General features: G+C 74.4%; 224 protein-coding genes and 3 tRNA genes (2 of these 227 cut by a window edge). 124 read left to right on the forward strand and 103 right to left on the reverse strand.

Annotation, left to right across the window (positions count from 1 at the left end):
• A protein-coding gene (locus FGG90_RS12790) for a beta-L-arabinofuranosidase domain-containing protein (RefSeq protein WP_165771359.1) crosses the window boundary here: on the reverse strand, positions 1 to 1211 show its 5' portion. 1165 nt of this gene lie to the left of the window's left edge; only the first 1211 of its 2376 coding nucleotides appear in the window; its start codon is at positions 1209 to 1211; its stop codon lies off the left edge, out of view.
• Between the two features lie 131 nt (positions 1212 to 1342).
• Here FGG90_RS12790 and FGG90_RS12795 point away from each other — a divergent pair, with 131 nt between their 5' ends.
• The 13 genes from FGG90_RS12795 (at position 1343) to FGG90_RS12855 (ending at position 14549) form a co-directional block, all read left to right on the forward strand.
• On the forward strand, positions 1343 to 2629 hold the full coding sequence (locus FGG90_RS12795; protein ID WP_210433016.1) for an ABC transporter substrate-binding protein: 1287 nt from the start codon (positions 1343 to 1345) through the stop codon (positions 2627 to 2629).
• Positions 2626 to 3582: a carbohydrate ABC transporter permease gene (locus FGG90_RS12800; protein WP_237583387.1), complete on the forward strand. Its 957-nt coding sequence runs from the start codon at positions 2626 to 2628 to the stop codon at positions 3580 to 3582. The genes FGG90_RS12795 and FGG90_RS12800 overlap by 4 nt, the downstream gene beginning before the upstream one ends.
• Positions 3579 to 4493: a carbohydrate ABC transporter permease gene (locus FGG90_RS12805; protein WP_237583389.1), complete on the forward strand. Its 915-nt coding sequence runs from the start codon at positions 3579 to 3581 to the stop codon at positions 4491 to 4493. The genes FGG90_RS12800 and FGG90_RS12805 overlap by 4 nt, the downstream gene beginning before the upstream one ends.
• 77 nt (positions 4494 to 4570) lie before the next feature.
• On the forward strand, positions 4571 to 5590 hold the full coding sequence (locus FGG90_RS12810; protein WP_237583390.1) for a LacI family DNA-binding transcriptional regulator: 1020 nt from the start codon (positions 4571 to 4573) through the stop codon (positions 5588 to 5590).
• Between the two features lie 67 nt (positions 5591 to 5657).
• Positions 5658 to 5825 (forward strand): hypothetical protein, encoded by a 168-nt coding sequence (locus FGG90_RS12815; RefSeq protein ID WP_165771358.1) that lies wholly within the window; start codon positions 5658 to 5660, stop codon positions 5823 to 5825.
• Between the two features lie 110 nt (positions 5826 to 5935).
• Complete coding sequence (locus FGG90_RS12820; protein ID WP_094126607.1) at positions 5936 to 6991, forward strand: ABC transporter substrate-binding protein; 1056 nt, start codon at positions 5936 to 5938, stop codon at positions 6989 to 6991.
• On the forward strand, positions 6964 to 8064 hold the full coding sequence (locus tag FGG90_RS12825; protein WP_378143385.1) for a FecCD family ABC transporter permease: 1101 nt from the start codon (positions 6964 to 6966) through the stop codon (positions 8062 to 8064). Before FGG90_RS12820 ends, FGG90_RS12825 begins: the two co-directional genes overlap by 28 nt.
• On the forward strand, positions 8061 to 8831 hold the full coding sequence (locus FGG90_RS12830; protein WP_094126606.1) for an ABC transporter ATP-binding protein: 771 nt from the start codon (positions 8061 to 8063) through the stop codon (positions 8829 to 8831). The genes FGG90_RS12825 and FGG90_RS12830 overlap by 4 nt, the downstream gene beginning before the upstream one ends.
• 76 nt (positions 8832 to 8907) lie before the next feature.
• On the forward strand, positions 8908 to 9708 hold the full coding sequence (locus tag FGG90_RS12835; protein WP_094126605.1) for an NAD-dependent epimerase/dehydratase family protein: 801 nt from the start codon (positions 8908 to 8910) through the stop codon (positions 9706 to 9708).
• Positions 9709 to 9866: 158 nt separating this feature from the next.
• On the forward strand, positions 9867 to 10835 hold the full coding sequence (locus FGG90_RS12840) for a phosphate/phosphite/phosphonate ABC transporter substrate-binding protein (protein ID WP_094126604.1): 969 nt from the start codon (positions 9867 to 9869) through the stop codon (positions 10833 to 10835).
• Between the two features lie 21 nt (positions 10836 to 10856).
• The gene (gene phnC / locus FGG90_RS12845) at positions 10857 to 11771 is read left to right on the forward strand and encodes a phosphonate ABC transporter ATP-binding protein (protein WP_237583392.1); all 915 of its coding nucleotides are present in this window, start codon (positions 10857 to 10859) and stop codon (positions 11769 to 11771) included.
• Positions 11768 to 13516: a PhnE/PtxC family ABC transporter permease gene (locus FGG90_RS12850; RefSeq protein ID WP_094126603.1), complete on the forward strand. Its 1749-nt coding sequence runs from the start codon at positions 11768 to 11770 to the stop codon at positions 13514 to 13516. The genes phnC and FGG90_RS12850 overlap by 4 nt, the downstream gene beginning before the upstream one ends.
• Before the next feature lie 97 nt (positions 13517 to 13613).
• Complete coding sequence (locus FGG90_RS12855) at positions 13614 to 14549, forward strand: oxidoreductase (protein ID WP_237583394.1); 936 nt, start codon at positions 13614 to 13616, stop codon at positions 14547 to 14549.
• A 15-nt stretch (positions 14550 to 14564) separates the two neighbouring features.
• Here the strand turns inward: FGG90_RS12855 and FGG90_RS12860 are convergent, their stop codons facing one another.
• From FGG90_RS12860 to phnG, 10 genes are read right to left on the reverse strand one after another with little or no spacing between them, the layout of a single operon-like run.
• Positions 14565 to 15182, reverse strand: a complete 618-nt coding sequence (locus tag FGG90_RS12860) for an LbetaH domain-containing protein (RefSeq protein ID WP_094126601.1) — start codon at positions 15180 to 15182, stop codon at positions 14565 to 14567.
• Entirely contained in the window at positions 15179 to 15877 is a 699-nt protein-coding gene (phnN, locus tag FGG90_RS12865; protein WP_094126600.1) for a phosphonate metabolism protein/1,5-bisphosphokinase (PRPP-forming) PhnN, read from the reverse strand. Before phnN ends, FGG90_RS12860 begins: the two co-directional genes overlap by 4 nt.
• Entirely contained in the window at positions 15874 to 17052 is a 1179-nt protein-coding gene (locus tag FGG90_RS12870) for an alpha-D-ribose 1-methylphosphonate 5-triphosphate diphosphatase (RefSeq protein WP_094126599.1), read from the reverse strand. Before FGG90_RS12870 ends, phnN begins: the two co-directional genes overlap by 4 nt.
• Positions 17049 to 17900, reverse strand: coding sequence for a DUF1045 domain-containing protein (locus tag FGG90_RS12875; RefSeq protein WP_094126598.1), 852 nt, complete (start codon positions 17898 to 17900; stop codon positions 17049 to 17051). The genes FGG90_RS12870 and FGG90_RS12875 overlap by 4 nt, the downstream gene beginning before the upstream one ends.
• Positions 17897 to 18733, reverse strand: a complete 837-nt coding sequence (gene phnL, locus FGG90_RS12880) for a phosphonate C-P lyase system protein PhnL (RefSeq protein WP_237583396.1) — start codon at positions 18731 to 18733, stop codon at positions 17897 to 17899. Before phnL ends, FGG90_RS12875 begins: the two co-directional genes overlap by 4 nt.
• A gap of 8 nt (positions 18734 to 18741) precedes the next feature.
• Complete coding sequence (gene phnK / locus FGG90_RS12885; RefSeq protein ID WP_094126597.1) at positions 18742 to 19524, reverse strand: phosphonate C-P lyase system protein PhnK; 783 nt, start codon at positions 19522 to 19524, stop codon at positions 18742 to 18744.
• Positions 19521 to 20399, reverse strand: a complete 879-nt coding sequence (locus FGG90_RS12890; RefSeq protein WP_094126596.1) for an alpha-D-ribose 1-methylphosphonate 5-phosphate C-P-lyase PhnJ — start codon at positions 20397 to 20399, stop codon at positions 19521 to 19523. Before FGG90_RS12890 ends, phnK begins: the two co-directional genes overlap by 4 nt.
• Positions 20396 to 21562 (reverse strand): carbon-phosphorus lyase complex subunit, encoded by a 1167-nt coding sequence (locus FGG90_RS12895; protein WP_237583397.1) that lies wholly within the window; start codon positions 21560 to 21562, stop codon positions 20396 to 20398. The genes FGG90_RS12890 and FGG90_RS12895 overlap by 4 nt, the downstream gene beginning before the upstream one ends.
• Positions 21562 to 22218, reverse strand: a complete 657-nt coding sequence (gene phnH, locus FGG90_RS12900; protein ID WP_094126595.1) for a phosphonate C-P lyase system protein PhnH — start codon at positions 22216 to 22218, stop codon at positions 21562 to 21564. Before phnH ends, FGG90_RS12895 begins: the two co-directional genes overlap by 1 nt.
• Positions 22215 to 22706 (reverse strand): phosphonate C-P lyase system protein PhnG, encoded by a 492-nt coding sequence (gene phnG / locus FGG90_RS12905; RefSeq protein WP_094126594.1) that lies wholly within the window; start codon positions 22704 to 22706, stop codon positions 22215 to 22217. The genes phnH and phnG overlap by 4 nt, the downstream gene beginning before the upstream one ends.
• Positions 22707 to 22902: 196 nt before the next feature.
• Between phnG and phnF the strand changes: the two genes are divergently transcribed.
• The 3 genes from phnF (at position 22903) to FGG90_RS12920 (ending at position 27891) form a co-directional block, all read left to right on the forward strand.
• Positions 22903 to 23640, forward strand: coding sequence for a phosphonate metabolism transcriptional regulator PhnF (gene phnF / locus FGG90_RS12910; RefSeq protein WP_094126593.1), 738 nt, complete (start codon positions 22903 to 22905; stop codon positions 23638 to 23640).
• A gap of 58 nt (positions 23641 to 23698) precedes the next feature.
• Positions 23699 to 24973 (forward strand): MFS transporter, encoded by a 1275-nt coding sequence (locus FGG90_RS12915; protein WP_237583398.1) that lies wholly within the window; start codon positions 23699 to 23701, stop codon positions 24971 to 24973.
• A gap of 182 nt (positions 24974 to 25155) precedes the next feature.
• Positions 25156 to 27891 (forward strand): phosphoenolpyruvate carboxylase, encoded by a 2736-nt coding sequence (locus FGG90_RS12920; protein WP_094126591.1) that lies wholly within the window; start codon positions 25156 to 25158, stop codon positions 27889 to 27891.
• Positions 27892 to 28102: 211 nt separating this feature from the next.
• Here FGG90_RS12920 and FGG90_RS12925 read toward each other — a convergent pair whose 3' ends face one another.
• The 4 genes from FGG90_RS12925 to FGG90_RS12940 all read right to left on the reverse strand — a co-directional run bounded on the left by FGG90_RS12925 (position 28103) and on the right by FGG90_RS12940 (position 32027).
• Positions 28103 to 28606, reverse strand: coding sequence for a helix-turn-helix domain-containing protein (locus FGG90_RS12925; protein ID WP_094131270.1), 504 nt, complete (start codon positions 28604 to 28606; stop codon positions 28103 to 28105).
• A 180-nt stretch (positions 28607 to 28786) separates the two neighbouring features.
• Positions 28787 to 29878: a threonine aldolase family protein gene (locus tag FGG90_RS12930; RefSeq protein ID WP_094126590.1), complete on the reverse strand. Its 1092-nt coding sequence runs from the start codon at positions 29876 to 29878 to the stop codon at positions 28787 to 28789.
• A gap of 96 nt (positions 29879 to 29974) precedes the next feature.
• Entirely contained in the window at positions 29975 to 30631 is a 657-nt protein-coding gene (locus FGG90_RS12935; protein WP_094126589.1) for an NUDIX domain-containing protein, read from the reverse strand.
• Positions 30632 to 30758: 127 nt separating this feature from the next.
• Positions 30759 to 32027 (reverse strand): NAD(P)/FAD-dependent oxidoreductase, encoded by a 1269-nt coding sequence (locus FGG90_RS12940; RefSeq protein WP_094126588.1) that lies wholly within the window; start codon positions 32025 to 32027, stop codon positions 30759 to 30761.
• 269 nt (positions 32028 to 32296) lie between these two features.
• Between FGG90_RS12940 and FGG90_RS12945 the strand changes: the two genes are divergently transcribed.
• Together FGG90_RS12945 and FGG90_RS12950 are read left to right on the forward strand one after the other, a co-directional pair.
• Positions 32297 to 32746: an Asp23/Gls24 family envelope stress response protein gene (locus FGG90_RS12945; protein WP_094126587.1), complete on the forward strand. Its 450-nt coding sequence runs from the start codon at positions 32297 to 32299 to the stop codon at positions 32744 to 32746.
• Between the two features lie 159 nt (positions 32747 to 32905).
• A complete protein-coding gene (locus tag FGG90_RS12950) occupies positions 32906 to 33940 on the forward strand; it encodes an Asp23/Gls24 family envelope stress response protein (RefSeq protein WP_094126586.1) in 1035 nt (344 codons plus the stop codon).
• Positions 33941 to 34069: 129 nt separating this feature from the next.
• Here the strand turns inward: FGG90_RS12950 and FGG90_RS12955 are convergent, their stop codons facing one another.
• Positions 34070 to 34621 carry a septum formation family protein gene (locus FGG90_RS12955; RefSeq protein WP_094126585.1) on the reverse strand — a complete coding sequence of 184 codons (552 nt, stop codon included), beginning with the start codon at positions 34619 to 34621 and terminating at the stop codon, positions 34070 to 34072.
• 84 nt (positions 34622 to 34705) lie between these two features.
• Positions 34706 to 35149 carry a DUF805 domain-containing protein gene (locus FGG90_RS12960; RefSeq protein WP_094126584.1) on the reverse strand — a complete coding sequence of 148 codons (444 nt, stop codon included), beginning with the start codon at positions 35147 to 35149 and terminating at the stop codon, positions 34706 to 34708.
• Positions 35150 to 35302: 153 nt separating this feature from the next.
• Between FGG90_RS12960 and FGG90_RS12965 the strand changes: the two genes are divergently transcribed.
• Positions 35303 to 36043 (forward strand): hypothetical protein, encoded by a 741-nt coding sequence (locus tag FGG90_RS12965; RefSeq protein WP_133065129.1) that lies wholly within the window; start codon positions 35303 to 35305, stop codon positions 36041 to 36043.
• A 430-nt stretch (positions 36044 to 36473) separates the two neighbouring features.
• Here the strand turns inward: FGG90_RS12965 and FGG90_RS12970 are convergent, their stop codons facing one another.
• The gene (locus tag FGG90_RS12970) at positions 36474 to 37547 is read right to left on the reverse strand and encodes an ABC transporter permease (protein ID WP_094131268.1); all 1074 of its coding nucleotides are present in this window, start codon (positions 37545 to 37547) and stop codon (positions 36474 to 36476) included.
• A 74-nt stretch (positions 37548 to 37621) separates the two neighbouring features.
• The gene (locus FGG90_RS12975) at positions 37622 to 38503 is read right to left on the reverse strand and encodes an ABC transporter ATP-binding protein (RefSeq protein WP_094126582.1); all 882 of its coding nucleotides are present in this window, start codon (positions 38501 to 38503) and stop codon (positions 37622 to 37624) included.
• A gap of 226 nt (positions 38504 to 38729) precedes the next feature.
• On the opposite strand from FGG90_RS12975, the gene FGG90_RS12980 reads away from it, so the two are divergent.
• A complete protein-coding gene (locus FGG90_RS12980) occupies positions 38730 to 39152 on the forward strand; it encodes a hypothetical protein (RefSeq protein ID WP_094126581.1) in 423 nt (140 codons plus the stop codon).
• On the opposite strand, the gene FGG90_RS12985 is transcribed toward FGG90_RS12980, so the two are convergent.
• Positions 39143 to 40033, reverse strand: coding sequence for an SMP-30/gluconolactonase/LRE family protein (locus FGG90_RS12985; RefSeq protein WP_094126580.1), 891 nt, complete (start codon positions 40031 to 40033; stop codon positions 39143 to 39145). The two genes, FGG90_RS12980 and FGG90_RS12985, sit on opposite strands and share 10 nt — an antisense overlap.
• A complete protein-coding gene (locus tag FGG90_RS12990) occupies positions 40030 to 40893 on the reverse strand; it encodes an SDR family NAD(P)-dependent oxidoreductase (RefSeq protein WP_237583400.1) in 864 nt (287 codons plus the stop codon). Before FGG90_RS12990 ends, FGG90_RS12985 begins: the two co-directional genes overlap by 4 nt.
• Positions 40894 to 40956: 63 nt before the next feature.
• Between FGG90_RS12990 and FGG90_RS12995 the strand changes: the two genes are divergently transcribed.
• Positions 40957 to 41730 (forward strand): SDR family oxidoreductase, encoded by a 774-nt coding sequence (locus tag FGG90_RS12995; protein WP_094126579.1) that lies wholly within the window; start codon positions 40957 to 40959, stop codon positions 41728 to 41730.
• A gap of 28 nt (positions 41731 to 41758) precedes the next feature.
• Here FGG90_RS12995 and FGG90_RS13000 read toward each other — a convergent pair whose 3' ends face one another.
• A complete protein-coding gene (locus tag FGG90_RS13000; RefSeq protein ID WP_237583401.1) occupies positions 41759 to 42625 on the reverse strand; it encodes a DUF3885 domain-containing protein in 867 nt (288 codons plus the stop codon).
• Between the two features lie 159 nt (positions 42626 to 42784).
• On the opposite strand from FGG90_RS13000, the gene pgtP reads away from it, so the two are divergent.
• The gene (gene pgtP, locus FGG90_RS13005; protein WP_094126578.1) at positions 42785 to 44203 is read left to right on the forward strand and encodes an MFS transporter; all 1419 of its coding nucleotides are present in this window, start codon (positions 42785 to 42787) and stop codon (positions 44201 to 44203) included.
• Positions 44204 to 44377: 174 nt separating this feature from the next.
• On the opposite strand, the gene FGG90_RS13010 is transcribed toward pgtP, so the two are convergent.
• Together FGG90_RS13010 and FGG90_RS13015 are read right to left on the reverse strand one after the other, a co-directional pair.
• A complete protein-coding gene (locus tag FGG90_RS13010; protein WP_094126577.1) occupies positions 44378 to 45127 on the reverse strand; it encodes a response regulator in 750 nt (249 codons plus the stop codon).
• On the reverse strand, positions 45124 to 46710 hold the full coding sequence (locus tag FGG90_RS13015) for a histidine kinase (protein WP_094126576.1): 1587 nt from the start codon (positions 46708 to 46710) through the stop codon (positions 45124 to 45126). Before FGG90_RS13015 ends, FGG90_RS13010 begins: the two co-directional genes overlap by 4 nt.
• 329 nt (positions 46711 to 47039) lie before the next feature.
• Here FGG90_RS13015 and FGG90_RS13020 point away from each other — a divergent pair, with 329 nt between their 5' ends.
• Positions 47040 to 48635: an MFS transporter gene (locus FGG90_RS13020; RefSeq protein WP_094126575.1), complete on the forward strand. Its 1596-nt coding sequence runs from the start codon at positions 47040 to 47042 to the stop codon at positions 48633 to 48635.
• 86 nt (positions 48636 to 48721) lie between these two features.
• Here the strand turns inward: FGG90_RS13020 and FGG90_RS13025 are convergent, their stop codons facing one another.
• The gene (locus FGG90_RS13025) at positions 48722 to 49573 is read right to left on the reverse strand and encodes an alpha/beta fold hydrolase (RefSeq protein WP_094126574.1); all 852 of its coding nucleotides are present in this window, start codon (positions 49571 to 49573) and stop codon (positions 48722 to 48724) included.
• Between the two features lie 150 nt (positions 49574 to 49723).
• Here FGG90_RS13025 and FGG90_RS13030 point away from each other — a divergent pair, with 150 nt between their 5' ends.
• Positions 49724 to 50587 carry a hypothetical protein gene (locus FGG90_RS13030; RefSeq protein ID WP_094126573.1) on the forward strand — a complete coding sequence of 288 codons (864 nt, stop codon included), beginning with the start codon at positions 49724 to 49726 and terminating at the stop codon, positions 50585 to 50587.
• A gap of 52 nt (positions 50588 to 50639) precedes the next feature.
• On the opposite strand, the gene FGG90_RS13035 is transcribed toward FGG90_RS13030, so the two are convergent.
• Both FGG90_RS13035 and FGG90_RS13040 read right to left on the reverse strand, forming a co-directional pair.
• Positions 50640 to 52073, reverse strand: a complete 1434-nt coding sequence (locus FGG90_RS13035) for a phytoene desaturase family protein (protein WP_094126572.1) — start codon at positions 52071 to 52073, stop codon at positions 50640 to 50642.
• A complete protein-coding gene (locus FGG90_RS13040; protein ID WP_237583403.1) occupies positions 52070 to 52966 on the reverse strand; it encodes a UbiA family prenyltransferase in 897 nt (298 codons plus the stop codon). Before FGG90_RS13040 ends, FGG90_RS13035 begins: the two co-directional genes overlap by 4 nt.
• 64 nt (positions 52967 to 53030) lie before the next feature.
• On the opposite strand from FGG90_RS13040, the gene FGG90_RS13045 reads away from it, so the two are divergent.
• Positions 53031 to 54227, forward strand: a complete 1197-nt coding sequence (locus tag FGG90_RS13045) for a glycosyltransferase (protein WP_094126570.1) — start codon at positions 53031 to 53033, stop codon at positions 54225 to 54227.
• Between the two features lie 52 nt (positions 54228 to 54279).
• Here the strand turns inward: FGG90_RS13045 and FGG90_RS13050 are convergent, their stop codons facing one another.
• Entirely contained in the window at positions 54280 to 54993 is a 714-nt protein-coding gene (locus FGG90_RS13050; RefSeq protein ID WP_094126569.1) for an SDR family oxidoreductase, read from the reverse strand.
• A gap of 134 nt (positions 54994 to 55127) precedes the next feature.
• On the opposite strand from FGG90_RS13050, the gene FGG90_RS13055 reads away from it, so the two are divergent.
• Both FGG90_RS13055 and FGG90_RS13060 read left to right on the forward strand, forming a co-directional pair.
• Positions 55128 to 55535 carry a MerR family transcriptional regulator gene (locus FGG90_RS13055; RefSeq protein ID WP_094126568.1) on the forward strand — a complete coding sequence of 136 codons (408 nt, stop codon included), beginning with the start codon at positions 55128 to 55130 and terminating at the stop codon, positions 55533 to 55535.
• Between the two features lie 312 nt (positions 55536 to 55847).
• Positions 55848 to 56027 (forward strand): hypothetical protein, encoded by a 180-nt coding sequence (locus tag FGG90_RS13060; RefSeq protein WP_237583405.1) that lies wholly within the window; start codon positions 55848 to 55850, stop codon positions 56025 to 56027.
• 107 nt (positions 56028 to 56134) lie between these two features.
• On the opposite strand, the gene FGG90_RS13065 is transcribed toward FGG90_RS13060, so the two are convergent.
• Entirely contained in the window at positions 56135 to 56497 is a 363-nt protein-coding gene (locus tag FGG90_RS13065) for a hypothetical protein (protein WP_094126566.1), read from the reverse strand.
• 88 nt (positions 56498 to 56585) lie between these two features.
• On the opposite strand from FGG90_RS13065, the gene FGG90_RS13070 reads away from it, so the two are divergent.
• From FGG90_RS13070 to FGG90_RS13095, 6 genes are all read left to right on the forward strand, one after another.
• Complete coding sequence (locus FGG90_RS13070) at positions 56586 to 57122, forward strand: MarR family winged helix-turn-helix transcriptional regulator (protein ID WP_210433015.1); 537 nt, start codon at positions 56586 to 56588, stop codon at positions 57120 to 57122.
• 59 nt (positions 57123 to 57181) lie between these two features.
• Complete coding sequence (locus FGG90_RS13075) at positions 57182 to 57604, forward strand: organic hydroperoxide resistance protein (RefSeq protein WP_094126565.1); 423 nt, start codon at positions 57182 to 57184, stop codon at positions 57602 to 57604.
• On the forward strand, positions 57604 to 58020 hold the full coding sequence (locus tag FGG90_RS13080; RefSeq protein ID WP_094126564.1) for a DoxX family protein: 417 nt from the start codon (positions 57604 to 57606) through the stop codon (positions 58018 to 58020). Before FGG90_RS13075 ends, FGG90_RS13080 begins: the two co-directional genes overlap by 1 nt.
• Positions 58021 to 58164: 144 nt before the next feature.
• Positions 58165 to 58377 carry a hypothetical protein gene (locus FGG90_RS13085; protein ID WP_043585589.1) on the forward strand — a complete coding sequence of 71 codons (213 nt, stop codon included), beginning with the start codon at positions 58165 to 58167 and terminating at the stop codon, positions 58375 to 58377.
• A 109-nt stretch (positions 58378 to 58486) separates the two neighbouring features.
• Complete coding sequence (locus tag FGG90_RS13090) at positions 58487 to 58915, forward strand: VOC family protein (RefSeq protein ID WP_094126563.1); 429 nt, start codon at positions 58487 to 58489, stop codon at positions 58913 to 58915.
• A 9-nt stretch (positions 58916 to 58924) separates the two neighbouring features.
• On the forward strand, positions 58925 to 59434 hold the full coding sequence (locus FGG90_RS13095; RefSeq protein ID WP_094126562.1) for a hypothetical protein: 510 nt from the start codon (positions 58925 to 58927) through the stop codon (positions 59432 to 59434).
• A gap of 46 nt (positions 59435 to 59480) precedes the next feature.
• Here FGG90_RS13095 and FGG90_RS13100 read toward each other — a convergent pair whose 3' ends face one another.
• From FGG90_RS13100 to FGG90_RS13135, 8 genes are all read right to left on the reverse strand, one after another.
• Complete coding sequence (locus FGG90_RS13100; protein ID WP_094126561.1) at positions 59481 to 60605, reverse strand: epoxide hydrolase family protein; 1125 nt, start codon at positions 60603 to 60605, stop codon at positions 59481 to 59483.
• Positions 60606 to 60709: 104 nt separating this feature from the next.
• The gene (locus FGG90_RS13105; RefSeq protein ID WP_094126560.1) at positions 60710 to 61642 is read right to left on the reverse strand and encodes a MerR family transcriptional regulator; all 933 of its coding nucleotides are present in this window, start codon (positions 61640 to 61642) and stop codon (positions 60710 to 60712) included.
• Between the two features lie 98 nt (positions 61643 to 61740).
• Positions 61741 to 62799: an ABC transporter permease gene (locus FGG90_RS13110; protein ID WP_094126559.1), complete on the reverse strand. Its 1059-nt coding sequence runs from the start codon at positions 62797 to 62799 to the stop codon at positions 61741 to 61743.
• Complete coding sequence (locus tag FGG90_RS13115) at positions 62796 to 63872, reverse strand: ABC transporter permease (RefSeq protein ID WP_094126558.1); 1077 nt, start codon at positions 63870 to 63872, stop codon at positions 62796 to 62798. Before FGG90_RS13115 ends, FGG90_RS13110 begins: the two co-directional genes overlap by 4 nt.
• Positions 63869 to 65512, reverse strand: a complete 1644-nt coding sequence (locus tag FGG90_RS13120) for a sugar ABC transporter ATP-binding protein (RefSeq protein ID WP_237583407.1) — start codon at positions 65510 to 65512, stop codon at positions 63869 to 63871. The genes FGG90_RS13115 and FGG90_RS13120 overlap by 4 nt, the downstream gene beginning before the upstream one ends.
• 93 nt (positions 65513 to 65605) lie before the next feature.
• On the reverse strand, positions 65606 to 66610 hold the full coding sequence (locus tag FGG90_RS13125) for an ABC transporter substrate-binding protein (protein ID WP_094126557.1): 1005 nt from the start codon (positions 66608 to 66610) through the stop codon (positions 65606 to 65608).
• Positions 66611 to 66761: 151 nt separating this feature from the next.
• On the reverse strand, positions 66762 to 68483 hold the full coding sequence (locus FGG90_RS13130; protein ID WP_094126556.1) for a sugar ABC transporter ATP-binding protein: 1722 nt from the start codon (positions 68481 to 68483) through the stop codon (positions 66762 to 66764).
• A 169-nt stretch (positions 68484 to 68652) separates the two neighbouring features.
• Positions 68653 to 69675 (reverse strand): LacI family DNA-binding transcriptional regulator, encoded by a 1023-nt coding sequence (locus FGG90_RS13135; protein WP_094131262.1) that lies wholly within the window; start codon positions 69673 to 69675, stop codon positions 68653 to 68655.
• A gap of 352 nt (positions 69676 to 70027) precedes the next feature.
• Between FGG90_RS13135 and FGG90_RS13140 the strand changes: the two genes are divergently transcribed.
• The 12 genes from FGG90_RS13140 (at position 70028) to FGG90_RS13195 (ending at position 79702) form a co-directional block, all read left to right on the forward strand.
• Entirely contained in the window at positions 70028 to 70252 is a 225-nt protein-coding gene (locus FGG90_RS13140; RefSeq protein WP_094126555.1) for a hypothetical protein, read from the forward strand.
• The gene (locus FGG90_RS13145) at positions 70249 to 70455 is read left to right on the forward strand and encodes a hypothetical protein (protein WP_237583408.1); all 207 of its coding nucleotides are present in this window, start codon (positions 70249 to 70251) and stop codon (positions 70453 to 70455) included. The genes FGG90_RS13140 and FGG90_RS13145 overlap by 4 nt, the downstream gene beginning before the upstream one ends.
• An 81-nt stretch (positions 70456 to 70536) precedes the next feature.
• Positions 70537 to 71361: a hypothetical protein gene (locus tag FGG90_RS13150; RefSeq protein WP_133065128.1), complete on the forward strand. Its 825-nt coding sequence runs from the start codon at positions 70537 to 70539 to the stop codon at positions 71359 to 71361.
• The gene (locus FGG90_RS13155) at positions 71358 to 72374 is read left to right on the forward strand and encodes an alpha/beta hydrolase (protein ID WP_106408875.1); all 1017 of its coding nucleotides are present in this window, start codon (positions 71358 to 71360) and stop codon (positions 72372 to 72374) included. The genes FGG90_RS13150 and FGG90_RS13155 overlap by 4 nt, the downstream gene beginning before the upstream one ends.
• On the forward strand, positions 72371 to 72946 hold the full coding sequence (locus FGG90_RS13160) for a hypothetical protein (RefSeq protein ID WP_094126554.1): 576 nt from the start codon (positions 72371 to 72373) through the stop codon (positions 72944 to 72946). Before FGG90_RS13155 ends, FGG90_RS13160 begins: the two co-directional genes overlap by 4 nt.
• The gene (locus tag FGG90_RS13165; RefSeq protein WP_133065127.1) at positions 72943 to 73785 is read left to right on the forward strand and encodes a class I SAM-dependent methyltransferase; all 843 of its coding nucleotides are present in this window, start codon (positions 72943 to 72945) and stop codon (positions 73783 to 73785) included. The genes FGG90_RS13160 and FGG90_RS13165 overlap by 4 nt, the downstream gene beginning before the upstream one ends.
• Before the next feature lie 2 nt (positions 73786 to 73787).
• Positions 73788 to 73973: a hypothetical protein gene (locus FGG90_RS13170; protein WP_094126553.1), complete on the forward strand. Its 186-nt coding sequence runs from the start codon at positions 73788 to 73790 to the stop codon at positions 73971 to 73973.
• The gene (locus FGG90_RS13175) at positions 73970 to 75727 is read left to right on the forward strand and encodes an ATP-binding cassette domain-containing protein (protein WP_094126552.1); all 1758 of its coding nucleotides are present in this window, start codon (positions 73970 to 73972) and stop codon (positions 75725 to 75727) included. The genes FGG90_RS13170 and FGG90_RS13175 overlap by 4 nt, the downstream gene beginning before the upstream one ends.
• A complete protein-coding gene (locus FGG90_RS13180; protein ID WP_094126551.1) occupies positions 75724 to 76542 on the forward strand; it encodes a M23 family metallopeptidase in 819 nt (272 codons plus the stop codon). Before FGG90_RS13175 ends, FGG90_RS13180 begins: the two co-directional genes overlap by 4 nt.
• Positions 76543 to 76747: 205 nt before the next feature.
• Entirely contained in the window at positions 76748 to 77704 is a 957-nt protein-coding gene (locus tag FGG90_RS13185) for a manganese catalase family protein (protein WP_094126550.1), read from the forward strand.
• A gap of 190 nt (positions 77705 to 77894) precedes the next feature.
• A complete protein-coding gene (locus tag FGG90_RS13190) occupies positions 77895 to 78194 on the forward strand; it encodes a hypothetical protein (RefSeq protein ID WP_106408874.1) in 300 nt (99 codons plus the stop codon).
• A 302-nt stretch (positions 78195 to 78496) separates the two neighbouring features.
• Positions 78497 to 79702 carry a GAF domain-containing protein gene (locus FGG90_RS13195; RefSeq protein ID WP_106408873.1) on the forward strand — a complete coding sequence of 402 codons (1206 nt, stop codon included), beginning with the start codon at positions 78497 to 78499 and terminating at the stop codon, positions 79700 to 79702.
• 15 nt (positions 79703 to 79717) lie between these two features.
• On the opposite strand, the gene FGG90_RS13200 is transcribed toward FGG90_RS13195, so the two are convergent.
• Positions 79718 to 80548 carry an alpha/beta hydrolase gene (locus FGG90_RS13200; protein ID WP_133065126.1) on the reverse strand — a complete coding sequence of 277 codons (831 nt, stop codon included), beginning with the start codon at positions 80546 to 80548 and terminating at the stop codon, positions 79718 to 79720.
• A 194-nt stretch (positions 80549 to 80742) separates the two neighbouring features.
• On the opposite strand from FGG90_RS13200, the gene FGG90_RS13205 reads away from it, so the two are divergent.
• Together FGG90_RS13205 and FGG90_RS13210 are read left to right on the forward strand one after the other, a co-directional pair.
• Positions 80743 to 82038 carry a hypothetical protein gene (locus FGG90_RS13205; RefSeq protein ID WP_133065125.1) on the forward strand — a complete coding sequence of 432 codons (1296 nt, stop codon included), beginning with the start codon at positions 80743 to 80745 and terminating at the stop codon, positions 82036 to 82038.
• Positions 82039 to 82119: 81 nt separating this feature from the next.
• Entirely contained in the window at positions 82120 to 84558 is a 2439-nt protein-coding gene (locus tag FGG90_RS13210; RefSeq protein ID WP_094126546.1) for a phosphoketolase family protein, read from the forward strand.
• Positions 84559 to 84617: 59 nt separating this feature from the next.
• Here FGG90_RS13210 and FGG90_RS13215 read toward each other — a convergent pair whose 3' ends face one another.
• Together FGG90_RS13215 and FGG90_RS13220 are read right to left on the reverse strand one after the other, a co-directional pair.
• Entirely contained in the window at positions 84618 to 87215 is a 2598-nt protein-coding gene (locus FGG90_RS13215) for a carboxypeptidase regulatory-like domain-containing protein (protein ID WP_094126545.1), read from the reverse strand.
• Between the two features lie 227 nt (positions 87216 to 87442).
• Positions 87443 to 89665, reverse strand: a complete 2223-nt coding sequence (locus FGG90_RS13220; protein ID WP_106408872.1) for a carboxypeptidase regulatory-like domain-containing protein — start codon at positions 89663 to 89665, stop codon at positions 87443 to 87445.
• A 153-nt stretch (positions 89666 to 89818) separates the two neighbouring features.
• Between FGG90_RS13220 and FGG90_RS13225 the strand changes: the two genes are divergently transcribed.
• Together FGG90_RS13225 and FGG90_RS13230 are read left to right on the forward strand one after the other, a co-directional pair.
• Positions 89819 to 90193 carry a VOC family protein gene (locus tag FGG90_RS13225; RefSeq protein ID WP_094126542.1) on the forward strand — a complete coding sequence of 125 codons (375 nt, stop codon included), beginning with the start codon at positions 89819 to 89821 and terminating at the stop codon, positions 90191 to 90193.
• A 167-nt stretch (positions 90194 to 90360) separates the two neighbouring features.
• Positions 90361 to 91023: a pentapeptide repeat-containing protein gene (locus FGG90_RS13230; RefSeq protein WP_094126541.1), complete on the forward strand. Its 663-nt coding sequence runs from the start codon at positions 90361 to 90363 to the stop codon at positions 91021 to 91023.
• 148 nt (positions 91024 to 91171) lie between these two features.
• Here the strand turns inward: FGG90_RS13230 and FGG90_RS13235 are convergent, their stop codons facing one another.
• Together FGG90_RS13235 and FGG90_RS13240 are read right to left on the reverse strand one after the other, a co-directional pair.
• Positions 91172 to 93232 carry a UvrD-helicase domain-containing protein gene (locus tag FGG90_RS13235; protein WP_133065124.1) on the reverse strand — a complete coding sequence of 687 codons (2061 nt, stop codon included), beginning with the start codon at positions 93230 to 93232 and terminating at the stop codon, positions 91172 to 91174.
• A gap of 158 nt (positions 93233 to 93390) precedes the next feature.
• The gene (locus FGG90_RS13240) at positions 93391 to 94236 is read right to left on the reverse strand and encodes a hypothetical protein (protein ID WP_133065123.1); all 846 of its coding nucleotides are present in this window, start codon (positions 94234 to 94236) and stop codon (positions 93391 to 93393) included.
• A gap of 486 nt (positions 94237 to 94722) precedes the next feature.
• Here FGG90_RS13240 and FGG90_RS13245 point away from each other — a divergent pair, with 486 nt between their 5' ends.
• Entirely contained in the window at positions 94723 to 94893 is a 171-nt protein-coding gene (locus FGG90_RS13245; protein WP_165771357.1) for a hypothetical protein, read from the forward strand.
• Positions 94894 to 94905: 12 nt separating this feature from the next.
• On the opposite strand, the gene FGG90_RS13250 is transcribed toward FGG90_RS13245, so the two are convergent.
• Both FGG90_RS13250 and FGG90_RS13255 read right to left on the reverse strand, forming a co-directional pair.
• The gene (locus FGG90_RS13250; protein WP_094126540.1) at positions 94906 to 95922 is read right to left on the reverse strand and encodes a FecCD family ABC transporter permease; all 1017 of its coding nucleotides are present in this window, start codon (positions 95920 to 95922) and stop codon (positions 94906 to 94908) included.
• A complete protein-coding gene (locus tag FGG90_RS13255; RefSeq protein WP_094126539.1) occupies positions 95919 to 96941 on the reverse strand; it encodes a FecCD family ABC transporter permease in 1023 nt (340 codons plus the stop codon). The genes FGG90_RS13250 and FGG90_RS13255 overlap by 4 nt, the downstream gene beginning before the upstream one ends.
• 30 nt (positions 96942 to 96971) lie before the next feature.
• On the opposite strand from FGG90_RS13255, the gene FGG90_RS13260 reads away from it, so the two are divergent.
• Positions 96972 to 98060, forward strand: a complete 1089-nt coding sequence (locus tag FGG90_RS13260) for an ABC transporter substrate-binding protein (RefSeq protein WP_210433014.1) — start codon at positions 96972 to 96974, stop codon at positions 98058 to 98060.
• On the opposite strand, the gene FGG90_RS13265 is transcribed toward FGG90_RS13260, so the two are convergent.
• Positions 98057 to 98596, reverse strand: coding sequence for a GNAT family N-acetyltransferase (locus FGG90_RS13265; RefSeq protein ID WP_094126538.1), 540 nt, complete (start codon positions 98594 to 98596; stop codon positions 98057 to 98059). The genes FGG90_RS13260 and FGG90_RS13265 overlap by 4 nt on opposite strands.
• A gap of 52 nt (positions 98597 to 98648) precedes the next feature.
• Here FGG90_RS13265 and FGG90_RS13270 point away from each other — a divergent pair, with 52 nt between their 5' ends.
• Positions 98649 to 99398 carry an SAM-dependent methyltransferase gene (locus tag FGG90_RS13270; protein ID WP_094126537.1) on the forward strand — a complete coding sequence of 250 codons (750 nt, stop codon included), beginning with the start codon at positions 98649 to 98651 and terminating at the stop codon, positions 99396 to 99398.
• A gap of 63 nt (positions 99399 to 99461) precedes the next feature.
• On the opposite strand, the gene FGG90_RS13275 is transcribed toward FGG90_RS13270, so the two are convergent.
• Together FGG90_RS13275 and FGG90_RS13280 are read right to left on the reverse strand one after the other, a co-directional pair.
• Entirely contained in the window at positions 99462 to 100262 is an 801-nt protein-coding gene (locus FGG90_RS13275) for an alpha/beta hydrolase (protein ID WP_094126536.1), read from the reverse strand.
• Entirely contained in the window at positions 100262 to 100792 is a 531-nt protein-coding gene (locus FGG90_RS13280; RefSeq protein ID WP_094126535.1) for a phenolic acid decarboxylase, read from the reverse strand. Before FGG90_RS13280 ends, FGG90_RS13275 begins: the two co-directional genes overlap by 1 nt.
• A gap of 63 nt (positions 100793 to 100855) precedes the next feature.
• Between FGG90_RS13280 and FGG90_RS13285 the strand changes: the two genes are divergently transcribed.
• The gene (locus FGG90_RS13285; RefSeq protein ID WP_094126534.1) at positions 100856 to 101371 is read left to right on the forward strand and encodes a MarR family winged helix-turn-helix transcriptional regulator; all 516 of its coding nucleotides are present in this window, start codon (positions 100856 to 100858) and stop codon (positions 101369 to 101371) included.
• A gap of 169 nt (positions 101372 to 101540) precedes the next feature.
• Here FGG90_RS13285 and FGG90_RS13290 read toward each other — a convergent pair whose 3' ends face one another.
• Together FGG90_RS13290 and FGG90_RS13295 are read right to left on the reverse strand one after the other, a co-directional pair.
• The gene (locus FGG90_RS13290) at positions 101541 to 102158 is read right to left on the reverse strand and encodes a MarR family winged helix-turn-helix transcriptional regulator (protein WP_237583410.1); all 618 of its coding nucleotides are present in this window, start codon (positions 102156 to 102158) and stop codon (positions 101541 to 101543) included.
• Entirely contained in the window at positions 102155 to 103897 is a 1743-nt protein-coding gene (locus tag FGG90_RS13295; RefSeq protein ID WP_237583411.1) for an MDR family MFS transporter, read from the reverse strand. Before FGG90_RS13295 ends, FGG90_RS13290 begins: the two co-directional genes overlap by 4 nt.
• A 166-nt stretch (positions 103898 to 104063) precedes the next feature.
• Here FGG90_RS13295 and FGG90_RS13300 point away from each other — a divergent pair, with 166 nt between their 5' ends.
• Complete coding sequence (locus FGG90_RS13300; protein ID WP_094126533.1) at positions 104064 to 104423, forward strand: VOC family protein; 360 nt, start codon at positions 104064 to 104066, stop codon at positions 104421 to 104423.
• Positions 104424 to 104436: 13 nt separating this feature from the next.
• Here the strand turns inward: FGG90_RS13300 and FGG90_RS13305 are convergent, their stop codons facing one another.
• The 7 genes from FGG90_RS13305 to FGG90_RS13335 form a co-directional block, all read right to left on the reverse strand.
• Positions 104437 to 105594: an amidohydrolase family protein gene (locus FGG90_RS13305; RefSeq protein ID WP_165771356.1), complete on the reverse strand. Its 1158-nt coding sequence runs from the start codon at positions 105592 to 105594 to the stop codon at positions 104437 to 104439.
• Positions 105591 to 105896, reverse strand: coding sequence for a DUF1905 domain-containing protein (locus FGG90_RS13310; RefSeq protein WP_094126531.1), 306 nt, complete (start codon positions 105894 to 105896; stop codon positions 105591 to 105593). The genes FGG90_RS13305 and FGG90_RS13310 overlap by 4 nt, the downstream gene beginning before the upstream one ends.
• A 9-nt stretch (positions 105897 to 105905) precedes the next feature.
• The gene (locus FGG90_RS13315; RefSeq protein ID WP_094126530.1) at positions 105906 to 106319 is read right to left on the reverse strand and encodes a hypothetical protein; all 414 of its coding nucleotides are present in this window, start codon (positions 106317 to 106319) and stop codon (positions 105906 to 105908) included.
• A gap of 74 nt (positions 106320 to 106393) precedes the next feature.
• Positions 106394 to 107296 carry a hypothetical protein gene (locus FGG90_RS13320; RefSeq protein WP_094126529.1) on the reverse strand — a complete coding sequence of 301 codons (903 nt, stop codon included), beginning with the start codon at positions 107294 to 107296 and terminating at the stop codon, positions 106394 to 106396.
• Positions 107297 to 107419: 123 nt separating this feature from the next.
• Positions 107420 to 108049, reverse strand: coding sequence for an SDR family oxidoreductase (locus FGG90_RS13325; RefSeq protein WP_094126528.1), 630 nt, complete (start codon positions 108047 to 108049; stop codon positions 107420 to 107422).
• Positions 108046 to 109467, reverse strand: coding sequence for a DUF6421 family protein (locus tag FGG90_RS13330; protein ID WP_094126527.1), 1422 nt, complete (start codon positions 109465 to 109467; stop codon positions 108046 to 108048). The genes FGG90_RS13325 and FGG90_RS13330 overlap by 4 nt, the downstream gene beginning before the upstream one ends.
• Positions 109468 to 109603: 136 nt before the next feature.
• A complete protein-coding gene (locus tag FGG90_RS13335) occupies positions 109604 to 110185 on the reverse strand; it encodes a GNAT family N-acetyltransferase (protein WP_094131250.1) in 582 nt (193 codons plus the stop codon).
• Between the two features lie 130 nt (positions 110186 to 110315).
• On the opposite strand from FGG90_RS13335, the gene FGG90_RS13340 reads away from it, so the two are divergent.
• From FGG90_RS13340 to FGG90_RS13375, 8 genes are all read left to right on the forward strand, one after another.
• Positions 110316 to 111533, forward strand: coding sequence for an inorganic phosphate transporter (locus tag FGG90_RS13340; RefSeq protein ID WP_086516593.1), 1218 nt, complete (start codon positions 110316 to 110318; stop codon positions 111531 to 111533).
• Positions 111534 to 111544: 11 nt separating this feature from the next.
• Complete coding sequence (locus tag FGG90_RS13345) at positions 111545 to 111850, forward strand: hypothetical protein (RefSeq protein ID WP_094126526.1); 306 nt, start codon at positions 111545 to 111547, stop codon at positions 111848 to 111850.
• A gap of 2 nt (positions 111851 to 111852) precedes the next feature.
• Positions 111853 to 112542, forward strand: a complete 690-nt coding sequence (locus FGG90_RS13350; RefSeq protein WP_094126525.1) for a DUF3349 domain-containing protein — start codon at positions 111853 to 111855, stop codon at positions 112540 to 112542.
• Between the two features lie 79 nt (positions 112543 to 112621).
• Positions 112622 to 113464: an alpha/beta fold hydrolase gene (locus FGG90_RS13355; protein WP_094126524.1), complete on the forward strand. Its 843-nt coding sequence runs from the start codon at positions 112622 to 112624 to the stop codon at positions 113462 to 113464.
• Positions 113457 to 114026, forward strand: a complete 570-nt coding sequence (locus tag FGG90_RS13360) for a TetR/AcrR family transcriptional regulator (RefSeq protein ID WP_094126523.1) — start codon at positions 113457 to 113459, stop codon at positions 114024 to 114026. Before FGG90_RS13355 ends, FGG90_RS13360 begins: the two co-directional genes overlap by 8 nt.
• A 28-nt stretch (positions 114027 to 114054) precedes the next feature.
• Positions 114055 to 114756, forward strand: coding sequence for a TetR/AcrR family transcriptional regulator (locus FGG90_RS13365; RefSeq protein WP_094126522.1), 702 nt, complete (start codon positions 114055 to 114057; stop codon positions 114754 to 114756).
• Entirely contained in the window at positions 114753 to 116456 is a 1704-nt protein-coding gene (locus tag FGG90_RS13370) for an MDR family MFS transporter (protein ID WP_094126521.1), read from the forward strand. Before FGG90_RS13365 ends, FGG90_RS13370 begins: the two co-directional genes overlap by 4 nt.
• Positions 116457 to 116604: 148 nt before the next feature.
• Positions 116605 to 117048, forward strand: coding sequence for an SRPBCC family protein (locus tag FGG90_RS13375; RefSeq protein ID WP_094126520.1), 444 nt, complete (start codon positions 116605 to 116607; stop codon positions 117046 to 117048).
• 13 nt (positions 117049 to 117061) lie between these two features.
• On the opposite strand, the gene FGG90_RS13380 is transcribed toward FGG90_RS13375, so the two are convergent.
• Positions 117062 to 118747 carry a histidine-type phosphatase gene (locus FGG90_RS13380; protein WP_094126519.1) on the reverse strand — a complete coding sequence of 562 codons (1686 nt, stop codon included), beginning with the start codon at positions 118745 to 118747 and terminating at the stop codon, positions 117062 to 117064.
• Between the two features lie 202 nt (positions 118748 to 118949).
• On the opposite strand from FGG90_RS13380, the gene FGG90_RS13385 reads away from it, so the two are divergent.
• Positions 118950 to 119879, forward strand: coding sequence for an AEC family transporter (locus FGG90_RS13385; RefSeq protein ID WP_094126518.1), 930 nt, complete (start codon positions 118950 to 118952; stop codon positions 119877 to 119879).
• A gap of 26 nt (positions 119880 to 119905) precedes the next feature.
• Here the strand turns inward: FGG90_RS13385 and FGG90_RS13390 are convergent, their stop codons facing one another.
• Complete coding sequence (locus FGG90_RS13390) at positions 119906 to 120064, reverse strand: hypothetical protein (protein WP_165771355.1); 159 nt, start codon at positions 120062 to 120064, stop codon at positions 119906 to 119908.
• A gap of 129 nt (positions 120065 to 120193) precedes the next feature.
• Positions 120194 to 121156, reverse strand: coding sequence for an NAD-dependent epimerase/dehydratase family protein (locus tag FGG90_RS13395; RefSeq protein WP_094126517.1), 963 nt, complete (start codon positions 121154 to 121156; stop codon positions 120194 to 120196).
• A gap of 102 nt (positions 121157 to 121258) precedes the next feature.
• Here FGG90_RS13395 and FGG90_RS13400 point away from each other — a divergent pair, with 102 nt between their 5' ends.
• Together FGG90_RS13400 and FGG90_RS13405 are read left to right on the forward strand one after the other, a co-directional pair.
• The gene (locus FGG90_RS13400) at positions 121259 to 121876 is read left to right on the forward strand and encodes a hypothetical protein (RefSeq protein ID WP_094126516.1); all 618 of its coding nucleotides are present in this window, start codon (positions 121259 to 121261) and stop codon (positions 121874 to 121876) included.
• Positions 121877 to 121910: 34 nt separating this feature from the next.
• Positions 121911 to 122330, forward strand: a complete 420-nt coding sequence (locus FGG90_RS13405) for a cytidine deaminase (protein ID WP_094126515.1) — start codon at positions 121911 to 121913, stop codon at positions 122328 to 122330.
• Positions 122331 to 122518: 188 nt separating this feature from the next.
• Here FGG90_RS13405 and FGG90_RS13410 read toward each other — a convergent pair whose 3' ends face one another.
• Genes FGG90_RS13410 through FGG90_RS13420 form a run of 3 tightly spaced genes read right to left on the reverse strand, consistent with a single transcriptional unit; the run spans position 122519 to position 124558 of the window.
• Positions 122519 to 123202, reverse strand: a complete 684-nt coding sequence (locus FGG90_RS13410) for a hypothetical protein (protein ID WP_094126514.1) — start codon at positions 123200 to 123202, stop codon at positions 122519 to 122521.
• Positions 123203 to 123235: 33 nt separating this feature from the next.
• Positions 123236 to 124111: an endo alpha-1,4 polygalactosaminidase gene (locus tag FGG90_RS13415; protein WP_094126513.1), complete on the reverse strand. Its 876-nt coding sequence runs from the start codon at positions 124109 to 124111 to the stop codon at positions 123236 to 123238.
• 9 nt (positions 124112 to 124120) lie between these two features.
• On the reverse strand, positions 124121 to 124558 hold the full coding sequence (locus FGG90_RS13420; protein WP_094126512.1) for an ASCH domain-containing protein: 438 nt from the start codon (positions 124556 to 124558) through the stop codon (positions 124121 to 124123).
• A 111-nt stretch (positions 124559 to 124669) separates the two neighbouring features.
• Between FGG90_RS13420 and FGG90_RS13425 the strand changes: the two genes are divergently transcribed.
• On the forward strand, positions 124670 to 125578 hold the full coding sequence (locus FGG90_RS13425) for an SDR family oxidoreductase (protein ID WP_094126511.1): 909 nt from the start codon (positions 124670 to 124672) through the stop codon (positions 125576 to 125578).
• 45 nt (positions 125579 to 125623) lie between these two features.
• Here the strand turns inward: FGG90_RS13425 and FGG90_RS13430 are convergent, their stop codons facing one another.
• A complete protein-coding gene (locus tag FGG90_RS13430) occupies positions 125624 to 126232 on the reverse strand; it encodes an MOSC domain-containing protein (RefSeq protein ID WP_094126510.1) in 609 nt (202 codons plus the stop codon).
• 199 nt (positions 126233 to 126431) lie between these two features.
• On the opposite strand from FGG90_RS13430, the gene FGG90_RS13435 reads away from it, so the two are divergent.
• Positions 126432 to 128060, forward strand: coding sequence for a sensor histidine kinase (locus FGG90_RS13435; RefSeq protein ID WP_237583413.1), 1629 nt, complete (start codon positions 126432 to 126434; stop codon positions 128058 to 128060).
• Positions 128061 to 128582: 522 nt separating this feature from the next.
• Positions 128583 to 129092 carry an Hpt domain-containing protein gene (locus tag FGG90_RS13440; protein ID WP_237583415.1) on the forward strand — a complete coding sequence of 170 codons (510 nt, stop codon included), beginning with the start codon at positions 128583 to 128585 and terminating at the stop codon, positions 129090 to 129092.
• A 258-nt stretch (positions 129093 to 129350) separates the two neighbouring features.
• Here the strand turns inward: FGG90_RS13440 and FGG90_RS13445 are convergent, their stop codons facing one another.
• The 6 genes from FGG90_RS13445 to FGG90_RS13470 form a co-directional block, all read right to left on the reverse strand.
• On the reverse strand, positions 129351 to 130238 hold the full coding sequence (locus FGG90_RS13445; RefSeq protein ID WP_094126508.1) for a response regulator transcription factor: 888 nt from the start codon (positions 130236 to 130238) through the stop codon (positions 129351 to 129353).
• 143 nt (positions 130239 to 130381) lie between these two features.
• Positions 130382 to 130996, reverse strand: a complete 615-nt coding sequence (locus FGG90_RS13450) for a hypothetical protein (protein WP_094126507.1) — start codon at positions 130994 to 130996, stop codon at positions 130382 to 130384.
• 134 nt (positions 130997 to 131130) lie between these two features.
• The gene (locus FGG90_RS13455) at positions 131131 to 131967 is read right to left on the reverse strand and encodes an exodeoxyribonuclease III (RefSeq protein WP_094126506.1); all 837 of its coding nucleotides are present in this window, start codon (positions 131965 to 131967) and stop codon (positions 131131 to 131133) included.
• Positions 131968 to 132115: 148 nt separating this feature from the next.
• Positions 132116 to 132511 carry a hypothetical protein gene (locus tag FGG90_RS13460; RefSeq protein ID WP_094126505.1) on the reverse strand — a complete coding sequence of 132 codons (396 nt, stop codon included), beginning with the start codon at positions 132509 to 132511 and terminating at the stop codon, positions 132116 to 132118.
• A complete protein-coding gene (locus FGG90_RS13465) occupies positions 132508 to 133320 on the reverse strand; it encodes an Asp23/Gls24 family envelope stress response protein (protein ID WP_094131246.1) in 813 nt (270 codons plus the stop codon). The genes FGG90_RS13460 and FGG90_RS13465 overlap by 4 nt, the downstream gene beginning before the upstream one ends.
• Positions 133317 to 133871: an RNA polymerase sigma factor gene (locus FGG90_RS13470; RefSeq protein WP_094126504.1), complete on the reverse strand. Its 555-nt coding sequence runs from the start codon at positions 133869 to 133871 to the stop codon at positions 133317 to 133319. Before FGG90_RS13470 ends, FGG90_RS13465 begins: the two co-directional genes overlap by 4 nt.
• Positions 133872 to 134003: 132 nt before the next feature.
• On the opposite strand from FGG90_RS13470, the gene FGG90_RS13475 reads away from it, so the two are divergent.
• The 4 genes from FGG90_RS13475 (at position 134004) to FGG90_RS13490 (ending at position 138756) form a co-directional block, all read left to right on the forward strand.
• A complete protein-coding gene (locus FGG90_RS13475) occupies positions 134004 to 134471 on the forward strand; it encodes an Asp23/Gls24 family envelope stress response protein (protein ID WP_094126503.1) in 468 nt (155 codons plus the stop codon).
• A gap of 101 nt (positions 134472 to 134572) precedes the next feature.
• The gene (locus FGG90_RS13480) at positions 134573 to 135508 is read left to right on the forward strand and encodes an NAD(P)-dependent oxidoreductase (protein WP_237583417.1); all 936 of its coding nucleotides are present in this window, start codon (positions 134573 to 134575) and stop codon (positions 135506 to 135508) included.
• Between the two features lie 66 nt (positions 135509 to 135574).
• A complete protein-coding gene (gene pyrE, locus FGG90_RS13485; protein ID WP_094126502.1) occupies positions 135575 to 136129 on the forward strand; it encodes an orotate phosphoribosyltransferase in 555 nt (184 codons plus the stop codon).
• Entirely contained in the window at positions 136129 to 138756 is a 2628-nt protein-coding gene (locus FGG90_RS13490; RefSeq protein WP_237583419.1) for a septum formation family protein, read from the forward strand. The genes pyrE and FGG90_RS13490 overlap by 1 nt, the downstream gene beginning before the upstream one ends.
• Before the next feature lie 21 nt (positions 138757 to 138777).
• On the opposite strand, the gene FGG90_RS13495 is transcribed toward FGG90_RS13490, so the two are convergent.
• Entirely contained in the window at positions 138778 to 139575 is a 798-nt protein-coding gene (locus tag FGG90_RS13495; RefSeq protein ID WP_094126501.1) for an HAD-IIA family hydrolase, read from the reverse strand.
• A gap of 141 nt (positions 139576 to 139716) precedes the next feature.
• Here FGG90_RS13495 and FGG90_RS13500 point away from each other — a divergent pair, with 141 nt between their 5' ends.
• Positions 139717 to 140622: a metallophosphoesterase gene (locus tag FGG90_RS13500; protein ID WP_094126500.1), complete on the forward strand. Its 906-nt coding sequence runs from the start codon at positions 139717 to 139719 to the stop codon at positions 140620 to 140622.
• A gap of 138 nt (positions 140623 to 140760) precedes the next feature.
• Here the strand turns inward: FGG90_RS13500 and FGG90_RS13505 are convergent, their stop codons facing one another.
• On the reverse strand, positions 140761 to 140931 hold the full coding sequence (locus FGG90_RS13505) for a CsbD family protein (RefSeq protein ID WP_094126499.1): 171 nt from the start codon (positions 140929 to 140931) through the stop codon (positions 140761 to 140763).
• Positions 140932 to 141115: 184 nt separating this feature from the next.
• Between FGG90_RS13505 and FGG90_RS13510 the strand changes: the two genes are divergently transcribed.
• Both FGG90_RS13510 and FGG90_RS13515 read left to right on the forward strand, forming a co-directional pair.
• The gene (locus FGG90_RS13510) at positions 141116 to 141535 is read left to right on the forward strand and encodes a PLD nuclease N-terminal domain-containing protein (protein ID WP_094131240.1); all 420 of its coding nucleotides are present in this window, start codon (positions 141116 to 141118) and stop codon (positions 141533 to 141535) included.
• Between the two features lie 88 nt (positions 141536 to 141623).
• On the forward strand, positions 141624 to 143798 hold the full coding sequence (locus FGG90_RS13515; RefSeq protein ID WP_094126498.1) for a RecQ family ATP-dependent DNA helicase: 2175 nt from the start codon (positions 141624 to 141626) through the stop codon (positions 143796 to 143798).
• A 15-nt stretch (positions 143799 to 143813) separates the two neighbouring features.
• Here FGG90_RS13515 and FGG90_RS13520 read toward each other — a convergent pair whose 3' ends face one another.
• Entirely contained in the window at positions 143814 to 145019 is a 1206-nt protein-coding gene (locus FGG90_RS13520) for a DNA-methyltransferase (protein ID WP_378143360.1), read from the reverse strand.
• Between the two features lie 154 nt (positions 145020 to 145173).
• Between FGG90_RS13520 and FGG90_RS13525 the strand changes: the two genes are divergently transcribed.
• From FGG90_RS13525 to FGG90_RS13540, 4 genes are all read left to right on the forward strand, one after another.
• Complete coding sequence (locus tag FGG90_RS13525) at positions 145174 to 145515, forward strand: hypothetical protein (RefSeq protein WP_094126497.1); 342 nt, start codon at positions 145174 to 145176, stop codon at positions 145513 to 145515.
• 94 nt (positions 145516 to 145609) lie between these two features.
• Positions 145610 to 147064 carry a DUF4190 domain-containing protein gene (locus tag FGG90_RS16150; protein ID WP_272930226.1) on the forward strand — a complete coding sequence of 485 codons (1455 nt, stop codon included), beginning with the start codon at positions 145610 to 145612 and terminating at the stop codon, positions 147062 to 147064.
• 27 nt (positions 147065 to 147091) lie between these two features.
• Entirely contained in the window at positions 147092 to 147877 is a 786-nt protein-coding gene (locus tag FGG90_RS13535; RefSeq protein ID WP_094126496.1) for a DUF4352 domain-containing protein, read from the forward strand.
• Between the two features lie 145 nt (positions 147878 to 148022).
• Entirely contained in the window at positions 148023 to 149255 is a 1233-nt protein-coding gene (locus tag FGG90_RS13540; protein WP_094126495.1) for a kynureninase, read from the forward strand.
• Between the two features lie 71 nt (positions 149256 to 149326).
• On the opposite strand, the gene FGG90_RS13545 is transcribed toward FGG90_RS13540, so the two are convergent.
• Both FGG90_RS13545 and FGG90_RS13550 read right to left on the reverse strand, forming a co-directional pair.
• Positions 149327 to 150121 carry an SDR family NAD(P)-dependent oxidoreductase gene (locus FGG90_RS13545; RefSeq protein WP_094126494.1) on the reverse strand — a complete coding sequence of 265 codons (795 nt, stop codon included), beginning with the start codon at positions 150119 to 150121 and terminating at the stop codon, positions 149327 to 149329.
• Positions 150122 to 150167: 46 nt separating this feature from the next.
• On the reverse strand, positions 150168 to 151262 hold the full coding sequence (locus tag FGG90_RS13550) for a Gfo/Idh/MocA family oxidoreductase (protein ID WP_094126493.1): 1095 nt from the start codon (positions 151260 to 151262) through the stop codon (positions 150168 to 150170).
• Positions 151263 to 151428: 166 nt separating this feature from the next.
• Here FGG90_RS13550 and FGG90_RS13555 point away from each other — a divergent pair, with 166 nt between their 5' ends.
• From FGG90_RS13555 to FGG90_RS13590, 8 genes are all read left to right on the forward strand, one after another.
• Positions 151429 to 153654, forward strand: a complete 2226-nt coding sequence (locus FGG90_RS13555) for a glycosyltransferase (RefSeq protein WP_094126492.1) — start codon at positions 151429 to 151431, stop codon at positions 153652 to 153654.
• The gene (locus tag FGG90_RS13560; protein WP_094126491.1) at positions 153651 to 154976 is read left to right on the forward strand and encodes a glycosyltransferase; all 1326 of its coding nucleotides are present in this window, start codon (positions 153651 to 153653) and stop codon (positions 154974 to 154976) included. Before FGG90_RS13555 ends, FGG90_RS13560 begins: the two co-directional genes overlap by 4 nt.
• Positions 154977 to 155117: 141 nt before the next feature.
• Entirely contained in the window at positions 155118 to 155291 is a 174-nt protein-coding gene (locus FGG90_RS13565) for a hypothetical protein (RefSeq protein ID WP_165771354.1), read from the forward strand.
• A 91-nt stretch (positions 155292 to 155382) separates the two neighbouring features.
• Positions 155383 to 157140 (forward strand): circularly permuted type 2 ATP-grasp protein, encoded by a 1758-nt coding sequence (locus FGG90_RS13570; protein WP_094126490.1) that lies wholly within the window; start codon positions 155383 to 155385, stop codon positions 157138 to 157140.
• Between the two features lie 5 nt (positions 157141 to 157145).
• Positions 157146 to 158075, forward strand: a complete 930-nt coding sequence (locus FGG90_RS13575) for an alpha-E domain-containing protein (protein WP_086517976.1) — start codon at positions 157146 to 157148, stop codon at positions 158073 to 158075.
• A complete protein-coding gene (locus tag FGG90_RS13580) occupies positions 158072 to 158917 on the forward strand; it encodes a transglutaminase family protein (protein WP_086517973.1) in 846 nt (281 codons plus the stop codon). The genes FGG90_RS13575 and FGG90_RS13580 overlap by 4 nt, the downstream gene beginning before the upstream one ends.
• A 38-nt stretch (positions 158918 to 158955) precedes the next feature.
• Entirely contained in the window at positions 158956 to 159855 is a 900-nt protein-coding gene (locus FGG90_RS13585) for an alpha/beta fold hydrolase (RefSeq protein WP_094126489.1), read from the forward strand.
• Positions 159852 to 160346, forward strand: coding sequence for a GNAT family N-acetyltransferase (locus FGG90_RS13590; RefSeq protein WP_237583421.1), 495 nt, complete (start codon positions 159852 to 159854; stop codon positions 160344 to 160346). The genes FGG90_RS13585 and FGG90_RS13590 overlap by 4 nt, the downstream gene beginning before the upstream one ends.
• A gap of 92 nt (positions 160347 to 160438) precedes the next feature.
• On the opposite strand, the gene FGG90_RS13595 is transcribed toward FGG90_RS13590, so the two are convergent.
• The 3 genes from FGG90_RS13595 to FGG90_RS13605 all read right to left on the reverse strand — a co-directional run bounded on the left by FGG90_RS13595 (position 160439) and on the right by FGG90_RS13605 (position 166417).
• A complete protein-coding gene (locus FGG90_RS13595; RefSeq protein ID WP_094126488.1) occupies positions 160439 to 161245 on the reverse strand; it encodes a hypothetical protein in 807 nt (268 codons plus the stop codon).
• Positions 161246 to 161579: 334 nt separating this feature from the next.
• Positions 161580 to 164402 (reverse strand): hypothetical protein, encoded by a 2823-nt coding sequence (locus FGG90_RS13600; protein WP_133065121.1) that lies wholly within the window; start codon positions 164400 to 164402, stop codon positions 161580 to 161582.
• Positions 164399 to 166417, reverse strand: a complete 2019-nt coding sequence (locus tag FGG90_RS13605; RefSeq protein WP_237583422.1) for a S53 family peptidase — start codon at positions 166415 to 166417, stop codon at positions 164399 to 164401. Before FGG90_RS13605 ends, FGG90_RS13600 begins: the two co-directional genes overlap by 4 nt.
• 211 nt (positions 166418 to 166628) lie before the next feature.
• On the opposite strand from FGG90_RS13605, the gene FGG90_RS13610 reads away from it, so the two are divergent.
• Positions 166629 to 167363 carry a helix-turn-helix domain-containing protein gene (locus tag FGG90_RS13610; protein WP_094126484.1) on the forward strand — a complete coding sequence of 245 codons (735 nt, stop codon included), beginning with the start codon at positions 166629 to 166631 and terminating at the stop codon, positions 167361 to 167363.
• 140 nt (positions 167364 to 167503) lie between these two features.
• On the opposite strand, the gene FGG90_RS13615 is transcribed toward FGG90_RS13610, so the two are convergent.
• The 3 genes from FGG90_RS13615 to FGG90_RS13625 form a co-directional block, all read right to left on the reverse strand.
• A complete protein-coding gene (locus tag FGG90_RS13615; RefSeq protein WP_094126483.1) occupies positions 167504 to 169681 on the reverse strand; it encodes a phosphocholine-specific phospholipase C in 2178 nt (725 codons plus the stop codon).
• A gap of 292 nt (positions 169682 to 169973) precedes the next feature.
• Complete coding sequence (locus FGG90_RS13620) at positions 169974 to 170606, reverse strand: alpha-ketoglutarate-dependent dioxygenase AlkB (protein WP_094126482.1); 633 nt, start codon at positions 170604 to 170606, stop codon at positions 169974 to 169976.
• A 64-nt stretch (positions 170607 to 170670) separates the two neighbouring features.
• Entirely contained in the window at positions 170671 to 171351 is a 681-nt protein-coding gene (locus tag FGG90_RS13625) for a Pr6Pr family membrane protein (protein WP_094131231.1), read from the reverse strand.
• A 78-nt stretch (positions 171352 to 171429) separates the two neighbouring features.
• Here FGG90_RS13625 and FGG90_RS13630 point away from each other — a divergent pair, with 78 nt between their 5' ends.
• Entirely contained in the window at positions 171430 to 172479 is a 1050-nt protein-coding gene (locus FGG90_RS13630; RefSeq protein ID WP_094126481.1) for a lipoate--protein ligase family protein, read from the forward strand.
• Between the two features lie 280 nt (positions 172480 to 172759).
• On the opposite strand, the gene FGG90_RS13635 is transcribed toward FGG90_RS13630, so the two are convergent.
• On the reverse strand, positions 172760 to 173044 hold the full coding sequence (locus tag FGG90_RS13635; protein ID WP_094126480.1) for a GNAT family N-acetyltransferase: 285 nt from the start codon (positions 173042 to 173044) through the stop codon (positions 172760 to 172762).
• 67 nt (positions 173045 to 173111) lie between these two features.
• The gene (locus FGG90_RS13640; RefSeq protein WP_094126479.1) at positions 173112 to 173537 is read right to left on the reverse strand and encodes a hypothetical protein; all 426 of its coding nucleotides are present in this window, start codon (positions 173535 to 173537) and stop codon (positions 173112 to 173114) included.
• Positions 173538 to 173795: 258 nt separating this feature from the next.
• Here FGG90_RS13640 and FGG90_RS13645 point away from each other — a divergent pair, with 258 nt between their 5' ends.
• Positions 173796 to 174692: an amidase domain-containing protein gene (locus tag FGG90_RS13645; RefSeq protein ID WP_094126478.1), complete on the forward strand. Its 897-nt coding sequence runs from the start codon at positions 173796 to 173798 to the stop codon at positions 174690 to 174692.
• On the opposite strand, the gene FGG90_RS13650 is transcribed toward FGG90_RS13645, so the two are convergent.
• Together FGG90_RS13650 and pgm are read right to left on the reverse strand one after the other, a co-directional pair.
• Positions 174689 to 175186 (reverse strand): ribosomal maturation YjgA family protein, encoded by a 498-nt coding sequence (locus FGG90_RS13650; protein ID WP_165771353.1) that lies wholly within the window; start codon positions 175184 to 175186, stop codon positions 174689 to 174691. The genes FGG90_RS13645 and FGG90_RS13650 overlap by 4 nt on opposite strands.
• A gap of 82 nt (positions 175187 to 175268) precedes the next feature.
• Complete coding sequence (gene pgm / locus FGG90_RS13655) at positions 175269 to 176909, reverse strand: phosphoglucomutase (alpha-D-glucose-1,6-bisphosphate-dependent) (RefSeq protein WP_094126477.1); 1641 nt, start codon at positions 176907 to 176909, stop codon at positions 175269 to 175271.
• A gap of 49 nt (positions 176910 to 176958) precedes the next feature.
• Between pgm and pheA the strand changes: the two genes are divergently transcribed.
• The 11 genes from pheA to FGG90_RS13710 all read left to right on the forward strand — a co-directional run bounded on the left by pheA (position 176959) and on the right by FGG90_RS13710 (position 186308).
• Positions 176959 to 177915, forward strand: coding sequence for a prephenate dehydratase (gene pheA, locus FGG90_RS13660; RefSeq protein ID WP_094126476.1), 957 nt, complete (start codon positions 176959 to 176961; stop codon positions 177913 to 177915).
• A gap of 50 nt (positions 177916 to 177965) precedes the next feature.
• On the forward strand, positions 177966 to 179246 hold the full coding sequence (gene serS, locus FGG90_RS13665) for a serine--tRNA ligase (RefSeq protein WP_094126475.1): 1281 nt from the start codon (positions 177966 to 177968) through the stop codon (positions 179244 to 179246).
• The gene (locus FGG90_RS13670) at positions 179243 to 180064 is read left to right on the forward strand and encodes an HAD family hydrolase (protein WP_094126474.1); all 822 of its coding nucleotides are present in this window, start codon (positions 179243 to 179245) and stop codon (positions 180062 to 180064) included. Before serS ends, FGG90_RS13670 begins: the two co-directional genes overlap by 4 nt.
• Positions 180065 to 180235: 171 nt before the next feature.
• Positions 180236 to 180320: transfer RNA gene (locus FGG90_RS13675), tRNA-Ser, on the forward strand.
• A gap of 16 nt (positions 180321 to 180336) precedes the next feature.
• Entirely contained in the window at positions 180337 to 181599 is a 1263-nt protein-coding gene (locus FGG90_RS13680) for an LCP family protein (protein ID WP_094126473.1), read from the forward strand.
• A 420-nt stretch (positions 181600 to 182019) separates the two neighbouring features.
• Positions 182020 to 182111, forward strand: a tRNA-Ser gene (locus tag FGG90_RS13685).
• Positions 182084 to 182740 (forward strand): hypothetical protein, encoded by a 657-nt coding sequence (locus FGG90_RS13690; protein WP_237583424.1) that lies wholly within the window; start codon positions 182084 to 182086, stop codon positions 182738 to 182740. Before FGG90_RS13685 ends, FGG90_RS13690 begins: the two co-directional genes overlap by 28 nt.
• 59 nt (positions 182741 to 182799) lie before the next feature.
• Positions 182800 to 183897, forward strand: a complete 1098-nt coding sequence (locus FGG90_RS13695; protein ID WP_094126472.1) for a LacI family DNA-binding transcriptional regulator — start codon at positions 182800 to 182802, stop codon at positions 183895 to 183897.
• Positions 183898 to 184064: 167 nt separating this feature from the next.
• Entirely contained in the window at positions 184065 to 184763 is a 699-nt protein-coding gene (locus FGG90_RS13700; protein ID WP_094126471.1) for a ThuA domain-containing protein, read from the forward strand.
• Positions 184764 to 184780: 17 nt separating this feature from the next.
• Positions 184781 to 185857, forward strand: a complete 1077-nt coding sequence (locus tag FGG90_RS13705) for a Gfo/Idh/MocA family protein (RefSeq protein WP_094131225.1) — start codon at positions 184781 to 184783, stop codon at positions 185855 to 185857.
• 91 nt (positions 185858 to 185948) lie between these two features.
• Positions 185949 to 186308 carry a hypothetical protein gene (locus tag FGG90_RS13710; RefSeq protein ID WP_094126470.1) on the forward strand — a complete coding sequence of 120 codons (360 nt, stop codon included), beginning with the start codon at positions 185949 to 185951 and terminating at the stop codon, positions 186306 to 186308.
• Positions 186309 to 186366: 58 nt separating this feature from the next.
• Here FGG90_RS13710 and FGG90_RS13715 read toward each other — a convergent pair whose 3' ends face one another.
• A complete protein-coding gene (locus FGG90_RS13715; protein ID WP_094126469.1) occupies positions 186367 to 187710 on the reverse strand; it encodes an alpha-amylase family glycosyl hydrolase in 1344 nt (447 codons plus the stop codon).
• Positions 187711 to 187898: 188 nt separating this feature from the next.
• Between FGG90_RS13715 and FGG90_RS13720 the strand changes: the two genes are divergently transcribed.
• Positions 187899 to 187971, forward strand: a tRNA-Arg gene (locus tag FGG90_RS13720).
• A 176-nt stretch (positions 187972 to 188147) separates the two neighbouring features.
• On the opposite strand, the gene FGG90_RS13725 is transcribed toward FGG90_RS13720, so the two are convergent.
• From FGG90_RS13725 to FGG90_RS13735, 3 genes are read right to left on the reverse strand one after another with little or no spacing between them, the layout of a single operon-like run.
• Positions 188148 to 188426: a response regulator transcription factor gene (locus FGG90_RS13725; protein WP_094126468.1), complete on the reverse strand. Its 279-nt coding sequence runs from the start codon at positions 188424 to 188426 to the stop codon at positions 188148 to 188150.
• A complete protein-coding gene (locus FGG90_RS13730) occupies positions 188423 to 189475 on the reverse strand; it encodes a hypothetical protein (protein ID WP_094126467.1) in 1053 nt (350 codons plus the stop codon). Before FGG90_RS13730 ends, FGG90_RS13725 begins: the two co-directional genes overlap by 4 nt.
• The gene (locus FGG90_RS13735; protein ID WP_094126466.1) at positions 189472 to 189888 is read right to left on the reverse strand and encodes a PadR family transcriptional regulator; all 417 of its coding nucleotides are present in this window, start codon (positions 189886 to 189888) and stop codon (positions 189472 to 189474) included. The genes FGG90_RS13730 and FGG90_RS13735 overlap by 4 nt, the downstream gene beginning before the upstream one ends.
• Positions 189889 to 190032: 144 nt before the next feature.
• Here FGG90_RS13735 and FGG90_RS13740 point away from each other — a divergent pair, with 144 nt between their 5' ends.
• The 6 genes from FGG90_RS13740 (at position 190033) to FGG90_RS13765 (ending at position 194766) form a co-directional block, all read left to right on the forward strand.
• The gene (locus FGG90_RS13740; protein ID WP_237583425.1) at positions 190033 to 190353 is read left to right on the forward strand and encodes a DUF6412 domain-containing protein; all 321 of its coding nucleotides are present in this window, start codon (positions 190033 to 190035) and stop codon (positions 190351 to 190353) included.
• A gap of 106 nt (positions 190354 to 190459) precedes the next feature.
• Entirely contained in the window at positions 190460 to 191296 is an 837-nt protein-coding gene (locus FGG90_RS13745; protein WP_237583426.1) for a YidC/Oxa1 family membrane protein insertase, read from the forward strand.
• Complete coding sequence (locus FGG90_RS13750; RefSeq protein WP_094126464.1) at positions 191293 to 192201, forward strand: alanyl-tRNA editing protein; 909 nt, start codon at positions 191293 to 191295, stop codon at positions 192199 to 192201. The genes FGG90_RS13745 and FGG90_RS13750 overlap by 4 nt, the downstream gene beginning before the upstream one ends.
• Before the next feature lie 125 nt (positions 192202 to 192326).
• On the forward strand, positions 192327 to 192857 hold the full coding sequence (locus FGG90_RS13755; RefSeq protein WP_094126463.1) for a hydophilic protein: 531 nt from the start codon (positions 192327 to 192329) through the stop codon (positions 192855 to 192857).
• Between the two features lie 17 nt (positions 192858 to 192874).
• Positions 192875 to 193909, forward strand: a complete 1035-nt coding sequence (locus FGG90_RS13760) for an aldo/keto reductase (protein ID WP_094131223.1) — start codon at positions 192875 to 192877, stop codon at positions 193907 to 193909.
• An 86-nt stretch (positions 193910 to 193995) separates the two neighbouring features.
• Positions 193996 to 194766, forward strand: a complete 771-nt coding sequence (locus tag FGG90_RS13765; RefSeq protein ID WP_094126462.1) for a lysophospholipid acyltransferase family protein — start codon at positions 193996 to 193998, stop codon at positions 194764 to 194766.
• Between the two features lie 298 nt (positions 194767 to 195064).
• Here the strand turns inward: FGG90_RS13765 and panD are convergent, their stop codons facing one another.
• Positions 195065 to 195481, reverse strand: coding sequence for an aspartate 1-decarboxylase (gene panD, locus FGG90_RS13770; protein WP_094126461.1), 417 nt, complete (start codon positions 195479 to 195481; stop codon positions 195065 to 195067).
• Positions 195482 to 195707: 226 nt separating this feature from the next.
• Here panD and FGG90_RS13775 point away from each other — a divergent pair, with 226 nt between their 5' ends.
• Positions 195708 to 196790, forward strand: coding sequence for a YihY/virulence factor BrkB family protein (locus FGG90_RS13775; RefSeq protein ID WP_094126460.1), 1083 nt, complete (start codon positions 195708 to 195710; stop codon positions 196788 to 196790).
• Between the two features lie 60 nt (positions 196791 to 196850).
• Here the strand turns inward: FGG90_RS13775 and FGG90_RS13780 are convergent, their stop codons facing one another.
• Entirely contained in the window at positions 196851 to 198377 is a 1527-nt protein-coding gene (locus FGG90_RS13780) for a cryptochrome/photolyase family protein (RefSeq protein WP_094126459.1), read from the reverse strand.
• A gap of 146 nt (positions 198378 to 198523) precedes the next feature.
• Here FGG90_RS13780 and FGG90_RS13785 point away from each other — a divergent pair, with 146 nt between their 5' ends.
• Complete coding sequence (locus FGG90_RS13785; protein ID WP_094126458.1) at positions 198524 to 199924, forward strand: glycosyltransferase family A protein; 1401 nt, start codon at positions 198524 to 198526, stop codon at positions 199922 to 199924.
• Here FGG90_RS13785 and FGG90_RS13790 read toward each other — a convergent pair.
• The 3 genes from FGG90_RS13790 to upp form a co-directional block, all read right to left on the reverse strand.
• Positions 199921 to 200364, reverse strand: a complete 444-nt coding sequence (locus FGG90_RS13790; protein WP_237583428.1) for a MarR family winged helix-turn-helix transcriptional regulator — start codon at positions 200362 to 200364, stop codon at positions 199921 to 199923. The genes FGG90_RS13785 and FGG90_RS13790 overlap by 4 nt on opposite strands.
• A 322-nt stretch (positions 200365 to 200686) precedes the next feature.
• Entirely contained in the window at positions 200687 to 201469 is a 783-nt protein-coding gene (locus tag FGG90_RS13795; protein ID WP_210433013.1) for a winged helix-turn-helix domain-containing protein, read from the reverse strand.
• 390 nt (positions 201470 to 201859) lie between these two features.
• Positions 201860 to 202498 (reverse strand): uracil phosphoribosyltransferase, encoded by a 639-nt coding sequence (upp, locus tag FGG90_RS13800; protein ID WP_094126457.1) that lies wholly within the window; start codon positions 202496 to 202498, stop codon positions 201860 to 201862.
• A 68-nt stretch (positions 202499 to 202566) separates the two neighbouring features.
• On the opposite strand from upp, the gene tadA reads away from it, so the two are divergent.
• A complete protein-coding gene (gene tadA, locus FGG90_RS13805) occupies positions 202567 to 203007 on the forward strand; it encodes a tRNA adenosine(34) deaminase TadA (protein WP_210433085.1) in 441 nt (146 codons plus the stop codon).
• 25 nt (positions 203008 to 203032) lie between these two features.
• Here tadA and FGG90_RS13810 read toward each other — a convergent pair whose 3' ends face one another.
• Positions 203033 to 203269 carry a hypothetical protein gene (locus tag FGG90_RS13810; RefSeq protein ID WP_094126455.1) on the reverse strand — a complete coding sequence of 79 codons (237 nt, stop codon included), beginning with the start codon at positions 203267 to 203269 and terminating at the stop codon, positions 203033 to 203035.
• Positions 203270 to 203435: 166 nt separating this feature from the next.
• Entirely contained in the window at positions 203436 to 204353 is a 918-nt protein-coding gene (locus FGG90_RS13815; RefSeq protein WP_094126454.1) for a cation diffusion facilitator family transporter, read from the reverse strand.
• Positions 204354 to 204486: 133 nt separating this feature from the next.
• Between FGG90_RS13815 and proC the strand changes: the two genes are divergently transcribed.
• A complete protein-coding gene (proC, locus tag FGG90_RS13820) occupies positions 204487 to 205362 on the forward strand; it encodes a pyrroline-5-carboxylate reductase (RefSeq protein ID WP_094126453.1) in 876 nt (291 codons plus the stop codon).
• Between the two features lie 30 nt (positions 205363 to 205392).
• Here proC and FGG90_RS13825 read toward each other — a convergent pair whose 3' ends face one another.
• Together FGG90_RS13825 and FGG90_RS13830 are read right to left on the reverse strand one after the other, a co-directional pair.
• Positions 205393 to 206061, reverse strand: coding sequence for a potassium channel family protein (locus FGG90_RS13825; RefSeq protein WP_043671599.1), 669 nt, complete (start codon positions 206059 to 206061; stop codon positions 205393 to 205395).
• A 54-nt stretch (positions 206062 to 206115) separates the two neighbouring features.
• Positions 206116 to 207540: a TrkH family potassium uptake protein gene (locus tag FGG90_RS13830; protein ID WP_094126452.1), complete on the reverse strand. Its 1425-nt coding sequence runs from the start codon at positions 207538 to 207540 to the stop codon at positions 206116 to 206118.
• Positions 207541 to 207617: 77 nt separating this feature from the next.
• On the opposite strand from FGG90_RS13830, the gene FGG90_RS13835 reads away from it, so the two are divergent.
• From FGG90_RS13835 to FGG90_RS13845, 3 genes are all read left to right on the forward strand, one after another.
• Positions 207618 to 208160 (forward strand): ArsR/SmtB family transcription factor, encoded by a 543-nt coding sequence (locus tag FGG90_RS13835; RefSeq protein ID WP_094126451.1) that lies wholly within the window; start codon positions 207618 to 207620, stop codon positions 208158 to 208160.
• A 122-nt stretch (positions 208161 to 208282) separates the two neighbouring features.
• Positions 208283 to 208522 (forward strand): helix-turn-helix domain-containing protein, encoded by a 240-nt coding sequence (locus tag FGG90_RS13840; protein ID WP_094126450.1) that lies wholly within the window; start codon positions 208283 to 208285, stop codon positions 208520 to 208522.
• Between the two features lie 72 nt (positions 208523 to 208594).
• The gene (locus FGG90_RS13845; protein WP_003792170.1) at positions 208595 to 208693 is read left to right on the forward strand and encodes a 30S ribosomal protein bS22; all 99 of its coding nucleotides are present in this window, start codon (positions 208595 to 208597) and stop codon (positions 208691 to 208693) included.
• A 124-nt stretch (positions 208694 to 208817) separates the two neighbouring features.
• Here FGG90_RS13845 and FGG90_RS13850 read toward each other — a convergent pair whose 3' ends face one another.
• On the reverse strand, positions 208818 to 209570 hold the full coding sequence (locus FGG90_RS13850; RefSeq protein ID WP_094126449.1) for an HAD family hydrolase: 753 nt from the start codon (positions 209568 to 209570) through the stop codon (positions 208818 to 208820).
• A gap of 88 nt (positions 209571 to 209658) precedes the next feature.
• Between FGG90_RS13850 and FGG90_RS13855 the strand changes: the two genes are divergently transcribed.
• The 8 genes from FGG90_RS13855 (at position 209659) to FGG90_RS13890 (ending at position 217169) form a co-directional block, all read left to right on the forward strand.
• Entirely contained in the window at positions 209659 to 209922 is a 264-nt protein-coding gene (locus FGG90_RS13855; protein ID WP_094126448.1) for a glutaredoxin family protein, read from the forward strand.
• A gap of 46 nt (positions 209923 to 209968) precedes the next feature.
• A complete protein-coding gene (locus tag FGG90_RS13860) occupies positions 209969 to 210271 on the forward strand; it encodes a Dabb family protein (protein WP_094126447.1) in 303 nt (100 codons plus the stop codon).
• A gap of 19 nt (positions 210272 to 210290) precedes the next feature.
• The gene (locus FGG90_RS13865) at positions 210291 to 211364 is read left to right on the forward strand and encodes a LacI family DNA-binding transcriptional regulator (protein ID WP_237583430.1); all 1074 of its coding nucleotides are present in this window, start codon (positions 210291 to 210293) and stop codon (positions 211362 to 211364) included.
• A gap of 109 nt (positions 211365 to 211473) precedes the next feature.
• The gene (locus tag FGG90_RS13870; RefSeq protein ID WP_094126446.1) at positions 211474 to 212787 is read left to right on the forward strand and encodes an MFS transporter; all 1314 of its coding nucleotides are present in this window, start codon (positions 211474 to 211476) and stop codon (positions 212785 to 212787) included.
• Entirely contained in the window at positions 212784 to 213656 is an 873-nt protein-coding gene (locus FGG90_RS13875; RefSeq protein WP_237583432.1) for an alpha/beta hydrolase, read from the forward strand. Before FGG90_RS13870 ends, FGG90_RS13875 begins: the two co-directional genes overlap by 4 nt.
• Positions 213653 to 214900, forward strand: coding sequence for a GDSL-type esterase/lipase family protein (locus FGG90_RS13880; RefSeq protein ID WP_094126445.1), 1248 nt, complete (start codon positions 213653 to 213655; stop codon positions 214898 to 214900). Before FGG90_RS13875 ends, FGG90_RS13880 begins: the two co-directional genes overlap by 4 nt.
• A gap of 98 nt (positions 214901 to 214998) precedes the next feature.
• Entirely contained in the window at positions 214999 to 215640 is a 642-nt protein-coding gene (locus FGG90_RS13885; protein ID WP_094126444.1) for an ABC transporter ATP-binding protein, read from the forward strand.
• A complete protein-coding gene (locus FGG90_RS13890; protein ID WP_094126443.1) occupies positions 215637 to 217169 on the forward strand; it encodes a hypothetical protein in 1533 nt (510 codons plus the stop codon). Before FGG90_RS13885 ends, FGG90_RS13890 begins: the two co-directional genes overlap by 4 nt.
• Here the strand turns inward: FGG90_RS13890 and FGG90_RS13895 are convergent.
• The 5 genes from FGG90_RS13895 to aspS all read right to left on the reverse strand — a co-directional run bounded on the left by FGG90_RS13895 (position 217166) and on the right by aspS (position 221639).
• Positions 217166 to 217768 carry a DUF6518 family protein gene (locus FGG90_RS13895; protein ID WP_210433012.1) on the reverse strand — a complete coding sequence of 201 codons (603 nt, stop codon included), beginning with the start codon at positions 217766 to 217768 and terminating at the stop codon, positions 217166 to 217168. The genes FGG90_RS13890 and FGG90_RS13895 overlap by 4 nt on opposite strands.
• A 100-nt stretch (positions 217769 to 217868) precedes the next feature.
• The gene (locus FGG90_RS13900) at positions 217869 to 218207 is read right to left on the reverse strand and encodes a DUF7882 family protein (protein ID WP_094126442.1); all 339 of its coding nucleotides are present in this window, start codon (positions 218205 to 218207) and stop codon (positions 217869 to 217871) included.
• 134 nt (positions 218208 to 218341) lie between these two features.
• Positions 218342 to 218872, reverse strand: coding sequence for an AAA family ATPase (locus FGG90_RS13905; RefSeq protein ID WP_094126441.1), 531 nt, complete (start codon positions 218870 to 218872; stop codon positions 218342 to 218344).
• Positions 218865 to 220100, reverse strand: coding sequence for an LCP family protein (locus FGG90_RS13910; protein WP_094126440.1), 1236 nt, complete (start codon positions 220098 to 220100; stop codon positions 218865 to 218867). Before FGG90_RS13910 ends, FGG90_RS13905 begins: the two co-directional genes overlap by 8 nt.
• Positions 220101 to 220328: 228 nt before the next feature.
• The gene (gene aspS, locus FGG90_RS13915) at positions 220329 to 221639 is read right to left on the reverse strand and encodes an aspartate--tRNA(Asn) ligase (RefSeq protein WP_094126439.1); all 1311 of its coding nucleotides are present in this window, start codon (positions 221637 to 221639) and stop codon (positions 220329 to 220331) included.
• A 111-nt stretch (positions 221640 to 221750) separates the two neighbouring features.
• Here aspS and FGG90_RS13920 point away from each other — a divergent pair, with 111 nt between their 5' ends.
• Positions 221751 to 222245: the 5' portion of a LamB/YcsF family protein gene (locus FGG90_RS13920; RefSeq protein ID WP_094126438.1), read on the forward strand. 306 nt of this gene lie beyond the right edge of the window; 495 of the gene's 801 nt are visible here — the first part of the coding sequence; it begins with the start codon at positions 221751 to 221753; its stop codon lies off the right edge, out of view.

Raw genomic sequence — 222245 nt, forward strand, 5'->3', positions numbered from 1 at the left:
TAGCGCGCGTGGTTCTCCATGCCCGTGCCGACGCAGCACCACATCGACTCGCCCGCGACCGAGTACACGCGGTGGTGCGCCGGCCGCAGCGACGTGAAGTAGACGAGGCCGCCGTGCTCGGGGTGCTGAGTGGAGAGCACGTGGTCGAGCATCGTGCGCTCGACCTGGTCGAGGATCGCCGGGTCGCCCGTCCGCGCGAACCGCAGCTTCCCGAGCTCGAGCATGTTGTAGCTGTTGCAGGTCTCCGGCCCCTGCTCGTCGAGCACCATGGGCGTGAAGTCGCGCGCCGGGTGGAAGTGCTCGCGCACGCTGTTGCCGCCGATCACGACGCTGCGGCGGTCGACGACCGACTCCCAGAACGCGTCCGAGGCGGCGAGCAGGCGGGCGTCGCCCGTCATCCGCCCGAGCCGCTCGACGCCCGTCACCTTGGGGATCTGCGTGTTGGCGTGCAGCCCGTCGAGCTCGTCGCGGCCGGCGGCGAGCGGATCCACGAGCGCGCGCTGGGCGAACCGCCGCGCCTCCGCGAGCAGGTCGGCGCGGCCGGTGAGCCCGGCGAGCGTCGCGAACGCGTCGCACATGCCGCCGTGCTCGGTCGCGAGCATGCCCTCGAACGCGTCGTCGTCGAGGTGCGCGGAGACGCCGAGCCACCAGTCGGCCATGCCCTCCGCCATCCGCAGCGCGCGGGCGGATCCGGCGTGCTCGTGCGCGTGCAGCAGCCCGCGGAGCGTCTTGTGCAGGTTGTAGAGCGGCACCCACCTGCCCTCGAGGTCGAAGGTGTCCGCCTCGATCCGGCCCTCCGCGATGGTGCGGCCGAACTCCCGGCCGTCGGGCACGCCGCCGAGCCAGCCGTCGCCGGCCGCGTCCTGGCAGCGCTCGAGCACGTCGAGCATGTGCTCGACCCGGGGGAGGAGCCGCGGATCGCCGGTCGCCGCGTGCAGCTGCGCGAGCGCGGAGAGCAGGTGCCCGCCGATGTGGCCGTCGAGGCCGATCGCCTCCCAGCTGCCGTACGACGGCACGGGGGAGTCGAGCCCGGCCTCGCGGAGGTAGGGCGCGAGCAGCCGGTCGGGGTCCATGCGGAGCACGTGCTCGACGTCGGTGAGCTGCGCGTGCCGGAGCGGCCCGTCGCCCAGCCGCACGGCGGAGAGCGGGAACGACCGGGCGGCGCCCGGGCTGGCGGCGGCGGGGCGCGGGGCGGCGGGGGCGGCGGTCATCGGGGTCCTCTTGACGGGCTGTACATCGATGCACATAATCTAGTACAACGATGTAGAAGGCACCAGGGCGGTGCGTGCGGCCACGCGGCCGAGCCCCGACGGGCCGACACGTCACGGACACGAGGAGCGCGATGAAGCGGACCACGACGAGGCTGGCCGCCGCGGCGACCCTGATGATCACGGGCCTCGCGCTCTCCGGCTGCTCCGCGGGATCCGGCGACGCGGGCGACGGCACCGTGCAGCTCTGGATCCGCGACTACGAGAAGGCGCTCGTCGAGCCGCTCGCCGACGCGTACAACGCCACGCACGCGACCCAGGTCGAGATCACGCTCGTGCCGTCGCCGAGCTACGTGCAGAAGCTCGCGACCTCCATCGCCGGCGGCGACCCGCCGGACGTCGCCGCGCTCGACCTCGTCTTCACGCCGTACTTCGCGCAGGCCGGCGCCCTCGTCGACATCACCGACCGGGTCGACGCGCTCGGCTACGCCGACGCCTTCAGCCCGGCGCACGCCTCCGTCTCGTCCTTCGACGACCGCACCTACGCCGTGCCGTTCACGGGCGACGCCTCGGTGCTCTTCTACAACAAGACCCTCTTCGCCGAGGCCGGGCTCGACCCGGAGGACCCGCCGACGACGCACGCGGAGATCCGCGATGCCGCGAAGGCCATCACCGCGCTCGGCGACAGCACGTACGGCTACTCCATCCCCGGCGCGTGCGGCGGCTGCCTCATCTTCGGCTTCACGCCGCTGATCTGGGGGAGCGGCGGCGACGTGCTCACCGCCGACGGCCGCACGGCCACGCTCGACAGCCCTGAGGTGACGGAGGCGCTCGAGCTGATGCGCGGCATGTGGACCGACGGCAGCATGCCGTCCCTCGCCCGCACCGACGCCGGCCCCAACACCGCGACCGCGTTCCAGCAGGGCAACGTCGGGATGATCGCCGACGGCACCGCCACCATGGGCGCGCTCGTCGCGGGCGGCCAGGTCGACTTCGGCGTCACCCCGCTGCCCGGGAAGGACGGCGGATCCGCGTCCTTCGGCGGCGGCGACACCCTCGCCATCCTCGAGGGCTCGGACGACGTCGACGCGGCGTGGGAGTTCGTGGAGTGGGCGACGGGCGACGAGGCGCAGACGATCCTCGCCGAGCAGTCGGTCGTGCCCATCCGCACCGACCTCCTGGACGAGGTCTACGTGCCGCAGGATCCGCGCTACGCCGTGTTCGCGGACGCCCTGCGCGTCGGCCACGTGCCCTTCAGCCCGGTCGAGAACGAGCTGTTCAACGACAACAACGGGGTCTGGGTCAACCTGATCTCGCAGTCCGTGTTCGGCGGCGGCATCGACGACGCGCAGCGCGAGGCCCAGGCCGACGCGCAGCGCATCCTCGACTCCGTCGTCTACGTCGAGGAGGACGAGAAGTGACCGCACCCGTGATCACCCGGCTGGAGGGCGCCGTCGCGTCCCCGGCCCCGGCCCGCAGCGCGGTGCGCGACCGCGGCGGCATGGCGAGGAGGCGGCGCCGCACCGGGATCCTCCTGGTGCTGCCGGCCGTCGTCATGCTCGTCACGTTCTTCATCTGGCCGCTGATGCGCACCGTCGCCATGTCGACGTACACGTGGCCGCTCCTCGGCAACCGCGCCTTCACGGGCCTCGCGAACTACGTCGAGGCGTTCCAGGACGCCGCGTTCCTCAAGGCCGTCGGCTTCACGCTCGTCTACACGGCGGTCGTGACCCCGGTGCTCCTCGTGGTCGGGTTCGCGCTCGTGCTCCTCATCCAGCGCCGCACGCGCACGGCCCGCGTCTTCCAGTCGATCTTCTTCCTGCCGGTGGTGGTGGGCCTCGCCTCCGCGAGCTACCTCTTCCTCTTCATGTGGCAGCCGGTGATCGGGCCGACCATGACGGCGCTCGCCGGGCTCGGCCTCGTCGACGTGTCGACGAACATGTTCGGCGGGCCGGTGACCGCGTTCCTCGTGGTCGTGAGCATGGTCGCGTGGAAGTCGGCGGGACTGCAGATGCTGCTGCTGCTCTCGGGCTTCCAGTCGATCCCGCAGGAGGTGAACGAGGCGGCCGAGGTGGACGGGTCCACCCGCTGGCAGCGCTTCGTCTACATCACCCTGCCGCTGCTGCGGCCGACCCTCGCGCTCGTGCTGGTGTTCAGCGTGGCCGGGTCGCTGCTGGCGTTCGACCAGTTCTACATCATGACCGCGGGCGGGCCGGACAACGGCACCATCACGGCGGTCTACGAGATCTACCGCTCCTCGTTCATCCGGCTCGACCTCGGCTACGGGGCCGCGCTCTCCATCATCCTCATGGTCGTCCTCGGCCTCGTCAGCGCAGCCCAGATGCTGCTCCTCCGGAACTCGGACCACGCATGAGCGCCTCCGCCCCCGCCCGCCCCGCCTCCTCCGCCGACGCGCACGCCGCGGGCGCGTCCCCGGCCCGCGCCGGCCGCGACCGCGACGCCCGCGGCCTCGGCGCCGTCCGCGCCTCCATGCCGCGCCTCGCCTGGTACGTCGCGTGCGGCTGCGTCGCGCTCCTCTTCCTCTACCCGCTCGGGATCATGCTGGGCACCGCGCTCACGGCGCAGGACGGGTCGGTCGGGCTCGGCAACCTGCAGCGGCTGCTCACGCCCACCGGCGGGCTCGACCTCGTGACGAGCCTCCGCAACAGCGTCGTCGTGTCGCTGCTGGTGACGGCGCTCACGGTCGTGGTCTCGACGCTGGCGGGCTACGCGTTCGCTCGGCTGCCGTTCCGGGGGAGCGACCTCGTGTTCTTCCTGGTGCTGATCACGTTCATGATCCCGTTCCAGGCGATCATCACGCCGCTGTTCCTGACGCTCATCGAGCTCGACCTCGACAACAGCCTCGTCGGCCTCTCGCTCGTGCTCGCGACCTTCAACCTGCCGTTCGGGATCTTCCTCATGCGGAACTCGTTCGCCGCCGTGCCGGCGAGCCTCGAGGAGGCCGCGCTCATCGACGGGAACACGCCGCTGCAGGCGATGCGCCGGGTGATGCTGCCCATCGCGATCCCCGGCGTCGTCTCGACCGCGCTCCTCACCTTCTTCTCGGCGTGGAACGACTTCTTCGCGACGCTCATCCTCATCACCGACCAGAGCCTGTACACGCTGCCGGTGAGCCTCAACATCCTGTCGGCCGGGCAGAACAACACGGTCGACTGGGGTCTGATGCAGACGGGCGTCGCCGTGACGGTGATCCCCTGCGTCGTGCTCTACCTGCTGCTGCAGCGGTACTACGTGGCCGGCCTCATCAGCGGCGCGGTGAAGTAGGGCCGACGCCCGACCCGCGTGCGAGGCTGGGGCGGCGCGCGGCGACCCGGACCGCGCACGGACACGAGGGGGAGCGCATGGCGGCGACCATGAGCGACGTCGCGCGCGCCGCGGGCGTCTCCATCAAGACCGTCAGCAACTACTTCAACGGCTACCCCTACATGCGCGACGGGACGCGGGCGCGGATCGAGGCGGCCGTCGCCGAGCTCGGCTACCGGATGAACGTCTCGGCGCGGAACCTGCGCTCCGGCCGGTCGCGCATGATCGCGCTCGTGATCCCCGAGCTCGACAGCGCGTACCTCGCGCCGCTCGCGCAGGACGTGATCGACGCGGCGGACGAGCTCGGCCTCAGCGTGCTCGTCGAGACGACGGCGGGGCGGCGCGACCGCGAGATCGGCGCGCTCTCGGGCCTGCACCGCCAGGTGCTCGACGGCGTGATCTACGAGCCGCTCGCCCTGCACCAGGAGGACGCGGACCTCATCGACCTGAACGTGCCGCTCGTGATGATCGGCCAGCGCTTCCTCGAGGGCCTCGCCGACCAGGTGCTCATCGCCGACCGGGACGCCGCCCGCGCCGCGGTCGCGCACCTCGTCGAGACGGGGCGGCGGCGGATCGCGCTCGTCGGCGTGCGGGACGCCGACGAGCCGACGGGCGCCGCGCTCCGGCAGCGCGGCGCCGAGGACGCGCTCGCCGCGGCCGGCATCCCGCTCGACCCGCGCCTCCAGGTGGATCCCGGCCCCTGGCGCCGCGAGGCCGGCGCCGCCGCGATGGCCCGCCTCCTCGACGACGGCGTCGAGCTCGACGCCGTGTTCGGCTTCAATGACTCGCTCGCGCTCGGCGCCCAGTGGACGCTGCAGGAGCGCGGCATCCGCGTGCCCGAGGACGTGGCCGTCGCGGGGCTCGACGACACGGAGGACTCCCGCTTCGCGCAGCCGCCGCTCACCACCGTGTCTCCCGGCCGCCGGGCCATCGCGCGCCGGGCGGTCGCGATGCTGGCCGAGCGGATCGAGCGCGGTGCGGACGCGGGAGCCTTCCGCTCCGAGACGATGGGCTTCGAGCTCATCGTGCGCGGGTCGACGGTGGCGCGCGGGCGCTGATCCGGCCGTCGACGCCCGCCGCTCACGGGGATCGTGCCGTCGGCGACGTCTCGGCAGGGTCGTCGCCATGGATCGGAAGCCCATCCCCCTCGGGGTCGCGGTGATGGTGCCGCTCCTGCTCGCGGCGGTCTGCTTCTCGCTGATCCGCTCCGCCTGGGCGATTCCCGTCTACGGCGTCCTCGTGATCGGCCTCGCCGTGGTCTACCGCGTGACGTCCCGGCGACCACGGCGATAGGCCCGCCCGGTGGTGGAGGCGGGGTCGAGCCGCCCAGTGAGGTAAGGCTATGCTTACCCGCGGCCCGGGCTCCCCGCCGGGCCGACGCCGGCCTCGACCCCAGGAGACCCATGCCCCGCGCTCGCGCCCTCGCCCGCCTCACCGCCACCGCCGTGACGGGCCTCGTGCTCGTCGCCCTCACCGGATGCGGCGCCTCCGAGGAGGTGCCGGCCGCATCCGTCGCCGACGCCGGCGAGGGGTCGACGACGTACCCGCTGACGCTGTCGAACTGCGGCCACGACATGACGATCGACCAGGCGCCGTCGCGCGTCGTGTCGCTCGACCAGGACTCCACCGAGATCCTGCTGTCGCTCGGCCTGCAGGACCGCATGGTCGGCACGGCGTCGTGGACGGATCCGGTGCTCGACTCGCTCGCCGACGCGAACGCGCAGGTGCCGCGCCTCGCCGACAACGCGCCCACCTACGAGGTGCTCCTCGGCGCCGACCCCGACTTCGTCACCGCCTCCTTCGGCCGCCACTACGCCACGGGCGGCGTCGCCACGCGCGACCGGCTTGCCGAGACCGGGATCCCCTCCTACCTGTCGCCCACCGACTGCGACTCCGACATCAGCATCAACGGCGGCGGCCAGCGCACCACCCCGCTCACGGTCGACGCGCTGTACCAGGAGATCCGCGAGATGGCCGAGGTGTTCGACGTGAAGGACCGCGGCGAGGCGCTCGTCTCGTCGCTCCAGCAGCGCGCGGCCGCGGCCACCGACGGGATGGACCTCGGCGGGGCGAAGGTCATGTACTGGTTCGCCGACACGAAGACGCCGTACATGGGCGGCGGGTTCGGCGCGACGTCGCTGCTGTCGCGCCAGGTCGGCGCCACCGACGCGTTCCCCGAGGTGCGCGACGACTTCGTCGCCACGGGCTGGGAGGACGTCGTCGACCGGGATCCGGACATCCTGGTGCTCGGCGACCTCCAGCGGAACCGGTTCCCCGGCGACAAGCTGCAGGACAAGACCGACTTCCTCACGAGCGATCCGCTCACGCGCGACCTCACGGCCGTCAAGGAGGACCGCATGGTGGCGCTGCACGGCGCCGAGATGAACCCGTCGATCCGGTTCGTGGACGGGCTCGAGAAGATCCGGGCCTGGTGGGACGCGCGCGGGGGGAAGCTCTGAGCGCCGCGGCCCCGCGGGCGCCGTTCCCGGCGGCCGCCGCGCGGGTGCGCGCCCTGCCGCACGCGCTCCGCGTGGTGCTGCTGGTCGTGCTCGGGATCGTCGCGCTCGCGCTCTCGGTGGGCGTCGCCGTGACCCTCGGGCCGGCCGACGTGTCGCTCGTGAACGTGCGCGACATCCTGCTCAACCGCGCCGGGCTCGCGAGCATCCCGGTGCGCGTCTCCGAGGACGCCATCGTCTGGCAGGAGCGCCTCCCGCGCGCGCTCGTCGCGGCGGCGTGCGGCGCGGGCCTCGGCCTCTGCGGCGTCGTGCTGCAGTCGCTCCTGCGGAACCCGCTCGCGGATCCGTTCGTGCTCGGCGTCTCCTCCGGCGCCTCGACCGGCGCGGTGCTCATCGGCGTGCTCGGCCTCGGCGGCGGCGCGATCGGGATGTCGTGCGGCGCCTTCATCGGGGCGCTCGTGGCGTTCGGCTTCGTGCTGCTGCTCGCCCGGTTCTCGTCGGCGGGCACGGCCGGCGTGATCCTCGCGGGCGTCGCCAGCACGCAGCTGTTCTCCGCGCTCACCTCGCTCGTGGTGTTCGCGTTCGCCGACTCCGACGAGACGCGCGGCATCACGTTCTGGCTGCTCGGATCGCTCGAGGGCATGCGCTGGGACGAGGTGGGCCTCAGCGTCTCCGTCGTGGCGATCGGGGCGGTCGTCTGCCTCGCCTACGCCCGCTCGCTCGACGCCTTCGCGTTCGGGGAGGAGGTGGCGTCGTCGCTCGGTATCCACGTGGGCCGCACGCGCACGATCCTCCTGGTCGTCACCGCGCTCCTCACCGCGACGCTCGTGAGCATCGCCGGCGCCATCGGCTTCGTCGGCCTGGTGCTGCCGCACGCCGCGCGCCTGCTGTTCGGCCAGCGGCACGCGCGCGTCGTGCCCGCCACGATCGTGCTCGGCGCGGTCTTCATGGTGTGGGTGGACGCGTTCTCGCGCCTCGCGTTCGCGCCGACGCCGCTGCCGGTGGGCGTCGGCACGGCGCTCGTGGGCGTGCCCGTGTTCATGCTGCTGCTGATGCGGAACCGGGGGCGCGCATGACGCTCCGGGCCCACGACGTGCGCTGGACGCGCGGCGGGCGGCTCGTGGTGGACGGCGTCACGCTCGAGCCGGCGCCCGGATCCACCGTCGGGCTCCTCGGGCCGAACGGCTCCGGCAAGTCGTCGCTCCTCAAGCTCCTGCAGGGTGCCGCGACGCCCGACTCCGGCCGGGTGACGCTCGACGGCGACGACCTCGCGGGGCTCCGGCGCCGCGACGTGGCGCGCCGGGTCGCGACCGTCACCCAGCACGGCGAGACCGAGGTCGACATCGTGGTGCGCGACGTCGTGCGCCTCGGCCGCACGCCGTACCGCACGCTGCTCGGCGGCGACACCGCGGAGGATGCGGCGGCCATCGACCGCGCGATCGCGCACGTGGGGCTCGAGGCGAAGGCCTACCGCGCGTGGCGCACGCTCTCCGGCGGCGAGCGGCAGCGGGCCCACATCGCGCGCGCCCTCGCGCAGGAGCCGCGCGAGCTGCTGCTCGACGAGCCGACCAACCACCTCGACATCCGCCACCAGCTCGAGCTGCTCGCCCTCGTGCGCGACCTGCCGGTGACCACGGTGGTCGCGCTGCACGACCTCAACCTCGCCGCGATGTTCTGCGACAGCGTGCTCGTGCTGCGCGAGGGGCGCGTGGTCGCGGGCGGGCATCCGCGCGACGTGCTGACGCCGGAGCTCATCGCCGACGTCTACGGCGTGCGCGCGGTCGTGACGCACGACCAGGCGGTCGGCTGCTCCCGCGTGCTGTTCGACGCGGCGCCGCTCTAGGCGGGGTGCCCGCCCGTCGCCCAGGATGGGAGGACGGCCGCGGGAGCGCGGCGCGTCGACGACGAGGGGATCCGACATGGGCACGATCACGATCACGGGAGGATCCGGGCGGATCGCCACGAGCATCCGCCCCCTGCTCCTCGCGGCCGGGCACGAGCTGCGGCTGCTCGACGTGGTGGCGCCGCCGACGCCGCTCGCCGCCGGGGAGACGTCGGCGATCGTCGACACGACCGACGTCGACGCGTGCACGGAGGCGTTCCGCGGATCCGACCTCGTGGTGCACCTCGCGGCGCACGCGTCGGAGCGCTCGTGGGAGGCGATCCAGGCCGTGAACAACGACGGCGCGCACGCCGTGCACGAGGCGGTCGTGCGGGCGGGGGTGCCGCGGATCCTCGCGGCCAGCTCCATCCACGCGGTCGGCTTCCTGCCCGCGACCGAGGCCGCGCGCGAGGACGTGCCGGCGCCCCGCCCCGACACGTTCTACGGCCTCAGCAAGGTGATGCTCGAGGGGCTCGGCAGCCTCTACGCCGACCGGCACGGGCACGTCGTGGTGAGCGTGCGGATCATGACGGCCGAGCCCGAGCCGTCCGCCGCGCGCAGCATCTCCACCTGGCTGTCCGCGGGCGACGCCGCCCGGCTCGTGGAGGCGGTGCTGCACCTCGACGAGCCCGGCCACCGCATCGTCTGGGGCGTCTCGCGGAACACGCGCCGCTGGGTCTCGCTCGCCGCGGGCGAGGCGATCGGCTACCACCCCGAGGACGACGCCGAGGTCTTCGCGCACCGCTTCCCGGAGCTCGGGGAGGACACGTCGCCGCCCGCGGGCGTGCTGCTCGGCTCGATCTTCACGGAGGTGGAGCTGGGCTCCGACATGGGCTGACGGCGGCCCGCCGCGGAGGGAGATGTCTGCTCTTCCGGACAAGTTCACGGATGCGCCACCTCGGCGGCACGCCGCTTCCATCGGGCGTTCCTAGCGTCGGCACCGACCCGCGGCCTCCCCCATCTCCGCCCGCGGGTCCCGACTCGAGAGGCACGTCCATGTCCCGATCCCCCCGCACCCGCATCGGAGCCCTCGCGGCCTCCGCGCTCGTCGCCGCCCTGGCGCTCACCGGCTGCTCCGCCGGCGGCTCCGACTCGTCCGGATCCGCCGACTCGTCGGGCACCTGGGCCAAGACCGAGGGCACGCTCGTCTTCGGCGCCACGCCCGACCAGGCCGGCTCCGACTCGAACAACAAGCCGCTCGAGGACTACATCGCCAAGGAGACCGGGCTCAAGGTCGAGTACTACCCCACGGCCGACTACACCGCGCTGATCGCGGCCGCCGTCGCCGGCAAGATCGACCTGATGAGCTCGGGCGCCCTGCAGTACGTCATGGCCTCGAACAAGGGCGCGGAGATCGAGCCCGTCGCCGCGATGCTCACCTCGAAGGACGTGACCGACCCCGGCTACTACTCCGAGGCGATCGTGCCGAAGGGCTCCTCGATCACCGACCTGTCGGGCGCCAAGGGCAAGACCGTCTGCTTCGTGGATCCCAACTCCACCTCCGGCTTCCTCTTCGGCCTCCAGCAGCTGCAGAAGGCCGGCCTCGACGTCACGAGCACGGGCGCCGACGCCAACGGCAACCCGCAGTTCACGGACTTCACGCCCTACTTCGCGGGCGCGCACGACAAGTCGGCGCAGGCGGTCGCGTCCGGCCAGTGCGACGTCGGGTTCGCCGAGGACTCGATCGTCGAGCCCGAGGCGGCCGCCGGGAAGCTCACCGTCGTCGGCAAGGAGTACGTGCCCGGCGGGCCGCTCTCCATCTCCTCCGCGCTGCCGGCCGACGTCAAGGCGAAGCTCACGACCGCGCTCCAGGGCGCGTCGCTCGACGCCATCACGGCCTCCGGAGTCCCGCTGACCGACGGCTTCACGAAGGGCTTCTTCGGCGCCCAGCCGGAGGACACGACGTACTACAAGGGGATCGCGGACCTCTGCGACTCCATCGCCGCCGCCAAGTGCGCGAAGTGACCCGGACGGACTGATCCGGCCATGACCGGCACCACGACCTCCCCGCTCGTCTCCGTCTCCGGGGTCACCAAGGACTTCGGCGGCACGCGGGCGCTCCACGACGTCGACCTGACCGTCGAGCGCGGGGAGGTCGTGGTGCTCCTCGGCCTGTCCGGCTCGGGCAAGTCGACCCTCCTCCGGCACCTCGACGGTCTCGAGCTGCCGACCGCCGGCAGCGTCCGCGTCTTCGACCAGGACGTCGCCGCCCTCGGCCAGCGGGACCTCCGCGCCCTCCGCGGCCGGGTCGCGATGATCTTCCAGCAGTTCGAGCTCGTCCCCTCGCTGACGGTGCTCGAGAACGTGCTCACCGGCGCGCTCGGTCGCCTCCGCGGTCCGCGCCTCGGCATCTGGACCTACCCCCGCGCCGCGCGCACCGAGGCGCTCGGCCACCTCGATCGCGTGGGCCTGCTCGAGAAGGCCTACGAGCGGGCCGACCGGCTGTCCGGCGGGCAGCAGCAGCGCGTCGCCATCGCGCGGGCGCTGATGCAGCGGCCCGAGATCCTCCTCGCCGACGAGCCCGTCGCGAGCCTCGACCCCGAGTCGAGCGAGCAGGTGATGCGCCTGATCCGCGAGATCGCCGCCGACGACGGCCTCACGGTGGTGTGCAGCCTGCACCAGGTGGACCTCGCGCTCGGCTGGGGCGACCGCATCGTCGGTCTCCGGCACGGCGAGGTCGTGCTCGACACCCCCACCGCCGGGATCGGCAAGGCGCAGGTGATGGAGATCTACGGGCGCGTGGCGTCGACGACGTCCGCGCTCGCCGCCATCGCGACCGAGCTCGGCGACGTGCTGCCGCTCGACGAGCCCGTGGGCGCGCGCTCCGCGGGGGCGGCCGCGGCCGGCGGGGCCGGCGGGACCGGCTCCTCGCGCGGGCGGCGCGCGGACGGCACCCGGTGACCGCGGTCGCCGAGCGTCCGGGCCAGGCCCCGCCCGGCGTCCGCCCCGACGTCGAGGAGCGCGCCCCGCGCCGGCGGCCCGACCGGCAGAAGGCGCTCGCGCTGGTCGTGGTGCTCGCCATGGTCGCGTTCGCGGTGCACGCGCTGACGACGCTCGACTTCACCTGGTCGAACGTCCTCCGCAGCGTCGGGAACGCCGCGAAGGTCTTCTCGCGCATGGACCCGATCAGCTTTCCGGCGCCCGGCGACCTCGCGTACCTCATCGGGCTGACGCTCGGGATCGTCGTGCTCGGCACGCTCGCCGCCGCGCTCGTCTCCGTGCCGGTCGCCTACGCGTCGGCCAGGAACACCACGCCGGCGCCGTGGCTGCGCGGCCTCGGCCGCACGATCGGCGTGGTGACGCGCGCGGTCCCCGACGTGGTGCTCGCCCTCGCGTTCGCGCTGGCCTTCGCGCTGGGGAGCCCGCTGCCCGGCATCCTCGCCATCGGGATCCACTCGATCGGCATGATCTCGAAGCTCTTCGCCGACGCCATCGAGCAGGTCGACGAGGGGCCGCAGCGCGCGATCCGCACCACGGGCGGCACGCGCGCGCAGGAGTTCTGGGCGGGTGTGTTCCCGCAGGTGCTGCCGTCGTGGATCGCCACGGTGCTGCACCGCTTCGACATCAACCTCCGCGGCTCCGCGATCCTCGGCTACGCCGGCGTGGGCGGGCTCGGCTACGCGATGAAGGTCGCGTTCGGGCAGTTCCCGGAGGGCTACGGGCGCGGGATCGGCATCGCGCTCGTGATCTTCGCGCTGTGCGTGCTGCTGGAGGTCGTGTCGTCGTCCATCCGCCGCAGCGCCCTCGGCGTGCGGCCCGCCGGACGCGGGCTGGGCGACCGGATCGTGCGGCGCCTCACGCGCGACCGCTCCCTGCCCGAGCGGGCCGGGAGCGCCGGCACCGCGCGCGCCGTGACCGTGGAGTCGATGCAGCGCCGGCCGTGGACGCCCGACCGGGTGCGCACGGCGGCGTGGTCGGCGCTCGCCGTCGTGGTCGTCGTCGGCGGCTACCTGATGGCCGACATCGACCTGAGCCAGGTCACGTGGGAGTACGTGGTCCCCACCCTCCAGAGCTTCTGGCCGCCGAGCACCGGGTCGCACACGTTCGGCGAGTTCGCCGACGCGCTGCTGGTGACGATCCAGGTGGCGTTCGCCGCCGCGCTGCTGTCGGTCGTGCTGGCGCTCGTGGTCGGATCCCTCGCCGCCCGCAACGTGGCGCCGCACCCCGCCGTGCGGAGCGCCGCGCGCGTCGTGCTCGTGGTGTTCCGCGGGGTGCCGGAGCTGGTGCTCGCGATCCTGCTCATCATGATCACGGGGCTCGGCAACCAGGCCGGCGTCGTCGCGCTCGCGTTCGGCGGCGTGGGGCTCCTCGGCAAGCTCATCGCGGACTCCTTCGAGGAGGTGGGCGCCGGTCCCGAGCGCGCCCTCACCGCGGTCGGCGCGACGCGGGGGCAGCGCTTCCTCTCGGCGACCTGGCCGCAGGGGCTGCCGTCGCTCGTCGGCAACTCGCTCTACCTCGTGGACACGAACATCCGGGCGGCCACGATCCTCGGCATCGTCGGCGGCAGCGGGATCGGGTTCCACCTGACGAACGCGTCCTCCGTCATGACGCTGCACGGGCAGGTGACGACGCTCGTCGCCATGGTGTTCGTGAGCGTGCTCGCGGTCGAGGCGCTCGCCGCCTGGCTGCGTCGCGTGTACCGGTGAGGCGGACCGGGCCGCGGATGCGCTCGACGTCTGCCGTCCGGCCTGCGGCGCGCGGCGCCGGGCCGCACGGGGTCCCGGCGGGCGTAGCGTCGCCGGCATGGGCGACGCGGACGGGCCGGGGATGACGGACGCGTCCGCCGCGCCCGCCCGGCCCTCCGTCGCCGTCGTCGGCCCCGGCGCGATCGGCACGTCCGTCGCCGCCGCGCTGCACGAGGCGGGCGTGCCCGTGCTCCTCTGCGGGCGCACCCCGCGCGCGCGGCTCGAGCTCCGCACGACGGACGGGACGTCGATCGTGGTCCCCGGGCCCGTGCAGACGGATCCGGCGGGCGTCGCGGGTCCCGTCGACCTCGTGCTCCTCGCCGTGAAGGCCACGCAGGTCGAGGCGGCGGCGCCGTGGCTCCGGGCGCTGTGCCACGCGGACACGGTGGTCGCCGTGCTGCAGAACGGGGTCGAGCAGGTGGAGGACGTCGCGCCGCACGTCCCGGGCTGCCCGGTCGTGCCCGCGGTGGTGTGGTTCCCCGCGGAGGCGCTGCCCGACGGATCCGTGCTGCTCCGCGGCGCCCCGCGCCTCACGCTGCCCGACGTGCCGGCGTCCCGGGTGGTCGTCGAGGCGCTCGCCGGCGGCCGGTGCGCGGTCGAACTGGCCGCCGACTTCCGCACGGCCGCCTGGCGGAAGCTCGTGCAGAACGCGGTCGCGGGCATCATGGCCGCCACCGGCCGGCGCGCCGGCGTGTTCCGGCGGGACGACGTCGCGGACCTCGCCCGGGCCTACGGGCGGGAGTGCCTGGAGGTGGCGCGCGCCGAGGGCGCCGTCCTCGACGACGCCGTGGCCGACCGGATCGTCGATGACTTCGCCGCGGCGCCCGCCGACCAGGGCACCTCGATCCTCGCGGACCGGGAGGCGGGCCGGCCGCTCGAGTGGCGGGCGCGCAACGGCGTGATCCTGCACCGCGGCCGCGCGCACGGCCTGCCGATGCCGATCAGCGCCGTGCTCGTGCCGCTCCTGGCGGCCGCGAGCGACGGACCCGGCTGAGCCCGCCGCCTCCGATCAGCCCTCGTACCGCTCCAGGAACGCCTCGGTCGGCAGCGCGCGGAAGTCGGGAAGCCTGTCGCGGAGGGTCCGGTGGTCCCAGTCCCACCAGGCGAGCCGCTGCAGGCGCGCGGCGATCTCCGGCGGCTGGCGGTAGCGGATCACGGTGGCGGGCACGCCCGCGACGATGGCGTAGTCCGGCACGTCGCGCGTGACGACGGCGGACGTCGCCACGACCGCGCCGTCCCCGACGCGCACGCCGGGCTTGATCATGGCGCCGTGCCCGATCCAGGTGTCGTGCCCGATGGAGGTGCGGCGGGACCGGCGGTGCGCGAAGAACTCGGCGTCGTCCTCCACGTCGTCCCAGTACATGGTGCTGCGGTACATGAAGTGGTGCAGGGTCGCCCGGTCGAGCGGGTGGTCGGTGGCGCCGACGCGCACCAGGCTCGCGATGTTCGAGAAGCGGCCCACGTCGACGTGCGCGAAGTCGCACAGGCGGTCGCAGTAGCTGTAGTCGCCGATCACGGTGTCGAGCAGGCGCGTGCCCGCGCCGATCTCCGTCCATCGGCCGAGCGCGCTGCCGGTCACGGCGACGTCGGGGCCGATCACGGGCTCCTCGGTGAGCTTCGGGGTCATGGGGTCTCCGTTCCTCCGCGCGGCGCGGGGTCGAGGGGGCGGATCACGGGGGAGCCGGGGAGCGCGGATGCGGCGAGCGCGGACGCGCGGGCCGCCCGGATCGCGCGGAGCAGGGCCTCGCCGCCCTCGGCGACGGTGCCGTGGTTCCGCACCTCGTGGTCGGCCCGTCGGTCGGGCGCCGGATCCGCGCGGGCGAGCCGACGTGCGATGTCGTCGGCGGGCTCGCGGCCGCGCTCCCGGAGCCGGGCGGCGCGCACGTCCTCGGACACCGTGATCCGCACCACGACGAGCCGCGCGTAGCGGGCCTGGAGCACGTCGAGCATGCTGCGGGAGACGTTCGCGACCACGGCGGCGCCCGCGCGGACGGCTTCGTCGGCCGTGGCGGGGATCCCGTAGGAGAGGCCGTGCGCGCTCCAGGTCACGGCGTAGTCGCCGCGCGCGGCCGCCGCGGCGAACTCCTCCTCGCCGACGGCGTCGAAGTCCTCGCCGGGCCCGGGCGGACGCGTGATCGCGCGGCGGGGGAAGTGCGCGTCCGGCCCGCTGCGGGCGCGGGCGGCGCCGAGCAGGGCGTCCTTGCCGACGCCGCTCGCGCCGACGACGGCGACGAACGGCCCGGGGCCGAGGGGCGCGGGGGCGGCGGGATCCGGTGCGGCGGGTACGGGACCCGCGGCGCCCGAGGGGACGGCGTCGCTCACGACACCCGCGCTCCCCGGAGGAACACGCCGCGGACCACGGGCACGGTGCGTCCGCCGGGGTGCCGCTCGCTCGCGGGCGTGACGTGGCGGTGCACGCGCACGAGGTCGGCGCGCGCGCCCACGCGGATCGCGCCCCGGTCGTCGAGCCCCACCGCGCGCGCCGGGTCGCCGCTGACGAGACGGACGCCGCGCGTCAAGGGCAGGATCCCGTCGGCGTCCATCTGCACGACGGCCTGCAGCGGGCTCGCGGGCACGTAGTCGGAGGAGAGCACGTCGAGCAGCCCGAGCGCGAGCAGCGCGGCCGCGGCGACGTTGCCCGACTGGCTGCCGCCGCGCACGATGTTCGGCGCGCCCATCACGATCAGCTGCCCGTGCTCGCGCGCGGCCCGGGCGGCGACCTCGGTCGTCGGGAACTCGGAGATGCGCACCCCGAGCGCGGCGGACTCCTCCACGTGCGCGACGGTGGCGTCGTCGTGGGCCGCGAGCGTCACCCCGCGCGCGGTGGCGAGCTCGGCGATGGCGACGCGGTTGGGCGTCGAGTGCTCCGCGGCGACGGCCTGCAGCTCCTCCATCAGGGCGCCGATCCCGGCCGCCGACACGCGGCCCCGGCCCACCATGTACTTCGTGAACGCCTCGACGTCCGCGTACTGGCGCTGCCCGGGCGTGTGGTCCATGAGCGAGGCCAGGCGCACCGACGCGATGCGGTCGAACTCGCGGAACTCGGCCACCGTGTCCGGCGCCGCGACCTCGCAGCGCAGGTGGATGAGGTGCTCCGCGCGCAGCAGCCCGGCGGCCCCGGCGTGCTCGATGGCCTCCGCCAGCGAGAGGGACAGCGTGGTGGCGTCGTCGCGGCCCTCGAGGGTGCCGATGCGGATCGCGTCGAAGACCGTCGTGACGCCGGCGCCGCTCAGTTGGGCGTCGTGCGCGAGGACGGCGGGCACCGGATCCCAGCGCGTGCCCGGCCGCGGCTGCGCGTGCGACTCGAGGTGGTCGGTGTGCAGCTCGACGAGGCCGGGGATCAGGAGGTCGCCGTCGAGGTCCTCGCCGGTGCCGCCGACGTCGCCGCCGCCGGGGGAGACGTCGGCGACGAGGCCGTCGCGGATCAGGACGGATCCGTGCAGCACATCGTCGTCGAGGACGATGCGGGCGTTGCGCAGGACGGTCTCGCGGCTCATCGGGGTCCTTCGGGGTCGGGCGCCGGGATGGCGCGGGGGTGGGGCGGTGTGCCGGGGTCGGGCGAGGTGCCGTCGAGCGCGGCGCGGGGGTGGGGCGGGGTGTCGAGGTCGTGCAGGGTGTCGGGGAGGGGAGCGTGCGGAGCGCGGAGCGGATGCACCGCGTGCAGCCGGAAGGGGGCGCCGGGCGCGTCCTCGATCACGACGGCGAGCGCGTCGATCGCGACCGGCCGGTGCGTGCCGTCGACGAACCACTCCGCGAGGGCCGCCTCGACGCGGGGACGCGCGGCGGGCGGGATCCGGTCGGTGAGGGTCAGGTGGAAGCGGAACCGGTCGAGCACGTGGGGGTAGCCCCAGGTCTCGAGGAGCTCGCGCTGCCGGGGGCTGAGGGAGGCCGGATCCCGGCGGGCCGTCTCCGCGTCCGTCGGGGGAGCGCGGAAGCCGTCGAGGCCCGTGACGACGTCCGCGGCGAGCGCGTCCAGCGCCGGGGCGGGCCCGGTCGGCACGAGCGCGAGGAAGCCGGAGAGCGACGCGACCCGGAGGCCGGGCAGCGCGATGCGGTCCCGGGCGCCGGCGAGGTCGGCGACGGCGGTGTCGAGCTCGGCGAGGTCGCGCCCGGCGGCGAGGCGGAGGGGCGCCTTGAGGGTGCCGTGGAAGCCGTAGCGGCGGGCGTCGACCGTGATCGCGTCGACCTCGGCGCGCGTCCAGCCCGCGGGCGCGGCGGCGGCCGGGGCCGGGGATCCGCCCACGACGGACCGGCCGAGCCACGCCTCGGCGCGCTCCCGCAGCGTGATCCCGGTGGCGTCGTCCGCGCGGACGCCCGGGATCGCGTAGACCGCGACGCGCGTCACCGCGCGGTCCCGGTGGCCGCGGTCCCCGCGAGCGCGTCCTCCGCGAGCGCAGCTCCCGCCAGCGCGTCCGCCGGGTCCGCCGCCGCCAGCGCCGGCACGAACGCCTCCACGTCCACGATCCGGTCGGCGACCGCCGCCCGCACCTCCGCGTCGTGGAAGATCCCGAGCATGCCGACGCCGGCGTCGCGCTTCTCGGCGATCAGCTCGACCACCACGTCGCGGTTCCGCGCGTCGAGGGACGCGGTCGGCTCGTCGAGGAGGAGCAGGGGCAGCTCGGGCAGGAACCCGCGCGCGACGTTCACGCGCTGCTGCTCGCCGCCCGAGAAGGTGGCGGGCGGCAGCGACCACAGCCGCTCCGGGATGGACAGGCGCGTGAGCATCCGCGCCGCCCGGTCGCGCGCCTCCTCCGCGTCGACGCCGCGCGCCACCAGCGGCTCGGCCACCACGTCGAGCGTGCCGACGCGCGGGACGCAGCGGAGGAACTGGCTCACGTAGCCGACGGCGTGGAGCCGGGCGGCGAGCACGGCGCGCGGCGCGGCCGTGACGATGTCGACCTCGCCGCGGGGCCCGGGGCCGTGGACGAGGATCCGCCCGCGGTCGGCCTGGTAGTTGCCGTAGACGAGCTTCAGCACGGTGCTCTTGCCGGCGCCGGACGGGCCGCCGAGCACGACGCTCTCGCCGCGGCCCACGACGAAGGAGAGGCCGTCGAGGACGGCGAGCCGCTGGCCGCCCTGCAGGTGCATGGTGAAGGTCTTGGCGACCCCGTCGACGGTGAGGACGGGGGCGGGGACGGGGGCGGGTCCGGGCGTGCTCCCGGCGGTCATTCCGGTCATGGGGCGGATCATCCTTGCAGGATCGAGGAGACGAGCAGCTGGGTGTACGCGGCCTGCGGGTCGTCGAGCACCCGGTCGGTGAGGCCGGACTCGATGACGCGGCCGTCCTTCATCACGAGCGTGCGGTGCGAGATGAGGCGGGCGACCGCGAGGTCGTGCGTGACGATGACGACCGCGAGGCCGAGCTCCGCCACGAGGCCGCGGATGAGGTCGAGCAGGCGCGCCTGCACCGAGACGTCGAGGCCGCTCGTCGGCTCGTCCATGAAGACGAGGCGCGGCGAGACGACGAGGTTCCGGGCGATCTGCAGCCGCTGCCGCATGCCGCCGGAGAACGTCGTGGGGTGGTCGTCGATGCGGTCGACGGGGATCTCCACGTGCCGCAGCCATTCGGCCGCGGTCGCGCGGATGCGCCCGTAGTGCCGCCACCCGTTCGTCATGAGCGGCTCGCCGACGTTGCCGCCCGCGCTCACGTGCATGCGCAGGCCGTCGGCCGGATCCTGGTGCACGAAGCCCCACTCGCTCCGCCAGAGCCTCCGCACCGCGCTCTCGGACAGGTCCGCGAGCTCCACCGTCTCCCCGTCGGCCAGCCGGTAGCGGATGCTGCCCTCGCTGAGCGCGAGCCGCTGGGACAGGGTGCCGAGCAGGGTCGACTTCCCGGATCCGGACTCGCCCACGACCGCGAGCACCTCGCCGGGCCAGAGGTCGAAGTCGACGTCCCGGCAGCCGTAGCGGTCGCCGTAGCGGTGGGCGGCCCCGCGGACCTCGAGCAGCGGTCGGTCGTCGTCGCTCACGCGAGCGCCTCCTCGTCGTGGGCGCGGGCGGCGTCGGCGTCGGCCGCCGTGCGCTCGCAGTGGTCGGTGTCGGAGCAGACGAACACGGACGCGCCGCGGTCGTCGGTGATGACCTCGTCGAGGTACACGCCGGTGGATCCGCAGATCGCGCACGGGTCGGCGAAGGTCTGCGGCTCGAAGGGGTGGTCCTCGAAGCCGAGGCTCTCCACGCGCGTGAACGGCGGGACGGCGTAGATGCGCTTCTCGCGCCCGGCGCCGAACAGCTGGAGGGCGGGGCTCATGTGCATCTTCGGGTTGTCGAACGACGGGATCGGCGACGGCGCCATGAGGTAGCGGCCGTCGACCATCACGGGGTAGTCGTAGGTCCTGGCGACGTGCCCGTAGCGCGCGATGTCCTCGTAGAGCTTCACGTACATCAGCCCGTACTCCTCGAGCGCGTGCAGGCGCCGGGTCTCCGTCTCGCGCGGCTCGAGGAAGCGCAGCGGCTCCGGCACGGGCACCTGGTAGACGACGACCTGGCCGTCGGCGAGCGGGGTCTCGGGGATCCGGTGCCGCGTCTGGATCACGGTGGCCTCGTCGGTGCGCGTCGTCGTGGCGACCCCGGCGACGGAGGCGAAGAACGCCCGGATGGAGACGGCGTTCGTGGTGTCGTCCGCGCCCTGGTCGATGACCTTGAGCACGTCGCCCTCGCCGACGATCGCCGCCGTCACCTGCACGCCGCCCGTGCCCCAGCCGCGCGGCATCGGGACCTCGCGGCTCGCGAACGGCACCTGGAACCCGGGGATCGCGACGGCCTTGAGGAGCGCGCGGCGGATCATGCGCTTGGTCTGCTCGTCGAGGTAGCCGAGGTTGTAGCCGATGAGGGAGGAGCTCATGCGCGGGCCCCCGTCCCGGCCGGGACGGCGGTGGTGTCGGCGGCGGCATCGTCCGCGTCGCCCGTGGCATCGTCCGCATCTCCCGCGACGGGGTCGTCGCCGTGCCGCTCGTGCCACTCCCGCGCGAGCCGCCGCACGAGCGCGAGCTCGGCCTGGAAGTCCACGTAGTGCGGGAGCTTGAGGTGCTCGACGAAGCCCGTCGCCTGCACGTTGTCGCAGTGGCTGACCACGAACTCCTCGTCCTGCGCGGGGGCGGTGATGCGCTCGCCGAGCTCGGTGGCCCGGAGCGCCCGGTCGACGAGCGCCATGGACATCGCCTTGCGCTCGCTGCGCCCGAAGGCGAGGCCGTAGCCGCGCGTGAACCGGGCGGCCTGGTCGGCGCTGCCCGTGAACTGGTTGACCATCTGGCACTCCGTGACCTCGATGCGGCCGAGCGGCACCGCGAACCCGAGCTCCGGGGCGTCGAGCTCCACCTCGACCTCGCCCACGCGGATCTCGCCCGCGAACGGGTGCGTCGTGCCGAAGCCGCGCTGCGTGGAGTAGCCGAGGCCGAGGAGGAACCCCTCGTCGCCGCGGGCGAGGGCCTGCAGGCGCTCGGCGCGCGTCATCGGGAACGTGGTGGGCTCGCGCGTGATGTCCGCGGGCTCCTCGTCGTCCTGGCCGGGGTGGGAGTCGGGCTCGATCAGGGAGGTGGCGCCGAGGAGGTCGGCGACGCGCGGCATCGTGGCGCCCGCGTCCTCCTCGCGCGTCGAGACCGCGGCGGGCTCGGCGTCCGAGAACAGGCGGTGCGTGTAGTCGAAGGTCGCGCCGAGCTGCTGCCCGCCGGGCAGGTCCTTGAAGGTGGCGGACACGCGGCGCTGCGGCGGGAGCCCGGCGGTGTCGACCGGATCGGTGTACCCGAACCGCGGCAGCGTCGTGCGGTACGAGCGCAGCAGGGTCACCGCCTCCAGCACGTCGCCCTGGGCCTGGAGGAGGGCGCGCGCGGCGAGCTCGGGATCGTGCAGCGAGCCCTCGGTCATCACGCGGGAGACGAGCACGCCGAGCTGGCCGGCGACCTGCCCGGCCTCGAGGGGGCGGGATCCGGGAGCGCCCCGGCCCGCGGCGGCGAGGAGGGCGTGCGCGGCGGCGATCGCCTTCTCCCCGCCCTTGACGGCGACGTACATCAGGCCTCCGATCGGGGGTCGGCCGCCCGGAGGCGGGTGGTGCGGGGAAGTCCGGCGACGGATGCCGCGTCGACGAGGAGCAGGTCGGCGCCGCGCGGGAAGCGGGCGCCGTTCGCGCGCCAGGCGTCGAGGAACGCGTCGTCGGCCCAGGGGGCGTCGGCGATCGCGTGCCCGTCGATCCCGGGGCCCTCGGCCCGGACGCGCAGGCTGCCCGCGGCGTCGCGCACGTCGAGCAGGACGGTCGCGGAGCGGTGCGGCTCCTCGTCGGTGCCGGCCGCCAGCTCCGCGAGCGGGGGCAGGGAGGCCGGGTCGGCGAGGACGAAGGCGGCGTCGGCGTGGTCGGCGACGATCCGCACGCCCGTGTGGAACGTGAGCCAGGAGGTCACCTCGGCGTCGGCGGCGCGGCGCGGATCCAGCCAGAGCGCCGACTCCTCGTCGAGCACGGTGAGGGCGACGGCGCCGAGGCCCGCGCCGAGACCCGCGGGCGCCTCCGCGGGGCCGGTGAGCGGGTGGATCCGCGTCGGGTGCGCGAGCGCGTCGAGGAGGGCGCGGAAGGCGGCCTGCGCGCCGCGGGTCGCGTCGGCGAAGCCGGGGGCGGGGATGCCCGCGGCGGGGAGCGCGGGGGTCCCGGGCGCGGGCCGCGTCGCCGCGCTCACGCGTGCTCCCGCGCGACCGTGAGGAAGTCCACGAGCGTGCTGCGGGCCTCGGCGGCTCGCCTCGCGTCCGCCTCCGCCCGCTCGCGCTCGAGCGGCGCGACGACCTCGGCGAGCACGCGGTCGTGGAGCCCGGCGTCGAGGAGCATCCCGTCGAACAGGGCCGCGAGGCGCGCGTGCTCGAGGTCGGATCCGAGGACGTAGGAGCTGCCGAGCGCGTCCGCCGCCATGGCGGATCCGTGCAGGCGGAGGGTGGCGCGCGTGACGGTGGCCTCGCCGAGGTTGAAGCGCGCGCCCCCGGCGTCGACGCGGCCGCGGACCATGACGAGCCCCGCCTCCGGACCGCGGATGTGCTGCACCTCGGGCTTGGGCTCCCACGCGGTCCACGCGGCGTCGAGCGCGCCCACGTCGGCGGCGGAGAGGACGCGCATCCAGCGCTGGCGGGCGGCGACGTCCTCCCGTCCGGTCGTGCTGGTCGTGGTCGTCGTCATGCCCGCGATCCCTCCAAGTTGTCTGCTCATCTAGATAAGTCGACCCTAGCGGCGGGTGCGGCGCCGCACCCGGCCCGTGCGCGACGAGCCGGTCGCGGGCAGGTGAACAGGTGGGGAACGCGGGCCGGAGGGGCGCCGGCGGGCGGCCGATCCGACCCGTCGGCCCCGCCGTCCCGCCCGCTAGGGTCGAGAGGACATGGCGACGCAGAGCAGATCCACGAGCGGCTACTCCGCCTGGCGGCTCATCGCCGAGGAGCTGCGCGCCGAGATCCTGCAGGGCACGGTCGCGTCCGGGGCGAAGCTGCCGTCGGAGAGCGAGCTCGCGGAGCGCTTCGAGGTGCACCGGCACACGGTCCGCCAGGCCGTCGCCGCGCTCGCCGCCGACGGGCTCGTGGTCTCGCGGCGGGGGAGCGGCACGTTCGTGACCCGGCACGACGTGATCGTCCACCGCATCGGCCTGCGCACGCGGCTCACCGACAGCCTCGGCGGCCGCGGGGCCCGGTCGTCCGGCGAGCTGCTCGAGTGGGCGGTCGAGGAGCCGCCCGCCGACGTGGCCGAGCGCCTCGCGCTGGCCGGCCGCCCCGCGCTCCGCCTCGAGACGCTGCGGCTGGTCGACGGCCGGCCCGTCGTCCGCGGCACGTCGTGGCTGGTGGACGAGCTCGTGCCGGGCATCGTCGACCGCTACGGCCCCGACGGATCCATGACCACGGCCCTCCGCGCGGTCGGGATCGACGACTACCTGCGCGCCGCCACCACCGTCACCGGGCGCCTCGCGACGGCCGCGGAGTCCGTCGAGCTGCAGCTGCCCTCGGGCGCGGTCGTCCTCGTGGTGCGGGCGCTCAACACGCTGCCCGACGGCACGCCGCTCCTCATCAACGTGACGCGGTTCGCAGCCGACCGGGTCGAGCTCGACGTGGAGCACGGCCGGGCCTAGGCGGCGGGCGCCGGTCCCGGTCGCGGGTCGTCGGTCGTCGGCGACGTATCCTGGACGCATGCGCGGTTTCCGTCGTGGCGGATCCGCGAGCACCCCCGAGCCCGGCGACGGCTCCATGCCCGACACCCGCGGCCCCGTCCGCGCCCCCCGTGCGAAGCTGCCGCGCGACGTGCTCGTCCTCGGGATCATCGCCTTCTTCGTGATGGTCGGCTTCGGCGTGGTCGTGCCCGTGCTGCCCGTCTACGCGCGCAGCTTCGGCGTCGGCAGCTTCGAGATCGGCGCGGTCATCTCCGCGTTCGCGCTCATGCGGCTCGTGATGAGCCCGTTCGTCGCGCGGATCATGGACGGGACGGGCGAGCGCACCGTGCTCGCCATCGGCCTCGCGATCGTCGCGCTCTCCTCCGGCCTCGCGGGCCTCGCGCAGGACTACCTGCAGCTCCTGCTCCTCCGCGGCGCGGGCGGCATCGGGTCGGCCATGTTCTCGGTCGCGGCCATGACGCTGCTGCTCGGCTCGACGGATCCGACGCGCCGCGCCCGCGCCATCGGCTTCTACCAGGGCGGCTTCCTCATCGGCGGCATGGCCGGGCCCGCGCTCGGCGCCGTGCTCGCGACCGTGTCGCTCACCGCCCCCTTCTTCTTCTACGCGGCGACCCTCGCGGTCGCGAGCGTCATCGGGCTCCTGCTGCTGTCGCGGCGCACGGGCCCGGCGGACGCGACCGGCCCCGCCGAGCCGGCGCGCCCCTTCGCGGAGGTGCTCCGCGACACCCGCTACCGCGGCGCGCTGCTCGCCAACCTCGGCAACGGGTGGGCGTCGATGGGCGTCCGCAGCTCGCTGATCCCGCTGCTCGTCGTCGAGGTGATCCGCGCGCCCGCCGCCTCCACCGGCATCGCGTTCGCGTGCGCCGCCGTCGTGCAGGCCCTCGCGCTCGCGCCCGCCGCGCGCTTCGTCGACACGGTCGGCCGTCGGCCCGCGATCGTCGGGTCGTTCGCCGTCGCCGGCGTGCTGATGGTCGCGATCCCGTTCGCGCCGAACGTGATCGTGCTCACGATCCTGCTCTGCCTGTTCGGCGCGGCCGCCTCCTTCATGGGCACGGCGCCGGGCGCCGCGGTGGGCGACGCCGCGGGCGGCCGCAGCGGCCGTCCCGTCGCCGTCTTCTCGATGGTCTCGGACCTCGGTGCCATCGTCGGCCCGCTCGTCGCCGGGTGCCTCGCCGACGCCGTGTCGTTCCCCGTCGCGTTCGCCACCGGCGCCGTCCTGCTGCTCGCCGCCTCCGCCTACGCGCTGCTGCGCATGCCGCGCGAGGAGCGCACGGCCGCGCCCGCCGCGGCCTGATCCGGCGCCGGCCTCCGCCTGATCCGGCGCCGCCGTCGCCTGATCCGCCGCGTGATCCGGCGCCGCCGTCGCCGCCCGATCCGTCGTCCGGGCGCTCCTCCCCAGGCGGATCCGCGGCCGGGACGTCCGTCCTCCGGCGTCATGCGCAGGATCCGCCGCGCGCTGTCCGTATCCTCGACTCCGTGACGACTCCCCCGAAGAAGCCGCTTCCCCTCGAGCACGACTCCACCCGCGACGGCACGCGCGACGCCGTCGAGCCGGCGCTCCGCTCCGACGTCAGCCACCTCGGCGGCCTGCTCGGACAGGTGCTCCGCGAGTCCGGCGGCCCCGACCTGCTGGACGACGTGGAGCGGCTCCGCGAGCTCGTCATCGACGCCTACGAGAGCGCGCGCGACGCCTCCATCGACGACGCCGAGCGGCTCGTCGCCACCTTCACGCCCGAGCGCGCCGAGCAGGTCGCCCGGGCGTTCACCTGCTACTTCCACCTGGCGAACCTCGCCGAGGAGCACCACCGCGTGCGCGTGCTCCGCGAGCGCGAGGCGGCGTCGGGCTTCGTGCCCGACTCCATCCCGGACGCGGTGGGCAAGCTCACCGAGGAGCTCGGCCGCGAGGAGGCCATGCGCCGCCTCGGCGAGATGCGCTTCCACCCGGTGCTCACGGCGCACCCCACCGAGGCGCGGCGCCGCGCGGTGGCCACGGGGATCCGCCGCATCGGCGACCTGCTCACCGAGCGCGACGGCGCCATGGCGGGCACCCTCACGGGTCAGGACGTCGACCGCCGGCTGCTCGAGGAGATCGACGGCCTGTGGCGCACGTCGCCGCTGCGCACCACCCGGCCCACGCCGCTCGACGAGGTCCGCACGGCCATGGGCGTCTTCGACCAGACGCTCTTCGAGGTCGTGCCGCGCGTCTACCGTCTGCTCGACGACTGGCTGCTCGGCGAGGAGGCCGGCGTGCGTGACGCCGTGGCGCCCGCGTTCTTCCGGCTCGGCAACTGGATCGCGGCGGACCGCGACGGCAACCCGTACGTCACCGCGGCGGTCACCGAGGAGGCCGCGGGCATCGCGAGCGAGCACATCCTCCTGGGGCTCGAGCGCGTCGCCCTCCGCGTCGGCCGCTCGCTCACCCTCGGCGACGCCGACACCCCGCCGAGCCAGGAGCTCCGCGAGCTCGCCGCCGCGCAGGACGCGCTCGCGCCGCACCTCACCGCCCGCATCGGCACGCGCGCGCCGGCCGAGCTGCACCGCCGCGTGCTCCTCGTCATCGCCGGCCGCCTCGCCGCCACGCGTGAGCGCCACGACGACCCCATCGCCTACCCGTCGGCCGCCGAGCTGCTGGCCGACCTCCGCGTGCTCCAGGCGTCGCTCCGCAGCGCGGGCGCGCACCGCATCGCGAGCGGCGAGCTGCAGGGCCTCGTCTGGCAGGCCGAGACCTTCGGGTTCCACCTGGCCGAGATGGAGGTGCGCCAGCACTCGCAGGTGCACCGCGAGGCGCTCCGCGAGGTGCTGGCCGTGGCCGCGGCGGATGCGTTCGGCGACCAGGCGCCCGAGCTCGCGCCCATGACGGTGGAGGTGCTCGACGTGTTCCGCACGCTCGCCCGCCTGCAGGAGCGGCACGGCGTCGCGCCGTTCTCCCGCTTCATCGTCTCGTTCACGCAGTCGGCCGACGACATCCGCACGGTGCACGAGCTGGCCGCGCTGGCGCTCGGCTCGGCGGAGGAGGCGCCCGTCCTCGACGTCATCCCGCTGTTCGAGACGTTCGCCGACCTGAACGCGAGCACCGAGATCCTCGACGGGATGATCCGGCTGCCCCAGGTCGCGGCCCGCCTCGCCGCCACCGGCCGCAAGCTCGAGGTCATGCTCGGCTACTCCGACTCCTCGAAGGACGTCGGGCCCGTCTCCGCGACGTTCGCGCTGTTCGACGCGCAGGCGCGCATCGCCGCGTGGGCGCGCGAGAACGACATCGAGCTCACGCTCTTCCATGGCCGCGGCGGTGCACTCGGCCGGGGTGGCGGGCCGGCCGACCGCGCGGTGCGGGCCCAGCCGCCGGGATCCGTCGACGGCCGCTTCAAGCTCACCGAGCAGGGCGAGGTGATCTTCGCCCACTACGGCGACAAGCGCATCGCCGCCCGGCACATCGAGCAGATGGCCGCCGCGACCCTGCTCGCGTCCGCGCCCTCCAACGAGGAGCGCAACGCGGCGGCCGCGCACGGGTCGGCGGACATGGTGCGCGTCATGGACGAGGCCTCCCGCGCCCGGTTCTTCGAGCTCGTGAAGGCGCCCGGCTTCGCACCCTGGTTCGCGCAGGTCACGCCCATGGAGGAGATCGGGCTGCTCGCGCTCGGCTCGCGGCCCGCCCGCCGCGGCCTGTCGGTCGAGTCGCTCGAGGACCTGCGGGCGATCCCGTGGGTGTTCGCGTGGACGCAGGCGCGCATCAACCTCACGGGCTGGTTCGGCCTCGGCTCCGCGCTGGCCGCCGTCGGCGACGAGGCCGTGCTCCGCCGGGCCTACGACGAGTGGCCGCTGTTCACGTCGATGATCGACAACGTCGAGATGTCGCTCGCCAAGACCGACGGCCGCCTCGCGGAGCGCTACCTCGCGCTCGGCGACCGGCCGGACCTCGCGGCGCTCGTCACCGAGGAGATGGAGCTCACGCGCGAGTGGGTGCGGAAGGCGACGGGCCGCGGCGAGATCCTCGAGGGCCGCCCGGTGCTGCGCCGCGCGGTGCGCCTCCGCAGCCCGTACGTCGACGCGCTGTCGCTGCTGCAGCTGCGTGCGCTCCGCGCCCTGCGCACGCCGGCGGCCGAGGGGTCGCCCGCGCAGGGCGCGCCCGGCCAGGCCGACCCGACGGATCCGGACCACCGGCTCCTGCTCCTCACGGTCAACGGCATCGCGGCGGGGCTGCAGAACACGGGGTGATCCGGGCCCGGGCCCGGGCCTCTCCGCCCGCTCCCGATGCGACTACGGCCGGTCCCGCGCCCTCGAGGGCGTCTCGGATCCGAACCCGTGGGAGCCCCACTGTGGGTGGTCTCCCCCCGAACGCGCTGTCATCGCGTGTCCGTCCGTTCGTCCGCCCCGGCGCGCATCCCGGTCGGGACGCGTCGGCGCAGCATGCTCCGTCGTGTCCGGATCAGGCTCGACCGCCGGGCGTCGGCTCCCTGCGGTCGCGCGAGAGCGGGAACCGGCGATCCAGGCGCGGGCTGAGGACCACGAGGAACAGGAACACCGCCAGCAGCCATCCGGCGATCCAGTAGGCGGGGATGAGGAAGATCGCGTGGTTCGCGAGCGCGTCCGTCGTGATGCCGACGATCACGGCGATCGTGAGCAGCGCGCCGACGCCGTAGTAGAGGGCTTCGAGTCCGTCGGTGATCGTGTCGCGGCGTTCCTGCTGCCGTGCGGCGCGGGTGTCGAGGGCTGCGACGGCGTGTCCGTAGTCGTTCTCGTCGACGGTGGTGAAGAGGTCGCGCACCTGGACCTCGAGCGCCGCGGCCACGCGGGTGAGCGTGTCGAGGCTGGCGTCGTTGCCGGCTTCGAGGCGTTGCACCGTCCGGACGGTGATGCCGCTGGCCTCGGCGAGCCGCTCCTGGGTCCAGCCTCGTTGCGTCCGGAGGTCGACGATCCGTGTCTCGTTCATGATCCCCACAGTAGGGACGGGACACCGCGCCGGACACGACATCGACCCGACGACGGCCCGACATCCACCCGACAGCGTGCATCCATCCCCGGACCCGCCTTCGTCGAGGCCGCGCCAGGCCGCCGAGATCGCGGGGAGGGGCGCCGCGGTCGTCTGCCGGGCTCGAGGCTGCCGAGGGGGCTAGTTCGCCCCGACCTCCCGGCGGATCGCCGCCGCGAAGCGGTCGATGTCGTCCTCGGTGGTGTCGAAGGAGCACATCCAGCGCACCTCGCGGCGGGCCGGGTCCCAGTCGTAGAAGCGGAACTCGCTGCGGAGGCGGTCGGCGACGCCCTCGGGGAGGATCGCGAACAGGCCGTTCGCCTGCGTCTCCTGCGTGAACTCGACGCCGTCCACGCCGTCGAGCGCTGAGCGGAGGCGCGCGGCCATCCCGTTCGCGTGGCGCGCGGAGCGGAGGTAGAGCGGCACGCCGTCGATCTCGGATCCGAGGAGCGCCAGCAGCTGCGCGCTCACGAACCGCATCTTCGAGGCGAGCTGCATGTTGAGCTTGCGGAGGTACGTGAGCCCCTCGGACGCCTCCGGGTCGAGCACAACGATCGCCTCGCCGTAGAGCAGGCCGTTCTTGGTGCCGCCGAAGCTGACGACGTCGACGCCCGCATCCGACGTGAAGGCGCGGAACGGCGCATCCAGCGTCGCGGCCGCGTTCGAGAGGCGGGCGCCGTCCATGTGCAGGCGCATGCCGCGCTCGTGCGCGTGGTCGGCGATCGCCCGCACCTCGGCCGGCGTGTAGACCGTGCCGAGCTCGGTGGTCTGCGTGATGCTCACGGCGAGCGGCTGCGCGCGGTGCTCGTCGCCCCAGCCCCACGCCTCGCGGTCGATGAGCTCGGGCGTGAGCTTGCCGTCCTCGGTGGGCACCTGCAGGAGCTTGATCCCGGCGACGCGCTCGGGGGCGCCGCCCTCGTCGGTGTTGATGTGCGCGGTGGTCGCGCAGACCACGGCACCCCAGCGCGGCAGCATCGAGAGGAGGCCGGTGACGTTCGCGCCCGTGCCGTTGAAGACGGGGAACGCCTCGGCGCCGCGGCCGAAGTGCTCGCCCACGACCTCCTGGAGCCGGGCCGTGTAGGCGTCGCCGCCGTACGCGACCTGGTGCCCGCCGTTCGCGGCGGCGATGGCCTCGAGCACCTCGGGGTGGATCCCCGAGTAGTTGTCGGAGGCGAACCCGCGGGCGGCGGTGTCGTGGAGGCGGAGGGGGGAGGCGGCGGGGGCGTCGGTCACCCGTCCATCCTCGCCTACGGGCCGTCCCGCCCGTGCGCGCTCGGGGCACGGCCGGGTCCGCGCCGGGCCTACGCGCTCGCGTCGGCGCGCGTCCGCCTACGCCGGGAACCCGTGCAGCGCCACGTGCTGGAGCAGGATCACCGTCTTGCCGTCGGCGATGCGGCCGTCGGCGACCATCGCGAGCGCCTCGTCGAGCGTCACCTCGATGCGCTCGATGTCCTCGCCCTCCTCGGCCACGCCGCCGCCCGCGCCCACGACGTCGGCGGGCGCGTACGCCGCGAGGTAGTGGTGGACGCGCTCGGTGACGGAGCCGGGGCTCATGAAGAGGTCGAACAGGTGCGTGAGCGCGACGACCTCGACGCCGAGCTCCTCGCGGGCCTCGCGGCGGATGGCGTCCTCGGGGGAGTCCTCGTCGAGGAGGCCGGCGGCGGCCTCGATCAGCATGCCGTCGGGGTGGCCGTTGACGTAGGCGGGGTAGCGGAACTGCCGGGTGAGGAGGATCCGGTGGGTGTCGGCCGCGTAGAGCAGGACGGTGGCGCCGTCCCCGCGGTCGTAGGTCTCCCGCTGCTGCTCCTGCCAGGATCCGTCGCGCAGCCGCAGGTCGAGCGTCGTCCGGCGGAGCACGTGCCAGCCGTCGGAGGTGACTTCGACGCGCTTCACGACCACGTCGGGGTTGCGGTCGAGGTCGGTCCCGCGGAGGTGGAGGCCGGTGCGACCCCTCGAGTCGGGCACGGTCTCACCGGGGCGCGTCATGCGGCCATCCTCGCGGGCCGGGGCGCGGGGCGCGTCCGCCGGAGGGCGGATCGGGGCCGTGGGCGCGCGGATCAGGCCGGGCGCGACCGGCGGCCGAGGCGGACGCGGCGGCCATGGCACCCGAGGATCAGGCGCGCCCCTGCAGGATCAGGTTCCAGTACACCCACGGCAGCACGTAGCGGTCGGTGAGGAAGGTGATGCGGCGCTCCTTCGCGAGGCCCTTCCAGCCGGGGACCGTGGGCTTCGGGCGGTAGCGGTCGTCGAACTCGGCGAACACGACGGTGGAGCGCGAGACCACGAAGGGGCACACCGAGTACCCGTCGTACGTCTGCGGCAGGGGCTTGCCCTTCTGGGCGGCGACGAGGTTCTTCGCGACCGCGGTGGTCTGCTGGCGGAGCGCGCCGCCGGACTTCGAGTTCGTGGTGGCGGCCGCGTCGCCGAGCGCCCACACGTCGGGGAACCGCGGGTGGCGGAGGGTGAGCGGATCCACCTCGACGAAGCCGCCCGCGTCGCCGGGCGCCGCGAGGCCGGTGCCGGCGAGCCAGTCGGGCGCGGACTGCGGCGGGACCGCGTGCAGCACGTCGTAGGCGATGGTCTCGCGCTCGGCGCCGTCGAGGCCCTGCTGCGCGGCGTGGTCGGGCCCGAGGAGCGCGCGGGTGCGGTCGACGCCGGCGATCTCCACGGTGCGGGCGACCGGATCCACGGCGACGAGCTCGCGCCCGTACCGCACCTCGATGCCGTACTCGGCGACCTTGCGCTCGAGCTCGGCGTCGATGAGCGGCATGCCGAACATGGTGGGCGTGGGCACGACCAGCACGACGCGGATGTCGTCGAGCACGCCGAGCGCGCGCCAGTGGTCGCACGCGAGGTACATGGGCTTCTGCGACGCGCCCGAGCACGTGCCCGGGCCGTCCGGCTGCGTGAAGACGACCGTGCCGGAGCGCACGTCCCGCAGCACCTTCGAGGCCTTGGCGGCGTAGTGGTGCTCGTAGTTGGAGATGCCGACGGGCGAGTCCATCGCCGCGACGAGGCCGGGCACGGCGTCCCAGTCCTTCTGGATGCCCGGGCACACGACGAGCTGGCCGTAGGAGAGGCGTGCGCCGGAGGCGAGGGCGACCGTCTTCGCGGCCGGGTCGATGCCGGCGACGCGGTCCTGGATCCACGTGACGCCCTTCGGCGTGATGGACCCCTGCGGCCGCGTGGCCTGCGAGGCGCGCGCGGTGCCGCCCGCGACGTGGGAGAACATCGGCTGGTAGTAGTGGGTGTCCCGCGGCTCGATGACCGCCACATCCTGGATGCCGTACCGCCGGAGGCGCCCCGCGGCCGAGAGCCCCGCGTTCCCCCCGCCGATGACGAGGACGTCGTGGTGCGCGGGGGTGCCGGAGGGGTCGGTCATGGGCTCAACCTAGGCCCGACCTGCGACATCCGTGCGGGCGTCGGCGTACGGGTCCGTGCCGCGCGCCGCCGTGCCCCCGCTCCTGGCCGGAAAGCGCACGCGCGCCGCCTCCCGCTGGCCGCGCAGCGAAGCGCGGCCGCTCCTGCCTGGAGGATCCCTGGACGTCCGGGACGACCGGGCGGCCCTGCCCGTCTCCTTGACGTGCCGGTCATCCAGCCGGCACCGCGACCCGCAGCCCGGGACGCGCCACCGATCACCAGGAGCACCACATGACCGACGTCACCCCCGCCACCGCCTCCAGCCGCGCCGCCGCGAAGCACACCCCCGCCGGCTCCGCCTCGGGCAAGAACACGATCGCCGACGGCGTCGTCGAGAAGGTCGCCGGCATCGCGGCCCGCCAGGTCCCCGGCGTGCACGACCTGGGCAACGGCGCCGCGCGTGCCGTCGGCGCGATCCGCAACGTCATCGGCCAGCAGGACCGCGGCCAGGGCATCTCCGTCGAGGTCGGCGAGAAGCAGGTCGCGGCCGACATCGTCGTCGTCGCCGAGTACCCCGTCGCGCTGCAGGACCTCGCCGACCGGATCCGCGAGTCCGTCACCGACGCCATCTCGCAGGTCGTCGGCATGGACGTCACCGAGGTCAACGTCACCGTCTCCGACGTGCACATCCCGTCGGACGACAAGGACGAGGACGACGACAAGCAGAGCCGCGTCCAGTAGCACCACCCCGCTGGCGGGACCGGGTTCGCCCGGTCCCGCCGCCGTGCGCGGCATCGCGCGCACCCGGCCGGCGCGTCGATCCGCGCGGCAGCATGGCCCGGCCCCATCCCCCCTCCGCACCGCATCCGCACCCTCCCGCACCACCGAAGGAGCACCGACGTGAACGACGCCGCACCCGCCATCCGCCCCATCGACCTGACCGGCGTCGCCGCCGCGCACCCGGAGGGGGAGACCGCCGCGCAGCGCATCGGCGTCGCCGCCGCGGAGACCGCCGCGGGCGTGACGGGCGTGCATCACCTCGGCGGCTCGGCCGCGCGGGCCCTCGACGCCGCGTCCCGGGCGGTCCGCGGCACGAGCACGGGCCCCGGCGTCACCGTCTCGGAGGAGTCGGGCGGCGTCGTGATCGACATCGACCTCGTGGTCGAGTACCCCGCGCCCGTGCAGGACGTGGTCGACCGGACCCGCGAGCAGGTCGCGCACGCGGCCCGCCAGATCGCGCCCGGCGCGGTGCGCGTCAACATCCGCGTGACCGACGTGCATGGCCCGTTCGACGACGAGCAGTCGCCGGCGGGGGCTGCGCTCGAGCGGGCGAAGGGCGCGGGGGCCGATGCGCTCGGCAAGGCGAAGGGCGCGGGGGCCGATGCGCTCGGCAAGGCGAAGGACGCCGGATCGGACGCGCTCGACAAGGCTAAGGACGCGGGATCGGACGCGCTCGACAAGGCGAAGTCGGCCGGGTCGGACGCGGCCGCGAAGGCGAAGGCGGCCGGATCCGACGCCGCCGCCCGCGTGCGCGAGGGCTCGGCCGAGGCCGCAGACCGGGGCCGTGACGCGGGCGACCGTGCCCAGGACGCCGCGGCCCGCGCGGCCGACACGGCGAAGGAGGTCGGATCCGAGGTCGCCGACCGCGCGAAGGCCGCCGGTGCCGTGCTCGCCGACTCCGCGAAGGCCGACGTCGAGGACACGCGCCAGGCGGCCGAGGAGCGTGATGCCGACGCATCCGCCCGCGAGCCCTTCGTGGACCAGGACTCCACGGCCGCCGACTTCGACACGTACGCCGACCACGACGGCGCGGCCGATCATGACGGCACCGCCGCCCCGGAGGTCACCGTGGTCGTCGACGAGCGCGCCGACGGCACGACCCGCATCGAGGTGGACGGCCCCGCGGCCGTCGAGGTGCAGGGCGACCGCTCCTAGCGCCGCGCCGCGCCGCGCTACGCCGCACGACCGCAGGACCGCACGCCCCGCGCCCGCGGACCCCGCCACCGGGATCCGCGGGCGCGTCCGCGCGCTCGCACGCCGCCGTCCGCGCGTCGCGCCCGCGCGCTACCGGCCGATGCCGGAGAGCGAGCCCACGGTCTTGCCCGCGGGATCGCCGACGAGGCACGTGACGGTGCGGTCGCCGGTCATCCAGCCCTCGGCCGTGGGCTGGTAGTACGTGTAGTCGTAGATCGAGTCCTGGTAGTCGAAGCCGATGAAGGAGTCGAAAGCCTTGCTGCACGCGTCGTCGGCCTGCGCGTCGACCGGATCCGAGCCGGGGTAGTCGGATCCGCCCGTGAGGGTCACGTCCCGGTACGCCTCGAAGTCGTGCGGGTCGGCGCACGGCACCGTCCGCACCGCGGTCACCTCCTGTCCCGTCGCGTCCCCGCTCTCGCCGGAGAGGCTGTCGACGAGCGACTGGTCCTCGATGCAGTCGCCCTGGCGCAGGTCGAAGACGTCGGTCCTGCCGCTCGCGGTGATGGCGCCCTGGCCGTCGCGCGGGGCGTCGTGGGGGATCAAGTCGGCGATCTGCTGCGGCGAGCACCCGCTGAGCGCGGCGGCGACGAGGACGGCCGCGAGCGCGGTGGGCAGGGTGGTACGGCGGGCAGCGGTGGCCATGGTGTCCTCGGGGTGGGGGAGCGGATCGCGCTCACCGTAGCGGCAACAGGAGCCGGCGCATGCGCGCTCGCGGCAGGCGCGTCGTCAGTCGAAGCGGGCGCCGCCCGGACGGGATCCGGTGGCGGCCATGATCGCGTAGACGATGAGCCCCACGATCGGCACGAAGCAGACGAGGATCCACGCGCCGGTGCGGTCGGTGTCGTGCAGCCGCCGCCACGAGACGGCCAGGAACGGGACGAAGACGGCGAGCTGCCCCACCGCGAGCAGGCCGCTCCACGCATCCGTGATGGCCATGGCGTCGGTGAGGTCGAGCGAGCCGGGGTCCCCGCTGGTCAGGCTGCTCAGCGTCCGCAGGGCGGTCGTCGCGACGAAGCCCGTGAGGATCCACCACCAGTACTCGCTCCGGCTCGCGCGCCCGCGGAAGGTCGCGTACTTGAGGAAGAACCGGCGCATCGCCTCGGCCCAGGGCGCGCCGGGGAACGGCAGCTCGAGGGGCGGGCGGGATCCGGGCGTCGTCGCGGCGGTCATGCCCCGAACGTACGCGCGCCCGGGGTGACTGGAACGGAGAGAGGACTAACAACGGTTTCTCCCAGACCGCGGTACTGCAAGAAGAGCGTGCTACTGCGATGCCCATCGAGGTACGCCGTAGTCGGGCGCCGCGGTGTCAGGCATGCTCGAGTTGTGACATTCATTCTCAGCGTGATACTGCCAATTGCCACGATTGCGATTGCCTGGCTTAGCTATGTTCGGGCGCACCCGAAGCGGCACCTCAAATATAGCGTCAGGGTCTCTCCGATGCTTGCCGCGAGTCGCCCTGGCGCCACAAGCTTGCGGGTCGAGTACGGGGGAGAGGCGGTGCTCGATCCCTACCTCGTCGAGTTGGAGCTCTGGTCCACCGGACGAGCCGATATTCCTTCGTCGAGGTTCGACGCCGGTCGCTCCCTGGAGTTTGATATCGGCGCGCCAATAATAGAGCTCACCAGTGTCGCCGGTATTGCGTCCGAGCAGTTAGAGGGTATCGAAGACTCTTCTGTGCGCGTAGGTCCGATGCTTATATCGCGCAAGTTCCGGCTCAAGGTTGATCTGGTGACTTCCTCTCCGCCGAATGTGCGGCTATCTGCTCAGCCGCTCATCGACGTCACCGTCAGTGGCATTGATCGACGCGCCATGGAGCAGCGGATCCAAAAACCGTCGAGGCGCGGCTGGGTTCTGCTCACCTTGGCCTCGATGGCTGTCGCTGTCCTCGGGCTTGTAGCGATCATCGCAGCTGGGCTCATGTATCCCACGGATACGAAGTCTCCCGGATTCCTCGGGATCGGCGTCCCGGGCGTCCTGGCGCTCTTCGGCGGCCTAGGGACCGCCGTGATCACTCTTCTTGTCACGGGTATCAGGTGGGTCGTCTTTCAGCTGAAGGATCGATAGCCTGCTTTCGTCCACCGATCACGTAACTGTCAATGGAGAGCGGCGGCGGCGAAGGCTCCACTTTGCTTTGCACGGCGACGACCGCAGCTTTTGAACGCACAGCGAGCCTGAGGGGGCAATAGCGCATGCTGCGCGTGCGCGTGCGCGTGCGCGTGCGCGTGCGCGTGCATGCATGCGTGTGTGCGTGTGTGTGTGTGTGTGTGTGTGTGTGTGTGTGTGTGTGTGTGTGTGTGTGTGTGTGTGTGTGTGGACTCGGAACGAGACCGTTTAGGCAGCGTTTAGCTTGTCGGCAGGCTAGGCACTGCGCGGAGTGGGAGAACGGCGCCTATCGGTGGGCTCTCGTATCACTGGATAGACGCGCCCGGCCGCGTCCGCGGGGGGAGCGGACGCGACCGGGCGGTCGTGGGGGCGCGGCCGGGCCGCGCGGGCGTCAGCCCTTCAGCGCCTCCGAGAGCTTCACGCGGCTGCCGGTGCGGAGCAGCGAGTTGCTGTAGATGCGGGATCCGAGGGCCACCACGACCGAGGTCGTCGCGATCAGCACGGCGAGCGACACGAGCGGCTCCCACCACTCGGCGGTGCCGAGGAAGAGGCGCAGCGGCATGCCCACCGGGGCCGAGAACGGGATGTAGGACATCACCGCCATGACGGTCGGGTTGTCGTTGAAGAAGATGACCGCGAAGTACGGGATCATCACGAGCGAGGTGACCGGCATGGTCACGGCGCCCACGTCCTCCTGGCGCGACACGAGCGAGGCGGCCGCCGCGAACATCGAGGCCAGCAGCACGAACCCGAACACGAAGAACACGACGAACCACAGCACCGACGGGCCGATGACCGCGAGGAGCGCCGTCTGGTCCGTGACGAGCAGGCCGACGCCGGACATCAGGGCGATGAGCGCGATCTGCGTGAACGCGAGGATGCTGTTGCCGAGCACCTTGCCGGCGAGCAGCGCGCGCACGGGGATCGTCGACATGAGGAGCTCCACCACGCGGGTCTGCTTCTCCTCCACGACGCTCTGGGCGATGATCTGCCCGAACGTCAGCGCCGAGATGAAGAAGACGACGCCGAACGCGACGGCCATCAGGTAGCCGATGGCGGGGTTGGTCGTCGGCTCCTCGAGCAGCTCCACGCGGGGCGTCTCCGTGAGCGCCTGCACGACGCCGTCGGGCGCGGACTCGTCGCCGATCACGAGCACGGCGCCGTCGGCGTCCGCCTGCGTGTCGGGGACGACGGCCGCGTCCACGTCGCCGTCGCGCACCATCGCGCGCGCGTCCTCGACGCTGTCGGCGGGCACGCCCTCGAGCGACGATGCGCCGGACACGGCCTGCTGGGCGCTGCCGACGACCGCCACGCGCGTGCTGCCGCCGTCGCCGAGGCTGCCGCTCGAGGCGAGGAAGCCGCTGACGACGATGGAGGCGAGGATCCCGAAGAGCAGGATCCCGGTGCTGATGAGGAACGACTTGCTGCGCAGGCGCATGCGCACCTCGCGGCCCGTGACGAGCATCGTCGACTGGGCGAACGTGGGCGCGGTGCCCCGGGCGGCGCCGCGGCTCGTGCCGGGCGGGGTGGACGTGGTGCTCACTGGACGACCTCCTGGAAGATCTCGCTGAGGGTGGGGCGGCGGCGCGCGAACCCGGCGACGGATCCGCGGGAGACGGCCTCGGCGAGCACGCGCTGGCGCGTCTCGTCGTCGGCCTCGAAGAGCACGTAGCCGCCGTCGAACTCGACGACCTCGGCGCCGGGGACGTCGCGCACCCAACCGCCGTCGCCGTCGATGAGGAGCTCCGTGAGGGGGCGGCTGTGCTGGTCGCGGAGCTGCTCGCGGTCTCCCGATGCGCGGATCCGGCCCTCGGCGATGACGACCACGTCGTCGCAGAGGCGCTCCACGATGTCGAGCTGGTGCGAGGAGAAGAGCACGGGCACGCCCTGGGCGGCCCGCTCGGTGAGGACGCCGAGGACGGTCTCGACCGCGATCGGGTCGAGGCCCGAGAACGGCTCGTCGAGCACGAGCACCTCCGGGTCGTGCACGAGGCTCGCGGCGATCTGCGCGCGCTGCTGGTTGCCGAGCGACAGCGACTCGATGGGGTCGTTCCGCCGCTCGCCGAGGCTGAGCCGCTCGAGCAGGCGCTCGGTGCTGGCGGTCGCGTCGGCGGCGGACATGCCGTGCAGGCGGCCGAGGTAGACGATCTGCTCCTGCAGCTTCATCTTCGGGTACAGCCCGCGCTCCTCCGGCATGTAGCCGAAGGTGCGCCGGCTCGACGTGCCGAGGTCGCGACCGTCCAGCGACACCGTCCCGGAGTCGGGCGTGAGCACGCCGAGCATGATCCGCATGGTGGTGGTCTTGCCGGCGCCGTTGCCGCCGACGAAGCCGGTCAGCCTCCCCGGCCGCACGGCGAAGGACACGTCGTCGAGGACGCGGCGGTCCCCGAACGAGCGCGTGACGTTGTGGACTTCGAGCACGGAGGGCCTCCTCGGTGGGCGTGGGTGATCCGTGCTGCTCACGCTAGGGGCGGGGGTGCGCGGGGGAGTCCGCCGTGAGGGGGAACCCCGTGGGGGACGGGAGGGTCGGGGGCGCGACGGCCGAGACGGGGCGCGCCGGCCCGCCCGGAAGCTGGGGCGCGGCGCCCCGGAAGCTGGGGCGCGGCCGCGGGTGGCTGGGCGGGGTCGCCGCTCCTAGGGTCGGATCATGCGCATCGCCACCGTCGTCCAGGCCCTCGCCGACGGGGCCGGTGCGGCGGGGATCGTGCTGTTCGCGCTGATCCTCACGGACATCGGCACGCCGTCGCTGTCTCTGACCGGTCTCGCGCTGCTGACGCTGTCGCTCGTCGTGCGGGTGGCCGCGGTCGCCCAGGTGCGCCGCGGGCTCGAGCGCGTGGCCATGGATCGAGGCGCGTGGCGGTGGTGGATCCGCGCCCTCTGGATCGTGCAGGCCGTCGCCGTCGTCGCGGGCCTGGTGCTCGCGCACTCGCCGGTCGGCCCCGTGACCGCCGCCGTGCTCGCCGGAGTCGTGGTCGCCGCCGCGTCGGCCGTGCTCGCCGGGGGAGCCGCACGCGGGTCCGGACGCCCGGCCGGCTTCGTGGACTCCGCCGCCGTCACCGCCTACGCGTAGGCGCTCGCCGCCGGGCCGGTGACGCCCGGCCGCACCGCGAACAGCATCCCCGCGCGCGGATGCCGGGCCGAGTCCTCGGGCGTGTAGCCCTCCTGCGAGGTGGTGATCACGAGCACGTCACGGTCGGGTCCGACGAACGCGCAGCTGGAGACCTGCGGCGCGTCGACGCGCACGGATCCGACGTGCTCGCCGGTCGGGGAGTAGCGGCGCACCTCGCCGCCGCCCCACAGCGCGACCCAGAGGAAGCCCTCGTCGTCCAGGCACATGCCGTCGGGATGGCCGTCGGCGGGATCGATCTCGACCACCACCTCCGGATCCGCGAGCCCGCCCTCGTCCGTGACCCGGAAGCGCCGCACGCGCTGCGTGGTCGTGTCGATGTAGAGCATCTCGGTGCCGTCGGCAGAGAAGGCGGTGCCGTTGGAGATGGTGACGCCCTCGAGCACGGTCGTCGCGACGCCGCGGTCGAGCAGGTACAGCGCACCCGCGCCGGGCGTCTTGTCGAAGGCCATGGATCCCGCCCAGAGTCGGCCGCGCGGATCCACCTCGCCGTCGTTCATGCGGCGCCGGATGCCGTCGGCCGGCAGCACGTCGGCCATCGGGATCAGCTCGCCGTCGCCCGTGAGGCGGACGAAGCCGTCGCGGGCGGCGAGCACGTGCCCGCCCTCCGCGTGGCGCACCACCGCGCCCAGCGGGCCGCCCACGTGCGTCTCGGTGACCGGCCCCACCGCGAGCGTGGCCGGGTCGAACGTCGCCTCGCGCAGGATGCCCACGTACTGGTCGGCCCACAGGAGCGTGCCGCGCGCGGTGTCCCAGAGGGGCGCCTCGGCGTGCTCGGCGCGCACGGTGTCGAGCGGCTGCGCGTGCCACGTGGTGACGCTCATCGCCCGCCTCCCGCGGCCTCGGCGGCCGTCGCGTCGGGCGCGCCGGCGGCCGGCCGGTGCGGATCCGCGCGCACGCCGTCCCGCGGCCCGCGCTCCGGCGCGCCCCGGCCCTCGTACGCGCGCTGCGGCATCTGCGTGGCGAGCTTGCCGCCGCTCACGTCGACGAGCGTGCCCGTGATGTAGCCGGCGCGGTCGCTCGCGAGGAAGACGAGGAGGTCGGCCACGTCGTCCGGCCGCTCCCACCGGCGGATGCTGAGGGTGTCGAGCAGGCGGTCCTGCGCGGGCTCCGGCATCTCGGCGAACCCGTTCATGGCGGTGGGGATCATGCCGGGCGCGTAGGCGTTGACGGTGATGCCCCACGGCCCGAGCTCGCTCGCGAGCACCCGCGTGAACTGCACGACCGCGGCCTTGGACGCGCCGTAGGCGGCCGCCCCGACGCTCGGGACGACGGCCGCGAACGACGCCGCGTTGAGGATGCGCCCGCCGCCGGCCGCCTTCATGGCCGGGATGACGGCCTGCGCCAGGAGGAACACCCCGCCGACGTTCACGTCGAACGCCGCCCGGAAGCGCGCGGGCTCGAGCGTCTCGACGGCCCCCTCGACGTTGATGCCGGCGTTGTTCACGAGCACGTCGACGCGTCCGGCGGCCTCGACCACCTGCGCGATCGCGGCCTGCACGGACCCCTGGTCGGTGACGTCCGCCACGATCGCGGTGACCCCCTCCGGCAGCGCGTCGCCGAACCGGAGGTCGAGCCCGAAGACCCGGCACCCCTCCTCGAGGAAGCGCTCGGCGAGGGCGCGGCCGATGCCCTGGGCGGCACCGGAGACGACGACGACCCTGTCGCGGAGGTCGATGAGCATGCGCGTTCCCCTCGGTTCCCAATAGCGTCTCCCTCAACGTAGGGGTGACCGAGGGAGACCGCCATGTCCGGAGCGACGACGCACGACGAGCAGACCCGGGATGCACCTGGGGAGGGGGCGACGGGCGCGCGCGTCCTCTGGGTGAGCGGCGCGGGATCCGGCGTCGGCCGCGCCACCGCCGTCGCCGCGGCCCGCGACGGCTGGGACCTCGTGCTCTCGGGCCGGCGCCTGGATCCGCTCGAGGAGACGCGCGCGCTCGTCGACGACCTCGGATCCACCGCCCTCGTCGCCCCGCTCGACGTCACCGACGACGCCGCGCTCGCCGCCGTGGTGGCGGGCCTCGACCGGCTCGACGGGATCGTCGTGGCCGCCGGCCTCAACGCCCCGCGCCGCGCCTGGGCCGACCAGGACCTCGCCGACTTCGACCGCATCGTCGCGACGAACCTCACCGGACCCGCGCACCAGGTCGCCGCCGCGCTCCCGCTGCTGCGGGCGTCCGGCGGCACGGTCGTCCTCGTCTCCTCGTACGCCGCGTGGACCCACTCGCCCGGTGCCGGCGTCGCCTACAGCGCGTCGAAGACCGCGCTCGGGACCCTGGTGCGCGACCTCAACGCGCAGGAGGCCGGCAGCGGGATCCGCGCCACGCACCTCTGCCCGGGCACGATCGACAGCGACTTCCTCGCGCTCCGGCCGACCGTGCCCGACGCGGCCGAGCGCGCCGCGATGCTCACGCCCGACGACGTGGCCCGCGCCGCGATGTTCGTGCTCGCGTCGCCGCCGCACGTGCGGATCGACGAGCTCGTGCTGTCGCCGATGTCGCAGCGCGGCGGGTTCTGATCCGGGCGGCCCGCCGCGCTCACCGCGTTCAGTCCTCGGGGTCGTCGTCGGCGACGTCGTCCCCGAGCGCCTCCGCGCGCGCCATCCGCTTCCGCCAGCGGGCGTTCCAGATCGCGAGCCGACGGTCGGTCTTCGCCTTCTTCCGCAGGTCGCCCCGCGTCGCCGGGCGCATCCAGTCGTGGCCCACGACCCAGGAGTCCGGCGGGAGCCAGCGGTGGTAGGCGTCCGCGAGGGCCCGTTCGATGTCCGGGTCGAGCATCGCGACGTCGATCCCGCCGTCGTAGCAGTAGACGGTCCAGGTCATGTCCTCGGCGACGAGCAGGTACCGGCCCTCATCGCGGTGCGCCACGTCGCAGAGGTCATCCAGCGAGGGACGACCGCTCCGGATGCGGAACTCGTCCGTGCACTCCTCCGCCGCCTCCGGATCCGTCACGCCCGGCTGCGTGAAGGACGCCCACGGCAGGAAGCCGGGAAGCGACGTCCTCGTCTCGTCCGCGTTCCATCGCCACAGCTCCACGACCATCGTGCCCCGGACCCCGGAGAGGGCCTCGACGGCGGTGACGATGCTCCGATGCCGCCGACGCGCCGAGCGTCGGTCCCGCGCCTGGCGGGCCTCCTGGCTGCTCCACGGCAGGGTGTGGAACCGCATGCCGGGCATGCCCCACCCGAAGAACCGCGGATGCGGCTCGGGCCACCGCTCCTGCCACAGCGCGAGCAGCCGCGCCGCGTCCAGGTGGGCGTCCGGGGCGTCGGACACCCGCGGCGCGGGGGCGACGAAGGCGGCCTCGGCCGGTTCGACCGAGGGTCCTGCCGGGGCCGGGGCCGGGGTCGCGGCGTCGGCGTCGGATGCGGATCCGGATGCGGGAGCTGGGGTGTCGGGTTCGGCGTCGGGCACCCCGGAGGATCGCACGACCCGCCACGCCCGCGTGCGGATCCACCCCAGCTCGCGCCGACGCCCGCGGTCCCGCCGCATGCGCCCAAGACCTAGACGATCGTCTTGCGAAGGCGTTGAGTGGTCTCTCGTCGCAACGATGCGACGACCAGGAGGCAGACCATGACCACCGACCAGCGCACCCGACCCGACGGCGCAGCCGTCCGACGCGGGCTCCTCTCCTTCATGGCGGCCCCGCCGCCCGCGCCCCGGCTCGACGACGCGACCGTCGCCCGGCGCTACCCGCGCCTCCGCCTGCAAGTCTTCCTCGGCATCTTCATCGGCTACGCGGCCTACTACCTGATCCGCAACAACGTGCCGCTGGTGGCCACGATCCTCCGCGACGAGAACGGCTTCAGCGCGCTCGGCCTCGGGATCCTCACCAACGGCGTGCTGCTCGCCTACGGCTTCAGCAAGTTCCTCAGCGCGATCGTCAGCGACCGCAGCAGCGCGCGCTGGTTCCTGCCCATCGGCCTGCTGCTGTCCGCGCTCGCCAACCTGGTGGTCGCGTTCGTGCCGGCGGTCGGGGCGTCGGTGGCGCTGTTCGCGGTGGTCATGATCGTCAACGGCTTCTTCCAGGGGATGGGCTGGCCGCCGTCCGGTCGCACCCTCGTGCACTGGTTCTCGACCTCGGAGCGCGGCGGGAAGACCGCCATCTGGAACGTCGCCCACAACGTCGGCGGCGCCGGCGCGGGCGGCCTCGCGGGCCTCGCCATCGCGACCTTCGGCACCTGGCAGAGCGCGTTCTGGTTCCCGGCGATCGTCTGCATCGTGATCGCGCTGGTCGCCTTCGTCCTCCTCCGCGACACCCCGGAGTCCGAGGGCCTGCCGCCCATCGAGGAGCACCGCCACGATCCCGCGCCCGTCGAGACCGACGCCGCGGACGAGGGCGCGTCGACCTGGTCGACCATCCGCCGCTACGTCATCGGCAACCGCACGATGGTGAACCTCGCGCTCGCCAACGTCTTCGTCTACACGCTCCGCTACGGCGTGCTCGTGTGGGCGCCCATCTACCTCGCGGACGTGCGCGGCGCGAGCCTCGGCGAGGGCATCGCCGGGTTCTCGCTGTTCGAGCTCGCGGGAATCCCCGGCACGCTGCTATGCGGGTACATCAGCGACCGGGTGTTCCGCGGACGGCGCTCGCCGACCGGGATCCTCTTCATGGCGGCGGTCGGCGTCGCCGTCGCGATCTACTGGCTGTCGCCCGCGGACGGCCCGCTCTGGGTGTCGCTCGCGGCGCTGGTGCTCATCGGCGGCCTGATCTACGGACCGGTCATGCTCATCGGCCTGCAGGCGCTCGACCTCAGCCCCCGCAAGGTCGCGGGCACCGCGGCCGGCTTCACGGGACTGTTCGGCTACGTGCTCGGCGCGACCCTCGCCTCGACGGGCATCGGCGCCTCGGTGCACGCGTTCGGCTGGGACGTGACCTTCGTGCTGATCCTCGTGTGCGTCGCGCTCGCGATCCTGCTGCTCGCGATCGTGGGCAAGGACGAGTCGGCGCTGCGGCGTCGTCGCGCGGAGCGGATCGACGCCGGCCGCTGACCCCGGGCGGTGCGGCGGGCCGGGGTCAGCGGCTCCGGTCCCCGTCACCGTCCACGCCCCGGTCACCGTCCACGCCCCGGTCCCCGTCGACGCCGCCGCGTCGCCGGAGCGGCAGCACGCCGACGCCCAGGATCACCAGGATGACCGCGCCCATGATCCAGGCGCTGGCATCCATCAGCTCGCGCCCGGCACGACGATGCCGCGCTCGTACGCGAAGACCACGGCCTGCACGCGGTCGCGCACGCCGAGCTTCAGCAGCAGGCGCGAGACGTGCGTCTTCACGGTGGCCTCGCCGAGGTAGAGGCGCTCGGCGATCTCCGCGTTGGCGAGGCCCTCCGCGAGGAGACGGAGCACCTCGAGCTCGCGGTCGGTGAGGGTCTGCACGCGCGGGTCGGCGGGGATCGCGGGCGCGGCGGCGGGGACGGGCTCCTCGTCGGCCGGCCCGGATCCGCGGCCGAAGCGCTCGATGACCCGGCGCGTGACGTCGGGCGAGAGCAGCGCGTCCCCGCGTGCGATCACGTGCACGGCCTCCACGAGCGACTCCGGCGACGCGCTCTTCAGCACGAACCCGCTCGCGCCCGCTTCGAGCGCGGTGAAGAGGTAGTCCTCGCGGTCGAACGTGGTGAGCATGAGGACGCCCGCGCGGATCGCCGGGTCGGCGACGATGCGGCGCGTGGCCTCGAGGCCGTCGACGCGCGGCATCTGCACGTCCATGCAGATCACGTCGGGCGCGAGCGCGGCGGCGAGGCGCACGCCCTCCTCGCCGTCGGCGGCCTCGCCGACCACCTCGATGCCGTCCTCGCTCTCGAGGATCACGCGGATGCCGGCGCGCACGAGCGCCTGGTCGTCGACGAGGAGGACACGGACGGCGGCCGGCGCGGCGGTGGCGATGGCGGGGGCGGGGTCGGTCGGATCGGCGCTCATGCGCGGGTCTCCTCGGGGACGGAGGCGGGCTCGGGGACGGATGCGGGTTCAGCGGCAGCGGGTCCAGGGGTGGAGGAAGGCGCCGGGACGGCGGCGCGCTCCGTCCCGGACGCGGGCTCCGGGACGGACATGGGCTCCGGGACGGACATGGGCTCCGGGACGGACACGGGCTCCGGGACGGACGCGGGCTCCGGGACGGACACGGCCAGGGGCACGGGCATCGGCACGGGCGGCACGACGGCGGACGGGGTCGTCGGCAGCGACGCCCGCACGAGGTAGCCGCCGCGGGCCTTCGGGCCGATCTCGATGGATCCGCCCACCGCCGCCACGCGCTCGCGCATGCCGCGCTGGCCGAGGCCGCCGGGGCCGTTGCGCACCGGCCCGGCGGCCGCGGAGGCGGCGGCTCCCGCGGGTCCGCCGTCGCTCGCCTCCACCTCGACGCGGTCGTGGAGGTACCGCACGCGGAGGTCGACGCGGGCGCCCGTGCCGGCGTGCTTCCGCGCGTTGGTGAGCGACTCCTGCGCGACCCGGTAGACGATGAGGTCGACGGTGGGCGTGAGCGGGCGCGGCGTGCCGATGACGTCGTACGTCACCCGGAGCCCGGCGCCGCACGCCTCCGCCACGAGCTCGGGCAGCTGGTCGACGCCGCGGGTGGACGCCGTGCGGGTCGGGTCGCCGTCGGCGCCGTCGGCGGATGCCGTGCCGTCCTCCTCCTGGCGGAGCGCGACGAGCATCCGGTGCAGCTCCTCGATGGCGCTGCGCGCGTTGTCCTCCACGATGCCGAGCGAGGTCGCGGCCTTCTCGGCGTCGCGCGCGAGGACCCGGCGCGCGGCGCCCGCGTGCACGCCCATCACCGAGACGTGGTGCGCGACGACGTCGTGCAGCTCCCGCGCGATGCGCACCCGCTCGATCGTGACCGCCTGCTCCGCCACCCGCTCGCGCTCGGTCGCCAGCTCGGCCGTGCGCGTCTCGAGCGCGCAGCGGTCGCGGGCCGAAGCCCACGCACGGTCGCCGAAGTACCAGGCGCCGCCGAAGTAGAGGAGGTTCGTGACGATGGAGACGAGGCCGGCGGCGACGGGGGCGGGGATCCACGCGTCGGCGGGCGCGTTCTCGAACGTCGACCCCGCGAGCGAGTAGAACCCCGAGGCCTGCAGCAGCGAGCTGAAGAGCCACGCGAACATGCCGACGACGATGACGCCGCGCACGATGTTCGCCCGCAGACGGTTCCGCCCCCACGCGCCGAGGGAGTACATGGCGATGAACATGGCGATGTTCGAGAACAGCACCTCGGGCACGAACTGGTACGCGCCGACGACGAAGGTGGCGCCGAGCACGAGGGTCACGGCCTCGGGCTGCAGGCGCCGGAGCGCCAGAGGAGCGGTCATCAGCAGGATCCACGCGGCGATGACCCACATCGGCGGCCGGGTCGGGTACATGCCGAGCGCGTAGTAGAGAGTGCAGCTCCCCGTCGTGAGCACCAGCATCACGAGCGCGAGCAGCAGGTCGAACCGCAGGCCGGCGCGGTCGGGCCGCGGGCGCACCCAGAACCGGTCGACGCTGTCGGGGGCGGATGCGGCGCTCATCCGGCCACGCTATCGACGCGGGCGCGCGCGCCGCATCCGCCGGATGACGGAAAGCCGCCGAGGACGGCTGTCGATGACGCCCGCCGGTGACGGCCGCCTGTGGCCGGACATCGAGATAGGCCGCAACGGTCAACCGGTGACAGACTGGCGGGACGGGCGCATCCGCCCGGCCGCCTCTCCCGCACCGTCGCGGATCCTCCTCCGTGCGCCGCCCGCTCGCACGCGAGGCGCCCGACCTCCCGTCCCGCGCCCGCGTCGCCCGCTGCCGTGCGCGCTGACCGGATCCGCTCGCACCACCGCCGACGCCCGCGCCGGCACGAAAGGACCCCATGTCCGACACCACCGCATCCGCCCGCCCGGCGGCAGGGAACACCGGCCCGTCCGGAGCGCCCGGCTCCGGCCGCTCCGCCGCCCCCGTCGTCTCCCGCCGCGCCTGGCAGGCGCTCATCGTGCTGCTCGCCGGCATGTTCATCGCGCTGCTCGACACGACCATCGTGAACGTGGCGCTGCCGACCATCCGCACGAGCCTCGACGCCTCCGAGTCGACGCTGAGCTGGATCATCTCCGGCTACGCGCTCGCGTTCGGCCTCGCGCTGATCCCCGCGGGCCGCCTCGGCGACCGCTACGGGCACAAGTGGGTGTTCGTGACCGGCATCGCGCTCTTCACGCTCGCCAGCCTCGCGTGCGGTGTGGCTCAGGACGACCTCCAGCTCGTGATCGCGCGCGTGGTGCAGGGGCTCGCCGGCGGCCTGTTCGTGCCCGCGGTGACCGCCTTCATCCAGCTGCTGTTCCCGCCGCAGGCGCGCGGCAAGGCGTTCGCCATCATGGGCGCCGTCATCGGCGTCTCGTCCGCGCTCGGCCCGATCGTGGGCGGCCTCATCATCCAGGCCGCTGGGGAGGAGTCGGGCTGGCGCCTGGTCTTCTTCGTCAACCTGCCCGTCGGCCTCGCCACCGTGATCGCCGCGATCTTCCTGCTCCCGAGCCGCCGGGTGGCCGAGGAGGTCGCGGGCGACGTGCGCGCGCAGTCCGGCCAGCAGGCCGGTCGCGGAGCCGGCGCCCCGGCGCAGGCGAAGCCCGCCGCGTCGGGCGTGGACCTCGTCGGCATCCTGCTCGTGAGCGCCGGCCTCGTGGCCCTGCTCGTGCCGCTCATCGACGGCCAGGACCAGGGCTGGCCGCTCTGGACGTACCTCTCCCTCGCCGGCGGCGTCGTGCTCCTCGCGCTCTTCGGCGCGTGGGAGGTCCTGCAGACGAAGCGCTCGAAGGGCGTCCTCGTCCCGCCGCACCTGTTCACGCACCCCGCCTTCACGGGCGGCGTCATCCTCGCGATGGTCTACTTCGCGGCCTTCACGAGCATCTTCTTCACCATCTCGATCCTGTGGCAGTCGGGCCTCGGCAACTCCGCTCTCGAGTCCGGCCTCGTCTCGATCCCGTTCGCCATCGGCAGCATCGTCGGCTCCTCGCAGAGCAACCGGCTCACGAACCGCCTCGGCCGCACTGTGCTCGTGATCGGCACCGCCCTCGTGAGCGTCGGCCTGATCTGGCTCTGGCTCGTGCTGCTGAACACGGCCGCGGCCGACCTGAACAGCTGGATGCTCCTCGTCCCGCTGCTGCTCGCGGGCATCGGCAACGGCCTCTTCATCGCCCCGAACGCGCAGTTCATCGTCGCGACGGTCGACCCCGCCGAGGCGGGCGCGGCCTCCGGCGTGATCGGCACCGTGCAGCGCGTCGGCTCGGCGGTCGGCATCGCGGTGATCGGCAGCGTGCTCTTCGCGGGCGTGGCCGGCGCCGGGATCCGCGGGCCGCAGATGGTGCCGCAGGCGTTCACCGACGCGTCCGCGTCGGCCATGGGCGTCAGCGCGATCTTCGCGGTCGTCGCCTTCGCGCTCGTGTTCGCCCTGCCGCGGAGGGTGTCGCGCGGGCACTGACCCGCGGCGCTCCGCCCCTGCCCTCTCGCCGATCCGGATCCGTCCGGGTCGGCGAGAGCCGTTTCCGCGGGTGCGTTCCTCTTCTCCTAGGCGGCGCGGCGGATCCGCCCCCGCAGCCGACCGAGCGCGTCCTCCGCGCCGCGGAGCACGGAGATGTGGCCGTCGCCCGGGCGGACCACGAGCTCCGCGCCCGGCACCCGGTCGGCGAGCCACCGCGCGTGGGCGACCGGCGCGATCCGGTCGGCGGCGCCGTGCAGCAGGATCGCCGGCGCGGTCACGGCCGCGAGGTCGACGCCCCAGGCGGCGACGAGCGCGAGGTCGTCGTCGACCATGCCGCCGGGTCCCGCGTCCAGGCCGTGCGAGGCGACCCCGTTCAACCACGCCCAGTCGGTCTCGAGCGCGCGGAGGTCGCCGTCGGTGAACATCGCCGGGTCGAACTCGGATGCGGCGAGCTCCGCCTCGAGCGCCTCCGCTCCGGACAGCGCGGCTCGCAGCTCGCGCTCGCCGCCCGCGTGCATCCCGTCGAACCAGTCGAGGCCCTCCGCCTCCACGGGCGCGAGGGCCGCGCCGCACAGGGCGCCGAGCACGCGGTCGCCGAGCGATGCTGCCGCGGCCAGCGCGACGACGGCGCCGCTCGAGTGCCCGAGCACGGCGAAGCGCCCGACGCCGAGCGCGTCCGCGACGGCCAGGTCGTCGGCCGCGGTGGTCGCGACGGTGCGGCCCGGGTGCCGCGTGGATCCGCCGTACCCCGGCCGGTCGAAGGAGATCCAGCGGATGCCGCGGCCTGCGGCGGACTCGACGAGCGGCGCGGGCGGCGGACCGACGTTCGGCGTGCCGTGGTGGTACACGACGACGAGGTCGGCGTCCTCGCCGGATCCCGTGTCGTAGCAGTGCAGCGTGCGGCCGTCGGGGAGCCGCAGGTCGGTCTCGGTGAGCATGGGGCGAGCGTAGGCGCGCGGTCGGCGGGCGACCAGGCCCGGTCGTCCGCCGGCTCGCGGGGGTCGGACGGCTCGCGGTGACGCGGGTGGGCTCGCGGTGGCCGGGCGGCCCGCCCGGTCGTCCGCCGCGCGCGGTGACAGGATCGGGAGATGGAGCCCGACGAGCGCCCGGACCCGCACGGCCGGAGCCGACGGGCCGAGCGCGCCGAGCTGGCGGACCTGCGGCGCCGGGCGTACGGGCCGGGCAGCGACGCGGATCCGGCCGACCTCGACCGGCTGCGCGAGCTCGAGGGGCGTGCCGGGGACGCGGCCGTCGCGCGCCCCGCGGAGGCGGCGACGCCCGCATCCGATCGCGGGGCCGACGCCGGCGCCGCCGAGCGGGAGCGCACCGCCGCCGACGCCGGGCGGCGAGGAGGTGCCGACGCGGCTGCCGACCCGGATGCGGACGACGACCTCGCCGAGGGCGCCGCCGTGGACGATGCCGACCTCCCCGACCGCGACGCCCCGGCCCCGCACCGCCCGCGCGCCTCCCGCCGCCTCGCGATCCTCTGGGCCGCCTCCGTCGTCGCGGCCGTCGCCCTCACCGCGGTCGTCGTCGCGACGCTGACGGCTCCGGCCGGGCGCGAGGTCGCCGTGGTGCGCTTCGACCCCGACCAGGAGCTGCCCGTCTACATGCGCGACTACTTCGGCGGCGCGGAGACGGGATCCGCCCGCTTCCACGGCCTCACGCTCGTGCGGCTCGAGGGCGACCGCTCCGCCTACCCGCAGGTCCGTGGCGAGTGCCTCTCGGTGCAGCCGTCGCGCGCCGCGTTCGGCTCGACGGAGGGCGGCGGATGCGCGGCGGGCGCGTTCGGCGCGTCCGTGCGGTTCCTGGTGAACGTCGGCGCGCCCGAGGAGCTGCGCGACGAGTACCCGGTGGGCACCGCCCTGCTCTTCGACCTGCGCGGCGACGCCGTGCACGTGCGCGCCGACGACTCGGCCCGGCTCCCGTCGCCGTCGCCCACGCCGCGCTAGGCGTCCGCAGTCACCGCGATCACCGCGGGCCGGGCAACGCCGAGCCCCCGGATCAGCTCGGGGTCGACCTCAGCAGCCGGCTCACGGCGATCATCGCGCCGCCGACCACCGCCGGGATGCCGCCGCCGGGGTGCACCGACGCGCCGACCCGCCACAGCCAGGGCCGCCAGGGGTCGTTGTACGCGGGGCGGTGGAACGGCCCGCTCAGCCACGGCGGACGCGCGGCCCCGTAGAGCGCACCGTGCGGCTCGCCGCCCTCGCCGTAGTAGCGCGGATCGAGCACCGTCTGCTCGTCGAGGAGGTCGGTGAGGGGCCCGTCGAGCCCCATCGCCGCGGAGACCCGGTCGACCTCGCGCCGCACGAATGGGTGGTCGGCCGTGTAGCGACCGCCGTCGGCGGGTGCGGTGAGCAGGATGCCCGCGGTGCCGTGCGGGTTCGGGTATACGTCGCCGGCGCGGTACTGGTTGACGAACACCATGGTGTCGGCCGGCTCGTCGCCCGCCTCGAGGCTGCGGTGCAGGGCGGCGGGCTTCGTCGGCAGCACCACGCTGTGCGTGGCGATCCCCGCCGGCAGCTCCTCCGTGAGCACGCCGTACAGCGCGACGCCCGAGCACGAGAGGATGCGGGGGCGCAGGCGCGGGAGGGCCGGGACCCGCGACGGGCCCATCAGCGCGGCCAGCCGGTCCGCGTCCAGGGCGCTCACGACGAGGTCGGCGGAGTACCGCCCGGAGGCGGTGGTGACCGACCCGCGCTCGATGCGCGTGACGGCCTCGCCGGTCCGCACCTCGACCCCGGCCGCCTCGGCCAGCCGCCCCAGCGCGAGCACGATCTCGAACACGCCGCCGCGCGGCACCCAGGCGCCGGTCTCCGCCATGATCGCCGGCATGCTCGCGTAGAGGGCCGGCGTGCGCGCGGGCGAGACGCCGGCGTTGAGGGTGTGGATCGCGATGATCTCGCGCAGCCCGTCGGGCAGCCACGTGAGGCTGTCGAGGTAGGCCCGCGTCGTGAGGCGCGAGCCGTACACGGACAGCAGCCGGCGCACCGCGGGGAGGGCGGCCCGGTCGGTGGGGTCGGCGAGCAGGAGCGCGGTCACGTCGTCGGCGAGGGGCGCGTGGATGTCGGAGAACCGTCGCCAGGCGGGGTACCAGGGGTGGTCGGGCGCCACCGGCAGCGAGGTCTCCTCGCCGTCGAAGTAGTAGCGGCCGACCTCGGGCATCCGCACCAGGTCGAGCCCGCCGACGTCGCTCATGCGCTCGGACGCGCGCCCGCCGTCGCCGAGCCGCCGCAGCAGCTCGTCCCACACCGCCGGGAACGTCACCAGCGACGGCCCGGTGTCGATGCGGTCCTCGCCCAGCTGGATCCGACGGCTCTTGCCGCCGAGCTCCTCGGACGCCTCCAGCAGGGTGACGCGGTGGCCCGCGTGCGCGAGCAGCGCGGCGGCGGTCAGCCCGCCCATCCCGCCCCCGACCACGACGATGCGGCTCATGGATACCCTCCGAACACGATCGCGACCATGAGCAGGACCCCGGCCAGCGTCCCCGCGATGTACGGGAACGCGACGGACAGGCGGTACAGGCGATGGCCGGTCGCCGGCGTCGGGTCGCGCAGCAGCGACACCACGAGGATGCCGGCGATCAGCAGGTCGACGGCCGCCACGGGCACGCTCACGACGGCGAACAGCGCGGCGGAGGCGATCCACCACGCGCCGCTCCACAGGGCCGTCCCGCGCGGGCCGAGTCGCACCGCGGTGGTCGTGATGCCCGCCTCGCGGTCCTCCCCGATGTCCTGCACCGCGTCGAACGCGTGCTTGGCGACGCTCCACGCCATCAGCCCGAGGGCGGCGGGCCAGACCGGCGCCACCTCGAGGGCCGCCGGCACGATCACGAGCGGCAGCGCGTAGGCCGCGTTGCTCAGCGAGTCGAGGAAGGGGCGGGCCTTGAAGCGCAGCGGGGGCGCCGAGTAGAAGACGAACACGCCCGCGTAGAGCAGGATCGCCGCGTTCGCGAGCGGGGGCAGCACCAGGAGGAAGTACACGAGGAACGGGACGTTGAGGGCGGCGACGCCCCACGCGATGAGCCGGACCTCGGAGGGCAGGATCCGGGCGCCCTCGAGGGAGCCCTTGCGCGGGTTGGTCGCGTCCGTGTCCTGGTCGTAGACGTCGTTGACGCCGTAGATGAGGAGGTTGAACGGCAGGGTGAGCCAGAGGATGAGCGGCAGGGCCCGCAGGTCGAACAGCGCGCCGGTGAGCCACACGGCCACGAGGCCGGATCCGATGGTGTTGATCCAGAGCACCGGTCGCGAGATGAGCACCAGACGGCGCACGGCCAGGGCGACCTCGGAGGGTGCGGTGCGCGGCATGCGCTCACTGCCATCGGTCACTCGCACGAGCGTACGCGGTGGACGAGAGCGTCGGCCTTACGGCTTCCGGGCCCAGACTGTCCGGATGCGCATGATGCTGCTCACCGCCGGCACCCGAGGCGACGTGGAGCCCTTCGCGGCCCTCGCCCGACACGCCGCATCCCGCGGCCACGAGGTGCGGCTGGCCCTGCCCGACGACGCGGTCGCGCCCGAGGGCGTGGACTGCGTGCGCCTCGGCCTGGACGTGCAGCGGGTGCTTACCCCGGCGAGCCGCACCCCCTGGGCCATCGCGCACCACCTGCGCACGGAGGTGCGCCCCGCGATGCGGCGCACGATCGTCGCCGCGGTCCGCGAGACGGTCGCCTACGCGCCCGACGTGGTGGTGCACCACCCCCTGATCCTCAGCGCGCCGATGGTGGCGGATGCGCTCGGCGTGCCGCGCGTTGTCGTGGAGTTCGCGCCGGTCGCCACGGCCAGCGACCGCTTCCCCGCCGCCGGCGGTCCCACGGCCACCCGCGACCTCGGTGCGCGCAACCGGTCTACCTACGCGGTGCCCCGCGCCCTCGCGCGCCTCTTCGACGGCGACATCGCGCGCGCCGCGGCCGAGCTGCCGGGCGGTCGTCGCCCCGCCGGGCGCTCGCCGTCGCGCGCGACGCTGATGGCCGCGAGCCCCGCGCTGCTGCCCCGGCCCGACGACTGGCCGGAGCGCGTGCACCAGACCGGGGCCTGGTACGACGAGTCGCCGGCGGCGTCGCTCGACCCGGTCGTCGCGGAGTTCCTCGCCGCCGGGCCCGTCGTCGTCGCCTCGTTCGGCTCCATGGCGAAGGGGCAGGCGTCCGCCCGCGGGCGCGCGATCGTCACGGCCGCCCGCGCCCACGGCCTGCGGGTGCTGGTCCTCACCGGCTGGGGCGGGCTCGCGCTGCCGGAGGAGTGCGCCGGACCCGACGTGCTGGTCGTGCGGTCGGCGCCGTTCGACCGGGTGCTGCCGGGCGCGGCGCTCGTCGTGCACCACGGCGGGGCCGGCACCTCCCACGCCGTCGCCCGTGCCGGCGTGCCCGCCGTCGTCGTGCCCTTCATGGCCGACCAGCCGTTCTGGGGCGCCCTGCTGCACCGCCGCGGAGTGGCCGCCGCCCCGATCCCGCTGCGCCGCCTGTCGGTCGACGCCCTCGTGCCCGCGATGGGCGAGGCCCTCTCCCGGCGGGAGCGGGCGGCCGAGGTGGGTGGGCTCATGCGGCGGGACCGCGGCGTGCATCAGGCGCTCGAGGTGCTCGAGTCCCTCTGATGCGCGCCCGGCGCCGGGCCCTCCCCGCGCGGTCGGCGCCGGTGGGCGTCGGTCAGCCGAGGATCGCGCGCATCCTCTCGTAGAACGGGGCGGGGTCGCCGGCCAGCGAGTCCTTCACCATGCGGCTCCAGTCGTCGACGACCACCTCGACGGATCCGGCGACCAGCCCGTCGAGCGACGCCCGCGGCACGTCCCGCGGGGCGATCATCGGGCCGTCGTAGCCGGCCATGATGTCGGTGTCGGCCGCCCCGAGGTGCACGCCCTGCACGAACGTGCCCTGCCCGGCGAGCTCCAGCCGCACCGCGTTGGTCATGTTCCACTCGGCCGCCTTCGCCGCCGCGTAGCCGCCGTTGCCCGCGGTCGAGAACCACGACAGCGCCGACAGGATGTTGACGAACGCGCCGCCGCCGTTCGCGGCGAGCACGGGCGCGAAGGCGCGGATCACGCCGAGGGTGCCGTAGAAGTGGGTGTCCATCTCGCGGCGGATCTCCGCCATGTCGCCCGTGACGAGCGTCGCGCCCGTGGAGATGCCCGCGTTGTTGACGACGAGCGTCACGTCGGATGCGGCCTCGGCGGCGGCGGTCACCGACGCGGGGTCGGCGAGGTCGAGGCGCAGCACCTCGACGCCGGGGATGTCGATCGCCTCGGGTCGGCGCGCGGTCGCGTAGACCTTGCGGGCGCCGCGCTCGAGGAGCTCCTCGACGAAGGTGCGGCCGATGCCGCGGTTGGCGCCGGTGACGAGGGCGACCTGATCCTGGATGTCCATGCGTGCTCTTCCTCCTGCCGCCCGCGTCGTTCGCGGAGTGCGGCGCGGCCTACGCTAGGAGTTGACGTCGACGTGAAGGGCAAGTCCGCCCGCGAGATCGACGTCTCCGACGGATCACGAGGGAAGAGGGCGGCATGCTGCGGATCGGCGACGTGGCGGGACGCGCGGGCGTGAGCACCCGGGCGCTCCGGTACTACGAGGAGCAGGGCCTGCTGCCGGCCGAGCGCACCAGGAGCGGCCAGCGCGTCTACCCGGAGGCCGCGATCGAGCGCGTGCAGCTCATCCAGCAGCTGTTCGCCGCGGGCCTCCCGAGCCGCACGATCCGCCAGCTGCTGCCGAGCGTCGACAGCGGCGTCGCGGCGCCCGAGTCGCTGGCGCTCCTCCGCTCCGAGCGCGACCGGATCACCGCGGCCATCGCCGAGCTCGAGCGCGCCCGCGAGGAGCTGACCCGCGTCATCGACATCTGCCTGCACCCGACGCCCGAGCACTGCCCGGCGCTCCGCGAGGGCGGGGCGGCCCACGCGGAGGTCGTCGCGGCCTGACGGAGGTGGGGCCATCCCGGCCGAGGGTGATGGCAGAACGCTCGCCAGGCGTCCACCGGCGAGGGGACCCCGTCCCCGGTTCTGCTCCGCTGCCGTGTGCGGCGAGGCGGGCAGCAGTCAGCTGACTCGCCGCGATCGAGGTGCTCGTAGCGGAGGCGACGACGACCGAGGCGGAGATGATCGACGCCGTGACGTCGTCGTCTCGGTTGGATGAGGAGCGGAGGGGCAGCGTGGTATCCGCGTCCGGCGCCCATCCACCTGAGGTGGACACCATCCCCACACGCGTTGACGATGGATGAAGGAGGTACCGCCATGACGATGGCGCAGAGGAACCCGAGCCCGAGCGCACTCGAGAAGCGCATCCAGGCCGGTGAGACCGACCCCATCAGCGACGCAGAACGGGCATCGGCCGCCCGGATCCGGATCATGGTCGACAAGAAGCGCGGCCGGAAGACCGAGGGCTGGATCAAGAAGCTGGCCACGAGCGCGTAGCTCGCGATCGACACGAGAGGGACCCCGCCGCACGGCGGGGTCCCTCTCGTCGTGGCGGACGCGCTGGCCGGAACGTCGCATGCGACGGTTCGGGACCGATGGCGCCCCTACGGCCGCTCGTCCACCACGCCCACGAACCGGCTGCCGATCCCGTCGACCTCGCGGCGGGCGAGGCCGAGCGCCGGCTCGGGGAGCTCGTCGGGGGAGTGCCGCTCGCAGGAGAGGTAGGAGAAGTCCGGCCACCACTTCTTCGGGCGCACGGCCTCCGTGAAGCCGCAGACCTCGCACGTCAGCTGGACCCAGACGGGCCGCTTGCCGGTCGCGTTGGCGCGGGACTGCGCGAGCCAGGCGGGCGGATCCTGGTCCATCGCGGCGATCTCGGACTCCGGGACGCGCCCCGGGATGCCGTGGCGCGTGGCCATCTCCAGCGGGATGCCCAGCCGCAGCGCGGCCTCTCGTCTCGTGATCATGTCGGTCCAGGGTACGCGGCGGCGCTCGTCGGCTGAGCATCGGCCGAACTGGATTGCGCACAACCTAGTTCCGTGGCAGGGTCGAGCCATGACCGATCGCGAGCCCTGCGCCCCCGCCGACGAGACAGCGCCGCCCGCGCGCATCGCCGACGAGCTGGTCTGCTTCTCGCTCTACACGGCGTCGCGCTCCACGACGCAGGCCTACCGCGCGCTCCTCGCACCGTGGGGCCTCACCTACCCGCAGTACCTGGTGCTGGTGCTGCTCTGGTCCGGCGACGACCGCACGGTCACCGAGCTCGGGCAGCAGCTCGACCTCGACTCCGGCACGCTGTCGCCGCTGCTCGCGCGGATGGAGGAGGCCGGGTTCATCGCCCGCCGCCGGATCTCCGCCGACCAGCGCGTCGTCACCGTCTCGCTCGCGGATCGCGGCCGCACCGTGCGGGCCGAGCTCGCGCACGTGCCCGCGGCGATCATCCGCGGCATGGGCCTCGACCTCGACCGCGCTCGGCAGCTGCTGGCCACCCTGCACCTGCTGACCGCGGGCATGCAGGACGCCACGGCCGAGGCGCTCGCGCACCCCGCGACACGGCCGGCCGAGGCCTCGGCGCGCACCCGCACCCCCTGATCCGCACCACCATCCCCACCCCCGGCCGCCACGAGCGACCACGAACGGAAGGAACCGACATGGACGCCCTCTACACCGCGGAGGCACTCGCCACGGGAGCCGGCCGCGACGGCCGCGTCGCCGTCAGCGACAGCGACCTCGCGCTCGACCTCTCCATCCCCAAGGCCATGGGCGGATCCGGCGAGGGCGCGAACCCCGAGCAGCTCTTCGCCGCCGGCTACGCCGCGTGCTTCCACTCCGCGCTGCAGGGCGTCGCCCGCGCGCGCAAGGTGAAGATCGCCGACTCGAGCGTCGGCAGCCGCGTGAGCATCGGATCCAACGGCCAGGGCGGCTACATGCTCGCCGTGCACCTCGAGGTCGTCATCCCCGGGGTCGAGCACGACCTCGCGCAGGAGCTCGCCGACCAGGCCCACCAGGTCTGCCCCTACTCGAACGCGACCCGCGGCAACATCGAGGTCGTCGTCACCGTCTCGGACGACTGATGGCCGCCCTCACCCGCGCGCACCGCACGTCCGTGCCGCGCACCGTCGCCCGCGTGGTGCTCGGCTCGTTCCTCGCGTTCGCCGGCGTCTCGCACCTCACCGTCGCGCGCGAGGAGTTCCGCGCGCAGGTCCCGAAGTCGCTGCCGGTGCCCGAGGACGTGACCGTCATCGGATCCGGCGTCGCCGAGATCACGCTCGGCTCGGCCCTGCTGTTCGCGCGCTCGCGCCGCGGCCTCGCGGGCTGGGCGGCCGCCGCGTTCTTCACGGCGATCTTCCCGGGCAACATCGCGCAGTACGTCCACAAGCGCGACGCCTTCGGCCTCGACACCGACGCCAAGCGCTTCCGCCGCCTGTTCTTCCAGCCGGTGCTCATCGCGGTGGCGCTCTGGTCGACGGGGGTGCTGAAGAAGCGCTGACCCGCGGCACGCACGACGACGGCCGCCGGATCCCGTATGGGACCGGTGGCCGTCGGTCGTGACGTGGCCGCCCGCGCGTCGTGAGCGTGCCCGTCCCTCGGCCCGGAGGTGCGCGGGGCCGCCGCGACCTGCCAGGCTGTCGGCATGGCGGACGACCGGGACGAGGGCCTGGCCTCGTCGATCATGCGCGACCAGTACCTCTACCTCGTGATCACGGGGGTCGTCGCGATCGTCTACGGCACCCTGCATCCGGAGCAGCGCGTGCTCGGCTACGTCGCCGGCGGGCTGTTCATCGTGGTCGGCGGCATCCTGCTCCGCTGGTCGCTGCGGCGGAAGCGGGAGCGCGGCGGGCGATAGGCGGGACCGGTGGTCGCGGTCCTTGACCGGGTTCGCGGGCCTTGACCGGCCTCGCCGTGCACGGGACGCTGATCGCATCGACGCCGACCGTCTCGAAGAGGAGACCGCCATGCCCATGATCTTCGTCAACCTGCCCGTCACCGACCTGCCGCGCGCGATCGCCTTCTACGAGGCGGTCGGCTGCACCGTGAACCCCGACTTCACCGACGAGCAGGCCGCGTGCCTCGTCGTGGAGGCCGACCGCAGCGCCTTCATGCTGCTCACGCGCGACTTCTTCCAGTCGTTCCTCGACCTGCCCGTGGGCGACCCGTCCACGAGCGCCGCGGCCATCACCGCCGTCATGCTCGACAGCCGCGCCGACGTCGACGCACGCGCGACCGCGGGCCTCGCCGCCGGCGGATCCGAGGCCAGGCCTCCCGTCGACCTCGGCTTCATGTACCAGCGGCAGCTGCGCGACCCGGACGGGAACGTGATCGAGCTCGGGCACATGGATCCGATCCCGGCGGGCGGCGTGCCGGAGGGGGCCGACGCCCGCTAGCGTGCGGTCATGGCCTCGACCCCCGCCCTGCACCGCACGCCCACCGGCGCCCTCGTCGTCTGGGGCGCGACGGTCGGGGCCGGGGTGGCCCTCGTCCTGCCGATCCTCATGGCCATGGGCATCGCGATCCGCGTGACCGCGCTCGGCACCGAGCCCGAGGGCGGCCTCTGGTTCGTGGCCGTCATCGCGATCGAGGCGCTCGTCGCGGCCGTCGCGTACGCGGTGCTCGGCACCCTCACCGGGCTGCTCGCCGCTGCTGCGCACGCGCTCGGCCTGCGCCGCGGGATCCGGGTCGCCGTCGGCGGCGCGACCGCCGTCGCGGGCGTGGTGATCGCGACGACGACCGCGGTCCTCGTGACGCTCGTCTTCGGACTCGGCCCGCTCGAGGCCGCGGGCGCCGGGATCCTGGCCGGCGCCATCGCCGCAGGCGCCACGTGCGCGGTCTGCCTGCGGCGACGGACCCGCGAACGCCGGACGTCCGACGCCGCGGTGCCGCTGGCGGAGCGCGCCCCGCTCTGACGCGGGGGAGCCGATCCGCGCCGCCGACGCCGCGCGCGAGCCCCCGCTAGCGCAGCATCCGCAGGAGCGCGCGGATGTCGTCCGCCAGCAGGTCCGGCTCCTCGTGCGGCGCGAAGTGGCCGCCGCGCGGCATGGTCGTGTGGCGGACGACGTCGTACGTGCGCTCGGCCCAGCTCCGCGGCGGGTGCACCAGGTCGTGCGGGAACACCGCGACCGCGGTCGGGACCCGCACGCGCTCCACCGGCGCGGTGCGTCCGGAGCCGTACGCGAAGTACGGGCGGAGCGAGGTGCCGATGGATCCCGTGAACCAGTAGAGCGACGCGAGCGTCAGCAGGTGGTCGTCGCTGAAGCGCGCGGACACGTCGCCGCCGCAGTCGCTCCAGGCGCGGTGCTTCTCGAGGATCCACGACAGCAGCCCCACGGGCGAGTCCTGCAGCGCAGGCGCGAGGGTCAGGGGACGCGTCTCCTGCTGGTGCTCGTAGCCGCCCTCGTCCGCCTCCCACGTGCGCATCTCCTGCACGTGCGCGCGCTCCTCGTCGGTGAGCGTCGCCTCGTCGAGGTCCGCGGGCGCGGCGACCGCCATCAGGTGGATCCCCGCCACCGCCTCCGGATGCGCCTCCGCCAGCCGCGACGTGATCCCCGCGCCGAGGTCGCCGCCGTGCGCCGCGTACCGCGCGAAGCCCAGCTCCTCCGTCATCAGCCGGTGCCAGAGCTCGTGCGTCGGCTCGTCCATCCGCGGCCGCGGCGGCGAGAACGGGAAGCCGGGGAGCGCCGGGACGATCACGGTGACCGCGTCGTCCGGGTCGCCGCCGGTGCGGGACGGCTGCGACAGGCGCTCCGCGAGCGGCACCAGCTCGAGCGCGGAGCTCGGCCAGCCGTTCGTGAGGATCACCGGGAGCCCGCCGGGCCGTTCCGCGTCGAAGCGCAGGTAGGAGAGGGGCGTGCCGTCGAGGTCGGCGGTCGCCCACGGCAGCGCCCGGATCTCCCGCTCGCGCGCCCGCCAGTCGAAGCCGTCGGCCCACACGCCGGCGAGGCGGCGCAGCAGGGCCTGGTCGGTGCCGGCCTCCCACGGCTCGACCGGCCAGGGGGTGATCCAGCGCGTGCGGCGGATCCGGTCGCGCAGGTCGTCGAGGTCGGCGTCGGTGACGTCGAGGGGGAGCGGGTGGGTCATCGTCGGTCCTCGGGTGCGGGGCGGGCGGTGCGTGGGGCCATCCTCCTCCGGGCCGGGCCGGGCCGGGCCGGGCCGAGCGGAACGGGTGCCCCGTCGCGCCGCCCCTACGCGTCAGCCCAGTCGGGCATGCTCAGCTCCACGACCAGCTCCATGCAGCGGAGGCGGGCGGGGGAGAGGTCGTAGGGCATCCGCGTGAGGGCCTGCGCCGCGGTCAGGGACCCGTGCCCCCGCGAGGGACCCGCGCCGGGCTCGTCCGCGCTGCCGTCGGAGCCGTCGGGATGCAGCCGCTCCCACTCGTCGAAGAGGGCGTCGTCGTCCTCGTGCTGGCCCGACTCGCGGATGGCCGCGTCCAGCGCGCGCTCGAACGCATGCCGCTCGGCGGCGACCTCCGCGACGCGCGGATCGTCCACCGCGACGGAGTCGTCGAGCGCCTCCTCGGCGGCGTCGACCCGGTCGGCCTGCGCGCGCAGCTCCGGATGGGTGGCGAGCGCGACGGCCCGCGAGGCGTGCACGGCGGCGCCCAGCGGGCCGAACATGCGCTCCATCACGAGCAGGGCGTCGAGGTCGGCCGGGCGGACGGATCCCGCGGGCAGGTCGTCGAGCCGCCGCGCGACGAAGTCGGAGAGGAGCCCGAGCCGGCTGCCGCGGGCGCGCATGCGCTGCACGGCGAGGCGCTGCCGCCCGATCTCCGCCTCGCGCTCCGCGAGCGAGGCATCCAGCCGCTCCAGCATCGCGTCGGTGTCGGGGCGCGCGTCCGCCTCCGCGTCGCCGGATCCCGCGCCGGCGTCCGTCGGCCCCGCGTCGAGGAACGCGTCGCGGATGTCGGCCAGGGCGATCCCGGCGTCGACGGTCCGCAGGATCCACAGCAGCCGCATCATGTCGTCGTGCCCGTAGCGCCGGCGGTCGTCGGCGCCGCGCTCGGGCTCCGGCAGCAGGCCGATGCGGTGGTAGTGGCGGATCGCCCGCGGGGTCGTGCCGGCGAACGCGGCGGCGTCGCCGATCTTGACCGAGCGGGGCGGGGTGGGGGACGGGTGCATGGACGGGCCTTCCTCGTCGTGGCGTGTGACCCCACTGGACCACATGACGCCGCGTCACCTGCAAGCCCGGCGGCCGCGGGCGACCGGCGTCCGGCGCGCTACGTCCGCCGCCGCCTCGCCATCACCGCGCGCTGCAGCAGCACGAACACCAGCAGGATCCCGCCCGTGATGATGGTCGTCGCCTCGGGCGGGATGCCGCCGTCACGCGTGATCAGCACGTTCATCAGGCCCAGCACGAGCGCGCCCACGACCGAGCCGAGCACGAAGCCGACTCCGCCCGTGAGGAGGGTGCCGCCGATCACGGTCGCGGCGATCGCGTCGAGCTCCCAGCCGATGCCGGTGATGTTCTGCGCGCTGCCGAGCCGGGCCGTGTAGATCACCGAGGCGAGGCCGGCGAGCGTGCCGCTGATCACGTAGACGGCGAGCTTCGTGCGGCGCACGGGCAGGCCCATGAGGGCGGCCGACTGCTCGGATCCGCCGGTCGCGTACACCGTGCGGCCGAGGCGCGTGCGGTGCAGCACGAAGAACGCGACCGCCACCACCACGAGCGCGACGAGCACGCCCGGCGTGGTCACCACGTCGTTGACCTTCGGCCCGTCGACCACCTTCATGTTCGTCGCGAGCGAGCGCAGGGGCGACTCGTCGTCCAGGCGCTCGGGCACCGTGCTGAGGATGGAGGCGAGGCCGCGGCCGAGGAACATCATGGCGAGCGTCGCGATGAAGGGCTGCACGTCGAAGAACTGGATGAGCACGCCCGAGACGACGCCGGAGGCCGTGCCGATGAGGATCATCAGCAACATCACGACCCACGGGTTCCACCCCGCGTTCGCGAGCAGCACCCCGGCCACGCTGCTGACGGCGACGATCGCGCCGACGGACAGGTCGATGCCGCCCGTGAGAATCACGAACGTGAGGCCCACGGCGAGCACGATGACGTGGGCGTTGTTGATCAGCAGGTTCGACAGCGTCGCGGCCTGCAGGATGCGGCCGTACGCGATCTCCCCGTAGGCCAGCATCGCGAGCAGGATCACCAGGGCGGCGACGGTCGGCAGCGAGTCGAGGCGGAGGCGCATGCGGCGCCGCGGCGGGCGGGGCGCCGCGCCGGGTCCCGGCGCGGGCGTCGGGGCGAGGGGCGGGCGGATCGTCGTGGCGCTCATGCGGGCACGGCCTCCTTCTCGGTCGGCACGGCGGGGGGCGTCGCGGTGCGGCGCCGGGTGAACAGCGCACGCACGCGCCGGGACTGCAGGAGGCAGAGCGCCACGATGACGATCGCCTTGAAGGCGGGCGTGGCCGAGGACGAGATGCCGAGGAACACGACCGTCTTGTCGAGGGTCGCGATGAGGAGCGCGCCGACGGCGGCTCCGAGCAGGTGGAACTTGCCGCCCGCGAGCGAGGTGCCGCCGATGACGACCGCGAGGATCGCGTCGAGCTCCAGCTGGTAGCCGGTGCGGGAGACGTCGACCGTCATGACGCTGGCGGTCGCGAAGATCCCGGCGACGCCCGCGAGCAGTCCGCTCGCGATGTACGCCGTGAACAGGAGCGCGCGCCGGTCGAGGCCCGCGAGGCGCGCGGCCTGCGGGTCCATGCCGATGGCCTCGATCATCAGGCCGAGCGCGCTCCGCCGCACGAGCACGGCGACGCCGATAGTGATCAGCACGGCCAGCAGGAACACGACCGGCAGCCCCACGATGTAGCCGTTCGCGACCCAGCGGAACGGCTCGTTGGCGGCGGCCGTGTTCTGCCCGGCCGTGATGACCTTCGCGAGGCCGCGGCCGGCGAGCATGATCACGAGCGTGCTGATGAACGGCTGCAGCCCCACGACGGAGACGAGCATGCCGTTGACCGCGCCGAGCACCCCGGCGATGAGGAGCGCGAGCCCCATGGCGCCGAGCGCGACGCCGAGCGAGTCGGATCCGGCGGCCTTGAGGAACTCCATCGAGACGGCGCCGGCGACCACCATGATCGAGCCGACGCTGAGGTCGATGCCGCCGGTGGCGATCACGAGGCACATGCCGACCGCGATCATCAGCACGGGCGCGGCGGCCCGGAGGATGTCGACGAGGTTCCCCACGAGGTTGCCCGTGTCGGGGTTCACCGAGAGGGCGAGGTAGCCCGGGTCCTTCGCGACGTTCACCGCCAGCAGCAGGATGATCGCGACCGATCCCCAGAACCAGGGCCGGTGCAGCAGGTCGGCGAGCGGGCGCGCCGCCGGGGTGGTCGTGCCGCTCATCGGCGGGCCTCCTGGGTGGTCGCGGGCGGGGCGCCGGCGGATGCGGGTGCGGCGGACGCCGAGGCGGCGCTCGCCGGAGGGGTCGCGGCGGGGTCGGGCACGGCGCCGAGGTCGACGTCGGAGACGCCCTCCTCCGCGATCGCCGCGACGATCGACTCGGCCGTCACGTCGGGCCCGGCCTCGAGCTCGGCGATCTTGCGGTGGTCCTTGAGCACGAGGATCCGGTCGCTGAGGCGCACCACCTCCTCGAGCTCCGAGGAGATGAACACGACGGCGACGCCCGTGTCGGCGAGGGCCGCCACCTGCTCCTGGATCTCGGCCTTGGCGCCCACGTCGATCCCGCGGGTCGGCTCGTCGAGGATCAGGAGCTCCGGCTCGGTCGCGAGCCACCGCCCGAGCAGGACCTTCTGCTGGTTGCCGCCCGACAGGTTCCGGATGGGCCGGTCGGGGTCGGCGGGCCGCACGTTGAGCTCGGTGAGGTACTTCGCGACGATCCGGTCCTTCTCCTTGCGCGGCAGGGGACGCGCCCAGCCGCGCTTCGCCTGCACGGCGAGCACGAGGTTCTCCCGCACGCTGAGGTCGCGGATGATCCCCTCGTCGCGCCGGTTCTCGCTCGAGAACGCGATGCGGTGCTTCAGCGCCTTCGCCGGGGAGGAGATGGCGACGGGTCGGCCGTCCATGGTCACGGATCCGGAGTCGGGCTTGTCGACGCCGTAGAGGAGGCGCGCGAGCTCGGTGCGGCCGGATCCGAGCAGCCCGGCGAGGCCCACGACCTCGCCGCGGCGGAGCTCGACGTCGGTCGCGTCGAGCGAGCCGCGCCGGCCGATCCCGGTGGCGCGGTACACGGGTTCGCCGTCGGCCACCTGCCGCGAGGCGCGCTCGCGGTCGAGGGAGCGGAGGGCCTGCAGGTCCTTGCCGATCATCAGGGCGATGAGGCCCGCGCGGTCGATGTCGCGCGTGAGGTGCTCGCCCACGAGCCTGCCGTTGCGCAGCACCGTGAGCCGGTCGCTGATCGCGAAGACCTGGTCGAGGAAGTGGGAGACGAAGAGGATGGCGACGCCCTCGTCGCGGAGGCGCCGCATCACGCGGAAGAGGCCCTCGACCTCGTCGGCGTCGAGGCTGGAGGTGGGCTCGTCGAGGATCAGCACCTTGGCGTCGATGACGGTCGCGCGGCTGATGGCGACGAGCTGCTGCAGCGCGAGGCTGAGCGCGGAGAGCGGGGTGCGCGGATCCAGGTGGGCGAGCCCCACGCGCGCCAGCACCGCGGAGGCCGCGGCGTGCGTGCCCTTCCAGTCGATGCCGAACCGGCCGCGCCGCTCGTAGCCGAGCATGACGTTCTCGCCGATGGTGAGGTTCCCGCAGAGGTTGACCTCCTGGTAGACCGTGGAGATCCCAGCGGCCTGCGCGTCGGCGGTGCCGGAGAGGCGCCGCTCGCTGCCGTCCACGACCACGCGGCCGGAGTCGATGCCGTAGACGCCCGTGAGCGCCTTGATCAGCGTCGACTTGCCGGCGCCGTTCTCGCCCATGAGCGTGTGGACCTCGCCGGGGAACAGGCGGAGGTCGACGGCGTCGAGCGCCTTGACGCCGGGGAAGGAGATGGTGATGCCCTGCATCTCGACGATCGGGCGGGGTGCCTGCATGGCGCGTGCTCCGTTCCTCCGCCGACGTCGTCGTCGGCGGGTGGGGCGGCGGGGCGGATGGTCCGCCCCGCCGCGGGTGTCCGTGCGGGCGGGCTAGAACTTCCGGTCGGGCAGCGCGGTGGCGGCCTTCTCGGGCGAGTCGAACACGTCGGACGGGACGACGATCGACGACTCGACGCTCTCGCCGTCGAGCAGCGCCTGCACGGCCTCGAGCGCGGTGCCGCCGAACAGCGGGTTGTACTCGGCGACGAAGCTGAGCTTGCCGTCGGTCAGCGCCTGCAGCGCGCCCTTCGTGCCGTCGATGGTCGCGATCTTCACGTCCTCGCCGGGCGTGAGGCCCGCCTCCTCGACGGCCTGGACGGCGCCGAGGCCCATCTCGTCGTTCTGCGCGAAGACCATCTGCACGTCGTTCGCGTTCGACTTGAGCACGGTCTCGAAGACGCTCTTCGCCTCCTCGGTGGACCAGTTGGCGGTCTGCGCGCCGACCTTCGTGAAGGAGCTCTCGGCGCCGATGACCTCGTCCCAGCCCTCGTTGCGCTCGTTCACGACGGAGACGCCGGCCGGGCCCTCGAGCGTGAAGTACTTGCCGCCCTCGGGCAGCGCGGTCTTCGCCCAGTCGGCGACCGACGAGCTCACGGCGATGTTGTCGGGCGCGATGCGGGTCGCGTAGAGCGAGTCGTCGTCGGGCTCGATGCCGCGGTCGATGAGGACCACGGGGATCTCGGCCTCCTTGGCGCGCTCGAGCGAGTCCTCCCAGCCGGATCCCTCGGTGGCCGAGAGCAGGATCACGTCGACGCCCTCGTCGACGAACGACGTGAACGCGTCGATCTGCGACTTCTGGTCGTTGTTGGTGGCGGGCGCGTACTTGAGGTCGAACCCGGCCTCCTTCGTGAAGGTGTCCTGGATGTCCTTCTCGTTGGCCTGGCGCCAGGCGCCCTCGGGGCCGACGGCGACGAAGCCGACGGTGGCGGTCTCGCCGCCGCTGTCGGCGGCGCCGCCCGCGGTGGACCCGGTGCCGGAGTTGCTGTTGCAGGCCGCGAGGCCGAGGGCGATGGCCCCGGCCGCGGCGATGGTGGCGATGCGCCTCTTCGTGGACATGTATCTCCTCCTTGAGATGTCGGGACGTCGGCGTCCCTCGCGGTCCTCGGGGACCGGTGGTGCTGCGGTGCGCGGGGTGCTGCCGCGTGATCGGGATGTTACCGGTAACAGTTTCGGCGGCGCAAGGGATCTGTCACCGGGAACATCCCCGTCACCGCGAGCGGGGTCGGAGCGGCGGAGCGGGCGGGTGCGGGAGCTCCGGCAGCGGGAACGCGTCCTCGTCCTCGTCGTCGCCCGGCGCCGCGATCAGCTCGACGATGGTGTCGACCGTGACGCCCGGCCCGTTGCTCAGCTCGCCGATCTTCTCCCGGTCCTTGAGCACCACGATCCGGTCGCTCACCCGCACGAGCTCCTCGAACGCGCTCGATATGAAGACGACCGCGACGCCGTCGAGCGCGAGCTGGGCGATGTGGGCCTGGATGTCGACCTTCGCGCGGATGTCGACGCCGCGGGTCGGCTCGTCGAGGATCAGCACGCGCGGGCGGATCGCGAGCCAGCGCGCGAGCAGCACCTTCTGCTGGTTGCCGCCGGAGAGCTGGCCGGCCGGGGTCGCGGGATCCGCGGGCGTGATCCCGAAGTGCTCGATGTGCCGCTCCACGAGGTCCTGGCGCTCGGCACGCGACAGCGGATGCGCCCAGCCGCGCAGCGCCTGGAGCGCGAGCACGATGTTCTCCCGCACGCTGAGCTCGCCGATGAGGCCCTCGGCGCCTCGGTCCTCCGCCGAGAGCGCGACGCGGTGCCGGAGCGCGTCGACCGGCCGGTCGATCACGACGTCGCGCCCGCCGAGCGTCACCACGCCGCCGTCGGCCCGGTCGGCGCCCGCGAGCAGGCGCGCGAGCTCGGTGCGGCCGGATCCGCGGAGGCCCGCGATGCCCACCACCTCGCCCGGGTGCAGCTCCAGGTCGACCGGCCGGAGCATCCCCTGCCGGGCGACGCCGGCGGCGCGGTAGAGCGGCGGTCCGATCGGATCGACCCGGTGCGCGCGCCGCTCCGAGCCGATGCGCTTGAGGTGCGCGACGTCCTGCCCGACCATGCGCGCGACGATGTCGGCCCGGTCGATCTCGTGGGTGAAGTGGTCGCCCTCCTTCACGCCGCCGCGCAGCACGGTCATCCGGTCGCTGAGGGCGAGCACCTGCTCGAGGAAGTGGGAGACGAAGAGGATGGCGACGCCCTGGTCCCGGAGGCCCCGGATCACGCGGAAGAGCCGCTCCACGTCGTCGGCGTCGAGGCTGGAGGTCGGCTCGTCGAGCACCAGCACGCGCGGCCGGTCGACCATGGCGCGCGCGATGGAGACGAGCTGGCGGCTGGCGGGGGAGAGGTCGCCGAGGCGCGCGCGGGGATCGAGGTCGGCGAGGCCGAGCTCCGCGAGCATCGCGGCGGCGCGCTGGTGGGTGGCGCGCCAGGAGATGCCGAGGCGGCGGCGCTCCTCGTGGCCGAGCATCACGTTCTCGCCCACGCTGAGGTTCTCCACGAGGTGCGACTCCTGGAACGCGGCCTGGATCCCGAGGGCGCGCGCGTCCGCCGGCCCGCCGAGGCGCACGGGCGCGCCGTCGACGCGGATCTCGCCCGCGTCGATCCGGTGCACGCCGAGCAGCGCCTTGATGAGCGTCGACTTCCCCGCGCCGTTCTCGCCGAGGAGCGCGTGCACCTCGCCGGGGTAGAGGTCGAGGTCGACGCCGTCGAGCGCGGTGCCGTTGGGGAACGTCACGGTGATGCCCGTCATGCGCACGACGGGGCCGGACGTGACGCCGGCGCGATCGGCGGCCCGCGCGGGGTCGGCCCGGGCGTCCGGCGCGGCACCCGCGCGCGCCTCCGCGGCGGCGACCGTCGGGCCGGTCGGGCGGATCGTCGTCGATCCCCGTGCGTGACGCACCTGGTGCTCCTCGGGTTCCGGGCCGTCGTGGCCGCGTGCCGGGCGGTGCCCGACTGGCTCGACTGTAGCGGCCGGCATCGGCGCGGGCGAGGGGCGTCGCGCGGCGGATGCGCCGGGGAGGTGGCGCCCGGGCGCGGGGCGGCGGCGCCGGATCCCCCGGGTGCCGGATTCAGTCGACGCGGCGGGCGGCGGCGCTGGAGTCGCGCACGACGAGCTCGGCCGGGATCCGGCTCGACCGCGGGATCTCGCGCCCCTCGATCGCCGCGATGAGCACGTCGACCACGAGCGCGCCGAGCGCCGGGAAGTCCTGCTTCACCGTGGTGAGCGGCGGGAGGAAGTGACGCGAGACCGGCAGGTCGTCGAAGCCGACGACGCTGAGGTCCTCCGGCACCCGGATCCCGCGGTCGTGCAGCCCGTGGATCACGCCGAGCGCCATCTCGTCGTTCGCCACGAAGACGGCCGTGTACTCCGGCACGGAGGCGAGCCCCTTCGCGAAGTCGTAGCCGAAGTCGCTCGACCAGTCGCCGATGACGATGGGCCGCTCGCGCATGCCCCACGCCCGGGTGCGCGCGTGGAAGGCGCGCTCGCGGGCGCGCGCGTCGAGCCAGTCGAGCGGGCCGGACACGTGCAGCACGTCGCGGTGGCCGAGGCTCGCGAGATGGTCGACCGCGAGGCGCGTGCCCGCGGACTGGTCGACCGAGACCGTGAGGAACGCCGGGTCCTTCTCCGCCTTCACCACGAGCGTCGGCAGGCCGGCGGTGATGGTGCGGAGCACGGCGACCGACGACGAGCGCGGGGCCACGACGCAGAGCGCGTCGATGCCCTGGCCCGTGAGGTGGCGCACGGCCTCCTCGGGCGTCGCGTCCTCGTCGTCGCGGAGCGCGAAGGACGCGACCGAGTAGCCGCCGTCGCGCGCCGACCGCTCGATGGCGCGCAGGATGCTCGACGGCCCGAACTCCACCGCGCTCTCGATGAGCACGCCGATCCGCAGCGCCCGCTGGGTGACGAGCTCGCGCGCCGCGCTGTTCGGCCGGAAGTCGAGCTCGGCCACGACCTCGAGCACGCGCTGCCGGGTCGACTCCTTCACCTGCGGGTGCCCGTTGAGCACGCGCGAGACGGTCATGTGCGAGACGCCCGCCCGCTCCGCGACCTCGCGGAGCCCGAGCCGCTCGCCGCCGCTCCTGACGCTCACCTGCACTCCATCCGGCATCCTCCGAGGCGGCGACGGACGTCGCGCCCGCCGGGTCGGGCCGGTCGGATCTCCTGTAGCTGGGCACACCCTACCGGGGCGGATGCGGGCGCCACCCGGGATCCGACCGTCGCCGATAGCGGATGCCGGCGCATCGGCGCAACCGCGACAGGGATGACGTCCCGCACAAGCTCCTGGGATCTCCTGGGAGACCCGTGAGGAGCCCCAGCGCTGGGGCGTCCGGACCGTGGACGACCCCTCCCGCATTTCCCTACCGTGGGAAACAAGTCGCTGCATCCGCAGCGGTCGGCGGGCGTCGGAGAGCCCCCGACGGAAACGACGAGAGGAAGCACAGATGGATCTCCTGACCCACGTGAACGCAGACGCTCAGCTCCGTTCCCACCTCGATGGAACCGGATCCGAGGTGCGCACGCCGATCATGGCGTCGCCCGCCACCGTGGCTGCCGTCCCGGCAGCCGCCGGAGCCGGGGCCGTCGCCGCGAAGGCCGCGGGCGCGGTCGTCGGCGGTGGTGCCGTGGTAGGCGCCGCGTACGCCGCATACCGGGCGGTGGTCCGATGAGCGTCGCGGAGATGTCCGCGACCCATCGACTGCTCGGTCTCGTCAACTCGGATGACGTCCGGGTCGACGGGGTGACCTCGCCCGTGATGGCGACACCGGCGGCATTCGCCGCCGGAGTCGTCGCCGGAGGCAAGGCCACGGCAGTGGTCGTCGGCGCCGCAGGCGTCGGCGCGGCCGTGGGCAACGCCGTCGGCGGCGGCTGAACGGGACCGACAGGGCGGTCGGGGGCATGATCCGCTCCCGACCGCCGCCCCGCCCGCCGTCCCCTCCCGAAAGGCCCACCCATGAGCATGGCGTCATCCCTCGGATCCGCCCTCGACCGCGCGTCGCGCTCCTCGATCGGCTTCGCCGAGCGCAGCAGCGCGGCGACCCAGATCCTCTCCTCGCTCGAGTACCTGGCGAGCGCCTCCGACCGACGTCGCGGCGGGCTCAACAACTGGGTCCACATGCAGCACCAGGTGCCGACGCGCTACGCCTGGGCTCGGCGCGTGCGCGCCCTCATCGCCCGCGAGCCCGTGTTCCGCGTCCTGCACATCGGCCGCATCGGCGCCTGCGCCGTGCTGGTCTCGCCGATCCGGAGCAACGCGGCCCGGGCGGCAGCCGACCTGTACCTGGTGGGCTCCACGGCGCTCCTCTACCCCATCCAGCTCAACGGCACGGACGGGTCGGACCAGGTGTCCTTCCTCGTCCACTCGGCCGCGGGGCTCGGCCGGCTCGGCGGCAGCGAGCGCACCCGACGTGCCGCGAGCGACTTCATCGGCGCGCAGACGGCGCTCAGCTACGTGGCCGGCGGCCTGACGAAGCTGCCCGGCAAGGACTGGCGCACCGGCACGGCCCTCACCAAGATCATGCGCACCGAGACCTACGGGGACGCGGCCGTCTACCGGCTGCTGCACACGCACCCCGACCTGGGGCGCGTGGGCTCCAAGCTGGCGCTGACGTGGGAGATCAGCTTCCCCCTCATGCTCCTCACCCGGCCGACGGCCCTCGTGGCGCTCTGCGGCGGCGTCGGGTTCCACCTGCTCAACGCGCGGTTCATGGGCCTGTGGCGCTTCCTCGTCACGTTCGTCGGCACCTACCCGGCGGTGTGGAAGCTGGTGCCGCGGTGAGCCCCGTGGGCTTCGGCGGCGCCACCCTGGCGCTCGGCGCGGTCTCCGCGGCGGCCGGCGTCGCGCACGGATGGGTGATGCAGCGTCGCGCGGGCCGCGGCTACGCGGGCTACCACCCGCAGAGCGTCGTCGCCCCGAGCGGCAACCTCATCGTCGACCACCACGCCGGCCTCGACCGGGACGACGTCGTCGTCCTGCTCGGAGGGCTGCTGTCCTCCGCGTCGACGGTCGCCGCGCTCGGCGACGCGATCCGCCGGGGGCACCCCGATCAGGGGGGAGCGGAGGCCGCACCGGGCGTGCTGCTGCACGACCGGGCCGGCTACGGATCGTCCCGCGTGCTCACCGCCCGGCCCTTCAGCCTGGCGGAGGCCGTCCAGGACCTCCACGCCGCCATCGCCGAGATGGTCCCGGCGCGCTCCAGGATCCACCTGGTCGGTCACTCGCTGGGCGGACTGCTCGCCTTCCGGTACGCGCGCTTCGCCCGGGACGCGGGCATCGACCGGGACCTCGGCTCCATCACCCTGCTCGACCCGACGCACCCGGGGGAGCTCGTGGCGAGCCGGGCCCAGTACCTGGGGGCGGAGGGCCTCGACCTGTCCATCGGCCTGGCCCCGGAGACCATGGCGCTGGGCGGCGGCCTGCTCCTCGTGCGCTCCGAGGCCATGGCCTACGCCGAGGGGAACCCGTACGCGGGACGCATGTGGGCGGACGCCACCAGCGTGGTCACCCTCCGTGCCGCGCGGCGCGAATGGCGCTTCCTGCATCCGATGATGCTCGACTGGACCGGCGGTCTCGGAGAGGTGGACTGCGCCGTCCACGTGATCGCCGCCGGCGAGACCGTGCGCACGATCCCGCGCCACGAGGAGCTCTACGAGGAGTACCTGGCGACCAGCGGCCGGAGCAGCTACAACGTGGTCGCCGGGGCGGACCACCAGACGCTGGTCGCCCAGCCCGCGGTCGTGGCCCGGCTGCACGACCTCCTGGTCGCCGGACGCGTCTGGAGCCCGGCATGACGCCGGCGGGCGCGCGGGGCGTCGTCCGCAGCGCGGTGGACCTCGGGATCACGGGCTTCTTCGCGGCGTGGTTCGTCGTGACCGTCCTCGCGCAGCACCCCGATCGCGCCTACGACCGGGTGCGGCGGCTCGACGCGGGCGTGGGGAACGCCGCGATCCCGAACTGGCGGTTCTTCGCCCCCAAGCCGGCGGTGGAGGACGTGCACTACCTGTACCGGCTCGCCGACGACGACCGCTCCCGGCACTCGGAGTGGCGGTCGATGCACACCATCAGCACCCGCCGCATGGGCCAGGCGCTCTGGTTCCCGGGCCGCCGCAAGGAGAAGGGGTTCTTCGACGTCGCCAACGTGATCATGACGGTGTCGCCCGACGGGCCGCCCGCCCTCGCCCGCAGCAGGCAGAGCGCCATGGAGTCCATCAACGACGCCGTGCGGGCCACCGCCCGTCCCGAGGACGGGATGGAGTGGTTCCAGGTGATGATGCTCCGCTACGCCGGCCACGACGCGTCGGCGAAGCCGGAGTACGACGTCGTCTTCGACTACGCCCGCTTCGACGAGGAGGGGGCCCCGTGACCGCCGGCTTCTCCGTGACGGCGGACGTGGGCGCCGAGGGGTACGACCGCGTGATGGACGCGCTGGCGCCGCCCGAGGTCACCGCGTCCGCGCTCGCGGACGTGCTGCGACCGGGCGACGCGGTGCTGGACGTCGGATGCGGCACCGGCCGCGCCACGCGGTCCATCGCCGAGCGGGTGGCGTCCGTGGTGGCGCTGGACCTGTCGGGCGACATGCTGGAGCGCTTCGCCGCTCGCGGCGTGCCCGGCAACGTCGAGCTGCGCGTCGGGGACGTCCGGGACGCCGACGCGGTGCCGGCCGCCTCGGTCGACCTGGTGGTCTGCCTGCTCGGCGGCCTCCAGTACGTGGCGGACCGCGATGTGCAGGCGCGCGTGCTCGAGAACGTGCGACGCTGGGTGCGTCCGGGAGGCCGCATCGCGGTGGAGCTCTTCGAGCGCTCCGCCTACGAGGCGCTGATGGGACGACACCGGGTGCCCCTGGTGCTCGACGGGGTCACCTGGTGGCTCGACATGGAGGTCACGCGCGACGGCGAGCTGTTCACCTGCGTGAGCGCCGTGCACCCCGAGGGCGCGCCGGGCTCCGCGTCCGGCTTCACCGAGGTGTTCCGTCCGACGGACGCCGACGAGGCGCTCGCGCTCCTGGCCGACGCGGGATTCGAGGGCATCCGCATCGAACACGACCACGCCAACCACGGCTTCCTGTGGGCGTCCGCCGAGACGCCCCGGGAGCCGCGCACCACCCGAGCCGACCACGCCCCCGCATCCCCGGCGGTGCGGGAGCCCGGCCCGGCGCACGACGGGCGGCGGACGACGTCGCTCCCCGACGAAGAGAGGCTCTGAGCATGGCATTCACCACCGGGATCGTGACCGCGATGATGGTCTTCTCCATCTACTTCCTGATGTTCGACGCACCTGCCGGCACCGGCCAGGCGCAGCACGGCGCCGTGGCGGCGGCCATCGCGCTGGTCGCCGGGGCAGTGGCCTACGCGGTCGTGCGGCCGCGGCGGCGTCGCGGATCGTCGCGGTGACCACCGTCCGCACGGAGGGCTCCGAGCACCCCTCCTCCGCGGGCGCGCGCGGTCCGGGCCCGTCGCGCCCGGCAGGCGTGGACGCGGCGGGGCTCGAGGGCCGTCGCGCGCCGCTCGCGGCCGGGACCGTGCTCGGGGTGCTCGGCTCCGTCGTGACCCTCGCCCAGCCCCTGCTCGCGGGGCGCCTCATCGCGGACGTCTCCGCCGGGACCTTCGGCCTCGCCTCCGTCCTCCCGCTGATGGCGCTCTTCGCGGTGGACGCGCTCCTCGCCGTCGCCTCGCAGCTCCTGCTCGCCCGCGCGAGCGAGGGCTACGTGTACGGGCTGCGGTCGTACCTCATCTCCCGGGTCCTCCGCGGGTACTGGCCGTCCGTCCACGGCTACGACCGGGGTGACCTGTACTCGCGCCTCGTCGTGGACACCGCGCTCGCCAAGGGGTGGATCGTGGGGGCCCTCCCGGCGCTGCTGTCCTCGCTCACGCTCGTGGTGGGCTGCGGCGTCGCGATGGCGCTCCTCAACCTGCCCCTGTTCCTGCTCACCTTCGCGGTCCTCGTGGTCTTCGGCGGGGTCGCCTGGTGGACCGCGCGCGGCGTGCAGCGGGCGGCGAAGGAGAACCAGGAGGACACGGCGGGGTTCATCGAGGGCGTGCAGCGCATGGTCTCGAGCCTGGTCACCATCAAGGCGGCGGGCCTGGAGCAGCAGGTCGACGCCGACGCCACGGACCGGGCCGACCGCGCCCGGCGGAGCGGGGTGCGGGTCCTGACCCGGACGGCCGTCCTCACGCCGGTGATGAACGTCGGCACCCAGGCGGCCATCGCCGTCGCCGTGATCGCCGGAGCGGCCTTCGTGGCCTCCGGGACGTTGACCGCCGCCGCGATGGTGTCCTTCTTCATGTACCTCCTCTACATCGTCGCTCCGCTCGTGCAGGCCTCCTCGGCGTTCGGCGAGATCGCGCAGTGCCGGGCGGCTCTGGCCCGCGTGCGCGAGGTGGGCGCGCTCCCGCAGGAGCGCGTGGAGGCCGAGCAGGGCGCGGCCGTCCGCACGAGCGCGCTCCGGGCCGACGTCGAGCTCCGCGACCTCGCGGTGCGGCACGGGGACGACCAGGAGCCGCTGCTGACGGGCGTCTCGGGTCGGTTCACGTCGCCGGGGCTCGTCGCGCTCGTCGGACCGAACGGGGTGGGCAAGAGCACGATCCTCTGGTCCATCTGCGCCCTCCAGCGACCGAGCGCCGGACGCGTCCTGGTCGACGGACGGGACGTGGACGACTGGCCCGTGGCGGACCTCCGCCGGCGGGTCGTGCTGGTGCAGCAGGACGCCGCCCCGATGACGGGGAGCATCCGCGACAACATGCAGATCGGCACGGGCGTCCACAGCGACGCCCGTCGACGGGAGATGCTCGGCCGGGTCGGCCTGGGCGCGCTCGTCGACCGGCTCCCCGGCGGGCTGGACTCGCCCCTCGGCGAGGGCGGCGTCGAGCTGTCCGGGGGACAGCGGCGGCTCCTCGCCGTCGCGCGTGCCCTCCTCGCCGACCCGGGGGTCCTGCTCCTCGACGAGTTCACCTCGAACGTCGACCAGGCCGGCGCGGAGAAGCTGCTCGGGATCGCCCGCGACCTGGCCGCTGACCGTCTGGTCGTCGTCACCAGCCACGCGTCCGGGATCCTCGACGTCGCCGACAGCATCGTCGAGCTGACCCCGACCGGCTTCGTCGCGCACGCCGACGGCATGGCGACGATCGACGCGGGCGGGACGGGATGAGCGCGGGTCTCGCGCGCACGGCGGCGCGGAGCCGCGTCCCCTCCGTGCTCGCCGGCATCGCCCTCGTCGCGGCGTCGGCGCTCTGGGCCCTCATCGACCGGACGTCGGACGCGCCCCTGCGGGCCATGGCCTGGATGCTCCCCGCCGGCTTCGCGCTCATCGCCCTGGGCTACGCCGCGACCGTGCTGGCGCCCCCGGCCGGCGGCGCGGTCCTCCCCCTGGCGTCGCCCGTGGAGGGACGCTGGACGGCGGTCAACTCGCCGACCGACCGCATCCCCAGCCATGGCACGCACGGCTTCGGCCAGACGTACGCGGTCGACCTGCTGGTGGCGCAGGAGGAGGCGCCGTCCGCGTCGGATGCGGGGCGCGGCAGCTTCCGCGCCCCGGGGTCGTACGCCTCGTTCGGGCTGCCGGTCCTCGCCCCAGCGGACGCCGAGGTCGTCGCCGCGGTGTCCGACGTGCGCGACCACCGCGGCAGGAGCGGGCCGCTCGGATCGACGTGGTTCGCGGTGGAGGCGGGCATGCGCGAGCTCCGCGGAGCGCGCGGGATGCTCGGCAACCACGTGGTCCTCCGCCTCGCCGACGGCAGCCACTTCGTGCTCGCGCACCTCCGGCGCGGGAGCGTCCGGGTGGGGCCGGGAGGCCGGGTGCGCACGGGCGAGGTCATCGCCGAGTGCGGGAACTCGGGGAACTCGACGGAGCCGCACCTCCACTGCCAGCGGCAGGACATCGCCCGTTCGTCGGCCGCCGTGGGCCTCCCCTGGACGATCGAGCCCGACGGGATCCCGGCGTCCGGCCACGCGACCCGCGGGTGAGGCGGCGGACGCGGCTCGCGTCGCGTCGCGTTCCGTTCCGTCCGCGCGGCGGCAGTGCGCCCTCCGGCATCCTCCGAGGTGGCGGCTCCCGCGTACCCGACCGCCTCGTGCCTGGCAACCCCCTCCGCGCATCCGGTCAGCGCTCGGTGCCCGGAGCAGGGTGGAGGGGACGGCGATTCCGCCGCACGAAGAAATAGGAGCCCCTATGTACTTCCACGCACAGACCTGGATCAACGAGATCGCCGACGGCGAGCCCGACCCCGCCGCCGCCAACGCGCTGCAGGAGGGCCTCGGCGGCCAGTTCGGCGAGATGCGCACGATGATGCAGTACCTCTTCCAGGCCATGAACTTCCGCGGGGCGGCGGCGAAGCCGTACCGCGACCTGATCCAGGGCGTCGGCACCGAGGAGATCAGCCACGTCGAGCTCATCGGCACGACCATCTCGCGCCTCCTCGACGGCGCGCCCGAGTACAGCGGCAAGCTCACCGACCCGCTCGACACCCCGGGCAAGGGCGGGGCGACGCCGCTGAGCATCGCGCTCGACCACGGCAACATCCACCACCACCTCGTGGGCGCGCAGGGCGCGCTGCCCGTCGACTCCGCCGGCAACCCGTGGAGCGGCAGCTACGTCTACAACTCGGGCAACCTCCCGCTCGACCTGCTCTACAACGTCATGCTCGAGTCGACCGGCCGCCTGCAGAAGTGCCGCATCTACGAGATGACCGACAACCCCGTCGCCCGCGCCACCGTCGCGTACCTCATCGTGCGCGACCAGGCGCACGAGAACGCGTACGCGAAGGCGCTCGAGACGCTCGGCGTCGACTGGGGCAAGCTCCTGCCGATCCCGAAGACCAACGCGGAGCAGTTCCCGGAGGTCAAGAAGCTGATCGACCTGGGGCTCCAGAGCAAGCAGTACAGCTTCGACCTCGACGGCAAGAGCGAGGCCGGCCGGATCTTCCAGGGCGCGTCGCCCTCGAACGACGGCACCGACCTCACGGCCACCGAGCAGGCGCCGCAGGGCGTCCCGTCGACCATCGCGCCGGAGCGGCTCGAGGAGTTCGCGCCGGGCCTCGACACGGACCTGATGGCGCTGATCCAGGAGACGGCCGAGCGCGAGCTCGCCGACATCGAGGCGTTCTACGGGCCGACGAAGACGGCCTGATCCGCGTCAGCGTGAACTACGCGGCGGCGCCGTCTCCTGCAGGAGGCGGCGCCGTCGGCGTGCCCGGGCATCCATGGGGAACCGGCCCTGGGGAGGACGGCTTCGCTGATCCCCGGGATGCTCGATGATCGGCGCCGTGATCCCGATCGGGTGATCCATGTCGACGACGTCCCCTGCCGAAGGAGCGCCGATGTCCGCCGGACCATCGAGGCCACCCGCGACGACCACCGCACTCGACGCGTCCGCATCCGGCTGGCTCACCGCGCTCGTCGTCGTCCAGGGCCTCGCGACGATCGTCGCCTCCGTCCTGTTCCTCCCCGTGGGCGGGGCGCTGGTCCTCGCGAACGTCATCAGGGCGACGGCCACCCGCGGGACGACGAGGGCGCTGTTCGCCATGTTCGCGATCACCGGAGCCGTCGCCCTCGTGTGCGTCCTGGTCTTCGGCTTCCAGGCGTCCGTCACCCAGGAGGTCTCCGTCGTCAGGCAGTGAGTGACCGTCATCGATCCCGCGGCGCCGTCTCCTCCGGGAGGCGGCGCCGTCGGCGCGTCCGGGTCGACCGGGGACGAGTCGCGGGGCGGTGCGGCTCGCGTCGGCGAGACGATCGCTGCGCCCCCGTCTGCGCGGGCCGGGCCGGATCCCTCGACCTCCCCGCCGCGCGCGTGGTTGCATGGAGGGGCTGGCCGCGCGTTCCCGAGACGCGCCGAGGCCGTCGCGGCGGTGATCCGGGGTGGCTCACGCTGCAGGAGCGCCTCGGGTGGGAGCGCCGACATCCGAGTGTCCGGGGGGATGCGATGCACGCCTACGAGCTGCTCAGGCCGGTGATGCGCGCGTTCTACGCGCGCGCGATGGCGGACTCCGGCGGAGTGCCGAAGCCCGTCGACGCGGCGTCGATCGCCGTCGAGGGCCCGGATCCGGACGCCGTCCTCCTCATCGGCAACGGCCCCGCGCACGGCTGGGGCGTCGTCACCCACGAGCTCGCGCTCACCGGGCACCTCGGCCGCGCCGTGACCGCGCGCACCGAGCGGCCGTGCGCCGTCACCTTCATCGGCGACGAGACGATGAACGTCTCCTCCGCCCTCGCCTGGGTGGGCGACCACGACGTCGCCGCGTACGACGTCGTGGTGCTGGTGCTCGGGATCAACGACGCCGTGCGCCTCACCCGGGTGCCCGTGTGGCGGGAGCGCTTCGCCGAGCTGATGGACGCGCTGGTCGCCGGCATGCGTCCCTCGGCGCGGATCCTCGTGGCCGGCATGCAGCCCGTGCGCTCGGTGACGCCGTACGACAGCGCCCTCGGCGGGATCGCGCAGCGCCACGCCCGGCGGCTCGACCACGAGGCGCGGGAGGTCGTGGAGCTGACCCCGCGGGCGTCGTACTCCTCGCTCGGCGCCCCCGAGCTGGAGGACGACCGGCCGCTCGGGTCGTCGCGGGTCTACCGGAGCTGGGCGCGGGAGATCGCGGACGCCGCCGCGCCGCTGCTGGCCGACGTGCGGGAGGCGGAGGGCGCGAGCCGGGCGCCGTACTCGCCGACCGAGCCGGCCTACGAGTGGGCCGGCACGGCGCGGCTCGTGGAGCAGGCGCGGCACGGCGGATCCGAAGAGCTGCAGCGCCTCGCGGGCGTCGCGCAGGAGCGCTTCGACGTCGACGTGGCGGTCGTGAGCCTCCTCGACGGCGACCGCCTCTGGTACGCGATGAACACCGACCGGCTGCCCTTCTCGATCCCGCGCGACATCGCGTACTGCGCCACCGTGGTCGAGGCCGACGACGCGCTCGTCGTGCCGGACGCGCAGCGCGACCCGCGGTTCGCCGGCAACCCGTTCATCGACATCACGGGCATGGACTTCTACGCCGGCTACCCGCTGCACTCCTCGGACGGCGAGCCCATCGGGACCTTCTGCCTGCTGGACCGGCGGACCCGCGCCGCCTCGTCGGTGCCGATGGAGGGGCTGCGGGAGATCGCGCTGCAGGCGGAGACGGAGCTCCGGCGCTACGAGACCTGATCCGGCGGACGCGGATCAGCCGCAGTAGGCCATCGACGCGCTGATCGGGCCCGTGGCCGCGGGCGCCGGGCAGATGCTGACCGACTCGTCGTCGTTCAGGTAGCGGTCGAGGAACGTCGTGACGGCCGTGCGGATGGTGTCGTTCGGGGTGCGCTCGCCCGCGCCGTGCCCGGCTCCCCGGAGCTCGAGGTACTCCTTGGGGGTGGCCCCCGGGAGCGACCGGTACATCCGCTTGCCCATGAGGAAGGGGAATGCCACGTGATCGGACTGGCCGGTGATGATCAGGGACGGCGTGGTGACCCTCGTGTAGTTGACGCGCACGTCGAAGGGCATCAGGGCGATCACGGCCTTCAGCGTGTGCCGCGCCTCGGCGGCCGCCAGCACGCCGCCGCCCGCCATGGAGTAGCCGAGCTCGGCGACGCGCGCGGGGTCGACCTCGTCGGCCACGGCGCTCGAGCCGGTGAGGTAGTCGGAGGCCGCGAGCATCTCGTTCGCGCGAGCCTGGGGCGGATCCTGCGTGCCGTTCGTGTCGATGGTGAACACCACGAAGCCGGCGGCGGCGAGGTCGGTGCCGTACCAGCGCATGTCGGCCTGCGTGTCGCTGTAGCCCGGGGTGACGACGACGGCACCCAGCTTCGTGCCGGCGTCCGCCTTCGGGGCGAAGATCGTGCCGCCGCCGAAGCCGGTGACGTCGTTGCGGGGGACGGTGATCTCGGAGACCTCCCCGGCGCCGTCGGCATGGGCGGTCACGGGGCCCGCCAGCGCCACGGCGCAGGCGAAGGCCAGGACGAAGGCGCTGGTGATGGCGGTGGAGCGGGTGCGGCGTCGGGGGAGCAGGGGGGTCACGGTGCCTCCGGGCATCTCAGGCGTCCGCGCGGTCCATCCCGGTCGGATCGTGGAGACAGTAGGGGGTCGCGGGGGTCGGGCGGGTCGATCCTCCTCAGGGCGTGCGGCCGACCGCGCGCACGCCAGCCTCCCGGGGCATGCCGGTGATGCCTGCGAGGGACGCCGCCGCCGGGCGCCGTCCCTAGCGTGGAGGCATGACGATCCGAGCGCTCCGCCGACGGGCCGGTGCCGTGGCGGCGGCCGTGCTCGTCGCCTCCCTGCTGAGCGGGTGCTCGTGGTTCCCGCAGCCGCCCGAGTCGGCGGTCACGTCACTGGAGGCGATGCGCGTGCGCATCGCGGCGGTGGACGGGATCGCGGACGTCGAGACCTCGCTGCGCTCGACCGACTACAGCGACGGCCCGGACACGTGGATCGCGCGGGTCGACGTGACCGCCGACACCCCGGATCCCGCGGTCGCCGGCGCCGTCCAGCGCGCCCTGGGCGACGGGGTCACGCAGGCGGAGCTGGTCGCGTCGCTCGCGCTCCCCGCGGGGGACGGGACGGCGCCCGTGCGGCTCGACCTGCAGGTCCCGGCGGCCTGGGAGATCGCGGAGGTGTGGCGGCGGATCCCGGTGGTCTCCTCCGTGGACGTCACCGGCGACGGCCGCTCCGTCGAGCTCCGGGAGGGCACGACGATCCGGGCGGCGGCGCACCTCCTCCGGCCGTCCCTCGGCGACGGCGCGGTGGCGATCCGGCGCGGCACGACGAGCGTCGACGTGTCGGCGACCGCACCCGCTCCGGCCCTCCTCGATCAGCTGGACCGGCTCGAGGCGCGGTCGGACGTCTCGGAGATCACGGCCACGCTGGGGTCCGCGCAGATGCGCGGCGCGGTCTCGGTGGAGACCGAGGATCCCGTGGGGGTGGCCACCGCGCTCGCCGCGACACCCGACGAGGCGGCGGACGCGGGCACGGCGCCACGGCTGATCCTCTTCGTGCGCGCCCCGTACTCCGCGGACCGCGAGACGGGCACGGGCGCGGACGTCACGGGCTGGCTCGGCCTGCCGCTCGGCTCGCCGGCGCCGGACGACCTGCCGGACCGGTCCCAGCCTTCGACCCCGGCCGCCCCGACGACGCCCGCGCCACCGCTTGACCTCGTCGACGTCAGCGAACAGGAGGCGGGCGTGCGCGCCTTCCTCGAGGCCGCGGCCGCCACCACGGGCGTGCCCGCCGAGGTGACCACGGTCGCGACGCAGTGCGAGGACGGCTCCGCGGCGACGCAGGCGACGGGCAGCGTGCTCATCCCGATCTTCACCGTGATGGACGAGCCGCAGCCCCCGTTCGACGCGATCACGCGCTCGTGGACGGACGCCGGGTTCGCCCCCGGAGGACGCGCGATGGGCCGTGACTACTGGAAGGCGGGCGACGGCCGCGCCGACGGGGTCGCCTCGGCGAGCATCCGCGGCGCCTCCGACGGCCTCCACCTCTCGGCCGAGTCGGTCTGCGTGCGGTGACCGGCGCCCGCGCCGCTGGTCGTCGACCGTCCGTCTGCCCTCCACCCGGGACACCGCGCACCCACCGCCGTAGGCTGACTCATGGCCTCCGATACCGCACCCCGAGACCCGTCCGCGCCCCTCTACCTCGACGTCGTCGACGGCTGGTGGCGCGCCGCCAACTACCTCTCCGTCGGCCAGATCTACCTGCTGGACGACCCGCTGCTCGAGCGCCCGCTCACGCGCGACGACATCAAGCCGCGTCTCCTCGGCCACTGGGGCACGACCCCGCTGCTGAACTTCGTCTACGCGCACCTCAACCGGGTCATCGTCGAGCGCGACCTCGACATGATCTACATCGCCGGCCCCGGCCACGGCGGCCCCGGCATGGTCGCGAACGCGTACCTCGACGGCACGTACTCGGAGCTGTTCTCGGCGGCGACGCCGGATCGCACAGGGCTGCGGCACCTGTTCCGCCAGTTCTCGTTCCCGGGCGGGGTGCCGTCGCACGCGGCGCCGGAGACGCCCGGATCCATCAACGAGGGCGGCGAGCTCGGCTACTCGCTCGTGCACGCGTACGGCGCGGCGCTCGACAATCCCGACCTCGTGGTCTCCTGCGTGATCGGCGACGGCGAGGCGGAGACCGCGACGCTCGCCTCCAGCTGGCACCTCAACAAGTTCCTCGACCCGGAGTCGGACGGGGCGGTGCTGCCGATCCTCAACCTCAACGGCTGGAAGATCGCGAACCCGACGGTGCTCGCGCGCATCCCGGAGGAGGAGCTGCTCGCGCTCTTCACGGGGTACGGGTACTCCCCGCGCATCGTCTCGGGCGGCTTCGACGGCGAGGACGTCTTCGCCGTGCACGAGCGGTTCGCGCTGGCGCTCGCGGAGGCGCTCGACGACATCAGCCGGATCCAGCTGGCCGCCCGCACGGGCGGCAGCGAGGAGCGACCGGCGTGGCCGATGCTCATCCTCCGCACGCCCAAGGGGTGGACCGGCCCCAAGGAGGTCGACGGCAAGCAGGTCGAGGGCACGTGGCGCGCGCACCAGGTGCCGCTCTCCGGCGTGCGCGACGACGACGACCACCTCCGGCAGCTGCAGGAGTGGCTCGAGAGCTACCGCCCGCACGAGCTCTTCGACCGCGACGGCCGGCCGACGCCCGCGCTCCAGCCGAACCGGCCCGAGGGCGACCGGCGGATGAGCGCGAACCCGCACGCGAACGGCGGCCTGCTCCGCCGCGACCTCGCGCTCCCGCCGCTCGAGGTCAACGCCGTGGACCTCAGCGAGGGCCGCGGCGCGCTCGCCGAGCCCACGCGCGTGCTCGGCGGGTGGCTGCGCGACGTGATCGCGCGCAACCCGCTCGACTTCCGGATCTTCGGCCCCGACGAGACGTCGAGCAACCGGCTCGACGACGTCTACGAGGTGACGGCGAAGGCGTGGCAGGGCGAGGTGCTGCCGGTGGACGAGCACCTCGCGCACCAGGGGCGGGTCATCGAGATCCTCAACGAGAACCTCACGCAGGGGCTCCTCGAGGCCTACCTCCTCACCGGGCGGCACGGGCTCTTCACCTCGTACGAGGCGTTCATCCACGTCGTCGACTCGATGTTCAACCAGTACGCGAAGTGGCTCGAGTCCAGCTCGAAGGTGGAGTGGCGGCGGCCGGTCGCGTCGTTCACGTACCTGCTCTCCTCGCACGTGTGGCGGCAGGACCACAACGGCTTCTCGCATCAGGACCCGGGCTTCCTCGACCACGTCGTGAACAAGCGGGCGTCCATCGTGCGCGTCTACCTGCCGTTCGACGCGAACTCGCTGCTCGTGACGATGGACCACTGCCTGCGCGGCACCGACCTGATCAACGTCGTCGTCGCGGGCAAGCAGCCGACCGCGACGCTCCTCTCGCTCGAGGAGGCGCGCGCGCACGGCGAGCGCGGCGTGGGCGTGTGGGAGTGGGCGGGCACCGAGGTGCCGGGGCTCGAGCCCGACGTGGTGGTGGCGTGCGCGGGCGACATCCCGACGGTCGAGGCGATGGCGGCGGTGCAGATCCTCAAGGAGGAGATCCCGCAGCTGCGCGTGCGCTTCGTCAACGTGGTCGACCTGATGCGGCTGCAGGACTCCACGCAGCACCCGCACGGCCTCGACGACGGCTCGTTCGACGCGCTGTTCACGCGCGACAAGCCCGTCGTGTTCGCGTTCCACGGCTACCCGTCGCTCATCCACCGCCTGACCTACAGGCGCGCGAACCACGCGAACATCCACGTGCGCGGGTTCGTCGAGCAGGGCGGCACGACCACGCCGTTCGACATGCTGATGCTCAACGACCTCGACCGGTTCCGGCTCGTGATGGACGTTATCCGGCGCGTGCCGCACCTCGAGACCACCTACGCGGCGCTGTCGCAGCGGATGGACGACGAGCGGATCGCGCACCGGGTCCACACCCGTCAGTTCGGCGAGGACATGGCCGACGTCTCGGGCGCGGAGGGGCTGCCGTTCGCGGACCCGTCGCGGCAGACGGCGATCGACACCGGCGACGACAACGCGTAGCGGGGTGCGCTGCCGCGACGTCGGGCAGCCGTCCGGGGCGGGAGGGGCGACGCCCGCCGTCAGCGGGCGGCGGCCGCGCCGGCGATGACCCGCGCGGGCGCCGCGATCGTGATCGCCACCGACTCGCCGGCGCCGACCACGACCTCCGACCGGTCGGCGCGCACGCCGCCGGTCCACGCGCGCGTGTCGCGGGCGGCGCCCCGGGAGTACGTCACGTCGACGCGGTAGACGCCCGGCGCCACGTCCTCGAGGAAGGCGGCGTCGCCGTCTCGGGCGTACGCGGCGTGCCGCACGATCCCGCCCTGCGAGAGGGTGACGAGCGCGAGGTCCGCGTCCCAGCCGGCGGCGGCGAGGCCGGTGACGCGGGCCGTGACGGACGGGCTCACGGCGAGCACGATCACGGGACTCGGCAGCGCCGCCCCCGCGACGGCGCGGAAGACCGTCGCGGTCGCCCGCGTGCCGGTCCCGCCGACCCAGCGGGAGACGTAGAGGGGAGCGGACTCGCGGTCGATCGCGACGAACGCCTGGTGGTCGCCCGGCAGGATCCCGGTGATCTCGAACGCGCCGGACGCGTCCGTGGTCGCCTCGCGACCGGTCACGGGTTCGACGCCGTCGACGGCGTCGTCCGTGGGCACGAGGTGCACGGTGGCGTCCGCGATCCCGTTCCCGGCGGCGTCCCGGACGACGCCGCGGAGGCGCGCGCCCGCATCCAGGACCGCGTCGATGCCGACGACCCGGCGGTCCGTCGCCGAGACGGTCACGATGGCGCCGGACGCTTCGTCCGCCGTGCCGCCGTACCACTCGCCGAGCAGGCCGGCCGGGTTCGGGGTGGGGGCGGCGACGCGCACGCGGTAGCCGCCGGGATCCACGTCGCGGACGGTGTAGCGGCCGGCGGCGTCGGTGGTCGCGGATCCGCCGGCGAAGTCCGCGTCGGTGGCCGCGACGAGGGACACCCGCGCGCCCGCGACCGGGGACCCGTCGGACGCCGTGACCGTGCCGCCCACGGTGGTCGGGCGCACCACGACCATGTCGACCTCGACGGCGGCGCCCTGCTGCACGGCGAACGTGCGGGCCGCGAGGCGATCGCGGGTCGGGCCGAGGTACTGCTCGACCGTCTCGCCGTCGACCTCGACGAGCGCGCGGAGCGTGTACTCGCCCGGGTCGACCTCCGGGAATGCGAAGGCGCCGTCGACGAGGTCGGAGGCGGCGACGACCTCGCGGCGGTCGGGGTCGACGAGCTCGACGCTGCCCGTGGGCGCGGGCGCGCCCGGATCCGGGACGTCGAGCCGGACGCCGCCGGTCACCTGCGCGGCCGGGACCTCCTCGGGTGGCGCGTCCGCCGCGACGACGACGGCGGTCGCCGCGATCGTCCGGCTCGTGGTGACGTAGCCCGCCGCGGTCGCGGTGACCGTGACGCGCAGGGCCTGGCCGACGTCGCCGGCGACCGGCGCGTAGGTCGGGCCGGTGGCGCCGGGGATCGGCGTCGTCCCCGCATCCCAGCGGTAGGCGAAGGTCGCGGCGGGGGACCACGTGCCGGGCGTCGCCGTGAGCGCGCCTCCGACGACGGGTGCGCCGGCGATGGTCGGGACCGGGGCGACCGCGAAGGGCTTCGCGACGGGAGCCGCGACGACGGCGGCCGTCGCGACGCTGGTCTTCGCCGCGGTCGTGTAGCCGGGGAGCGATCCGGTGACGGTGACCGTGATCCGCTTCCGGAGGTCCGCGGCGCGCACGGTGTACGCGGCGGAGGTCTCGCCGGAGATCGCCACGCCGTTCGCCCACCAGCGGTAGGCGAAGGCGGCGGGCGCGGGGGCCCAGGCGCCGGGGGCAGCGGTGAGCGTCGCGCCGACCTGGGCCGTGCCGGAGATCGTGGGCGCGGGGATCGACGTGAACTTGCCGGGGACGACGACCGGCGCGGCGAGCACGACGGCGCTCGCCACGCTCGTCCGGGCGGTCGTGGCGTAGCCGTCGCGCGTGGCCGTGACAGTGACGGTGACGCGCTTGCGGGCGTCGACCGCGCGCGGCGCGAAGGTCGCGCCGGTCTCGCCGGCGACCGCGACCCCGTTGACGAGCCAGCGGTAGGCGAACGCCGTGGGCGCGGGGGACCAGGCGCCGGGCGCGGCCGTCAGCGGCGTGCCGACCGTGGGCGTGCCGACGATCGTGGGCTTGGGCGCGACCGCGAACGCCGTGGGTGCGGGGGCGGCGAGCACGGTGGCGGTGGCGGCGCTCGTCTTCGCGAGGGAGGCGTAGCCGGCCTTGACCGCGGTGGCCGTGACCGTGATCCGGCGCCCGAGGTCGGCGGCCACGAGCGTGTACGCGGATCCGGTGGCGCCCGCGATCGCGACGCCGTTGCGCTTCCAGACGAGGGTGAGGGTGTCCGGCTGCGGCGACCAGGCGCCGGTGGCGACGGAGAGCGCCGAGCCGACCCGGGCGGTGCCGGTGATGACGGGCAGCGGCGCGGTGGTGAATGCCGCGACCTTCGCGGCGGCGCGCGCGGCGGCGGCGGGAGCGGCGGGAGCGGCGGGAGCGGCGGCGGATGCGGCTGCGGGCGCGACGCGCGCATCGGTGGCGGACGCGCCGGTCGCGAGGCCCGCCTGCGACGAGACGACGAGGGCGAGGGCGAGGAGGCCGACGAGGCCTCGTCGGCGTGCGGCGGCCATGGTGCTCCTCGGCTCCGCGGCCGCTCCTGTCGCGGCCGTCGGCCATGCTTACCCCGTCGCGCCCGCGCTGTCCCGTACCCCGTTCGGGATCGGGGGCCTCGGGGGCGCGATCGGGGCGGATCCGGACATCCGGCGGGCGCGCGCCGGCCCGCGCCGCCCGGGGGAGCACGAGAGCCCGCGCTCACCGACGTGACGTCGACGCGCGCGGGCTCCCGGGATCGAGCTGACTACCCCGCGATGCCCGTGCCCGGCGCCGCGCGCACCGCGATGCTCACGCTGCGGTCCGCGCCCACGACGAGCTGCGAGCGGTCGGCGCCCGTGCCGCCGGCCCACCAGGTCGGGACCGGCGCGAAGTCGCGGTAGTACGAGACCCGGACGCGGTAGGTGCCCGGCTCCACGTTCGCCACGAAGGCCGGGGAGGTGCGGGATGCGCCGCTGGTGCCCTTCACGACCCCGTCCTGCAGCAGCTCGACGGTCGCGTAGTCCTCGAAGCCGGGAGCCGTCACGCCGACGAGGCGCGCGGTCACGGAGGCGTCCTGGCGGAGCGTCACGTCGAGGGGCGCGAGGTCCGCGCCGCGGCGGGCGGTGAGGACGGTCGCGGTCGCGAGCGTGCCGGTGCCGCCGACCCAGCGCGGGGCGTAGGACGGTGCCTCGTACCGGTTCGGCGCGACGTACACGTAGTAGCGGCCGGGCGTGATCTTCTGGAAGTCGAAGCGGCCGGATGCGTCCGTGCGCCCGAGGGTCCCGGTGCGCGGGTCGCTGCCGAGCAGCGCGGCGGTCTCGGGCACGAGGTAGACGTCCGCTCCCGCGTAGCCGACCGTGTTGGGCTTCCGCACGATGCCCTCGAGGCGGCTGCCGAGGATGAGCTCGGCGTCGATCCCGGTGATCGCCTCCTTGCCGACGACCGTGATCCGCGTGGCCTTGTTCCGGTCGTCGGTGTCGCCGTACCACTCGCCGATGTAGCCCTCGGGGTTCACGAAGGGGGCGCTGATGCGCACCTCGTACTGGCCGGGCGTGAGGTCGCGGGACGTGATGAGGAACGCGCCGGACTCGTCGGTGCGGATGGACGCGACCACGCCGCCTCGGGCGCGGAACACCTCGACCTCGGAGCCGAAGGCGGGCTTCCCGTCGCTCGTCGTGATCGTGCCGCTGATCGAGGCGCCGGTCTCGACGACCACGTCGAGCCGCACGGTGCGGTCGTTCGCGACGGTGAACCGGGTGGCCGTCGCGGCGTCCCCGGGTGCGCGGTAGAACTGGCTGACGTACGTCCCGTCGACGACGGACCCCACGACGAGCGTGTACTCCCCGGGCGCCAGGCCCGTCACCTCGAAGGACCCGTCCACGAGCGGAGCGGACCAGCCGACGCCGTCGGACTCGCGGTACGCCGTCACCTCGCCGTCGCCCAGGAGGTTCGCGTCGGCGACGGATCCGAGGAAGGCGCGGCCGGCGACGACGCCGGTCGCGACGGCCGGCGGGGTGTCGGCGGCGACGACCGGCGCCGTGGGCGTGGTCGTGCGGGTCTCCGTCGCGAAGCCGGGGGCCGAGCCGGTGATCGTGGCCGTGATGCGCTTGCCGATGTCGGCGACGACGGGCTGGTAGCGCACCGTCGTGGCGCCGGGGATCGTGACGCCGTCGGCGGCCCAGGTGACCGTCTGGGTCGCCTCGTAGGAGAACGTCTCGTTCGCCACGTCGAGGTGCTCGCCCACGCGCGCGTCGCCGCGGATGACGAAGGTGCGCTCCGGGAAGGTGCCCTGCGTGACGGTCGCGCCCGCGCTCATGCGCGTGGTGGTCGCGTACCCGTCGCGGAACGCCGCGACCGAGACGGTGAGCGTCTTGCCGAGGTCCTGGGCGACGGGCGAGTAGGTGGAGGAGGTCGCGCCGGCGATGGGCGCGGATCCGGCGAACCACTGGTACGCGAGGCGCGGGGTGGGCGACCAGGTGCCGGGGACGGCCGTGACGGTGCCGCCGACGGTCACGGATCCGGACAGGGTCGGCACGGGCGCGGAGGTGAACGGCAGGGCCGCGACGGGCGCGCCGCCCTTCGGCGCGACCGGGGCGGTCGGCTCGCTCGTGCGGGTGGTCGACGGGTAGCGGGTCTTGACCGCGGTGACGGAGACGGTGATCCGCTTCCCCTGGTCGGCCGCGACGAGCGCGTACGTCGCCCGGGTCGCGCCCTGGATGGCGACGCCGTCGCGCGACCAGCGGTACAGGAAGGTGCCGGGGGTCGGGGTCCACGTGCCGGTGACGGCCGTGAGCGTCGAGCCGACCTCGGTCGTGCCCGTGACGGTGGGCGCGGGCGCGGCGGTGAACGCGAGCGCGGCCGGGGCGGCGGCGGCCTCGGATCCGGATGCGGGGGCTGCGGATGCGCCCGTGGCGAGTCCCGCCTGCGCGGAGGCCACGAGGGCCAGGGAGAGGAGCCCGACGAGGGCTCGACGACGTGCGTGCTGCATGGTGCTCCTGATCTCCGGCCGCCTCGGTGCGGCCCGGGTCATGCCTATCGCGCGCTCCCCGTCGCTGTCAGGTACCCAGTTCGGGCCGCGCCCCCGCCGCGCGCGTACGGTCGAGGGGAGCCGCCACCCGGGCGGCGGGAACGCGAGGCCACCATGCTCGGAGAGCACCCCGTCGGCGTCGTCCTGCTCACGCGGGACATGGCCGCATCACGCCGCTTCTACGCCGAGGCCCTGGGGCTCGAGGTCGCGGAGGAGTCCGAGTCGGCGATCACCTACCGCTCCGGCGGCACCGACCTCACCGTCACGTCGAGCACCGTGGGTTCGAAGGACGAGCAGACGAAGGCGTCGTGGAAGGTGCGCGACCTCCGCGCCGAGCTCGACCAGCTGGCGGAGCGCGGCGTGCACCCCGAGGAGTACGACACGGACGAGCTGCGGACCGTCGACGGCATCGCGGACCACGCGGGCGTCTGGTCGGCGTGGATCACGGATCCCGACGGCAACTCGCTGGGCATCGAGCAGCCGAAGTAGGGCGCGGGGCCGCAGCGGCGGTGCGTGCGGTCGCGGCGGTGCGTGCGGCTGATGCGGCGCGCACACCGGACGGGCGCGTCGGCGGCCTCCCGTAGCGTGGGGCGCGGCCCGCCGCCGGCGGCGGGCGCCCGCACCGATCCGCACCGACCCGCACCCGGAGGCACCGCATGGCCGCATCGACCCGCATCCTCCCGCCCCGCATCAGCGACCCGCGGCTCGAGGGCCTCGCCGACGGCGACCCGTCCGACCTCGACGCGCACGCGAGCTTCGAGCGGCTGCGCTTCGCCGACGCCGACCTCTCGGACGCCGACCTCGTCGACATCGGGTTCGAGGAGTGCGCGCTCGAGCGCATCCGCCTGCACGAGGCCGACCTCACGGCCGCGAGCCTCGTGGACGTGCTCGCCTCCCGCCTCGACGCGCCCGTGCTGAAGGCGCCGCGGATCCGGATGCGCGACGTGCGCCTCGAGGGCTCGCGCGTGGGATCCGCCGAGCTCTACGACGCGTCGCTCTCGTCGGTGCACATCGCCGACTGCCGCCTCGGCTTCGTGAACCTGCGCGGCTCGAAGATCACGGACCTGCTCATCACCGACTGCGCCATCGAGGAGCTGGACCTCCGCGGCACGTCCGGCATGCGCGTCGCGTTCGCGCGCACCACCATCGGCACGCTCGACCTCGCCGACTCGTCGCTCACCCACCTCGACCTCCGCGGGGCCGAGATCCACGATCTCGACACCCCGGACGGCCTCCGCGGCGCCGTGCTCGACTCCACCCAGCTCATGGGGCTCGGCCCGGTCTTCGCGCGGCACTTCCGCGTGCGCGTGGAGGACTGAGCGGGAAAGGCGTGTACTTCTACCGGGCCTCTGCTTCGCGCTTTAAGGTATCGGTAGGCGCGGCGTTTGTCTGCGTGCGCGACTTTACTCTGCGCCGGGGTGGCTTCAGGAGGTCTCGCTGCTCGCTGCGGCGCGCGCCTACTGGCTTCTATGTGTGGCTCCCTCTTGAGCGCGTTAGTACGTTAGCCGCGACCGCCTGCTGCAAGACGTCTGGAACGGGGCTGTCCTCATCATTCACAAAAAGACGCACTTCTTTCTCTGCGCGACTTAAAGCGAGGTAGAGAAGTGAGAGGTAACGAGTTCGTTCGTTGACTGTCGCGGTAGATAATAAATCGGGAATTCCAGCGACTATCACGTTTTCGAATTGAAGGCCAGCCAAGTATTCGGCAGGGCCGACGATGAGACCGCGGCGTCTATAGCCGAGTCCGTCCACGTCGGAACGCCCCGCTATCGTAGAAACGTGATACCTTCCCGACTTGCTAATATCGGCTGCGAGTCTACTGTAGCGGTTCCACTGGCGTTGATCCACGATAGCGAGCGCCGTCCGACCTGAAGAATACAGATCCTGAACGGCAGTATTAATATCGAAGAGCTCCCCTTCGCTTGATGCGGAAAGCACTAATTGCGGTACGGGCCCAGCGTTCTGCGTTGATTCAACGGTCGAGAAGTCGATATCCCAGTCCTGGCCCAGATCGAGCGTGGGGAAGCGGTGGTGGACATGTTTGATTAGGTTCAAAATTTGCGGCGTGAACCGGTGTACGGTTGTAAGCTCGAAATTATCAACATCTCCCAATCCTTCGTCTCCGTTTAATGGGCCCGAATGGGTGTCATCTGCAGCAACACCAATAAACGCCTCTGACGGAGATTGACGCGGGTCTACTGCCATGAAAATACTAGGATACTTTGAGACGTCGCGCGAAAGGTAGTGGAGAACGTGGCGCTCCAGCGGGCTGAATAGATGGAATTCGTCAACAAAAATGAGATCATAGCCCTCGCTCTTGCGAGCGCGGTTCCACGCATGCGTTTCAAGATGATTCAGCACGTCGGAAAGAACTTGGTCGGATGTCAGCAGCGAACGCGCTTCCAGGCTTTCCATAAAGCGCGAGTAAAGCGCAAATGTTACGCGCAAGTCTGCTCGGTTCAGTAAAGGCATCATCCAGCCAGCCCGAGACAGCTGTTCGTATCGGTTAATCGCGCCCGCTCCCGGAAAGATTGCGGCAGCTCCGATAACGGAGCCGAATTCGACTAGGAGATCCCAGGCAAGCGCGAGCTGGTCGTCTTCATCTTCGGAGTCGAAGCGTGCTGCAAGCGCGGGAGTGACCCCCGCTCGGTAAGTAACCCAGTCGCCTTGCACAAAAGCTTCAAGCACATCGGAGATTTCACGGAGCTGTTCTAATTTGCCGCTAAGGCTGTCGTTTCCAAGAAGATTAAAGTCGGTATCCTCGCGAATGAATTGCGGCGCTATCGACTGTGCGATTGTCAGTAGGGGAAACACATCTACTTCTTCAACTAGGCCCATGCCCATCGAAGCGAGAGAGTCCGCGACCTCCGATGCAAGGGACCAGCTATGCGTCACAATCAGCACGCGTATCTCAACACCCTTTTCGCGCGCCGAAAGGACTTCGCGTAAGGCCTTCAGAGTAAGGGCGAGCGTCTTCCCGGAACCGGCTGGTCCGCGCAGACGGATAGACTTTTCCGTGGGTGCTTCAACAAATGACCGCTGGTCGCGGCTAATCTCATCAAGCCATTGGTCGTAAGTCCAGCCCTTTGTGACGCTCGACGCTAGGTGAGGGAGCGAAATTTCGACGTCGGGCGCTGAGTCGGCATCTTTGGCTACAAAGTGTAAGTTGGCCGAAACAAGACTCTCTTCCCAGATCGCGCTTACGTCTATGTTCGGCTTCGTGAGATTGCGCGCGTAATCAATTAATTCTTCTTTTTGATCAGTCGTTGTGGATGTCCAAAAAATTACATCCTGACGACGTCCAGGTACGACTTCAGCAATCCAGCGGCTCGCTTCTGAGTCCGAGCCAGGGATTGCAAAGAACGCAATTAAGCTGTCGTGCTTGTATTGATGCCATCCACGGGGAAGGGAAAGTGGGCCGGAAGCCCGAGCCCGCTCCGCGAATGACGCCATTCGCCCAAGTACCTCACGGCGTGAACTTGCAAGATGATCGGGGACAAACGCATCATTGTTATACTGATCTCGCATAATAATAATGCACTGCTGCTCGCTCGAATCTTGGCGAGTCAGTAAGATATCTACGCCATGGAGATGTTGCAGGTACAGTGCATCCGATGTCTCAATGGCTGCCGGGGATAAGTCTGTCGCAAGTTCCTTTAGGGCTCGTGCGCTTGTAAGCAGAGGTATCACTTGTATCGCCCTTCAAGTTGTTGCGAGTGCGCTTTGCGCATCTCTTCATAGTCGCTCGGCATGCCAATTGACATGAATACGAGCGCGAATTGCTGGGACATGGCATGGATGTATCGGTCGTGAAGTCGCGCGAGGCGTCGATACTTGGCTGTAGCGCGTCGTGGTCCCAAAATTATGTCGGGCTCCTTAATTTGCTCCAAATGACGGAGATATACAAAATATCCGTCTTGCATATCAGGACTAACGGCTGAAAGAAAAATAGTATCCCCGGGGGGTGTTGAGTAGTGCGAAGTTAGCGAACTGACTATGTTTTTGGTAGCGGCCTTTGTTTGCTTGCCGCTTGGGATGTTTACGCTGGCGGCTATTAGCTCCTGCACTGCCTCGTCTAGATCTTCGGGCGGGTTGGAAGCGGCCTGAATGGCATGTACGAGCCGGGTTGCGTCGTGTGCTGCAGTTCCGATAAGGCCAAGGGCCTCGATAATTTCCTTAGCTGGCTGCTCGAGCGGCCAGCTACGAAGGCGTTCTGCGGAGATAGAAGGGCCTTTGGCCGAGCGGATTATGCCACCAAGTGCATCGGTGCACTTACTAATGAGTCTTTCGCTTATTCGCGGAATCTGAAATTCGAGATTGTACTCGTCTTGAGTTAGCAGCGGCACGCAGGTAACTCTTCCCTGATTTTTGCGGTTCGCGAAGTCGCAATCAGCCGTCAGTACTATGAGATGACGCTGCCATTTGTTTGCATGCTCGTCGGTGGCCTCGAGGATATCTCCTTGTCTAAGGGGGTCCATGACCGTGACATCCCGATACTCGACGAACGGCTGGTCTCCCGAGGCGGTCTGCATGGCTTCAGTATGTCCGACTCGGGCGTCGAAGTGTCAAATGTGTCCCAATTATGCTCGTGCTGAGGATCTGGCTCCCCGCTCAAGCGCGATTGGGTGGTGAAGTTTCGTGGCAATCGCGCTTCGCAATACGCGCGGCGGTACAAGGCCCGCGAACGGGGGGCTTGGCGCGGCGAAAGTGCTGCGGTAATGCAGCGACAGTCTTATTTTCGGTTCGTGTGTTCGCTAGTTGCGCTGCGCATAGACTCGCGCACTGCCACGGCGATCATCTTGTTTGAGGATTCGCCGGCGCCAAGATCTACGACACCCCGGACGGCCTCCGCGGCGCCGTGCTCGACTCCACCCAGCTCATGGGGCTCGGCCCGGTCTTCGCGCGGCACTTCCGCGTGCGCGTGGAGGACTGAGCGCGATCACTGCCGGGCTGCCTCGCGGCGGGCGGATCCGTCGCCTAGGCTCGCTCTCCGTCGGAATGGGAAGGGAGAGTTCCACGTGCGGAGCTTCGTCACGACCGTCTCGCTGGCCGCGCTGCTCCTCTTCGCGATGGCTCTGCTCCCCGATGAGCCGGGGGTGAGGGTCACGGGTTTCGTCCTGGCCACCGTCGTCTTCGCGGTTGGGCTCCGTCTCCTCGGGGTGTTCGGCTCCGAGCCGTCGGAGGACTGAGCCGCCGGCGGATCACCTGCGCGCGGACGCCCGCCGCGTCGGATCCGGCGCCGCCAGCAGCCACAGCAGGTACAGCCCGCCGAGCGCCGACGTGGCGAGGCCGACGGGGATCTGGAACGGGCTGAGCAGTCTGCCCGCCACGAGGTCGGCGACGCTCAGCAGCAGCGCGCCGACCACGAGGGCGGGGAGCATGCGGCCGGCGCTCGCGGGCATCATCCGCCGGGCGAGGTGCGGCGCCGCGAGCGCGACGAACCCCACCGGGCCCACCGCCGCGACGCCCACGGCGGCCAGCCCGACGCCCGCGGCGAGGAGCGTCGGACGCCAGCGGTCCACGGCCAGCCCGAGGGCGCGCGCGGTGTCGTCGCCCATCTCGAGCAGGCGCAGCGGGCGCTCGCCGAGGAAGGCGAGCGGCACGAGCACGGCCAGCACCGCGAGCGCGGGCCCGACCTGCGGCCAGGAGATGGCGTTCAGCGTGCCGAAGCGCCACGTCGCCGCGGCCTGCGCCAGCTCGACGTCGCTGCGGGTGATGAGGAAGTCGTTGACGGAGGCGAGCATCGCGCCCACGGCGATGCCCACCAGCACGAGCCGCTCGCCCGTGGTCGCGGTGCGGGAGCTCATCAGGTGCACGGCGAGGGCGGTCGCGAAGCCGCCCACGACGGTGCCGAGGCCGACGGAGGCCGCGGACGAGGATCCGGCCACCAGGATCGCGACGAGCCCGCCCGTGGCCGCGCCCGTGCTGAAGCCGATGACGTCCGGGCTGCCGAGCGGGTTGCGCGAGACGCTCTGGAACACGAGGCCGCTGAGGCCGAGCGCCGCGCCGACCGCGACGGCGACGACGACGCGCGGCAGGCGCTGGTCGACGACGATGAAGCGCGCCTGCGGATCCCCGCCGCCGAGGAGCGCGTCGAGCGACGCCGCCGGCGACAGCGGGTACGCGCCCGTGCTGATCCCGACCGCCGCGGCGGCGAGGATGCCGACGACGAGCGCGGCCAGCACGATGCGGTCTCTCCGCGGGATCCGGTGCCTCACCGCGCGCCCCGCGAGCGCCGCAGCACGAGCGCCAGCAGCACGGGCGCGCCGACGAACGCCGTGACGATGCCCGCCTCGAGCTCGCCCGGCCGCGCCACGACCCGCCCCACGACGTCGGCCAGCAGCACGAGCATCGGCCCGGCGACCACCGACCCGACCAGCACGGCGCGGTCGCGGCGGCCGACGACGAGGCGCACGGCGTGCGGCACCACGAGGCCGACGAACGAGATCGGCCCGGCCGCCGCGGTCGCCGCGCCGCACGCGACCGTCACGAGCGCGAACCCCGCGAGCCGCACGAGGCCGACGCGGCTGCCGAGCGCGGTCGCGGCGTCCTCGCCGAGCGCGAGCACGCCGAGCGGGCGCACGAGGAGCAGCGCGGCGAGGACCACGGCGGCGGCGAGCGGGAGGATCCAGGCGAGGTCGGCCGGATCCCGCCCGGCCACCGAGCCGACCACCCACGACCGGTAGTCGCCGAAGGTGCGGGGGTCGGCGAGCGTGATCACGCCCGTGACGGAGGCGAGGCTCGCGGTGAGCGCGGTGCCGGCGAGCAGGAGGCGCGTCGGATCCGCGCGGGGGCCCGCCCGCATCCCCACGAGCACCACGACCACCGCGGCCACGGCCGACCCGGCGAACGCGGGCGCCACGTACCCCGCGGCGGTGCCCGTCCCGAGCACCGACACGGCGAGCACGACCGCGAGCGACGCACCGGCGTTGACGCCGAGGAGGCCCGGCTCGGCGAGCGGGTTGCGGGTCATCGCCTGCATCACGACGCCGGCGACGGCGAGCAGCACGCCCACCGCGACCGCGAGGAGCGTGCGCGGCAGCCGGAGCTGCCAGACGATGATCGCGTCGCGGCTGCCGTCGGCCGGGTGCAGCACGGCGCGCCACACGCCGTCGAGCGCGATCTCGCGGGCCCCGGTCGCGAGGCTGAGCGCGACGAGCGCGACGAGCGCCACGAGCGCCGCGCCGGCGACGGCGGCCCCGGCCGCGCGGGAGGCGGACGGGGGAGTGGGGGCCATGGCGCGGTAAGGATACCCTAAGCTGCCGCGGTGATCCCCTCCCCGCCCCGAGCCGCCCGACCCGCCTCCCGCCGCCGCGCCGGCCGCGCCCGCCGCCCCCTCGGCGGCCTCGCGCTGGCCGCGGCCGCGCTCGTCTCCCTCGCCGCGTGCAGCGGTGCCGGCGCCGCGAGCGGATCCGGGCCCGACGCGGCGGCGGCCCCCGCCGGCAGCCCGGACGGCGCCTACACGACCCCGCGCACCATGCCCGCGGGCAAGGGGAGCGGCCAGCCCGACGGCGTGTTCCCGCGCACGGTCGCGCACTTCGCCGGATCCACGACCATCCCGGCCGCCCCGACGCGCGTGGTCGTCATCTCCACCGGCCAGGCGGATGCGCTGCTCACCCTCGGCGTCGTGCCGGTCGCCTCCACCGCGGCCGACGGCGCCGACCTCGTCCCCGCGTACCTGTCGAAGGCGTTCCCGGAGGACGCGGCCGCGCTCGGCGCGATGACGTCGGTCGGCAACCGCATCGCGCCCGACGTCGAGAGCGTCGCCGCCGCGAAGCCCGACCTGATCCTCATGAACACCGCCGGCAAGGACGCCGCGTCCCTCTACGCGAGCCTCTCGGCGATCGCCCCGACGGTCGCGACGCAGGGCACGGGCCTGCACTGGAAGGAGGACATGCTGCTCCTCGCCGACGCGGTCGGGCGCACCGCGCAGGCGGCCGACTGGCTCGACTCCTACCAGTCGGACGCGGCGGCGTACGGCGCGACGGTGCCCGACGGCACGACGGTCTCGTTCGTGCGCTCCTCCGCCGACCGGCTGCGCGTCTTCGGCGTCGCGTCGTTCGCCGGGTCCGTGGCCGAGGACGCGGCCCTCGCGCGCCCGGAGTCGCAGGGCTTCACCGACGAGACCTCCCAGGACATCAGCGAGGAGCAGCTCGACCTCGCGGACGGCGGCCACGTGTTCGCGGGCGTGCAGGGCGGCGACGACACGGCGCTCACCGGGCTCCCGCTCTGGCCGACCCTCCAGGCCGTCTCGGACGACGCGGTGACCTTCGTCGACGACGACGTCTTCTACCTCAACACCGGCCCCACGGCGGCGCGCGCGGTGCTCGACGCGATGGAGGCGGCGCTCAGCTAGGGCGCGGGCGTCGGCGGCGTCGCGGCGGGGATCCCGAGCTTGAAGCCCACGTGCGACCGCGCGTACCCGAGGCGCTCGTAGAAGCGGTGGGCGTCGACGCGGGCCGCGTCGGAGGTGAGCTGCACGAGCGCGGCACCGAGGGCGGGCGCGGCGGTGTCGGCGACCCACCGCATCATCGCGCCGCCGATGCCGGCTGAGCGCCGGTCGCTCCCGACGCGCACGGCCTCGACCTGGAGGCGGGCGCTGCCGCGTCGGGCCATGCCGGGGATGAGCGTGAGCTGCATCGTGCCGACGAGCGCGCCCTCCGCGTCGGTCGCGACCAGCAGGTCGTTCGCCGGGTCGAGGAGGATGCGCTCCAGTGCGTTCCGGTAGAGGACGGTGTCGGCGGGATCCGCGCGGTCGCCCCGCGAGGCGCTCACCGGGTCGTCGGCGAGCAGCTCCATGAGGGGGCCGAGGTCGGCAGCGGTCGCGCGGCGGAGGACCACGTCCTCGATGCGTGCGGCGAGCGGGACGGGGAGGGCGAGGGGCGCGAGCACGCCCCCATCTTCCTCGCGCGACCGCGAGCAGCGGCCCACCTACGCTGACGACATGGACAGGAGCACGATCAGCGACCTCGCGCACGCCGAGCACCCGATCGCGGCGCCGCTCGGCGACGCCGGCGTCGACGACCTCCTCGCCCGCGCGGTCACGGGGCGGGAGGCGATCCTCGACCTCGGCTGCGGCGACGGCAGCTGGCTGCTGCGGGCCCTGCGGCGAGCGCCGTCGCTGACCGCGGTCGGGGTGGATCACTCCGACGCCGGCTTCGGCCGGGTGCGGGAGCAGGCCGAGCGCGAGGGGCTCGCGGACCGCCTCGAGCTCGTCCACGCGGACGCCGGCTCGTGGACCTCCGCCGACCGGTTCGACGTGGTGCTCAGCGTGGGGGCGACGCACGCGTACGGCGGCCTCGCGTCGACCCTCGCGGCGATCGACGGGCATCTGCGGCCGGGTGGCGTCGCGCTCGTGGGCGAGTGCTTCTGGGAGCGGCCGCCGACGCCGCGGGTGCTGGAGGCGCTCGGCGCGGAGCCGGACGAGTACGGCGACCTCGCGGCGACCGTGGAGGTCGCGGCCGCCGGCGGGTGGGTGCCGCTGCACGGGCACGTCAGCACCCTCGAGGAGTGGGACGACTACGAGTGGTCGTGGACCGGCGCGCTCGCGCGGTGGGCGCTCGAGAACCCCGACCACCCGGATCGGGACCAGGTCATGACCGCGTCGGTCGAGCACCGCCGCGCGTGGCTGGAGGGCTACCGCGGCACGCTCGGGTTCGTCACCGTGCTGCTGGGGCGCGCGCCGGTCGGCTGAGACCGGGGGCGCGAGGCGGGAGGGCGGGGCATGCGCGCATGCCCCGCCCTCCCGTCGCTCGGGTCAGGCGCCGGCGCCGCCTGAGGCCGACGCCCGCGAAACGTGCGCGAGGAGCCGCTCGACGAGCATCGCGCGCAGGTCCACCGACGACCAGCCGTGGTCCGCGCCCTCGACCGGCGTGAACGTCGCGCCGGGCATCAGCTCGCCGTAGCGCGCGCCGTAGGCGACCGGCACGACCTCGTCGGCCGTGCCGTGCACCACGTCGACCGGGCCCGGATACCCGGACACCGGGCCGTAGACGTCGACGCCCGCGAGCACCTCGTCCGGGAAGCCCAGGCCGAGGCCCATGCCGGCGACGTCGACGACGCCGCGCTCGCGGGCCGGCGTGAGCGGCACGCTCATGACGCGCCCGCGCTCGGTGATGTCGTCCACCACCACGCCGGCCGGCGACCAGAGCGTGAGGCTCGCGACGAGCTCCGGCGCGCGGGCGGCGGCCAGCGCCGACTCCACGGCGCCCAGGCTGTGGGCGACCACGTGCACGGCTCCGCCCGCGTCCTCGGCGAGGGCGCGGATCATCGTGGACACCTGGTCGACCTCGTCGAGCAGGCGCACGTCGGCGAAGTCGCCGTCGCTCACGCCGTGGCCGAGCCGGTCGTAGGCGCGCGCCGCCGTGCCGGACGCCGCCAGCGCCCGGGCGACCGCCACCCAGAGCCCGTGGCCGCCGGTGCCCGAGTCCCCGAACCCGTGGACGAGCAGGGCGGCGGGGGCGCCGGGGCGCACGGTGCCGTGCTCCCAGCCGCGGAGGGTCCGCCCGCCGTGCTCGAGCGCGAGCGGGGCGACCCGGGCCGCGGCGGCCCGGTCCATCAGTTGCGCCGGTCGGCGAAGCCGGCCGGGAGGTCGCCGGGGGCGGTGTCGACGACGGTCTCGTCGTCGGCGCCCACGAACTCGTACAGGGTGATGTGCGCGAACTCCGGCACCACGTAGATCGGGTAGGTCGGGCCGGCGTCGCGGTGCGCGCGCATCTGATCGAGGTGGTCGTTCTGGAAGAGCACGGTCTTGGAGCCGTCCTCCTCCACCCAGCGCGGGAAGAAGATCGTGCCGTGCAGCACGCGGGCCGCCGGGATGATGTTGACCACGACGCTGGTGCCGGTGGGCTCGTTCCACGACACCTTGAAGACGCCGTCGGCGAGGGCGACCAGGTCGACCGTCTGGTCCTTGACCCAGCGGCCGCCGACCATCCCGGAGTGGATGCGGTAGTCGATGGTCGTGGCGTTCTTCACGTACATCTCGTACTGCCAGCCGTTGGCGTACGTGTAGATGAGGCGGTGTCCGACGAGGGGGCTGAGGTCCTGAGCGGGCACGGGGTGCTCGACGCTCGTGGTGATGTTGTCCATGCCGAGGATCCTGACACCGGAATGCGTTTGTCACAAGCGCATCTCCCTGGGTATCCTCGGTGCATGCCCTCCGACGCGACCGACCCCGAGCTCCGGGAGATCGCGCGCCGCGTCGGATCCGAGCTCGGCCCGTTCCGCCGTCGGCTGACCCACGCGTCCCGTCGCGCCGCGGACCTGCCCGACCTGCCGGACGCGCAGGTCGAGGTGCTCCGCCGCCTGGAGGCCATCGGCTGGGCGACGCCCACCGGCCTCGGCCGGGCGCTCGGGCTCGCGCGCTCGACCGTCAGCAACCTGCTCATCGCCATGGAGCGCGACGGCCTCGTCGACCGGCGGCAGGTGGCGGGCGACGGCCGGAGCACCGAGGTGGGCCTCACGGATCGCGCGCGCGGTCTGCTGCGCACGTTCGACCGCTCGGCCGAGGGCGTGCTCGTGGGCGCGCTGCAGGGGCTCTCGGCGGCGGAGCGGCGCGACATCGCCCGCGCGCTCCCGGCGCTCGAGGCGCTGCACGCGGCGATCGGCGCGGAGCGGGTGGAGCCGTCGGCGCCCGATGCGGCGCTGGCGGGTCCGGACGCGAAGTAGGCCCGGACGCGCGGTGGGCCCGGACGTGCCGGTCGCGCCGGTGGGCCGGACGCGCCCGTCGATCGGGCAGCGCCGTCCGCGCCGGACACGACGACGCGCCGCCGGCCGGGGAGCTGATCCCCGCCCGACGGCGCGTGGTGGTGGTGGTGGTGCGGTGAGCCCGCCGGGCTCAGGCCGCGTGCGCGGGTGCGCGTGCGGCCGACGTCCGGCCGGAGGCGTCGCATCCGCCGTCCGCCCCCGTGCGGTCCGCATCCGCCGCATCCGTGGCGTCCGCGGCGTCGGCCGCGGGGGCGCCGTCCCCGAGCGCGTTCAACCGCGCCAGGAACCCGGCGAACGCGTCGAGGTCGGCGCGGCTCCAGGCGCCGAGGCCGCGGATGAGGCGGCTGCCCTCCGCGTCGTCGGCGTCGATCCCGGCGCGGCCGGCGGCCGTGAGCGCGAGCACCCGCACCCGGCCGTCCTGCGCGTCGGCCCCGACCTCCACCAGCCCCAGGTCCTGGAGCTGGCGGAGCTGCCGGCTGACCACGCTGCGGTCGACGCCGAGCTGGTCGGCGACGGCGCTGGCGTGGGCGCTGCCGCAGCGGCGGATCACGCGGAGCATCTTGTAGCCGATGGGCGGCAGCTCCGGGTGGATGGCCGCGGCGGCCTCGCGGGTCGTGGCGCGGATCCGGCCGGCCAGGGCCGTCATCTGCTCCTCGACCTCGGCGATGCCCGCCGCGATCCCGTCCCCGGAGGCGTCGCTGTCCCCGTCGCGTGCCCCGTCCGCGACGGGGTGGTCGTCGTCCGTCATCGGCGGGCGTCGACCCCGGCGTCCTCGGGCTCGGGGAGCCGGATGGATCCGGTCGGGTTCGCCTCGCCGGCCGGCGTCAGCGCGACGGCCCCGGCGGAGGCGCCGATGAGCGCGTCCTCGGCGTCGACGCGGTGCACGTCCTTCGCCGCCTTCTCGTTCTTCATCTGCACGGCGTTCTTGCTGCCGAGCTGCGCGTTGGGCAGGAAGATCACGGCGATGAGCGACACGATCGCGAGCGGCACGCTGTAGAGGAACACGTCGCCGATGCCGACGCCGTACGCGCTCTCGACCACCACGCGGACCGCGGGGCTGAGCTGCGAGACCTGCGGGATGACGCCCGAGCCGAGCGCCTGCGCGGCCGCGGCCTGGTCGGCGGGGGCGAGCTTCATGATGCCCGCCGTGATCTCCGACGCGATGATCGTGCCGAGGATGGAGCCGAGCACCGAGACGCCGACCGTGCCGCCGAGGCTGCGGAAGAACGTGACCGCGCTGGTGGCGACGCCGAGGTTCTTCACCTCGATGGCGTTCTGCACGACGAGGACGAGGTTCTGCATGAGCATGCCGAGGCCCGCGCCGAGCACGAACATGTAGATGCCCACGAGCACGAAGTCGGTGTCGTAGCGGAGCGTGGAGAGCAGGCCCGTGCCGGCGACGATGAGCACGGCGCCGGAGATCATGATCGTCTTCCACTTGCCGCGGCGGCTGATCAGATTGCCGAACACGGTCGAGGAGATGAGCAGGCCCGCCATGAGCGGGATCGTCAGCAGGCCCGACTGGGTCGGCGTGGCGCCGCGCGACAGCTGCATGTACTGCGCGAGGAAGACCGAGGTGCCGAACAGCGAGATGCCGACCGCGAGGCTCGCGACGACCGAGAGCGTGAAGGTGCGGTTGCGGAACATGGTGAGCGGGATGATCGGCTCGGCGACCTTGAGCTCGGTGACGACCGCGGCGATCAGCAGCACGACCGCGCCGCCCGCCATGAGGTAGGAGGTCATCGAGGCCCACTCGAACTGCTTGCCGGCCTGCGAGACCCAGATGAGCAGGAGCGAGACGCCGCTCGCGATGAAGACCGCGCCGAGGTAGTCGACGTGCACCTTGCGCTTCGGGTGCGCGGGCAGGTGGAGGGTGACCTGCAGCAGGATGATCGCGATGATGGCGATCGGCAGCGCGATGAAGAAGTTCCAGCGCCAGCCGAACGCGTCGGTCACGACGCCGCCGAGGAGCGGGCCGCCGACCGTGCCGACGGCCATGACGGCGCCGAAGAGGCCGGCGTAGCGGCCGCGGTCACGCGGGCTGATGATGTCGGCCATGATGATCTGGCTCAGCGCGGCGAGGCCGCCGGCGCCGAGGCCCTGGAGCACGCGGAAGACGATGAGCGTCTCGGTGTCCTGCGAGAAGCCGGCGAGCGCGGAGCCCAGCACGAACGTCGCGAGCGCGAGCTGGATGAGCAGCTTGCGGTTGAAGAGGTCGGCGAACTTGCCCCAGAGCGGGGTGCTCACGGTGGTGGCGAGCAGCGTCGCGGTGACGACCCAGGTGTAGCCGGATTGGTCGCCCTTGAGGTCGCTGATGATGATCGGCAGCGAGGTGGAGACGACGGTGCCGGCGAGGATCGAGACGAACATGCCGAGCAGGAGGCCCGAGAGGGACTCGAGGACCTGGCGCTTCGACATGGATCCGTCGGCCGAGACGGTGCGACGAGGGGCCTTCGCGGGTGCCGCGTCGGTGTGGTGCTGGGACATGTTCCTCCGGTAGTTGACTATAGGCAACCATATGACTGTGGTGGACAGTTGTCAACCATCTCGGTTCCCGGGGATCCGCCCCGGCCGGCCGACGCCTCCGCGCGCCGGGAGTAGACCGGAGGGGAGAGCCGGTCGACCGACCGGCCTCGATGCGAGGAGGAATCCCATGGTCGATTCGGTGGCGACGGTCTGGCTGCCCGTCACGGACATGACGCGCGCGGTGGCGTTCTACCGCGACACGCTCGGGCTCACGATCACGAGCGAGGACGACGACTGGAGCGAGATCGACGCGGACGGCCTGATGATCGGGCTCAACGCGCGCGAGGAGACGAGCGGGTCGTCGAGCGGCGGCGCGGTCATCTCGTTCACGCCCGAGGGGTCCATCGAGGACGAGCTGGAGCGGATCCGCGCGCGCGGCGCCGAGATCACGGGCGAGATCAGCGACCACGAGTGGGGCCGCATCCTCCCGTTCCAGGACAGCGAGGGCAACGACCTCCAGCTCTACACGCCGCCGACCGGCGCGTAGCCCGCGGGAGCGCTCAGCCGGCCGACCAGGCCACCGCGCCGTCGCGGACGACGGCGTGGATCCGGGCCAGGTCGGCCGGCCGCGGCGCGGTCGTGACGTCGAGCACCGTGAGGTCGCCGCGTGCGCCCGGCTCGACCACGCCCGACCCCGCGGCCTCGGCGCCGAGGAACGCGGCGGGCTCCGTGGTGAGGGACGCGAGGATCGCGTCGGCCGACAGCCCCGCGCGCGCCAGGGCCGCGAGCTCCGGCGCCGTGTCGCGGTCGGGCATGTAGCCGACGTCGGTGCCGAAGAGCACGCGCCCGCCCGCGGCGACGAAGCCGCGCAGCGCCTCGCGGATCGGCCCGACGTACGCCTCGTCCGGGCGGACGGTGGCGGCGAACATGTGCAGGGTCGGCACGACGCGGATCCCGCGCGCGGCCGCCTCCGCGAGGAGCGCCGCGGTGCCCTCCGTCTCGTCGGGCACGTGGGCGAGGGCGTCGACGCCCGCGTCGACCGCGACCGCCGTGCCGCGCCGGTCGGACGGGTGCGCGAGCACGCGCGCTCCGAGGCGGTGCGCCTCCGCGACGGCGGCCCGCGCGACGGCGCGGCGCATCGGCTTCACGCGCTCGGGCGTCACGTAGGAGCCCGTGAAGAGCTTGACCACGCGGGCGCCTCCGGCGAGCTGCCGACGGACCGCGCGGCGCGCGCCCCGGCGGGTGGCGGGCATCGGCAGCAGGCCGCGCAGGTACCAGGGCACCATCGGGCGCATGTAGAAGGGGAGGCCCCGCACCGGCCGGATCCCGACCCCGGCGGTGAGGATGCGCGGGCCCCGCAGGTCCCCGGCCTCGATGCGGCGGATGAGCGCGTGCGTCGTGCGCGGAAGGGAACCGAGGTCGACGACGCCCGCGAAGCCGCGGCGGAGCATCATGTCGTCGAGGGCGGCCTGCACGGCGGCGGGGTCGCGGCGGACCCGACCCCAGACGCGCTCCGTCAGGTGCACGTGGCAGTTCCAGAAGCCGGCGGCGACGACCCGGCCGGCGAGGTCGACCTCCGGCACGTCGGCCCCGGCGTCGAGGTCGTGCCCGATCGCGACGATGCGGCCCGCGCGGATCAGCACGTCGCGCGGCTCCGAGAGCGGGGCGCCCGGCCGCGCCCAGACCCGGGCCCGGCGGAGGAGGAGGTCGCCGCTCACGGCATCGGCTCGAGGTCGACGTGCACGTCGTCGCCGACCGCCAGCCCCTGCCGCTCGCGGACCTGGCGCTTGATCGGCAGCACCCACGTGCCGTCGCCCTGCGGGAAGACCGACGTGCGCCAGGTCGTGGTGCCGACGCGGACGCGCACGGGCACGGATCCGAACCCGCGCCGTCCGGCCTCGCCCAGCTCCCGGAGCATCTCGCCGAGCTCGACGGGCACGGTCACCATGGTCCAGAGCTCGCGTCGCGCCTCCCACGCCCAGAGCGGCGCGGTGAAGTCGAGCGGCAGGTCGTCGGTCATGCCCCGACCCTACGGGCGGGCGTCGTCGTGCACGTCGGCGTCGACGGGCAGCGCGTCGAAGGCGGGAGCGGCCTCGCCCCGGCGCCGCCGCTCGCGGACCCCGCGCGTGGTCGTCACGGCGAGGAAAAGGAAGTACGCGCCGAAGGCGACCAGGGCGACCGTCTGGATCCACGCCGGCAGCCAGGCGAGGCGTCGCGTGCCCGTGCTCGCCATCGGGTCCTCCGCGGTCACGGAGATCGCGATGCCGACCGCGATGATGACGAGGCCGAACGCCGCCTGGGCCACGGCGCGGCCCGTCGTGGGCACCCGCGGCTCCCGCTCGGCGCGCTCGCGGGCGACGCGGCGCACGCGCATCCGGAGGAGGAACGCGCCGACCACGACGACGACGGCGACGGGGACCAGCACGGCGAGGGGGATGTCCATCCCTCCACGCTAGGGACGCCGCACGACGACGGGACGCAGCGGCGTGCCCCCCCGATCGAGGCCGATCCGGCGGCTCAGCGCCCCACGGTGAGCAGCTCGCACTCCAGCGGCTCGGACGTCTCCGCGATCAGCTCGAACGCCGCGGCGCCCGCGCGGATGGTCACGGTCGACATGCCCTGCCAGCGCGGGTGCGGCTCCGAGGTCGTGGAGGTGATGGCGTGGCGGAGGAGCCGCAGCCGGTCGATCGAGAGGGTCGCCGTGCGGCGGCGCAGTACCGGGTCGCGGCGGGACACGATCAGCAGCTCGCGCGGCGTGCAGGCGGCCAGCGCGCCGGCGAGGCTCATCGGCCGGAGGCGCTGCAGCGCGCCGGCGAGGCCCGTCGCGGTCGTGCGCAGCGGCGTGCGCGGCCGCGAGGAGAGGTAGCGCAGCTGCGGATCCCGCGCCGTGAGGTCGTAGTAGGCGGACGCGACGCCCGCCTCGTCCTTGCCCATGTCGATGCGCGGGGCGACGCGCTCGGCCCGTCCGGGCGCGTGGACGGGCACGCCGCCGGCCTCGCCCGCGAGCGCGACCAGCAGCTCCGTCAGGTCGACGACGACGTCCGCCGACGCCCCGTTGAAGGGGATCTCGAGGGCCGTGCCGTCGGCCGTGTGCAGCGTGAGCAGGCCGTCGAGGAGGTCGACGCGGTCGCGCACGGCCACGATGTCGGCGTAGGGGATGCGGCGCACGATGAACCCGGATCCGCGTCGCGTCAGCACCTCCAGCTCGCGGTCACCGACGACGATGAGGCGGTCGTAGAGGTCCATGGTCGGATCGGTGTCGCGGCGCGCGATGTCGCGCGGCACCTTGAGCACGAGGCGGGCCGCGAACGGGTCAGCGCCGTGCGGGCGGAAGAGGCGCGGGACCTCGTCGAGCGTGCGGACGGTGTCGATCCACGGGCCGAAGGCGTCGTGCTCGGCGGTTCTGGCGGGCGGGGTCACGGAGCGACGCTATACCGGCGGCCGGCCCGGATCGAGGACGGGGGCGCGCCGCGTCCGGAGGCCCGATCGTGTGCTAGTCGGGCGGCGCGAGGAGGCGGCGGGGAGGCGGCGGGGAGCCGCCGATCAGTGCTCGATCAGGTCGCGCTCGGGCGGCACGGAGGTCCACAGCTGCACGACGCGTCGGGCGAGCGCGCGCTCGAGGCCGCCCAGCGCCTTGACCACGAAGATCGTCGTGCGGGCGGGGGAGCCGGCCTTCGAGAAGCCGCGGTCGACGGCGCGCACCCACGTCTCGGCGGCGATCTTCGCGGTCGAGTAGTTCGCGCCGCCCGGGTACGGGCGCTGCACGGCGGTGGAGGAGACGATCGCGAGCCGGCCGGCGTCGGACGCCTGCAGGTCGGCGTCGAACGCGCGCGTGGTGTTGCGGAGCGTCGTGACGAGGCGCTCGTGCAGGAAGTCCCAGTCGTCGTCGGTCTGGCCCTCGAGGCCGTTGCCGCCGCGCCAGCCGCCGACCAGGTGGATCAGCCCGTCGACGCCGCCGAGGTCGGCGCGGATCCGTCCGGCCAGGTCCACGACGGCCGCGTGGTCGGCGAGGTCGCACACCTCGCGGCGGGACGCGTCGACGCCGTCGAGCCGGCCGGCGTCGGTGCCGACCGCGACGACGCGCGCCCCCGCCGCCGTCAGCTCGGCGCAGACCGCCCGGCCCGCGGCGCTCGACGCGCCGGCGACCACGACCACGCGGCCGTCGACGCTCATGCGGCCTGCCCCGTGATCCCGGCGGTCGACCCGATCACGTCGCGCATCTTCCTCTCCAGCGCCTCGAAGAACATGCTGAGCGGGAACTCGTCGTCGAGCACGAGGTCGGTGAGGCCCTTCGGCGGCCCGTCGAGCGGCAGCGCGTCCGGCCCCTTCGCCCAGGTGGATGCGGGGTGCGGCGTGACCGTCTCGGTGACCATCGCGTACGCGGCCAGCCAGTGCGCGGTCTTCGGCCGGTCGATGGAGCGCCAGTAGAGGTCGTTGACCCGGTCGGCGAGCGCCACGACCACGTCGGCGACCTCGTCCCAGTCGATCGTGAGGCGCGTGTCGGTCCAGTGCAGCACGTGGTGCTGGTGCAGCCAGGCGAACAGGAGCTGGCCGCCGAGGCCGTCGTAGTTGCGGACGCGGGAGCCGGTGATCGCGAACCGGAAGATGCGGTCGAAGATCACGGCGTGCTGCACCATGCCGGCGCGCTCCAGGAGGGCGTCGTCGGCGGCGGTGCGCTCGGCGGGATCCACCGCGGCGAGCCGGCGCTGGATCGCGACGGCCTCGCGGAACGCGGTGAGGTCGCAGCGCAGCTCCTCGATCGAGTAGAGGAAGAAGGGCATCCGCTGCTTGATCATGAACGGGTCGAACGGCAGGTCGCCGCGCATGTGCGTGCGGTCGTGGATGAGGTCCCACATCACGAAGGTCTCCTCCGCGAGCCGCTGGTCCTCCAGCAGGCGCCGCGCGTCCTCCGGCAGCTCGAGCTTGGTGACCTCGGCGGCGTGGCGCACCACGCGGCGGAACCGGGCGGCCTCGCGGTCGGCGAAGATCGCGCCCCACGTGAAGGTCGGCACCTCGCGCATGGCGACGGTCTCGGGGAAGAGCACGGCCGAGTTGGTGTCGTAGCCGGGCGTGAAGTCGACGAAGCGGATGGGGACGAAGAGCGCGTTGCCGTAGTCGCCCGCCTCCAGCTCGGCGACGAACTCGGGCCAGACGACCTCGATCAGCACGGCCTCGACGAGGCGGCTCGCGCTGCCGTTCTGCGTGGTCATGGGGAAGACGACGAGGTGCCGGATGCCGTCGACGCGGTCGCGCTGCGGCTGGAAGGCGGTGAGGGAGTCGAGGAAGTCGGGCACGCCGAGGCCGGCGTCGACCCAGCGCGCGAAGTCGACGTCGAGGGCCGCGAGGTACGCGGCGTCGTGCGGGAAGAGCGGGGCGAGCGCGCGGACGGAGTCGCGGATCACGCCGACGAGGCGGGCGGCCTCCGCGTGCTGCGCGGCGTCGGGGATCGAGCCGTCCTTCACCTGCATCGGCTGGAGGGCGACGGCGGCGTCCTTGAGGGCGAGCCAGGCGGGGGAGGAGGCGACGGAGCGCACGTCCTCGACGACCTCGGGCTCGCCGATGACGGCTGCGGGGGCTGCGGCGCTGGACATGGATCGACCTCCGATCGTGCGGGTGCGTGCGGTGCCTCCACCGTATCCGCGGGATCGGCGCCGCATCGTGTCCGGTGAGCGGGTTCCGCGCGTGGATCCCGGTGCCCACGCAGCATCCGTGCGCGTGCGGCGGCGCCTACGCCTCGTCGTCCTGCGGTACGAGGGTCGTCGTGCCCGTCTCGTGGTCGCGGCGGAGGATCGCGTAGCCGACGGATGCGCGGGGCTCGCCGCCGGCGACGGGCCAGCCGTCGCGGTAGTGCGCCTCCTTCACGAAGCCCGCGCGGACGAGCACGCGGCGCATCGCCCGGTTGTCGTCGCGCGTCTGCGCCTCGAACCGGGTGACGTGCGGGTGGGCGCGGAAGACGTGGTCCGTCAGCGCGCGCACCACGGGCACGCCGAGGCCGCGGCCGCGCCAGGCCTCCGCGAGGCGCAGGTCGAACAGCACGCCCGGATCCTCGAGGTCGTCGAGCACGACGAGGCCCACGCGGCCGGATCCCTCGACCTCGACCCACAGCGCCGCGTGCTCGGGCCCCGCGAAGTCGCCGTCCGCGATGCGCGCGTCGACGTCCGCGGCGGTCGGCCGGGGCCGCACGTGGAACGGGAACGCGTTCGACGTGAGGAACGCGCGGAGGGCGTCGGCGTCGGCGGCCGGGTCGACCGGGACGAGGCGCACCCCCGGGTCGGCGGCGGTGCGGGGAGAGGGGGTGGCCGAGTGCATGCGGGGTCCGATCGGGTCGGGCGGGCGGCGGCGCCCGGGCGGGTCGCCATCCACAGGCGCGGGTGAACAGCGCGTGAACCCGGCTGTCCTCCGTAGAGGGGACAGGCGGGCAGGGCGCAAGCTCGTCGCCGTGGATCCCTTCATTCTCCTCGTGCTCGTCGTCATCACGGCGCTCGCCTTCGACTTCACCAACGGCTTCCACGACACGGCGAACGCGATGGCCACGTCCATCGCGACCGGCGCGTTGAAGCCCAAGGTCGCGGTCACGCTCTCCGCCGTGCTCAACCTGGTGGGCGCCTTCCTCAGCATCGAGGTCGCGCTCACGGTCACGAACGCGGTGGTCAAGATCCAGGACAAGACGGGGGCGCCCGACCCGGCGCTCCTGGAGGGCGGCGGATCCGCGCTCCTCCTCATCGTGCTCGCCGGCCTCATCGGCGGCATCGTCTGGAACCTCCTCACCTGGCTCCTCGGCCTCCCGTCGAGCTCGTCGCACGCGCTGTTCGGCGGCCTCATCGGATCCACGCTCGCGGGCCTCGGCGTCAACGGCGTCAACTGGGCGGGCGACGGCTCGAAGCTCGACGGCGTCGTCGGCAAGGTGATCCTCCCGGCGCTCATGTCGCCGATCCTCGCGGGGGCGGTAGCCGCCATCGGCACCTGGCTGGTGTTCCGGATCATCGGGAACCTCGCCGGGCGCGGGCTCGACCGCACCTTCCGCATCGGCCAGATCGGCAGCGCCTCGCTCGTCTCGCTCGCGCACGGCACGAACGACGCGCAGAAGACGATGGGCGTCATCACGCTCGCGCTCATCGCCGCCGGCGGCTGGACCGACACGGAGTCGGTGCCGTTCTGGGTGAAGATCAGCTGCGCGCTCGCCATCTCGCTCGGCACCTACATCGGCGGCTGGCGCATCATCCGCACGGTCGGCAAGGGCCTCGTCGAGATCGACACGCACCAGGGCATGGCGGCGGAGAGCTCGTCGGCCGCGGTCATCCTCGCCTCCAGCCACCTCGGCTTCGCGCTCTCCACCACGCACGTCGCCACCGGCTCGATCCTCGGCTCCGGCGTCGGCCGCCCCGGCGCGCAGGTGCGCTGGCGCGTGGCGCTGCGCATGGTCGTGGCGTGGATCATCACCCTCCCGGCCGCCGCCCTCGTCGGCGCCGTGATGTGGTGGCTCGGCCACCTCATCGGCGGCGCGGCCGGCGGCATCGCGATGACGATCGTGCTCCTGGCCGTCGCCATCACCGTCTACGTGCGCTCCCGCAAGGACGACGTGGGCGCCCACAACGTCAACGACGAGTGGTCGGACGACGCGCCCGCCCGCCCCGCCACCCAGCCCGCCGACGCCTGAAGGATCCCGCCATGCTCCCCCTCTTCCTCTCCGCCGTCGGCCAGGTGGCCCTCGTGGCCGTCCTCCTCGGCGCGGGCCTGCCCGCCCTCTTCGCCCTCGGGGTCCGCTCCTTCGCGCTCGCCAGCCCCGACACGAGCGGCCGCGCGACCGGATCCGGTCCCGGCCTCCCCGCCCCGCTCCTGCAGCTCGTCGGCGCGGTCTGCTACGCGGTCGTGGTCCTCGCCGTGGTCGCGGGCCTCACGCTCATCATCGCGACCGGCCTCGGCCAGACCGTGAGCTTCGAGCACGTCATCCCGACCTTCACCTCGAAGGGCTGATCGTGACCACCAGCGCGTCGACGGAGGGCGGGCCCGCCGAGGGCGCCGCCCCCGAGCGCGGCATCGTCCAGCGCGTGGTCGGCTGGCTGCGCGCCGGCTACCCCTCGGGCGTGCCCGACCAGGACTACGTGCCGCTGCTCGGGATCCTCCGCCGCAGCCTCACGGCCGAGGAGCTCGAGCAGGTGGTGGACCAGCTCGTCGACGACGCGGCGGCGGCGGACGCGGCCGGCCACGAGATCGGCCGCCGTCAGCTCCGCGAGCGCGTCGAGGAGCTCCTCCTCGGGCCCGCGCTGCCGGAGGACCTGGTGCGCGTCTCGGCCCGCCTCGCCGCGGCGGGCTGGCCCCTCGGGTCGCCCGACGACCTGCACGCCCCGGATGCGCCCGGCGCGCGGGCGACCGAGCGCACGGGCCTCGTGTCCCGCGTCGTCGCGTGGCTGCGGGCCGGCTACCCGGCCGGCCTCCCCGAGCAGGACTTCGTGCCGCTGCTCGCGCTGCTGCGCCGCCGGCTCAGCGACGAGGAGGTCATGGCGGTCTCCGAGCGCCTCGAGGCCGAGGGCGGCCTGCCCGCCTCGCGCCTCGACGTGGCCGCCGCGATCGCGGGCGTCACCTCCGAGATGCCGTCCGACGAGGACGTGGAGCGCGTCCGCGCCTACCTCGCGGCCCACGGCTGGCCCGACGGCTTCCGGATCTGATCCCGCCCGCCCCACGGGCTTGCCCTCTTCGGCTAAGCGAGTTAGCGTGTAGCTAACGCACTTAGCCGAAAGGGCTGCCATGACCACCTCCACCTCCACCCTCGCCGTCGCCGACGGCACGCTCGCCTACGAGATCCACGGATCGGACGGCCCGCTCGTCGTGCTCGCCCACGGCATGGGCGACGACCGCCGCTCCTGGGATGCGGTCGTCCCCGACCTCGTCGCGGCCGGCCACCGCGTCGCCGCCGTCGACCTCCGCGGCTGCGGCGGGTCGAGCGCCGCGTGGTCGTCGTACGGGCAGGGCGACATCGCGGGCGACCTCATCGCGCTCGTCCGGCACCTGGGCGGCCCGGCCGCGCTCGTCGGCCACTCCATCGCGGGCGGCGCGGCCACCATCGCCGCGTCGCGCGAGCCGGAGCTAGTCCGCGCGCTCGTCGAGGTCGGGCCGTTCACGCGGAAGCAGTCGGTAGCGATCCGCGACCTCGGCGTCGCCGCGTACCGCCGTGGCGCGCTCCGCCTGATGGGCGCCGTGATGCTCGGCAGCCGCGGCATGTGGCGCCGCTACCTCGAGCTCGCGACGCCCGGCCGCCGCCCCGCCGACTGGGACGCGCGCCTCGCCCGCATCGACGCGATGCTCCGCGAGCCCGGCCGCATGACCGCGCTGAAGCGCATGGGCGTCTCCGGCACGGCCGAGTCCGACCCGGCGCTCGCAGGGATCCGCGTGCCCGTCCTCGTGCTCCAGGGATCCGCCGACCCCGACTGGGTGGACCCGCGCGCCGAGGCCGACGCCATCGTCGCCGCGCTGCCCGCCGGCCTGGGCCGCGTGCAGATGGTGGAGGGCGCCGGCCACTACCCGCACGTGCAGGAGCCCGCCGCGGTCGCCGCCGGCATCGTCTCCTTCCTCGGCGCGGTCCGTGCCTAGGGCGGGGCTCAGCCGGGACGCCGTCGTCGCGCGCGCGTCCGAGATGCTGGACGACGCCGGATCCGGCCCGCTCCAGCTCCAGGCGCTCGCCGAGAGCCTCGGCGTGCGCGTGCCGTCGCTCTACAAGCACATCGAGGGGATGCCGGGCCTCCAGCGCGGGATCCTCCTCCGCGGCAAGGCGGAGCTCGCGGCGGAGCTCGCGCGCGCGGCCGTCGGGCGGTCGGGGGCGGATGCGGTGACGCGGATCGCGCACGCCTACCGCGCGTGGGCGCTCGCGCATCCGGGCCGGTACGCGCTGGCCATGCGCGCGCCCGCCCCGGACGACGCCGAGGACGAGGCCGCGTCGGAGGCGCTGGCGCGGGTCGTCTACGACGCGCTCGCGGGCTACGACCTGCGGGACGACGACCTCGTCGACGCGACGCGCTTCCTCCGCTCGGCGATGCACGGCTTCGTCGCGCTCGAGACGGGCGGCGCCTTCGCCCTCGCGGCCGACCGCGAGCGCAGCTGGGACCGCCTGGTCGCGAGCGTGGTCGCGGCGCTGGAGGGCTGGCACCGGCACTGACTTGCACTGCGCGGCGTGAAGTGCAAACATGCACTCCATGACGGATGGTGCAACTGGGCTGCGCGAGCGACGCCGGGCGGAGACCTCGGCCACGCTCACGACCCTGGCGCGCCGCCTCACCGCCGCGCACGGCCTCGCCGGCTTCACGGTCGAGGAGCTGTGCGAGCAGGCGGGCGTCGCGCGCCGCACCTTCTTCAACTACTTCGCCTCCAAGGAGGACGCGGTGTTCGGGCGTCCCGCGCGCCTCGACACCGCCGACCTCGAAGAGGCGTTCGTCGCCGCCGGCCCGTCGCGCGGCGGCGCCTCGCGCGGTGGCCCGTCGCGCGGTGGCGCCTCGCCCCACGCCACCTCGCCCGACCTCCTCGCCGACCTCGCCGAGCTGTGCCTGCAGCGCTGGTCGCGGCTCGACACCGACGGCACCTCCATGAAGGACATGCACGCCGCGTTCCGCCGGGAGCCCGGCCTCCTCGTCCGCGCGCTCGACGCGTCCATCGAGGACGAGGCGAGCGACGTGCGGCTCGTCGAGCGCCGCGAGGGCCTGCCGGAGGGCGACCTCCGCGCGTCCGTCGTGGTGCAGGTCATGGCCGCGCTCGGACGAGCGAGCGCCCGCGAGTTCCTCGCGCCCGGCAACGCCGACCCCATCGAGCTCCTCCTCCGGCGTCGCCTCGACGCCCTGCGCGAGATCGCGCACCCCGCCACCGCCACCCGCCACACGGAACGGACCCCATGACCGCCACCGCCCCGGCGCCCCTCCTGCTCACGCAGCGGCGCATCTGGATCATCTTCTCGGCGCTCATCGCCGGCATGCTCCTGTCGAGCCTCGACCAGACCATCGTCTCCACCGCGATGCCGACCATCGTCGGCGAGCTCGGCGGCGTCGACCACCAGGTCTGGATCACCACGGCGTACCTGCTCGCCACCACGATCGTCATGCCCATCTACGGCAAGTTCGGCGACGTGCTCGGCCGGCGGAACCTGTTCCTCGCGGCCATCGCGATCTTCACGCTCGCCTCGGTCGGCTGCGCGTTCGCGGGCGACTTCTGGTCGTTCGTCGTGTTCCGCGCGGCCCAGGGCCTCGGCGGCGGCGGGCTCATGATCCTGTCGCAGTCGATCATCGCCGACATCGTGCCGGCCAACCAGCGCGGCAAGTACCTCGGCCCGCTGGGCGGCATCTTCGGCCTCTCGGCCGTGGGCGGCCCGCTCCTCGGCGGCTTCTTCGTCGACCACCTCACGTGGCAGTGGGCGTTCTACATCAACATCCCGGTGGGCATCGCGGCGTTCGCCATCGCCTTCGTCACCCTGACCCTGCCGAGCAAGCGCGTGACGAAGAAGGTGGACATCGCGGGCGTCGTGCTGCTGTCGCTCGCCACCACGTGCCTCATCTTCTTCACCGACTTCGGCGGCGACAAGTCCTACGGCTGGGGCTCGCTCGCGACCTGGGCGTGGGGCGTGGGGCTCGTCGTGGCCGCGTCGCTGTTCGTGTTCACGGAGGCGCGCGCGGACGACCCCATCATCCCGCTCAGCCTGTTCCGCAACCCGGTCTTCGTGAACGCGACCGCCATCGGCCTCGCGCTCGGCATCGGGATGTTCGCGGCGATCGGCTTCGTGCCGACGTTCCTGCAGATGTCCACGGGCACCTCGGCCGCGGTCTCGGGCCTGCTGCTCCTGCCGATGATGGTGGGCCTCATCGGCATGTCGATCACGTCGGGCATCCTCATCAGCCGCACGGGCCGGTACCGGATCTTCCCCATCGTGGGCACGCTGCTCACCATGCTGGCGCTCGTGCTGATGACGTCGCTCACCGCCCAGACGCCGGTGTGGCTGATCTGCGTGTTCCTCTTCATCTTCGGGCTGGGCCTCGGCCTCATCATGCAGGTGGTCGTGCTCGTGGTGCAGAACGCGGTGCCCGCCGCGCAGATCGGCACGGCGACCAGCACGAACAACTACTTCCGCGAGGTGGGCGCCGCGCTCGGCACGGCCGTGTTCGGCACGCTGTTCACGACGCGCCTCACCGAGAACCTCACGGGCGTCTTCGCCGGTGCCGGGGCGGCCCCGGGCGACGCGGCGGCCTCGGCCAGCAGCATCGACCCGCAGACGCTGAACGGGCTGCCGGACGCGGTGCGCGACGGGATCGTGGACGCGTACGCCGACGCGCTGGCGCCGGTGTTCTGGTACCTCGTGCCGTTCATCGCGATCGCGTTCGTGCTCTCGCTGCTGCTCAAGCAGATCCCGCTGTCGGACGTCGCCGGGCTCGTCGCCCGCGGCGAGGCGGTGGGCGGCGAGGAGGCCGAGCGGCTGGAGGCCGAGCAGCGCGCGTCCGCCCGCCCGGGCACGACGCCGCCGCAGGCCACCGGGGCGGATGCGGCCGACGAGGCGTCGCGGATCGCCGTGCCGTCGAGCGACGCGCGGGACGGCCGCTCGGAGCGCTGATCCGCGCATCGCGATCGCCCGTCGGCACGTCCCGCCGTCGGCACCACCCGTTGACACGGGCGCCCGCGGCTGGTCGACTCGCGGGAGGGCCGTCGTCCCCTGAGGGGCGGCGGCCTGTCCCCGTCCCGCAGAGCCGCCGGAGGTCGCCGTGAGCGAGCCCATCGTCATCACCCGCACGTTCGCCGCCCCGCGGGAGCGCGTCTTCGACGCGTGGACCACGCCGGCCGACTTCGCCGCCTGGTTCGGCACGGCGGAGGTCGACGTGCCGCTCGACACGCTGCGCTTGGATGTGCGCGTGGGCGGGGCCTGGAGCGCGGTGATGCGGCTGCCCGACGGCGCATCCATCGACTGGGCGGGCGAGTACGTCGAGCTCGACCGGCCCACGCGGCTGGCGATGACGATGACCGACCGGCCGGACGCGCCCGCCGGCCCGCCGCTCACGGTCGACCTCGAGGAGGTCGCGGGCGGCGCCACGCGCATGACCATGACGCAGACCGCGGGCGACTTCACGCCCGAGCAGCGCGAGATGACGATCCAGGGCTGGACCGCCTTCCTCGACGTGATGGAGGGGCTGGTCGCGCCGGTCGCCTAGCGCCCGCGGTCGGCTAGCGCTGGCGGCGCGGCCGCCGCACCATGCCGACCGCGGTGATCCCCGCGGCCCCGAGCGCGAAGGCGAGCACCGCGAGGAACGGCAGCTCGTCGGCCGTCATGCCGGTCGCGGCGAGCGTCTCGCCGTGCGCGGTGCGGGCGTCGGCGGCGGCGATCCCGGCCGCGGATCCGGGCACCGTCGAGCCGGGCTGCGCGGCGCCGGAGCCGGCGCCAGCGTTGGCGCCGGAGCCCGCGCCCGTGCCGGGGTCCGCCGCGGCGCCCGTGAGGCAGCGGCGCACCTCGGCGACGTCGTAGAAGAGGGATCCGGCGGCGACGGGCGAGCAGCCCGCGCGGAACGGGATCGCCCGCTCGTCGTAGAGCATCCGCACGACGGCGCGGCCGTCGGCGGCGCGATACACGTCCCACTGCACGTTCGCGGCCATGGGCGTCACGGTCTCGCCGCGCCAGGCGTTGGTCGCGTAGTCGTAGGGGGCCTCGGGCGTGACCTGCTGCGTCGATCCCGGCAGGCCGAGGAGCGCGGCGAACGGGATGATCGTCTCCGCGTGCGCGAACCGGAACGTCGCGGCGGTGGGGGATCCGGCGAGCCGCGCGTCCATCGAGTCGAGGAAGTCGTCGAGGAGCGGCGTCGCCATCCGGTACGTGATGTCGCTGCCCTGGAACGCCGGGCCCTTGGAGTAGAAGTCCTCCGCGTCGAGCAGGTACGCGAACCACTCGGCGTCGGCGCTCGTGACGTACCGGTCGAAGTCGACGGAGACCTCGTCGGCCATGTCGGGCGCGATGATGTAGAGGTTGTAGAGCATCATCGCGGCATCGACCTCGTCGTCGACGGCGGTCTTCCCGTCGCCGCCGTCCACGAAGCGGTAGCTGCCCGCGGCGAGGCGGTCGACGAACGCGGGCGTGTAGATCCGCTCGAGCGTGCGGCGCGCGACCTCGTGGCTGCGCGGCTGGTCGGTGATGGCGTCGACCGCGGCGGTCACCGTCGGGCCGTCCTCGTACGCCTGGTAGTCGGCGTTCGCGGCGGACTTGTGGAAGTACAGCGTGTCCGGGTCCTTCGCGATGTCCTTCGGCAGGTGCGAGGCGAGGAGCGGATCCGCCGACGTCAGGCCCGTCGCGAACGCCTTCCCCGAGGCGGTGGCGCGCGCCTCGCCCGAGCTCTCGAGCGCGATGGTGTCGGATCCGGCGTCGACCCCGGCGAACAGCGACGGGAGCCGCTGGACGACCCGGCTGCCGATGCCGCGGTGCTGGTCGGCGCCCTGGCCGGTGAGGTTCCCGTAGCCGAGCTTCCGGTTCGCGGCCGTGAGCTTCTGGACCTCCGGGCCGAGCGTCCGCCCGAGCGTCGTGAGGGCGCCCTCGGAGCGCGCCTGCTCCCACACCTGCGTGGTGAGCGAGTCGTACTTGAAGCTCGACAGCGCGCGCGAGCCGTGGCGCGCGACCGACTCCGTGTACACCGGCACGAAGCCGGCGGGCGCGGGCGCGAGGTCGGCGGGCGTCCCCTGCGGCGCGTACGGGGTCTTGCTGCTGTAGTGCGGGCGGTCGCCGGATGCGGCGGTCCCGGTCCCGGTCCCTGTCCCGGTGCCGGTGCCCGCGCCGGTGGCGGCGAGGGCCGGCAGCGCGGATCCGCCGACGGCGAGCCCCAGCGCGAGGACGAGGGAGGCGGGCAGGCGGAGGGAGCGGAGGCGCATGGGTTCCTGGCGGAGCGGGCGCGGCGCGACGGGCGCCGGCAGGGGAGCGGTCGCGGTCGCGACGCGCCCGACGCTATGCGCCGACGGTGACGCGCCGGGGGCCCGCCGGTGTCCCGCCGCTGAACGGCCGGGGCGCCCGCGCGCGTCGGCGGCGTCCGCGCGCGCCCGTAGGGTGGAGGGGACGCGTGGCGAGGGGAGCCGGATGATCGGGGTGCTGACCGGGTTCGCCATCATCGGCTTCATCATCGCCGTGGGCTACGCCGTCGGCCGCTCGGGCCTCGCGGGGCCGGGCGCGCAGCACTCCCTCAACCGGGTCGCGTTCTTCGTCGCGACGCCCGCCCTCCTGTTCACGGTCCTCGCGAAGGCCGACCTGCACGTCGTGTTCTCGGCGTTCCTGCTCGCGTCGGCGTCCGCGGTGGCCGTCGCGGCGATCCTCTACCTCGTGGTGGCGCGGATCCTGTTCCGGCGGCCGGTCGCGGAGACGACCATCGGCGCGGCCTCGGCGAGCTACGTGAACGCGAACAACATCGGACTGCCGGTCGCGATCTACGTGCTCGGCGACGCGCAGCTCGTCGCGCCCGTGCTGCTCCTCCAGCTGCTGGTGCTCGCGCCGACGACGCTCACCATCCTCGACATCTCGAGCCGCGGATCCGCGTCGGTGGTCGGCATCCTCACGCAGCCGCTGCGGAACCCGATGATCATCGCGTCGCTGCTCGGCATCCTCATCGCCGTGACCGGGCTGCAGGTGCCCGACGCGGTCTACGAGCCGTTCCGGCTGATCGGCGGCGCCGCGATCCCCATCGTGCTGATGGCGTTCGGCATGTCGCTCGTCGGGCGGAAGCCGCTCGCGCCGGGGTCCGGGCGCGGCGAGATCGTGGTGGCGTCGGCGATCAAGACGGTCGTGATGCCGCTCGCCGCGTTCCTGCTGGCGCGCTTCGCGTTCCACCTGGACGCCGACCAGACCTTCGCCGCGACCGTGATCGCGGGCCTGCCGACCGCGCAGAACATCTTCAACTTCGCGTCGCGCTACGAGCGCGGCGTGGTGCTCGCGCGCGACACGGTGCTCATCACGACCGTCACGTCGATCCCGGTGCTGCTGGTGATCGCGGCGCTGCTCGCACCCGGGACCTAGCCGCGTCGGTCGCGGCGGCGGCGGACCTAGCGGCGGCGGGTCGCGGCGGCGCGCTGGGCAGCGCGCTTCTGCGAGCGCTTGGCCATCTGCGCCTTGCCCTTGGCGATGGCGGCCTTGCCCTGGCGGCTCCGCAGGAAGCGGCGGATGACGGGGACGGCGACGAACAGGAAGCGGATCAGCGGCATGGTGCTCCTCGGGGGATCTGCGGGATCCGGTCGGACCCCGCCCCTCGACCCTGCCAGGGCCGGGCCCGCGCGACCGGCCCGGCGGGGGATGCGGCGGGGAACGGCCAGGTGCGCGGCGGCCCGGAGGGATCAGTCGCGCCGGCGCGCCCCGTCGCGCACCCAGGCGACCTCGTCGCGCAGCAGCTCGGCGCCCGGGCCGGCGGGGACGTAGCCGAGCGCGAGGGACGCGCGCGTGTCGAGCACGATCGGATGCGGCGCGTCCCACGGGTGCGCCCCGCCCGCGACGCCCGGCTCGAGCGGCACGATGCGGCCACCCCAGCCGAGCTCGTCGGCGACCACCCGCACGATCTCGGCGGCCGTGAGCGGATCCGGGTCGGCGGAGTGGAGGATCCGCGCGCCCGGCACGTCGGCGACCCGGGCGATGAGCGCGGCCGTGTTCGCGGCGGCTGTGAGGTGGTCGACGGAGGCGCCGCGGTCGGCGAGCTCGACGGTCTCCGCGCCCGCCAGCATCCGCTCGACGATGCCGCGCGTGCGAGCGTTCCGCGCCCACCGGCCGTGCACCTTGGAGGGGCGGATGACCGTGACGGGCAGCCCGCTGTCGAGCGCCGCGCGCTCCACGGCGACCTTCGACGGCGCGTAGCCCTCGCGGCTGAAGGGGTCGGTGCCGGGCGCGGCGGGCGCGAGGGTCGGCGTCGACTCGGGGATGGGGACGGGGAAGCGCGGCGGCTCGTCGCCGTTCACGTGCCGGCCGGCGGCGTCGACGAGCACGGCGCGCGAGGACGCGACGACGACGGATCCGCTCGCCCGCATCGACGGCAGCAGCGCCTCGACGTCGGCGGCCGTGAACGCGACGAGGTCGACGAGCAGGTCGACCCCGTCGCCGACGAGCCGCTCGATGCCGCGGGCGTCCGCGCGGTCGATGGCGTGGAAGCGGACGCCGAGCGCGGTCAGCTCGGCGGGCATGCCCAGCGGATCCCGGCCGGTCACGTCGACCGCCCACCCGTCGCGGGCGAGCCGCTCGGCCGTGGCGCCGCCGATCGCGCCGGTGCCGCCGAGCAGGAGCGCGCGCCGCGCGGAGGGGGAGGAGGACATGGTCGTCGAGCCTAGGGGCGGCTCGGGCGGTCGGCGCGGCTCGGGCGGCGGATATGGTGGCGCGATGACCCGCCTGCCGCCCCGCCGCGCGGAGCAGCACGGGTGACCGCCGCCGACCGCGCCGACCTGCCCCTCTTCCCGGCGCCGGACGGCGCCGCGTACGTCGACCGGCGCGGGCTCACGGCCGACACGCCCCGGCGCTGGCGACGTGCGCACGATCCCGTCGTCGTCCGGCGCCGGTCCCGTGCCCGATCGGCGGCGATCGGGGGAGGCGCGGTGCTCCTGTCGCTGCTCGGCGGAGCCGCCGGCCTCGCGGTGACCTCGGCCGTCTGGGGCCCCGTGGGCGACGGCGCGAACCTGGTCGGCGGTGCCGGGCTCGGCGTCCTCGTCGTGTCCTGGATCCTCGTCGCCGCGCTCCTCCTGCACCGCCCGCGCGTCGAGCCGCCCGAGGTCGTGCGCGTCCCCGACGACGTGCTCGCCGCGGCGCCGGTCGGCGCCGACAGCGCGCGCCTGTGGTCGTGGTCGGTGGCGTCCGCCGCGGAGGCGGCCCTGCGCCCGCACCTGCGCCACCGGCTCCAGGTGGAGCGGCCGGGCGAGGAGACGGCGGCACGGGCCGCGTGGGAGGAGTACCGGCGCGCGCACCGGGATCACGCGGCCGCCTGCGAGGAGATGGGATCCACGCCGCGCGCGCCCGTCGTGCCGCTCGACACGCGGATCTGACCCGGCGCGTCCACCGTCCCGGCAGGATGTCCGCATGGACCGCCCCGACTCCGGCCGCCCCGATTCCGGCCGCCCCGACTCCGCCCGCCTCGTCGTCCCCGCCGCCGAGGCGCTCGCGCGCACCCTCGGCGCGGACGCGCACCACACGGTCGCGGCCGCAGCGCTCGACGGCGCGGGCCGGATCCACACGGGCGCGAACGTCCTCCACTTCACCGGCGGTCCGTGCGCGGAGCTCGTCGCCCTGGGCGCGGCGGCGGCAGCCGGCGCCGGCGCCCTCGTCGCCATGGCGGCCGTGGGCGACGGCGGGCGCGGCGTGCTCGCGCCGTGCGGCCGCTGCCGGCAGGTGATGCTCGACCTGCACCCGGGGATCCTCGTGGTGATGCCCGGCACGGCCGGACCCACGCCGGTGCCGGTGGCCGAGCTGCTGCCGGGTGCGTACGTGCGACCGGCCTGATCCCGCCAGGGGACCGGCGCGTGGAGCGGGGGACGTGCGGCCGCGGCGGCGGCGAGTGGTGGAGAGCTCCGGAAATCGAACCAGACGAGGCGCCCCGATAGGCGCGCTCCCCGAACTGGACACAATCTAGCGCATCCGCCGCCGCGTGCATTTCCGCGGATCGGGAGCGGATGACGCCGCCGAGCCGATCAGCCCCCGGCGGTCCGCACCCGGACCGTCTCGCCGTCGCCCTCCAGCTCGAAGGTCAGCGTCGTGCCGAGGGGGAAGGCGTCGCGCAGCTCCTGCGGCAGGTCGGCCGTGACGACGAGGGCCGTGCGGGCGGGGACGGCACCCGTGGCGCAGCCCGGCAGGCCGCCGACCGAGCCGTCCTGCTCGGCGGGGCCGGCGAGCAGGCAGGTCGCGTCGACGCCCGTGACCGCGTCGGGGACCGGCACGCGCGCGACCGAGATCCCGTGGAAGGCGGCGAACAGGGAGCCTGGGGCGATCGAGCCGGTGTCGACCGAGAGGTAGGTCGCGTTGTCGGGGGTGGGCGGCGGCTCGAGCGCGAGGACGGCGACCGTGCCGCGCCCGTCGCCCAGCCACCAGGCGGTGGCGCCGGCGCCCACGACCGCGGCGACGACGAGGGACGCGGCCCACGCGGCGACCCGGCCGGGGCGGATGCGGCGGCCGGGCCGGTCGCGGCGGGTGGGCGTCCGGGCGTCCTCGGCGCGGGAGTCGTCCGGAGCGTCGGCGAAGGCGTCGGCCGTCCCCGCACCCCGCCCCTCCAGCTCCCGGAGCCGGGCGAGGGCGGCGGCGTCGCCCGGATCCGCGTCCGGTCCGAAGACCCGGCGGCGCAGCTGCGCGATCTCCGCGCGCCGGTCGTCGTCGTCCATCCCCGCATCGTGTCACGGGGCGTCCGGATCCGCTCAGCAGGCGGCGAACGCGTATCCGTCCTCCGTCGCGGGCACCAGGTCGCGGTCGCGCACGATGGCGCGAGGCGCGGGGTCCAGCGCCAGGATCCGCGCGCACGCGCCCTCGACCGTGTCGCGGAGGTCGTCGGTGTACTCGACGTCGAGCACGTGAGGCCCGTAGACCGCGGTGTAGTCCGCGCACTCCTTCCAGCGGTCGCACTCCTCGGCGATGGCGAAGTCGAAGCCCGCCTCGTCGCGTCCGCGGGCGCCGATGTCGGTGGTGTTCTTCTGCGCGACGGCGAGGCCCCGGCCGTGCGCGTGATCCACGAGCAGGGTCGCGAGGGCCAGCGCGTCGTCCTCGTCGAGCGCGCCGGCGGAGCGGTACCACGAGTCGAGGTTGTCGAACTCGACCGCCTGGAAGCCGGCGGCGGCGCAGCGATCGACCGTCGTCGCCTGGCGTGCCGCGATGGCCGTGCGCTTCGCGGCGGTCGAGGTGTCGAGGATGAACTCGTCGTCCCAGTTCGGATCGATGAGCGGCCCGTCGTCGCCCTGCACCAGCAGGTCGTCGGGCCAGGTCTCGCCCGGCTGGGTCTGGAACCCGTTGACGTAGCAGACGCCGTACGCGCCCGCGGCCGGCTCATCCGTGCTGTCGCGCACGACGATGCCCGCCCCGGCAGGGACCGCGGAGGCGCCGCCGAGCTGGTAGTCGAAGCCCGTGCCGACGGGCGGGAGGGTGATGTCCGCGCTCCTCTCCGCCGCGAGCACGCCCGTCGTCGCGGCGGAGCCCGCGTCGCCGGCCGGCGCGGAGGCCGGACGCGGATCCGCGGCGGCGCAGCCGGAGAGCACGACGAGGGCGGCGGTCACGAGGGCGGTGGAGAGGAGGGGGCGCATGATCCGACCCTAGGCGGGTCGGTCCGCCGCGCCCACCACGCGGAAGCGCTCCATCACGACCTCGGCGTCGTCGTCGAGGCGGAACCCGGCCGGCAGCTCGGCCAGGACCTCGGCGGACGTCCAGAACCCCTCGTGCCCGGCGCGCCACTCGGCGACCGTGGCGAAGCCCTCGCCCTCGTCCACCGCGTGCGCGAGCGGCACGTCGGCCAGCCGGCGGATCTCCACGGCCGTCGTCTCGATGACGAGCACCGGCCGCCCGGCGGAGTCGATCACGGTGCCGCGGGATCCGACGACCGGCAGCTCCTCGCCGTCGACCGCGTACTGGATCAGCAGCGAGCTCGTCGAGGTCTTCTCGCCCGTGGCGATCGCCGCCACGAGCTGGTCGCGCAGCGGCCCCGGGAACGCGAACTCGACGATCGGGAGGTCGGGCTCGGGCGTCGTCGTCATGGACCGATCGTAGGAGCGCGCGCCGTCAACCCCCTCCGCCGCCCCGGACGCCGCGCGCCCGCCGGGCCAGGCTGGAGGGGACCCCACGACCCCCGAAGGAAGGCGCATCCCATGAGCGAGATCCGCAACGGCGGCAACCAGTACGAGATCCAGGACCCGATCGCGCAGTACCCGTCCCCGCCGTTCCCCCAGCAGGAGCAGACGGGCCCCGGCGACGAGCTGAAGTTCGAGCCGACGCCCGACCACGGCCAGGACAGCTACGTCGGCTTCGGCCGCCTGAAGGGCCGTAAGGTCCTCATCACGGGCGCCGACTCCGGAATCGGCAAGGCCGTCGCCATCGCGTTCGCCCGCGAGGGCGCGGACATCGCGCTCAACTTCCTCGACGAGGAGCTCGAGGACGCGCGCGACACCGCGTCCACCATCGAGGCCGACGGGCGCACCGCCGCGCTCGTGCCCGGCGACATCTCGGACGAGACCGCGTGCCAGGACATCGTGCAGGCGTCCGTCGCGGCGCTCGGCGGCCTGGACTGCCTCGTGATGGTGGCCGGCTACCAGCGCAACGAGGACGACATCCTCGACCTCGACTCCGAGCAGCTCGACCGCACGATGAAGACCAACGTCTACTCGCTGTTCTGGCTGAGCAAGGCCGTGATCCCGCACCTGCCCAAGGGCGGCAGCATCATCACGACGAGCTCCTCGCAGGCGTACCAGCCGAGCCCCGACAAGATCGACTACGCCGTCTCCAAGGGCGCGATCCGGAACTTCACGCAGGGGCTCGCCCAGCAGCTCGCGCCGAAGGGGATCCGCGTCAACTCGGTCGCGCCCGGCCCGTTCTGGACCGTGCTGCAGCCCGTCGGCCAGTCGGCGTCGGACGTGGAGGAGTTCGGATCCCAGTCGGTCTACGGCCGCCCCGGCCAGCCGGCGGAGATCGCGGCGACGTACGTGTTCCTCGCCAGCCAGGAGTCGAGCTTCACGAGCGGCGAGACCATCGCGGTGACGGGCGGCACGCCCGTCCACTAGGGCGGATCCGCGGGCGCGGGCGCGGGGCGCGCGCAGCGGGGCGGGTCAGAACAGGCGCGCCCCGTCGCGCGTCGCGTCCCCGCGCGTCGCCCCGCGCGGAGCCGGCTCGCCGGGTGCGCCCGCGAGCGGCCGCTCCGTGCGGAGGATCGCGGGTCCGACCGTGAGGATCCCGTCGCCGAGCGGCTCGCAGCGCACCCCGCCGCGGCCGCGCAGCGCCCGGAAGGCGCCCGGCGCGAGCATCACGTCCATCCACGCGCACGGGTTCGCCGGCCGGTTCCCCTGGAACTCCACGGGGCCGTCGCCCGAGTCGAGGCTGAAGCGCATCCCGCGGAGCGCGTCGACGGGCGCGCCGCGCAGCAGCACGTTGCGCCGCGTCTCGACCGGATCGAGCCCCGCGTCGACCCCGAGCTCCTCCGCCACGCGCTCCACCGCCTCCACGGACATGACCGTGACCGCGGCTGTGCGGTGCGCGCGCTGGCCGAAGTAGCGGTCGCCTACGATTCCGAGGCCGGCCCGGATCCGCACGCTGCGGCGCGACGGGGGCTCTCCCGGCTCGTCCCGCGGACCGTCCGCCGGCCGCCCCTCGAGCCGGTGCACGGGGGACGCCACGAGGTGCGCGATCTCCACGCGGTGCTCGTACGGCAGGTCGGTCATCCGTCGACCCTACGGGCACCCCTTATCACGGGGTACAGGTGTCCGGGGCAGATCTTCCACCGACGGTTAGGATCGACGAGCGGCACGGGGATGACCGCAACCGGGGGGTCACGTGAGCGAGCATGCCCCCTCCGCCGTACGACGCGGGTCGACCGCACGGGGCGATCGCGCCGCCCTGGTCCCCGCCGCCCTCCGCAGCATGACGCTCTCGAAGCCGCTGCACGCGCAGCTGCCCTTCATCCTGAGCCTCGCGGTCGTCGGGATCGTCGCGGGCGTGGGCGACCTCGCCTCGGTGTCCGACCCCGGGTTCGTGGTGGGGGCCGTGATCGCCGCGATCGTCACGATGGCCGCCGCCGTCGTGCCGTGGGACCGCATCGACAGCGACTGGATCGCGCTCCTGCCGATGCTCGACTTCGCCGCGCTCGCCCTCTGCAACGACGCGATCCGCGCCCAGGTCCCCTCGACGTCGTTCCTCCTCGTCTTCCCCGTCGTCTGGCTCGCCTACGCCTTCGCCCTGCACGTGCTCTGGCTCGGCGCCATCGGTACGGCCGCGGTGCTCGTGCTGCCGTTCATCCGCTCCGGGACCCCGCCGTCGGACACCACCGAGTGGTCGCACCTCGTCGTGCTGCCCGTCGTGATGCTGCTGGTCGCGGTCGCCGTGAACCTCCTCGCGCAGCAGCTGTTCCGGCAGCACGCGCGGCTCGAGGAGATGCAGCGCGCGCTGAGCTCCACGTTCGACGACCTGCAGGAGCGCAACACGATCATCGACGGCGTGCTCGACGCCATCGACGACACGGTCGTGGTGCTCGACCCGGCCGGGCGGATCATGCTGCGGAACCGGGCGGCGGTGGAGCTGATGGCGCTCGCGGACCCCGTCGATCCCGACGACCCGAGCACCGGCGGCCTCGTCTACGAGGAGGACCGCACCACCGTCGTGCCGCCCGAGCGGCGGATGATCGCGCGGGCCCGCGCGGGCGAGGCGGTGGCGCGGCAGGTCTACTGGATCGGCGACGGCGCCGCGCAGAAGGCCGTGCTCGCGTCCGCGGCGCCGCTCGTCGACGCGGACGGGCGCTCCCTCGGCACGGTCCTCGTGAGCACCGACGTCACGGCGCTCGCGCTCGCCGTCACGGAGCGCGAGGAGTTCGTGGCGAGCGTCTCGCACGAGCTGAAGACGCCGCTGACCTCGATCCTCGGCTACGTCGAGCTCATCGCCGACGACCTCGTCGAGGACGACCTCGACGACCGGATCACGGCGGCCCGCCTCGCCATCGTGGAGCGCAACGCGCAGCGCCTCCTCGGCCTCATCGGCGACCTCCTCACGGCGGCCCAGCACCGGCTCGCGGTGAACCGCAACCTCGTCGACGTCGGCGAGATCGTGGAGAACGCGCTCGACGTGATCCGGCCGCACGCGCGCTCCAGCGGCGTCGAGCTGGTGGAGCCCGAGTACGAGGAGCTCGTCGCCGAGGTGGACGCCGTGCGCATCGGCCAGGTGCTCGACAACCTCCTCAGCAACGCCGTGAAGTACACGCCGGAGGGCGGCACGGTCACGACCGAGGTCAGCGTGGAGGGCGACCAGCTGCACCTCTGCGTGCGCGACGACGGCGTCGGCATGTCGGAGGACGACACGGCGCAGCTCTTCACGCGCTTCTTCCGCACCAGCTCGGCGCGCGCCAGCACGGTCGCGGGCGTCGGGCTCGGCCTCAGCATCACGCGCTCCATCGTCGACGCGCACGACGGGCGGATCGAGGTGGAGAGCGCCGTGGGCGTCGGCACCACCATGCGCGTGCGGATCCCGCTCCGCGTCCGGCCGGCGGCCCCGCGCGCCTGAGCGGCCCGGCGGGCCGGCGTCCCGGCGTCCCTGAGCGGCCCGGCGGGCAGGCGTCCCGGTTTCCGCGCGTCCCCGCGTCCCGGCGCGGCCGGCCCCTGCCATGCGCGGGCCGACTTGAGCGGATCTTGTCCACAACTTGAGTCCAACCGGCATGCGGCGCTGTCAGGCTCCATCCACGGCGGGCCTGCGGCTCGTCCGACACGAGCGATCGAAGGACCGGATGACCTGCCACGACCACCCCGCGAGCGGCACCCGAGCCGCGCGCACCGGGTGCCGTACCGGGTCCGCGGATGCGTCGACGGTACCCGCCGTCGGCCTGGCCGGTCCCTCCGCTCCGCTCGTCGGCGGCCGGGCGTGAACGCCCATGCCGCTCGTGCCCCGCAGCTCCCCCCGCTCCTCGACGTCCGCGTCCTGGAGCAGCTGCTGGCCGAGCTGTCGGACGCGCCCGGCCCCGCCCGACTGTCCGTCGTCCCCGCGACGGACACCCCCGCTCCGTCTCCCGGCGTTCCCGCACCAGGAGACGTGACCCCGCAGCGCGGCCACCCCGAGCCGCGTCGCGGGACCCCGTCGTCCGGATCCCCCCATCCGGACGACCGCCTCGCGTCCCGTGGTGCCCCCGCACCGGGACGCGGGCAGGCGCCGGCCGGGACCCCCCGCCCGGTCGGCGCCCCCTCCGCTCGCGCCCTGCAGGCGGCCGAGCCGCACGTCCTCCCGGATGCGCAGCACGCCTGCATCGCCTTCCTGCGCTTCTACGTCGACCTCTGGCCGAGCCGCTGGGAGCGCCTCGCAGCGGCCGTGACGGCGGGCGACCGCGACGCGGCCCTCGACGCGTGCCTCAGCGTCAAGTCGTCGGCCGCGATGGTCGGCGCGCTCCGCCTCAGCGCGGCGGCCGCCCAGCTCGAGTCGGCCATCCGCGGCGGGCACGGCGAGGCGGCGCGGTTCCTCCTGGCCGGCATCGGCGAGACGGGGGAGCGGAGCATGGACGCGATGCGATCCTGGATCCGCGCCGAGGCCGGCGCCGCGCCCGACTAGGCCGCCCCACGAGACCCGTGCGCACGGCCGACCCGACGGTCGACGCGCACGCCCGACCGGCTCCCGCGACAGGCCGGATCGGATGACGGGACCGGGATCCCACCCGAGGGGACCCCGATCCACGGCGCAGCCGCCGCGGAGCCCACCGGCTCCGCGGCGGCCTCGCGCGCCCGCGCGCGCCTCCGGACGACGGCCCGCGTCCGCTCCCGGGATCCGGTCGCGCCCCGGGGTCCGGTCGTGCCGGTCGGTCGCGCCGGGTCAGTCCCGCGGCGGCGCGAGCCGGTAGCCGACGCCGCGCACCGTCTGGATCCACCGCGCCTGGCGCGGGTCGTCGTGCAGCTTCCGGCGGAGGTTGCCGAGGTGCACCTCGACGGCGCGCTCCTCCGGCTCGGTGGAGGAGGAGACGGCGTACGAGCCGCTGCGGATGTCGCGCACGAGGTCGCCCTTGGTGCGCACCCGGCCGCCGCTCGCGAGGATCGAGGCGAGGAGGTCGAACTCCGTGCGGGTGAGGTCGACGGGCTCGCCGTCGACCGTGACGTGGCGGGTGCCCTCGTCGAGCACGAGGCCGTTGTGGCGGAGGACGTCGGCGTCCGCGTCGTCGTCGGGCGCCGACTCGGTGGGGAGCGCGGGCGAGACCGTCATGGTGGTGGCGAACGCGGCGGGCTGGACGGCCTCGTCCGCGGGGTCCGCGTCGTCCGGGGAGGCGGACGGCGCGGCGGCGGACGCGTCGGGAGCGCCGGCCGCGGGCGTCGCCGGAGCCGCGGGGGAGTCGCCGCCGCGCGGGCGGCGCATCATGGCGGAGATGCGGGCGCGGAGCTCGCGCGGGCGGAAGGGCTTCACGATGTAGTCGTCGGCGCCGGCCTCGAGGCCGAGGAGGGTGTCGACCTCCTCGCCCTGCGCCGTGAGCATGACGATGTACGCGTCGCTCACGAGGCGGATCCGGCGCGCGGCCTCGAAGCCGTCGAAGTCGGGCAGGCCCACGTCGAGCGTGATGACGTCGGGCGCGACCTCCTCGGCCAGGCGGACGCCCTCGGACGCGGTCCCGGCGGAGTGCACCTCGAAGCCGCCCTGGCGCAGGACCACCTCGAGCAGCTGGCGGATGTCGCCGTCGTCCTCGATGACCAGAGCCACTCGTCCGCTGTCCACTTACGCCCCCTCGCATGCCGCGTGGTGCGGCCGACCCCCCGGATCCGCGTCACCCGCGTCCGGCCTCCCACGCTAGCGGAACGGCGGGGCCGCGCCCGCGCCGCCGGAGCGCCCGGCCGGGTGGGGTAGGGGCGGCTCCCCGGTCAGGTGATCGGCGAGGATCCGGGCACGGCCACGAGCACGAGCACCGCCCCGAGGACGTACGCCGCGAGCGACGCGGCCACCCCGATCAGGAGCACGAGCCAGGGCCGGGTGCGCCCGCGGATCATGCCGACGAGGGCCACGAGGAGCGCGACGCCCGTGAGGAGCAGCGGGCCGGCGACGGCGAGCGCGTAGCCGAGCGTGAAGAGGGTGTCGTCGCAGACGTAGGAGTCGACGTCGCAGGCGTCGGTGACGAAGATGAGGCCGAGGCCGAAGGCCGCGACGGCGCCGCCGACCAGGGCGGCCACGAGCATGCCGACCGCGGTGGTGACGAGGACGCGGCGGTCGACCCGGCGGATCCAGCGCGGCAGCCAGTCGGGGCCGGGCAGGTCCTCGTCGCGGCGGTCGCGGGCGGCGTCGCGCGCGACGTCCCGCTCCGACGGGCGGCGGATGACCTCGGTCGCGTCGGCGTCCGGGGACGCCCGGCGCGGGACGGCCGACAGCGTGATCCTCGGCACCTGCGGCAGGCGTCGGGTGCGGGCGGGCGGGCCGGCGGAGCGGCGTCCGCGGTCGGCGCGGCGGCCGCGCTCGGGGGTCGCGTCGTCGTCGGGGGTCACGCCACGAGACTACGGGGCACGTGCCGCGGGGCCGGAATCGGCGGCGGGAGCGGCCATCGGCGCGCGGGCGCGGGCGCGGGCGAGAGGCGCGGGCGGGCGGCAGCGGCCCGCGGGGCCGCGGGGCCGCGGAGCGATCAGAAGATCATCGGCCGGTCGTCGTCGAGCTCGGTCTCCACATCGAGGTCGACGGCCACCGGCACGTGGTCGCTCGGGCCGTCACCCTTGCGCTCGTCGCGGTGGATGCGCGGCGCGTCCACGAGCTCCGCGAACCGCGCGCTGCCGAGGATGAAGTCGATCCGCATGCCCTCGTTCCGCGGGAACCGCAGCTGCTGGTAGTCCCAGTACGTGTAGCCCTCGGGGATCGACGGCCGCACGACGTCGGCGAGGCCGGCCTCGAGGAACGCGGCGAACGCGGCCCGCTCGGGCTCCGAGGTGTGGGTCTTGCCCTCGAAGAGCGCCGGATCCCACACGTCGGTGTCGAGCGGCGCCACGTTCCAGTCGCCCATGAGCGCGAGCGGCGTCTCCGGATCCGCGGCGAGCCAGGCCCGCGTGTCGGCGGCCAGCGCCTCGAGCCACTCGAGCTTGTAGGAGTAGTGCGGGTCGTCGAGCCCGCGGCCGTTGGGCACGTAGAGGCTCCAGAGGCGGACGCCCGCGACGGTCGCGCCCATCGCGCGCGCCTCGAGCGGCGGCTGGCCGGAGGCGTCGGGCTTGCCGAAGCGCGGCATCCCCTCGAAGGTCGTCACGACGTCCTCGAGCGGCAGGCGGCTCGCGATCGCGACGCCGTTCCACTGGCTGAGCCCGTGCACGGCGACCTCGTAGCCGGCCTCCTCGAACGCCGCCATCGGGAACTGCTCGGGCCTGCACTTGATCTCCTGCATGGCCAGCACGTCGACGTCCTCGCGCACGAGCCAGTCGACGACGCGGCCCACGCGGGTGCGGATGGAGTTGACGTTCCAGGTGGCGACGCGCATGCGTCCACGGTACCGGGAGCGGGGGACCGGCCCGGCCGCGCGGGTGCGCGTGCCCGGTCGCGTGCGCGTGCGCGTGCCCGGTCGCCCGTGCCGTGCCGTGCCGTGCCGTGCCGTGCCGTGCGGTGCCGTGCGGTGCGGGAGGGGCGGATCAGCCGATGCTGCCGACGCGCACCGTGACGGTCGCGAGCGCCGCGGCGTCCGGGCCGACGGCCTCGGCGAGGCGCGCGCGGATCGCGTCGACGGCGGCGCGCGCGGTGTCGCTCGCGCGGCCTGCCGCATCCACCGCGATGGACGCCTGCACGAGCACGGTGCCCTCGCCCGTCTCGACGGTGACGAGCTGCTCGGCCGCGGTCGAGGATCCGGCGACGACGCCCTCCACGACCTGCTGGGCGACGAGCAGCACGGGCGAGCGCGGCGCGAAGACGTCGGCCACGCCCGGGACGCCGCGGAGCACGGCGGTGAGGTCGCGGGACAGGTCGGCGGGGTCGGGGAGCGGGATCGGCACGGGGGCCCGCGCCGGCGACGCGTCGTCGTCGAGGGTCATCGTCCTGCCTCCTCCTCGGGCGCCGGTCGCGCCTGCACGTCCACCACGGTCACGTCGATGGCCTCGACGCGCAGCTCGGTGTGCCGGAGCAGGGCCGCGTGGACCCGCTCCCGCACGCGCTGCGCCAGCTCGGGCAGCGGATCGCCCCACACGACGCTCATGGTGAGCGCGACCCGGACCGGCTCGCCCGCCCGCGTCACGTCGCCGTCGAGGGTGCACCGGCCGATGAGCACGCCCGGCACCTCGTCGCCCGCCTGCCGCACGAGGGTGCGCACGGCGCCCTCGGTGAGCGCGAGGCGGACGCCCGGGTCCGGATGCGAGAGCGGGATGTCGCGCCCGGCCCGCGACTCGCGGCTGATGTGCGCGAGCACGCCGCGGAAGAAGTCGTCGCCCGGGGCGTCGGCCTCCTCGGCCTCGGCCTCCACGAGCTCGCGGCCGAGGTCGCGCATGTGCTCGAGGGCGCGGAGCGCGTTGCGGGTGTCGGGGTCGTCCTCGTAGGCGGCGATGCGCGGGGTGCGCCCGCGGTCGAGGTAGTCGGCGAGGGCGACCATGTCGACGGGGTCGCCGTCGGCGTCCGGCGCGGGAGCCGGAGCGGCGTCGGCCGGAGGGACCACGGGCGCGGCGTCGGCCGGCGGGACCACGGGCGCGGCGTCGGCCGGCGGCACCACGGGCGCGGCCGGATCCGCGGGGACGCCCGGCTGCACGGGCTGCACGGCCTGCGCGGGGCCCGCGGGCACCCCCGGCTGCACGGGCTCGGCGGGCCCCACGGGCAGGCGCTCCCCGGGATCCCCCGGTCCGATGCCGCTCATCGCCACGCCTCCATGCTCGTCATCACCGTGGTGCGCGCCCGGGACAGCCGGCCGCGGATGGTCGAGGGCGTCGCGCCCAGCCTCTCGGCGATCTCCTCGTAGGAGAAGCCTCCCACCTCGCGCAGCATCCACACCTCGCGCTGCTCGCGCGGCAGGGCGTCGAGGACGACCGCGAGCGCGCGCATCTGCGACGACGTCTCGGCGTCGCGCTCCGGCGAGGTGAGGCGGTCGGCTATCTCGTGGTCGTCGATGTCGTCGACGGGGCGGCGGGCGCGGATCCGGTCGATGGACTTGCGGCTGACGATCTGCAGCAGCCAGCTCTTCACGCGGTGCGGCTTCTCGAGCGTCGGCAGCCGGTCCCACGCGGTGATGAGCGCCTCCTGCACGGCGTCGTCGGCGTCGGCGCGGGATCCCGTGAGCCGGATCGCGAAGGCCCGCATGTAGGAGGCGTGCCGGCGGACCAGCACCTCGAAGGCCCGGGCGTCGCCGTCGGCCGCGCGCTCGGCGAGGATGCCGTCGCCCGCGTCCTGCAGGGAGGAGGAGAGGGCCATGCCGTACCTCCGTGTGCGCTGGGAGACGAGCGGATCCGGATCCGGTCCGTGACGAACCGGGGACGAGCCCCGTCTGCTCCATGAGTACCACAGCAGACGCCCGTCCGACGGGCCCCGACGGCGAGGAATCCCATGAGCGACACGAACCCCAGCACCCCCACCCCGGCCGACGTCACGCGCGTGGCGCCCGCATCCGCCGGCGCCGTCGCGCCCGGGGCGCTCGCCGAGGGCGACACCGTCGTCACCGACGGCGTCGTCGCGAAGGTCGCGGGCCTCGCCGTCCGCGACATCCCCGGCGTCCACGCGCTCGGCGGCGGTGCGGCCCGCGTCATCGGCCAGCTCCGCGACCGCATCGGCCAGACGGACCTCACGCAGGGCATCTCGGTCGAGGCCGAGGAGGCGGGCGTCTCCTTCCAGGTGACGCTCGTCGCCGAGTACGGCGTGCCGCTCCAGGACGTGGCCGCCGACGTGCGCGCCGCCATCACGGACGCCGTCACCGAGCTCGTCGGCCGGTCGGTCACGCGGGTCGACGTGACGATCGCCGACATCGTGCTGCCGGGCGAGGGGTCCGACGACGACGCCGAGGCGCCCGCGGTCTGATCCATCCGCACCGCCGACGGGCCGTCGATCCTGGCGATCGGCGGCCCGTCGTCGCGCGGGCGTCCCGATGGTCTCGGATCCGGCGGGCGTACCGTCGGGGGATGACCGACGACACCGCTGCCGCGCCCGCCTCCGCCCCCGCATCCGACGGGCCGCCCCGCGTGGCGCTGCTCGGCACCGGCGTGATGGGGTCCGGCATGAGCCGCTCGATCCTCCGCGCGGGCCTCCCGCTCACCGTCTGGAACCGCAGCGCGGAGCGCGCCGCGCCCCTCGCGGACGACGGCGCGACCGTCGCGGCGACGGCCGCGGACGCCGTGCGCGACGCCGACGTCGTGGTCGTCATGCTGTTCGACCAGGATGCCGTGCTCGAGGTCCTCGCCGACGTCGCGCCCGCGCTCCGCCCCGACGCCGTCGTGCTCCAGTCGTCCACCGTGGGCGTCGAGGGCACCCGGCGGATCGCCGCGCTCGCCGCCGAGCACGGCATCCGGTTCGTGGACGCGCCCGTGCTCGGCACGCGCGGCCCCGCCGAGCAGGGCCTCCTCGTGCACCTCGTCTCCGGATCCGCCGACGACCTCGCCGTCGCGCGCCCCGTGCTCGAGGCGACCGGCTCGCGCACCGTCGTGGCCGGCGACGCCGCCGGTCCCGGATCCGCGCTCAAGCTCGCCTGCAACGCGTGGATCGCGTCCATCACGGCCGCGACCGGCCAGTCGCTCGGACTCGCCCGGCTGCTCGGCGTCGAGCCGCGCCTCTTCCTCGACGCGATCGCGGGCGGCGCCGCCGACACCCCGTACGCGCACCTCAAGGGCGGGTCGATGCTCGCCGGCGAGCTCGCGCCCTCGTTCGCGCTCGACGGCCTGCTCAAGGACGTGACGCTCATGCTCGCCGCGCTCGACGGCGCCGACGCGCACGACTTCGACACCGCGATGCTCGAGGCGCTCCGCGAGACGTACGCGGAGGCGTCCGCCGCGGGTCACGGTGGCGACGACGTGGCCGCGGTGGGCACGGTGTTCGGCCTGCCGGCCGCGTCCGACGCCTGATCCGGTCGGCGTCGCGCCCGCCCGTCGCTCCGGGCGGCGCGGTGCCCCGCCCGTAGGATCGGCTGCGTGACGACCTCCGACGCGCGCCAGCAGCTCATCGACCACATCAAGCGGGACGCCGTCTTCCACGGCGACTTCACGCTGACGAGCGGCAAGAAGGCGACCTACTACGTCGACCTCCGCCGCGTGAGCCTCGACCACCGCGTCGCGCCGCTCATCGGGCAGGTCATGCTCGACCTCATCGCGGACGTGCCCGACGTCGCCGCGGTCGGCGGGCTCACGATGGGCGCGGATCCCATCGCCGCCGCGATCCTGCACCAGGGCGCCGCGGTCGGCCGCGGCTACGACGCGTTCGTCGTCCGCAAGGAGCCCAAGGACCACGGCCGCGGCCGCCAGGTCGAGGGGCCGGACCTGCAGGGCACGCGCGTCATCGTCGTCGAGGACACCTCCACCACCGGCGGATCCCCGCTGAAGGCCATCGAGGCGCTCGAGAAGGTGGGCGCGGAGATCGCCGCGGTCGCCGTGGTCGTCGACCGCTCGACCGACGCCCGCGCGGTGATCGAGGCCGCGGGCCACCGCTACCTGTACGCCATCGGCCTCGAGGACCTGGGGCTCGCCTAGTGGACGGGCAGGCGCCTCCCGGCGGCGGATCCGGCGACGACCGCGATCGCAGCGGCGACGACGACCCGTTCGCGGTCCGTCCCGCCACGGACGCGGACCGGGAGCGGCCCGTCCGCCCGCTCTCGCCGATCGGCTGGGGGCGCTCCGCGGACGTCGAGCCCGAGCCCGCCGACCGCGACGACGCGCGGCAGCGGCAGGCGGAGGCCGACGAGATCGCCGCCGCGCAGGAGGAGGGCATCGACCCCGCTCCCGCCGACGCGCCGACGGCCCCCGCGGACGACATCCTCGCGGGCATCGCGCCGCTCGACCCGACGGAGGACGCCGACCGGATCGCCCCGCTCGACCAGGCCGACGCCTCCGCGGACGCCGACCCCGCCGACGAGGCCCCCGCCCCGGTGCCCGAGCCGGAGATCGCCGCGGCGTCCGGCATCGCCGACGAGCTCGAGTTCGCGGGCGAGCCGGATCCCGGGTACGTGCCGTCCCCCGTGGACCTCCCGGCCGGGACCGTGCCGGCGGATGCGGCGACGTCCGGTGCTCCGTCGGCCGACGCTCCGTCGTCCGGTGCTCCGTCGGCCGACGCCCCGTCGTCCGGTGCTCCGCTCGCCGGCGAGGTGCTGACGGGCGAGCTCGAAGCGGATCCCGAGCCCGTCGACGACGCGACCGCCGAGCTGGTGCTCGAGCCCATCGCGGACGGGGACGACGACCTGCGCCTCCCGGAGCCCGCCGCCGACGGCGCCGTGGATTCCGCGGTGGTGGACGCCGAGCTCGTCGAGGAGCCGGCCCCCGAGGCGCCCGCCGAGACGCCGACCGACGACCTCGTGGACCTGACGCCCCGCGTCGACACGGGACTCGACGAGGACGCGGGGGTCGTCGACGACCCCGTGGAGGCCGCGGATGCTCCCGCCCACGCCGGCCCGTCGACCCCGGCCGCGCTCGCGGCGCGCGAGGAGGTCGCGGAGGTGGTCCGGCCTGGCGCCGATGCCGATGCCGATGCCGATGCCGATGCCGATGCCGATGCCGATGCCGATGACGCAGACGCAGACGCAGACGCAGACGCCGATGTCGCCGGCGCGCGTGCAGCCGGTGCCGGTGCGGACGCCGGCGCACACACGGACCCGCAGGATCACGCGGCGGACGCCCACGAAGATCTCGACGCGGCCCCGGCCCCGCTCGCCCCTGCCGCCGCGGCCGCCCGTGCCGCCGCCATGGCCTGGGCTGCCGGGTCCCCGGTCGCACCCACGGCCACGGCCACGGCCACGGCCGCTGCCGCCGCGGCGTCCAGCTCCGCCGCGTCCGACGATCCCGCTTCCCACGCCCACTCCGCCGAGAGCCGCCCTGCCGACGTCACGCCGGAGCCGACGGGCACCGTGTCCGAGCCGACTCCACCCGACGCGCACGACGCGACGGCCGCGCTCGCCGCTCCGGCCGACGAGGCCGCTCCGGGGGCGCCGTTCGCTGCCGAGGCGCCGTCCGCTCCGGAGGCGCCGTCCGCTTCCGAGCGACGGGATCCGGCCGGTCCTGGCGCGGACCGCGACGCCACCGCCCCAGACCGGGACGCGCCCCTCGCGGACGACCGGGTGGATCGGGCCGACCGCGGTCCCGTCGCGTCCGACGACGAGCCCGTCGACGCCATCGCGCTCCTCTTCGGCGACGTCGCCGAGGACGCGGATGACGACAACCGCGCCACCGAGTCCGACCGCCCCGTCCCCGACGACGGCGAGGACCGCACGCGCGTCCTCCCGGTGGTCGGGGCCGCCGCCGCCGTGGCCGGTGCCGCCGCCCCGGGCGCGCATCCGGATCGCGCCGCCCCGACGGTCGCCGTCCCCGCCGCTCCACGTGCCGACGCCGGGTCCCCGCGGGAGACCCGCTCCGACGCCGGGTCCCCGCGGGAGACGCGCTCCGACGCCGCATCCGCATCCGTCCCGCCCCCGTACGCCGCGCCGCCCGCCCCGCGCCCGCCCGCGCCCCGCGCGCCCGTCCTCGACGCCGCCCGCGTCCCCGCGCCACCCGCGTCCCCGCCCCGGCGTGCGAGCGGACCCCGCGGCCCCCGCCGCACCGCCCTCTGGGTCGGCGGCGCGATCCTCCTGGTGCTGCTCCTCGTCGGCCTGTTCTACCTGGGCCAGCGGCTCGCCTCCTCCGCCGCGCCCGACGCCGCCCCCGTGGCGACCGCGACGGCCGCCGCCGAGGAGACGCCGACCCCGTCGCCCACCCCGACGGATCCGGTGCAGGGCCCGGCCGCGGCGGGCACCCAGGCCTGGGATGCGCTGCTCGGCGGCGAGTGCCTCGAGCCGTACACGACGCCGTGGGAGGAGGAGTTCACGGTCGTCGACTGCGGATCCGAGCACCACGCCCAGATGGTCGCCCGCGTCGCGCTGCCCCAGACCGGCGACGCGTTCCCCGGCGAGGACGCCGTGCGCGACTCCGCCGACGAGCTCTGCATCGCCGACACCGTGATCGACTACGGCGCGGCGCGCGCCTACGCGGACGTGCAGTACCAGTCCGCCTACCCCATCACGCAGGACGAGTGGACGGCCGGCGACCGCGACGCCTACTGCTTCGTCTCGCGCGCCGGCGGCGGCACCTTCACGGGCAGCATCGGCAAGCCGCAGCCGCCCGTCGTCCCCTAGCCCCGACGACGCGGCCGCGGATCAGAGCTCGGACTCGACCGGCTCCGGATCCAGCAGCTCGGTGACGCCCGAGAGCACCTCGTCGGGCCGGAACGGGTAGCGCTCGATCTCGGCGCGGTCGCTGATGCCCGTGAGCACGAGCACCGTGTGGAGGCCCGCCTCGATGCCGGCGATGATGTCCGTGTCCATCCGGTCGCCGATCATGCCGGTGCTCTCGGAGTGCGCGCCGATCTTGTTGAGCGCCGAGCGGAACATCATCGGGTTGGGCTTGCCGACGATGTACGGCTCCTTGCCCGTGGCCTTCGAGATGAGCGCGAGCACCGCGCCCGTCGCGGGCAGCACGCCCTCGGCGCTCGGCCCGGTCGCGTCGGGGTTCGTCGCGATGTAGCGCGCGCCGCCGTTGATGAGGCGGATGGCCCGCGTGATCGCCTCGAACGAGTAGTTGCGCGTCTCGCCGATGACCACGAAGTCCGGCTTGGTGTCGGTCATGATGAAGCCCGCCTCGTGCAGCGCGGTCGTGAGGCCGGCCTCGCCGATGACGAACGCGGATCCGCCGGGCATCTGCTGCTCGAGGAACGCGGCGGTCGCGAGGGCGCTGGTCCAGATCGCCGACTCGGGCACGTGCAGGCCGGACGCGCGGAGCCGGGCGGAGAGGTCGCGCGGCGTGAAGATGCTGTTGTTCGTGAGCACGAGGAAGGGCTTGCCCTGGTCCTGCCACTGCTGGATGAGGGCCGCCGCGCCGGGCAGGGCCTGGTTCTCGTGCACGAGCACGCCGTCCATGTCGGTGAGCCAGCAGTCCATCTCGTCGCGCGTCGCCATGGGGTTCCCTCTCGTCGTGGGACGAGGCTACCGCCGTGGGATGGCGGGCGGCCGGGCGCGGGGCGGGCGTCCGCCGCGCGCGTCACCGGATGTCCGCCCGGCGTCCGCCGCGGTGTCGGCCCGCCCTCGTAGGGTCGGGGCATGCACGCACTGCCGACCGGATCCCTGCGCCTCGTCCACCTCAGCGACACCCACCTCCTCCGCGACGGCGGCCTCCACCAGGGCGTCGTCGACACGGCCGCCGCGCTCGACCGCGTGCTCGCCGAGGCCGACCGGATCCCGGAGGTCCGGCTCCTCGTCGGCTCCGGCGACCTCTCGGAGGACGGCACCCCGGAGTCGTACGCGCTGCTGCGCGAGCGGCTGGATCCGTGGGCCGCGTCGCGCGGCGCCGCCGTCGTCCTCTCGCCCGGCAACCACGACGTCCGCTCCGCCTTCCGCCTCGTGCTCGGCGACGGACACGGCGCCCCCGGCACCGACGACGGGCGCGATCCCGCCGCCGTCCCGCCCGTCGACGGCGTGACGATCGTCGACGGCTGGCGCATCGCGACACTCGACACCTCGGTGCCCGGCAAGGGCTACGGCGCGCTCCGCGAGCAGCAGCTCGACGCGCTCGGCGAGCTGCTCGCCACGCCGTCCGAGCGCGGCACGGTCCTCGTGCTGCACCACCCGCCGGTGGCCGCGCCGACGACGCTGCACGAGTCGCTCGCGCTGCAGGATCCGGGCCGGCTGGCGGAGATCGTGCGGGGGAGCGACGTGCGCGTGATCCTCTCGGGGCACTACCACCACCACATCGTGGGATCGCTCGCGGGCGTGCCCGTGCTCGTCGCGCCGGGCGTCGCGAACGAGACGGACGTGGCGGCCACGCCGGGCACGGAGCGCATCGTGCGCGGATCCGGGTTCCTCGTGGTCGACGTGGATCCCGCGGGCTGCGTCGTCTCGGTCGTGGTGCGCGCGCACGCGGCGGACGACGGCGAGGAGGTCGCGGTGCTCGACGCGGAGCTGGTGCGGCGGGTCATGGCGGAGGCGGGGGCGCCGGCGCGGCCCTGACGGGCGTGCCCGTGCGCGGGGTGCCCCTGCGCGGCGTGCCCGTGCGCGGCGCCGGAGGGCGGCCGACGCGGTGGCCCGGACATGACGGAGGCGGCGATCCCGTGGGGATCGCCGCCTCGGTCCGAGACCGGTGAGGGTCTACTTGAAGACGTCCTTGACGTCCTCGCCCGCCTTCTTCGCGGACGCGGCGGCCTGGTCCTTCTGGCCCTCGGCCTTGAGGTCCTGGTCGCCCTTGTGGTCGCCGAGCGCCTCCTTGGCCTTGCCGGCGATGTCCTGAGCAGCGTTCTTGATCTTGTCGTCGAGACCCATGATCTCCTCCTCACTGAGGCCACCGGGTGCGGCCCTCGTCTGCAATGTAGGACCGGCGGCTCCTGGATGGCTGGCAGATGCGCGGTCCGTGTCCGCTGAGCGAATGGCGGCCGTGCCGGTGGGGTCCGCGGGATCGCGCAAGGGCCTTCCGCCCGGCGGCCGGGGCACCCTAGGCTCCCTCACCGTGATCCTCTTCGGGGTGCTCCCCCTCCTCGTGGCCGTGTGCGCGCTCGTCGACCTCATCACCCGTCCGGACGACCAGGTGAAGCACCTGCCGAAGCTGGTGTGGATCCTGCTGATCGTGTTCCTGCCGCTCATCGGCAGCATCGTGTGGTTCTGCGTCGGCCACGACTGGGACGCGCGGCGCGAGCCCGTCGGCCCGCCCGACCGGAGCGCCGCCTACGAGCGCGCGGCCGTCGCGGTCGACCGACGCGTGCGCAGCACCGAGCAGCAGCTCGCCGACCTCGAGGAGGAGGAGCGGCACTACGCCCGGATCGCGCGGATGCGGCAGATCCAGGCCGAGCAGGCGGTGCAGGCGGCGCGCGCCGCGGGTCCCGCCCGGCCGTCGCGCGCGATCGAGCCCGGATCCGCGCCCGAGCGGTAGTCCCTCCCCAGGTCGCGCGCCGTCGCGCTCTCCCTCCGCGGGGTCTCCGCGCGAGGGCTCGGTCGGGGGCGGATGGGAGCATGGCCCCATGCCCGACACCGCCACGCCGCCCTCCTCCGCCGCGCCCTCCGACCTCCGGTCCGCCGCCCGGGAGCACCTCTCGCGGCTCGTCGGGGTCGCGGGCGCCGACTTCCACGACGGGCAGTTCGAGGCCATCGAGGCGCTCGTGCAGGACCGGTCCCGCGCGCTCGTCGTGCAGCGCACCGGATGGGGCAAGTCGGCGGTCTACTTCGTCGCGACCCTGCTCCTCCGCCAGCAGGGGCTCGGCCCCACGCTGCTCGTCTCGCCGCTCCTCGCGCTCATGCGCGACCAGGTCGCCGCCGCGCGGCGGGCCGGCGTCCGCGCGGTCGCCATGAACTCCAGCAACGCCCACGAGTGGGACGACCTGCTGCGCGCGCTCGACGCCGACGAGGTCGACCTCCTGCTCGTCTCGCCGGAGCGCCTCAACAACCCGCGCTTCCGCGACGAGCAGCTCCCGGCCCTCCGCGCTCGGCTCGGCCTCCTGGTGGTCGACGAGGCGCACTGCATCTCCGACTGGGGCCACGACTTCCGGCCGGACTACCGCCGCCTCCGCGACCTCATCTCCTCGGTCGACGAGCGGGTGCCCGTGCTCGCCACCACCGCCACGGCGAACTCGCGCGTGGTGGCCGACGTGGAGGAGCAGCTGAGCGTCGGATCCACCGGGGGCGGCGCCGTCGAGATGGAGCGCGTGCCCGTGGTCACCATCCGCGGGCCGCTCGCCCGGCGCTCGCTGCGGCTCGGCGTGCTCCGGCTCGAGAACAGCAGGGACCGGCTCGGCTGGCTCCTCAGCCACCTCGACGAGCTGCCCGGCAGCGGCATCATCTACGCGCTCACCGTCTCCGCCGCGCAGGACACGGCACGGTTGCTGCGCGACGCCGGCCACGCGGTCAAGGCGTACACGGGGCGCGACGACCCGGCCGACCGCGAGCAGGCGGAGGGCGAGCTGCAGCGCAACGAGGTCAAGGCGCTCGTCGCCACCAGCGCGCTCGGCATGGGGTTCGACAAGCCCGACCTCGGGTTCGTCGTGCACCTCGGGGCGCCGTCGTCGCCCGTCTCCTACTACCAGCAGGTCGGCCGTGCGGGCCGCGGGTCCGCCGACGCCGACGTGCTGCTCCTCCCCGGTGGCGAGGATCCGGACATCTGGCAGTACTTCGCCACGGCGTCCATGCCCGACGAGCAGCAGGCGGCGTCCGTCATCCAGGCGCTCGGCGAGAGCGACCGGCCGCTGTCGGTGCCGGCGCTGGAGTCGCGCGTCTCGCTGTCGCGCAGCCGGCTCGACCTCCTTCTCAAGGTGCTCGACGTCGACGGCGCCGTGCGGCGCGACACGTCCGGGTGGTCGGCCACCGGGGTCCCGTGGACCTACGACCGCGCCCGCTACGAGCAGGTCGCGGCGGCGCGCGTGCGCGAGCAGCAGGCGATGCTCGACTACGAAACCACCCTCGGCTGCCGGATGGAGTTCCTCCAGCGCCAGCTCGACGACGACACCGCGGCGCCCTGCGGCCGCTGCGACCGGTGCGCGGGCGCGTGGTATCCGTCGTCCCTCGACCAGCAGGCGTCGGCCACCGCATCGCAGGCGCTCGACAGGGTCGGGCTCCCCATCGAGCCGCGGCTGCGGTGGCCCGCGGGCGCGTCGAGCGTCGGCGTGCCGCTCAGCGGCGCCATCGCTTCCGGCGAGCAGGTCGACGAGGGGCGCGCGCTCGCGCGCCTCACCGACCTCGGCTGGGGCGGGCGCCTCCGCACGGTCTTCGCGGCCGGCGCGGAGGACGCGCCCGTCGACGACGCGCTCGTCGCCGCCTGCGTCCGCGTGCTGGCGGAGTGGGGCTGGGCCGAGCGTCCGCGCGCGGTCGTGCACGTGCCGTCGGCGAGCCGGCCGCAGCTCGTCGGGAGCCTCGCCCAGCGCATCGCCGAGGTGGGGCGGCTGCCGTTCCTCGGGTCGCTGGAGCTCGTGGACCCGGACGCTCCCGGCGCCGCCCGGGGCAACAGCGTCTACCGGCTCGGCCGCGTGCATCCCCGGTTCCAGGTCCCGGCGCACCTCGCGGACGGCCTCGCGGCGGATCCGCGTCCCGTCCTCCTCGTCGACGACCTGGTCGACACCCGGTGGACCCTCACGGTCGCCGGGCGGCTGCTGCGCAAGGCGGGCGCCACGCGCGTGCTGCCGTTCGCGCTCGCGCAGCAGGGGTAGCGCGGGGCTCGCGGGTCAGTCGGAGAGCGGCGCGGCGGGTGGCGGAGCCGGCTTCGGCGCGGCGGGGAGCGGGGGCTTCGGCTTCGCGGGGGCCGTCGCCTTCCCCGTCACCGTCGTCTTCCCCGGCGCCTTCCCCTTCGCCGGCGCCTCCCGCTTCCGGGCGGCGGGACGCGCATCCGGCGCCACGAAGACCGTGCCGTCGCCGTCGAGCCGGGCGCGCATCACCTCGATGGCCTGCGGGTTCTCGTCCACCAGCACGAAGCGCCGGCCGAGCTCGCGGGCCGCAGCGCCCGTGGTGCCGGATCCGGCGAAGAAGTCGAGCACCCAGTCGCCCGGTCCGCTCGAGGCCTGCACGATGCGGCGCAGCACGCCGAGGGGCTTCTGCGTCGCGTAGCCGGTCTTCTCCCGGCCGGTGGGGGAGACGATCGTGTGCCACCAGACGTCCGTCGGGAGCTTGCCGCGCTCGCGCTTCTCGGGGGTCACGAGGCCGGGCGCCATGTACGGCTCGCGGTCCACGCCCTCGGAGTCGAAGCGGTAGCGGATCGGGTCCTTCACGTAGACGAGGATCGTGTCGTGCTTGGCCGGCCAGCGACGCCGCGACTTCGCGCCGTAGTCGTAGGCCCACACGATCTCGTTGAGGAACGACCGGCGGCCGAACAGCGCGTCGAGCACGACCTTCGCGTAGTGCACCTCGCGGTAGTCGAGGTGCAGGTAGAGCGTGCCGGTGGGGTGGAGGAGGCGCCAGGCCTCGATCAGTCGCGGCTCGAGGAAGTCCCAGTAGTCGGCGAACGAGTCGTCGAAGCCGTAGAGCATGCCCTTCACGGAGTCGTAGCTGCGGCCGTGGAAGCCGAGGCGCGCGCCGGGCGGACGCACGGGCTCGGGCGTGGCGGTGCTCGCGGGGGCGAGGGCGGGCGCGGCGTCGGGGTGTTCGGGCTGAGGATCCGGGTCGGGGTCGGGGTCGGGGTCGGGGGCTCCGGGCTGGGGGTCCGGTTCGGAGCCGAGGCCGACGCCGGCGCCGGGGTCTCCGGGCTCGGGATCCGGATCGGCGTCGGGGGTGCGCGTCACCGTGAGGTTCTGGCGCTCCTGCGTGCGTCCGGTGTTGAACGGCGGATCGAGGTAGATGAGCTGGAACGCGCCGTCGGGGAGCGCGCGGACGGCCTCGAGGTTCTCGGCGTGGATCACGAGGTCGGGGCCGTCGGGGGTCCACGCGGGCAGGGGCACGCCCCGAGGTTAACGGACCTCCCCCGGCCGCGGACGGCTGTCCTCGGCGGGGCGGGAGGCGGGGCCGGCCCGGACGCGGGATCCGCGCCGGGCCCCGGTCCGGGCCGACGACGGACCCGAGTGGCGGGTGACGATCGGCACGCCGACGTTCCACATGACCGCGGCCGTCCTTGACTCCATCGCCGTGAACCCGCCGCCGGACCCGGGCATGGACTACGCCGTCCTCCCCCTCGCGGTCACCCGCGAGGCGGCCGATCCGGGCGTGGCCGTGGACGAGATCAGCGTCGACTACGTCGCGGAGGACGGCACGTCCTGCGCGCCGGAGAGGTACGTGACCGCACCCGGCGCCGACGCGCACGCGGGACCGCTCGCGCAGGGCGAGAGCGCGAGCGTCGTCCTCGTCATCCAGGTCCCGACGGGCGACGCGGGCGGCGGCACCTGGTCCGTGACCCCCGGCCCCACCTCCGACACGTCCTGGTTCGTCGCGGAGCGGTGACCGCCGACGGCCCTCGGCCGCCGGGACGCCCCCACTTCGGGGCGCTTCCGCCGACGAGGTGCCGTCAGGACGCCGCCTCCGCTAGGAACGACTCATGAGCGACGAGCGCGATCCGGACCGCACCGACGGCCGCCACCCCGACGAGCCGCGGGACGCCGGATCCGAGGGCGCCGCCGAGGCGCCGCGCGAGACCGAGGCGCACAGCCCGTACGGGCCCGCGGACCCGGGGGCGTCGGCCGGCGCGGGGGAGACGGCCGGCGCGGACGACGACGCTCACGCTGACGACACCGCCGCCGTCGAAGCGGACGCGGACGCGGACGCTGACGCCGCTGCCGACGGCGTGGACCACGCCGCCGATCGGCCCGCGGGCGCTCCGGCCGTGGCGTCCGACGCGGAGCCGCTCGCGGACGCCGGTCCCGACGCCGCGCCCGACGCGGCCGTCGACGCCGCCGACCCCGTCGACGCGCCGATACCGGCTCGCGCCGCCGGCGAGGTCCCGCCGCCTCCCGCGCCGCCGGCCGGCTACAGCGCTGCCGGCGGGTACGCGCCGCCCGCCGCCAATGCCGGATCCGCCGCGTACGCGCGGCCCACGGGCTACGGCGCCCCCGCCGGCCACGAAGCGCCCATGGGCGCCGACGCCCCCACGGGCTATGACGCCCCCACGGGCTATGGCGCCCCCGCCGGCCACGCCCCGCCCGCGGCCGCCCCGCCCTACGTCGGCGGCCCGCCGCCCCGCCCGCGCGGCGGCAAGGGCCTCGCCATCGCGGCGCTCGTGGTGGGCATCGCGGCGGTCGTCACCGCCCTCATCCCGTTCCTCAACTACGTGGCGTTCGTGCCCGCCTTCGCGGCGATCATCCTCGCGATCATCTCGCTGGCGCGGCGCATGGACGGCAAGCCGCTCGCCGTCACCGGCCTGATCCTCGGGATAGTCGGGTTCGTGCTCGGCGTGATCCTCGCGATCGTCTACACGTTCGCCTTCGTGGACGCGGTGTCGGATGCCGTGGAGTCCTCGGGCGGGCCCGGCGGCTTCGCGAGCCCCGAGCCCACCCCCGGCGACGGCACGGATCCCGACGCGGGCGGCGACGCGGCGGGCGCGCCGGGGACGAGCCCCGAGGATCCGCTGCCGATCGGCACGACGGTCACGGGCGAGGGCGTCGACGGGCCGGAGTGGTCGGTCACGCTCGGCCCGCCGACCCTCGACGCGACGGCGGCGGTGCTCGCCGCGGATCCGGCCAACCCGGCGCCCGCGGAGGGCATGCAGTACGCGGTCGTGCCCGTCACCGTCACGTACCTCGGCCAGGACCAGGGCGATCCGCTGTCGGAGCTCGTCCTGGGGTACCTCGCGCCCGACGGAGCCGCGTACTCGGCCGCCGACGCCTTCGCGCTCGCGCCGGCTCCGGCGTTCGCCGACGGCGCGGGGCTGCTGGAGCCGCAGGGCAACGCGAGCGGCAACGTGGTCGTCGAGATCCCGATCGACGGCGCGGGGGAGGGCCTCTGGGCGACGGTGCCGGGGCTGGCCGCGGACGCCTACTACTTCCGGGCCGGCTAGGGCCCGCGGTGGCGATGGAGGTGGTCCGTGCCGGTCGGTGAGGGCGAGGGCGGCGACGCCCGACCGGATCCGGACGGCCCCCTCGCGGCGACGCCGTACGGCCCCGCGCCCGGTCGCGGTCCCGATCGCCCGCTCGACCTCGCACCGGACGACCCGCGCGACCACGCCGACCCGCGCGACCACGCCGACCCGCGCGACCACGCCGACCCGGCCGCAGCGATCGATGCCCCGACCAGCCCGACCAGCCCGCCCCGTCGACCCGCCGCCCGCCTCGGGCTCCTGCTCGCCGTCGCGGGCGGGCTCGCCGTGCTGCTCGTGGCCGGCGTCGTGGCGGTGCTGACGGGGCTCGCCGCGCTCGTGCCGGAGGATCCGCCCGTGACGACCGCGGCGGGCACGCTCGCGGATCCCGTCCCCGTCGGCGAGGCCTGGCGCACCTTCGCGGACGGCGCGCCCGAGCTGGACGTCGCCGTCACGGACGTGGACCTCGACAGCGACGCCGCGCCCGCGGGGATCGTGGCCGCATCCGACCGGGTGGTGGCGGCCACCGTCCGGATCGAGAGCCACGGCGTGCTGACCCGCACGATCGACCTCGTCGAGCTGGAGTTCCGGACGCCGTCCGGCGACCTCGTCGACACGACGACGACGGACCTGTGGGCGCCCGACACGGGCCTCGCCCGCGTGGGAACGCTCGACCCGGGCGAGGCGACGACCGTCACGCTGATGTACGAGGTGCCGGCGGGCGAGGTCGAGGGCGGGACGCTCGTCCTCACGCGGTACTCGGCCGACGACCACGCCGTCCTCGCGACGGGGTAGGCGCGACGGTCCGCGGTCTCGGCCCGTGCGGCCCGCGCGACGGGGTGGGCGCGGCCGTCCCCGCGGCCGCCAGCGCGCAGCCCGCGGACCTGTCGGGCACCTGCCGGATCCGCCCACCCGGCACCCCGGCTCGTAGGCTGCGGAGGTGACCCCCGACGCGCCCGACGCCCGCCCGATCCCGTCCGCCGCCGAGCTCGACGCGCGCGACCCGCTCGCCCGCTTCCGCGACCTGTTCGTGCGGGCCGACGACGTGGTCGCCTACCTCGACGGCAACTCGCTCGGGCGGCCGACCATCGCGAGCGTCGACCGGGTCGCGTCCTTCGTGCGCGACCAGTGGGGCGGCCGCCTCATCCGCGGCTGGGACGAGGACTGGCTCGCCATGCCCACGCGCATCGGCGACGACCTCGGCCGCGTCGCGTACGGGGCCGCGCCCGGCCAGACGTTCGTCGGCGACTCGACCACGGTGATCCTCTACAAGCTCGTGCGCGCCGCCGTCCGCGCGCGCCCCGGTCGCGACGAGCTCGTGATCGACACCGACAACTTCCCCACCGACCGCTTCGTGCTGGAGGGCGTCGCCGAGGAGTGCGGCATGACGATCCGGTGGATCGAGGTGTCGCCCGATGCCGGCGTCACGCCCGAGCTCGTCGCGGACGCGGTGGGGGAGCGGACCGCGCTCGTCGTGCTGAGCCAGGTCGCGTACCGCTCCGGGTTCCTCGCGGACGTGCCGGGGATCACACGCATCGTGCACGAGGCCGGCGCGCTGGCGCTCTGGGACACCTGCCACTCGGTCGGCGTGATCCCCACCCAGCTCGACGCGTGGGGCGTCGACCTCGCGGTCGGCTGCAGCTACAAGTACCTCGACGGCGGGCCGGGCGCGCCCGCGCACGGTTACGTGCGGAGCGACCTGCAGCGGGAGCTGCGCCAGCCGATCCAGGGCTGGATGGGCGCGCAGGACGTGTTCGCGATGGGGCCCGAGTACGTGCCGGCCGACGGGATCCGCCGCTTCCTCAGTGGCACGCCGCCCATCGTCGGCATGCTCGCGATGCAGGACATGATCGCGCTCATCGAGGAGGCGGGCATGCACGCCATCCGCGCCAAGTCGCTGGCGCTCACCGGCTTCGCGCTGGATCTCGTCGACCGCGACCTCGTGCCGCTCGGCGCCCGCGTCGCGAGCCCGCGCGAGGAGGACCGCCGCGGCAGCCACGTGAGCGTCGACCACCCGCGCTTCCGCGACATCGTCGGCGCGCTGTGGGAGGAGGGCGTGATCCCCGACTTCCGCGCGCCGTCGGGCCTCCGCCTCGGCCTGAGCCCGCTGACCACGTCGTTCCACGAGGTGGAGCTCGGCGTCGAGGCGATCCGGCGGCACCTGGCGGGCTGATCCGCGCGACGCAGCCCGGCCACCCGCCGCGGGACGGCTGCCGGCTGCCCGGATACGCGTCCCGGCGGCGCCTACGGCAGGATCGCGTCCACGTACCCCCCGTCGACCCGGAGCGCGCCGCCCGTCGTCGCCGACGCCTGCCTCGACGCGAGGTACACGCACATGTTCGCGATCTCCTCCGGCTCGATCAACCGCTGGATGAGCGACTGCGGCCGGTGCTCGCGCATGAACGCGCGCTGCGCCTCCTCCCACGGCAGCTCGTCGCCCACGAGCTCGCGCGCGAACGCCTCGACGCCGCCGGTGTGCGTGGGGCCGGCCATGACGCAGTTGACCGTCACGCCGGATCCGGCCGCGGCCTTGGCGAAGCCGCGCGACACCCCGAGGAGCGCGGTCTTCGAGACGCCGTAGTGGATCATCTCGGCCGGGGTGACGACGGCCGAGTCGCTCGCGATGTACTGCACCCGGCCCCAGCCGCGCGCCATCATGCCCGGCAGGTACGCGCGCGTGAGGCGCACGCCCGCGAGCACGTTGACCTCGAGGTAGCGGCGCCACTCGTCGTCGCTGATCTCGAACGGGTCGGCCGCGCCGAAGATCCCGAGGTTGTTGACGAGAACGTCGACGTCCGGGAACGCCCGGACCGCGCGGGCGGCGCCCTCCTCGGTCGCGACGTCGGCCGCGAGCGCCTCGACGGCGGCGCCGGGATGCGCGGCGAGCAGCCGGTCCCGCGCGGCGGCCGTCCGCTCGGCGTCGCGGCCGTTGACGATGACGCGGGCGCCCGCGTCGGCGAGCCCCTCCGCGATCGCGAAGCCGATGCCCTGCGTGGAGCCCGTGACGAGGGCGGTGGATCCGGTGAGGTCGATGCGCATGACGTGCCTTCCTGGTGGAGCGGAGGAGCGGTGGAGCGGGAGCGGGTCAGTCCGCCCAGGCGCGCCGCGTGCTGCGGACGGGACGCCCGGTGGTCGCGGCCTCGTGCATCAGGAGCGCGAGGTGGTGGTCCTGCGACGCCTCCGCGAGCGAGTTCGTGGAGGGGCCGCCGGCCGCGTGCGCGTGCATCTCCACGAGGCACTGCGCGATCGCGATCTCGTCGTCCGCGAGCCGGCCGGGCGCGAAGGGGTTCTCGTAGACCCACTCGGAGCCGAGCAGCAGGCCGCGCAGGTGGTGCCCCTCGAGGTTGCCGCCCTGCCCGGTCTCGACGCGCGTGATGTCCGCCCACGTCGGCGTCGTCGCGTCGAGCAGCCAGCTCACGTGCTCGTCGGCGATCTCGCCGCGCTCGCCGCGGACGAGGAGCCGGTTGCGGCGGATCCAGGAGAAGTACTGCTGGTCGGCGAAGTCGTAGACGCCCAGGCGGTCGCCGAAGTCGAAGCGCGCGGTGGTCTGCTCGGCGGTCACGACCTCCTCGCGCACGGGGTCGCCGTCGCGGTCGGGCCCGGCGACGAGCGGCGAGGAGAAGCGGGACGCGGTGATGGTGGCGTCCTCGAAGCCGATGCCGAGGGCCCGGCGCATGACGCGGACGCCGTGGTAGTCGTGGCACTGCGCGACGGTGGCCTGGCTGATCCGGCCGAGCCGGCCGCCGGCGGCGATCGCGAGCTGCGCGGCGAGCAGCGGCGAGAGCGGGTACTGCTCGGCCACCTCGATCCGGGCGCCCTGCCGCACGAGCGCGTCGAGCCGCTCGAGGTCCTCCACGGTCTCGCCGGGCGGCGTCTCCGTGAGCACGGCCACGCCGCGGTCGACGAGGTCGGCGATCACGTCCGGCGCGGCCGTCCGCGGCACCGAGACGACGACGAACGACGGCGCCTCCGCGGCGAGCAGCTCGGCCGCGGTGCGGAAGGCGCGGATCCCCCACTCCTCCTCGAGCGCGCGTCCCGTCTCGGCGCTGCGCGTCACGAGCCCGGCCACGGCGAAGCGCTCCGGGAGGGCCCGCGCGATGCGCAGGAAGAAGGCGCTGCGCCACCCGCTCCCCACGATGCCGAAGCGGATCTGCGGGGCAGGCGGCGCGGGGTGGGGCATGCCGTCAGCGTACGCGCGGCATCGCCCGGGCCTCCGGGCTGGAGTTCTCGCAGCCGACTGGGGAATACTCGCGAGGGCCGGGAGGCTGTCCCGGGAGCGAACGCTCCCGCGTGAGGCGCCTCACGGCTCCGTCGCAGGAGTACGCGACCCGGGAGGGGACACGAGCATGGGGATCCAGACGAGCCTCGACCAGGTCGCGCAGGCCGCGCGCATCCTCGACGTGATGCAGGAGGCCGACGAGCTCACGGTCGCCGCCAGCCGCGACGGCGGCGGACGCGCGGTGCGGCTCCTCGCCCGCGCCGCCGCGGATCCCGCCGACCAGCTCACCGCCGTCGCCGCCATCCACGCGCTCGCGCAGGTCTTCGACGAGGCCGCCGACCTCGCGCTCGTCGCGCTCCTCGACCACGACGTGCGGTGGATCCGCGAGCACGCCGCCTGGGCCTTCGGCACGCGCCTGCCGCGCTTCGACGCGGTCTCGGGCCTCGTCGCGATGGTCGTCGAGGGCGGCTTCCCCGGCATGCTGGCGCAGCGGACCCTCCAGCAGTGGGCCGCGTCGACCCCCGACCACCTCTCCCTCGCGCTCGAGAACGCCCTGCTCGGCGTGCGCGGCGACGGGGCGCGCTCGCGGCTGGTCGAGACGATCGGCCTCGTCTCGGGCCGGATCCCGGAGCGCGTGCTCCTCCGCACCGCCCAGGATCCGCGCGAGGGCCCGCTCACCCGCGCGGCCGCCGTGGCCGCGCTCGGCGACCGGCCCGCGGGCGAGGCGACCCTCGGGATCGTCTCCGACATCGCGCGCGGCGACGACGAGGTGGCCGCGGTCGCGCGCCTCGCCGTCCTCGACATCGCGCGCCAGCACGGCGACCACCCGGCCGCGCCCGAGCGGCCCGGCCTCACGGTCGTCCAGCTCTTCCTGCACGCCGACATCGACGCGGGCCTCACGCACGTGGGCGCGGGCGACAACGGCGGCATCGCGACGCTGCTCGTGCGGCTCGGCGACGCGCTCGTGGATCCCGCGGGCGCGTCGACCGGCACCCACGACGTCGCCGACACCACCGTCGCCGACCGCCCGGTCGACCGCGTCGTCACCCTCTCCCGCGGCACCCCCGACCAGGCGCTCGCCTCGCTCGCCCGCGTCTCCGCCGGCGACGACGGCCACGTCTTCGCGCACATCCCGATGCTCGGCGGCCCGCGCTCGCTGCCCGAGGCCTGGCCGCACCGGGTCGAGGCCGAGCGCGGGATCCGCCGCGTGCTCCGCGCCGCCGGCCGCGTCGACGCCGTGCACCTCCGCATGGCCGACGTCGGCACGCTCGCCGCCTCCACGGTCGCCCGCGAGCTCGGCATCCCGGTCGTCTTCACGGTGGCGCCGGATCCGCACGGCGTCGTCGACGCGCTCGACCGCTCCGGTGCCCTCACGCGCGACGGCTTCGGCGCCGTCGACGCCCGCGAGCACTACTGGTTCCGCGTGCGCCTCGTGCAGCGCCTGGCCGCCGACGCCGCGCACACCGTCCTCTTCCCGCGCCCGGAGCTGAAGCGCGACATGCGCCGGCTCGTCGGCATCGACGTGGACGCGCACCCCGAGCGCCACAGCGTCGTCGCCGAGGGCATCGACGTCGCCGCCATCGAGCGCTCCCGCGACGACGCCATGCTCGGCGCCGACGCGGACGGCGCCCCGGCCCGCGCGTTCGTCGAGCTCGACGCCCTGCTCGCCGGCCTCCCCGCCGAGCGCCGCGGCCTGCCGCTCGTCATCAGCGTCGGCCGCCTCGCCCGCGTCAAGGGCATGGCCTCGCTCGCCCACGTCTGGGCGGCGGATCCCGCGCTCCGTGCCCGCGCGAACCTCCTGATCGTGGGCGGCGACCTCGACGCGCCGAGCGCGGAGGAGGGCGACCAGCTCGCGCGGATCCTCGAGGCGGTGCCCGGCGCGGACGCCCCCGCCGACGCCGCCCGCCACGGCCTCCTCCTCGCCGGCCACCGCGGCAACGACACCGTCACGCGCTGGCTCGCCGCCGTGCGCTACGGCCGCCCCGGGCTCACCGCGCCGGGCGGCGCGTACGCGTGCGCGAGCATCAAGGAGGAGTTCGGCGTCGCGCTCCTCGAGGCGATGTCGATGGGCCTGCCCGTCGTCGCGCCCGCGTCGGGAGGCCCGGCGACCTACGTGGAGGACGGCGTGACCGGCCTCCTCGTCGACACGTCGGATCCCGCGGCGCTCGGCACCGGCATCGCCCGCGCGCTCGACATCGCCGGCGGCCCCGACGCGGACGCCGCCGCCGACCGCGCGCGCGACATGGTCGCCCGCACCTTCACCATCCAGGCCATGGCGGGCACCCTGTCCCGCGTCTACCGCGACGTCGCCGCAGCCGACGACCGAACCCTCTGGGAGCTCAGCGCCTCATGACCCTGCTCGTCATCAGCCCGGACTACGCGTCCCACCTCTTCCCGCTCATCACGCTCGCGTCGGCCTGGCAGCAGGCGGGCGAGCGCGTGGTGGTGGCCACCGGATCCGCGACAGCCGGCATCGTCGAGGCCTCCGGCTTCGAGCGGGTCGACCTCCGCCTCGGCCGCGGGTCGAACCCCGGCACCATCAAGGCCGAGGAGCAGCCGACCGGCGAGGACGACGCCCTCCGCGGCTTCTTCGCCGCCACGCGCCGCGGCATGGTCGAGACCCTCCGCTTCCAGGCCGAGGCCCGCAGCGACGACCTGCTGTGGGAGCCGGTCGAGACCGCGCGGGCGGTGCAGCGGATCCTCGACGAGGTGCGCCCCGACCAGGTGATCGTCGACCACCTCGCCTTCAGCGCCCGCCTCGCGCTCCTCGCCTCCGGCACGCCGCACGCCGACGTCGTGCTCGGCCACCCGAGCGCGCTGCCCGTCGGCGACGAGGTCTACGGCTTCCCGCCCGCCTGGCCCGCCGCGTTCGAGCCCGAGGAGGAGGACCTCGACGAGCTGCACGCGCTCTGCGTGCGGGTGCGCGACCGCTTCACCGCGCAGTGGAACGACGCCCTCGCGATCCTCGCGCCCGCCATGCGCCCGAGCCGCGACGCGTTCGCGGAGGCCGGCGACGTGCTCCTCCTCAACTACCCCGAGGAGCTGCACGATCCCGACCGCTCCGAGCTCCTGCCGCCGCACGCCTTCATCGGCTCCGCCGTCCGCCGCGAGGCGCCCGAGGCGGAGGTGCGCGACTGGATCGACGCGGGCGGCGACCCCATCGTCTACGTGTCGCTCGGCAGCTTCCTCTCCGTGCGCGGCGACGTGCTCGCGCGCATCGCGGCGGCCCTCCGCGACCTCGACGTGCGCGTGGCGCTCGCGACCGGATCCACCGACCCGGCCGAGCTCGGCGCCGTCCCGTCCGACTGGCTCGTGCGCCCCTTCCTCCCGCAGGTGACGCTGCTCGCCCACGCCGACCTCGCGGTCACGCACGGCGGCAACAACTCCGTCACCGAGGCGGCGACCGCGGGCGTCCCGATGCTCGTGCTGCCGCTCTCGACCGACCAGTTCGCGGGGGCGGCCGCGCTCGAGGAGGCGGGGCTCGGGATCGCGCTGGCGCCGAACGTCGCGACCGTCACCGAGCTGCGGCAGGCGGCGAAGGCGCTGCTCAACCCGTCGGGCACGCAGCGCGCCGGGCTCGACGCCATCGCGGCGTCGCTCACGCGCTCGCCCGGGCCGCAGCGCGCGTTCCAGGCGCTGGCCGGCGGGGTCCGGCCGGAGCACGCCGCGCGCTGAGCCGTCCCGCGAGGCGGGCGTGCCGGGTCGACCCGGTCGGGCGACGGCGGCGTCCGGATCTCGTAGACTCGATCCTGACCGCACGTCGCGCCTCGCGCGCCGCGGTCGCCCACAGTCTCGTCAACGGATTCAGGTGCCCTCGTGAACATCGTCGCTTTCATCATCGCGTTCGCCCTCTTCCTGGGCGGCATGGCGCTGTTCGCGTTCGCGTTCTACATCGAGGGCTTCGAGCTCCTGAGCTTCTTCGGCGGCATCCTGCTCGTCTCGGCCTCCATCGCGATCCCGGCGCACGTCCTCAAGCGCACCGACGCCTGATCCGCGCCCGTCCCGTCGGCCCCGCCGGCGCGCGACCCGCCTGACCGGAGCAGGAAACACCCCCGACACACGCCCCCGTTAGTCTGCGGCCATGGGTGATCTGTTCGAGGGATACGGCACGCTCGCGGCCGCACGCCGGGCCACAGGCGGTGCGATGCCGTTCGACGAGATGTTCCGGGATCCGCCGATCGCCGGGGAGCCCGCCGTCGCGCGGGCGGCCTACCGCGAGATCCACGCGGCGCTCTCCCGCATGACCAAGGAGGAGCTGAAGGACCGCACCGACGCGCTCGCCACCAGCTACCTCGCGCAGGGCGTCACCTTCGACTTCGCGGGCGAGGAGCGGCCGTTCCCGCTCGACGCCGTGCCGCGCGTCATCGAGCAGGCCGAGTGGAGCCGGCTCGAGAAGGGCGTCGCGCAGCGGGTCCGGGCGCTCGAGGCGTTCCTCGCCGACGTGTACGGGCCGCAGCGCGCCATCCGCGACGGCGTGATCCCCGCCCGCCTCATCAGCTCGTCCAGCCACTTCCACCGCCAGGCCGCGGGCATCGACCCGGCCAACGGCGTCCGCATCCAGGTGTCCGGCATCGACCTCGTGCGCGACGAGGCCGGCGAGATGCGGGTGCTCGAGGACAACGTGCGCGTGCCCTCCGGCGTCAGCTACGTCATCTCCAACCGCCGCGTCATGGCCCAGACCCTCCCCGAGCTCTTCGTCTCGATGCGCGTCCGACCCGTCGGCGACTACCCGAACAAGCTCCTGCAGGCCCTCCGCGCGAGCGCGCCCGACGGCGTCGAGGACCCGAACGTCGTCGTCCTCACGCCCGGCGTCTACAACAGCGCCTACTTCGAGCACACGCTGCTCGCCCGCCTCATGGGCGTCGAGCTCGTCGAGGGCCGCGACCTGTTCTGCTCCGGCGGCCGCGTCTGGATGCGCACCACGGGCGGCCCCATGCGCGTCGACGTCATCTACCGCCGCGTCGACGACGAGTTCCTGGATCCGCTGCAGTTCCGCGCCGACTCCATGCTCGGCTCGCCCGGCCTCATGCTCGCGGCGCGCCTCGGCAACGTCACCATCGCGAACGCGGTCGGCAACGGCGTCGCCGACGACAAGCTCGTCTACACGTACCTGCCCGACCTCATCCGCTACTACCTGGCCGAGGACGCCATCATCCCGAACGTCGACACCTGGCGCCTCGAGGACCCGGAGTCGCTCGAGGAGGTGCTCGACCGGCTGCCCGAGCTCGTCGTGAAGCCCGTCGACGGATCCGGCGGCAAGGGCCTCGTGGTCGGCCCCGCCGCCTCCGCGGGCGAGCTCGCCGAGCTCCGGGCGCGGCTCCTCAAGGACCCGCGCGGCTGGATCGCGCAGCCGGTCGTGCAGCTCAGCACCATCCCCACGCTCGTGGAGGACGGCATGCGCCCGCGGCACGCCGACCTCCGGCCCTTCGCCGTCAACGACGGCCGTGACATCTGGGTGCTGCCCGGCGGGCTCACGCGCGTGGCGCTCCCCGAGGGCCAGCTCGTGGTCAACAGCAGCCAGGGCGGCGGATCCAAGGACACCTGGGTCGTCGGCGACTCCGGCTTCCCCACGGCCACGCGCGAGCGCAGCGTGCAGACGCTCGTCGCCGACCAGGCCGCGGTCACGACGTCGATCCCGATCGTCGACGGCGACAAGGCCCCCGACCAGTCCCCGCACGACGCCCCGCGCAACCGCGACCAGCACGAGCAGCAGCAGCAGCAGGCGGCCGCCGCGCCGCCCGCCGCATCCGCCGCCGCCGCACGCGCGTCCACCGCACCCGCCACCACCGCCGCAGGCGCGTCCACCGCACCCGCCACCACCGCCGAGGGGGACCGCTGATGCCCATGCTGTCGCGCATCGCCGAGTCGCTGTTCTGGATCGGCCGCTACATCGAGCGGTCCGACGGCACGGCCCGCATCCTCGACGTGCACCTCCAGCTCCTGCTCGAGGACCCGTGGATCGACGAGGACACCGCCTGCCGCTCGCTCCTCAGCGTGATGGGCAGCGACGTCCCTTCCGACGACGTGCTCGGCCGGGACGACGTGCTCGCGCTCCTCGCGGTGGACCGCACGCAGCCCGCCTCCATCGCGTACTCGCTCGGCGCCGCCCGGGAGAACGCGCGGCGGGCCCGCGAGATCGTCTCGAGCGAGCTGTGGGAGTGCCTCAACACGACGCGCGCCCGGATGCCGCGGAAGATCGCGAACGACCGCGTGCACGAGTTCTTCGGCTGGGTGCGCGAGCGCTCGGCCCTCGCGGTCGGGCTCGTCGAGTCGGGCACGAGCCGCGACGAGGCCTGGCAGTTCTTCACGCTCGGCCGCTCCATCGAGCGCGCCGACATGACGGCCCGCCTCCTCGCGACGCGCGCGCTCACCGAGGCGAGCGGGCCGTCGTGGACCACGATCCTCCGCTCCTGCGGCGCGTACGAGGCGTACCTGCGCACGTACCGCGGCGTGCCGAGCGCGCGCAACGCGGCCGAGTTCCTGCTGCTCGACCGGCTGTTCCCGCGGTCGATCACGCACTCGATCCGCCGCGCCGAGCAGTGCCTGCACGACATCGAGCCGCGCACCGACCGCCTCGGGGTGTCCGACCAGGCGCAGCGGCTGCTCGGGCAGATCCGGAGCGACCTCGAGTACCGGCCGATCGCCGAGATCCTCGAGGACCTCCCGCGCTTCATGGACGCCGTGCAGGAGGCCACCAGCGCCACCAGCGAGGCCGTCCGCCAGCGCTACTTCCCCACCAACGCGGCACCCAGCTGGGTCGGAGAGAACTCGTGAACCGCCTGCGCATCACCCACCGGACCGGCTTCCACTACGAGGGCGAGGTGACCGCGTCGTACAACGAGGCGCGGATGCTGCCCGTGTCGAGCGAGAACCAGTTCGTCCTGTACTCGAACCTCGACATCCAGCCGAAGCCGGGGCACCACACCTACGTCGACTACTTCGGCACGCGGGTCTCGTCGTTCGAGATCCTCAGCCCGCACCGGTCGCTCGAGCTCACGGCCACGAGCCTCGTCGAGGTGCGCCCCCGCGCGCACGAGCCGCACCAGCTCGGCTGGGACGACCTCGCGGTCGAGGTCGAGCGGGCCACCGAGCACGTGGAGCAGGTCGCGCAGACCGCGCGCACCGCGCCGCACGAGGAGGTCGTCGCGCTCGCGGAGGAGATCGCGGGCGGCGCCGGCACGCCGTGCGAGGCCGCCGCGGAGATCGCCCGCGCGATCGGCGAGCGGGTCGAGTACATGGCGGGCGTGACGAGCGTCCAGTCGACCGCGCGCGAGGCGTGGGAGCAGGGCCGCGGCGTCTGCCAGGACATCACGCACATCGTCATCGGCGCGCTGCGGCACGTCGGGATCCCGGCGCGCTACGTGAGCGGCTACCTGCACCCGAAGCCGAACGCGGCCGTCGGCGAGACCGTCACGGGCGAGTCGCACGCGTGGGTCGAGTGGTACTGCGGCGAGTGGCGCGGCTGGGACCCGACGAACCTCATCGACATCGGCGACCGGCACGTGCTCGTCGGCCGCGGACGCGACTACCGCGACGTGGCGCCGCTGCGCGGCATCTACGCGGGTCCGTTCCGGTCGAAGCTGTTCGTGCGGGTGGAGATCACGCGCGAGTCCTGACCCTCGGCGGCCGGGGCGGGCGCCCCTAGTCTGGATCCATGCCCGACGACGAGCGCTCCACCGGCGGAGCCGACCACCGCACCCTCGTGGACGCGGAGGGCGTGACCCTCCACTACTACGTGTGGGAGGCGGAGCGTCCGCGGGCCGTCGTGCACATCGCGCACGGCGTCGGCGAGCACGCGCTGCGCTACGCCCGGCTCGCGCGCGAGCTGAACGCGATGGGCTTCACGGTCGCGGCCGACGACCACCGCGGGCACGGCGCCACCGGGCTCGGGCACCTCGGCATCGGCGTGCTGGGGCCCCGGCGGCACCGGGCGGCGCTCGACGGGATCCAGCTGGTGAGCGAGCGGCTCCGGCGCGACCTGCCCGACCTGCCGCTCGTGCTCCTCGGCCACAGCTGGGGCGCGCTCCTCGCGCAGCGCATCGTGGCGCGCGCGTCGCACCTCTACGCGGGGCTCGTGCTGAGCGGGGCGACGCTCGCGATGCCCGGCGTCGTCAACACGGGCGACCTCAACAAGCGCTGGCGGCACCCGGCGGCGTCGGGCTTCGAGTGGCTGTCGCGGGATCCGGAGGCGCAGCGGGCGTTCGGCGCCGACGACCGCAACTTCGACGTGAACGCGCTGAAGCCGTACCGGATGCGCGACTCCGTGCAGATCATGGGCCGCCCGCCGCGGAAGCTCGCGACCGACCTGCCCGTGCTGATCCAGGGCGGCGAGGAGGACTCGCTCGGCGGCCGCCGCGGCATGCAGCTCCTCGCCCGCGACTACAGCCGCCGCTCGCGCCTCAGCGACGTGCTGCTCATCGTGTACCCGGGCGCGCGGCACGAGATCTACAACGAGACGAACCGCGACGAGGTGGTCGCGGACCTGCGCAGCTGGCTGGAATCGCGGGTGGCGCCGGTCGGGGACGCCGCGGACGCCGACGGCGAGAACGCGTGACCGCGGTCGAGGCGGCCATCCGCCCGGCCCGCGCCGACGACCTGCCGTTCCTCGAGGACATGCTGCTCGCGTCGATGGACTGGCGCGACGACGGGGCCATGACGCGCGAGCGGATGCTCGCCACCCCCGAGCTCGCGCACTACGTGGCCGGCTGGCCGCGCGTGGGCGACGTCGGCGAGGTCGCGGAGCTCGCCGGCCGTCCCGTCGGCGCGGCATGGGCGCGCCTCTTCGCCGACGACGACCGCGGCTACGGCTTCGTCGCGACCGACGTCCCCGAGCTCGGGATGGCGCTCGTCCCGTCGGCGCGGGGCCGGGGCCTCGGGCGGCGGATGCTCGGGGAGCTCGTCGCGGCGGTCCGCGCATCCGGCGCCCCGGCCGTGAGCCTCAGCGTGGAGGACGGCAACGACCGCGCCCGGGCGCTCTACGCGTCCCTCGGCTTCGTGCCCGCGGGGCGCGAGGGCGGATCGGACGTGCTGCTGCTGCGGTGGTGACGACGCGGGCCGCCGGGAGATGGCTCCCGACGGCCCGCGTCGCCGGCGTGCCGCGGCCGACGAGCGGCCGCGCGCGGATCAGCGTCGGATCGTCATCCGCAGTAGCTGTCGTACTGGGTGTCGGGGAACACGACCCACATGCCGTCGTTGCCGCAGCGCGTCCCCAGGATGAACGCGACGAGCCCGGTCATGAACCCGCCGACGAAGGCGCATCCGATGGGTCCGGCGATGGCGCAGAGGGAGCCCGCGGTCAGCGCGCCGATGGTGGAGACGGCGGTCTTCATCACGATCGCCGAGATGTGGAACTTGATGTGCGGGTGCGAGACGGCGTGCCAGAAGGAGCGCCAGCTGTCCGAGGTGACCAGCGGGTTCGCGGCGGGTGCCGAGCCGGGGTGCGCGGGGTCGAGGGTGGCGGTGCCATGCCCACCCGCGGCCATCGTGAGCCTCCCGGCGGCGTCGGCGCCGAGCTCGATCGTCGCCGGTTCGGCGTCGGGGCGCTCGAGGCGGATCTGCGCGACCTGCGCCCGGATCTCCGTCACGAGCCGGGCGTGCTCCGCGGGCAGGGCGGCGGCCGGCAGCGAGGCCGCGGATCCCGAGTTGACCTCGGCGGCGTCGGCGAGCTGGTCGACCGTGATGCGCCCGGATCGGACGTCCTGGTCGACGGTCCCGGCGCGGACGGCTGCGGGGATCGCCGGCGCGATGACGGGGTGCGTGGGCGACGACGCGAGCGTCGCGGCATCGGCCGGGACGATCCCGGTCGGCACGATCCCCGTCGAGTACACGGAGACGACCGCGACCGCGAGGAGGGTGAGCAGGACGCCACGACGGATCGGCCGCGGGCGGTGGTGGGGGGATGACGGGTTCATCCCGGTGGACGGGTGGACGGTGGTGCTGGACATCGCTGCCTCCGGATGGGCGGGTGGGTGGTGGTGGACCCCGCCGGGCAGCGTTATCTCGTCGCGCCGACCGGCGTGGAATCCGGTCGGAAAGATATTCCCGTTTTTCCTCCTAACGCATTTCCATGTACATAACCGCTGATTTCTTACGCTTTCCCTGCGCATGTGCGGAGGCATTTCCTCGGCACTCGGCGACAGTGCGCGGCGCAGGCATCCGGCGACCGTGTGCCGCGGGTGCGGAGACGGCTCCGCCCTCCGCTCCGCGGGGGCGGAGGGAGGGCGGAGCGGGGGTGGAGCGCGCGGCGTCCGGCCGGAGCGCGTGTCCGGCCGGACCCGATCAGGCGCGCGTCGGGCGGCCCGTCCGCGCGCGGCGGCGGCGGTGTGCCTCGAGCGCGCCCGCGGATCCGACGACCAGCAGCAGCGCCGCGAGGGCGAGCGTCGCCGCGGGGGAGGACCCGGTGCGCGGCAGCGAGCCGCGGAGGCCGGCGCTCGCGCTCGTGCCCGCGCCCGTGCCGGAGGTGCCGGCCGGGCTCGAGCCGTCCGCCGACAGGGCGCCGGGGGAGGCGGAGCCGGCGGTGGCGGCGCCGGAGCCGGATCCGGGAGACGTGCCCGTGCCCGTCCCGGATCCGCCGCCGGTGCCCGGATCCGACCCCGAGCCGCCCGGGCTCACGGCCACCGCGGCCGTCGTGACCACGGCCGCGGACACGTCCGCGTCGAGGCCGGACGCGTCGACCAGGTGGAGGCCCGTGACCGTGCGGGACGCGCCCGTGGTCACGTCCTCGGCGAGCACCGCGGATCCGCCGTCGGGCAGCGCGAACCGCGTGCCCGGGGCGATGTCGCCGGCCGCGAGCGCGGCGCCGGCGATGCTGCCGCCGTCGCTCGAGACGCGCACGGCGCCGCCGTCGACCTGCACCCGCAGGCCCCGGATCGCGACGGCCAGGCGGCTGCCCGGGTAGAGCGCGACGTCGTCGAGGGACGCGCTGCCGGATCCGCCGCTCGAGGCGAGGTGGATGCCCGTCGCGCGGATCTGGCCCGCTGCGCCGTCCCCGGCGCTGGTGCCCGGATCGGTCGCGGTCGCCTCCGAGGCGCTGAGCGCGGCCGGGGCCACGGCGGCCGCGTCATCCGGCCGCGCCACCGGCGTCGCCGCCACGGCGCTCGGCCCGGTCGCGCGGATCCCGTACGCCGACCAGCCGGTGGGCGCCGTGTCCGGCACGATCGTGACGGGCGTCGGCGACGGATCCGGCGCGGGCGTGGACCCGCTGCCCGCCGCCACGGTCACGACGCCCAGGCGCACCTCGGGGAAGCGTCCGGTGAGGTCGCGGTAGTGCAGCGCCGTGAGGGTCACCGTGCCGTCGGACGCGACCGAGCGCTCGCCGAACCGGACCTCGACGCGCGGGGTGCCGTGCTCGTCGACGCCCGTGTACAGGTCGGTGGTCGTGTCGATCCAGACGCCGTTCACGAACACCGCGTTCCCCGCGTCCGCGAAGGACACCGTCATCGCGCCCGCGGCGGAGACGGCCGCGTGCAGGCCGGCGACGCGGAGGGCCGGCCAGCGGTAGTCGGCGAGCGGATCCGTCGCGGCGCCCGGCACCTGCCGGAACCCGCCCACGTCGACCGTGGCGGTGCCCGCGGCGGAGCCCGTGCCGAGGTCGACGGCGACGGCCGACGCGGTGTCGGGATCCGTGCCCGTGCCGGTCACGGCATCCGCCGTCGCGTGCGGCGCGGCCACGGTCGCGGCCGGCTGCGGCGCGACGAGCACCGTGCCGTCGGCCGCGGTGACGCCCACGCCGTACGCGCCCGCGACCTGCCCGGCCGCGGGCGGGACGACGACCGTGCCGAGGCGCACGTCCGGATGCTGGCCCGTGAGGTCGCGGTAGTGCACGGCGGTGACCGTGACGGTGCCGTCGGCCGCCGTCTCGTGCTCGCCGAACGCGACGGTGACCCGCGGCGCGCCCTTCTCGTCGACGCCCGTGTAGAGGTCGGTGGTGGTGTCGATCCAGCGTCCGTCGACGAAGACGGCGCTGCCGGGATCCGTGAACTCCGTCGAGACCTGGCCCGCGGGCGTGACCGTGGCGGTGAGCCCGTAGACGCGGAACGCCGTCCACCGGTACTCGGCGAGCGGGTCGGCGGGGGCGCCCGGCAGCTGCTCGAAGGAGCCGACGCCGATCGTGGTGGTGCCGTCCGCGCCGGTCTCGACGCGCACCGAGGAGGCGTGCTCGGCGGATCCGTCCGTCGCGGCGAGCGCGTCGGCGGAGGACCTGCGGTCGAGGCCCTCGACGCGCGGCTGCCCGTCGATCACGCGCGTGCCGTCGGGGGACGTCACGGTGACGCCGGTCGCGACGCGGCCGGTGGCGGGAGCGGGCGCCGGATCGGGATCCGGCGCCGGGGTCGGTTCGGGCGCGGGGGCCGGATCCGGGTCGGGCGCCGGGGTCGGCGCGGGCGTCGGCGATGCCGAGGGCGTCGGGACGGGCACGGCGGCGGCCGCCGCGCAGGTCACGGATCCGGCGCGCACGCGCCAGATCTCCGAGGCCCCGGCCTCCGCCTCCAGGTCGATGCCGACGGTGGTGGCGGATCCGTCGTCGGCCTTCGCCGTGGATCCGACGATGACGCGGGTCGCGCCGTAGACCGACTCGGGCAGGTCGCGCGACCAGCCGGGCGTCGCGTCCGCGTCGGCCGTCACGTCGACGCCGCCGATCGTCAGCCGGTCGAGGTGCACGGCGGGCGTGCCGCCGGGCGTGCACGACACGGTGAGGCCGGAGAAGACGATGGCCGGCCGGTCGCGGAGCTGCAGCGTGCCGCTCGCGATGCTGCTGGACGCGCCCGTCGGGCCGGCCGTGGAGCGCAGCCCGGTCGTCTGCGTGGTGTTGAGCTTCATCACGTCGCCGGTGGACGCGATCTCGCGCGTCACCGCCTTCCCCGCCGACCACTCGGCGAGCGGCGTGGGCGCGGTGAGGGTGTCGCCGTCGATGTCGACGATCTCCACGCCCGAGGCGCGCGCGAGCACGACGTCGGCCGCGTGCGCCGCCAGGGGCGCGAGCCCGCCGAGCGCGAGGAGCGCCGCGAGGGCGGTGGCGCCGGTCGCGCCGAGGATCCCGACGGATCCGCGCACGCCGAGGCGCCGCGTCGTCGGGCGCGCGGCCCGGACCGCAGCCCGGCTCATCGTCCGGCTCCCGCGCCGAGGCCCTCGATGAACGCGCGACCCGCGGGCACGCCGGCCCCGGTCACGTCGTCCCAGCCGGGGGCGGAGCGGAGCCCCTGCCTCCCGGTGTCCCACAGGAAGAGCGTCTCGGGCCACAGCGCTCCCGCCGACGGTCCCGTCGGGGACCACGTGGCGGCGGACGCGGGCTGCACGTCGCGCAGCGCGCCCGTGCCCATCAGCGCGTAGAGGGCGGGGCTCGCGAGCCCGAAGCGCCGGCCGGTGACGGCCTTGGAGATCGCGACCATGGAGGCGACCATGGGCGTCGCGAGGCTCGTGCCGCCGTGTGCCGCGTACTCGGTGCGGCTCTTGTGCGGGCCGTAGGTGATGAAGCCCGTGTCCGGATCCCCGAGCGAGGCCACGTCCGGCAGCAGCCGGCCGGTGCCCGCGACGGCGAGCCGGTCGGCCTGCCAGGTGGGCCGCGCGTAGACCGCGGACTGGCCGCCGCCCGCACCGAACGCGAAGCCCGGCGGGATCAGGGCGCCGTTGCGCGCGAAGCGGGTCTCGGTCTCCCAGCCCGCCTCGACGGCGATGGAGCCGTCCTCGGCGAGGCCGGTGCTCGTCGCGCCGACCGCGGTCACGTACGGGCTCGACGCGGGCGACGCGACCGTGGCGGTGCCGCCGTGGTCGCCGACGCCGCTGTAGTCGCCGTCGTTGCCGGTGGACGCGAAGACGGAGACGTCGCGCGCCGCGGCCTCCACGAGCACGCGGTTGAGGAGCTCGCGATCGTCGGCCGTGTCGAGGCCCTCCATCGCGCCGAAGGACAGGCTGATCACGTCCGGCCCGTCCTCCGCCGCGTCGAGGATCCGCGTGTAGAGGCTCGTGCTCGTGCAGTCGTCGGCGCCCCAGTAGGAGACCGCCGCGTCGGGTGCCATCGCGTGGACCGCCTGCACGTCGAGGTGCTGCTCGTCCGTCCATGCCGTGGGTCCGCCGCAGATGCCGGTGCGCGGCGAGGCGGACGGGTGGTCGCGGTACTGGCCGGCCGTGAAGGCGGGCTCGCCGACCGCCTGGGAGTAGGTGTCGGTGTCGGCCTGCGTGTCCGGGTCGTCGTAGGCCGCGACGATCGCGATGGTCGCGCCGGCGCCGCGGTCCTCGGCGGGCACGTCGTCGACGCGTCGCAGCTGCGCCGGGCCGTAGCCGCACAGCGAGTTCGAGCGGTGCGCGACGGCGACGGAGGCGGGCCACGCGTCGGTGAGGCGCTGGCCCCACCAGGCGGCGCACGTGCCGTCGTCGGCGGAGGATGCGGGGGATCCGCCGGACGCCTGGCCGGGGATCGGCGCGGGGACGGCGGCGGCGGGAGCATGCGCGGTCGCGGCAGCCTGCGCGTCGTCGGCCTGCGCGTCGGCGGGCTCCGCGTCCGACGGCATCAGCACGTCGCCCTGCACGGTGCCGGCGACGCCGCGCACGGCGTCGAGGGCCGCGGGGACGGCGAGGGTCCGCTCGGGGGCGACGACCTCCCGGCCGCCGACGCGGAACCGGGCGAACCCGGTGTCGAACGCCCGCGAGGCGACCGCGAGCGTGCCGGAGACGGGCAGCGCGGCGACCTCGCCGCGCGCGTCGCCCACGTCGAGGCCGCGGTCGCGCAGCCAGGCGGCGACGGCCGGCGCGGCGTCGCCGCGTGCCGGATCCAGCAGCACCGTGAAGGAGGCCGTCGCGTCCGCGGGCGCGTCGCCCTCGCGGACGGCGGGGTCGGCGGCGGGCCACGCGGGCGCGGAGCCGTCGAGCGCGCGCAGGCCGGACGCGGCGCGCGCGGCGGCCGGGTCGGCCACGGCGGACGCGGATCCGGTGCCGGCGAGCGCGCTCGCGACGAGCGCCGCCACGGCCGCGAGGGCGACGACGCCCGTGCCGAGGGCGACGGGCCGGGCGTGCGCGGACAGCGGGCGGCGGCGCGCGAGGGCGCGGATGCGGCCCCCGGTGGGCGGGCGCTCGGCGGGCCCGCGGGCCTCGACGGGTGGGAGGGACGAGGGACGTGAGGGCATGCGGGATCCGTCTTCGATTCAAGGGGGTGTGCGCGAGGGCGCGTGCGGATGCTATCCCTCATTGAGAAGCGTTCTCACCGCCTGTGGAGGGCGGGACGGGGCGCTCGTCGACCCGCTCCCGGCGCCGTCCGTTCACCCGGACGTCGCCTTCCCGACGCTCCGCATGCGTAGCCTCCGTCGGATCCCGATCGGGACCGGACGGGAGCGCGACATGGACCAGCGGCAGGCGGCGGTGTCCCGCGCCCGGCGCGCGATCGTCGAGGCGGCCGGTGCCCAGTTCGCGACGCACGGCTACGAGGGCACGTCGTTCTCGCGCGTCGCCGAGGCGATGGGCAAGCCCAAGTCCGCCATCGGCTACCACCTCTTCGCGTCGAAGGAGAGCCTCGCGGGCGCGGTCGTCGACGACCAGGAGGACCGCTGGCTCCGCATCGAGGCCGCGCTCGACCGGCCGGGCGCCCTGCCCGAGCTCGTCGTCTTCCTCCTCACCGCCGCGCGCACCGTGGAGGTGTGCCCGGTCGCGGCCGGCGCCGTCCGCCTCCTGCAGGACCTGCCGCGCCTCGGCCTCGCGGTCGAGCGCCGCTTCGACGTGTGGGGGTTCACGCGCGAGCACCTGGCGGCGGAGCTCGCGCTCCGGGGCGTGCCCGTCGCCGCGGCCGACCTCGACCTGACCGTCGACGTGCTGCTCAGCGCCACCTTCGGCGTGCTCTCCTACCGGTCCCCGCGGGCGGCCGACGGGGACCTGGCGGAGCGGCTGCGCGCCCTCTGGATCCCGCTGCTCGCCCACCTGGGCATCGCCGACGCCGACGCCGTGGTGTGCGCCGCCCGACCGCTCGACCTGGCGCGCGTGGAGGAGGGCCGGCCGGATCCGTCCGAGGCGCACCTCGGTCCCGCGCGCGCCGCCGGACGCGCCGCCGCCCCGGCGCCCGAGGGCCGCGCCCGCGCCTGATGCGCCCGCGCTGACGCGCCGCCGGCGGCCGCACGACGACGCCGACGCCGGCCGGCCCCCGAAGGACCCGGCGGCGTCCGCACGACGACGACGCCGGCCGGCCCCCGAGGGACCGGCCGGCGTCGTCGCCGGGCGCCGCGCTACTCCACGCGACCCGCGTACCGGTACCGGAAGCCGTCGGCCGCGGTGACCACCACGTCGTAGTAGCCCCACTCGTCCACCGGCCAGTTCACCGTGGTGCTGCGCCCGGGCTTCACCGTCTCGTGCCGCTCGCGCGTGATGAAGTCGTTGGCCGTCAGCGTGTAGTGCACCGACGGGGTCCCGTCGTTCGCGAGCGTGAGCCGCAGCACGGGCTTGCCGCCCGGGATCGTCTCGGCCGAGACCCGCGGCACGGGCACGTCGTCCTTCCCCGCCGCGACCACGGTGCCGGCGAAGCGGCGGAGGAACCGGTCGGGCCCGTAGAGGCTGAAGTCGTACGCCCCCGCGTGCGCGGATCCGTCCCACGTGTAGGTCGCCGTGCCGCGCGGCGCGACCGTGAACGGCGTCGACGCGAATGGCAGCGCGATGTTGGGGAACACCTGGTGGGAGACGCCCTGCCGGCCGCGGTTGCGCATCGTGAGCGTGACCCGTCCGCTCGCCCGGTCCACCGCCACGTCGGCGTCCTGGCGGTAGGGGAGCGGGCGGTGGCGCATGGTGCCGTCCTCCTGCTCGGGCATCCGCTGCGCGCCCACCGCGGGCTCCCGAACGGGCGGCTTCGCCATGTCGGCGTCCGCCGCCGCGACGAGCGCCTGCGTGGCGCTCATCGGGAGCACCTCCGCGGCCGACGGGATCGAGAAGTCGGGGTGCGCGAAGTCGAAGCACGAGGTGAGGTCGCCCGAGATCGTGCGCCGCCAGTCGGAGATGTTCGGCTCGTGCACGCCCGTCCACGTCTCGAGGAAGCGGATCACCGAGGTGTGGTCGAACACCTGCGAGTCGACCCAGCCGCCGCGGCTCCACGGCGAGACGACCGTGAGCGGCACGCGCGTGCCATAGCCGATGGGCAGGCCGTCGACGTACTCGTCGGCGGTGCCGGGCTCGGCGAGCGGCGGCAGCTGGTGGTCGAAGTAGCCGTCGTTCTCGTCGTAGTTGATGAGCAGGACCGTGCGCGCCCACGTGTCGGGGTTGCTCATGAGCGCCTGGATCACCGCGTTCGTGTAGTGCGCGCCGTAGTCCGGGCTCGCCTTCGGGTGCTCGCTCCAGCCGTAGGGCGCGACCACGTACGACACGGCCGGCAGCGTGCCGGCGGCGGCGTCGCGCCCGAACTCGCTGAGCAGGTGCGTGACATCGAGGCCCTTGCCCGAGTCCGGCTTCCACCCGTCGTGCAGGCCGCCGGCCTCCGCGAGCGCGCGCGTGGCGGGATCCGTCGACGCGAGCGCCTCGTGGTACTGGTGGAAGAGCCACAGCGGGTTGTCGCCGTAGTCGCCCACGTAGGGGTGCGTGCCCTCGTCGCCGACCTCGTCGTTCGCGTACGTCTTCCAGCTGATCCCCGCCTGCTGCAGGCGCTCCGGGTACGTGGTCCAGCTGAAGACGGGCGCGTAGTCGTCCGGGTTGTCGATGGCGGGGCCGCCGGCCTTCCCGCGCGGGTCGACCGTGCCCGTCCACTGGAAGAGGCGGTTGGGCGTCGTCGGCCCGATGAGGGAGCAGTGGTAGTGGTCGGCGATGGTGAAGGCGGAGGCGAGGGCGTGGTGGAAGGGGAGGTCGTCCTTCGTGAAGTAGCCCATGGTCTGCTCGCTCTTCGCGACGACCCAGTTGTCCCACGCGCCCGCGTTCCAGGCCGCGTGCCCGCCCTTCCAGGAGTGGTCGAGGCCGCCGGCGCCCTGCGCGTTGAAGCGGGACGAGTCGAGCGGGAACGGCAGCATCCGGCCGCCGTCGGGGCGGGTCGCGTCGGGCTGCGCGAAGACGGTGCCGCCGCCGGGCAGCTCGACGGCCTGCTTGTCGCCGAAGCCGCGGACGCCCGGCAGCGTGCCGAAGTAGTGGTCGAAGGAGCGGTTCTCCTGCATGAGGATCACGACGTGCTCGACGTCGCGGATGCTGCGGGTGAGGCCGCGGCGCGTCGCGGCGGTCGCGGCGGTGGCGCTCGCCGTGCCGGTGCCGGCGACGGATCCCGCGGCGACGCCGGCCATGATCGCGGCGGCGCCGCTCATCAGGACGGTGCGGCGGCTGACGCCGGGGCGGACGGCGCCGCGGTAGGGGCGGGAGGGATCGAGCGGGGGAGCGGCGTCGACGCCGGCCTCGAGGTCGACGTCCGGGGCGTGCTCTTCGGGCTTGGAGGTGCTCACGGTGACGGGTCCTTCTTCCTGGATCGTGCCGCGCCCGGCGGGCGACGGATCCCGCGCGCCGTCCACGTGGCGGCGACGCGGATCGCGCGCGTCGGCCGCGGGGTGCGCGGCGACGCGTGCGCGGCTCGACGCGGGGGATCCCGCACGGGTCGCGCGCGGGAGCGTCGATGCCGAGCGCGATCCTGCCCCGCCGAGGGGAACGGCGGGTCGCGTGGAGCGACATCCGCGGGAATGCCTCCTGAACAGCGGGAGCGTTCCCTGCCGTCCGCCGGTCAGTTCGCCGGCGCGGCCCTCACGCGGGCCAGACCGGCCGGAACTGGATGCTGATCCGCGGCCCCACCGCCTTCGCCGTCTTGAGGATGGCGTGCTCGTGCGTGCGTTGCGCGCTCCCGCCCATGACCACGAGGTCGCCGTGCCCGAGCGGGAACCGCCGCACCTCGCCGCCGCCCTTGGGTCGCAGCGAGAGCGTGCGCGCCGCCCCGACCGAGACGATGGCGACCATCGTGTCGCGGTCGATGGCGCGCCCCACCCGGTCGCCGTGCCACGCGACGCTGTCGTCGCCCGTGCGGTAGAAGCAGAGCCCGGCCGTCTCGAGCACCTGCCCGGGCGGGCGGCCGTAGTGCTCGTTCAGCGCCTCGCGCGCCTCGACCAGCACGGGCGCGGGCAGCGTCGCGCGCGGGCCGAACCACGAGAGCAGGCGCGGCACCTCGACGACGCGGCCGTGCATGAGCCGCGTGTCGGCCGTCCACTCGACATCCTCCACGAGGCGCTCGAACAGCGCGTCCGAGTCGGTGACCCAGCCGGGCCGGATGTCGAGCCAGGCGCCCTGCCCGAGGTCGAGCCGCTCGACCTCCCGGCCGAGCGCGCCGAGGCCCGGCTCCGCCTGGAGGTCGTCGAAGAGGGAGGCCTGGAACGCGATGCTCATGGCGCGAGCATAGCCCGGTTCTTCGAACGCATGTTCGAACGCCCGAGCCGGGGTGGAGCGCCCGTCAGGCCGTCGGGGGTGGGGAGGAGCGACGGCCCGCCGCGATCAGCAGCAGCGCCAGCCCGCAGATGAACGCCGCGATCACGACGACCCAGACGGCGACGGCGCCGTAGCCGCCCGTGCCCGTGGCGGGATCCAGGAACGGGTACGGGTAGTAGGTCGCCGCCCCGGTGACCTCGTTGCCCGTGATGGGCCCGCGCAGGAGCGTCACCGCCACCCACGCCAGCGGGAACACGACCACGCGCCCGATCGCGCCGTAGCCGAGCGCCCGCCGGTCGGGCGCGAGCAGCCAGTCGAGCAGCACGAGCGCGGGCACGACCACGTGCAGCACCTCGTTCGACCATGGCAGGGAGGCGCCGGGGATCGTCGGCAGCCCGCGCAGCAGGAGGTTGTAGACGACGCCGGTGGTCACCATGCACGTCGTCGCGACGAGCCGGAGCGTGGTCCAGCCGCGGCCGGGCAGGGGCGCGCGACGCAGCAGCCGCACGGCGCCCACCGCCATCACGACACCCGCGAGCAGGTTCGACTCGATCGTGAAGTAGAGGAGGAAGTCGAGCGTCTTGCCCCAGATCCCCTCCACGCCGACGCTCCGCCAGTAGGAGGAGCTCACGACGTACTGGCTGACGACCGCGACCAGCACGGCGAGGGCGGTGAGGAGGCGGACGACCGCCCAGGTGATGCGCACGTCCCACCGTCCCACATCGGCGTGCCCGCGGCGATCCGCCGACCGTCGGCGGCTCCCGGCGCGGCCTAGGCTGGGCGGATGCATGGTGAGTACAAGGTCCCCGGCGGCAAGCTCGTCGTGGTCGACCTCGACGTGACCGACGGCCGCATCTCGGACTTCCGCCTCGCGGGCGACTTCTTCCTCGAGCCGGACGACGCGCTCGAGGCCATCGACGGCGCGGTCAACGGCCTCCCGGAGGACAGCGACGCGGCCGCGATCTCGGCCGCCATCCGTCGCGCGCTCCCGCCGCAGGCCGTGCTCCTCGGCTTCTCGCCCGAGGCCGTCGCCGTCGCGATCCGCCGCTCGCTCGCCCGCGCCACGAACTGGGGCGACTACGAGTGGGAGGTCATCCACGACCGCGCCTACCGCCCCGTCGAGCAGATGGCGCTCGACCAGGTGCTCGCCGAGGAGGTCGGCGCCGGCCGCCGGAACCCCACGCTCCGCATCTGGGAGTGGGACCAGCCGGCCGTCGTCATCGGCAGCTTCCAGTCGCTCCGCAACGAGGTCGACGCCGAGCAGGCGGCGGCCCACGGCTTCGACGTCGTGCGCCGCGTCTCCGGCGGCGGCGCCATGTACATGGAGGCGGGCGCCGTCATCACGTACTCGATCTACGCGCCCGTCGACCTCGTGCAGGGCATGACCTTCGCGGACTCCTACGCCTACCTCGACGAGTGGGTCATCACCGCGCTGCGCTCGCTCGGGATCGACGCGTCGTACCAGCCGCTCAACGACATCACGAGCCCCACCGGCAAGATCGGCGGCGCCGCCCAGAAGCGCCTCGGCGCCGGCGCGGTGCTGCACCACGTGACCATGAGCTACGACATGGACGGCGAGAAGATGGTGCAGGTGCTCCGCATCGGCCGCGAGAAGATCAGCGACAAGGGCATCACGAGCGCCGCCAAGCGCGTGGATCCGCTCCGCAGCCAGACCGGCATGAGCCGCGCCGACATCATCGACCGGATGAAGGCCACCTTCACCGGCCTCTACGGCGGGAAGCCCGGCGCGGTGACGCCCGAGGAGTGGGCGAAGACCCGCCAGCTCGTGGAGGAGAAGTTCCAGACGCCGGAGTGGCTGACGCGCGTCCCCTGACCGGCGCCGACGCCCGCCGCCGCGACCTGCTGTCCGTCCCGCGAAACGCGGCTGTCCGCTCCGCGACGCGATGCGGTCCCCCGGAGGAGGGCCGCATAGTGTCCTGCTGTCGACCTTCCGGCCCCTCGGGGCCGAGCGTCGGCAGCGGCACGACCGAACCGCCCCGAGCGGCTGCGATCGACTGCCGCGGGCGGCTCCGTGACGGCTCGATCCGATCGCGGAGCGGTCTCGCGGGGCGCGGTCGCGCGCCCCGCGGGCGGCCCGGCCCGGCGGATCCGCCTCAGCCGCGCTCGAGCAGCTCCCGGTAGTCCGGGTGCTCGTCGATCCACTCGGCCACGAACGGGCAGGCCGCGACGACCGTGCGCGTCCCCGACCGGACGTCGTCGAGGGCGGCCCGCACGAGCTCGCCGCCCAGGCCGCCGCGCCGCTTCGCGGGGTCGACCTCGGTGTGGGTGAAGACGATGCGGTCGCCCTGGATCAGGTAGTCCGCGAAGCCCGCGCGCTCGCCGTCGAGCCACAGCGTGTAGCGCGAGCCGTCGGGGTCGTGGGTCACGTCGACGCTCATCTCCCCACCCTAAGCGCGGATGCGCGCCCCTCCGAGGGGGAGGGGCGCGCATCGCGATGGTCGGGGATCAGTCGTGGCAGTAGCTCGGCGTGTCACCGAAGTAGAACGTGAACTTCTGGTCGCCGGGGCACGGCGGGTGGTGCTTCACCCACTCGGTGACGGTGACGGCGGCGATCGCGATCACGCCGAGGAAGCGGAGGAAGGGGCCGATCTCGGCGATCGCGCAGAACCTGACCGTGGCGCCGGCGCCCCCGCTGGCGGCGATGATCGGCCACGCGTCCTCGCTGACGTCGACCCACGGTCCGTGCCTGTCCCAGCCGGCCCACTTCGCGCTCGCGCCGAGCGCGTGCGGGTCCGTCACTCCCGGGTCGGTCGGGGTGAGCGTGGTGCTCGTGCCGTCGCCGGTGGTGACGGCGACGACGTGCTGGTGGGCGCGTCCGATCCCTCCGTGGTGCGTTCTGGTGCGGGACGGGTCTGCGGTGACGTGGGTCACGGCGCCTCCTCGACGGATGGTCGTGTCGGCGGTGCAGGCGGCCAGGGAGGCCGCTGAGATGAGGACCGACCTCCGCGGAGGGGAGGCCGCCGATTCTCCGCAAGTCGAATCGTCTGACGTGCACGGGCACGAGCGGGAGGGCGCGGGTCGTCCCTCCCGGCGACACCGCGGCGCGTCCGGGGAGCGCACGGGGACGCGGGGTACCCTGAGCGGGTCCGGCACCCCGGGCGCATCCCCCCTCTACCCCGGAGGCAGCACGTGACCGCCGACATCCGCCGCCGCAGCATCCTCGCCGCCGCCCTCGCGGTCCCCGTGACCGCCGTCCTCGCCGCCTGCACCCGCCAGGACCCGGCCCCGCAGGCCACCCTCGGCGGCGGTGCGGACGGGCAGCCCGCCGCGTCCGGATCCTCGCCCGCCGTCTCCGCCGTCGAGCCCGCCACGCTCTCCGTCTCGGGCGGCCAAACCGTCACGCTCACGGGCGCGGGCCTCGCCGGCGCCACCGCGGTGATGTTCGCGGGCACCGCGGGCACCGACATGAAGGTGGCCGGCGACGGATCCGTCACGGTCGTCGCGCCCCGCTCCGCGGACTACGAGGACCGCGCCGCCGACATCCAGGTCATGGCAGGCGACGCCGCGCTCACGACGGCGACCGCCGCCTACGCCGCGCAGACCCCGGTCGACAAGCAGCTGCAGTACGCGCTCGCGCACTGGGACTCCTACAACCTCGCGGAGTACGGCAACTTCAACCCGTCCGGCGGCGACTGCGTCAACTTCGTCAGCCAGTCCCTCATCCAGCGCGGTTGGGAGATGACGACCGAGTGGCACAACCGCGGCGGCGGGTCCGACTGGACCTACGCGTGGATCCACGTGCCCACCTTCGACAAGTGGCTCGCCGCGAACGCGTCCACGCTCGGCGTGAAGCGCCTGGAGCTCGCCGACCGCGACCAGCTGAAGGTCGGCGACATCGTCATCTTCGACTGGAACCGCAACTCCTCGCCCGACCACACCCAGATCGTCTCGGCCATCGAGCCCAAGGAGGGCGGCAACGTCATCAAGATGGTCGGCCACAACCTCGACAACGACTACCGCGACCTCGACGCCACCATCACCACCGAGCACCCCGGCGCCGAGGTGCACTTCTGGAGCGTGGCCTAGCCCGCGTCGTCGAGGCCGCGGCCGATGCCCAGCAGGCGGTCGACCGAGAGCACCAGCAGCACCCCGAGCGCGTAGGCGCCGAGGTCCACGGGGTCGTACCCGGTGCCGAGCAGCAGCCGGCAGAGGGGCACGTGCAGCGCCCAGAGCGCGGGCCACCCGGTGATCTGCAGCAGCTCGATCCCGGTGCACCACACGAGCACGGCGGCCCCGTGCACCACCGTGTCGACGCGGGGGAGCACCGCGATCAGCGCGAGGTGGAACGCGGCGGCGTAGAAGATGTCCGGCCACAGCCCGCGGCCGTCGCTGTGGGTGACGACCATGCCGGCGACCACGACGGCGAGCAGGCCCGCGAGCGCCACGATCCGCCGGCGCGCGTGGCCGTCGGGGAGCCGCACGTCGCGGTCGACCACGGGAGTCGCGCCGGCCGGACCGTCGGCGGGGTGCATCGACGGCTCGTCCCAGACGAACGCGTCCACATCCCCGGAATGGCGCATTCCCCCAGCCTAGGCATCGCCGATGCGAGGCCGCCCTGTGCGGCGGCTTCGCATCCGTCCGGCCACGCCTCGCGTCGGGCCGCTAGGCGCCGAGCGCCGCGTCGACGATGCGCTTGGCCTCCGCCTGCACGGCGTGCAGGTGGTCGAGGCCGACGAACGACTCGGCGTAGATCTTGTACACGTCCTCGGTGCCGCTCGGGCGCGCCGCGAACCACGCCCTGTCGGTGACGACCTTGACGCCGCCGACCGCCGCGCCGTTGCCGGGCGCGGTGCTGAGCTTGGCGGTGATCGGGTCGCCCGCGACCTCGGTGGCCGTGATGGCGTCGCCGTCGAGCTTGCCGAGGGTCGCCTTCTGCGCCTTGGTGGCCGCGGCGTCGACGCGCTCGTAGACCGGGTCGCCGAAGCGCTCCGTGAGCTCGCGGTAGAGCGCGCTCGGGGTCTTGCCCGTGACGGCCACGATCTCGGCGGCGAGGAGCGCCAGCAGGATCCCGTCCTTGTCCGTGGTCCAGACCGTGCCGTCCATGCGCAGGAAGCTGGCGCCGGCGGACTCCTCGCCGCCGAAGCCGACGGATCCGTCGATGAGCCCGGGCACGAACCACTTGAAGCCCACCGGCACCTCCCAGAGCCGGCGGCCGAGCGACTCGGCGACGCGGTCGATCACGCTGGAGGAGACGAGCGTCTTGCCGATCGCGGCGTCCGCGCGCCACTCGGGCCGGTGCGCGTAGAGGTAGTCGATGGCGACCGCGAGGTAGTGGTTCGGGTTCATGAGCCCCGCGTCGGGCGTGACGATGCCGTGCCGGTCGGCGTCGGCGTCGTTGCCCGTGAGGATGTCGAAGTCGTCCTTGCGCGCGAGCACGCTCGCCATGGCGGACGAGGAGGACGGGTCCATCCGGATCTTGCCGTCCCAGTCGAGCGTCATGAACGCCCACGCCGGGTCGACCTCGGGGTTCACGACCTCGAGGTCGAGCCCGTGGCGCTCGGCGATCGCGGCCCAGTACTCGACGGAGGCGCCGCCGAGCGGATCCGCGCCGATGCGGACGCCCGCCTTCCGGATGGCCTCCATGTCGATGATGGAGCCGAGGTCGTCCACGTAGTGGCCGAGGAAGTCGTAGCCCTCGACGCGGCCGCGCGCCTCCTCGAGGGGCACGCGCTTCACGTCGACGAGGCCGCCCGCGATGATCGCGTTGGCGCGCGCGGCGATCCAGCCGGTGGCGTCGGAGTCGGCCGGGCCGCCGTGCGGCGGGTTGTACTTGAAGCCGCCGTCGGCCGGAGGGTTGTGGCTGGGGGTCACGACGATGCCGTCGGCCACGTCGTCGTCGCCGTGCTCGTCGTCGCGGTTCCAGCGGAGGATCGCGTGCGACAGCGCGGGGGTCGGGCACCAGGAGTCGCGGGAGTCGGCGAGCACGCGCACGCCGTTGGCGACGAGCACCTCGAGCGCGGTGTCCTCGGCGGGCTTCGAGAGCCCGTGGGTGTCGCGGCCGATGAACAGCGGGCCGGTGATGCCCTGCTCGGCCCGGTACTCCACGATCGCCTGCGTGATCGCGAGGATGTGGTCCTCGTTGAACGCGGTCTTCAGGGAGCTGCCGCGGTGGCCGCTCGTGCCGAACGCCACCTTCTGCTCCGGGTCCTCCACGTCGGGGTGGAGGTCGTGGTACGCCCGGATCAGCTCGTCGATGTCGATGAGGTCGGACGGGAGGGCGGCGGTGCCTGCGCGGTCATGCATGGCTCCATCCTGGCACCGGGCCGATCCGATTCCCATCTAGGGTGCAGGCATGCCCGAGAGCCCCCGACCCGACGAGACGTACAGCTACCTCGGCCCGGCCGGCACCTTCACGGAGGCCGCGCTCATGCAGGTCGAGGCCGCCCGCGGGCGCACCTGGCGGTCCGTCAACAACGCGTCGGAGGCGCTCGCCGACGTCGTCTCGGGCACGTCGGTGGCCGCCATGATCGCCATCGAGAACTCCGTCGAGGGCGGCGTGACGGCCACGCAGGACGCGCTCGCGAACATCCCGGGCCTCCGCATCCTCAGCGAGCACCTCGTGCCCGTGTCCTTCGACCTCGTGGTGCGGCCGGGCACGGCGCTCGCCGACGTGCGCACGGTGGCCGCGCATCCGGTCGCCTACGGCCAGTGCCGCCGGTTCCTCGAGCGCGAGCTGCCGGCGCACGGGCACGTGCCGGCGACGTCGAACGTGGCGGCGGCCCTGTCGCTGCTGGACGGCGGCACCGCGGACGCGGCCATCGCGCCGCCGCGGATCACCGAGGGCCGGCCGCTCGAGGCGGTCGCATCCGGCGTGGGCGACAACCCGAACGCCGTCACGCGCTTCGTGCTCGTCGGCCGGGCCACCACGCTGCCGCCGCGCACCGGCGCCGACAAGACGAGCCTGGTGGTGGAGCTGCCCGACGACCGGGCCGGATCCCTGCTCGACCTCCTCGAGCAGTTCGCGACCCGCGGGGTGAACCTCGCGCTCATCCAGTCGCGTCCCATCGGCGACGAGCTCGGGCGCTACCGCTTCGTCATCGACGCGGAGGGGCACGTGCTCGACGAGCGCGTGGCCGACGCGCTGCTCGGGATCCGCCGCTTCAGTCCGCGCGTCACCTTCCTCGGCTCGTACCCGCGGGCCGACGGCACGCCGAGCACCTACCGCGCGCGGTACGAGGACGACGTGTTCCTCGAGGCGCGCGACTGGCTGCGGGGCATCCTCTCGGCGGAGCCGGGCGAGGGCTCCTGAGGCGTCGCGGCGGCCCGGACGCGCCCGGGCCGCTTCGTTAGAGTGACGGGGTGATCGATCCGCAGACCCTCCGCGACCATCCCGACCTCGTCATCGCCTCGCAGGAGCTGCGCGGCGCATCCGTGGAGGTGGTCGACCAGGCGGTCGCGGCCGACTCCGAGCGCCGCCGGGCGGTCACCGAGTTCGAGGGACTGCGCGCCGAGCAGAACGCGCACGGCAAGCTCGTCGCGAAGGCCGACAAGGCCGACAAGCCGCGCCTCATCGCCGAGGTGCAGGAGCTGAAGGCGCGCGTCACGGCGGCCCAGGAGCGCGCGCAGGCGGCCGAGGCCGCGCTCGACGAGGCCATGCGTCGGATCCCGAACATCGTCATCGAGGGCGTGCCCGCCGGCGGCGAGGACGACTGGGCGCTCGTGCGCGAGGTCGGCGAGAAGGCGTCGTTCGACTTCGCGCCCCGCGACCACCTCGAGATCGGCGAGATCCTCGACGCCATCGACATGGGCCGCGGCGCCAAGGTCTCCGGCGCCCGCTTCCACTTCCTGAAGGGCATCGGCGCCCGGCTCGAGATCGCGCTGATGAACTTCGGCCTGGCCCGCGCGCTCGAGGCCGGCCTCGTGCCGCTCATCACGCCCACGCTCGTGAAGCCCGAGGTCATGGCCGGCACCGGCTTCCTCGGCGCCCACGCCGACGAGGTCTACCACCTCGACGACGACGACCTCTACCTCACGGGCACGAGCGAGGTGGCGCTCGCCGGGTACCACGCCGACGAGATCCTCGACCTGGCCGACGGCCCGATCCGGTACGCCGGCTGGTCGACCTGCTACCGCAAGGAGGCGGGCTCCTACGGCAAGGACACCCGCGGCATCATCCGCGTGCACCAGTTCCAGAAGCTCGAGATGTTCTCCTACGTCGACCCGGCCGACGCCGAGGCCGAGCACGAGCGCCTCCTCGCCATGCAGGAGCGCATGATGCAGGACCTGGGCCTCGCCTACCGCGTCATCGACACGGCGGCCGGCGACCTCGGATCCAGCGCCGCCCGCAAGTACGACGTCGAGGCGTGGGTCCCCACGCAGGACGCCTACCGCGAGCTCACCTCCACCTCGAACTGCACCACCTTCCAAGCCCGCCGCCTCGGCACGCGCTTCCGCGGCGAGGACGGCCGCACCTCGCCCGTCGCCACGCTCAACGGCACGCTCGCCACCACCCGCTGGATCGTCGCGATCCTCGAGACGCACCAGCAGGCCGACGGATCCGTGCGGGTCCCCGAGGCGCTCCGCCCGTACCTCGGCGGCCTCGAGGTGCTGGAGCCCGCCACGGCGAAGGCGGCCCGATGACCCCCCGCGTGGCCGACGCCGACCGCCTCCTCATCGCCCTCGACATCGACGGCACCCTCCTCGGCGAGGACGGCTCGCTCGACGAGTCCGTCGTCCGCGAGGTGCGGCGCGTGGAGGAGGTCGGCCACGTGGTCATGCCCTCCACCGGTCGCTCGGTGGCCGACACCCTGCCGATCGTCGACCGCCTCGGCATCCGCCCCGAGTACATGGTGTGCTCGAACGGCGCGATCACCCTCGAGCGCGACGCGGACGCCCCCACCGGGTACTCCCGCCGCTTCGTCGAGACCTTCGACCCGGCCGACGTGCTGCAGCGGATCCGCCCGCACCTCGCGAGCGGCCGCTACGCCGTCGAGGACGAGGAGGGCGTGTACCTCTACTCCGGCGGCGACTTCCCGGCCGGCGTGCTCGAGGCCAACGGCCGCCACGTGGAGTTCGAGGAGCTGCTGCACGTGCCCGCGACGCGCGTCGTCGTCATCTCGCCCGGCCACGACGTGGAGGACTTCCAGGACGTCGTCGAGCGCATGGGCCTGCACCGCGTGAGCTACTCCATCGGCTGGACCGCGTGGCTCGACATCGCGCCCGACGGCGTGAACAAGGCCACCGCCATGGAGCGCGTGCGCGAGCTGCACGGGATCGCCCGCACCCACGTCCTGGCGATGGGCGACGGCCGCAACGACATCGAGATGCTGGAGTGGGCGGGCGAGCACGGCCGCGGGGTGGCGATGGGCCAGGCGCCCGCCGAGGTCATCGCGGTCGCGACCGAGGTCACCGGTCCCATCGCCGAGAACGGCGCCGCGACGGTCCTCGCCCGGCTCTGACGCCGGTCGTCGCGTGATTCCCCACCTGGGGAGAGTTCAGCCCGCTCGGATCCTCGGCGTGCGAGAGTGGCGCATCCCGCGCGGTCACCCGGCCGCACCACCGCGGGCCGACCGGCCACCGGTAGGATCCTTCACGATCGCCCCGCCCGCCCCGCGGGAGGGCGCGCATCGGGAGGGCTGTCCGAGCGGCCGATGGAGCCAGTCTTGAAAACTGGTGGGCAGAGATGTCTCGTGGGTTCGAATCCCACGCCCTCCGCCCGGAGAGGACCCGCATGAGCGACGCGCCCCTGCGCCCCCGTCGATCCGCGACGGCCCCCGGCATCGCGCGCCACGGCCGCCTGCGCAAGCCCACCGCGGCGGGAGCCCTGCTGAAGGGCGTGGCGATGGGCATCGCGGTGCTGCTGGTCAGCGGCCTCTCCGTCGGCACCATCGCGCTCTGGGAGCTGGACAAGTCGGTCCAGGCCAACACCGTCGACATCAGCGACGGCACCGAGCAGACCACGGTCGGCGTCGGCGCCCTCGACGGCGGCTTCAACGTGCTGCTCGCCGGATCCGACACCCGCCAGGGCCAGGGGGACGGCTACGGCAAGACCGACGGCGCGCTCAACGACGTGAACATGGTGCTGCACGTGTCGGCCGACCACTCGCAGGCGACCGTCGTCAGCCTCCCGCGCGACATGGTCGTGCCGATCCCCGCGTGCCAGCGCTCCGACGGATCCGGCACCGCCCCCGCCATGTCCGCGGCGCCGCTGAACACGGCCCTCTCCGACGGCGGCCTCCCGTGCGTCGCGAAGACCGTCGCGCAGTTCACGGGCCTCGACATCCCCTACGCCGCGCTCATCGAGTTCAACGGCGTCATCGAGATGTCGAACGCCGTCGGCGGCGTCCCCGTCTGCCTCGCGAGCCCGCTCAAGGACAAGCGCACCGACCTCGACCTCCCCGCGGGCGTCACCCCGCTGCAGGGCAAGCAGGCGCTGCAGTTCCTCCGCACGCGGCACGCGGTCGGCGACGGCAGCGACCTGGCGCGCATCAGCAACCAGCAGGTGTTCCTCTCCGCGCTCGTGCGCACGATGAAGGAGTCGAGCACGCTCTCGGATCCCACGCGCGTCTACGGCCTCGCGAAGGCGGCGGTCGACAACATGCAGCGCTCCACGTCGCTCGACTACCAGACCATGGCGTCCATGGCCCTGGCGCTCAAGGACATCCCGCTCGACCAGGTGCGCTTCCTCCAGTACCCGGGCACGACGAACGGCACCGGCGTCTACTCGGGCAAGGTCCAGCCACTGAAGTCGGACGGCGACCAGCTCATGCAGCTGCTCAAGGCCGACGCGCCCTTCGAGGTCAAGGCCGGCAACACCGGCCTCGGCGCGGTGGACGAGACGCCGGCGCAGGCCGCGGCCACGCCCGCCCCCAGCGCGTCCTCCGGCACCGGCGGCGGATCCGCTCCGGCCGCGTCGTCGCCGACCGTGCTGCCCGAGGCCGTCACGGGAACGGACGCGGGCACGGTCACCTGCTCGAAGGCCTTCAAGGGCTGAGCCGTCCCGCCGCAGCGGCGGGGGAGCGTCGCGCGCCTGAGGGAGGGCGACGGATCCCGCCGCACACCCTATGCAGCGGGGATCCGTCTATCTCGTTCAGCTTTCGACCCGAATCCTCCGCCGGACGAGAATCTCGTGATCTCGCCCACGGGGGGCTCGCGACGTCGTCGCGTGCGTGGGGGTGAGCGGCGCCGGTTCGGGGGATCCGGGACCGCGGCCACGTGGGCGAGCGGGACATCTCTGGGCTGACACATCGACACGCGCGGGGTGAGCCGGTCGGGTCCGGCACACGCGTCGAGACAGACACTACGTGTCCGTCGAATGGGGGACAACCGCGCCGCACCCCCCGTTCGGGCCCGCGTCCCGGTGCCCGGGGATGTGACCAGGCCGCCGCGTCCGGTACAGTGGACGGGTACGTCTGGAGACGTCGCATAGTTCGGCCTAGTGCACCACCCTGCTAAGGTGGAGTACCCGTATGGGTACCGTGGGTTCAAATCCCACCGTCTCCGCCATCTGCTCGTTCCCCTTCCGTCCCGGCTTCGTGCGGCCGGATGACGCGGACATCGGCGGCCGCCGGGACCGATACGCTCCTGGGAAGGACCGCCAGACGCTCGACCAGCTGACGACGGGCCGTTCTCGGCGCGACGTGCAGGCCATCCGCGACGCGCTCTCCTCGGTGTCGCCCGGGGACGTCGTCCGCGTCGTCATCCGCTCGCCTCGGTACGGCCTCCACGCCGTCGACGGCACGGTGCGCACCGGCGCGAACGGTCAGATGTCCGTCGCGGACACCGCGCTCGGTGCAGCAGGCGAGATCCAGGGACTCTCCGTGACGGCCGAGGCCGAGAGCGCGACCGAGCCGGAGCTGCCCTCGTCGGTGTCCGGCCTCGCCCACGGGGCCGCCGTCCGCGTGACGTTCGACGAGCCCGCCTACGGTCCGTTCCACGTCACCGGTCCGCTCTCGGCTGGCGATGACGCCTTCCTGCTCGTGGGCAACTGGATCGTCGTGGACGGGGACCGGTTCGCCCCGCGGGTCGTCGGTGTCGAGGTGGTAGGCGACGTCGAGGTGCACCCGGCGAACATCCCGCCGCGGCGGCCGTCGGTCGAGGACTCGGCCGTGCCGGTGCCCGGGCTCAGCGCCTAGCGTCGCCGGGAACGGGCCGTGCCTCACCGCCGCGGCCGACCCGGCCTAGCATCACCCCCATGAGCGACACGTTTCCCGATGCGACGCGGCAGCCGGACCCCGATCACGGCTCCGGCACCACCCTCGGCCTCATCGCGCGCGAGGCGAACGTGTCCATCGGCACGGTCAGCAAGGTACTCAACGGGCGCAAGGGCATCTCCCCGGCGACCCGCGCCCGCGTCGAGGAGCTCATGGAGCGGCACGGCTACAGCCGGCGCGGGGCCGAGCGGCCGCACGGCGCGCTGATCGAGATCGTGCTCGAGGTCGTCGACACCGGCTTCTCCGTCGACCTGCTGCGCGGCGTCTCCGCCGTCGCGCGCGAGCATGCGCTGAGCGTCATCGTCACGGAGCACGGGCGCGACAACGCCCTCGACGGCGACTGGATGGCGGGCGTCATGCAGCGCCGGCCGATGGGCCTCGTCCTCGTCTTCTCCGACCTCGCACCCGCGCAGAAGCGGCAGCTGCGGAGCCGCGGCATCCCGTTCGTGGTGGTGGATCCCGCGGGGTCGCCGGCCGCGGACGTGCCGGCCGTCGGATCCACCAACTGGGAGGGCGGCCACGCCGCGGGGGAGCACCTCCTGGGGCTCGGGCACCGGCGGATTGGCGCGATCAGCGGCCCGCCGCACCGCCTCTACTCGCGTGCGCGCATGTCCGGCTTCCGCAGCGCCCTCGAGGCGGCGGGATCCGGGGTCTCGCTCGTCGAGGTCGAGGGCGACTTCGGGCGCACCGCCGGGTACCGCGCCGGCGGCGAGCTGCTCGACGACGCCCGCCGCCCCACCGCGATCTTCGCCGGCAACGACGAGCAGGCGCTCGGGCTGTACGAGGCGGCGCGCGAGCGCGGGATCCGGATCCCCGACGACCTGTCCGTGCTCGGCTACGACGACCTCCCGTTCGCCCGCATCGTCTCGCCCGCGCTCAGCACCGTGCGGCAGCCGGTCCGCGAGATGGCGGAGGCGGCGGCGCGCATGGTGCTGCGGATCCGCGAGGGCCGGAGCGACGAGCCCACCCGGCTCGACCTCGCGACCGCGCTCGTGGTGCGCGCGAGCACGGCGGCGCCCGCGGACGGGAGCGCCGACACGGACGCGCCCGCGGGCGACGCGGTGTCGCCCCGCGCGTGAAACGTTTCGGATCCCCCGCGCGCTGCTTGCCGGCCCCGACCGCCGGTGCGTAGCGTTCGAGGGGCGCCGGCAGTCGCCCGGTCGCGCCCGACGAAGGAGTCGCAGATGCAGATCCCCCGCACGTCCGCCCGCCCGCATCCGGGTCGCCCGACCGGGACGGCCCGCTCGTGAGCGCCGCCCGGCAGGCGCTCGTCGTCCGCGGCGGCTGGGACGGCCACATGCCCGTGGAGACCACGGGCCTGTTCATCCCGTTCCTCGAGGAGAACGGCTTCGAGGTGCGCGTCGAGGAGGGCTCGGCCGTCTACGCCGACGCCGACGTCATGGCCGCCACCGATCTCATCGTCCAGGCCAACACGATGACCACGATCGAACCCGAGGAGATGGCCGGCTTGTACGCCGCCGTCGTCGCGGGCACCGGCATGGCCGGCTGGCATGGCGGCATCGCCGACTCGTACCGGAACACGGCCGACTACCTCCACATGATCGGCGGCCAGTTCGCCCATCACGCGGGCAAGGACCCGGCCGAGCGCACGGGCGAGCAGTCCGACAACTACATCCCGTACACGGTCGAGATGACCGAGCTCGGGCGCACCCATGAGATCACGCAGGGGATCGCCGACTTCGACCTCGTGACTGAGCAGTACTGGGTGCTGAGCGACGAGTACAACGACGTGCTCGCGACGACGACGCAGACCGTGCGGCCGTGGGATCCGTGGCACCGGCCGGTGACCGCGCCCGCGATCTGGACCCGCCAGTGGGGCGAGGGCCGCATCTTCGTCTCGGCACCCGGCCACCGCATCGAGGTCGTCGAGGACCCGAACGTCCGCACCATCATCGAGAGGGGCCTCCTGTGGGCGGCACGCTGAACCACGACGACGACGCGATGACCCTCGGGATCATCGGCGTCGGGAAGATCAGCGAGCAGTACTTCGCGGCCTTCGAGTCCCTGCCCGGCGTGCGCCTCGTCGCCGTCGCGGACCTCGACCTCGACCGCGCGCGCACCGTCGCCGAGGCGCAGGGCGTGGACGCGCTGAGCGTCGACGACCTCATCGCGGACCCGCGGATCCAGGCCGTGCTCAACCTCACGATCCCCGCCGCGCACGCCGAGGTCGACCTCCGCGTGCTCGAGGCCGGCAAGCACGTCTACGGCGAGAAGCCGCTGGCGCTGAGCCCCGGCGAGGCCGAGCCGATCCTGCGCCTCGCCGAGGAGAAGGGCCTGCGCGTCGGATCCGCGCCCGACACCGTGCTCGGCACCGGGATCCAGACGGCGCGCGCCGTGCTCGACGCGGGCACCATCGGGAAGCCCGTCGCCGCGAACGCCTTCTGGGGCGCGCCCGGCCACGAGCTGTGGCACCCGGCTCCCGCCTTCTACTACCAGCCGGGCGCGGGCCCGCTGTTCGACATGGGCCCGTACTACCTCACGGCCCTCGTGACGCTGCTCGGGCCCGTCGTCCGCGTGCAGGGCGCGTCCCTCATGTCGGACCGGGTGCGGTCCGCCGCGTCCGACCCGGAGGCGCGGGAGATCCCCGTCACCGTGGACACGCACGTGAGCGCCGTGCTCACGCACGCGTCGGGCGCCGTGTCGACGGTGACCATGAGCTTCGACATCTGGGCCACCCGGATCCCGAACATCGAGGTGTACGGCACCGCCGGCACGCTCTCGGTGCCGGACCCGAACCACTTCTCCGGGAAGGTGCAGGTCGCCACGTCCGCGGACCGCGAGTGGACGGACGTCGAGCCGGCCGCCGGCTTCGTCGACGCGGGGCGCGGATGCGGCCTCGCGGAGATGGCCGACGCCATCCGGCGCGGGGTCCCGCACCGCGCGTCGGGGGAGCTCGCCTTCCACGTGCTCGAGGTCATGGACGCGATCCTCGACCCCGCCGCGACGGGCGAGATCCGCAGCACCGTGGAGCGTCCGGAGGCCGTCCCGCTGGGCCAGCCGGGGCGCTCGCGGGCCTGATCCGAGGTCGTGCGCGAACAGGTAGTGGGCAGCCTTCCACAACCCTCGGATCGGACCGTTCCTGGGAGTCCCGGGCTACTAGCCTGACGCCGTGACCCGCCACTTCTCGCAGTTCCTCTTCGCGCCGTACGGCGACGGACAGGGCCTGCGCGCCGTGGAGGAGCACGCCGTCGACGAGGCGCTGCACTCCTCCGTCGCACCCGGCGGCTCCGTCGAGGAGCCGCCGGCGTTCGACGCCACGGCCCCGGAGGCGTGGCCTCCGCTCGCGGCCGTCGAGTGGCCGCTCACGCACCGCCCGTTCGACGACGACGACGAGCCCGAGATCGCGGACGGGCACTTCGCCGCGGCGGACGAGGATCCGGATGCCGAGGCCGTCGAGGAGGCCGCCGCCTACGCCGCGCGCGCCGCCCTCCTCGCCGAGGTCTACGGCTGGCCGCACCGCGCCGTCTGACCGGAGCGGCACCTCCCCGCGAGGGAGCGGCGCCGCGTGCGCGCGCCGGGGCGGAGCGTCAGGCGCCCGCCAGCACCGCCCACGCGTGCGCGGGCACGCGCCCGTCGCCGTGCACCTCGCCGGCCTCGACGGCCGCGGTCCCGCCCGGGACGGCGATCGGCTCGTGGCCGAGGTTGAGCACGAGGCGCAGCGCATCGGGTGATCCGGGCGCCACGCCGCCCGCGGCGCCGGAGCCCGACGGGCGCAGCGTGACGGTGAGCGCGGTGTTCGTCAGGTCCGAGGTCCGGATGCCCGCGTCGACCAGCCAGGCGTGCCGGCGGCGGAGGCCGATCAGCTGCTGGTGCAGGCTGCGGATCCGGGCCGCGTCCGGGTCGTCCGCGTCGGCGGGCAGGTCATCCGGCGACGGCGGGTACTCGGGCCGCACGGCGTCGTCGCCGCCCGCGCGGTCCTCCTTCACGCCGGTCATGCCGCGCTCGTCTCCCGCGTAGATCGACGGGATCCCGGGGAGGAGCAGCAGGAGGGCGATCGCGTGGCCGAGGTGGCGCGGATCCACGGCGGACGCGATGCGGGTCACGTCGTGGTTGCCGACGAAGGTCTGCGGCGTGAAGGACGGCAGCAGCTCGGCGTGCCGGGTGAGCGTCCAGTCGAGCTCGAAGAGGTTGCGCTCCGCGAGGGAGCTCCGGATCGACTTCCAGAGCTCGTAGGCCGTGATGGAGTCGATGGTCGACTCGGCGGCGTACCCGGCGTAGTCGCCGTGGATCATCTCGCCGACGAACCACGCGTCCGGGTGGCGCTCGCGGACGCGCGGGAGGACGACCGCCCAGAAGGACGCGGGCACGGCGTAGGCGGCGTCGAGCCGCCAGCCGGCGATGCCGCGGTCGAGCCAGTGGATCATCACCTCGGCCACGTGCGCGCGCACGGCCTCGGAGTCGTGGTCGAGCGTCACGAGGGCGCCGTGGCCCTCGAAGCCGACGGGCTCGCCGGCCGCGTCCCAGCGGAACCAGGACGCGGCCTCGGATCCGGGCCCGTCGGCCAGCGCCTGCACGAAGCGCGGGTGGCTGCGGCCGACGTGGTTGAAGACGCCGTCGAGGAGCACGCGCACGCCGCGCTCCGAGGCGTCGGCGAGCAGCGCGTCGAGGTCGGCGTCGTCACCGAGCCGCGGGTCGACCCGCAGGTGGTCGCGGGTGTCGTAGCCGTGCGTCTCCGAGTCGAAGACCGGGCCGAGCAGCAGGCCGTTCGCGCCGAGGTCGACGAGGTAGGGGAGCCAGGCGCGGAGGCGCTCGAGGCGGTGGGCGGGTGCGTCGTCGGCGCCGCCGGCGAGGTCGTCGCGGGTCTGCGGCGCGCCCGTGAAGCCGAGCGGGTAGACGTGCCACCACACGACGTGGTCGGTCCAGGATGCCAAGGGTCGCTCCTCGCGGGTCGGGTCGATCCAGCCTAATCAGCGGGCACCGGGGCGACCGCGGGAGGGCCGGGGTCGGACATCGCCTCGCCTCGGACCGCGTCCGGCCGCTCGATTCGCGGGGCGGCCCGCGAGCATGTAGTCTGTCTCCCGGCCTGATCGCCGCTCGCGGGGATCATCGCCGTACGACTGCGCCCGTAGCTCAACGGATAGAGCATCTGACTACGGATCAGAAGGTTGGGGGTTCGAATCCCTCCGGGCGCACAGCACCTCCGGGTGCGCATCTCTGGTTGAGACAGAATGGAACGGCCCGCCTCGTGCGGGCCGTTCTCTTTTCCCCCTCCGTCTCGTATTTCCGGGCTGTCTCGTCTCCGGGCCGCCCTCGTCTTCGGCCGCCTTCGTCGTCGGGCCGGCGCGGCGCGAGACCGCCGCTCCGCCGCTCAGCGCGTGGGCCCGAGCGGCTCCACCACGCGGTTCTCGTACGCCCAGATCGTGGCGTGCAGGCGGTCGCGCACGCCGAGCTTGTCGAGCGTGCGGCTCACGTGGGTCTTCACGGTCGTGGGTGCCAGGAACAGCCGGCCCGCGATCTCCGCGTTCGACAGGCCGCGCGCGACGAGCACCAGGATCTCCCGCTCGCGCGCCGTCAGCCGCGCGAGCCCGTCGGGGGATCCGCCGGCGCCGTCCCGCACCGGACGGCCGTGGTCGAGGAGCGCGCTCACGGGGTCGGTACCGGGGTGGGCGTGGGCATGGGGGTGCCCGCGGTCGGCGACGCGTCCGGCGCAGGCGTCGGCGACGACGGGGGCGCGTCGGACGCGGGATCGAGCGGCAGCGCCTTCGCGAACGGCGGGCGCACGACGCCCTCGCTGCCGTCGATCGTCCCGGACACCACGCCGGCGTCGCCGCCGCCGAGCGGGAAGACGTTCCACGCGCCGTCCGCCGGGGTGACGGACGCGCCCGTGGCCGGGTCGCTCGCGACGCCGTCCGCCGCGGAGGAGCCGATGGTCGTGACCGGCTCCCCGTCCTGGTCGAACAGCTGCACCCGCTCGAGGGGGTTCCCCTCGGCGTCGTAGGCGAAGACGTTGGTGACCTGCTTGCCGTCGAGCGACAGGCCCGGCTGCTCGACGTAGGAGACGCTCGCCCCCGGGTCGTTGTACTCCCGCACCGCCAGCTCGTTCAGCAGGGTCGGGAAGAGCGCGAGGAGCACGAGCGCGGTGAAGGCGCTCACGGCGACGCGGAGGGCGCGAGCGGGCCGGGACCGCGCCCAGCGTCCGCGGCCCCATTGGACGCTGATCACGGTCAGGACGATGAGGATCGTCCAGCCGACGAGGTCCGTCGGCAGGACGCGGAGGCTCCCGAGCGTCAGCCCGAGGAACTGGTACCCGGCCCATGCCCGCAGCAGCCACCACACCGGGCGGAAGGCGATCAGCAGGTCGAGGATCGCGGAGAGCTCGCGGTTGGCACGGATCCGCGCGTGCAGCTCCCCGGTCCGCGCGCGGACGCCGTCCCGGAGCTGGTGCAGCGGCGAGGCGGCGGCTGTCTCGATCGCGCGCTCCGGCAGCCCCGCCGAGCTGCGCAGCTCGTCGGCGTAGCGCACGGGGTCGCCGAGCTCGAGGGCGCCGTCGTGGTCCGCGGCCTCCTCCTGCAGGTCGGCCTCGAGGCCGCCGGTGAGGTCGTCGACGTCCTCGGGATCGAGGTCGGCGAGCCGCGCGCGCACGGCGGCGGCGAAGGCCTGGATGCGGGTGTCGAGGGTGGGATCTGCGGTGTTCACGGCTTCTCTCCGATCGTGCGGACGTTCACGGATGCGGGCACGGGGCCCTCGCCGGTGCCGTCGGCCTTCCGGGTGCGGTGGGTCGGCGCGGGGGTCGGCTCGCCGAGGAGGCCGCTCATGGCCGTGGCGAAGGCCGCCCAGGTGGCGCGCTGCCCGGCGAGCAGCTCGCGGCCCTCGGGGTTGATCGCGTAGTACTTGCGGTGCGGTCCGCCCTCGGACGGCACCACGTAGCTCGAGAGCGCGCCGGCCGCGTAGAGGCGGCGGAGCGTCCCGTAGACGGAGGCGTCGCCCACGTCGCCGAGGCCCGCGTCGCGCAGGCGGCGGACGATGTCGTAGCCGTACCCGTCGTCGTGCTGCACCACGGCGAGCACCGCGGTGTCGAGCGCGCCCTTCAGCAGCTGCGTGGTGTCCATCAGGTGTCCTGTCCCATGCGTCGCACGGTATCACGCGATGCGCGGTACCTCGGAGTGCCATGCATGGCGGCGCGTCCCGGCGACGACGACGGGTGGCGGCCATCGGCCCTCGTGCGCGCCGTGGGCCCGGTGCTACCGTCGGGCATGCCCATCGTCCTGGAGGCCCTCGGCCGCGTGCTCGTCCTGGTGGGCGACGTCGTGCTCGGCGGCGCGGGCCTCTCGCCGGCGATCCTCCTCGCGGCCCTCGTCGGCGTCGCGTCCGTGGCCGCCGCGGTCGCGCTGGTGCGCATCGCCGCCGCCCGCGGGCTCCTCGGATCCGTCGCGCCGGCGGCCTTCCCGGACGAGGACGTCGACCTCCCGGTGCTCGTCTCCTCGAGCGACCCGGACGCCGACGGGCACGAGCGCTCCCGGGCACCGGGACGCCGGACGCAGGTCGTCGTGCCTGCGCCGCTCCCGGCCGCCTGACCGCGACCAGCAGGGGTCCACCGCCGCCATCGCGCGGCGAGGATCCGGCGCGCGCCCGCATGCGACGACCAGACGGACCCCCTCCGCTCTCGTCGCAAGGAACCCCGTGGACCCCACGTCGATCGCCCCCGTCCGAGCCGTGCTCGACGGACTGTCCCAGCTCGTCGTCGGCCTCGCCGACCTGATCCATCCCCTCGCCGGCGCCTCCGCGACCGGCGTGGCCGTCATCCTCCTGACCCTCGGCGTGCGGGCCGTGCTCGTGCCGGTCGGCGTGGCGCAGGTGCGCGCCGAGATCCAGCGCCGCCGCATCGCGCCCGCGCTCGCCGAGCTCCGTCGCCGGCACGCCGGGAAGCCCGAGCAGCTGGCCCGGGCGACGCAGGAGCTGTACGCCCGCGAGGGCGCCTCGCCGCTCGCCGGCTGCCTGCCGACGCTCGCGCAGGCGCCCGTGCTCGCGGCCGTCTACGCCCTGTTCGCGCACGCGCGGATCGGCGGCGAGGCGAACGCGCTGCTCGCCGCGCCCTCCGCGGGTATCCCGCTGGGGTCGAGCGCGCTGTCGGCGGCGGCGATGGGCGTCGCGCCGCTCGTCGTCTCCGTCGTCGTGCTCGGGCTGCTCGCGGTGGTGATCGAGGTCCGCCGTCGCGCCGACCTGCGCTTCCAGGGACCGCCCGCGCCCGTCGACCCGGCGGTCCCCGGCATGGCCGGCATGACCACGACGATGCGGGTGCTGCCGTTCGTCACGGTCGTCTTCGCGGTTGTCGCCCCGCTCGCCGCGGCCCTGTACCTGCTGACGAGCGCCGCGTGGACGCTCGTCGAGCGCGCGGCGCTGCGGCGGCTCCTCGGTCGCGCGCCATCCCCGGGGGACGGCCGCCGCGTGATCCAGCCGGCCGGCCCGCGGCACCCGGTCTGCGAGGATCGGAGGACACCGAGCAGGGAGCCGCCATGACCTCCACCTCCGCGGGCGCCGTCGCCCTGCCGCCCACGCGCGTGACCTACCCGGCGGGATCCGTCGCCTCCGCGGGCGAGGTGCTCCGCGTCGACGACCTCGCCGACGGCACGCGCGCCGTCGTGCTCGACGTCACCGCCTGCCACCCGGTCGACGCGGCCTGGCCCGACCAGCCCGCCGACCGCGCGGTCCTCCGCGTGCGCGGCGCCGGGATCGAGGTGCTCGACTGCGTCGTCGGCGCGGCGTCGACGGATCCCGCGGAGGCCGCGGCGCTGCACGTCGGCGGGGACGTCCCGGTCAAGAAGGGCGCCGAGGGCTGGTCGTTCGTCGCCGTCCACGTGGTGCCGGGCGACGCCGACGTCCGAGTGGGCGACGCCGTCGAGGTCGCCGTGGATCCCGAGCACCGCCGGGCGTTGAGCGCCGGCCACACGGGCTGCCACCTCGCTTCCCTCGCCCTCGACCGCGCGCTGGCCGACGCGTGGACCAAGGACGTGCCGACGGATGCGCTGGGCGCGCCCGGCTTCGACGCGCTCGCCATCGACACCTCGCGCATCGGCCCGTGGTCGTCCGTAGACACGTACCGCCTCGGGAAGTCGCTGCGGAAGAAGGGGTTCGTGCCCGCGACGCTCGTCGAGCGCCTCGACGAGGTGCGCGCCCAGGTCGACGCCACGCTCGCCGCCTGGGTCGCGTCCGGCGCCCCGGCGCGGATCGAGCGCGAGGGCGACCTGCTCACCTCGCGCCGCTCCTGGGTGTGCGAGCTGCCGGACGGCACCGCGCGGATCCCGTGCGGCGGCACGCACCTCGACGGCCTCGACGCGCTCGCGTCCGTGACGGTCGAGCTGGAGGCGGAGGCGGCCGACGGAGCGGTCGTCGTGCGCATGCGCACGACCTGCGTCGCGGCCTGACGCGCCCGGGTCGGGGTGCTGCGGTATCCCCGCACCTCCCGTGTCGGGTACCGTTGACAGGCGCCGTCCGGCCGACCGGCATCCTCGGTCCGGCGACGGCGCGGTGACGGAAAGCGGTATCGAACGTGGCAGCATCCCCCGCGACGAAGTGCTCGGTCTGCGGCAAGGCCAACCCCGTCGGCATGGCCACGGGCAACATCCTCGACCACGGTCGCAACCACGAGCGCTGCCCGGGATCCGGCAAGCCGCCGGCCGTCTCGACCAAGCCCGTGTCGGCGGCCGCGAAGGCGGGCACCGCTCCGTCGCGCAAGCCCGCGAGCGAGGCCGCCAAGCGCGAGCCCAGCCGCAAGACCACCCCGGCCAAGGCCGCCGGCCCCACGCGCGGCGTCACCGTGCGCCGCGTCGAGGTCGACACCGAGCGCCTGCGCCTGCGCGAGGAGAAGCTCGAGCGGATCCGCATGCAGCGCGAGGAGGCGGCCCGCCGTCGCCTCGGCGACTACATCGTGCCGCTCGACGCCGACGGCCAGGAGGCCCCCGAGGCCGACATCACGCTGGAGAGCATGGACGACGAGGCCGAGGCCTCGGTCGAGCCCGGCGCCTCCACCGAGACGGACGTCGCGCCCGCCGACGCCGCGGACGGCCGCCCCTCCGTCTAGCGCGTAGCGTGGCGCTCATGACAGAGCAGTCCACGGAGCAGCCCACCACCCACCTCGGACGCACCGGCGTGGAGGTCTCGCGCCTCTGCCTCGGCACCATGATGTTCGGCGCCTGGGGCGAGACCGACCACGAGAAGTCGATCCGCGTGATCCACCGCGCCATCGACGCCGGCATCACCTTCATCGACACCGCCGACATCTACGCGTACGGCGAGTCGGAGGAGATCGTCGGCAAGGCCATCGCGCAGTCCGGCCGTCGCGACGACCTGATCCTCGCCACCAAGTTCTTCAACGGCATGAAGCCCGAGGCGAACTTCCGCGGCGGCTCGCGCCGCTGGATCATGCGGGCCGTCGAGGACTCGCTGCGGCGCCTCGGCACCGACCACATCGACCTGTACCAGATGCACCGGCCGGACGAGCACACGGACATCGAGGAGACCCTCGGCGCCCTCACCGACCTCGTCACGCAGGGCAAGGTCCGCTACATCGGGTCGTCCACGTTCCAGCCGAGCCAGGTCGTCGAGGCCCAGTGGGTGGCGCGCGAGCGCGGCACCGCCCGGTTCGTCACCGAGCAGCCGCCGTACTCGCTCCTCACCCGCGGCGTCGAGGCCGACCTCCTCCCCACCACCCAGCGCCACGGCATGGGCACGCTCGTCTGGAGCCCGCTCGCCGGCGGCTGGCTCTCCGGCAAGTACCGGAAGGGCCAGGACATCCCGAAGACGCACCGCAACGACCGCGACCCGTCCCGCTACGACCCGTCCGACCCGAAGTTCGCGGCGGCCGACCAGCTGGGCGCCCTCGCCGACGAGCTCGGCGTGCCGCTCGTGCACCTCGCGCTCGCGTTCGTGCTGCGGCACCCCGCGGTGTCCAGCGCGATCATCGGCCCGCGCACCATGGAGCAGCTGGAGTCGCAGCTCGACGCGGCGACCCTCGAGCTCGACGCCGCGACGCTCGACCGGATCGACGAGATCGTGCCGCCCGGGCAGAACGTGAACCCGGCCGACACCGGCTTCGCCAACTACTGGCTGGATCCCGCCAAGCGCCGCCGCTGAGCTGCATCGCGCGTCGGGTGCCGGCGGTCGATCCGCCGAGCGTCGGCCCCCGGCGTCCGTCGATCCCGCCCCCGTAGGGTCGATGCATGAGCCGCCTCCCCCGCGAGCCCGTCTACGGGACCGCCGTGATCCTGGGCCGCGCGCTCTTCGGGTCCCTCCGCCTCCGCCTGGTCGCCGAGGGCCGCGAGAGCATCCCGGACACCGGCGGCGCGGTCATCGCGATGACCCACTTCGGCTACCTCGAGTTCGCGCTCGTCGAGTGGGCCATCTGGCTGCACAACCGCCGCCGGATCCGCTTCATGGCGAAGAAGGGCGCGTTCGACCAGCCCGGGGTCGGGTGGGTCCTGCGCCGGATGCACCACATCAGCGTCGACATGGGCGCGGGCGCCGCCGCGTACGACGACGCCGTCCGGGCGCTGCGCGCCGGCGAGCTCGTCGGGGTGTTCCCCGAGGCGGGCGTCAGCGCGTCCTTCCGCGTGCGGGAGCTCAAGACCGGTGCCGCGCGCCTCGCCGCGGAGGCCGGGGTGCCGGTGATCCCCGTCGCCGTCTGGGGCGGGCACCGGCTGCTGACCAAGAACCGGCGCATCCGGCTGCGCGACCGCGTGGGCGTGCCCGTCCACGTGCGGGTGGGGGAGCCGATCCCCGTGGCGCCGGATGAGGATCCGCGCGCGGTGACCGACGCCCTCCGCCTCCGGCTCCAGTCGCTGGTCGACGCCCTGCAGGACGCGTACCCGGTCGACGGCCGCGGCGCGTGGTGGCAGCCGCGGCACCGGGGCGGGACGGCGCCCACCCCGGCGGAGGCGGCGGCGGCGGACGCCGAGCGCGACGAGCGGCGGCGACGCGCCGAGGGGCGCTGAGCGGACGCGGCGACCCGGCCGACGGAATGCGGCGGCGGCCGTCCCGACCGGGGAGATGAGACCGGCCCGGACCTTCGAGGGCCGGGCCGGTCTGCGCACGAGGACGTCTGTTACCCGCAGACGAACCGGCTGGTGCGGTACCGCTCACCCGAAGAGCCGTACCGGATGCCTCCACGGTAGCCCGGCATCCTGGGATCACCCCTACGTCGACGGGAATGTACCCCGGACTGGGGGTCCGCCCCTGTGTCCGTCGTTTGGGGGACCCGATACAGTACGTGGCCCGATCCGGGCGCCCGGGTCAGACCGGCTCGGCCAGCGGGGAGCGCTCGAGGCCCGGCGCGGGAGGGGCGGTGGGGTCCGCGTCCACCAGCCGGATGCGGTTCGCCGCGTCCACGTGCACGACGCGCGGCTCGAGGGCGCGCGCCTCGGCGGTGTCCATCTGGCCGTACGCGATGAGGATCACGACGTCCCCCACGTCCACGAGGTGGGCGGCCGCGCCGTTGATGCCGAGCACGCCGCTGCCCCGCTCACCGGCGATCGTGTACGTGTCGAGCCGGGCGCCGTTGGTGACGTCGACGATGCTGACGCGCTCGCCCACGAGGATGTCGGCGGCGTCGAGCAGGTCGCGGTCGACCGTGACGGAGCCCACGTAGTGCAGGTCGGCGTGCGTCACCGTGGCGCGGTGGATCTTCGCGGTCATCATGGTGCGCAGCATGCGTGCTCCTCGGCGGGCGGGTCCGTGCGCGCGGACGCGGAGCACGGTGATCGGGCGATCACGAGAGGCCAACGCGCGGCGGCCGGCGGATGTTCCGGCGGGTGCCGGATCCGCGGCGCGCGAGGCCCCCGGGCGAGTGTACGAGACGCCGGCGGGCTATGCGCTCCCGCCCGGGCGGGCCACGCTGGGACAGGGGACCCGACCCGCAGACCACACGGAGGCACCAGTGGCACGACGCGACACCGCCGGCACGATCGAGGACCGGCCCGACGAGGAGGACGCGCGCAAGCCCGACTCCCCGACGGAGATCGAGAAGCCGTCCTGGAAGTACGTGCTCCGCAAGACCATGCGCGAGTTCGGATCCGACCAGTGCACCGACATCGCGGCCTCGCTGACGTACTACGCGGTGCTGTCGCTGTTCCCCGCGCTCATCGCGATCATCTCGCTGCTCGGGGTGTTCGGGCAGGGGCAGCAGACCGTCGACGCCGTCACCGAGGTGATCCAGCCCATCGCGCCGGACGCCGTGAAGCTCCTCGCGCCCATCATCCAGGGCTTCGTCGACTCCCCGGCCGCCGGCTTCGCCCTCGTCTCCGGCATCGTGCTCGCCGTCTGGTCGGCCTCCGGCTACGTCGGCGCGTTCAGCCGGGCGATGAACCGCATCTACGAGATCCCCGAGGGCCGCCCGTTCCTCAAGCTCAAGCCCACGCAGCTGGCCGTCACGGTCGTCGGCATCGTGATCCTGCTGGTGTGCGCCCTCATCATCGCGATCTCCGGCCCCGTGACCGAGGCGATCGGCGCGGCGCTCGGCCTCGGCCCGACCGTGCAGATCGTGTGGTCGATCGCCAAGTGGCCGGTGCTCGCGTTCGCGATCGTGCTGCTCATCGCGATCCTCTACTACGCCACCCCCAACGCGAAGCAGCCGAAGTTCCGGTGGATGAGCATGGGCGCGGGCATCGCGCTCCTCGTCCTGGTCATCGCGAGCGTCGGCTTCGCGTTCTACGTCACGAACTTCTCCAGCTACGCGAAGAACTACGGCGCGCTCGCCGGCGTGGTCGTGTTCCTGCTCTGGCTCTGGATCGCGAACCTCGCGCTGCTGTTCGGCGCCGAGTTCGACGCCGAGCTCGAGCGGGGCCGCCAGCTCCAGGCCGGCATCGCGGCGGAGGAGACCCTCCAGCTGCCGCCGCGCGACACGAAGGTGAGCGACAAGAAGGCGGCGGCCGAGCGCGAGGACGTGAAGCGGGGCCGGGGCATCCGCGAGCGGCACGAGCGCGAGGAGCGCCTCGGGCGGGGCGAGGGCGACGACGCCTGATCCGGATCCCCGTCCGCCCCGGAGGGCCCGCCCGTCGACCGACGCGCGGGCCCTCCGGCGTCAGCGGTCCTTGACCTCGTCGTACGCGGCCAGCGCCCGGCGCCGCGACTCCTTGAGGTCGACGATGGGCGACGGGTAGGCCGCGAGGCCGCCGTCGGACTGGTCGTCGGCGTCGTCCTCGGCGCTCGCGACCAGGTCGCCCATCGCCTTCCACGGCTCGTGCACGACGTCCCGCGGCGCGTGCGCGAGCTCCGGCACGTACTGGCGGATGTACTCGCCCGACGGGTCGAACTTCTGGCCCTGCAGCACCGGGTTGAAGACGCGGAAGTAAGGCGCCGCGTCGGCCCCGGATCCCGCGACCCACTGCCAGCTCGCCGCGTTGTTGGCCGCGTCGGCGTCGACGAGCGTGTCCCAGAACCACTGCTCGCCGTGGCGCCAGTCGATCAGCAGGTTCTTGATGAGGAACGACGCGACGACCATCCGCACGCGGTTGTGCAGGTGCCCGTCCTTCCAGAGCGCGCGCATGCCGGCGTCGACGAGCGGGACGCCCGTCTCGCCGCGCTGCCACGCGCCGAGGGTGTCGTCGCTCGGCTCGTCCCACGGGAAGGCGTCGAAGCGCGGCGCGAAGTTCCGGGTCGCGAGGTCGGGCTGGTGGTACAGCAGGTGGTAGCTGAACTCGCGCCAGCCGAGCTCGGAGAGGAACTTGGTGGCGTTCACCTCGTCGCCGCCGACCTTCTTGCCGCGCGTGCGCTGGATCCGGTGCCACACCTGGAACGGGCTCACCTCGCCCCAGCGCAGGTACGCGGAGAGCCGCGAGGTCGTCATCGCCGCGGGCTCGTCGCGCTGGGCGGCGTAGTCCTCGAGCTCGTGGTGCACGAAGTCCTCGAGGCGCTGCAGGCCGGCGGCCTCGCCGGGGTCGCACGCCTCGCGGAGGCCCGCCGCCCAGTCCGGCTCCGTCGGCAGCAGCTCCCAGTCGTCGAGGTCGTCCGAGCGGGGGGCCGTCCGCGGCGCGTCGAGCTCGTGCGGCGCGGGGAACGGCTTCCGCGGCTCCTCCCGCTCCTGCGCGGTCTTCCAGAACGGCGAGTAGACGCGGAACGGCTCGCCCTGCTTGTTGGCGACGGTCCACGGCTCCACGAGCAGCGATCCCTGGAAGCTGCGCACGTCGAGGCCGCGGTCGCCGAGGCGCCTCTTGATCGAGGTGTCGACGGCGATCTCCGCCCCGCCGTAGCGGCGGTTCCAGAGCACGGCGCCGGCGCCGACCTCCTCCACGACGTCGTCGAGGATCCCGGAGGCCGCCCCGCGCCGCAGCACAAGCGGCGAGCCGAGCTCCCGCAGCGACTCCCCGAGGCGCGACAGGCTCATGTGCAGCCACCACCGCGCGGCGCCGCCGAGCGGACGGATCCCGTCGCTCTCCTCGTCGAGCACGTACAGCACCACGATCGGCTCGCCGCGCTCGACGGCCGCGTGGAGGGCCGGGTTGTCGGCCACGCGCAGGTCGTCGCGGAGCCACACGACCGTCGGCCCGTGGGCCTCGGCGGCGCCCTCCCGGTCGGCGGATCCGCGGTCGGGGGCGTCGTCGTCGCTCATGCGTCGAGCCTAGGACGGTGCCAGGGCGGCCGACCCGGCCGGCGTCGCTGCGCGGACGGAGCCGGGCGGCACGTAACATTGCACACGGCAGTGCGCGTCCGTCCGGGTCCGACCGCCGACACGGATCCATCGTCGTGGAGAGGCCCATGGACAACGACAGCACCGCCCTGCCCCCCTCCGCCCACCCCGGACGCGGGCTCGCCCCGCCGGTCTCCGCGGTGATGGTGGCCGGGGACGCCGGCTCCACCATCGCGCGCTCCCTCGCGTCGCTCCTCGCGCAGACCGTGCCGCCCGAGCGCGTCTTCGTCGTCGTCGCGGGCAGCCGCGACGACACCTTCGCGGTCGCCCGCACCTTCAACGGGCGGCACGCGCGCCGGGAGCCGGGCCCGGGGCCGTCGAGCACCGCCGTGACGGTGATCGACCGCGGCCCGCGCGAGGACTCCCTCCGCTCCGCCTACGACTTCGCGCTGCGGCTCGTCGGCGACGACGCGTCCGTCCTCCTCGTCTCGCCCGACGCCGAGCTGGATCCGCGCGTGCTCGAGCTCCTCGCCGCCGCCCTCGACCGCGAGCCGCGGGCGACGACCGCGTCCGCCCGCCTGGACCCGCGTCCGACCGGCCGCCGCGGACCGGTCGCGGCGGGGCTCCGGCTGCTGCAGCGCCACTGGGCGATGGGCGCGGTCGAGACGGGCACCGACCTCGGCCTCTCCGGCCCCGTGCCGCTCGCGCCCGCCACGCTCCTCCGGCTGCCGCTCCGCGACGCCGCGTCGGCGGATCCGCGCCCCTCGGCCGACGCCATCGTCACCGCCCTGCTCGCGGGCGCCGACCGGACGACCCTGGTACCCGGCGCGACCGCCCGGGTGGACACGGCCGTCAGCTGGGCGACGCTCCGGATCCGCCGGGACAGGTGGAGCGCGAGCGTCGGCCGTCTCACGCGCTCCGGCGCCGGCGCCGGCGTCGACGCGGGCGACCGGCGCCGCGCACGCCTCGCCGCCCTCCGCATCGGCGTGGGGCCCGTGCTCCGCGTCCTCTCCTACGGCCTCGCGGCGCTGTACCTGGCGGCCGCGGCGCTCGAGGGCACCCTCCAGCCGGCGTGGTGGTGGGTGCTGCCCCTCCTCGTCCGGCTGCCGCTGCACCTCCGGACCCTGCGGAAGATCCGCGAGCGCACCGTGGCGGACGTCGTCTTCGGCGCCACCTACGTGCCGCTCGAGCTCGGCGAGGCCGCATACGGCGTCTCCCGGATCCGGGACGGCCTCCGTCGCCTGTCGCCGCGCGCCGGGCGAAGGCCGGCGCCCGGATCGGCGGCGACGCCGTGGGGCGTCGTCGACGCCGTCGCGGCGTCCGTGGTCGCGGCGTCCGTCGCGGTGGTGCTGGGCCTCGCGGCGGCGGGCGGACCGGCGGGCGGCGCCGTCACGTCCCTCGTCGGCTGGGCGGCGGTCGTCCTCACGGCCGTCGACACGGCCATGGCGCTGCTCCGCCTGCTCGTCGCGCACGGCGGGCCCTTCGCCCGCGCCGACGACGCGGCCATGGGCGGCCGGTCGGCGCTCTAGGCCTCGGCGACGCCCCCGCGCAGCTTGTCGGTGAGGGCGCGCAGGGTGTCGAGCTCCTCGGTGCTGAGCGCCCCGCCGACGGTCGCGGCGATCGACTCCATGTGCACGCGCGCGACCGCGCGGAACGCGGCGTCCCCGGCTTCCGTGAGCCGGACGATCGTGGCGCGTCCGTCGCTCTCGTCGCCGCACTTCACGACGAGTCCGCGCGACACGAGCCGGTCGATGAGGCGGCTGACGCTCGGCTGCGTGAGGAGCACGTGCTGGTTGAGGTCGCGGAGGCGCAGGCGGCCCTCCGGCTGGCGCGAGATGTTGAACAGCACGTCGTACTCGTTGAACGAGAGGTCGCGGCTGGGGAACTCGGCGGAGAGGCGGCGCATGACGCTGACCTGGGCGCGGAAGAGCGACTCCCAGGCCCGTACGGCGTCCGCGGTCTCGCCCACCAGGCCTCCTCGTCGGTGCGCACCCGCATCTGGATCGGGCAGCGCTCTCGATCGGGAGTCTACTGACGGCGGGGTGGGGTGACGCTCGGCGTCGACGTGCCCCGGACATGACTGAGGGCCGACCCCAGAGGCATGGGGCCGGCCCTCTCCCTTGCACCAGGAGTGTCCTGCGATCACATTCCGTCTCCACCGCCACAGCAAACGGTGGGGACGAGATGACTGTATAACGATCCCGTAACGCCGCGCTACCCGGATCGGGGCCTGCGCGCTGGGAGTCCGCCGACAGCTCCGCAAGGAGGGGCTGGGTCCGGCCGACCGCGCCTCAGAAGAGGTCGGGCGACGCGGTGCTGGCGTGGTTAACGGCCACGTCCGCGTGGCGGTCGAAGCGGTAGCCGGCGCCGCGCACCGTGCGGACGATCTCCTCGTAGCGGCCGAGCTTCGAGCGCAGACGGCGGATGTGCACGTCGATGGTGCGCTCGTTCGGCACGTCGTCCTCGTCGGCGGCCGACCACAGGGACGCGATGAGCTCCGAGCGCTCGATGGTGCGGCCCTCGCGGAGGACGAGGTACTGCAGCAGCTCGAACTCCTTGTAGGTGAGCGGCGCGACCTCCTCGTCCAGCACGACGCGCTTGCGCGACAGGTCGACGACGACGCCGCTCGTGGCGCGCTCCTCCTCGTCCGGCTGCTCGCGGTGCTGGGCGACGGCGGCGGGGTCCTGGAGGGCGAGCCGCACCACGTCGATGTCGCGCCCGCCGGCGCCCTCGGGGGCGAGGGCGACGGCGGCGTGCGTCTCGATGCCGGGGGCGAGCTCGGCGGCGAGGCGCTTGAGGGCGGCCACGACGGTGCCGAGGTCCGTGCCCGCGGATGCGGCCTTGAGCTCGTCGAGGCCGACGTAGAGGGCGAAGCCGCGCGCCTCGGTGCCCTCGGGCACGGCGCGGAGGCGGGCGGGGCGGGCGACGGGAGCGGCGGTCGGCGCGGCGGCGGGAGCGGGTGCCGGCTGCGGGCGTCGGACGGACGGCGCGAGCGGGGCGGCCGCGCGGAGGACGGGAGCGGCGGGTGCGGATCGGAGGGGGGTGCGGGCGGGGTCGATGGTCGCGAGCGACATGGCGGTGTCCTTGTGATGATGCGGGTGCGGCGCAGCGTGGGTGCGCGGGACCTCGGGGAGTGCGAGACGCCTCAGGGGGCGGATGCGCCGGTGACGGCGGGGAGGGTCGGCGACGGACTCGTCGCGGGACCGCTCAGGCGAAGGGCGCGGGTCAGGCCGACATTCGACAGGACATCGCGACACGGCCGGGCATCATCATGCCGGCGACTCCCGAGGCCTCGGAGGAGGTCAGGACGTGCGCGTTCAGAGTCATGGGGAGAGCTTGCACGGATCCGTGCGCCCGTGTCAACAGCAGTGGCGGGAATCGTGCGGGACGCGCAGGAATCGTGCGTGGGCGGACAGCGGCGCCCGTTCCCGAGGGGAGCGGGCGCCGGAGTGCGCGGGCGTGGATCAGTGCGCGGCGGTGCCGTACAGGCGGTCGCCCGCGTCGCCGAGCCCGGGGATGATGTAGCCGACCTCGTCGAGCTTCTCGTCGAGCGCGCCCAGCACGATGGTGACCTCGCGGCCGGCGGTCGCCTCCTCGACGGCCCGGAGGCCCTCCGGCGCGGCGATGAGGCAGATGCACGTGACGTCGACGGCGCCGCGGTCGAAGAGGTACTCGATGGCCGCGATGAGGGAGCCGCCCGTGGCGAGCATCGGGTCGACGACGAAGCACTGGCGGTTGGAGAGGTCGGTGGGCAGGCGCTCCGCGTAGATGTCGGGCTGCAGCGTCTCCTCGTTGCGGACCATGCCGAGGAAGCCGACCTCGGCGCTCGGCATGAGGCGCATCAGGCCGTCGAGCATGCCGAGGCCCGCCCGGAGGATGGGGACGACGAGCGGCTTCGGGTCGCTGAGAGTGAGGCCCTCGGCCGGCGCCACGGGCGTCTGCACCGTGATGGTCTCGACGCGCACGTCGCGCGTGGCCTCGTAGGCGAGGAGCGTGACGAGCTCGTCAGCGAGGCTCCGGAACACGGGGGAGGGGGTGGTGCGGTCCCGCAGCGCCGTCAGCTTGTGCGTGATGAGCGGATGGTCGGCTACGTGGACTCGCATAGGCTCCATTCAATCAGCAAGGGGGAACGCGATTGGACCTCCACGTGCCCGACGACTTCGATCGCTGGATGGCCGTGGCGCTCGACGAGGCCCGGGCCTGCGCGGCCACCGGCGACGTGCCCGTGGGCGCGGTGGTGGTGGACGCATCCGGCGTCGTCATCGGGCGCGGACGGAACCTCCGCGAGGCACGTCAGGACCCCACGGCGCACGCCGAGGTGGAGGCGCTCCGCGAGGCCGCCGCGACGACCGGCGACCGGCATCTGGTGGGGACCACGCTCGTCGTCACGCTCGAGCCGTGCGTGATGTGCGCGGGCGCGATCCTCGCGGCGCGCGTGCCCCGCGTCGTCTTCGGCGCGTGGGACGAGAAGGCGGGCGCGGCCGGATCCCTCTACGACGTGCTGCGGGACCGCCGGCTGCCGCATCGCGCGGAGGTGTTCGCCGGCGTCGCGGCGGACGAGTGCGCGGCGCTCCTCGACGGCTTCTTCGCGGAGCGCCGCGCGGGCGCCTGATGCGGCGCCCGGCGCGACTCCGGCGTCAGCCGCAGATGGGGCAAGTGGGCGTCGGCTGGATGTTCCGGTGCGCACCGTGGGAGTGAGGGACGCCGATGTCCCGCAGCTGCGAGGCGACGTCCCCGCCGGTGGCCGCCGCGGTGGTCCGGGCGGTGGTGATGCTCGGTCCGTGCAGCGCCCCGGCCTGGGCCGTGCTGGTCGCCGTGAGGACGAGCCCCAGGGCGAGGGCTGCCGCTGCCGCGGCCTTCGTGGCGTGCGTCATCGGGGGTCTCCTCCGGTGGCGGCGTGCTCGGAGCGGTGCGCTCGGGCATCTGCCGTGGACGGATCGCGACGACCGTCCCGGCGGCATGGTCGCAGCCCGGGGCCGGTCCGCGAGCGGTCCGTGCACACGGTGCCGCGGAGTCGGACGCGCTCGATGCGAGAGGAGGTCAGCGCGTGGCGACCCGCACGTCGGGCTCGAGGTAGACGACGCGCGCGACGGGCACGGCCTCGCGCACGCGGCGCTCGATGGCGTCGATGCCGGCGGCCACGTCGCCCAGCGAGCTGGTGGCGGGCATCGCGATCTTCGCGGCGACGAGCAGCTCGTCCGGGCCCAGGTAGAGCGTCTTCATGTGGATGATCGACTCGGCCTCGTGGCCGGCGGTGATGGCGGCGCGGATGGCCGCGAGGTCCGGCTTCGAGGCGCCCTCGCCGACCAGCAGGCTGCTCATCTCGACGCCGAGGACCACCGCGACCGCCACGAGCAGCACGCCGATGAGCAGGGTGCCGATGCCGTCGTAGATGCCGTCCCCCGTGAGGATCGATGCGACGACGCCGAGCAGGGCGAACACCAGGCCGGAGAGCGCCGCGGTGTCCTCCAGCAGCAGGACGGGGAGCTCGGGGCTCTTGGCGCGGCGCACGAACTGCACCCAGGTCTGGTTCCCGCGGAGCGGGTTCGACTCCTTGATGGCCGTGCGCAGCGAGAACGACTCGAGGGCGATCGCGATGAGCAGCACGACGATCGGCAGCCAGGGCACGTCGAGCGGCTCCGGGTGCTCGATCTTGTGGATGCCCTCGTAGAGCGAGTACACGCCGCCGACGGAGAACAGGATGATCGAGACGATGAAGGCGTAGACGTAGCGCACCCGGCCGTAGCCGAAGGGGTGCTCCTCGTCCGCGAGGCGCTTGGCGCGCTTGCCGCCGATGAGCAGCAGGATCTGGTTGCCGGAGTCGGCGAGCGAGTGGACGCCCTCCGCGAGCATCGAGGACGAGCCGGAGAAGAACGCCGCGATGAACTTCGTGATGGCGATGCCGACGTTGGCGGCGAGGGCGGCGAAGATCGCCTTGCTGCCGTGCGATTCGCTCAAGGCGGGACCTCCTCGACCGGCGGGGCGGGCGTGGGCCGGCCCGGGCGCGCATGCCCCGGTCGCCTCAGCCTAGCCACGCGCCGGGGCCGTGGGACCCGCCGGATCGCGGCCGGGCGGTCCCTAGGATCGGGGCATGCCCGACGCCTCCCGCCCCACCCCGTCCGCCCCCGCCGAGGTCGTCCGCCTCCCGTCGCTCGCCATGCTCGGCACCGGATCCATGAACGGCGCCGTCCTCGGCGGCCTCCTGCAGCCGGGCGTCGAGGTCGACGGCGACGTGCGGGTCACCACGCGCTCGGCCGCCAGCGCCGCGGTCCTCGGGTCGCGGGAGGGCGTCGCGGCCGCGAGCGTCGAGGAGGACGCCGACGCGAACCGGCGGGCCGTGCGCGGGGCGCGCATCGTGGTCGTCGGCGTGAAGCCGCACCTGGTGCCCGACCTGCTCCGCGAGGTCGCGGACGACCTGGAGCCCGGCGCGCTCGTGATCAGCGTCGCGGCGGGCGTGACCGTCGCGACCTTCGAGTCGCTGCTGCCCGAGCACGTGGCCGTCGTGCGCTCGATGCCCAACACGCCCTCGCTCGTCGGACGCGGGGTCACGGGCCTCGCCGCCGGCACGCGGTCGACGCCCAACGACCTCGCGCTCGCCCGGTCCGTGTTCGCCACGGTCGGCGACGTGGTGGAGGTGCCCGAGGGCCGCATCGACGCGCTCAGCACGATCTCCGGATCCGGCCCCGCCTACGTGTTCCTCCTCATCGAGGAGCTGACGCGGACGGCTGAGGCCAAGGGCTTCAGCCCCGATGAGGCGCGCGTGCTCGTGCAGGGGACCTTCCGCGGCGCGGTCGAGCTGCTGGCGGCGTCGGACGACGAGCCCGCCGAGCTGCGTCGCCGGGTCACGAGCCCCAAGGGGACGACCGAGCGCGCCGTCGAGGTCCTGCAGGCGGCGGACCTGTCGGGCCTGTTCGACCGGGCGACCGACGCCGCGCTCGCCCGCGCCCGCGAGCTCGCGGCCGGCTGACCCGAGCGGCCGGGGTCCGCGACCGGGCGATCAGGACAGCGAGGCGAACCGCTCGATGTCGGCCGAGGTGCCCGACACGATGATGAGGTCGTGGTTCGAGACGACGGTCTCGGCGGTCGCGTACGTGAACGGCTTGCCGGGCGTCTTCACGCCGACCACCGTGATGCGGTAGCGCCGCCGCACCGACGACTCCGCGAGCGCCATGCCGCGGATCGGCTTCGGCGGGTACATCTTCGCGAGCACGAAGTCGTCGTCGAACTCGATGAAGTCGAGCATCCGGCCCGACACGAGGTGCGCCACGCGCTCGCCGGCCTCCGCCTCCGGGTAGATGACGTGGTTCGCGCCGATGCGCTCCAGGATCTTGCCGTGCGACTGGCTGATGGCCTTGGCCCAGATCTGCGGGATCTTGAGGTCGACCAGGTTCGCCGTGATGAGCACGCTCGCCTCGATGGAGGAGCCCACCGCGACGACCGCGATGGAGAAGTCCTTGGCGCCCAGCTGCTGCAGCGCCTCGATGTTGCGCGCGTCGGCCTGCACCGCGTGCGTCACGCGGTCGGACCACTTCTGCACCAGGCCCTCGCTCGCGTCGATCGCGAGCACCTCCCGGTCGAGCCGCGCGAGCTGCCCGGCGGTCGCGGCGCCGAAGCGTCCGAGCCCGATCACGAGCACGGGGGCGTTGTGGGGGATGCGTTCGCCCATGGTGGGGCCTTCCTGCTGCGGTGGATGCGGGGACGGGTGGGGGGGGGCGCCGGCTCAGCCGACGATCGGACGCTCCTCGGAGCGCTGGAAGAGCTGGCGGCGCGTGCTCGCCGCGAGCGCGGCCGCGAGGGTCACGGTGCCGACGCGCCCCAGGAACATCGTGGCCGCGAGCACGTACTTCGCGGGATCCGTGGCCTCGGCCGTGAAGCCCGTGCTGAGCCCCGAGGTGGCGAACGCGCTGATGGCGTCGAAGAGCACGTAGTCGAGGCGCTCGCCGGAGATCTGCAGCAGCACGATGCTGCTGAGCGCCACGGTCGTCGCGCCCCAGAGCACGATGCTCACCGCGAGGCGCAGCACGTCGCTCGGGATGCGGCGCTCGAACACCTCCATCGACTCGCTGCCGCGGGCCTCGGCGAAGGCCGCGAGGAACAGGATCGCGAGGGTGGTGACCTTGATGCCGCCGGCCGTGGACGCGGATCCGCCGCCGATGAACATGAGCATGTCGGTGACCAGCAGGCTCGCGTTCCCGAAGTCGGCCATGTCGAGCGTGGAGAAGCCGCCGGAGCGCGTCATCACCGAGAGGAAGAGCGCCTGGAACCCGTGCTGCACGGGGTCCATGAGCGCGAAGGTCCTCCTGTTGTCCCACTCGAGCACGACGTAGGCGAGCGTGCCGAGCACGATGAGGATGAGCGACGTCCAGAGCGTGAGCTTCACGTGCACGGAGAACCGCCGCGGCTTCCGCCAGCCGCGGTACACGGCGTAGATGACGGGGAAGCCGATGCTGCCGAGGAAGACGCCGACCATGAGCAGGCTGAGGAACCAGTAGTCCCGGTGGTACAGCTCGAAGCCGGCCTCGCTGAAGACGAAGCCCGTGTTCGTGAAGGCCATGAGCGAGTAGTAGAAGGAGTCGAGCGCGGCCTGGCCGACGGGGATGCCCTCCAGGAGGATCCGCGGGAACAGCAGCGCGGCGATCGACAGCTCGATGACGAGCGCGCTGATCGCGACGGTGAGCAGCAGCGTGCCGATCTCGCCGAGCTTCACGGCCTGGCCCTCGGCGACGGGACCGTGGTGGATCCGCAGCGGGTTGCTGTCGCTGGCCGCCATGAGCCGGGCCTTGAGGCCGAGGCGGCGCGACACGATGAGGCCCATGATCGACGCGAGCGTGAGCACCCCGATGCCGCCGATCTGCACGCCGAGCGCGATGAACGCGTGGCCGAGCGGGGTCCAGTAGGTCGCCATGTCGACGGTCGCGAGGCCCGTGACGCAGATGGCGGACACGGCCGTGAAGAGCGCGTCGGCGAACGGCGCGGTGTCGCCCGTCGACGTCATGCCGGGGAGCATGAGGATCGTCGTGAGCGTGAACACGAGCGCCGCGAAGATGAGGATGGCGAAGCGGGCCGGCGTGGAGTGCGCGAAGTAGTCGAGGAAGTCGCGGATGCGACCCAGCAGCGGGCGCCCGTGATCCGGCTTGACGCGCATGGTCCCCTGTCCGCTCCGAGGCCGGTCGGCCCGGATCGTCATGGTACTGCGAGTGCGCGACGGAATACCCTTCGGGCATGGCTGACATCTTCGACGTCGTGTCGGATCCCACCCGACGCGACCTCCTCCGCGTGCTGCTCGACCGACGTGCCGTGCCCGAGGCGCCCACCGGCGAGATCAGCGTCTCCGAGCTCGTGCAGACGCTCGGGATCAGCCAGCCGACCGTGTCGAAGCACCTGCGGGTGCTGCGCGACATCGGCCTCGTGTCCGTCCGCGAGGAGGGGCAGCACCGCTACTACCGGCTGGAGCCCGCGCCGCTCGAGGCGCTCGAGGCCTGGGTCGCGCCGTTCGCGGCGGCCGACCGCGTCGCCGCCGACGACGGCCACGCCGACCCCGACACCGGGCTGCTCGGCGGCGGCCTCTCGGCGGATCCCGACGGCGAGGACGGCGGCGACCCGGCCGGCTACCCGTTCGCCGCGTCGCTCGGCCGCATCTGGGCCGACACCCGCTACCAGGCGGCCGCCGCGGTGCACGACGCGACCCGTGTCGCCGGCTCCGCCGGGCAGGCGTCGCTCGGCCGGCTGCGCGGCCGCAAGCCGGGGAACGCACGGGACGTGTGATGCAGGATGTGACACGATGGACACGCGTCCACCCGGACCCCTAGACTCGCGCACCAGCGCCCGCATCGCGGGGGCTACGAGGTCCGTGAGCCGGTCACGCAGAACGAGGAGTCGATCCGCCCATGTCGCGTGACCTGTCCGACGTCCGATTCCTCACGGTGGCCGAGGTCGCCGAGATGATGCGCGTCTCCAAGATGACCGTCTACCGCCTCGTGCACTCGGGCGACCTGCCCGCCATCCGCTTCGGCCGCTCGTTCCGCGTGCCGGAGTCCGCCGTGCTCGCCGCGATCGACCCGTCGAACGCGCTGCCCGGCGAGCCCGGGGAGGCCTCGCGTCACTCCGGCATGTCGGATGTCGGCTAGACTCCTCTGAGGCTATTTTCCGCGGGTCACCAGAGCCCGCGTGTTCCGTCCGGCAACAGATGAGGTGCCCCTATGGGTTCAGTGATCAAGAAGCGTCGCAAGCGCATGGCGAAGAAGAAGCACCGCAAGCTGCTTCGCAAGACGCGCCACCAGCGTCGCAACAAGAAGTAGAGCGCACGCGTCCACGAGGGCGCCGAACGCGACGAGAGGACGCCGACCCGGAGACGGGGCGGCGTCCTCTTCGTCTGTCCGGGGAGCGCGCCGGGCGGAGGGCCGAGGGCGGAGGGCGCCGCCGTCAGCCGGCGGTCGCGCCGCCCGCCTCCGCGGCCTCGCGCCGCACGCGTCGACGGGCGTCGCGGATGCTCGCGCGCTGCAGCCGCATCGACGGCCAGCCCGCCGTGCGCGCGTGCGCCGCGAGCGCCTGGTCGGGGTTCACCACCACCGGGTGCCCGACCAGCGTGAGCAGCGGGATGTCGTGCCGCGAGTCGGAGTACGCCCAGCACGCGGCCGCGTCCGCCCCCGTGCGCGCGAGGAGGGCCCGGGCCGCCGTCGCCTTGTGCTCGCCGTGCAGGAACTCGCCCGCGAGGCGGCCCGTGTAGGCGCCCGCCTCGACCTCGAGCGCGCTGCCCAGCGCGCCCGTGAGGCCGAGCCGCCGCGCGATCACGTCGGCGAGGAACGACGGCGACGCCGTGACGAGCCAGACCTGGTGGCCATTCGCGAGGTGCTCGCGCGCGAGGTCGAGCGTCTCCGGCCAGACCGTGGCGGCCGTGTGCCGCACGTACACGTCGTCGGCCAGCCGCGCCATCTGCGCCACCGTGACGCCCGTCACGATCTGGAGGCCGCGGGCGCGCGCCGAGGCGAGGTGCCGGTCGTTCTCGCCGCGGGCCTTGAAGCGCGCGTGCTTCCACCCTGCGCCGACGATGTCGCGGGTCGTGAGGAGGCCCGCCGCGCGGAGTCCGCGCACGAGGTGGAACACGCTCGCGCCGTGGATCAGGGTGTTGTCCACGTCGAAGAACGCGAGGACCGGGGCGCCCGCCTGCTCGACCATGATCGGGCCAGCGTAGGCGACGCTCCCGCGCCCCGCCCCCGACGGTCCCGAGGGCGGGGCGACGGCCGGGCTCGCCTACGCTGGGCGGATGAGCGCAACGGTCCTCACCCTCGTCGGCAAGCCCGGCTGCCACCTCTGCGACGACGCCCGCGACGTCGTGACCCGCGTGCTCGGCGAGCTCGACCCGGCGCGCGGCGCCGAGGTCACGCTCGAGGAGCGGAGCATCCTCGACGACCGCGCGCTCGCCGAGGAGTACGCGGAGGAGATCCCGGTGCTGCTCATCGACGGCCGCGTGCACAACCACTGGCGGATCGACGCCGGCCGGCTGCGCGCCGCGCTCGACGCCCGCTGACCCGGGCCGTCCGCCGGCGCGTGCCGCGCGCGGCTAGGGTCGTCGCATGACCCTGCGCCACGTCGTCTCCTGGAAGCTCGCCGACCGCGATCCCGCCGCCCTCGACCGCGACGCGGCCCGCGCCGCGGAGGCGCTCGGGACCCTGCCGGCGCTGGTGCCCGGCATCCGGTCCTTCCAGGTGGGGCGCGACGTCGTCGGATCCGCCCGCAGCCACGACCTCGTGCTCATCGCCGACTTCGACGACCGCGCGGCCCTCGACGCGTACGACGTGCACCCGGAGCACCAGCGCGTCGCCGCCGTCGTGCGGAGCCTCGTGTCGTCCGCGGCGTCGGTCGACTTCGAGGTCTGACGTCGCCGCGGATGACCGCGTGACCGGACGCGACGGGGGCTCCCGGGCGCCCCGGCGCCGCATCACGCTCGCGCAGGTGGCGGAGCGCGCTGGGGTCTCGCGGTCCGCGGTCTCCTTCGCCCTCACGGGGCGGACCGACCAGCGGCTCTCCGTGGACACGATCGAGCGGATCCGGCAGGCCGCCGACGAGCTCGGCTACCGCCCGAACATGACCGCCCGGACCCTCCGCACCGGCCGCTCCGGCACGGTCGCGCTCGTGTCCGACTTCGTCAGCAGCACGTCGCACGCGAACTCGATGGTCCGCGGGGCGCTCGACGCGCTGCGCGAGCGGGACACGATCCTCTTCACCGTCGACACGCAGGGCGACGCGCGGCAGGAGGAGCAGCTCCTCGAGAGCCTGCTCGGACGGGCCGTCGACGGCGTGCTCTACGCCTCCATGTTCACGCGCGTCGTGGAGCCGCCCGCCCTCCTCGACCAGGTGCCGCACGTGCTGCTCAACTGCGTGCCCGCCCGCGGCACGGCGTCGGCGGTCGTGCCGGACGAGGACGCCGCGGGCCACGACGCCGCGCGCCTGCTCGTCGACCTCGGCCACCGGGATCGGATCTGGTTCGTCGGCGGCCTGCCCGCCGGGGTCACGGGCGGGCCGGCGTGGCGCGGCTGGGCGCCGCTCGCGCTCGAGGAGCGGCTCGCCGGGGTGCGCCGCGCGCTCGCCGACGCGGGCCTCGTCCTCGCGGGCGTGCGGGACGTGGAGCGCGACTGGGACACGGCCGACGGACGCGACGCGGTGGCCGCGCTGCTCGGATCCGGGGCCCGGCCGACCGCCCTCGTCTGCGCGAACGACGCCGTGGCCGCGGGGGCCTACCAGGCGCTGCACCGCGCGGGGCTGCGCGTGCCGGAGGACGTGTCGGTGGTCGCCTTCGACGGGAGCGCGATCAGCCGCGCGCTGGATCCGCCGCTCGCCTCGGTCGCGCTGCCGCAGCTGGAGCTCGGGCGCCTCGCCGTGGAGCTGCTGTTCGACCGGGAGGCGGAGCCCGCCGTGCACCGGATCCCGATGGCCCTCGCGGCCGGGGCCTCGGTCGGCCCCGTCCGCTGAGGAGTGGGAACGGGACTTCCGGTCGGGTGCTAGATCGTTGTAGCATCCTGTCCGCGCGCCAGGTGCCCGACCGGGTCGCGATCTCACGACGCATACGAAGGAGTATGGGATGACCGCTGTCGAGGGGGCCCGCGTGGCCCCGAACGCCTGGTGGGTGGGCTTCGTGTGCGGGATGGCGACGTTCGTCGACGCCGCCGCCACGACGGGCGTGGGGATCGCGCTCGTGCTCTTCCTCGCGCCGCCCACGGGAGGACCCGGGCTCACGGGCGCGGAGGTCGGCTACCTCACGGCCGTGCTCACCGCGGGGGTCGCCGCCGGCTCCCTCCTCGGCGGATGGGCGGGCGACCGGTTCGGCCGGCGCCGCGTGTTCCTGACCACCATGACGCTGATCGTCGTCGGGTCGGCCACGCCGTTCCTCGGCGTCTCGATCGACGTGCTGCTGCCTGGGATCGCGCTCATCGGCGTCGGGGTGGGCGCGGACCTGCCGGTGGCGCTCGCGACCGTCTCCGAGGCGGCGACGGACCGGAACCGCGGCAAGATCCTCGTGTTCTCGAACCTGCTGGGCGGCTTCGGGATCCTGATGGCCGTGGTCATCGGCATCCTGTTCGGCCAGGCGGGGCCCACCGGCGGCCACGTGATGTTCGGCGCGTTCGGCGTCGTCGGCCTCGTCGTGCTGCTGATGCGCGCCACCATCCCCGAGTCGGCGTCCTGGCTCGTCGCGCGCCGCGAGCGCTCCGACGGGGCGCGCACCGTGCGGGCGCAGCGGGGGCGGATCCGCGACCTCGGCCGGCCCGCGTACCGCCGCCCGTTCGCGACCCTGCTCGTCTACTACACGCTCGCGTCGCTGGCCATCAGCGTGGCCGGGAGCTTCGGCACGTACGTCGCGGTCAGCGTCGCGGGCGTCCCGGTGGACCGGTACCAGTCGTGGACGATCCTCGCGATGCCGGCCGCCGTGCTCGGCGCGCTCTGGTTCATGTCGGTCGCGGACACGCGGTTCCGGATGCCGTACTTCGTCGTCGGATCCGTCGTGGTGGTCGCGTCGAACCTCATCCCCGTCGTCCTGGGCTTCAGCCTGCCCACCCTCGTGGTGTCGGTGGTGCTCTCGACCTTCGCGGGCGCCTTCTGCTTCGAGACGATCATGAAGGTCTGGACGCAGGAGTCCTTCCCGACGCTGCTGCGCTCCACCGCGCAGGGCACCGTGTACGGGGTCGCGCGCTTCGCGACGGCCGGCCTCAACGCCGTGACGCCCGCGCTCCTCGCGCTGGACCCGCAGGGGGTCTACGTCGGCGTCTCGGTCGTCGCGGCCGCCGGCTTCCTCGTGGGGTGGATCGGCTTCCGGCGCGCGCGCGGCACCGCGTTCGACGTCGAGGGCGACACCGTGCCGCCGACGGCCTCGGTGCGGACCGTGGAGGCGGTCGCGTGAGCCGCTCGGCCGGCGCGATGCGCATCCGCCCGTTCGAGGCGGCCGTGCGAGGGCTCGTGCTCCGCGGGTCGCAGCACCTCGCCGACGCTCCCGGGCCACGGCCCACCGCGGTGCTGATGCACGGCTTCGGCGGCTCGCGCGTGGAGACGACCGGCGTCTTCGTGGCGCTCGCGCGGCGGCTCGCGGAGGCGGGGATCGGCGTGGTCGCCTACGACCGCGCGGGCCACGGCGAGAGCGACGGCGAGTTCCTCGACACCACGGTCACGGGCGACGTGGCGGACGCGCGGCGCGTGCTCGACGCGGTGCGGGCGCTGCCGGAGGCTGATCCGGACGACGTGCACCTCGTGGGCATGAGCCTCGGCGCCGTCGTGGCGTCGGTCGTCGCGGCGGAGGAGACGGCGGCGGGGGCGCGGATCCGGTCGCTCGCGATGTGGTCGACCGCGGCCGTCTTCGTGGACGACATCCGCGCGGGCACGCTCCAGGGCCGGTCGCTCGCGTCGCTCGACGACGACGGCTGGTTCGACTTCGCCGGGATGCGCATGGGTCCGGCCATGCGGGACGATGCGCTCGGCTTCGATCCGTACGCGCGCGCCGCGGGATACGACGGCCCGGCGCTGCTGCTGCACGGCACCGAGGACTTCGTGCCCGTCTCGTACGCCCGGCGGTATCTGGCGCCCGACGCGCTCGGCGACCGGGCGGACCTCGTGGTCGTCGACGGCGCGGACCACGGCTGGGCGCAGCTCCCGCAGCGCGACGAGGTGATCGCGCGGACGGTCGCGCACGTGGCGGCGCACGCTGGGGGCGCGGCGGATGCGGACGGCGCGGCGGGCGGGCGGGACGCGGACGGCGCGGCGGGCGGGCCCGCGTGAGCGGGGGACCGCGGGTCGCGGAGGCGCCGGGGAGCGGCGAGGTCGTCGCGCTCGGCGGCGGATCCGTGCGCGTCCACGGCCACCTCGGGCTCGTCCCCGTGCCGGGCGGGGTGCGTCCGGTGCGCCTGCCCGTGCACCGGTGGCGCGACTTCCCGCCCGCTGGCGAGCTGCTGCGGGCGCAGGTGTCCACGGCGGGCGGCGTGCGGATCCGCTTCGAGACGGAGGCCAAGGCGGTCCGGCTCCGGGTGCGCTGCACGCGGATCCACTTCGACGAGCTGCCGGGGCCGCGCAACGCGTTCGTCGCCGAGGTCGACGGCGGGGAGCTCCCGCCCGTCACGGCGCCGGTGGACGTCGTGCGCCGCATCTCGTCCGCGGGCGACACGGCCGAGGAGACGTGCGTGGGCGACGCGGGCGGGGCGTCCGCGGTCGTGCTCGCGGGGCTCGGACGCGGGATGACGACCGTCACCGTCTGGCTGCCGCAGGGCATGGTCGTCGACCTGCTCGCGATCGAGGCGATCGGCGGCGCCGGGCCCGTGCGGGCCGCGGCGCCGCTCGGGCTGCCGCGTTGGATCCACCACGGCAGCTCCATCAGCCACGGCGTGGAGGCACCGGACGCGACGGGACCCTGGCCCGTGGTCGCCGCGCGTCGGGCGGGCCTCGACCTGGTCGGCCTCGGCTTCGGCGGGCAGTGCATGCTCGACCCGTTCGTCGCCGACGCCATCGCCGACGAGCCCGCCGACGTGATCTCGCTGAGCGTCGGGATCAACGTCGTCGGGGCGCGGTCGATGGACCAGCGCACCTTCGTGCCCGCCCTGCACGGCTTCCTCGACCGGGTGCGGCGCGGGCACCGGGAGACGCCCGTCGTGCTGGCGTCCTCGATCCTCTGGCCGGGCAGCGAGCACGTGCCGGGGCCGCCCGGGGTCGAGATCCGCGACGACGGGTCGGTGCGCTGCTTCGCGGCGGGCGACCCGGCCGACGTGGCGCGGGGCGCGCTCACGCTGGCGGAGTCGCGGATCCACGTGCGGCACGTCGCTCGCGTGCGCGCCGAGGCGGGGGAGCGGATCCACCACCTCGACGGGCTCGCGCTGTACGGGCCCGGCGACGTGGAGCGCTTCCCGCTGCCGGACGGGCTGCATCCGGACGCGGCGCTGTACGCGGAGATGGGGCGCAGGTGGGTGTCGCGGGTGTTCGCCGACGACGGGCTGGTGCCGCGCGCGGGCCTGCTCGCCGCGGCCGGCGGCTGACGCGCGGCTGACGAGCGCGCGTCGGACGGGTCGCGCCCGGGCGCCCGTGCCGGCGCGCGCCGGGAGCGCACGTGGGCCGATGCGGGAGGATGGGCGCCATGGCGGAGCGGGTCGAGGTCGAGCGGGTGTCGGTGGTCGTCGACGGGGTGCCGCTCCTCCGGCCGACCGACCTGACCGCCGCCGCGGGCGAGGCCGTCGCCGTCACCGGCCCCAACGGCGCGGGGAAGACCACGCTGCTGCGGGTGCTGGCGGGGCTCACCCGGCCGAGCACCGGATCCGCGCGCGTCGCCGGCCGCCCCGTCGACGAGCGGCGCGCGGAGTTCCGCCGCGCGGTGTCCGGGGCCATCGGGCACCCGCCCGTCGCCCGCGACCTCACGCTCGCCGAGCACCTCGCCGTGATCGCCGCCTCGTGGGGGAGCGACGCGGACCGGGCGCGCACCCGGGCCGCGGACCACCTCGAGCGCTGGCGCCTCGCGCCGCTGGCCCGCCGCTTCCCGCACGAGCTCTCCTCCGGGCAGTCGCAGCTCGCGGCCCTCGCCATGGCGACGGTGCGGCCCTACGACGTACTGCTCCTCGACGAGCCCGAGCAGCGGCTGGATCCCGACCGGCTCCAGCTGGTGATCGGGATCCTCCGCGAGGAGCTCGAGGATGGTCGGACGCTCGTGCTCGCGACGCACAGCCCGGTGCTGCGGGACGCGGTGGCCCGCCGGAGCGTCGCGCTCGTCGGCGACGCGGCGTGAGGGCGGGCCGCGCGCTCCGCGTCGTCCGGGGGATCCGGGACGAGCGCGGCGGCGCCTCCGCCATGGACGTCGCCTACGCCGTCTACGCGGGCGCGCTCGTGGTGCTCATCCTCGGCTTCCCGCTGCTGCGGGCGGTCGTGATGGAGCTCGCGGAGCCGGCCGCGGCCGCCGCGCTCCGCGCGCACGGCCCGACCGCGACCGCCGCGACATGGGGGATCGCGGCCACCGCCCTCCTCGCGGCCGGCGGCGCGCGGGGGCCCGCGCTCCTGTCGCCCTTCCTCGCGTCGGCGCTCGGCGGCAGCGCGCTCCCGCGCGCGGCGGTGCTGCGACGGCCGACGGCGCAGGCCGTCGTCGGCTGGGCGGCGCTCGGCGCGCTCGTCGCGGTGCTGCCGGCGCTCGCGCTGCTGATCGCGGGCGACGCGGATCCGATCCCGGTAGTCGCCTTCGCGGCGGGCGGGGCGCTCGCGGGCGTGGCGGTCGCCGGATGCTGGCTGCTCGGCCAGCGGCTGGCCCCGGGGGCGCGGGCCGCGGTCGGCGCGGTGCTGCTCGGATCCACCGGGCTCGGCCTCCTGACGCGCGCGCCCCTGCCGCCGTGGGGCGCCCTCGCCGCGCTCTTCCCGGGGACGGCGACCGGGTCCGCGGGGCTGCCGCCGGGATCGGTCGCGGCGCTCGGCGTCCTGGCGGCGATCGCCGTCGTCGCGGTCGCGGCGGCCCCCATGCTGCTCCGGGGCCTCCGCGGACCGGACCTCGTCGCGCAGGCCCGACGGTGGGAGGCGGCGACGACGCTCGCGACCACGGGCGACCTCGCGATGGCGGCGGGCGGCTTCCGGCCCGTCCCGCGGATCGGGCGCGGGCTCGCGGCCGTGCGCGGGCGCTCGCTGCCGACGCTGATCCTGCGGCGCGACCTCGTCGGATCCCTCCGCACGCCGGTCCGCGCCGCCGCGGCCGTGCTCGGCGTCGCGACCTCGGGCGGCCTGGTCGCGACGGCCGTCGGCGGCGCGGGCGTCGGCCTCGGGATCCCGGCCGCCGCGGCCGCGCTCGTCGGCTTCCTCGCGCTCGGCGTGTGGGCCGACGGGTTCCGGCACGTGGTCGACGTGTCGTCCGCCCCGCCGCTCTATGGGATCCCCACGGGCCGGCTGCTGGCGCTGCACGCGATCCTGCCGGCCGCGGCCGGGGTCGTCGGCGCGCTGGTGGGCGCGGGCGTCGCGGTGACGCAGGGCGCGGATCCCGCGGGGCTCCTGGCCGCGCCCGGGATCGCGCTGGTGCTCGTGGCGGTGCGCGCCTTCGACGCCGCCAAGGGGCCGCTGCCGCTCGAGGTCATGGCGCCCGTGGTCACGCCGGCCGGCGACGCCTCCGCGCTGGTGGTCGCGGCGTGGCAGGCGGACGCGCTCCTGCTCGCGGGCGGATCCGCGCTGGCGGTCGTCACGGCGACCTCCGCTGCGGGTCCGCTCGGCGCGGCCCTGGCGCTGCCGATCGCGGCGGGCATCGCGTACCGGGCCCGGCGCCGGATCGCGAAGGGGCGCGATTAGGCCGGACGCGTCCCGGGACCGCGCAGCACCGCCGTCGCGAGGAAGCCGGCGCCCGCGACCAGCTCGATCGTCCAGTAGACCGGGCTCGTGGTCGCGCCGAGCAGCGCGAGCCCGTACACGCCCTCTGCGGCGAGGATCAGCGCGAGGCCCGCGACCGCCGCGATCGCCCAGCCCCGCGATCCGTGCCGCACGAGCGCGGCGCCGAGGCCGATGACGGGGCCGGCGACGAGGCCCACGGGGATCCACGTGCTGGACAGCGGATCCGCGAGGAAGTCGCCACGCCACAGGCTGACGACGCCGTACGCCTCCACCATCGCGACGAACGACACGGCGCCCAGCACGGCGCCGAGCGGCGGACGCGCGCGCGAGAGCCACACGCCGAGGAACGCAAGCATGCTCCATCCGCCCGCGGAGTTCGCGAACGACCGCAGCTCGTCGGGCAGCGCGCCCTGCGCCGGGCTGGTGAGGCCGCCGACCACGAGGCCCGTGACGAGGACGACGGCCGTCGCCGTGATCCCGCTGCGGAGCGTCTCGCGCTGCTGGGCGGAGGAGACGGAGGAGGCGGAGGCGCCGGGGCCGGTGGGGACGGTGCTGCTCATCTCCCGAGCGTCGCAGCCACGGCCCGCCCGGTCATCGCCCGCGCGGCCCATGCGCGTCCGCCGCGCGATGCAGAGCGCAGGCGCGGGAGGCCGGTCCCGGTCAGTCGCCGCCGAGCTCGTGCGCGGGTCGCCGGGGCTCGCTCTGCGGCGGCTCGGGCAGGAGGTGCAGGCCGGTCGCGGAGTTCGCGCTGTCCATCAGCACGTCGACCCAGGCCGGGTTGATCGCCGGGGGCCGGCTGCCGGAGAACCGGAAGTGCAGGGGGAGCTCGGGCGCGATCCAGACCGTGCTGCGCCCGTCGCCCTCGGCGGCCGGGTACTTCCACGAGAACGCGAAGCTCTCCTTCCGGCGGAGCTTGCCGAGCATCACGATCTGGAGGTGGGCGAGCGCGCGGTCGTCGATCGTGGTGCGCGTCGTCGCGTCGTAGATGAGCTGGCCCACTGCTCTCCCTCTCGGCTGGGTGCTGTGCGACACATTACGGCACCTGGGGAAAGTCGGGCGGATCGGGAGCGCGCGCACGTCCGGGAGGCGGACATCGCCAGCGCCGGAGATCGCGGGCGGACGCCCGACGGGCGTCAGAAGGCGAGCGCGGCCCGCACCCGCCGGGCGACCTCGCGCGGGGCGAGGCCGTCGGTCGCGACGACCGCCTCGGCGAGGCCCGCCCGCTCCTGCCGCGCGGCGAGATCGCGGAAGCGCGCCAGGTGCCAGTCGAGCGCGGCCGCGCGATCCGCGTCGTACCGGGACCGCAGCCGCGCCTCGACGACGGCGTCGGACGCGGTCAGGCGCACGCACCGCACGTCGACCCCGAGCGCCTCTCGGTACCGGTCGAGGTCGGCGCGCTCCGCGAGGACGCCGCTGACCACCAGCTGCCGCGGCCCCGCCGTCCGGTACGCGGCCCAGGTGGCGGCCATCGCGCGGGCCTCGACGAGCACGTTGTCCGGATCCCCCGGCGCCGTCGGCCACGACCGGTGGAACCCGTCCACGTCCATCAGCGCGAACGGCGTCCCCTCGGCGGCGAGCAGGTCGCCGAGGTGGTCGAGCACGGCGCTCTTGCCGACGCCGTAGGTGCCGTCGAGGAACACGGCGGGCGGGAGGGCGTCAGCCATTCGAGCAGGTCTCCTCCGAGGCGGTCTGGCCGGTCACGCCCTCGGGCAGCACGGCCGGCGCGGACGGGTCCGCGGAGGGCGCGGCACCCGTGTCGGGCGTCGGCGTGCTCGGCGCCCCGGCCGCGGGCTGCGGCGCGGCGACGCCCTCGCCGGTGCTCCCCGGCGCGAGGGTGAAGTCGGCGTCGGCCGCGATGAGGCGGATCATCTCGTCGCCCTTCGCGACGTCCTGCGCCACGCGCCCGCTCTCCAGCCGGATGCTCGGGTACTGCACGAAGGTGAACCGGTCGAGGGGGATGTCCTTGACCGTGAGGGCCAGCGACGCGATCGCGGCCGGGCTGTCGAGCGAGGTCGACAGCACCATGTTGTCGATGGCCGCGCGCGCGATCCCGTACACCTTGGCCGGGTTCGTGAGCGTGTCCGTCGCCGTGATGGTGCGCAGCAGCGCGCTGAGGAACACCTGCTGGTTGCTGATGCGGGAGATGTCGCTCTGGTCGCCCACCCCGTACCGCGTGCGGAGGAACTGGACGGCTTCGCGCCCCTGCAGCGGGTGGATCCCGGGCTGCAGGTCGAGGTCCGTCTTGCGGTCGCGCAGGCGGTTGGCGATGCAGACAGGCACCCCGCCCACGGCGTTCGACATCTCGACGACCCCGGTGAACTGGATCAGGCCGCCGTACGGGACCTCGAGGCCCGTGATCGCCTCGACGGCCCGGACGACGCACGGCAGACCGCCGTGCTTGAGCGCCACGTTGATCTGCTCTCCGGAGGCCGCGGGTTCCTCCGTGCCGTCCGGACGGGTGCACGCGGGCATGTCGACCAGCATGTCGCGCGGGAAGGAGACGACGGTCGCGCGCGTGTGGTCCTCGCTGATGTGGAGGAGCATCGTGACGTCGTTGAGGTTGCCCGTGTTCACGGTGGGGTCGGTGCCGTAGCCGTCGCCCTGGCCCTCGCGGGTGTCGCCGCCGACCAGCAGGACGTTCGCCCCGCCGTCGATCCCGCCGATGGACGGCGGCGGCGCCTGCCCGTCCCCGATGTCGACGGCGTTGTCCTGCACCGTCCGCGCGAGGTCCCACGCGGCGACCGCGGCGACGGATCCGGTGCTCACCACCGCGACGGCGGCCACGACGACGACCGCCAGCGCCGCCGTCCGCACGCCGCTCGGCCTCCGCAGCCGGCCGTGCCGGGCGATGCCGGGAGCGGTGCGCCGGTCGGGTCGCGTCTCGTGGGGCATGCGGGCTCCTCGGCGTCGGGCGTGCGGCCGTCCCGGGCGGATCGGCGGTGCCTGCCACGCTACGGACCGGGTCCCGGCGGCGGTTCCCCCGAGCGATGTAGATCCGCGCGCGTCGCCGCGACCCGTCGCCCCGCCCCTGCGCCCGTGCCCGTGCCCGTGCCCGTGCCCGGACGCGAGACGGCCCGACCCCCGCGAGGGGATCGGGCCGTCCGATGGAGCGAGCGGTGCCTAGGGCGCGAGCCGGTTCGGGCCGCGGAACAGGTACGTGACCTCGCGCAGGTTCGACTGGTGCAGCAGCAGCATCAGCACGCGGTTGAGGCCCATGCCGAAGCCGCCGTGCGGGGGCACGCCGTAGCGGAAGAAGTCGAGGTACGAGCCGAGCTCCTCGGGGTCGAGGCCCTTCTCGCGGGCCTGCGCCTCGAGCACCTCGACGCGGTGCTCGCGCTGGGCGCCCGTGGTGATCTCGACGCCGTTCCAGATGAGGTCGTAGCTGTTCGTGATCGACGGGTCCTCGGCGTTCCGCATGTGGTAGAACGGCCGGATCGACGACGGGTAGTCCGTGAGGAACACGAACTCGTGGCCGAACTCCTCCATCACGTGGGCGGCGATCTGGCGCTCGCCCTCGGGGTCGAGGTCGTCGTCGGCGCGGTCGATCACGTGGCCGCGCTTCGCGACGATGTCCTTGGCCTCCAGCAGCGGGATCCGCGGGAACGGGATGCTCGGCACGGTCACCTCCACGTCGAACAGCTCGCGGATCTCGTCGCCGTGCTTCTCCTTCACCGCGGTGAGCGCGGCGACGATGAGCTCCTCCTGGAGGCGCGCGACGTCCTCGTGGCTCTCGACCCAGCTGATCTCCGCGTCCACCGACGTGAACTCGGTCGCGTGGCGGGAGGTGAACGACGGGTCGGCGCGGAACGCCGGGCCGACCTCGAACATCTTGCCGAAGCCCGCGGACTGCGCCATCTGCTTGAAGAACTGCGGGCTCTGCGCGAGGTACGCGACGCCGTCGAAGTAGTCGACCTTGAACAGCTCGGCGTTCGACTCGGAGGGCGTGGCCATGAGCTTGGGGGAGAAGACCTCGATGAAGTCGTGCTCGACCCAGTAGGTGCGCAGCGCGTGCACGAGCGTGGTCTGCACGCGGAAGATCAGCGAGTTGCGGGGCGCGCGGAGGTCGATGAAGCGCCAGTCGAGGCGCTTGTCGATGGAGGAGTCGGCCGCGATGGGCGTCTCGGGGATGGCGGCGCCCGCGATCTCGATGCCGGACAGGCCGATCTCCAGGCCGCCGAGCTTGACGCGCTCGTCGTGCTTGAGCGTGCCGGTGGCGGTGAGGAACGTGCCTGCGGCGAGGCCCGAGATGGCGTCGGCGGTCGCGTCCTCGTCGCCCTGGCGCTTGTAGGTGAGCTGCACCGCGCCGGACTCGTCGCGGAGGATCACGAACTGGATCTTCTTCTGGTCCCGGACGGTCTCGACCCATCCGGAGACGGCCACGTCCCCGTCGTCGAGGGCGGCCAGGTTCTTGATGAGGGTGCGTGAGGTCACGGTCGTCGAGTCTATCCGCGCCGCTGTCGGACCGGTCGCCCCGCGGGCCGCCTAGCCTGGTGGGGACGGCGCCGCGCGCGCGGCCGCCGCACCCGGTGCAGGGGAGACGCCATGCAGATCGACCTCAACAGCGACCTCGCCGAGTCATTCGGCCGCTGGACCCTGGGCGACGACGACGCGATGCTCGCCATCGTCTCGAGCGCGAACGTGGCCTGCGGGTTCCACGCCGGGGATCCCCTCGTCATGCTGCACGCGCTCGAGCGCGCGGCCCGGGACGGCGTCGCGGTCGGGGCGCACGTCGCCTACCGCGACCTCGCGGGGTTCGGCCGCCGCGACCTCGACGCCTCGCCCGCCGAGCTCACGGGCGACGTGCTCTACCAGCTCGCGGCGATCAGCGGCATGGCCCGCACGGTCGGCGCGCGCGTCTCGTACGTCAAGCCGCACGGCGCGCTGTACAACCGCATCGCGCACGACCCCGTGCAGGCGCAGGCCGTCGTGGACGCCGTCGTCGCGCTGGATCCGACGCTCCCCGTGCTCGGGCTCCCCGGCTCCGAGATCCTCCGGCTCGCGGCGGACGCCGGGCTGCCGACGCGCGTCGAGGCCTTC

This window comes from Clavibacter michiganensis subsp. tessellarius (assembly GCF_021922985.1).
In the GTDB taxonomy this organism is placed as follows: domain Bacteria; phylum Actinomycetota; class Actinomycetes; order Actinomycetales; family Microbacteriaceae; genus Clavibacter; species Clavibacter tessellarius.

Excerpts from the sequence above, each read along its gene's own strand:
- FGG90_RS12795 (WP_210433016.1), top strand. The coding sequence starts at position 1,343 with ATGAAGCGGACCACGACGAGGCTGGCCGCCGCGGCGACCCTGATGATC.
- FGG90_RS12805 (WP_237583389.1), top strand. The coding sequence starts at position 3,579 with ATGAGCGCCTCCGCCCCCGCCCGCCCCGCCTCCTCCGCCGACGCGCAC.
- FGG90_RS12810 (WP_237583390.1), top strand. The coding sequence starts at position 4,571 with ATGGCGGCGACCATGAGCGACGTCGCGCGCGCCGCGGGCGTCTCCATC.
- FGG90_RS12815 (WP_165771358.1), top strand. The coding sequence starts at position 5,658 with ATGGATCGGAAGCCCATCCCCCTCGGGGTCGCGGTGATGGTGCCGCTC.
- FGG90_RS12820 (WP_094126607.1), top strand. The coding sequence starts at position 5,936 with ATGCCCCGCGCTCGCGCCCTCGCCCGCCTCACCGCCACCGCCGTGACG.
- FGG90_RS12830 (WP_094126606.1), top strand. The coding sequence starts at position 8,061 with ATGACGCTCCGGGCCCACGACGTGCGCTGGACGCGCGGCGGGCGGCTC.
- FGG90_RS12835 (WP_094126605.1), top strand. The coding sequence starts at position 8,908 with ATGGGCACGATCACGATCACGGGAGGATCCGGGCGGATCGCCACGAGC.
- FGG90_RS12840 (WP_094126604.1), top strand. The coding sequence starts at position 9,867 with ATGTCCCGATCCCCCCGCACCCGCATCGGAGCCCTCGCGGCCTCCGCG.
- phnC (WP_237583392.1), top strand. The coding sequence starts at position 10,857 with ATGACCGGCACCACGACCTCCCCGCTCGTCTCCGTCTCCGGGGTCACC.
- FGG90_RS12855 (WP_237583394.1), top strand. The coding sequence starts at position 13,614 with ATGGGCGACGCGGACGGGCCGGGGATGACGGACGCGTCCGCCGCGCCC.
- FGG90_RS12860 (WP_094126601.1), bottom strand. The coding sequence starts at position 15,182 with ATGACCCCGAAGCTCACCGAGGAGCCCGTGATCGGCCCCGACGTCGCC.
- FGG90_RS12870 (WP_094126599.1), bottom strand. The coding sequence starts at position 17,052 with ATGAGCCGCGAGACCGTCCTGCGCAACGCCCGCATCGTCCTCGACGAC.
- phnL (WP_237583396.1), bottom strand. The coding sequence starts at position 18,733 with ATGACCGGAATGACCGCCGGGAGCACGCCCGGACCCGCCCCCGTCCCC.
- FGG90_RS12890 (WP_094126596.1), bottom strand. The coding sequence starts at position 20,399 with ATGAGCTCCTCCCTCATCGGCTACAACCTCGGCTACCTCGACGAGCAG.
- FGG90_RS12895 (WP_237583397.1), bottom strand. The coding sequence starts at position 21,562 with ATGTACGTCGCCGTCAAGGGCGGGGAGAAGGCGATCGCCGCCGCGCAC.
- phnG (WP_094126594.1), bottom strand. The coding sequence starts at position 22,706 with ATGACGACGACCACGACCAGCACGACCGGACGGGAGGACGTCGCCGCC.
- phnF (WP_094126593.1), top strand. The coding sequence starts at position 22,903 with ATGGCGACGCAGAGCAGATCCACGAGCGGCTACTCCGCCTGGCGGCTC.
- FGG90_RS12915 (WP_237583398.1), top strand. The coding sequence starts at position 23,699 with ATGCGCGGTTTCCGTCGTGGCGGATCCGCGAGCACCCCCGAGCCCGGC.
- FGG90_RS12925 (WP_094131270.1), bottom strand. The coding sequence starts at position 28,606 with ATGAACGAGACACGGATCGTCGACCTCCGGACGCAACGAGGCTGGACC.
- FGG90_RS12935 (WP_094126589.1), bottom strand. The coding sequence starts at position 30,631 with ATGACGCGCCCCGGTGAGACCGTGCCCGACTCGAGGGGTCGCACCGGC.
- FGG90_RS12940 (WP_094126588.1), bottom strand. The coding sequence starts at position 32,027 with ATGACCGACCCCTCCGGCACCCCCGCGCACCACGACGTCCTCGTCATC.
- FGG90_RS12945 (WP_094126587.1), top strand. The coding sequence starts at position 32,297 with ATGACCGACGTCACCCCCGCCACCGCCTCCAGCCGCGCCGCCGCGAAG.
- FGG90_RS12955 (WP_094126585.1), bottom strand. The coding sequence starts at position 34,621 with ATGGCCACCGCTGCCCGCCGTACCACCCTGCCCACCGCGCTCGCGGCC.
- FGG90_RS12960 (WP_094126584.1), bottom strand. The coding sequence starts at position 35,149 with ATGACCGCCGCGACGACGCCCGGATCCCGCCCGCCCCTCGAGCTGCCG.
- FGG90_RS12970 (WP_094131268.1), bottom strand. The coding sequence starts at position 37,547 with ATGCTCGTCACGGGCCGCGAGGTGCGCATGCGCCTGCGCAGCAAGTCG.
- FGG90_RS12980 (WP_094126581.1), top strand. The coding sequence starts at position 38,730 with ATGCGCATCGCCACCGTCGTCCAGGCCCTCGCCGACGGGGCCGGTGCG.
- FGG90_RS12985 (WP_094126580.1), bottom strand. The coding sequence starts at position 40,033 with ATGAGCGTCACCACGTGGCACGCGCAGCCGCTCGACACCGTGCGCGCC.
- FGG90_RS12990 (WP_237583400.1), bottom strand. The coding sequence starts at position 40,893 with ATGCTCATCGACCTCCGCGACAGGGTCGTCGTCGTCTCCGGTGCCGCC.
- FGG90_RS12995 (WP_094126579.1), top strand. The coding sequence starts at position 40,957 with ATGTCCGGAGCGACGACGCACGACGAGCAGACCCGGGATGCACCTGGG.
- pgtP (WP_094126578.1), top strand. The coding sequence starts at position 42,785 with ATGACCACCGACCAGCGCACCCGACCCGACGGCGCAGCCGTCCGACGC.
- FGG90_RS13010 (WP_094126577.1), bottom strand. The coding sequence starts at position 45,127 with ATGAGCGCCGATCCGACCGACCCCGCCCCCGCCATCGCCACCGCCGCG.
- FGG90_RS13015 (WP_094126576.1), bottom strand. The coding sequence starts at position 46,710 with ATGAGCGCCGCATCCGCCCCCGACAGCGTCGACCGGTTCTGGGTGCGC.
- FGG90_RS13020 (WP_094126575.1), top strand. The coding sequence starts at position 47,040 with ATGTCCGACACCACCGCATCCGCCCGCCCGGCGGCAGGGAACACCGGC.
- FGG90_RS13025 (WP_094126574.1), bottom strand. The coding sequence starts at position 49,573 with ATGCTCACCGAGACCGACCTGCGGCTCCCCGACGGCCGCACGCTGCAC.
- FGG90_RS13030 (WP_094126573.1), top strand. The coding sequence starts at position 49,724 with ATGGAGCCCGACGAGCGCCCGGACCCGCACGGCCGGAGCCGACGGGCC.
- FGG90_RS13035 (WP_094126572.1), bottom strand. The coding sequence starts at position 52,073 with ATGAGCCGCATCGTCGTGGTCGGGGGCGGGATGGGCGGGCTGACCGCC.
- FGG90_RS13045 (WP_094126570.1), top strand. The coding sequence starts at position 53,031 with ATGCGCATGATGCTGCTCACCGCCGGCACCCGAGGCGACGTGGAGCCC.
- FGG90_RS13050 (WP_094126569.1), bottom strand. The coding sequence starts at position 54,993 with ATGGACATCCAGGATCAGGTCGCCCTCGTCACCGGCGCCAACCGCGGC.
- FGG90_RS13055 (WP_094126568.1), top strand. The coding sequence starts at position 55,128 with ATGCTGCGGATCGGCGACGTGGCGGGACGCGCGGGCGTGAGCACCCGG.
- FGG90_RS13060 (WP_237583405.1), top strand. The coding sequence starts at position 55,848 with ATGACGATGGCGCAGAGGAACCCGAGCCCGAGCGCACTCGAGAAGCGC.
- FGG90_RS13065 (WP_094126566.1), bottom strand. The coding sequence starts at position 56,497 with ATGATCACGAGACGAGAGGCCGCGCTGCGGCTGGGCATCCCGCTGGAG.
- FGG90_RS13070 (WP_210433015.1), top strand. The coding sequence starts at position 56,586 with ATGACCGATCGCGAGCCCTGCGCCCCCGCCGACGAGACAGCGCCGCCC.
- FGG90_RS13075 (WP_094126565.1), top strand. The coding sequence starts at position 57,182 with ATGGACGCCCTCTACACCGCGGAGGCACTCGCCACGGGAGCCGGCCGC.
- FGG90_RS13080 (WP_094126564.1), top strand. The coding sequence starts at position 57,604 with ATGGCCGCCCTCACCCGCGCGCACCGCACGTCCGTGCCGCGCACCGTC.
- FGG90_RS13085 (WP_043585589.1), top strand. The coding sequence starts at position 58,165 with ATGGCGGACGACCGGGACGAGGGCCTGGCCTCGTCGATCATGCGCGAC.
- FGG90_RS13090 (WP_094126563.1), top strand. The coding sequence starts at position 58,487 with ATGCCCATGATCTTCGTCAACCTGCCCGTCACCGACCTGCCGCGCGCG.
- FGG90_RS13095 (WP_094126562.1), top strand. The coding sequence starts at position 58,925 with ATGGCCTCGACCCCCGCCCTGCACCGCACGCCCACCGGCGCCCTCGTC.
- FGG90_RS13100 (WP_094126561.1), bottom strand. The coding sequence starts at position 60,605 with ATGACCCACCCGCTCCCCCTCGACGTCACCGACGCCGACCTCGACGAC.
- FGG90_RS13105 (WP_094126560.1), bottom strand. The coding sequence starts at position 61,642 with ATGCACCCGTCCCCCACCCCGCCCCGCTCGGTCAAGATCGGCGACGCC.
- FGG90_RS13110 (WP_094126559.1), bottom strand. The coding sequence starts at position 62,799 with ATGAGCGCCACGACGATCCGCCCGCCCCTCGCCCCGACGCCCGCGCCG.
- FGG90_RS13115 (WP_094126558.1), bottom strand. The coding sequence starts at position 63,872 with ATGAGCGGCACGACCACCCCGGCGGCGCGCCCGCTCGCCGACCTGCTG.
- FGG90_RS13120 (WP_237583407.1), bottom strand. The coding sequence starts at position 65,512 with ATGCAGGCACCCCGCCCGATCGTCGAGATGCAGGGCATCACCATCTCC.
- FGG90_RS13125 (WP_094126557.1), bottom strand. The coding sequence starts at position 66,610 with ATGTCCACGAAGAGGCGCATCGCCACCATCGCCGCGGCCGGGGCCATC.
- FGG90_RS13140 (WP_094126555.1), top strand. The coding sequence starts at position 70,028 with ATGGATCTCCTGACCCACGTGAACGCAGACGCTCAGCTCCGTTCCCAC.
- FGG90_RS13145 (WP_237583408.1), top strand. The coding sequence starts at position 70,249 with ATGAGCGTCGCGGAGATGTCCGCGACCCATCGACTGCTCGGTCTCGTC.
- FGG90_RS13150 (WP_133065128.1), top strand. The coding sequence starts at position 70,537 with ATGAGCATGGCGTCATCCCTCGGATCCGCCCTCGACCGCGCGTCGCGC.
- FGG90_RS13160 (WP_094126554.1), top strand. The coding sequence starts at position 72,371 with ATGACGCCGGCGGGCGCGCGGGGCGTCGTCCGCAGCGCGGTGGACCTC.
- FGG90_RS13170 (WP_094126553.1), top strand. The coding sequence starts at position 73,788 with ATGGCATTCACCACCGGGATCGTGACCGCGATGATGGTCTTCTCCATC.
- FGG90_RS13180 (WP_094126551.1), top strand. The coding sequence starts at position 75,724 with ATGAGCGCGGGTCTCGCGCGCACGGCGGCGCGGAGCCGCGTCCCCTCC.
- FGG90_RS13185 (WP_094126550.1), top strand. The coding sequence starts at position 76,748 with ATGTACTTCCACGCACAGACCTGGATCAACGAGATCGCCGACGGCGAG.
- FGG90_RS13190 (WP_106408874.1), top strand. The coding sequence starts at position 77,895 with ATGTCCGCCGGACCATCGAGGCCACCCGCGACGACCACCGCACTCGAC.
- FGG90_RS13195 (WP_106408873.1), top strand. The coding sequence starts at position 78,497 with ATGCACGCCTACGAGCTGCTCAGGCCGGTGATGCGCGCGTTCTACGCG.
- FGG90_RS13205 (WP_133065125.1), top strand. The coding sequence starts at position 80,743 with ATGACGATCCGAGCGCTCCGCCGACGGGCCGGTGCCGTGGCGGCGGCC.
- FGG90_RS13210 (WP_094126546.1), top strand. The coding sequence starts at position 82,120 with ATGGCCTCCGATACCGCACCCCGAGACCCGTCCGCGCCCCTCTACCTC.
- FGG90_RS13215 (WP_094126545.1), bottom strand. The coding sequence starts at position 87,215 with ATGGCCGCCGCACGCCGACGAGGCCTCGTCGGCCTCCTCGCCCTCGCC.
- FGG90_RS13220 (WP_106408872.1), bottom strand. The coding sequence starts at position 89,665 with ATGCAGCACGCACGTCGTCGAGCCCTCGTCGGGCTCCTCTCCCTGGCC.
- FGG90_RS13225 (WP_094126542.1), top strand. The coding sequence starts at position 89,819 with ATGCTCGGAGAGCACCCCGTCGGCGTCGTCCTGCTCACGCGGGACATG.
- FGG90_RS13230 (WP_094126541.1), top strand. The coding sequence starts at position 90,361 with ATGGCCGCATCGACCCGCATCCTCCCGCCCCGCATCAGCGACCCGCGG.
- FGG90_RS13235 (WP_133065124.1), bottom strand. The coding sequence starts at position 93,232 with ATGCGAGATCAGTATAACAATGATGCGTTTGTCCCCGATCATCTTGCA.
- FGG90_RS13240 (WP_133065123.1), bottom strand. The coding sequence starts at position 94,236 with ATGCAGACCGCCTCGGGAGACCAGCCGTTCGTCGAGTATCGGGATGTC.
- FGG90_RS13255 (WP_094126539.1), bottom strand. The coding sequence starts at position 96,941 with ATGGCCCCCACTCCCCCGTCCGCCTCCCGCGCGGCCGGGGCCGCCGTC.
- FGG90_RS13270 (WP_094126537.1), top strand. The coding sequence starts at position 98,649 with ATGGACAGGAGCACGATCAGCGACCTCGCGCACGCCGAGCACCCGATC.
- FGG90_RS13275 (WP_094126536.1), bottom strand. The coding sequence starts at position 100,262 with ATGGACCGGGCCGCCGCGGCCCGGGTCGCCCCGCTCGCGCTCGAGCAC.
- FGG90_RS13280 (WP_094126535.1), bottom strand. The coding sequence starts at position 100,792 with ATGGACAACATCACCACGAGCGTCGAGCACCCCGTGCCCGCTCAGGAC.
- FGG90_RS13285 (WP_094126534.1), top strand. The coding sequence starts at position 100,856 with ATGCCCTCCGACGCGACCGACCCCGAGCTCCGGGAGATCGCGCGCCGC.
- FGG90_RS13290 (WP_237583410.1), bottom strand. The coding sequence starts at position 102,158 with ATGACGGACGACGACCACCCCGTCGCGGACGGGGCACGCGACGGGGAC.
- FGG90_RS13295 (WP_237583411.1), bottom strand. The coding sequence starts at position 103,897 with ATGTCCCAGCACCACACCGACGCGGCACCCGCGAAGGCCCCTCGTCGC.
- FGG90_RS13300 (WP_094126533.1), top strand. The coding sequence starts at position 104,064 with ATGGTCGATTCGGTGGCGACGGTCTGGCTGCCCGTCACGGACATGACG.
- FGG90_RS13310 (WP_094126531.1), bottom strand. The coding sequence starts at position 105,896 with ATGACCGACGACCTGCCGCTCGACTTCACCGCGCCGCTCTGGGCGTGG.
- FGG90_RS13315 (WP_094126530.1), bottom strand. The coding sequence starts at position 106,319 with ATGGACATCCCCCTCGCCGTGCTGGTCCCCGTCGCCGTCGTCGTCGTG.
- FGG90_RS13325 (WP_094126528.1), bottom strand. The coding sequence starts at position 108,049 with ATGAGCGTCGACGGCCGCGTGGTCGTGGTCGCCGGCGCGTCGAGCGCC.
- FGG90_RS13330 (WP_094126527.1), bottom strand. The coding sequence starts at position 109,467 with ATGTCCAGCGCCGCAGCCCCCGCAGCCGTCATCGGCGAGCCCGAGGTC.
- FGG90_RS13335 (WP_094131250.1), bottom strand. The coding sequence starts at position 110,185 with ATGCACTCGGCCACCCCCTCTCCCCGCACCGCCGCCGACCCGGGGGTG.
- FGG90_RS13345 (WP_094126526.1), top strand. The coding sequence starts at position 111,545 with ATGCTCCCCCTCTTCCTCTCCGCCGTCGGCCAGGTGGCCCTCGTGGCC.
- FGG90_RS13355 (WP_094126524.1), top strand. The coding sequence starts at position 112,622 with ATGACCACCTCCACCTCCACCCTCGCCGTCGCCGACGGCACGCTCGCC.
- FGG90_RS13365 (WP_094126522.1), top strand. The coding sequence starts at position 114,055 with ATGCACTCCATGACGGATGGTGCAACTGGGCTGCGCGAGCGACGCCGG.
- FGG90_RS13370 (WP_094126521.1), top strand. The coding sequence starts at position 114,753 with ATGACCGCCACCGCCCCGGCGCCCCTCCTGCTCACGCAGCGGCGCATC.
- FGG90_RS13380 (WP_094126519.1), bottom strand. The coding sequence starts at position 118,747 with ATGCGCCTCCGCTCCCTCCGCCTGCCCGCCTCCCTCGTCCTCGCGCTG.
- FGG90_RS13385 (WP_094126518.1), top strand. The coding sequence starts at position 118,950 with ATGATCGGGGTGCTGACCGGGTTCGCCATCATCGGCTTCATCATCGCC.
- FGG90_RS13390 (WP_165771355.1), bottom strand. The coding sequence starts at position 120,064 with ATGCCGCTGATCCGCTTCCTGTTCGTCGCCGTCCCCGTCATCCGCCGC.
- FGG90_RS13395 (WP_094126517.1), bottom strand. The coding sequence starts at position 121,156 with ATGTCCTCCTCCCCCTCCGCGCGGCGCGCGCTCCTGCTCGGCGGCACC.
- FGG90_RS13405 (WP_094126515.1), top strand. The coding sequence starts at position 121,911 with ATGGACCGCCCCGACTCCGGCCGCCCCGATTCCGGCCGCCCCGACTCC.
- FGG90_RS13410 (WP_094126514.1), bottom strand. The coding sequence starts at position 123,202 with ATGGACGACGACGACCGGCGCGCGGAGATCGCGCAGCTGCGCCGCCGG.
- FGG90_RS13415 (WP_094126513.1), bottom strand. The coding sequence starts at position 124,111 with ATGCGCCCCCTCCTCTCCACCGCCCTCGTGACCGCCGCCCTCGTCGTG.
- FGG90_RS13420 (WP_094126512.1), bottom strand. The coding sequence starts at position 124,558 with ATGACGACGACGCCCGAGCCCGACCTCCCGATCGTCGAGTTCGCGTTC.
- FGG90_RS13425 (WP_094126511.1), top strand. The coding sequence starts at position 124,670 with ATGAGCGAGATCCGCAACGGCGGCAACCAGTACGAGATCCAGGACCCG.
- FGG90_RS13430 (WP_094126510.1), bottom strand. The coding sequence starts at position 126,232 with ATGACCGACCTGCCGTACGAGCACCGCGTGGAGATCGCGCACCTCGTG.
- FGG90_RS13435 (WP_237583413.1), top strand. The coding sequence starts at position 126,432 with ATGACGCTCTCGAAGCCGCTGCACGCGCAGCTGCCCTTCATCCTGAGC.
- FGG90_RS13455 (WP_094126506.1), bottom strand. The coding sequence starts at position 131,967 with ATGCGCGTCGCCACCTGGAACGTCAACTCCATCCGCACCCGCGTGGGC.
- FGG90_RS13460 (WP_094126505.1), bottom strand. The coding sequence starts at position 132,511 with ATGACCCTCGACGACGACGCGTCGCCGGCGCGGGCCCCCGTGCCGATC.
- FGG90_RS13465 (WP_094131246.1), bottom strand. The coding sequence starts at position 133,320 with ATGAGCGGCATCGGACCGGGGGATCCCGGGGAGCGCCTGCCCGTGGGG.
- FGG90_RS13470 (WP_094126504.1), bottom strand. The coding sequence starts at position 133,871 with ATGGCCCTCTCCTCCTCCCTGCAGGACGCGGGCGACGGCATCCTCGCC.
- FGG90_RS13475 (WP_094126503.1), top strand. The coding sequence starts at position 134,004 with ATGAGCGACACGAACCCCAGCACCCCCACCCCGGCCGACGTCACGCGC.
- FGG90_RS13480 (WP_237583417.1), top strand. The coding sequence starts at position 134,573 with ATGACCGACGACACCGCTGCCGCGCCCGCCTCCGCCCCCGCATCCGAC.
- FGG90_RS13495 (WP_094126501.1), bottom strand. The coding sequence starts at position 139,575 with ATGGCGACGCGCGACGAGATGGACTGCTGGCTCACCGACATGGACGGC.
- FGG90_RS13500 (WP_094126500.1), top strand. The coding sequence starts at position 139,717 with ATGCACGCACTGCCGACCGGATCCCTGCGCCTCGTCCACCTCAGCGAC.
- FGG90_RS13505 (WP_094126499.1), bottom strand. The coding sequence starts at position 140,931 with ATGGGTCTCGACGACAAGATCAAGAACGCTGCTCAGGACATCGCCGGC.
- FGG90_RS13515 (WP_094126498.1), top strand. The coding sequence starts at position 141,624 with ATGCCCGACACCGCCACGCCGCCCTCCTCCGCCGCGCCCTCCGACCTC.
- FGG90_RS13525 (WP_094126497.1), top strand. The coding sequence starts at position 145,174 with ATGACCGCGGCCGTCCTTGACTCCATCGCCGTGAACCCGCCGCCGGAC.
- FGG90_RS16150 (WP_272930226.1), top strand. The coding sequence starts at position 145,610 with ATGAGCGACGAGCGCGATCCGGACCGCACCGACGGCCGCCACCCCGAC.
- FGG90_RS13545 (WP_094126494.1), bottom strand. The coding sequence starts at position 150,121 with ATGCGCATCGACCTCACCGGATCCACCGCCCTCGTCACGGGCTCCACG.
- FGG90_RS13550 (WP_094126493.1), bottom strand. The coding sequence starts at position 151,262 with ATGCCCCACCCCGCGCCGCCTGCCCCGCAGATCCGCTTCGGCATCGTG.
- FGG90_RS13555 (WP_094126492.1), top strand. The coding sequence starts at position 151,429 with ATGGGGATCCAGACGAGCCTCGACCAGGTCGCGCAGGCCGCGCGCATC.
- FGG90_RS13560 (WP_094126491.1), top strand. The coding sequence starts at position 153,651 with ATGACCCTGCTCGTCATCAGCCCGGACTACGCGTCCCACCTCTTCCCG.
- FGG90_RS13570 (WP_094126490.1), top strand. The coding sequence starts at position 155,383 with ATGGGTGATCTGTTCGAGGGATACGGCACGCTCGCGGCCGCACGCCGG.
- FGG90_RS13575 (WP_086517976.1), top strand. The coding sequence starts at position 157,146 with ATGCTGTCGCGCATCGCCGAGTCGCTGTTCTGGATCGGCCGCTACATC.
- FGG90_RS13585 (WP_094126489.1), top strand. The coding sequence starts at position 158,956 with ATGCCCGACGACGAGCGCTCCACCGGCGGAGCCGACCACCGCACCCTC.
- FGG90_RS13595 (WP_094126488.1), bottom strand. The coding sequence starts at position 161,245 with ATGTCCAGCACCACCGTCCACCCGTCCACCGGGATGAACCCGTCATCC.
- FGG90_RS13600 (WP_133065121.1), bottom strand. The coding sequence starts at position 164,402 with ATGAGCCGGGCTGCGGTCCGGGCCGCGCGCCCGACGACGCGGCGCCTC.
- FGG90_RS13605 (WP_237583422.1), bottom strand. The coding sequence starts at position 166,417 with ATGCCCTCACGTCCCTCGTCCCTCCCACCCGTCGAGGCCCGCGGGCCC.
- FGG90_RS13610 (WP_094126484.1), top strand. The coding sequence starts at position 166,629 with ATGGACCAGCGGCAGGCGGCGGTGTCCCGCGCCCGGCGCGCGATCGTC.
- FGG90_RS13620 (WP_094126482.1), bottom strand. The coding sequence starts at position 170,606 with ATGAGCATCGCGTTCCAGGCCTCCCTCTTCGACGACCTCCAGGCGGAG.
- FGG90_RS13630 (WP_094126481.1), top strand. The coding sequence starts at position 171,430 with ATGCATGGTGAGTACAAGGTCCCCGGCGGCAAGCTCGTCGTGGTCGAC.
- FGG90_RS13635 (WP_094126480.1), bottom strand. The coding sequence starts at position 173,044 with ATGAGCGTCGACGTGACCCACGACCCCGACGGCTCGCGCTACACGCTG.
- FGG90_RS13650 (WP_165771353.1), bottom strand. The coding sequence starts at position 175,186 with ATGCGCCATTCCGGGGATGTGGACGCGTTCGTCTGGGACGAGCCGTCG.
- pgm (WP_094126477.1), bottom strand. The coding sequence starts at position 176,909 with ATGCATGACCGCGCAGGCACCGCCGCCCTCCCGTCCGACCTCATCGAC.
- pheA (WP_094126476.1), top strand. The coding sequence starts at position 176,959 with ATGCCCGAGAGCCCCCGACCCGACGAGACGTACAGCTACCTCGGCCCG.
- FGG90_RS13670 (WP_094126474.1), top strand. The coding sequence starts at position 179,243 with ATGACCCCCCGCGTGGCCGACGCCGACCGCCTCCTCATCGCCCTCGAC.
- FGG90_RS13680 (WP_094126473.1), top strand. The coding sequence starts at position 180,337 with ATGAGCGACGCGCCCCTGCGCCCCCGTCGATCCGCGACGGCCCCCGGC.
- FGG90_RS13695 (WP_094126472.1), top strand. The coding sequence starts at position 182,800 with ATGAGCGACACGTTTCCCGATGCGACGCGGCAGCCGGACCCCGATCAC.
- FGG90_RS13705 (WP_094131225.1), top strand. The coding sequence starts at position 184,781 with ATGACCCTCGGGATCATCGGCGTCGGGAAGATCAGCGAGCAGTACTTC.
- FGG90_RS13735 (WP_094126466.1), bottom strand. The coding sequence starts at position 189,888 with ATGGACACCACGCAGCTGCTGAAGGGCGCGCTCGACACCGCGGTGCTC.
- FGG90_RS13740 (WP_237583425.1), top strand. The coding sequence starts at position 190,033 with ATGCCCATCGTCCTGGAGGCCCTCGGCCGCGTGCTCGTCCTGGTGGGC.
- FGG90_RS13750 (WP_094126464.1), top strand. The coding sequence starts at position 191,293 with ATGACCTCCACCTCCGCGGGCGCCGTCGCCCTGCCGCCCACGCGCGTG.
- FGG90_RS13760 (WP_094131223.1), top strand. The coding sequence starts at position 192,875 with ATGACAGAGCAGTCCACGGAGCAGCCCACCACCCACCTCGGACGCACC.
- FGG90_RS13765 (WP_094126462.1), top strand. The coding sequence starts at position 193,996 with ATGAGCCGCCTCCCCCGCGAGCCCGTCTACGGGACCGCCGTGATCCTG.
- panD (WP_094126461.1), bottom strand. The coding sequence starts at position 195,481 with ATGCTGCGCACCATGATGACCGCGAAGATCCACCGCGCCACGGTGACG.
- FGG90_RS13780 (WP_094126459.1), bottom strand. The coding sequence starts at position 198,377 with ATGAGCGACGACGACGCCCCCGACCGCGGATCCGCCGACCGGGAGGGC.
- FGG90_RS13785 (WP_094126458.1), top strand. The coding sequence starts at position 198,524 with ATGGACAACGACAGCACCGCCCTGCCCCCCTCCGCCCACCCCGGACGC.
- FGG90_RS13795 (WP_210433013.1), bottom strand. The coding sequence starts at position 201,469 with ATGTCGCTCGCGACCATCGACCCCGCCCGCACCCCCCTCCGATCCGCA.
- upp (WP_094126457.1), bottom strand. The coding sequence starts at position 202,498 with ATGCGAGTCCACGTAGCCGACCATCCGCTCATCACGCACAAGCTGACG.
- tadA (WP_210433085.1), top strand. The coding sequence starts at position 202,567 with ATGGCCGTGGCGCTCGACGAGGCCCGGGCCTGCGCGGCCACCGGCGAC.
- FGG90_RS13810 (WP_094126455.1), bottom strand. The coding sequence starts at position 203,269 with ATGACGCACGCCACGAAGGCCGCGGCAGCGGCAGCCCTCGCCCTGGGG.
- proC (WP_094126453.1), top strand. The coding sequence starts at position 204,487 with ATGCCCGACGCCTCCCGCCCCACCCCGTCCGCCCCCGCCGAGGTCGTC.
- FGG90_RS13825 (WP_043671599.1), bottom strand. The coding sequence starts at position 206,061 with ATGGGCGAACGCATCCCCCACAACGCCCCCGTGCTCGTGATCGGGCTC.
- FGG90_RS13830 (WP_094126452.1), bottom strand. The coding sequence starts at position 207,540 with ATGCGCGTCAAGCCGGATCACGGGCGCCCGCTGCTGGGTCGCATCCGC.
- FGG90_RS13835 (WP_094126451.1), top strand. The coding sequence starts at position 207,618 with ATGGCTGACATCTTCGACGTCGTGTCGGATCCCACCCGACGCGACCTC.
- FGG90_RS13840 (WP_094126450.1), top strand. The coding sequence starts at position 208,283 with ATGTCGCGTGACCTGTCCGACGTCCGATTCCTCACGGTGGCCGAGGTC.
- FGG90_RS13845 (WP_003792170.1), top strand. The coding sequence starts at position 208,595 with ATGGGTTCAGTGATCAAGAAGCGTCGCAAGCGCATGGCGAAGAAGAAG.
- FGG90_RS13850 (WP_094126449.1), bottom strand. The coding sequence starts at position 209,570 with ATGGTCGAGCAGGCGGGCGCCCCGGTCCTCGCGTTCTTCGACGTGGAC.
- FGG90_RS13855 (WP_094126448.1), top strand. The coding sequence starts at position 209,659 with ATGAGCGCAACGGTCCTCACCCTCGTCGGCAAGCCCGGCTGCCACCTC.
- FGG90_RS13860 (WP_094126447.1), top strand. The coding sequence starts at position 209,969 with ATGACCCTGCGCCACGTCGTCTCCTGGAAGCTCGCCGACCGCGATCCC.
- FGG90_RS13870 (WP_094126446.1), top strand. The coding sequence starts at position 211,474 with ATGACCGCTGTCGAGGGGGCCCGCGTGGCCCCGAACGCCTGGTGGGTG.
- FGG90_RS13885 (WP_094126444.1), top strand. The coding sequence starts at position 214,999 with ATGGCGGAGCGGGTCGAGGTCGAGCGGGTGTCGGTGGTCGTCGACGGG.
- FGG90_RS13895 (WP_210433012.1), bottom strand. The coding sequence starts at position 217,768 with ATGAGCAGCACCGTCCCCACCGGCCCCGGCGCCTCCGCCTCCTCCGTC.
- FGG90_RS13905 (WP_094126441.1), bottom strand. The coding sequence starts at position 218,872 with ATGGCTGACGCCCTCCCGCCCGCCGTGTTCCTCGACGGCACCTACGGC.
- FGG90_RS13910 (WP_094126440.1), bottom strand. The coding sequence starts at position 220,100 with ATGCCCCACGAGACGCGACCCGACCGGCGCACCGCTCCCGGCATCGCC.